General features: G+C 60.2%; 198 protein-coding genes, 2 tRNA genes, 1 pseudogene, 3 riboswitches and 1 other annotated feature (1 of these 205 cut by a window edge). Of the genes and pseudogenes, 123 read left to right on the top strand and 78 right to left on the bottom strand.

Annotated features, from left to right (window positions below; translation table 11 throughout):
* Positions 1–289 precede the first annotated feature (289 nt).
* The 7 genes from KP004_RS06235 to KP004_RS06265 all read left to right on the top strand — a co-directional run bounded on the left by KP004_RS06235 (position 290) and on the right by KP004_RS06265 (position 8058).
* Complete coding sequence (locus KP004_RS06235; RefSeq protein ID WP_216801497.1) at positions 290–2518, top strand: NADP-dependent isocitrate dehydrogenase; 2229 nt, start codon at positions 290–292, stop codon at positions 2516–2518.
* Positions 2519–2582: 64 nt separating this feature from the next.
* Positions 2583–3536 (top strand): malate dehydrogenase, encoded by a 954-nt coding sequence (mdh, locus tag KP004_RS06240; protein WP_216801498.1) that lies wholly within the window; start codon positions 2583–2585, stop codon positions 3534–3536.
* 175 nt (positions 3537–3711) lie between these two features.
* Positions 3712–3903 carry a 4Fe-4S binding protein gene (locus tag KP004_RS06245; RefSeq protein ID WP_129126504.1) on the top strand — a complete coding sequence of 64 codons (192 nt, stop codon included), beginning with the start codon at positions 3712–3714 and terminating at the stop codon, positions 3901–3903.
* A gap of 21 nt (positions 3904–3924) precedes the next feature.
* Positions 3925–5058: a 2-oxoacid:acceptor oxidoreductase subunit alpha gene (locus tag KP004_RS06250; protein WP_216801499.1), complete on the top strand. Its 1134-nt coding sequence runs from the start codon at positions 3925–3927 to the stop codon at positions 5056–5058.
* A gap of 1 nt (position 5059) precedes the next feature.
* Positions 5060–5872: a 2-oxoacid:ferredoxin oxidoreductase subunit beta gene (locus KP004_RS06255; protein ID WP_183348764.1), complete on the top strand. Its 813-nt coding sequence runs from the start codon at positions 5060–5062 to the stop codon at positions 5870–5872.
* A 19-nt stretch (positions 5873–5891) separates the two neighbouring features.
* The gene (locus KP004_RS06260; RefSeq protein ID WP_183348762.1) at positions 5892–6440 is read left to right on the top strand and encodes a 2-oxoacid:acceptor oxidoreductase family protein; all 549 of its coding nucleotides are present in this window, start codon (positions 5892–5894) and stop codon (positions 6438–6440) included.
* 394 nt (positions 6441–6834) lie between these two features.
* Complete coding sequence (locus KP004_RS06265) at positions 6835–8058, top strand: HD-GYP domain-containing protein (protein ID WP_216801500.1); 1224 nt, start codon at positions 6835–6837, stop codon at positions 8056–8058.
* A 230-nt stretch (positions 8059–8288) separates the two neighbouring features.
* On the opposite strand, the gene KP004_RS06270 is transcribed toward KP004_RS06265, so the two are convergent.
* On the bottom strand, positions 8289–9494 hold the full coding sequence (locus KP004_RS06270) for an HD domain-containing protein (RefSeq protein WP_216801501.1): 1206 nt from the start codon (positions 9492–9494) through the stop codon (positions 8289–8291).
* Between the two features lie 111 nt (positions 9495–9605).
* Complete coding sequence (rlmD, locus tag KP004_RS06275; protein WP_239026967.1) at positions 9606–11246, bottom strand: 23S rRNA (uracil(1939)-C(5))-methyltransferase RlmD; 1641 nt, start codon at positions 11244–11246, stop codon at positions 9606–9608.
* A 156-nt stretch (positions 11247–11402) separates the two neighbouring features.
* On the opposite strand from rlmD, the gene KP004_RS06280 reads away from it, so the two are divergent.
* Positions 11403–11933, top strand: a complete 531-nt coding sequence (locus KP004_RS06280) for a YbhB/YbcL family Raf kinase inhibitor-like protein (RefSeq protein ID WP_216801502.1) — start codon at positions 11403–11405, stop codon at positions 11931–11933.
* Between the two features lie 3 nt (positions 11934–11936).
* Here KP004_RS06280 and KP004_RS06285 read toward each other — a convergent pair whose 3' ends face one another.
* Together KP004_RS06285 and KP004_RS06290 are read right to left on the bottom strand one after the other, a co-directional pair.
* Positions 11937–13748 (bottom strand): amidohydrolase, encoded by a 1812-nt coding sequence (locus tag KP004_RS06285; RefSeq protein WP_216801503.1) that lies wholly within the window; start codon positions 13746–13748, stop codon positions 11937–11939.
* 149 nt (positions 13749–13897) lie between these two features.
* Positions 13898–14551, bottom strand: coding sequence for a hydrolase (locus KP004_RS06290; protein ID WP_216801504.1), 654 nt, complete (start codon positions 14549–14551; stop codon positions 13898–13900).
* Between the two features lie 156 nt (positions 14552–14707).
* Between KP004_RS06290 and ispG the strand changes: the two genes are divergently transcribed.
* The 10 genes from ispG to KP004_RS06340 all read left to right on the top strand — a co-directional run bounded on the left by ispG (position 14708) and on the right by KP004_RS06340 (position 28102).
* On the top strand, positions 14708–15754 hold the full coding sequence (gene ispG / locus KP004_RS06295) for a flavodoxin-dependent (E)-4-hydroxy-3-methylbut-2-enyl-diphosphate synthase (protein ID WP_216801505.1): 1047 nt from the start codon (positions 14708–14710) through the stop codon (positions 15752–15754).
* Between the two features lie 162 nt (positions 15755–15916).
* The gene (locus tag KP004_RS06300; RefSeq protein ID WP_183348751.1) at positions 15917–17638 is read left to right on the top strand and encodes a proline--tRNA ligase; all 1722 of its coding nucleotides are present in this window, start codon (positions 15917–15919) and stop codon (positions 17636–17638) included.
* A 155-nt stretch (positions 17639–17793) separates the two neighbouring features.
* The gene (pyrF, locus tag KP004_RS06305) at positions 17794–18516 is read left to right on the top strand and encodes an orotidine-5'-phosphate decarboxylase (protein ID WP_216801506.1); all 723 of its coding nucleotides are present in this window, start codon (positions 17794–17796) and stop codon (positions 18514–18516) included.
* Positions 18517–18679: 163 nt separating this feature from the next.
* Positions 18680–19426 (top strand): 23S rRNA (guanosine(2251)-2'-O)-methyltransferase RlmB, encoded by a 747-nt coding sequence (rlmB, locus tag KP004_RS06310; RefSeq protein ID WP_216801507.1) that lies wholly within the window; start codon positions 18680–18682, stop codon positions 19424–19426.
* 139 nt (positions 19427–19565) lie between these two features.
* Positions 19566–19642: transfer RNA gene (locus KP004_RS06315), tRNA-Met, on the top strand.
* A gap of 395 nt (positions 19643–20037) precedes the next feature.
* On the top strand, positions 20038–20319 hold the full coding sequence (locus KP004_RS06320) for a rhodanese-like domain-containing protein (RefSeq protein ID WP_239027034.1): 282 nt from the start codon (positions 20038–20040) through the stop codon (positions 20317–20319).
* Between the two features lie 490 nt (positions 20320–20809).
* Positions 20810–22984: a PAS domain-containing hybrid sensor histidine kinase/response regulator gene (locus KP004_RS06325; protein ID WP_216801509.1), complete on the top strand. Its 2175-nt coding sequence runs from the start codon at positions 20810–20812 to the stop codon at positions 22982–22984.
* Positions 22985–23205: 221 nt separating this feature from the next.
* Positions 23206–23297, top strand: a riboswitch (cyclic di-GMP riboswitch).
* A 116-nt stretch (positions 23298–23413) separates the two neighbouring features.
* Entirely contained in the window at positions 23414–24613 is a 1200-nt protein-coding gene (locus tag KP004_RS06330) for a hypothetical protein (RefSeq protein WP_216801510.1), read from the top strand.
* 199 nt (positions 24614–24812) lie between these two features.
* Positions 24813–26975: a HEAT repeat domain-containing protein gene (locus KP004_RS06335; RefSeq protein ID WP_216801511.1), complete on the top strand. Its 2163-nt coding sequence runs from the start codon at positions 24813–24815 to the stop codon at positions 26973–26975.
* Positions 26972–28102, top strand: coding sequence for an HD-GYP domain-containing protein (locus KP004_RS06340; protein WP_216801512.1), 1131 nt, complete (start codon positions 26972–26974; stop codon positions 28100–28102). The genes KP004_RS06335 and KP004_RS06340 overlap by 4 nt, the downstream gene beginning before the upstream one ends.
* A gap of 111 nt (positions 28103–28213) precedes the next feature.
* Here KP004_RS06340 and KP004_RS06345 read toward each other — a convergent pair whose 3' ends face one another.
* The 3 genes from KP004_RS06345 to KP004_RS06355 all read right to left on the bottom strand — a co-directional run bounded on the left by KP004_RS06345 (position 28214) and on the right by KP004_RS06355 (position 32993).
* Complete coding sequence (locus tag KP004_RS06345; RefSeq protein WP_216801513.1) at positions 28214–29503, bottom strand: dicarboxylate/amino acid:cation symporter; 1290 nt, start codon at positions 29501–29503, stop codon at positions 28214–28216.
* 383 nt (positions 29504–29886) lie between these two features.
* A complete protein-coding gene (locus KP004_RS06350; RefSeq protein ID WP_216801514.1) occupies positions 29887–31302 on the bottom strand; it encodes a sigma-54-dependent transcriptional regulator in 1416 nt (471 codons plus the stop codon).
* Positions 31303–31304: 2 nt separating this feature from the next.
* Positions 31305–32993 carry a transporter substrate-binding domain-containing protein gene (locus tag KP004_RS06355; RefSeq protein ID WP_216801515.1) on the bottom strand — a complete coding sequence of 563 codons (1689 nt, stop codon included), beginning with the start codon at positions 32991–32993 and terminating at the stop codon, positions 31305–31307.
* 740 nt (positions 32994–33733) lie between these two features.
* Here KP004_RS06355 and KP004_RS06360 point away from each other — a divergent pair.
* From KP004_RS06360 to KP004_RS06405, 10 genes are all read left to right on the top strand, one after another.
* Complete coding sequence (locus tag KP004_RS06360) at positions 33734–34231, top strand: hypothetical protein (protein ID WP_216801516.1); 498 nt, start codon at positions 33734–33736, stop codon at positions 34229–34231.
* Positions 34232–34318: 87 nt separating this feature from the next.
* On the top strand, positions 34319–36919 hold the full coding sequence (locus KP004_RS06365; protein ID WP_216801517.1) for an SLBB domain-containing protein: 2601 nt from the start codon (positions 34319–34321) through the stop codon (positions 36917–36919).
* A 10-nt stretch (positions 36920–36929) separates the two neighbouring features.
* Entirely contained in the window at positions 36930–38066 is a 1137-nt protein-coding gene (locus tag KP004_RS06370; RefSeq protein WP_216801518.1) for a GumC family protein, read from the top strand.
* Between the two features lie 2 nt (positions 38067–38068).
* Positions 38069–39202: a non-hydrolyzing UDP-N-acetylglucosamine 2-epimerase gene (wecB, locus tag KP004_RS06375; protein WP_239026968.1), complete on the top strand. Its 1134-nt coding sequence runs from the start codon at positions 38069–38071 to the stop codon at positions 39200–39202.
* Positions 39190–40425 carry a lipopolysaccharide biosynthesis protein gene (locus tag KP004_RS06380; RefSeq protein ID WP_216801519.1) on the top strand — a complete coding sequence of 412 codons (1236 nt, stop codon included), beginning with the start codon at positions 39190–39192 and terminating at the stop codon, positions 40423–40425. Before wecB ends, KP004_RS06380 begins: the two co-directional genes overlap by 13 nt.
* A complete protein-coding gene (locus KP004_RS06385) occupies positions 40416–41615 on the top strand; it encodes an O-antigen polymerase (RefSeq protein WP_216801520.1) in 1200 nt (399 codons plus the stop codon). The genes KP004_RS06380 and KP004_RS06385 overlap by 10 nt, the downstream gene beginning before the upstream one ends.
* Positions 41612–42841, top strand: coding sequence for a glycosyltransferase (locus KP004_RS06390; protein ID WP_216801521.1), 1230 nt, complete (start codon positions 41612–41614; stop codon positions 42839–42841). The genes KP004_RS06385 and KP004_RS06390 overlap by 4 nt, the downstream gene beginning before the upstream one ends.
* A gap of 11 nt (positions 42842–42852) precedes the next feature.
* A complete protein-coding gene (locus tag KP004_RS06395; protein WP_216801522.1) occupies positions 42853–43935 on the top strand; it encodes a glycosyltransferase in 1083 nt (360 codons plus the stop codon).
* Complete coding sequence (locus tag KP004_RS06400; RefSeq protein WP_216801523.1) at positions 43922–45076, top strand: glycosyltransferase family 4 protein; 1155 nt, start codon at positions 43922–43924, stop codon at positions 45074–45076. Before KP004_RS06395 ends, KP004_RS06400 begins: the two co-directional genes overlap by 14 nt.
* Before the next feature lies 1 nt (position 45077).
* A complete protein-coding gene (locus KP004_RS06405) occupies positions 45078–46127 on the top strand; it encodes a glycosyltransferase family 4 protein (protein WP_216801524.1) in 1050 nt (349 codons plus the stop codon).
* Positions 46128–46225: 98 nt separating this feature from the next.
* On the opposite strand, the gene KP004_RS06410 is transcribed toward KP004_RS06405, so the two are convergent.
* The 5 genes from KP004_RS06410 to gltB form a co-directional block, all read right to left on the bottom strand.
* Positions 46226–47248 (bottom strand): right-handed parallel beta-helix repeat-containing protein, encoded by a 1023-nt coding sequence (locus tag KP004_RS06410; RefSeq protein ID WP_216801525.1) that lies wholly within the window; start codon positions 47246–47248, stop codon positions 46226–46228.
* A 602-nt stretch (positions 47249–47850) separates the two neighbouring features.
* Positions 47851–48222: a pyridoxamine 5'-phosphate oxidase family protein gene (locus tag KP004_RS06415; RefSeq protein ID WP_216801526.1), complete on the bottom strand. Its 372-nt coding sequence runs from the start codon at positions 48220–48222 to the stop codon at positions 47851–47853.
* A 183-nt stretch (positions 48223–48405) separates the two neighbouring features.
* The gene (locus tag KP004_RS06420) at positions 48406–49236 is read right to left on the bottom strand and encodes a CheR family methyltransferase (RefSeq protein ID WP_216801527.1); all 831 of its coding nucleotides are present in this window, start codon (positions 49234–49236) and stop codon (positions 48406–48408) included.
* 507 nt (positions 49237–49743) lie between these two features.
* Complete coding sequence (locus KP004_RS06425; RefSeq protein ID WP_239026969.1) at positions 49744–51204, bottom strand: glutamate synthase subunit beta; 1461 nt, start codon at positions 51202–51204, stop codon at positions 49744–49746.
* 67 nt (positions 51205–51271) lie between these two features.
* A complete protein-coding gene (gltB, locus tag KP004_RS06430) occupies positions 51272–55852 on the bottom strand; it encodes a glutamate synthase large subunit (protein ID WP_216801529.1) in 4581 nt (1526 codons plus the stop codon).
* A 427-nt stretch (positions 55853–56279) separates the two neighbouring features.
* Here gltB and KP004_RS06435 point away from each other — a divergent pair, with 427 nt between their 5' ends.
* Positions 56280–57458 carry a methyl-accepting chemotaxis protein gene (locus tag KP004_RS06435; protein ID WP_216801530.1) on the top strand — a complete coding sequence of 393 codons (1179 nt, stop codon included), beginning with the start codon at positions 56280–56282 and terminating at the stop codon, positions 57456–57458.
* 159 nt (positions 57459–57617) lie between these two features.
* Positions 57618–57881 carry a hypothetical protein gene (locus tag KP004_RS06440; protein ID WP_216801531.1) on the top strand — a complete coding sequence of 88 codons (264 nt, stop codon included), beginning with the start codon at positions 57618–57620 and terminating at the stop codon, positions 57879–57881.
* An 85-nt stretch (positions 57882–57966) separates the two neighbouring features.
* Here the strand turns inward: KP004_RS06440 and KP004_RS06445 are convergent, their stop codons facing one another.
* Positions 57967–58188, bottom strand: coding sequence for a CsbD family protein (locus KP004_RS06445; protein WP_216801532.1), 222 nt, complete (start codon positions 58186–58188; stop codon positions 57967–57969).
* A gap of 748 nt (positions 58189–58936) precedes the next feature.
* On the opposite strand from KP004_RS06445, the gene KP004_RS06450 reads away from it, so the two are divergent.
* The 3 genes from KP004_RS06450 to KP004_RS06460 all read left to right on the top strand — a co-directional run bounded on the left by KP004_RS06450 (position 58937) and on the right by KP004_RS06460 (position 68480).
* Entirely contained in the window at positions 58937–64006 is a 5070-nt protein-coding gene (locus KP004_RS06450) for an RCC1 domain-containing protein (protein WP_216801533.1), read from the top strand.
* A gap of 97 nt (positions 64007–64103) precedes the next feature.
* On the top strand, positions 64104–65759 hold the full coding sequence (gene hcp / locus KP004_RS06455) for a hydroxylamine reductase (protein WP_216801534.1): 1656 nt from the start codon (positions 64104–64106) through the stop codon (positions 65757–65759).
* A 162-nt stretch (positions 65760–65921) separates the two neighbouring features.
* Positions 65922–68480: a putative bifunctional diguanylate cyclase/phosphodiesterase gene (locus KP004_RS06460; protein ID WP_216801535.1), complete on the top strand. Its 2559-nt coding sequence runs from the start codon at positions 65922–65924 to the stop codon at positions 68478–68480.
* 270 nt (positions 68481–68750) lie between these two features.
* Here KP004_RS06460 and lysA read toward each other — a convergent pair whose 3' ends face one another.
* Both lysA and KP004_RS06470 read right to left on the bottom strand, forming a co-directional pair.
* Positions 68751–70010, bottom strand: coding sequence for a diaminopimelate decarboxylase (gene lysA / locus KP004_RS06465; RefSeq protein WP_216801536.1), 1260 nt, complete (start codon positions 70008–70010; stop codon positions 68751–68753).
* Positions 70011–70056: 46 nt separating this feature from the next.
* The gene (locus tag KP004_RS06470) at positions 70057–70527 is read right to left on the bottom strand and encodes an Lrp/AsnC family transcriptional regulator (RefSeq protein WP_216801537.1); all 471 of its coding nucleotides are present in this window, start codon (positions 70525–70527) and stop codon (positions 70057–70059) included.
* 188 nt (positions 70528–70715) lie between these two features.
* On the opposite strand from KP004_RS06470, the gene KP004_RS06475 reads away from it, so the two are divergent.
* Positions 70716–71177, top strand: coding sequence for a cupin domain-containing protein (locus tag KP004_RS06475; RefSeq protein WP_216801538.1), 462 nt, complete (start codon positions 70716–70718; stop codon positions 71175–71177).
* Positions 71178–71251: 74 nt separating this feature from the next.
* Here the strand turns inward: KP004_RS06475 and KP004_RS06480 are convergent, their stop codons facing one another.
* Entirely contained in the window at positions 71252–72166 is a 915-nt protein-coding gene (locus tag KP004_RS06480) for a lysophospholipid acyltransferase family protein (RefSeq protein ID WP_216801539.1), read from the bottom strand.
* Between the two features lie 47 nt (positions 72167–72213).
* A complete protein-coding gene (locus KP004_RS06485) occupies positions 72214–72369 on the bottom strand; it encodes a hypothetical protein (protein ID WP_216801540.1) in 156 nt (51 codons plus the stop codon).
* A 353-nt stretch (positions 72370–72722) separates the two neighbouring features.
* On the opposite strand from KP004_RS06485, the gene KP004_RS06490 reads away from it, so the two are divergent.
* On the top strand, positions 72723–72923 hold the full coding sequence (locus KP004_RS06490) for a cold-shock protein (RefSeq protein WP_216801541.1): 201 nt from the start codon (positions 72723–72725) through the stop codon (positions 72921–72923).
* Positions 72924–73227: 304 nt separating this feature from the next.
* Complete coding sequence (locus KP004_RS06495) at positions 73228–73521, top strand: DUF3553 domain-containing protein (RefSeq protein ID WP_216801542.1); 294 nt, start codon at positions 73228–73230, stop codon at positions 73519–73521.
* A 120-nt stretch (positions 73522–73641) separates the two neighbouring features.
* Here KP004_RS06495 and metE read toward each other — a convergent pair whose 3' ends face one another.
* Positions 73642–75945: a 5-methyltetrahydropteroyltriglutamate--homocysteine S-methyltransferase gene (gene metE / locus KP004_RS06500; RefSeq protein WP_216801543.1), complete on the bottom strand. Its 2304-nt coding sequence runs from the start codon at positions 75943–75945 to the stop codon at positions 73642–73644.
* A 298-nt stretch (positions 75946–76243) separates the two neighbouring features.
* Here metE and KP004_RS06505 point away from each other — a divergent pair, with 298 nt between their 5' ends.
* Positions 76244–77638 carry a tetrathionate reductase family octaheme c-type cytochrome gene (locus tag KP004_RS06505; protein WP_216801544.1) on the top strand — a complete coding sequence of 465 codons (1395 nt, stop codon included), beginning with the start codon at positions 76244–76246 and terminating at the stop codon, positions 77636–77638.
* Positions 77639–77834: 196 nt separating this feature from the next.
* On the opposite strand, the gene KP004_RS06510 is transcribed toward KP004_RS06505, so the two are convergent.
* Positions 77835–78515 (bottom strand): YkgJ family cysteine cluster protein, encoded by a 681-nt coding sequence (locus tag KP004_RS06510; RefSeq protein WP_216801545.1) that lies wholly within the window; start codon positions 78513–78515, stop codon positions 77835–77837.
* Positions 78516–78843: 328 nt separating this feature from the next.
* Between KP004_RS06510 and KP004_RS06515 the strand changes: the two genes are divergently transcribed.
* Entirely contained in the window at positions 78844–80571 is a 1728-nt protein-coding gene (locus KP004_RS06515) for an SPOR domain-containing protein (RefSeq protein WP_216801546.1), read from the top strand.
* 135 nt (positions 80572–80706) lie between these two features.
* On the opposite strand, the gene KP004_RS06520 is transcribed toward KP004_RS06515, so the two are convergent.
* On the bottom strand, positions 80707–81117 hold the full coding sequence (locus KP004_RS06520) for an SseB family protein (protein WP_216801547.1): 411 nt from the start codon (positions 81115–81117) through the stop codon (positions 80707–80709).
* A 222-nt stretch (positions 81118–81339) separates the two neighbouring features.
* On the opposite strand from KP004_RS06520, the gene KP004_RS06525 reads away from it, so the two are divergent.
* Positions 81340–81783: a YbaN family protein gene (locus KP004_RS06525; protein WP_216801548.1), complete on the top strand. Its 444-nt coding sequence runs from the start codon at positions 81340–81342 to the stop codon at positions 81781–81783.
* A gap of 12 nt (positions 81784–81795) precedes the next feature.
* On the opposite strand, the gene KP004_RS06530 is transcribed toward KP004_RS06525, so the two are convergent.
* The 8 genes and pseudogenes from KP004_RS06530 to KP004_RS06560 form a co-directional block, all read right to left on the bottom strand.
* Positions 81796–83430, bottom strand: coding sequence for a methyl-accepting chemotaxis protein (locus tag KP004_RS06530; RefSeq protein ID WP_216801549.1), 1635 nt, complete (start codon positions 83428–83430; stop codon positions 81796–81798).
* A gap of 151 nt (positions 83431–83581) precedes the next feature.
* A complete protein-coding gene (locus tag KP004_RS06535; protein ID WP_216801550.1) occupies positions 83582–84058 on the bottom strand; it encodes an SH3 domain-containing protein in 477 nt (158 codons plus the stop codon).
* 148 nt (positions 84059–84206) lie between these two features.
* Positions 84207–84524, bottom strand: coding sequence for a hypothetical protein (locus KP004_RS06540; protein WP_216801551.1), 318 nt, complete (start codon positions 84522–84524; stop codon positions 84207–84209).
* A gap of 181 nt (positions 84525–84705) precedes the next feature.
* Complete coding sequence (locus KP004_RS06545) at positions 84706–87225, bottom strand: methyl-accepting chemotaxis protein (RefSeq protein ID WP_437178146.1); 2520 nt, start codon at positions 87223–87225, stop codon at positions 84706–84708.
* 42 nt (positions 87226–87267) lie between these two features.
* Positions 87268–87999 (bottom strand): annotated as a pseudogene (locus KP004_RS21560) (cache domain-containing protein); the annotation flags it as partial.
* A 320-nt stretch (positions 88000–88319) separates the two neighbouring features.
* Positions 88320–89186: an IS3 family transposase gene (locus tag KP004_RS06550; RefSeq protein WP_216802408.1), complete on the bottom strand. Its 867-nt coding sequence runs from the start codon at positions 89184–89186 to the stop codon at positions 88320–88322.
* Positions 89171–89470 (bottom strand): transposase, encoded by a 300-nt coding sequence (locus tag KP004_RS06555; RefSeq protein WP_216798563.1) that lies wholly within the window; start codon positions 89468–89470, stop codon positions 89171–89173. The genes KP004_RS06550 and KP004_RS06555 overlap by 16 nt, the downstream gene beginning before the upstream one ends.
* 189 nt (positions 89471–89659) lie before the next feature.
* Entirely contained in the window at positions 89660–90142 is a 483-nt protein-coding gene (locus KP004_RS06560; protein ID WP_216801553.1) for a PaaI family thioesterase, read from the bottom strand.
* 245 nt (positions 90143–90387) lie between these two features.
* Between KP004_RS06560 and KP004_RS06565 the strand changes: the two genes are divergently transcribed.
* From KP004_RS06565 to rtcA, 6 genes are all read left to right on the top strand, one after another.
* Complete coding sequence (locus KP004_RS06565; protein ID WP_216801554.1) at positions 90388–91977, top strand: PAS domain-containing sensor histidine kinase; 1590 nt, start codon at positions 90388–90390, stop codon at positions 91975–91977.
* A 26-nt stretch (positions 91978–92003) separates the two neighbouring features.
* Complete coding sequence (locus KP004_RS06570; protein ID WP_216801555.1) at positions 92004–93173, top strand: M24 family metallopeptidase; 1170 nt, start codon at positions 92004–92006, stop codon at positions 93171–93173.
* 232 nt (positions 93174–93405) lie between these two features.
* Positions 93406–93867 (top strand): DUF2889 domain-containing protein, encoded by a 462-nt coding sequence (locus KP004_RS06575; RefSeq protein ID WP_216801556.1) that lies wholly within the window; start codon positions 93406–93408, stop codon positions 93865–93867.
* A 14-nt stretch (positions 93868–93881) separates the two neighbouring features.
* On the top strand, positions 93882–94175 hold the full coding sequence (locus KP004_RS06580; protein ID WP_216801557.1) for a hypothetical protein: 294 nt from the start codon (positions 93882–93884) through the stop codon (positions 94173–94175).
* A gap of 222 nt (positions 94176–94397) precedes the next feature.
* Positions 94398–95570 (top strand): 6-phosphofructokinase, encoded by a 1173-nt coding sequence (locus tag KP004_RS06585; RefSeq protein ID WP_216801558.1) that lies wholly within the window; start codon positions 94398–94400, stop codon positions 95568–95570.
* Between the two features lie 13 nt (positions 95571–95583).
* Positions 95584–96624, top strand: a complete 1041-nt coding sequence (gene rtcA, locus KP004_RS06590) for an RNA 3'-terminal phosphate cyclase (protein WP_216801559.1) — start codon at positions 95584–95586, stop codon at positions 96622–96624.
* A gap of 106 nt (positions 96625–96730) precedes the next feature.
* Here rtcA and KP004_RS06595 read toward each other — a convergent pair whose 3' ends face one another.
* The 9 genes from KP004_RS06595 to KP004_RS06635 all read right to left on the bottom strand — a co-directional run bounded on the left by KP004_RS06595 (position 96731) and on the right by KP004_RS06635 (position 104585).
* Positions 96731–98920, bottom strand: coding sequence for a methyl-accepting chemotaxis protein (locus tag KP004_RS06595; protein WP_216801560.1), 2190 nt, complete (start codon positions 98918–98920; stop codon positions 96731–96733).
* A gap of 306 nt (positions 98921–99226) precedes the next feature.
* On the bottom strand, positions 99227–99694 hold the full coding sequence (locus tag KP004_RS06600) for an NUDIX hydrolase (protein ID WP_216801561.1): 468 nt from the start codon (positions 99692–99694) through the stop codon (positions 99227–99229).
* A gap of 3 nt (positions 99695–99697) precedes the next feature.
* A complete protein-coding gene (locus tag KP004_RS06605) occupies positions 99698–100315 on the bottom strand; it encodes a trimeric intracellular cation channel family protein (RefSeq protein ID WP_216801562.1) in 618 nt (205 codons plus the stop codon).
* A 42-nt stretch (positions 100316–100357) separates the two neighbouring features.
* A complete protein-coding gene (hflX, locus tag KP004_RS06610) occupies positions 100358–102031 on the bottom strand; it encodes a GTPase HflX (protein ID WP_216802419.1) in 1674 nt (557 codons plus the stop codon).
* A gap of 42 nt (positions 102032–102073) precedes the next feature.
* A complete protein-coding gene (locus tag KP004_RS06615) occupies positions 102074–102844 on the bottom strand; it encodes an enoyl-ACP reductase FabI (RefSeq protein ID WP_216801563.1) in 771 nt (256 codons plus the stop codon).
* A gap of 201 nt (positions 102845–103045) precedes the next feature.
* Positions 103046–103267, bottom strand: a complete 222-nt coding sequence (locus KP004_RS06620; RefSeq protein WP_216801564.1) for a hypothetical protein — start codon at positions 103265–103267, stop codon at positions 103046–103048.
* 11 nt (positions 103268–103278) lie between these two features.
* The gene (locus KP004_RS06625; protein WP_216801565.1) at positions 103279–103536 is read right to left on the bottom strand and encodes a TIGR03905 family TSCPD domain-containing protein; all 258 of its coding nucleotides are present in this window, start codon (positions 103534–103536) and stop codon (positions 103279–103281) included.
* A gap of 126 nt (positions 103537–103662) precedes the next feature.
* The gene (locus KP004_RS06630) at positions 103663–104172 is read right to left on the bottom strand and encodes a YkgJ family cysteine cluster protein (protein WP_216801566.1); all 510 of its coding nucleotides are present in this window, start codon (positions 104170–104172) and stop codon (positions 103663–103665) included.
* Positions 104173–104174: 2 nt separating this feature from the next.
* The gene (locus KP004_RS06635) at positions 104175–104585 is read right to left on the bottom strand and encodes a response regulator (RefSeq protein ID WP_216801567.1); all 411 of its coding nucleotides are present in this window, start codon (positions 104583–104585) and stop codon (positions 104175–104177) included.
* Between the two features lie 127 nt (positions 104586–104712).
* Here KP004_RS06635 and ybaK point away from each other — a divergent pair, with 127 nt between their 5' ends.
* From ybaK to KP004_RS06665, 6 genes are all read left to right on the top strand, one after another.
* On the top strand, positions 104713–105195 hold the full coding sequence (gene ybaK, locus KP004_RS06640) for a Cys-tRNA(Pro) deacylase (protein WP_216801568.1): 483 nt from the start codon (positions 104713–104715) through the stop codon (positions 105193–105195).
* A gap of 2 nt (positions 105196–105197) precedes the next feature.
* The gene (locus KP004_RS06645; RefSeq protein ID WP_239026970.1) at positions 105198–106043 is read left to right on the top strand and encodes an SIR2 family NAD-dependent protein deacylase; all 846 of its coding nucleotides are present in this window, start codon (positions 105198–105200) and stop codon (positions 106041–106043) included.
* Positions 106044–106298: 255 nt separating this feature from the next.
* Positions 106299–107264, top strand: a complete 966-nt coding sequence (dusB, locus tag KP004_RS06650) for a tRNA dihydrouridine synthase DusB (protein WP_216801569.1) — start codon at positions 106299–106301, stop codon at positions 107262–107264.
* Positions 107257–108342 (top strand): two-component system sensor histidine kinase NtrB, encoded by a 1086-nt coding sequence (locus tag KP004_RS06655; RefSeq protein WP_216801570.1) that lies wholly within the window; start codon positions 107257–107259, stop codon positions 108340–108342. The genes dusB and KP004_RS06655 overlap by 8 nt, the downstream gene beginning before the upstream one ends.
* Before the next feature lie 166 nt (positions 108343–108508).
* The gene (locus KP004_RS06660; protein ID WP_216801571.1) at positions 108509–109945 is read left to right on the top strand and encodes a sigma-54-dependent transcriptional regulator; all 1437 of its coding nucleotides are present in this window, start codon (positions 108509–108511) and stop codon (positions 109943–109945) included.
* A 173-nt stretch (positions 109946–110118) separates the two neighbouring features.
* On the top strand, positions 110119–110682 hold the full coding sequence (locus tag KP004_RS06665) for a hydrolase (protein ID WP_216801572.1): 564 nt from the start codon (positions 110119–110121) through the stop codon (positions 110680–110682).
* Here KP004_RS06665 and KP004_RS06670 read toward each other — a convergent pair.
* The 13 genes from KP004_RS06670 to KP004_RS06730 form a co-directional block, all read right to left on the bottom strand.
* Positions 110666–111376: a response regulator gene (locus KP004_RS06670; protein ID WP_216801573.1), complete on the bottom strand. Its 711-nt coding sequence runs from the start codon at positions 111374–111376 to the stop codon at positions 110666–110668. The genes KP004_RS06665 and KP004_RS06670 overlap by 17 nt on opposite strands.
* Before the next feature lie 215 nt (positions 111377–111591).
* Positions 111592–112875, bottom strand: coding sequence for an enoyl ACP reductase FabMG family protein (locus tag KP004_RS06675; RefSeq protein WP_216801574.1), 1284 nt, complete (start codon positions 112873–112875; stop codon positions 111592–111594).
* A 132-nt stretch (positions 112876–113007) separates the two neighbouring features.
* Positions 113008–114357, bottom strand: coding sequence for a replicative DNA helicase (dnaB, locus tag KP004_RS06680; RefSeq protein ID WP_183348586.1), 1350 nt, complete (start codon positions 114355–114357; stop codon positions 113008–113010).
* 162 nt (positions 114358–114519) lie between these two features.
* Positions 114520–115158: a DNA repair protein RecO gene (gene recO / locus KP004_RS06685; protein ID WP_216801575.1), complete on the bottom strand. Its 639-nt coding sequence runs from the start codon at positions 115156–115158 to the stop codon at positions 114520–114522.
* Positions 115159–115330: 172 nt separating this feature from the next.
* Entirely contained in the window at positions 115331–116254 is a 924-nt protein-coding gene (locus KP004_RS06690) for a dihydrofolate reductase (protein ID WP_216801576.1), read from the bottom strand.
* A gap of 33 nt (positions 116255–116287) precedes the next feature.
* On the bottom strand, positions 116288–118630 hold the full coding sequence (locus KP004_RS06695; RefSeq protein ID WP_216801577.1) for an endonuclease MutS2: 2343 nt from the start codon (positions 118628–118630) through the stop codon (positions 116288–116290).
* Positions 118631–118667: 37 nt separating this feature from the next.
* A complete protein-coding gene (locus KP004_RS06700; RefSeq protein ID WP_216801578.1) occupies positions 118668–119855 on the bottom strand; it encodes a phospholipase D-like domain-containing protein in 1188 nt (395 codons plus the stop codon).
* An 84-nt stretch (positions 119856–119939) separates the two neighbouring features.
* Positions 119940–120161 carry a NifU family protein gene (locus tag KP004_RS06705; RefSeq protein ID WP_216801579.1) on the bottom strand — a complete coding sequence of 74 codons (222 nt, stop codon included), beginning with the start codon at positions 120159–120161 and terminating at the stop codon, positions 119940–119942.
* A 331-nt stretch (positions 120162–120492) separates the two neighbouring features.
* A complete protein-coding gene (locus KP004_RS06710; RefSeq protein WP_216801580.1) occupies positions 120493–121893 on the bottom strand; it encodes an aspartate ammonia-lyase in 1401 nt (466 codons plus the stop codon).
* 58 nt (positions 121894–121951) lie between these two features.
* Entirely contained in the window at positions 121952–122581 is a 630-nt protein-coding gene (locus KP004_RS06715) for an HAD family hydrolase (protein WP_239026971.1), read from the bottom strand.
* Positions 122578–123738, bottom strand: coding sequence for a class I SAM-dependent methyltransferase (locus KP004_RS06720; RefSeq protein ID WP_216801582.1), 1161 nt, complete (start codon positions 123736–123738; stop codon positions 122578–122580). Before KP004_RS06720 ends, KP004_RS06715 begins: the two co-directional genes overlap by 4 nt.
* A 149-nt stretch (positions 123739–123887) precedes the next feature.
* The gene (locus KP004_RS06725; protein ID WP_216801583.1) at positions 123888–124922 is read right to left on the bottom strand and encodes a helix-turn-helix transcriptional regulator; all 1035 of its coding nucleotides are present in this window, start codon (positions 124920–124922) and stop codon (positions 123888–123890) included.
* Positions 124919–126361, bottom strand: coding sequence for a DEAD/DEAH box helicase (locus KP004_RS06730; protein ID WP_216801584.1), 1443 nt, complete (start codon positions 126359–126361; stop codon positions 124919–124921). Before KP004_RS06730 ends, KP004_RS06725 begins: the two co-directional genes overlap by 4 nt.
* A 463-nt stretch (positions 126362–126824) precedes the next feature.
* Between KP004_RS06730 and trmB the strand changes: the two genes are divergently transcribed.
* A complete protein-coding gene (gene trmB, locus KP004_RS06735) occupies positions 126825–127448 on the top strand; it encodes a tRNA (guanosine(46)-N7)-methyltransferase TrmB (RefSeq protein WP_216801585.1) in 624 nt (207 codons plus the stop codon).
* Between the two features lie 67 nt (positions 127449–127515).
* On the opposite strand, the gene KP004_RS06740 is transcribed toward trmB, so the two are convergent.
* The 3 genes from KP004_RS06740 to KP004_RS06750 form a co-directional block, all read right to left on the bottom strand.
* Positions 127516–127788 carry a type II toxin-antitoxin system HicB family antitoxin gene (locus KP004_RS06740; RefSeq protein ID WP_199390913.1) on the bottom strand — a complete coding sequence of 91 codons (273 nt, stop codon included), beginning with the start codon at positions 127786–127788 and terminating at the stop codon, positions 127516–127518.
* Positions 127789–127791: 3 nt separating this feature from the next.
* A complete protein-coding gene (locus tag KP004_RS21475; RefSeq protein ID WP_199390912.1) occupies positions 127792–127980 on the bottom strand; it encodes a type II toxin-antitoxin system HicA family toxin in 189 nt (62 codons plus the stop codon).
* Positions 127981–128043: 63 nt separating this feature from the next.
* A complete protein-coding gene (locus KP004_RS06750; protein ID WP_216801586.1) occupies positions 128044–131004 on the bottom strand; it encodes an NAD-glutamate dehydrogenase domain-containing protein in 2961 nt (986 codons plus the stop codon).
* A gap of 318 nt (positions 131005–131322) precedes the next feature.
* Here KP004_RS06750 and truD point away from each other — a divergent pair, with 318 nt between their 5' ends.
* From truD to KP004_RS06840, 18 genes are all read left to right on the top strand, one after another.
* The gene (gene truD, locus KP004_RS06755; RefSeq protein WP_216801587.1) at positions 131323–132519 is read left to right on the top strand and encodes a tRNA pseudouridine(13) synthase TruD; all 1197 of its coding nucleotides are present in this window, start codon (positions 131323–131325) and stop codon (positions 132517–132519) included.
* 33 nt (positions 132520–132552) lie between these two features.
* Entirely contained in the window at positions 132553–133395 is an 843-nt protein-coding gene (ispE, locus tag KP004_RS06760) for a 4-(cytidine 5'-diphospho)-2-C-methyl-D-erythritol kinase (protein WP_216801588.1), read from the top strand.
* Between the two features lie 18 nt (positions 133396–133413).
* Positions 133414–133488: transfer RNA gene (locus KP004_RS06765), tRNA-Gln, on the top strand.
* A gap of 141 nt (positions 133489–133629) precedes the next feature.
* Entirely contained in the window at positions 133630–134880 is a 1251-nt protein-coding gene (locus tag KP004_RS06770) for a tyrosine-type recombinase/integrase (RefSeq protein ID WP_367620767.1), read from the top strand.
* A 661-nt stretch (positions 134881–135541) separates the two neighbouring features.
* A complete protein-coding gene (locus KP004_RS06775; protein WP_216801590.1) occupies positions 135542–136339 on the top strand; it encodes a hypothetical protein in 798 nt (265 codons plus the stop codon).
* A gap of 171 nt (positions 136340–136510) precedes the next feature.
* Entirely contained in the window at positions 136511–136744 is a 234-nt protein-coding gene (locus KP004_RS06780; RefSeq protein WP_216801591.1) for a SurA N-terminal domain-containing protein, read from the top strand.
* A 73-nt stretch (positions 136745–136817) separates the two neighbouring features.
* Entirely contained in the window at positions 136818–137672 is an 855-nt protein-coding gene (locus tag KP004_RS06785; protein ID WP_216801592.1) for a hypothetical protein, read from the top strand.
* An 80-nt stretch (positions 137673–137752) separates the two neighbouring features.
* On the top strand, positions 137753–139024 hold the full coding sequence (istA, locus tag KP004_RS06790; RefSeq protein ID WP_216800482.1) for an IS21 family transposase: 1272 nt from the start codon (positions 137753–137755) through the stop codon (positions 139022–139024).
* 11 nt (positions 139025–139035) lie between these two features.
* A complete protein-coding gene (istB, locus tag KP004_RS06795; RefSeq protein WP_216800483.1) occupies positions 139036–139806 on the top strand; it encodes an IS21-like element helper ATPase IstB in 771 nt (256 codons plus the stop codon).
* Positions 139807–139866: 60 nt separating this feature from the next.
* A complete protein-coding gene (locus KP004_RS06800; RefSeq protein ID WP_216801593.1) occupies positions 139867–140739 on the top strand; it encodes a hypothetical protein in 873 nt (290 codons plus the stop codon).
* Between the two features lie 267 nt (positions 140740–141006).
* Positions 141007–141519, top strand: a complete 513-nt coding sequence (locus KP004_RS06805) for an HNH endonuclease (RefSeq protein ID WP_216801594.1) — start codon at positions 141007–141009, stop codon at positions 141517–141519.
* Between the two features lie 276 nt (positions 141520–141795).
* Positions 141796–142410, top strand: coding sequence for a plasmid pRiA4b ORF-3 family protein (locus tag KP004_RS06810; protein ID WP_216801595.1), 615 nt, complete (start codon positions 141796–141798; stop codon positions 142408–142410).
* A gap of 89 nt (positions 142411–142499) precedes the next feature.
* Positions 142500–143126, top strand: coding sequence for a PLDc N-terminal domain-containing protein (locus KP004_RS06815; protein ID WP_216801596.1), 627 nt, complete (start codon positions 142500–142502; stop codon positions 143124–143126).
* 298 nt (positions 143127–143424) lie between these two features.
* Positions 143425–144726: an AAA family ATPase gene (locus KP004_RS06820; RefSeq protein ID WP_216801597.1), complete on the top strand. Its 1302-nt coding sequence runs from the start codon at positions 143425–143427 to the stop codon at positions 144724–144726.
* Positions 144723–145334, top strand: coding sequence for a DUF4276 family protein (locus KP004_RS06825; RefSeq protein ID WP_216801598.1), 612 nt, complete (start codon positions 144723–144725; stop codon positions 145332–145334). The genes KP004_RS06820 and KP004_RS06825 overlap by 4 nt, the downstream gene beginning before the upstream one ends.
* Before the next feature lie 376 nt (positions 145335–145710).
* Positions 145711–146601: an ArdC family protein gene (locus KP004_RS06830; protein WP_216801599.1), complete on the top strand. Its 891-nt coding sequence runs from the start codon at positions 145711–145713 to the stop codon at positions 146599–146601.
* Between the two features lie 271 nt (positions 146602–146872).
* Entirely contained in the window at positions 146873–147343 is a 471-nt protein-coding gene (locus KP004_RS06835) for a hypothetical protein (protein ID WP_216801600.1), read from the top strand.
* An 80-nt stretch (positions 147344–147423) separates the two neighbouring features.
* Positions 147424–147987: a PDDEXK family nuclease gene (locus tag KP004_RS06840; protein ID WP_216801601.1), complete on the top strand. Its 564-nt coding sequence runs from the start codon at positions 147424–147426 to the stop codon at positions 147985–147987.
* Between the two features lie 17 nt (positions 147988–148004).
* Here the strand turns inward: KP004_RS06840 and KP004_RS06845 are convergent, their stop codons facing one another.
* Complete coding sequence (locus tag KP004_RS06845) at positions 148005–149564, bottom strand: recombinase family protein (RefSeq protein WP_216801602.1); 1560 nt, start codon at positions 149562–149564, stop codon at positions 148005–148007.
* Positions 149565–150086: 522 nt separating this feature from the next.
* Between KP004_RS06845 and KP004_RS06850 the strand changes: the two genes are divergently transcribed.
* Positions 150087–150434, top strand: a complete 348-nt coding sequence (locus tag KP004_RS06850; RefSeq protein WP_216801603.1) for a hypothetical protein — start codon at positions 150087–150089, stop codon at positions 150432–150434.
* A 15-nt stretch (positions 150435–150449) separates the two neighbouring features.
* Here the strand turns inward: KP004_RS06850 and KP004_RS06855 are convergent, their stop codons facing one another.
* Positions 150450–150824: a response regulator gene (locus KP004_RS06855; protein WP_216801604.1), complete on the bottom strand. Its 375-nt coding sequence runs from the start codon at positions 150822–150824 to the stop codon at positions 150450–150452.
* Positions 150825–151302: 478 nt separating this feature from the next.
* On the opposite strand from KP004_RS06855, the gene KP004_RS06860 reads away from it, so the two are divergent.
* Positions 151303–151806: a JAB domain-containing protein gene (locus KP004_RS06860; protein ID WP_216801605.1), complete on the top strand. Its 504-nt coding sequence runs from the start codon at positions 151303–151305 to the stop codon at positions 151804–151806.
* An 883-nt stretch (positions 151807–152689) separates the two neighbouring features.
* On the top strand, positions 152690–153694 hold the full coding sequence (locus tag KP004_RS06865; protein WP_216801606.1) for a tyrosine-type recombinase/integrase: 1005 nt from the start codon (positions 152690–152692) through the stop codon (positions 153692–153694).
* Positions 153695–153940: 246 nt separating this feature from the next.
* Here the strand turns inward: KP004_RS06865 and KP004_RS06870 are convergent, their stop codons facing one another.
* The gene (locus KP004_RS06870) at positions 153941–154507 is read right to left on the bottom strand and encodes a hypothetical protein (protein ID WP_216801607.1); all 567 of its coding nucleotides are present in this window, start codon (positions 154505–154507) and stop codon (positions 153941–153943) included.
* A gap of 10 nt (positions 154508–154517) precedes the next feature.
* The gene (locus tag KP004_RS06875; protein WP_216801608.1) at positions 154518–154961 is read right to left on the bottom strand and encodes a hypothetical protein; all 444 of its coding nucleotides are present in this window, start codon (positions 154959–154961) and stop codon (positions 154518–154520) included.
* Positions 154962–155197: 236 nt separating this feature from the next.
* On the opposite strand from KP004_RS06875, the gene KP004_RS06880 reads away from it, so the two are divergent.
* The gene (locus KP004_RS06880; RefSeq protein WP_216801609.1) at positions 155198–155896 is read left to right on the top strand and encodes a carbonic anhydrase; all 699 of its coding nucleotides are present in this window, start codon (positions 155198–155200) and stop codon (positions 155894–155896) included.
* Between the two features lie 122 nt (positions 155897–156018).
* Here KP004_RS06880 and KP004_RS06885 read toward each other — a convergent pair whose 3' ends face one another.
* From KP004_RS06885 to KP004_RS06895, 3 genes are all read right to left on the bottom strand, one after another.
* A complete protein-coding gene (locus tag KP004_RS06885; RefSeq protein ID WP_216801610.1) occupies positions 156019–156219 on the bottom strand; it encodes a hypothetical protein in 201 nt (66 codons plus the stop codon).
* 307 nt (positions 156220–156526) lie between these two features.
* A complete protein-coding gene (locus KP004_RS06890; RefSeq protein ID WP_216801611.1) occupies positions 156527–156949 on the bottom strand; it encodes a hypothetical protein in 423 nt (140 codons plus the stop codon).
* 42 nt (positions 156950–156991) lie between these two features.
* Positions 156992–158188: a radical SAM/SPASM domain-containing protein gene (locus tag KP004_RS06895; RefSeq protein ID WP_216801612.1), complete on the bottom strand. Its 1197-nt coding sequence runs from the start codon at positions 158186–158188 to the stop codon at positions 156992–156994.
* Positions 158189–158408: 220 nt separating this feature from the next.
* Between KP004_RS06895 and KP004_RS06900 the strand changes: the two genes are divergently transcribed.
* Complete coding sequence (locus KP004_RS06900; protein ID WP_216801613.1) at positions 158409–158576, top strand: hypothetical protein; 168 nt, start codon at positions 158409–158411, stop codon at positions 158574–158576.
* Positions 158573–159004 (top strand): hypothetical protein, encoded by a 432-nt coding sequence (locus tag KP004_RS06905; RefSeq protein ID WP_216801614.1) that lies wholly within the window; start codon positions 158573–158575, stop codon positions 159002–159004. The genes KP004_RS06900 and KP004_RS06905 overlap by 4 nt, the downstream gene beginning before the upstream one ends.
* A gap of 48 nt (positions 159005–159052) precedes the next feature.
* Here the strand turns inward: KP004_RS06905 and KP004_RS06910 are convergent, their stop codons facing one another.
* The 5 genes from KP004_RS06910 to KP004_RS06930 all read right to left on the bottom strand — a co-directional run bounded on the left by KP004_RS06910 (position 159053) and on the right by KP004_RS06930 (position 162373).
* Complete coding sequence (locus KP004_RS06910; RefSeq protein WP_216801615.1) at positions 159053–159421, bottom strand: hypothetical protein; 369 nt, start codon at positions 159419–159421, stop codon at positions 159053–159055.
* A gap of 293 nt (positions 159422–159714) precedes the next feature.
* Positions 159715–160380: a lipid-binding SYLF domain-containing protein gene (locus KP004_RS06915; protein WP_216801616.1), complete on the bottom strand. Its 666-nt coding sequence runs from the start codon at positions 160378–160380 to the stop codon at positions 159715–159717.
* 189 nt (positions 160381–160569) lie between these two features.
* A riboswitch (cyclic di-GMP riboswitch) is annotated at positions 160570–160646 on the bottom strand.
* A gap of 8 nt (positions 160647–160654) precedes the next feature.
* Complete coding sequence (locus KP004_RS06920; RefSeq protein ID WP_216801617.1) at positions 160655–161056, bottom strand: bacteriohemerythrin; 402 nt, start codon at positions 161054–161056, stop codon at positions 160655–160657.
* 75 nt (positions 161057–161131) lie between these two features.
* Positions 161132–162073, bottom strand: coding sequence for a DUF4382 domain-containing protein (locus KP004_RS06925; protein ID WP_216801618.1), 942 nt, complete (start codon positions 162071–162073; stop codon positions 161132–161134).
* A gap of 21 nt (positions 162074–162094) precedes the next feature.
* Positions 162095–162373, bottom strand: a complete 279-nt coding sequence (locus tag KP004_RS06930) for a hypothetical protein (RefSeq protein ID WP_216801619.1) — start codon at positions 162371–162373, stop codon at positions 162095–162097.
* Between the two features lie 122 nt (positions 162374–162495).
* Positions 162496–162572: riboswitch (cyclic di-GMP riboswitch) on the bottom strand.
* A 214-nt stretch (positions 162573–162786) separates the two neighbouring features.
* On the opposite strand from KP004_RS06930, the gene KP004_RS06935 reads away from it, so the two are divergent.
* Positions 162787–163158: a hypothetical protein gene (locus tag KP004_RS06935; RefSeq protein WP_216801620.1), complete on the top strand. Its 372-nt coding sequence runs from the start codon at positions 162787–162789 to the stop codon at positions 163156–163158.
* 19 nt (positions 163159–163177) lie between these two features.
* Here the strand turns inward: KP004_RS06935 and KP004_RS06940 are convergent, their stop codons facing one another.
* Complete coding sequence (locus tag KP004_RS06940; protein WP_216801621.1) at positions 163178–163591, bottom strand: PilZ domain-containing protein; 414 nt, start codon at positions 163589–163591, stop codon at positions 163178–163180.
* A 321-nt stretch (positions 163592–163912) separates the two neighbouring features.
* Here KP004_RS06940 and KP004_RS06945 point away from each other — a divergent pair, with 321 nt between their 5' ends.
* The 9 genes from KP004_RS06945 (at position 163913) to KP004_RS06985 (ending at position 169959) form a co-directional block, all read left to right on the top strand.
* Positions 163913–164863 carry a ribose-phosphate pyrophosphokinase gene (locus tag KP004_RS06945; RefSeq protein ID WP_199389735.1) on the top strand — a complete coding sequence of 317 codons (951 nt, stop codon included), beginning with the start codon at positions 163913–163915 and terminating at the stop codon, positions 164861–164863.
* Between the two features lie 57 nt (positions 164864–164920).
* Complete coding sequence (locus tag KP004_RS06950; RefSeq protein ID WP_199389736.1) at positions 164921–165508, top strand: 50S ribosomal protein L25; 588 nt, start codon at positions 164921–164923, stop codon at positions 165506–165508.
* 12 nt (positions 165509–165520) lie between these two features.
* Complete coding sequence (pth, locus tag KP004_RS06955; RefSeq protein WP_199389737.1) at positions 165521–166087, top strand: aminoacyl-tRNA hydrolase; 567 nt, start codon at positions 165521–165523, stop codon at positions 166085–166087.
* Between the two features lie 18 nt (positions 166088–166105).
* Complete coding sequence (ychF, locus tag KP004_RS06960) at positions 166106–167200, top strand: redox-regulated ATPase YchF (protein WP_199389738.1); 1095 nt, start codon at positions 166106–166108, stop codon at positions 167198–167200.
* A gap of 165 nt (positions 167201–167365) precedes the next feature.
* Entirely contained in the window at positions 167366–167767 is a 402-nt protein-coding gene (gene rpsF, locus KP004_RS06965; RefSeq protein WP_183350615.1) for a 30S ribosomal protein S6, read from the top strand.
* Between the two features lie 3 nt (positions 167768–167770).
* Positions 167771–168049, top strand: coding sequence for a 30S ribosomal protein S18 (gene rpsR, locus KP004_RS06970; RefSeq protein WP_183350613.1), 279 nt, complete (start codon positions 167771–167773; stop codon positions 168047–168049).
* Between the two features lie 12 nt (positions 168050–168061).
* A complete protein-coding gene (locus tag KP004_RS06975; protein ID WP_216801622.1) occupies positions 168062–169003 on the top strand; it encodes a YybS family protein in 942 nt (313 codons plus the stop codon).
* A 23-nt stretch (positions 169004–169026) separates the two neighbouring features.
* On the top strand, positions 169027–169470 hold the full coding sequence (rplI, locus tag KP004_RS06980) for a 50S ribosomal protein L9 (RefSeq protein WP_216801623.1): 444 nt from the start codon (positions 169027–169029) through the stop codon (positions 169468–169470).
* A 99-nt stretch (positions 169471–169569) separates the two neighbouring features.
* Positions 169570–169959, top strand: a complete 390-nt coding sequence (locus tag KP004_RS06985; RefSeq protein ID WP_216801624.1) for a hypothetical protein — start codon at positions 169570–169572, stop codon at positions 169957–169959.
* A gap of 138 nt (positions 169960–170097) precedes the next feature.
* Here the strand turns inward: KP004_RS06985 and KP004_RS06990 are convergent, their stop codons facing one another.
* The gene (locus tag KP004_RS06990) at positions 170098–170898 is read right to left on the bottom strand and encodes a DNA-binding protein (protein ID WP_216801625.1); all 801 of its coding nucleotides are present in this window, start codon (positions 170896–170898) and stop codon (positions 170098–170100) included.
* Positions 170899–171151: 253 nt separating this feature from the next.
* Between KP004_RS06990 and KP004_RS06995 the strand changes: the two genes are divergently transcribed.
* Positions 171152–172024, top strand: coding sequence for a hypothetical protein (locus KP004_RS06995; RefSeq protein ID WP_216801626.1), 873 nt, complete (start codon positions 171152–171154; stop codon positions 172022–172024).
* Positions 172025–172224: 200 nt separating this feature from the next.
* On the opposite strand, the gene ilvC is transcribed toward KP004_RS06995, so the two are convergent.
* Positions 172225–173697, bottom strand: coding sequence for a ketol-acid reductoisomerase (ilvC, locus tag KP004_RS07000; RefSeq protein WP_216801627.1), 1473 nt, complete (start codon positions 173695–173697; stop codon positions 172225–172227).
* Positions 173698–173892: 195 nt separating this feature from the next.
* Here ilvC and ilvY point away from each other — a divergent pair, with 195 nt between their 5' ends.
* The 18 genes from ilvY (at position 173893) to KP004_RS07090 (ending at position 193501) form a co-directional block, all read left to right on the top strand.
* The gene (gene ilvY, locus KP004_RS07005) at positions 173893–174783 is read left to right on the top strand and encodes an HTH-type transcriptional activator IlvY (protein WP_216801628.1); all 891 of its coding nucleotides are present in this window, start codon (positions 173893–173895) and stop codon (positions 174781–174783) included.
* A gap of 272 nt (positions 174784–175055) precedes the next feature.
* Entirely contained in the window at positions 175056–175823 is a 768-nt protein-coding gene (gene rpsB, locus KP004_RS07010) for a 30S ribosomal protein S2 (protein ID WP_216801629.1), read from the top strand.
* 92 nt (positions 175824–175915) lie between these two features.
* Positions 175916–176566, top strand: a complete 651-nt coding sequence (tsf, locus tag KP004_RS07015; RefSeq protein ID WP_199389746.1) for a translation elongation factor Ts — start codon at positions 175916–175918, stop codon at positions 176564–176566.
* 177 nt (positions 176567–176743) lie between these two features.
* Positions 176744–177466, top strand: coding sequence for a UMP kinase (gene pyrH / locus KP004_RS07020; protein ID WP_216801630.1), 723 nt, complete (start codon positions 176744–176746; stop codon positions 177464–177466).
* Position 177467: 1 nt separating this feature from the next.
* Entirely contained in the window at positions 177468–178025 is a 558-nt protein-coding gene (frr, locus tag KP004_RS07025; protein WP_216801631.1) for a ribosome recycling factor, read from the top strand.
* A gap of 110 nt (positions 178026–178135) precedes the next feature.
* Complete coding sequence (gene uppS / locus KP004_RS07030) at positions 178136–178882, top strand: undecaprenyl pyrophosphate synthase (RefSeq protein WP_216801632.1); 747 nt, start codon at positions 178136–178138, stop codon at positions 178880–178882.
* 73 nt (positions 178883–178955) lie between these two features.
* Positions 178956–179717 (top strand): phosphatidate cytidylyltransferase, encoded by a 762-nt coding sequence (locus KP004_RS07035; RefSeq protein WP_239026973.1) that lies wholly within the window; start codon positions 178956–178958, stop codon positions 179715–179717.
* A gap of 102 nt (positions 179718–179819) precedes the next feature.
* Positions 179820–180977, top strand: coding sequence for a 1-deoxy-D-xylulose-5-phosphate reductoisomerase (locus KP004_RS07040; protein ID WP_216801633.1), 1158 nt, complete (start codon positions 179820–179822; stop codon positions 180975–180977).
* 82 nt (positions 180978–181059) lie between these two features.
* Positions 181060–182127 (top strand): RIP metalloprotease RseP, encoded by a 1068-nt coding sequence (gene rseP, locus KP004_RS07045; RefSeq protein WP_216801634.1) that lies wholly within the window; start codon positions 181060–181062, stop codon positions 182125–182127.
* 4 nt (positions 182128–182131) lie between these two features.
* Positions 182132–182824: a tRNA (adenosine(37)-N6)-threonylcarbamoyltransferase complex dimerization subunit type 1 TsaB gene (gene tsaB, locus KP004_RS07050; protein ID WP_216801635.1), complete on the top strand. Its 693-nt coding sequence runs from the start codon at positions 182132–182134 to the stop codon at positions 182822–182824.
* 154 nt (positions 182825–182978) lie between these two features.
* On the top strand, positions 182979–184640 hold the full coding sequence (gene ilvD / locus KP004_RS07055; RefSeq protein WP_216801636.1) for a dihydroxy-acid dehydratase: 1662 nt from the start codon (positions 182979–182981) through the stop codon (positions 184638–184640).
* Between the two features lie 156 nt (positions 184641–184796).
* Complete coding sequence (gene ilvB, locus KP004_RS07060) at positions 184797–186497, top strand: biosynthetic-type acetolactate synthase large subunit (protein ID WP_216801637.1); 1701 nt, start codon at positions 184797–184799, stop codon at positions 186495–186497.
* A gap of 165 nt (positions 186498–186662) precedes the next feature.
* On the top strand, positions 186663–187154 hold the full coding sequence (ilvN, locus tag KP004_RS07065; RefSeq protein WP_199389755.1) for an acetolactate synthase small subunit: 492 nt from the start codon (positions 186663–186665) through the stop codon (positions 187152–187154).
* Positions 187155–187306: 152 nt separating this feature from the next.
* Entirely contained in the window at positions 187307–187966 is a 660-nt protein-coding gene (locus KP004_RS07070; protein ID WP_216801638.1) for a phosphatidylserine decarboxylase family protein, read from the top strand.
* Positions 187967–187998: 32 nt separating this feature from the next.
* Positions 187999–188748 (top strand): CDP-diacylglycerol--serine O-phosphatidyltransferase, encoded by a 750-nt coding sequence (pssA, locus tag KP004_RS07075; protein ID WP_216802424.1) that lies wholly within the window; start codon positions 187999–188001, stop codon positions 188746–188748.
* Positions 188749–188935: 187 nt separating this feature from the next.
* Positions 188936–189188 (top strand) — a binding site (T-box leader).
* Positions 189189–189273: 85 nt separating this feature from the next.
* A complete protein-coding gene (locus tag KP004_RS07080; protein ID WP_216801639.1) occupies positions 189274–190821 on the top strand; it encodes a 2-isopropylmalate synthase in 1548 nt (515 codons plus the stop codon).
* A gap of 296 nt (positions 190822–191117) precedes the next feature.
* Positions 191118–191627: a peptidase associated/transthyretin-like domain-containing protein gene (locus tag KP004_RS07085; protein WP_216801640.1), complete on the top strand. Its 510-nt coding sequence runs from the start codon at positions 191118–191120 to the stop codon at positions 191625–191627.
* Positions 191627–193501: an MXAN_6640 family putative metalloprotease gene (locus tag KP004_RS07090; protein WP_216801641.1), complete on the top strand. Its 1875-nt coding sequence runs from the start codon at positions 191627–191629 to the stop codon at positions 193499–193501. The genes KP004_RS07085 and KP004_RS07090 overlap by 1 nt, the downstream gene beginning before the upstream one ends.
* Positions 193502–193660: 159 nt before the next feature.
* Here the strand turns inward: KP004_RS07090 and KP004_RS07095 are convergent, their stop codons facing one another.
* Complete coding sequence (locus KP004_RS07095) at positions 193661–193864, bottom strand: cold-shock protein (protein ID WP_183350568.1); 204 nt, start codon at positions 193862–193864, stop codon at positions 193661–193663.
* 221 nt (positions 193865–194085) lie between these two features.
* Entirely contained in the window at positions 194086–195114 is a 1029-nt protein-coding gene (locus KP004_RS07100) for an LOG family protein (protein ID WP_216801642.1), read from the bottom strand.
* Positions 195115–195275: 161 nt separating this feature from the next.
* Between KP004_RS07100 and KP004_RS07105 the strand changes: the two genes are divergently transcribed.
* From KP004_RS07105 to KP004_RS07140, 8 genes are all read left to right on the top strand, one after another.
* Positions 195276–196559 carry a 3-isopropylmalate dehydratase large subunit gene (locus KP004_RS07105; protein ID WP_216801643.1) on the top strand — a complete coding sequence of 428 codons (1284 nt, stop codon included), beginning with the start codon at positions 195276–195278 and terminating at the stop codon, positions 196557–196559.
* 115 nt (positions 196560–196674) lie between these two features.
* The gene (locus KP004_RS07110; RefSeq protein ID WP_216801644.1) at positions 196675–197202 is read left to right on the top strand and encodes a 3-isopropylmalate dehydratase small subunit; all 528 of its coding nucleotides are present in this window, start codon (positions 196675–196677) and stop codon (positions 197200–197202) included.
* Between the two features lie 277 nt (positions 197203–197479).
* Positions 197480–199021, top strand: coding sequence for a hypothetical protein (locus KP004_RS07115; RefSeq protein WP_239026974.1), 1542 nt, complete (start codon positions 197480–197482; stop codon positions 199019–199021).
* A complete protein-coding gene (locus tag KP004_RS07120) occupies positions 199018–199794 on the top strand; it encodes an MlaE family ABC transporter permease (protein ID WP_199389763.1) in 777 nt (258 codons plus the stop codon). Before KP004_RS07115 ends, KP004_RS07120 begins: the two co-directional genes overlap by 4 nt.
* Positions 199795–199830: 36 nt before the next feature.
* The gene (locus KP004_RS07125; RefSeq protein WP_216801645.1) at positions 199831–200901 is read left to right on the top strand and encodes an MlaD family protein; all 1071 of its coding nucleotides are present in this window, start codon (positions 199831–199833) and stop codon (positions 200899–200901) included.
* Between the two features lie 89 nt (positions 200902–200990).
* On the top strand, positions 200991–201863 hold the full coding sequence (locus KP004_RS07130; RefSeq protein ID WP_216802426.1) for a carotenoid biosynthesis protein: 873 nt from the start codon (positions 200991–200993) through the stop codon (positions 201861–201863).
* Between the two features lie 129 nt (positions 201864–201992).
* Entirely contained in the window at positions 201993–202469 is a 477-nt protein-coding gene (locus KP004_RS07135) for a cytochrome P460 family protein (RefSeq protein ID WP_216801646.1), read from the top strand.
* A gap of 144 nt (positions 202470–202613) precedes the next feature.
* Positions 202614–203888 (top strand): M16 family metallopeptidase, encoded by a 1275-nt coding sequence (locus tag KP004_RS07140; protein WP_216801647.1) that lies wholly within the window; start codon positions 202614–202616, stop codon positions 203886–203888.
* Between the two features lie 76 nt (positions 203889–203964).
* On the opposite strand, the gene KP004_RS07145 is transcribed toward KP004_RS07140, so the two are convergent.
* The 5 genes from KP004_RS07145 to KP004_RS07165 form a co-directional block, all read right to left on the bottom strand.
* On the bottom strand, positions 203965–204174 hold the full coding sequence (locus KP004_RS07145) for a hypothetical protein (protein WP_216801648.1): 210 nt from the start codon (positions 204172–204174) through the stop codon (positions 203965–203967).
* A 25-nt stretch (positions 204175–204199) separates the two neighbouring features.
* A complete protein-coding gene (locus KP004_RS07150) occupies positions 204200–205732 on the bottom strand; it encodes a phospholipase D-like domain-containing protein (RefSeq protein ID WP_216801649.1) in 1533 nt (510 codons plus the stop codon).
* On the bottom strand, positions 205729–206469 hold the full coding sequence (locus KP004_RS07155) for an endonuclease/exonuclease/phosphatase family protein (RefSeq protein WP_216801650.1): 741 nt from the start codon (positions 206467–206469) through the stop codon (positions 205729–205731). Before KP004_RS07155 ends, KP004_RS07150 begins: the two co-directional genes overlap by 4 nt.
* A gap of 218 nt (positions 206470–206687) precedes the next feature.
* Positions 206688–208160: a leucyl aminopeptidase gene (locus KP004_RS07160; RefSeq protein WP_216801651.1), complete on the bottom strand. Its 1473-nt coding sequence runs from the start codon at positions 208158–208160 to the stop codon at positions 206688–206690.
* A 22-nt stretch (positions 208161–208182) separates the two neighbouring features.
* Positions 208183–209535, bottom strand: a complete 1353-nt coding sequence (locus KP004_RS07165) for a class II 3-deoxy-7-phosphoheptulonate synthase (protein WP_216801652.1) — start codon at positions 209533–209535, stop codon at positions 208183–208185.
* A 208-nt stretch (positions 209536–209743) separates the two neighbouring features.
* Between KP004_RS07165 and KP004_RS07170 the strand changes: the two genes are divergently transcribed.
* Complete coding sequence (locus KP004_RS07170) at positions 209744–211222, top strand: C13 family peptidase (protein ID WP_216801653.1); 1479 nt, start codon at positions 209744–209746, stop codon at positions 211220–211222.
* Between the two features lie 192 nt (positions 211223–211414).
* On the opposite strand, the gene KP004_RS07175 is transcribed toward KP004_RS07170, so the two are convergent.
* Together KP004_RS07175 and KP004_RS07180 are read right to left on the bottom strand one after the other, a co-directional pair.
* Positions 211415–212800: a TldD/PmbA family protein gene (locus KP004_RS07175; protein ID WP_216801654.1), complete on the bottom strand. Its 1386-nt coding sequence runs from the start codon at positions 212798–212800 to the stop codon at positions 211415–211417.
* Positions 212785–213024: a DUF4911 domain-containing protein gene (locus KP004_RS07180; RefSeq protein ID WP_216801655.1), complete on the bottom strand. Its 240-nt coding sequence runs from the start codon at positions 213022–213024 to the stop codon at positions 212785–212787. Before KP004_RS07180 ends, KP004_RS07175 begins: the two co-directional genes overlap by 16 nt.
* 211 nt (positions 213025–213235) lie before the next feature.
* Here KP004_RS07180 and KP004_RS07185 point away from each other — a divergent pair, with 211 nt between their 5' ends.
* The 5 genes from KP004_RS07185 to KP004_RS07205 are packed head-to-tail and all read left to right on the top strand — an operon-like array spanning position 213236 to position 224140.
* A complete protein-coding gene (locus tag KP004_RS07185) occupies positions 213236–214447 on the top strand; it encodes a COG1470 family protein (RefSeq protein ID WP_239026975.1) in 1212 nt (403 codons plus the stop codon).
* Positions 214448–214467: 20 nt separating this feature from the next.
* On the top strand, positions 214468–220128 hold the full coding sequence (locus tag KP004_RS07190; protein WP_239026976.1) for an OmpA family protein: 5661 nt from the start codon (positions 214468–214470) through the stop codon (positions 220126–220128).
* On the top strand, positions 220125–221360 hold the full coding sequence (locus tag KP004_RS07195; protein WP_239026977.1) for a hypothetical protein: 1236 nt from the start codon (positions 220125–220127) through the stop codon (positions 221358–221360). The genes KP004_RS07190 and KP004_RS07195 overlap by 4 nt, the downstream gene beginning before the upstream one ends.
* A gap of 11 nt (positions 221361–221371) precedes the next feature.
* Positions 221372–223159 carry a sensor histidine kinase gene (locus KP004_RS07200; RefSeq protein WP_216801657.1) on the top strand — a complete coding sequence of 596 codons (1788 nt, stop codon included), beginning with the start codon at positions 221372–221374 and terminating at the stop codon, positions 223157–223159.
* A gap of 12 nt (positions 223160–223171) precedes the next feature.
* Entirely contained in the window at positions 223172–224140 is a 969-nt protein-coding gene (locus KP004_RS07205) for a GGDEF domain-containing response regulator (protein ID WP_216801658.1), read from the top strand.
* Here the strand turns inward: KP004_RS07205 and KP004_RS07210 are convergent.
* Complete coding sequence (locus KP004_RS07210) at positions 224118–225365, bottom strand: peptidase U32 family protein (protein ID WP_216801659.1); 1248 nt, start codon at positions 225363–225365, stop codon at positions 224118–224120. The two genes, KP004_RS07205 and KP004_RS07210, sit on opposite strands and share 23 nt — an antisense overlap.
* Before the next feature lie 430 nt (positions 225366–225795).
* On the opposite strand from KP004_RS07210, the gene KP004_RS07215 reads away from it, so the two are divergent.
* From KP004_RS07215 to trmFO, 4 genes are all read left to right on the top strand, one after another.
* Positions 225796–226794, top strand: a complete 999-nt coding sequence (locus KP004_RS07215; protein WP_216801660.1) for a LysM peptidoglycan-binding domain-containing protein — start codon at positions 225796–225798, stop codon at positions 226792–226794.
* Between the two features lie 19 nt (positions 226795–226813).
* On the top strand, positions 226814–227893 hold the full coding sequence (dprA, locus tag KP004_RS07220; protein WP_216801661.1) for a DNA-processing protein DprA: 1080 nt from the start codon (positions 226814–226816) through the stop codon (positions 227891–227893).
* A 25-nt stretch (positions 227894–227918) separates the two neighbouring features.
* The gene (gene topA, locus KP004_RS07225) at positions 227919–230261 is read left to right on the top strand and encodes a type I DNA topoisomerase (protein WP_216801662.1); all 2343 of its coding nucleotides are present in this window, start codon (positions 227919–227921) and stop codon (positions 230259–230261) included.
* Positions 230262–230554: 293 nt separating this feature from the next.
* Positions 230555–230686: the start of a methylenetetrahydrofolate--tRNA-(uracil(54)-C(5))-methyltransferase (FADH(2)-oxidizing) TrmFO gene (gene trmFO, locus KP004_RS07230; protein ID WP_216801663.1), read on the top strand. The gene runs 1179 nt beyond the window's last position; 132 of the gene's 1311 nt are visible here — the first part of the coding sequence; it begins with the start codon at positions 230555–230557; its stop codon lies beyond the right edge, outside the window.

Here is a 230686-nt window from a genome sequence, read left to right on the forward strand (position 1 = left end):
ACCCGCTCTACTCCTATTTAGAATCCTCGCCGAATTCACCCAGATTTTCCCTTGACAGTGAAAAACGTTTTGTATACTGTATACAAAATTTGAAATCCAAGCATATCCTGCTAACATCCCATAATCCTTTATATATTTCGAGAGTCGCCGCCAAGGCCCCTCATCGGGGGTGGATGGAAGGTTGTTGGCGGGCTCCCTCAGGATAATAAAACACCATGTCGGGCGATGGCAGCGTGGCTTTGCCCACCATTTTGCATTTTATGCTGCGCATAAAACTCAAGGAGAGATCATGACAACACAGACTAAGATCGTTTGGACCAAGATCGACGAGGCCCCCGCACTGGCAACCTACTCCCTGCTCCCCATCGTCAACGCCTTCACCAAGGCAGCCGGCGTCGAGGTCGAGACCAGGGACATCTCCCTGGCAGGCAGGATCATCGCGAACTTCCCGGAGAACCTGACCCCGGAGCAGAGGATCGCCGACGAGCTGGCTTACCTGGGCGAGCTGACCCAGAAGCTGGAAGCCAACATCATCAAGCTCCCGAACGTCTCCGCTTCCATCCCGCAGCTCAAAGCCGCCATCGCCGAACTGCAGAGCCAGGGGTACAACATCCCCAACTACCCGGAAGAGCCCAAGACCGAAGAAGAGAAGGCACTGCACGCGCGTTTCGCCAAGGTGCTCGGCTCCGCCGTCAACCCGGTGCTGCGTGAAGGCAACTCCGACCGCCGCGTCGCCAAGGCCGTCAAAGAGTACGCCAAGAAGCACCCGCACAAAATGGGCGCCTGGGCTTCCGACTCCAAGAGCCACGTCTCCAACATGAGCGCCGGCGACTTCTACCACTCCGAAAAGTCGGTGACCCTGAAAGAGGCCACCACCGCCAAGATCGAGTTCGTGGACAACCTGGGCAACGTGACCGTGCTCAAGGAGAAACTCCCGCTGCAGGCCGGCGAGGTACTGGACGGCTCCTTCATGAACGTCCGCGCTCTGCGTAAGTTCATCCAGGAGCAGATCGACGACGCCAAGGCCAAAGGGATCCTCTTCTCCGTGCACCTGAAGGCCACCATGATGAAGATCTCCGATCCGGTCATCTTCGGCCACTTCGTCTCCGTGTACTTCAAGGATGTCTTCGAGAAGCACGAGGCGACCTTCAAAGAGATCGGCGTCAACGCCGACCTGGGTCTGGGCGACCTGTACAAGAAACTCGACAAGCTCCCGGCAGGCAAAAAGGCCGAGATCGAGGCCGACATCCAGGCCACCTACGCCAAGCAGCCGCCGCTGGCCATGGTCGATTCCGACAAAGGGATCACCAACCTGCACGCTTCCAACGACATCATCATCGACGCCTCCATGCCGGTCGTGATCCGCGACTCCGGCAAGATGTGGGGCCCGGACGGCAAGCTTGCCGACACCAAGTGCGTCATCCCTGACACCAGCTACTCCGAGTGGTACCAGGAGTGCATCGACTTCTGCAAGAAAAACGGCCAGTTCGACCCGACCACCATGGGCGCCACCTCCAACGTCGGCCTGATGGCACAGAAGGCCGAGGAGTACGGCTCCCATGACAAGACCTTCGTTGCACCGCTCAACGGCACCATGCGCGTTGTCGACGCCTCCGGCGAAGTGCTGATCCAGCACCAGGTCGAGCAGGGCGACATCTGGCGCGGCTGCCAGGCGAAGGATCTCCCGATTCGCGACTGGGTCAAGCTCGCCGTCAGCCGTGCCCGCGCCACCGGCGCTCCGGCCGTCTTCTGGCTCGACAAGAACCGCGCCCACGACGCCCAGATGATCGAGAAGGTGAACACCTACCTCAAAGACCACGACACCAACGGTCTCGAGATCCACATCATGTCCCCGGTAGAGGCGATGAAATTCACCCTGCCCAGGGCCAAGGCCGGCAAAGACACCATCACCGTCACCGGCAACGCCCTGAGGGATTACCTCACCGACCTGTTCCCGATCCTCGAGCTCGGCACTTCCGCGAAGATGCTCTCCATCGTTCCGCTTCTGGCGGGCGGCGGCCTCTTCGAAACCGGTGCGGGCGGTTCCGCTCCGAAGCACGTGCAGCAGTTCCAGCAGGAAGGCTACCTGCGCTGGGATTCCCTGGGCGAGTTCCTGGCCCTGGCCGTCTCCCTCGAGCACCTGGCTGCCACCTTCAAGAACGACAAGGCTGCTCTCCTCGCCGAGACCCTCGACGTCGCCAACACCAAGTTCCTGGATCAGAACAAGAACCCGGCGCGTAAGGTCGGCCAGATCGACAACCGCGGCAGCCACTTCTACCTGGCCATGTACTGGGCCGAGGCCATTGCCGCCCAGACCAAGGACGCCGACCTCGCCGCCAAGTTCGCCAAGGTCGCCAAGGCACTGCAGGAGAACGAAGAAAAGATCAACGCCGAGCTTATCGGCGCCCAGGGCAAGCCGGTCGACATGGGCGGCTACTACCACCCGAACGATGCCAAGACCGAAGCGGCTATGCGTCCGAGCGCGACCCTGAACGCGATCATTGACTCTATCGTCTAAGAGGCGTAAACAGTAAATTCCGTTGTACCGTACACATCACATTTAATTAACGGAGGAAGAAAACATGGCACGTAAGAAAATCGCACTTATCGGTGGTGGTCAGATTGGCGGCGTCCTTGCTCAGCTTGCAGCTCTGCGTGAACTGGGTGACGTGGTGATGTTCGACATCGTGGAAGGCCTGCCGCAGGGCAAGATGCTGGACATCGCCGAGGTGGGCTCGGTTGACGGCTTCGACTGCTGCCTCAAGGGGACCAACAGCTACGAAGACATCGCCGGCGCCGACGTGGTCATCGTCACCGCGGGTCTCCCCCGCAAACCGGGCATGAGCCGCGACGACCTGATCGAGGTCAACTCCAAGATCATGACCTCCGTTGCGGAAGGCATCAAAACCCACGCACCGAACTCCTTCGTCATCGTCATCTCCAACCCGCTCGACGCGATGGTGACCCTGTGCCAGAAGATCACCGGCTTCCCCTACAACCGCGTCATCGGCCAGGCCGGCGTCCTCGACTCCGCACGCTTCAAGACCTTCATCGCCTGGGAGCTGGGCGTTTCCGTGAAGGACGTGAACGCGATGACCCTGGGCGGCCACGGCGACGACATGGTGCCGCTGGTGCGCTACGCCTCCGTGAACGGCATCCCGGTCATGGAACTGCTCGAGAAGAAGTACAAGGACAAGGCTAAGGCCAAGGAAGTCATGGACGCCATGGTCAAGAGGACCCGCGGCGCAGGCGGCGAGGTTGTCGCGCTGCTCAAGACCGGTTCCGCTTTCTACTCCCCGGCTTCCTCCGCCATCTGCATGGCAGAGTCCATCCTGAAGGACCAGAAGCGCGTTCTCCCGACCTGCGCATACCTCAACGGCGAGTTCGGCGTGAAAGGCTTCTACGTCGGCGTTCCCTGCGTCCTGGGCGAGAACGGCGTCGAGGCGATCCTCGAGTTCGAACTGGATGCCGAAGAGCAGGCCATGATGGACAAGTCGGTTGCCGCCGTTAAGGAACTCGTTGGTTCCATGAAGTAACAGGCAGCTTGAGTGGTACTACCAGGGGGTAGGGAGGTTTCCCCTCTCTACCCCTTTTTTACAAAAACAGACAGTTTGGGCCAAAATCCGAGCACTTGCATTTTGTTTACACTATGTGTTATAACCCCACAATTTGCACAGCCTGCGAGGGCAATTTGTCAAAGGAGCTACGTTGATGGAGAAAACACCGGCGAACATCGAGATCATCGAGAAGTACTGCAAGGGGTGCCACATCTGTGTGGAATTCTGCCCCACCAAGGTCTTGGAAATGAAGGGCTTTGTGGCTAGCGTCAAGAACCTTGAGGCCTGCATCAAGTGCATGCAGTGCGAGCTGAGATGCCCTGACTTTGCAATCAAAGTATCGTAAACAATCTTAGGAGGTATGAAAGTGGCTAAAAAAGTTGCATTCCTTCAGGGGAACGAAGCTGCCGCACAGGGGGCACTCTACGCCGGGTGCACGTTCTTCGGCGGTTATCCGATTACACCCTCTACCGAGGTGGCAGAGGTTATGTCTGTCGAGCTTCCGAAGATCGGCGGTAAATTCATTCAGATGGAAGATGAGATCGGTGCCATGGCTTCCGTCATCGGCGCTTCGCTTACCGGCGCTAAAGTACTGACCGCGACCTCCGGTCCGGGCCTCTCCCTGAAGCAGGAGCTGATCGGTTACGCCTGCATCGCCGAGACCCCGTGCGTCATCGTCAACGTCATGAGGGGCGGCCCCTCGACCGGTATGCCGACCGGCCCTTCCCAGTCCGACGTCATGTGCGCCAAGTGGGGCACCCACGGTGACCACCCGGCCATCTGCCTCACCCCGGCCTCCGTGCAGGAACTGTTCGAAGAGACCGTGCGCGCCTTCAACCTGGCTGAGAAATACCGCACCCCGGTTATGGTCATGCCGGACGAGATCGTGGCCCACATGCGCGAGCGCATCGTGTTCCCGGAGCCGGGCGAGCTGGAAGTCGTCAACAGGACCGCACCGAGCGTTGCCCCGGCCGAGTACAAGCCGTACGACACCAGCTTCGGCGACGTGCCGCCGCTGGCCGCTTTCGGTAGCGGCTACCGCTTCCACGTGACCGGCCTCAACAAGGGCCAGGACGGCTTCCCGACCACTAAGGCTGCCTGGGTGCAGGCCGAGGAAGAGCGCCAGGTGCGCAAGGTCGACGCCAACATCGACGACATCGTCCAGTTTGAAGAGTACGAACTGGCCGACGCCGAAGTCGCCATCGTCGCCTACGGCTCCACCTCCCGCTCCGCCCGTTTCGCAGTGAACGAGGCCAGGAAGCAGGGGATCAAGGCCGGCCTGTTCAGGATCAAGACCTTCTGGCCGTTCCCGGAGAAGCAGATCGCCGCTCTTGCCGGCAAGGTGAAGGCGTTCATCACTCCGGAGATGAACCTCGGCATGTGCACCGGTGAAGTGAAGCGCTGCGCAGAAGGCAAGGCAGCGGTCCACGGCATCTTCCGCGTTGACGGCGAGCCGATCAACCCGGGGCAGATCCTCGAAAAGATCAAGGAGGTTAAGTAACATGGCTTTTGATTACGATAAGTACATCCGTCCCGGCAAGCTGCCGCACATCTGGTGCCCGGGCTGCGGTCACGGCATTGTCATGAAAGGCCTGATCCGCGCGATCGACACCCTTGGTCTTCAGAAGGACAACACCGCCATCGTTTCCGGCATCGGCTGCGCATCGCGTCTCCCCGGCTACATGGATTTCTGCACCCTGCACACCGCGCATGGCCGCGCCGCCGCTTTCGCAACCGGCGTCAAGATGGCCAAGCCGGAGATGAACGTCATCCTCGTGGGCGGCGACGGCGACGGTACCGCGATCGGCGGCAACCACTTCATCCACGCCTGCCGTCGTAACATCGACATGACCTACATCATCATGAACAACAACATCTACGGCATGACCGGCGGCCAGTTCTCCCCCTGCACCCCGACCGGCGCCAAGGCGTCCACCACCGTGTACGGCAACCCCGACCCGGCATTCGACGTCGCCAAGCTGGCAATCGGCGCCGGCGCCACCTTCGTGGCCCGTGGCACCGCGTACCACGCAACCCAGATCGACAAGCTGATCGCGGAAGCCATCCAGCACAAAGGCTTCTCCGTTGTCGAGATCCTGGACGACTGCCCGACCACCTACGGTCGCCGCAACAAGTTCAAGTCGGTCATCGAGATGATGAACCGCCTGAAGGACATCGCCGTTCCGGTCAAGGCCGCCGAGAAGATGACTGCCGAGCAGCTCGAAGGCAAGATCCTCACCGGTGTTCTGTACAAGGAAGAGCGTCCGAACTACACCGACGAATACGCGAAGGTCATTGAGCGCGCCAAGAAATAACAAAGGAGGAGAACCTCAGATGTCTCAGAGATATGAAATCAGATTTTCCGGGGCTGGTGGGCAGGGTCTCATCCTCGCCGGCGTCATCATGGCAGAAGCCGCTTCCATCTACGACGGTAAGCAGGCAGTTCAGTCCCAGAGCTACGGCCCCGAGGCAAGGGGTGGTGCATCCAAGTCGGAGGTCATCGTTTCCGACACCATGATCGACTACCCGAAGGCGACCGTGGTCGACGCGCTGCTCGCGCTGACCCAGGAAGCAGCCGACAAGTACTCCCATGACCTGAAGGAAGGGGGCGTGCTGCTGATCGACTCCGACCTTGTGAAGAACGTTCCCAAAGGGAACTTCAACACCGTTGCCTTCCCGATCATCAACACTGCCAAGAACGAAGTTGGCCGTGAGATCGTGGCCAACATCGTCGCCCTGGGCGCCATGGTGGCACTGACCGGTGTGGTCACCAAGGAAGGCGCCGAGAAGGCAGTTCTGGCCCGCGTGCCGGAGGCCTTCATGGAGCTGAACAAGAAGGCGTTCCAGATGGGCTACGAGAAAGCCATCGCAGCACGCGCCTAATTGTCCTGACACCAGTAACAAAGGAAAGGCCCGGCCTCACAGCCGGGCCTTTTTTTATTCCAAAAGCTTTAACGCAAAGACGCGGAGCCGCAGAGACGCAAAGAGAAGAAAACCACATATTGGTTTGGTTTTTTGCTGTTACATTTACATACCTTAGCGTCTTCGCGCCTTGGCGCCTTTGCGTTAAAGTCTGAAAGGCTTTTTCTAACGCAAAGCCGCAAAGGCGCAAAGAGGCAAAACAAAAGCAAATACAACAAGACTTTAAGTCCAGAGTCTTGGTTTTATGCTATTGCTGTCTTTGCGCCTTTGCGTTAAGTTTCAAAGCCGTTGAAGTTTCTTTGGCATCAGCTATAAAGAAGAGACCACTTTTAGCCCTGCCAAAAAGGAAGGATGCATGCCCCAGGAACTGTGCCACATGGCGCTCCGACAGACCCTCGATCTCATAGGACTGACAGACGAGGCCCTCAGGGATCTGACCCGCCGTAAATTCAGCAGCGACGAGCTGTACCGCGAGGTGCTCGGCAAACTGCTCGGCGGCAACGGCCGCCGCGGGCCCAGCGGCATACTGATCGCCAACGAGGGCCCAGGCTCGGTCTGCTGCAACGGACGCGTTTTTCACTTAAGGCACGGCGAACTTCTGGAGCGCTCCGACCCGATCACCATCGAACCCGGTTCCACATACGCCAGCAGCCTGCTCATGGTCGAGGGGGGCAGCGAAGCGGTGGCACTGAACTGGACTGACAGTTGTGCCACCGTGGAGGAGTTCCAAACCTTCTTCCATCCGCAGGTGGTAGCGGCCATGGAAGAACCGATACTCAACTTCGTAAGCTGCCGCATCAGCGGCGACGTCCGCGGCGTCATCGAAGCCTTCAACTATGCCGGCCACGTAACCGAGTACGACGCCGACGTGCTCAGAAGTGCCGCGGTCATGATCGGTTCACTCATCACCGTTTCCAACGGCATGCGCGAGACCGAGCATGCCTTCCACTACGCCATCCAGGCCCTGGCCCGAGCCTGTGAAGCGGCCGAGCCGGATACAGGGCACCACATCGTGCGTGTGAACCGCTACGCGGGGGCGCTTGCGGCCAACATGGGGTTCAACACCGAGTTCGTGGAGGACATGTCGATGTCCGCGCAGATGCACGACGTGGGCAAGATCCGCATTCCCACTGAAATCCTGCTCAAAGGGGGGAGGCTGACCCCGAGGGAAATGAAGCTGGTGCGCCAGCATCCCGCCTATGGTGCGGAGATCATAGGGGACTCCCCCAGGCTCAGGATCGCGCGCGAGATCGCCATCTCGCACCATGAGAACTGGGACGGCACCGGCTATCCCAAGCGTCTGAAGGGAGAGCGGATCCCGCTATCGGGGCGGATCGTGAAGGTCGCTGACGTCTACGACGCCCTGCGTTCCCGGCGCAGTTACAAGGGAGCCATGACCCACCAGGAAACCCTCGACGTGTTCAGAAACGGAGATGACCGTATCAACCCCGCTGCCCACTTCGATCCCTCAGTATTGGCAGCCTTCTTCAGGATCGAGCACATGTTCGAGATGATCTACGACAGTTCCGTTCCCAAGCTCGGCCTGGACCGGGCCGTCAACGCTGCAAAATTGAAATAGGGATTAGCTTCGGTTAGCCGAGGAGGTGGCGGTTCTTTTCAACCTTTTGCCTGGTGAGGTGAGGAGGGTGATGAACGCAAGCCCCCTCCCTGTCCCTCCCCCTCCGGGGGCGGGAACGCGCTAGGCATGGAGGCTAGTTGAAAATGGGGGGAATCGCGGAAAGGCAGCAACCTATGTCCCCTCGCCCGGAGGGAGAGGGCCAGGGAGAGGGAAGGTTACTGGAACGGATTTCAGTCGTGAAGGCCTTTTTTTAACCGCTCCACCCTGTGCTGCATGATGACCTGCTGCAACTTTTCCGGCGGAACCTCTTTATTGTCCAACAGCGCCGGGTCAACCCCCAACTGCGCCGCATTCATCCTCGCCACCTCCAGCGCCACCTCCCACCCCGGCATCTCTGCATGGAAGTCCGCCGCCACCTGCAACGGCAGGAAATCCTGAATCCCCCCCTTGATGGCATCCAGCGCCAGCCTGATCTTGGTCGAGTCGCGCAGTTCCTCCCACCGGTTGGCATTGTTGTGCAGCCTGTTGGTTGCCTGCAGTGCGCGTTGCAGCGCGACCGGCAGACGGAGCCTTTTGCAGAAGGCGGGCACCTGCTCTGCTCCCAGCGCGTCGTGCCCGTGGTGCTTGGGGTGGAGTTCCGGCGGCGTGTACAACTTGCCCAAGTCATGGAAGAGGGCGCAGAAGCGGGCGGTGGGGTCCGGCGTCAGTTGCGCCATCCGTTCCAGTACCTGCAGCGAGTGGGTGAACAGGTCCCCCTCGGGATGATGCTGGGGCGGCCCCGCCGTGATTGCCGCCATACGGAAGATCTCGGGGAGGAAGTTGTCGCCGATCCCGAACTCCACCATGCGGCGGAAAAAGCGGGACGGGTCCTCCTTGCCGATGGCCTTCAGCATCTCCTGGGAGAAGCGCTCCACCGGGATTCCCTGCAACTGCACCGACCAATCCCGGCTTTTCAGGATCGCTTCCGCCTCCGCATCCAGGCGCCACCCTTCGCACTCGAAACGAAAGGCACGCAGGATGCGCAACGGGTCGTCCGTGAGACTGGTGGGGCTACAGCAGCGCAGGGTGCGTCGCTGGAGGTCCGCTTGGCCGCGGAGAGGATCGGAGAGTTTGCCGTCCAGCGACATGGCCATGGCGTTAACGGTGAAGTCGCGTCGGGAGAGGTCGTCCGGAAGGGCATCGAGCGTGTGGAGCCAGGTGATCTCGATCTTGCCGAAGGGTTCTTTGAAGCGGAAGTAGATGTTGGGGGTGCTTTTGGATTCCACTAGGCGAAAGCCCAGCGCGGTAAGTTCCGAGACGGGAACCGCCGCCGCCAGGTCCACGTCCTGGCACTCGACTCCTAAAAGCACGTCCCGCACCATGCCGCCTACCATGAAGATCGAGGAGTGCAGGTGCTCCGGGAAAAAGCTCTTCAATGCAGCAATCAACCGGTCCATTAGCCCCTCGTCTCACGCAAAGACGCGAAGCCGCAAAGAAAGCAAAAAAACAGGGGTGAAGGGGGGGATGTTTTGCTTTGCGCCTTTGCGGCTTTGCGTGAGGTAATGCTTTTAGATTTTTTCCAGCAGCGCCACGTCCTCGACGTGCACCGTCTGCGGGAACATGTCCACCGGCTGCACTTCGAGCGTCTTGTACCCGAGCCCTGCCAGGATATCCAGGTCGCGCGCCAGCGTCTCCGGTGAGCAGGAAACGTAGATGATCCTTTGCGGCTTGATGGCCGCCACGCTCTTCAGCACCTTCTCGTCGCACCCCTTCCTGGGCGGATTGAGCACGATCAGGTCGGCACCACCTTCCTCGCCGATCTCGTCGATGAGGTGGACGGCGTCGCCGGCTTCGAAGCTGCAGTTCTCGGCGCGGTTCATGGCCGCGTTGGCGGTGGCGTCGGCGACGGCCGCATCTACGACTTCGATACCCACAACCTCGCGGGCTTTGTCGGCCAGGAACAGCGAGATGCCGCCGATGCCGCAGTAGAGGTCGATCACCCGCTCCTTACCGGTCAGACGTGCGAACTCGCGCACCTTCTCGTAGATGATGCGGGCCGCGCCGCTGTTGACCTGGAAGAAGGAATGCGGCGACAGGTTGAAACTCTTGTCCCCGATGTACGCCTTCAAGGTCTGCGCCTTGGTGATGGAGCGATCCTTGTGGCCGAAGATGACGTTGCCGGTCGAGGTGTTGATGTTTTGCGCCACCACGGCGACTTCGGGCACCGCCTGCTGGATGAACTTGGCCAGGTGGTGCATCTCGTTATAGCCCTGGTCGGTTGTTACGAAGACAACCATGACTTGGTTGCTCGGCTCGGCCACCCGAACCACGAGGTAACGCAACAGTCCCATCTCGCTCTTCGGGTTGTAGATCGGCACCTTCCCCTTCTTGATGCCCGCCTTGGCGGCCTTGACCACTTTGTTGATCAGCGGGTGGTGCAGGGCGCAGTCCGCGATCTCCAAGACATCGTGGCTGTTGCGCCGGTAGATGCCGATCACCGGGTCGCCGTGCTTGCCCGCCACCACCAGCTTGGCGGTGTTGCGGTAGCCGAGTTCGTTGGGGGAGCCGATGGTATCGTGGATCGCCACCTCGGCAAGCGAGGGGTACTTCCGGATCTGCCTGGCGACCAGCCCCTTCTTCCAGGCGAGCTGAGCCGGGTAGCGCATCTGCATCAGACCGCAGCCGTCGCAGACCCTGCCCATGGTGCAGGCGGGGGAGGGGACGCGGTCGGGGGACCTTTTCAAGATCTTTATGATGTTGGCGAAGGATTCCCTGCGCCCGACATAAGTGATCTTCACCACCAGGGTTTCGCCGGCGAGTCCCCCGGCGACCAGGATCCTGGTCCCCTCGTGGTAGGCGACGCCGTAGGCTTCGTCGTTGTTGGTCTGTATCTGGACTTCCAGCACCTGTCCGCTATGCAGCGCGGGCTGGCGTTCCTCCGCGGCACGGGCCGGACGGGCATTCTTTCCTGTTGCCTGACTCGTGGCTCCCTTTGCGTCGGGCCTCTTCACGCCCTTGGCAGGTGTGTGTTCGCGATGGTCACGCGGCTTGTGCGCCGCCGGACGCGCATTCTTCCCGGTGGTGGGCTCGGCTGTGGCAGAGCGCTCAGTCCTCGCAGCGGGCTTCTTCGCCGTGGGTGCGGCGGATGTTTCTTTACGGAAGGGTTTGGAACTGTCGGAGAATTGCTTTGGTTTTCTGGTATTTTTCATGCCTTCATACTTAAAGGGAAATCCAGGCCATGTCAACCGTCGAATTGTCTTGGGAGCTTGCAGACTACCGCTCAAAAGCTACACTCAGCTCTGGTGCCGAAATGTCAGTGCGCTAAAGACGGTAAGGACAAAGCTTGCAAAGACCGGAGGTGTGCCATGACCAGCTTCAAGCAGAGGTTACTGTGTTTCGCGGTGTTGGCTCTATCCTGCGCCGCAACCGTACAGGCGAGTGAGGCAAAGGCGCAGTTGAAACTGACCAGTAGTGCTTTCACAAACTCCTGCAGCATTCCCGCCACCTTCACCTGCGATGGATCCGACGCCAGTCCGCCCCTCTCCATCGCGGGAGTACCCAAGGAAGCCAAGTCACTGGCCCTGATCATGGACGACCCCGATGCCCCAGGGGGAACCTGGGCACACTGGGTGCTCTGGAACATCGATCCGGCCACCACGCAGATTGCCCAAGGGGCGGTCCCGCGCGGGGCGCAGCAGGGAGAGAACAGCTGGCGGCGCAAAAGCTACGGCGGTCCCTGCCCGCCGTCCGGGCAGCACCGCTATTATTTCCGTCTCTACGCGCTCTCAGAGCGCCTCAACCTTCCCGCCAACAGCACCAGGAAAGAGCTCGACCTCGCCATGCGCGGCAAAGTCCTGGCGCAGACCGAGCTCCTTGTAATCTACGCTCATCGCTAGAGCCTAGTAAGCAAAACAATCGCAGCCCAAGTCCCAGAAACGGCGCTGGCTCGGAAGCCAGATGCGCGTGTGGCGGTACGCCGGTTCTGCCTCTTTGTGCGCCGCCAGGGGAGCCGACGCATCGCCGCTGTGGTAACCGCCGAAACGTCTCACCGGTGACCAGTCTGGGCTAACCGGTAGCGACGGCACCAGGTTGCCGAACTCTTCGCTGCCGTACACTACCTTGCCGCCGACCACGGTCAGCACCGATTCGATCGCCTTGATTTCTTTCTCGGGGACCTCGAAGTAGTCAGCGGAGAGCACGGCAAGGTCCGCCAAGGCTCCGGGTGTCAAATTACCCTTCTTTCCATCCTCGCCGGAAAACCAGCTGCTCCCCTCGGTGTACAGCCTGAGCGCCTCCATGCGGCTTAGGTGGTTCGCCTCGGGATAGAGCAGTGTGCCGCCGATGGTGCGCCCGCTGACCAACCAGTAAAGAGACAGCCAAGGATTGTAGCTCGCCACCCGTGTTGCGTCGGTGCCGGCACCCACCGGTATGTCCATCGCCATCATGCTGCGCACCGGCGGGGTATGTGCCGTTTCCCGCTCACCGTACCGGTCGAGGAAATATTCACCTTGGAAGGCCATCCGGTTCTGGATGGCGATGCCGCCCCCCAGTTCCTTGACCCGCTCTAGGTTCTTCGCCGTGATAGTCTCGGCGTGGTCGAAGAACCAACGTAATCCGTTGAACGGGATGTCCCGGTTCACCGCCTCGAACACGTCCAGAAAACGGGTGATGGATTCGTTGTAGGTCGCGTGCAGACGGAACGGCCAGCGCTTCTCCGCCAGCAGCCGTACCACCGCGGCAAGCTCCTCCTCCATCACCACCGGGAGGTCCGGGCGCGGCTCCAGGAAATCCTCAAAGTCGGCGGCCGAGAACACCAGCATCTCGCCCGCCCCGTTCATGCGTAGGAAATCGTCCCCCTGTCCCGGTTGCGTCATGGTGACCCACTGGGAAAAATCGGCCAGCTCACCCTTGGGGTGCTGCGTGAACAGGTTGTACGCGATGCGCAGCGGCAACTCTCCCGCTTTGGCCAACTGCTGGATAACGCGGTAGTCGTCGGGGTAGTTCTGGAACCCACCGCCGGCATCTATGGCGCTGGTGAGGCCCAGCCGGTTCAGCTCCCTGAGGAAGTGGCGCGTCGAGTTCACCTGGTCCTCGAAGCCGAGCTTCGGCCCCTTGGCGAGGCTTGCGTAGAGCAACATGGCGTTCGGCTTGGCGATCAAGAGTCCGGTCGGGTTGCCGTTTCTATCCCGCTCGATCATCCCGCCCGGCGGTTCGGGCGTGTCCTTGCCGTAGCCGAGTGCATGCAGCGCAGCGCGGTTCACCAGGGCGCGGTCGTACAGGTGCAGGATAAAGACCGGCGTATCGGGCGCTGCCAGGTTCAGTTCATCGAGGGTAGGCATGCGCCGCTCGGCAAACTGGAACTCGGTCCAGCCGCCGATGACCCGCACCCATTGCGGCGGTGGTGTCCGCTTCGCCTGCTCCATGAGCATCTCCAGCGCCAGCGCGAGCGAGGGCACCCCGTCCCAGCGCAGTTCCATGTTGAAGTTGAGTCCTCCACGGATCACGTGTATGTGCGAGTCGTTTAGCCCCGGGATCACCCGGCGCCCCTTCGCATCGATCAACTGCGTGTGGTCATCGGCCGTCGCGGTCAACTCTTCGCCGCCGAGAGCCTGCACCCTGCCGTCGCTGATCGCGATGGCCGAGGCCTCCGGGTTCTGGGTGGCCAGCGTGCTGATCTTGCCGTTATGTATAATGAGGTCCGGTCCTTTCATACCTTGCCTCCCAAAAAAGAAGCAGGCAGAGAGCTGAGCCCCTGCCTGCTGGAAGTACAGCCCTTTGTATAGCCAGCAACCATCCTTTAAGTCCCCTCCCCTGGAGGGGGAGGGTTAGGGAGGGGGCTGGCCTGAGAACAGCTAACAACCTACAGACCGCTGTTGTGCCTGCTGGCCGGTGCACCGTGCACCATGGTGTAGGCGTACTCGACCCCCTGCCCGTAGGCGCCGCAATGTTCCTTCACCACGGAGATGACATCGTCATAGGTTTCCTTGCGGGCCCAAGTCCTTTGGTACTCCAGCATCACCTGAAGCGAGGTCATCGGCACCGCCCCGGCCTGCTCGATGCGCCGCATGGCCGCGTTGTGCGCTGCCACACTGGTCCCGCCCGAAGCGTCTTCCACCGCGTACACCTCGAATCCGGCCTTCATGGCTTCAAGGGCAGGGAAGGCGAGGCAGACCTCGGTCCAGAGCGCGGCCATGATCAGCTTGGTGCGTCCCGTGGTTTGCACCGCTTCCACGAACTTCGGGTCATCCCAGGAATTCATGGAGCTGCGTTCGATGATGTCGTTGTCCGGGAAGATGTCCAGGAGCTGGGGCCACATGTTTCCAGAGAAGCTCTTGGTCTCGACGGTGGTGAGGATGGTGGGAACGTGGAAGATCCTGGCGGCCTTGGCCAAGAGCATCACGTTATTGAACAGTGTCTGGCGGTCGATACTGGCAACGCCGAAAGTCATCTGAGGCTGGAAGTCGATGAAGATGACCGTGCTGTTGGTTGGATTCAGCAAATCCAGTTTGCTCATGACAGCTACCTCCTTTTTTTTTACCTCCAATAGGCACAGTATAGTCCTCTCGGTAATTAGTGGAGCAGGAATTTGCCAATTGCCGCTGCCGCCTGTAGTGACGGTGGGGGTGATCCTCCTTGCTTTTCCCCATAGATTTAGCTACTATGTCCCGCTATGAAAAAGCTCACCCGGCAGATAAAGATAGGCAACGTGCCGATCGGTGGCGGCGCTCCCTGCTCCGTACAGTCCATGTGTTCCACCGACACGAGAAACGTGGCTGCGACCCTCGACCAGATAGGGCGTCTAGCCGAAGCCGGCTGCGAAATCGTGCGCTGCGCCGTCCCCGACATGGATGCCGCCCAGGCTCTGGCCGCCATCAAGGCGGGCAGCCCGATGCCGCTCATCGCCGATATCCACTTCGACTATAAGCTGGCCCTGAAAGCCCTGGAATCCGGCGTCGATGGACTACGCCTGAACCCCGGCAACATCGGCGAGCGCTGGAAGGTCGCCGAGGTGGTCAAGGCTGCTGCCGAGCGGCAGATCCCGATCCGGATCGGCGTCAACGGCGGATCGTTGGAGAAAGAGCTCCTGGTCAAGTACGGGCATCCCACACCGGAGGCCATGGTCGAGTCGGCCCTGGGACACGTCCGTATCCTGGAAGAGCTGAACTACCAGGAAATCAAGATTTCCATCAAGGTTTCCGACGTGTTGCGGACGCTGGAAGCGTATCGGCTTCTCTCCGACGCCGTCGATTACCCGCTGCACATCGGCGTAACCGAGGCCGGCACCATCTTCTCCGGCACCATCAAGTCCTCCGTCGGCTTGGGCATTCTGCTGCACCAGGGCATCGGCGACACCATGCGCGTATCGCTCACCGGCGACCCGGTGCACGAAGTGCGCGTCGCTTATGACATACTGAAGTGCTTGGGGATCAGGCAGCGCGGCATCAACTTCGTCTCCTGTCCGACCTGCGGCAGGTGCCAGATCGATCTCATCCCCGTTGCCGAGGAAGTCGAGCGTCGTCTGGCGCACCTGGACAAGAACATCACCGTGGCCGTCATGGGATGTTCCGTGAACGGACCCGGCGAGGCGCGCGAAGCCGATTTCGGCATCGCCGGCGGCAGGGGAGAAGGGCTCCTTTTCAAGCACGGCGAGATCCTGCGCAAAGTCCCCCAGGACAAGCTTGCCGATGCGCTGATAGAAGAAGTGCTGAAACCTTAAAACCATTGGCCACGGAGAAAATCTGAGGGAATCTGAGAAAGGCAAAAGACTTTCGGGGTAAACCCACTTCTGGTCTTTTGGTTTTCTCCGAAGTTCTCAGATTTTCTCCGTGGCTAACGATTTTGCTTTTGTCTTTTTAAACTTCACTTAGAGGTAAACCGAATGCGTTATTCCCAGTATTTCATCCCCACCGTCAAGGAAACCCCCTCTGACGCGGAGGTCATCTCCCACAAGCTGATGCTGCGCGCCGGCATGATCCGTAAACTCGCCGCCGGCATCTACAACTACCTGCCGCTGGGGCTGCGCTCCATCCGCAAGGTGGAGCAGATCGTCCGCGAGGAGATGAACAGGGCAGGGGCCATCGAGCTCCTCATGCCCGCCGTGCAGCCGGCCGAACTCTGGAAGGAGTCGGGGCGCTGGGAATTCTACGGCAAGGAACTGCTGCGCTTCAAAGACAGGAAGGACGCCGAGTTCTGCATGGGGCCGACCCACGAGGAAGTCATCACCGACCTGATCCGCAAGGAGATCCGCAGCTACCGCCAGATGCCGATCAACCTGTACCAGATCCAGGGCAAGTTCCGCGACGAGATCCGCCCGCGCTTCGGCCTTATGCGCGGCCGTGAGTTCATCATGAAGGACGCGTACTCCTTCGACGTGAACGAGTCGGGTGCCGACGTCTCCTACGAGAAGATGTACAAGGCCTACCGCCGCATCTTCGAGCGCTGCGGGCTGAAGTTCCGCGCCGTCGAGGCCGACACCGGCTCCATCGGCGGTAACTACTCCCACGAATTCATGGTGCTCGCCGACTCCGGCGAAGACGCCATCGTCTCCTGCTCCTGCTGCGAGTACGCGGCCAACATGGAGAAGGCGGAGACCAGGAAGAGCGACGCCGTCGAGCACGCCGACCCGCGCCCGATGGAGCACGTCGCCACCCCGGGCCAGAAGAGTATCGAAGACGTCTCCGCCTTCCTCGGCGTCAACGCGACCCAGGTGGTGAAGACCCTGATCGTGGTCGCCGACGGCGAGCCGGTTGTGGCGCTTCTGCGCGGCGACTACGATCTGAACGAGATCAAGCTGAAGAACCACTTGGGCGCCGCCGAACTTGAGATGGCTGAAGACGACGTCGTCCTCAAGGTGACCGGTGCCCCCACCGGTTACGCGGGCCCGGTCGGCCTGGCCGGAAAGGTGAAGGTCGTCGCCGACCTCTCGCTGCAGGGGATGCATAACTTCGTCACCGGCGCCAACGCCGCCGACACCCACCTCAAAAACGTCAACATCGGCCGCGACTTCCAGGTGGAAGGGTACGTCGACATCAGGAACGTGGTCATAGGTGACCCCTGCCCGCGTTGCGACAGCGGCAAGCTGGAGATCTGGCGTGGCATCGAAGTCGGCCACGTCTTCAAGCTGGGGACCAAGTACTCCAAGGCGTTGAACGCAAGCTTCCTCGACGCCAACGGCAAAGAGCAGATCATCTTCATGGGGTGCTACGGCATCGGCATCGGGCGTACCGTCGCCGCCTGCATAGAGCAGAACCACGACGAGAACGGCATCATCTTCCCGATCCCCATCGCGCCGTTCCACTGCATCGTCTCCGCACTCTCCGCGAAAGACGACGAAGTGAAGGCCGCCTCCGAGCAGATCTACAACGAGCTGATGGAAGCAGGCGTCGAAGTGCTGCTCGACGACCGTGACGAGCGTCCCGGTTTCAAATTCAAGGACGCCGATCTGATCGGCATCCCGCTGCGGATCGTCGTCGGCGCCAAGACCCTGGCAGAGGGCAAGGTTGAGCTGAAGGAGAGAAGGGGCGGCGAGGTAGAGATCCTGCCCATCGCCGAAGCCGTAGCCAAGGTAAAAGCCGCCGTCAAAGAGGCATTGCAGGCATAAAACCGAAAACCATTTGCCACGGAGAAAATCTGAGAAAATCGGAGAAAAACGAAAGACTTTGGGGGTAACCAATCCAAAGCTTTTTCGGGTTGGTTTTCTCAGAAGTCCTCAGATTTTCTCCGTGGCCAATGGTTTTGATTTCAAGGATTTTGACTATGACTAGAGAAGAAGCAATCAAGAAGATCATTTTCGCCATGGACGTGAAGGAGTTCAGCGACGTGCAGTACTGGGCCGAGCTCCTTTCCCAGCACGTCGGCATGTTCAAGGTCGGCAAGCAGCTCTACACCGCATGCGGCCCCGCCGCGGTTCGCATGATCCAGAAATGCGGCGGCGAAGTGTTCCTCGACCTGAAATACCACGACATCCCCAACACCGTCGCCATGGCCGCTCTGGAAGCCGCCAACCTCGGCGTCCAGCTCTGTGACCTGCACGCCATGGGCGGCTACGAGATGATGAACAAGACCATGGAGACCCTGGACAAGAACTTCAGCGGCTGCACGGCGCGCCCGAAGGTCCTCGCTATCACCGTGCTCACCTCCTCCAACGAAGAGACCCTGCGTGGCATCGGCATCGATCTCCCCGTTCCCGAGATGGTAGTAAAGCTCGCCAAGCTCGCCAAGAGCGCCGGCGTTGACGGCGTCGTTGCCTCCCCGCAGGAAGTAGGGCTGATCAGGGAAGCCTGCGGCAAGGACTTCCTGGTGGTGACCCCCGGCGTCCGTCCGAGCTTCGCCTCCGCCGACGACCAAAAGCGCATCATGACCCCGGCCGAGGCCGTCAAGGCAGGTTCCGACTACCTGGTCATCGGTCGTCCCATCGCCGCCGCCCAGAGCCCGGCCGAAGCCGCCCAGAAGATCGTCGACGAAATCGTCGCTGGGTAGGTAAAAACAGAAAAGCAAAAGCAGTTACGCAAAGAACGCTGAGAATCCGCGAAGAGGCCCGAAGAAATACTTTTTTGGTTTAACCCCAAAAAGCTTTCCTTCGTGCTCTTCGCGCGTACTTCGTGTTCTTTGCGTAACTGCTTTTCGCCTTTAAGGAATCAATATGTCAAAAGAAGAAATCATCTACGGCCTGAATCCGGTCACCGAGGCCCTGCGCGGCAGTCGTCGCATCTTCGAACTTTTTGTCGCCGGCACCAGTGCCGATAAGCGCCTGGAGAAACTACTGAAACTGGCCGCCGAGAAGAAGGTCCCGGTCCGCCAGCGCGAGAAGGGAGATCTGAGCCGCCTCTGCGGCACCGAGCACCACCAGGGCGTTGCTCTTAAAGTAGAGCCCTTTCCCTACGCCGATCTTGACGACGTGCTGGCAGAACTCGAAGGCAACCAGAATGGACTCATCCTCGTTCTGGACAGCGTCCAGGACCCGCACAACCTCGGCGCCCTGATCCGCAGCGCCGCCTGTGCCGGTGCCCACGCGGTGGTCATCCCCAAAGATCGCGCCGCAGGCGTCACCGCCGTAGTTGAGAAGTCCTCCGCAGGCGCCACCGAGACAGTGCCCGTGGTACAGGTCACCAACATCTCCCAAGCGCTGGAAACACTGAAGAAGGGAGGCTTCTGGATCTACGGAGCCGACGGCTCCGCAAAGAGCACTCTTTACCAGCAGGACTTCACCGGACGGGTTGCCTTGGTGATCGGTGGGGAAGGGGAGGGTATCCGTCCGCTGGTCCGGAAGGGGTGTGACGAAGTGGTCAGTATACCGCTGCAGGGAGGCGTCAACTCCCTGAATGCGTCCGTCGCCGGAGGGATATTCCTCTTTGAGGTCGTGCGTCAGAGGCTGACTGTGAAAAAGTGATGTAGGGGCGAATAATCATTCGCCCCAAAAGATTTTGCAGTTATCCCTTTTATCCCCTTTATCCCTGTTAAATGCTTTTGGGAAATGTTTACATTGACTTGGTCCGGCCGCTGTAGTATAACCGTCGAGTTGTTCATGACGCGGGGTGGAGCAGTCTGGTAGCTCGTCGGGCTCATAACCCGAAGGTCACAGGTTCAAATCCTGTCCCCGCAACCAAACAAACTCAGGGACTTGCAGCTACTGCAAGTCCCTTTTTGTTTTTGGTCTGTTCAACAAGTGATACAGATACCTAAGGGAGGCACAGAAACCTGCTCAAAGCGAGTGGTTGACAGAGGTGTGTAGGAGTAGGACCTTTCGCAGTTTGACTTTCGTGGTTTCAGTAATAGCATTGCTGCTGAAAAGGCCAACTTTTGAGAGACTGCTGCGAAAGAAAAGAAATTCGCGCTTGAAGTCGCTTCCAACAAACTCGCCGGGTTGCCGGATCCTCTTTTCAGGGGCTCCCAGCACCCGGCGTTTTTTGGTGCGTTGATGATTCGGACCTGACGGAAATGGTGGTGCCGGAGCAGCCCGACTAAGGAGATGACGTGCAACCAAATGAACTGATGAAGCGTATGAAGGGAAAAGACACACCGATTCTGGTCGACGTCAGGACCGGGATTGAGTTCAGAAGGGGCCACATTCCTGGGGCGATCCACGCCCCGGCCTGGAAGATTCTGCTGCGACTGGACAAGATTCCTGACGACCACAATTCCGAGTTGGTCATAACCTGTGAGCACGGCCCGCGGGCACGCCTAGCCGAGAGCTTGCTACAGGCCCGCGGCTATCGGAATATAGCATTGCTTGACGGTCACATGGCTGGGTGGCGTCGAGCAGGAGGACCGCTGGAAAAGTGATGGCGATGGAAACGTGGGGCCGTATCGGGCAGAGGCCTCTTTAAGCACGGTTGGGTTTGTGGTGAAAGTGAGATTGACGCCGTTCTTGATTTTTCACATATTTGCAGCACTAAATTCACCTGAAGTACACGTTGTGTCACGTCAACCTGGATAGAAGCCTGTTTTTAGAGGCTTTGGTGTGCCATCGACGGCCGGTTCTGGTTTTGACCGCAGACACCGTGCCCTATAGCCCCGCATCCTCCCTTCGCCTCTCGCACCCAATTCCTGTCCTTTGGCATGTGCCGATGATGTAAGTTTCGGCAAAATCACTCTTCGAGTCATTTTCGTAGTTGTTGCTTCTTTTTTCGAAGCGAAGCTCCAGTGTGTGGAGCACATTCCTCTTACCAATTTCTGATATATTGCACTCTATGACTGTGAACACATAGCCAGAATGTGCCGCAACGACCATTAGGGCTGTGACCTCGGGATTCATACCATTACGGCAGGAAGCATGGACCACATTTCGTCGAAACTCAGCTCTCTTTTCCCGAGGACGCTATTGTTCCTTGTCCTGCTGTCACCGGTGTGCGTTACTGCCGCACCGATTGGAGAGGGGGCAGGGGGGCACACCCTGCCGGGCGGCGACCCGTACCACGTCGGGGCGTCAGTCGCCATTGTTGCACTGGTTGCCCTCCTGATTGTCATGCTGCGCCAGATGCGCCACATCAGGGAAACTTCCCGGTCGCTCGCCGAAAGCGAGAGGCGCTTCCGTAGCTTGGTAGAGCAGGCCGGTGACGGTTTCGAGTTGCTGGGATCGCAAGGGGAGATCCTGGATCTGAACAGCGCCACCAGCAACGGTCTGGGCTTTACCAGGGAAGAGCTCCTCAAAATGAACATCACGGACATCGATCCGCTCCTAAGCAGAGAGGCTTTCGCTACCCAGTTCGCCTCGCTGATCGATCAGCCGCCGGTTATCTTCGAGTCGGTGCACCAGCGCAAGGATGGATCGACATTTCCGGTCGAGATCAGGACCTCCGTCTTCAATCTGGGGGGGACGCACGTCGCGCTCGCGCTGACCCGCGACATCACCAAGCGCCGGCAGCAACTGGCCGAACTCGACTACACGAACAAGTGTTTCACCCAGGCACTGAACAGCCGCCATCACGTCCTTTACCGTCTCAACGTTGCCGAAGGCCGGTACGACTATTTAAGCCCCGCCTTTGAGCAGATGACCGGCCATCCCGTCACGGACTTCCAGAAGAACAGCCTTGAAACGCTCAAGGAGTACTTCCATCCCGAAGACAGGGTGCGCATCTTCGCCACCCTGGACCAGGCCTTTCTGAACCGCACCGCCGCAACCGTCAACCTGGACCTCGAGTACCGTCTCAGGCGGGCCGATGGAGGGTATTGCTGGCTGCGCGATTCGACCACCGCATGTTTTGACGATCAAGGTGCCCTCGAATGTTTCTTCGGCTCGGCCCATGACATAACGGAACGCAAGGAGGCCGAGGAGGAACGAAGCCGCCTGGAGCAGCAGTTGCTCCACACGCAGAAACTGGAAAGTCTCGGCGTGCTGGCGGGAGGCATCGCCCACGATTTCAACAACATCCTCACCAGCATCATCGGCAATGCCGACCTGGCCCTCGCACGACTCGAACCGGAATCCCCGGTGAAGGAGAACCTGCAGCGGATCGAAAAGTCGGCAGCACGAGCCGCCGACCTTGCCAAGCAGATGCTCGCCTACTCCGGTAAAGGAAGGTTCATAGTCGAACTTACCGACCTCAACCGCCTGGTAGAAGAGATGAAACATATGCTGGAGGTATCGGTTTCCAAGAAGGCGGTGGTGAACTACAACCTCACCCGGCCGCTGCCTCTTATTGACGCCGACGCCACACAGATCCGCCAGATCGTCATGAACCTGGTCATCAATGCCTCCGAGGCCCTCTGCGAGCAGGAAGGTGTGATCGACATCGGAACCGGGAGTGTCCAGTGCGACGAGAACTACCTCCAGGGAACCTGGCTCACAGACGCTATCCCGGAAGGGCTCTATGTCTTTGTGGAGGTCACTGACACAGGGTGCGGCATGTCACCGGAGATTGCTGCAAAGATTTTCGACCCCTTCTTCACTACCAAATTCACGGGAAGGGGTTTGGGAATGGCTGCTGTACTGGGGATAGTGAGGGGGCACAGGGGTACCATCAAGATTGACAGTGTGCCCAGGCAGGGAACCACGTTCAGGGTGCTCCTCCCCGCCAGCGAGAAGGCTCTTAAGGCGGCAGCATCTCCCGCTTGCGAGACCAGGTGGCGCAAAAGCGAAGGAAAGGTTCTCCTGGTGGACGACGAGGAGGAAGTGCGCAATATCGGCTGCCAGATGCTGCAGGCCCTCGGCTTCACGCCGATCACCGCAGAAAATGGGCGTGAGGCTATAGAGGTCTTCAAAAACACACCGGACCTCGTATTGGTAATCCTCGACCTCACCATGCCGCAGATGGACGGGGAACAATGCTTCCGTGAACTGCGTCAGTTGGACCCGAAGGTGCTCGTGCTCATGGCAAGCGGCTACAGCGCGTGCGAAGTGGCCCCGAAATTCGCCGGCACGGGATTAGCCGGATTCGTGGAGAAGCCTTTCAACCTGTCCACCCTGAGAAAGGCCATAGAGGGCATTGCCGAAAAAGGCCGGCAGTAACGATGTGTTTGTTCAAGCCCCCCCTGATGCTATTACTCCAGCCTGCTGCACGCATCGCGATTACATGTGGTTCGGAAGTCATAATGATACTGTTCCGAAGGTGATGTTTGACTTAGACGAAATTTTCTCAAACGCCGCCAGAGGGTACTGTCTCTGGCGGCTGTTGGTTGTCTGTAGGACCTTTCGTACTTTGACTTTCCGGATTTCAGCTATAGCATTGCACAAGATAAAGCCGAACCTCGGGTGACCGGGGCACGGGGAACCACGGGACTTCCTCGAGGTTTACTTCCAACAAGTCGGCCGGGCTGCCGGAGCCTCCTTTGCAGGGGGCGTCCAGCGCCCGGCATTTTTTTTGTCCTTCCTCTACCGACACCGTCTGCTCCAGAACCGGACACTCCACACTTCGCAGTCCCAAAAAGGAGAATAGGTATGAACCTGCACGGTTTGGCTACCCCTTTGTTGTTTGGCGCCATCGTCGTCTCCGCCTTGGTCATGAATCTCCATACTGCAGCATGGGCTACCCCGCCTGCCACGGCATCGTGCGACCAGGGCGACGCCTATGACAAGCTCAAGTGCAAGCACGACGGCGTTGCCAACCAGATCGAGTTCATGACCGGCCTCTTCAAGGAGGGTACCTTGCTGGGCGACAAGCTCACGGCCGGGCAGCGCGGGCAGATGACGGGCGTAAAAATGAAGACGGATCGCTCCAAGCACAAAAACGGCGCGAACGACTTCAAGAAACTGGCGAAGAGCGAGGCGAAGTCCAACAAGAACGCCTGCTACCACGTGCCGCTGACGGCCCAGGACGATGGCAACGGCGACGGTATCTGCGACTATGACCAGGGCAACCCGAACGCGAAGTGCGCGGCCATCGACCTGGACGACAACAAGAACAAGCAGGCCTGCAATCCGCTCAAGAAAAACAAGGGAAAGGGACAGGACGGCCTCGAGTGTGACCAGATATGCAGCCCCGACGAGGCGTTGACCGACTCGGAGCGGTCTGAGATGGAAGCGGAAGCTGCGCCGATAGGCCAGGCCTACGATGCTCTGGAGGGCGAGCTTCACAAGGTGAACGGGGACCTGGAAGAGCTGAATAACGCTGCGCCGCAGGCACTGGTTTCCCTGTCCGCACAAGCCGTGCCGTCCGGTTGCGAAACGCCTGTCACGACACCGGGGTTGGACCTCGCGGCCGGCATACTGAGGCAGGTCTCCGTTACGGCCCGGGGAGTGGCCGGCATGGCAGGGACCGGCTGTAAGCAGATTGCCGTTGCGCTTGGTTTTGGCGGTAACGGCAGCGTGGTCTGTCTTGTCTTCGAGACCGCCGCGTCCGTCTTGGAAATCGCCTACACAACGGTGGACGAAATCCTGAAGACTGAAGAAAGCGCGCTGCAGTCGTCGACGCTCACCTGCCTGCAAAAGACCGCCGGCAGCATCGATGACGGCTTTGCCACCCTCTATACGCAGCACGCCGACATAAAACGCAACGATGACAACAACGCCGCGTCCATCAAGAACAACAGCAATGCCAATACCGCGGCGCTCATGGAGAGGATCAACCAGTTGCGCAACGAACTGGTGACGATAATGAACACGCCGCAGGGGCAAAGGACGCTATTCCCGGTGAAATAGGTTTTATCCGACCAAAGGCGCCCGGTTTTTATCGGGCGCCTTTTTGTTAAATCCCTTTTGGGGCACTACGGGCTTGGCAGAGGAGATTAATTATTCTTTTATTGCACTGAGATATTCGGTATATTGCATTTTTGCCACAAGCAGATCTGGGTGGGACTGTTGCCTTTTGTTCTGGCGGTGCAGACTTGAAGCGTGGGATATGAGTAATCAAAGCATCATAGATAGAGTGTCGGGCACGGCTTCATCGCCGCCGCTGGTCAAACTGATCCGCGAGTTGAACGTCTTGCGGCGCAATATGGGCGCTTACCCGCGGGGGCACCAGGTAATCGATACGTCGCTTGCCCGCGCGCTGAACAGCTACTCAGCTTTCCTGGCCGAGCGGGACGAGGTGGCGTTGGGGGTGGCCGGTTCGACTCTATTGCTGGGGGACCAGCCGGTTGAGAAATCCAATCCCGTGATACGGGATTTCGCACGTGTGCTGCACGAACGTGGCATCGGGGCCCTGGTTCTCACCCAGGGGCTTACCATGGGGGAGTTGCGCCACTTCACCATCATCCTTGGCAGCAAGCGTGAGAAGATTTTCGGCGCCGGAGGGATTCGGGCGGTATGGGAAAAGTCCGGCATCACCTCCATTGACATCAGGGAAATACGCTACGATCTCATCGGCGCGAGCGAAGAGGAACTCATCCGCCGGAGGGAGACGGACGGCGGGCGCGATCTCTGGGAGCGGTTTGCGCTGGCCCTCAAAAACGGTCTGTTCGCCGGCGGCATGCCCGACGGGGAGCTGGCTGACCCGGAATTCCTGGCCGAGGCGCTGAACCGGCACCTCGGACAGGACGGCCTCGACGCGCTTAAGGATTTCGTCCCCGTCATACTGGAGACCTTTACCCGGGAGGGGGCTGCCCCCACCGAAGTCAGGGAGCAGACCACCCGCAGGTTCGCCCGGTTCCTCTGCAAGCTAAGCCCTGCCATGCGGCGGCAGTTCCTGGAGGCGGCCTGGACATCCCAAGCCATCCCCACCGCGGATCTGGAGTCGATTGTCCGGCAGTTACCCGGCGAGGTTTTGCTCGAAACACTCGAGGAAATCGGCGCGCAACAGGAGAGTATCCCGCCGTTTCTCCTGCAGTTGCTGCGGCAGCCGAACAACGCGCCCTGCGACGCCGGAGCCCCCCGTCAGGACTTCTCGCAGGAACGCGACTTGCCGGCAAGGATTCGAAGCATCCTCAAGGAGCATTCAAGCGAAGAGTACATCCCCGCAAGTTACCAGCAAAAGCTCGACAGGATGATGGAGCCGGACCGGGTTTGCGTCATTGGCAGCGAAGAAGTACAGGACCTGCTGGAAACCATTGACCAGGCCTGGATGGAAAAGAGGACCGGCGACATCCTGCTGCGTTTCCTGAAATCATTGGACAGCGAAGGGGAGGAACTGGCCGGCTACGCCCGCAACCTCTACGATATCGGGATCTATTTCCTGCGTACCGGCGACTACCGCGAATTCCTAAAAATCCTGCGCGAGGTGGCCGGGGGAGGTGTACCCCCGCGGGTGCAAGATGAAGTGATGGCGTTGTTCGCCTGCGAAGAATTTATCGACGAGGTACTGGACGGTCTGGATACTTGGGGCAAGCCGAGGTACGACGACATAGCCGAGGTGATCGCTACTGTCGGCGCCCCTTTCACGGAAGAGCTGCTGGACCGGTTGGGTGAAAGCGAGAGCATGTCGCTGCGCCGGTTCATGATGGACCGTTTGGTCGAAATCGGTGACCCGGCAACCCCGGCCATCATCAGGCGGCTTTCTGACCGGCGTTGGTACTTCCTGCGCAACCTCATCATGCTGATCCGGCGCCTTGGCCTTTCCGAAACCGTGGAGCGTCTGCGTGTTTTGGCCCGCCATCGGGACAGGCGGGTCTCGCAAGAGGCTTTCAGGGCTTTGCTCGAATTCGGGGACGCCGGAGCGGAATTCAAACTGGTTCAGGATCTGGAGAGTCAGAACCGGCAGACGCAATTAGCCGCTTTGGAGGTCGCCGGCATTGCGGGATCGGCCAAGGTTCTTGCGGCGCTGCACGCGATGCTTGTAAAAGGTGGGAGCTCCGCCAGGGATCTGCAGGTGAAGAGCCTTGTGGTGCAGGCGCTCGGGGAGATCGGAAATCCCGCGTCCCTTCCCTTGCTGGAAAAGCTCCTTGCCTCCGTCAGCTTCTTGCGTCCGACCCAACTGTCCAAGCTGAAACTCGACGCGGTGCTCACGCTGCGCCGCTATCCTGCCGAAGCGTCGCGTCCGCTTCTTAAAAAACTGGCCTCGAAGAAGAGTGCGGTTGGGCGACAGGCGGCGTTGATACTGCGCGGCAGCCAGGGCGGTGCACCATGAAAGGCGCTACCAATATCATCCGGCTCCTGCAGTCGGCGAGCGCCAACGCCGCGCTTTACGACAGCGGGCACCTGCAGGTCGTGAGGCTGGGGAACCAGTTGTTCGAGGAACTGAGCGCGATGCTCGAGGCCTGCGGGGAGCTCTCGGTAATCGTGGTGGAAAACGAGCTCATCATCAACGGCACCCCTCAGGAGCACAGCCTGTTCTTGAACCGGTTCGCCACCATGCTCAAGGCTCGCGGCATCGAACACCTCAAGTTCCTGCCGGGGATCACCCGCGAGGAGGTGGCCGGTCTCGTCTATCTGCTGAGCGCCGCGGCGGGGCAGGGGGGAGAGGCCGCATCGAGTGATCATCTGCGCTTTGGCTGTGTCAAGCTCCCCGTGGTCGGGCACCCTGCCGGAAGCGAGGTGGGGGAGCGGGCTGTCACGGAGGTGCTCAAGGAGCTACGCGATCAGGAATTGGATCGTTTCACCGAGATGTACCGGGCGGTGCAGCGACGTCAGCAACTCAAGATAACGGGGATCGCAGAGGTCGTGACGGGATTTGTCGAACTGTTCCGCCAGGAGGGTATCTCGTTGCTCGTTCTTGCGGCGCTGAGGGACAACGACGAGTACACGTTCACCCATTCCGCCAACGTCTGCATCCTCAACATCGCACAGGCGATGGCGCTCGGCATCGAGGGACAGCAGCTGAAGGATATTGGCGTAGCCGCCATGCTGCACGATATCGGGAAGTTATTTGTCCCTGAGGAGATCCTCAACAAGAAGGGGAGGCTGACCGACGAGGAGTTCGAACTGATCAAGAAGCACCCGGTCAGCGGAGCGCGTTACCTGATGGACATCCCGGGGGTACCGCGCATGGCTGTCATCGCTGCTTACGAGCACCACGCGAAGTTCAACCTCACTGGCTACCCCGATCTCTCCGCATCTTGGCGGCTCAACCTCAGCAGCCACCTCACCATGGTGTCCGATTTTTTCGATGCGACAAGGACCCGCAGGTCCTACCGCGAACCTCTCGAGCTTGACCAGATCACGACCATGATGCTCGACATGTCGGGAACCGAACTGCACCCGGTACTGACGCGGAACTTTTTCCAGATAGTCGAGGGCGTCAAAAAAGGCTGCTGACGGTCAGTGTCGGCCCATGCGCCGGCGTGAGCCGCACCAGTGTGAAAAAAAACGGCGCCCGTACGGGCGCCGAGTCCTTCTATTATTCCGAATCCTCTGTTCAGTTCGTGACTAATCCTGCACCGGCACGGCGGCGAGGACCATCTCTGCGTCCTCTTCCGTTTCCGGCTCGGCCCCGAGATCCCCTTCCCACTTGGCGACGACGGCGGTGGCGATGGAGTTACCGATCACGTTGGTCGCGGTACGACCCATGTCGAGGAACTGGTCGATGCCCATGATGAGCAAAAGACCCGCCTCGGGGAGGTTGAACATGGGGAGGGTCGCCGCAACGACCACCAGCGAGGCACGGGCCACGCCGGCCATACCCTTGCTGGTCAGCATCATCACCAGGAGCAGGGCGATCTGCTTGGAGATGGAAAGCTCGATGTTGTAGACCTGGGCGATGAAGATGACGGCAAAGGCCTGGTACATCATGGAGCCGTCCAGGTTGAAGGAGTAGCCAAGCGGCAGCACGAAGCCGGAAACCTTTTCCTTCACGCCGAAACGCTCCAGGGACTCCAGGGTCTGGGGATAGGCGGCCTCGCTGCTTGCGGTGGAGAAGGCGATCAGCATCGGCTCGCGGATCATCTTGAGCAGGGTCCAGGTGGAGTTACGCAGGAACAGGTAGCCGGCACCGATCAGGACGATCCAGAGCACGACCAGACCGACGTAGAAGCTTCCGATGAACTTGCCGTAGGTGGTCAGTACACCAAGCCCCTGGACGGTGATGCAGGAAGCCATCGCGGCGAAGACGCCCACCGGGGCGAGACGCATGACGTAGTCGGTGACCTTGAGCATGATGTGCACCAGCTCCTTCACGAAGGAGACCACGGTCTTGGTGGTGTCGTCCTTGAAGGAGGCGATGGCGAACCCGAAGAAAACGGAGAAGATCAGGATCTGCAGGATCGAGTTCTTCGCCATGGCGTCGAGGAAGCTGGTCGGGAAGATGTTGGTGACGAAATCTTTGAAGTTGAGGGCGGCGACGTTCAGGTTGGTGGTCGCGCCGGTTACCGGGGCCGGGAGAGCGGTGCCGACGCCGGGCTGGAACAGGTTGACGAACACCATGCCCAGTACCAGGGAAATGATCGACGCACAGAGGAACCAGGCCATGGCGCGGATGCCGATACGGCCTATCGCTTTGGAGTCGCCGTTGCCGGCGATACCGGAAACGATGGTCCCGAAGACCAGGGGGGCGATGATCATCTTGATCAGGCGCAGAAAGACGGACGAGATGATGTCGAAATACCCGGCAATGACTTTGGCGGCCTTGGCGTCGGGCGCGTTAATGTTACAGAAGTAGCCGACGACGATTCCCAGAATCATCGCCACCAGGATGTAGAGGGTCAGTTTGTTCTTTTTCATGCCACACTCTCCTTCAGGTTGAATTGCATCGTTGTCCCCAATGTCACAGCTTCCCATAAAATAGTTTTCTACATCCTGCCGTACCCCCGTGATAGCAAGAGGACTGCCAATACGGCAGCGAAACGACAAGTGACTGTATTCATATGGTCTTTGCGGGGGGGGGACAGCGCGGAGGCGGCGCAGGGGGGTATAACCTGTCGGCGGCAAAACCGTTTCCGCCGCTGTTTTCCATAGCAGTTACCGCGGGTTAGGTGCTGTTTGCGAGCGGTTATAGGAAGGGTGCAGGTTATAGGGGTTTGCTGGGGCGGCAGGAGAGGGGAGGCCCTCCCGGCCGCACAGACGGCGCGAGAGGGTAAAACTGCGTTGGGTGATGGTGATTACGGTCAGGAATCCCCTGTCTTTTTGAGGCGTTTGCTCAGCGCGGGCTGGGAGACCCCGATCAGGCGGCAGGCGATGGACTGGTTCCCCTCTGCCCGGCGCATCGCCTCGGCGACCAGCAGATCGCTCACCTCGTGCAGCGCGGGGAGCGGCTCGCTCGCTACGAAAACGCTGCGCTGCACCTGCCCGTTGAGCCGCACCGGCCGCCCCTGGTCCTGGCCCAGGACCCGCTTGAAGGTTTCCAGGGAGAGCATGTGCGCCTCGTGGCGGCTCATGGCGTCGTACACCAGCGCCCGCAGTTCCCGCACGTTACCCGGGAAGGAATAGTTGGTCAAGAGAACCGGCAGCTCCTTCGGGACGGTCGGTTTCTTCTTTTTCAGTTCCCGGGCCGCTTCCTCCAGGAAGTGGTCGAAGAGCAGCGGGATGTCGTCGGGACGCTCGCGCAGCGCCGGGATGTGGATGTGGTGACCGCACAGGCGGTAGTAAAAATCCTTGCGGAACTCACCTGCCGCCTGCTTGGCGGCCAGGTCGTGGTGGGTGGCGACGACCACCCGCGCGTTCATCCGTTTCGGTACGTCGCTGCCGAGGGAGAAGTACTCACCCTCCTGCAACAGGCGCAAAAGTTTCACCTGCGAGGTGATGGCCAGGTCCCCGATCTCGTCGAGGAACAGCGTCCCGTCCGCGGCCCTCTCGATCATCCCGCTGCGCGGAAGCTCGGCCCCGGTGAAGGCGCCCCTGGTGTGGCCAAAGAGCGTGTCGCTGAAGATCTGGTCGTCCAGCCCCGCCACGTTCACCGAGACCAGCTGCCCGGGGCGGCGGCTCACCTTGTGGACCGCGCGCGCCACCAGCTCCTTGCCGACCCCGCTTTCGCCGGTGATGAGGATGGGCTGGCTGCTGCCCGCCACCGCCTCGATGTAACGGAAGATGGAGAGCATGGCCCGGTCCGCCGTGAGGATGTCGGCGAAGGCCTCGGCGTGCTCCAGGCGATCGCTGAGGATGCGGGATTTCATTTCGAGGTTTTCCCGCTGCAGGTCGATCAGCCTGATGGCGCGGTGGATCCCCTGGATCAGGCGCTCCTCCTCCACGGTCTTCACGAAGAAGTCGAAGGCCCCCTTCTGCATGCATTCCACGGCTACCGAAACCTGGTTCAGCCCGCTCAGCACGATGACCGGGACCTCAGGGTGTTCCTCTATGATCGCGGGGAGGAGGTCCTGGCCGGAGAGGCCGGGCATGTTCAGGTCCAAAAGGACCAGGCCGATGGGGCGGGAGCGGAGCAGTTCCAGGACCTTCCCGCTGTCCGAGCAGCGCACCACGTTGTTGATGCCTCCCGACATGGCGAGGGTCATGCTGATGCTGCGCAGCCACGCCTCCTCATCATCGACGAGAAGGATCTCGAAGGCCGGCGTCAGTGAGTCGATCATGGTCATGCTCCTTGCAGGGCGGGCAATGCCACCCGCACCGTGGTTCCCTCGCCCGGTTGCGACTCGAAAACCATGGTCCCTTCGTGTTCCTTGATGATGGAGGCCGACACCGACAGGCCGAGCCCGGTGCCGCCTACCTCGCGCTTGGTGGTGAAGAAGGGATCGGCGATACGCGGCAGATCCTCGCCGGCGATGCCGACCCCCTCGTCCCGGACCAGCAGGAACACCTCGTTGCGGTCGGCATCGTAGCCGGTGCTGAGGTAGATACCCTTGCCCGGGTCGGCAAGCGCCTGGCAGGCGTTGAGTATGAGGTTCACCACCACCTGCTCGATCCGCTGCGCGTTGCCCCGGATGGCGGGAAGGCCTTCGGCGAGGTCGGCGACCACGTTGCCGGTGGTCTTGCGGATGGAATTCTCCACCAGCCTGAGCGCGGCCCGGACCACGTCGTTCAAAAGCACCGACTGGTCCATCTGCGAGGTGTCCTTGCGGGCGAAGTCCTTGAGGTCCTCGACGATGCGCTTGATCCGGGTGGCGCCGTCGTGCATCTCGTCGATGAGCAGCGGGATGTCCTCGCGAAACTGGGAGTAGCGCAGTCCCCCGATCATGAAATCCCCTTCCTTTTGGAATCTCTGTTCCAGATGCTCTTCGGTCGAGCGGAAGATCTTCTTCAATACCGGCAGGTTGTAGAGCAAGAGCCCGGTGGGGTTGTTGATCTCGTGGGCGATGCCCGAAACCAGGATGCCGAGCGAGGCCATCTTGTCCGCCTGGATCAGTTGCTGCTGCTGCAACTGCATCTCCTGGGTGCGCAGGGCGACCTCCTTGGTGAGCCTGCGGTTGATGTAACCGATGGCGCTCAGCAAGAGCAATAGCGGCAGTGCCGTGATGGCCGCGTAGGTGAGGATCTTGCGCCAGGAGACGGTGGGAGGCTCCAGCGCGCCCAGCCACTTATCATGGATCTTCTGGTAGCGCCCGGTGTTTTTCAGGATGGCGAGCCCTTCGCTGAACTGGGAGAGGATCTGGTCGTTACCCTTTTTGACGGCGTAGCAGTACGGCTGACCGGCGAAGAGACGGCCCACCGGGACGATGTTGGAGAGGCCGAACTCGCGGCTTAAGTAGAGTCCGGGGAGGTTGCCGACCAGGGCGTAGTCGTGCTTGCCGGCGGCCAACTGGCGCAGCGCGTCGATGTGGGTGTCGACCGGGGAGATGGCGGCGCCCACGTTTTTTTCCAGCAGGTAGTCGTGCATCATGCCGCCGTTTTGCACGAGCACCTCTTTCCCCTTCAGGTCGGTGAGGTCCCGGACCGGCTTGCTGCCGCGGCGGGCGAAAACCGACTGGTTGATGATCGAGTGCGGCGGCGAGAAGTCGTAATCCCTGGCTCGTACTTCCGCCTGGACCATCCCCTGGACGATGTCCACCTCGCCCCTTTGCAGCGCCTTCCGTATCTCTTCCCAGCGCCCCAGGCGGATCTCCACCGTCATCCCCATCACTTCGGCGATGGCGCGGGTGAGGTCGACGTTGAACCCGGCGGGGTGGCCGTCCTTGTCGATGAACTCGTACGGGGGGTAGTTGTGGTCACCGCCGACGACGATGGTCCCCGCAGCCGCCGCCCAGCCGGAGCAGGGCATGAGGGTGCCCAGCACCAGCAGAAGGACCGGCAGCAAACGCCGGATGTTTGGGATGGCGAAAGTCATGGCGTACCGAAATGAAATAAATTAGGGATTCGTCCTCAAGGAGTATTGAGCCTACTACCATCCCTCAACAGTGTGCAAGTGGAAATCCTGATCGGGGGGGGCGGTATCCGGCATGTTCGGAGTGCGGCAGTTTCTGCATTCCGTTTGGTAATTATCGACCACGGTTTTCCGGCGTGGCCTCTTTGTGACACTAAATGGGTATACTAATGAGTAATTTTGGTGTATAGAAAGGTTGCAATGTTATAAAAACGGACATGTTGCAGGACAATACATGGCCCGTGTGCATTGAAGCGCTTTTTGATGTCCTGAGGTAGAAGAGATCCGCGATGTCTTGTGACCATCCCGTCTCACTCTTCATGACTGTGTCTGTATCGAACAGATGAAGAACCCCGGAATTCTCAGAGTACTTTCGCTTCAAAATCAACCTTACAAGTTCATGGTTTAAAAAGTAGCCCAAACACGCTTTCGTAAAGCATGGCGGGCTCGATGTTTTGCGTTTGGTCATTTGACCGAAGCTGAGGCGGTTCCGTCTGTCTGCCGATGCGTCCCCGGTTTGGGGATGCCGGTGGCTGGACGTTGTGATGTCGCCGGTTATTCCGCAGGGACGGATAGCCGTCGTTTTTAATTGAATGGAGGCTTGTGTGAGAAAGCGCGCATTCGACTTGCTTGCTCTTTGTCTTATGAGTATGGCAGTTCTGAGCTGTCTGAAAGCAGAGAGTGTTGAAAGCCGGTTGGCAACAATGGCACCTTCGGTCAAAGCAGTGCCGTTGATCATCCGCAACTCGCCGCAAAACCCGACCCCACTCGGCCTCGAGGTTGGTTATGCCACCCGGAGAGGCTTCACCCAGAAATATCCCTCCGCTACGGTTTTTCAAGCCGTTCCCAACACGGTCACAGGCGGCGTCAATCTCCAGGTCGAGCCGGGTGTGTTCGGTATCGACGGCGTGCAGGACGTGGCGCTGTCCTTCGACAGGTACGATGTCCTGACCGGTGTGGTGCTCGTTATGGAGAGCATCCCCAAGGCTACCCTCATGTCTTCGCTGCATCAGTTTAAACTGGTGCAGGACAACATAGACCCTTCGGGAGACGTGGGAAATGCCTTGTTCCAGAAGGGTGACTGCGAAATACGGGTTGAACTGGAACCTGTGTCAAAGTCGGTGGTGGTGATTTACGGCACCAAAAGCTTCCTGGAGAAGAACGACCAGGCGATGCAGGTCATGGCTCAAAACAGCCAGTAATTTACACTGTGGCCGAAAACAGAGCACGCTGAACGTATCGGCGCTATATCGGTCATTTTTTTATGAGCAAATCGGTTCGGAGCAAGCATGAAAAAAATTGCAGTACTTCTGTGCACTATTCTCGTTATTGTCGCCACCACGGCTCAAGCCGCGGTAACTTCACTGACATCGATGCAGACCGAAGGCGAGCAACAGAAATCCTCTTACCTGGAACCCCAGAAAACAAGCTCCAGCCCGATGCAGGTCGTGGTGCCTGGTACGGCGCCTGCTCTTAACAATGTTAAGAGGGACGCTGACATCCCGCAGGGCTACACCCGTCAATCCAACGCGGACGGTGCCGTGAAACAGCCGGGACCGTTGACGGGCAAGTTGGAGACGAGCGATGCGAACAAGCAGGACGCAAGCGTGTCGTCGCAGTCGGCCCTCGGCGTTCTCCAATCCCAGCCCCAGCCTCAGTCGCAGCCCCAGCCCCAGTCGCAGCCCCAGCCCCAGCCGCAGTCGCGCCTGGAATTGCGGCTCAACAAGGCAAACGTGCTCCCATACCAGGTTACGGCAGAGGGAGATGCAAAGCCGCCGCTCGTGCAGTTCGGTTACGGTTTTTTCAACGGCCAGTTCAAGCCCCAGGCCGACGCCCCTGTGGCCTCCGATTACGTGGTGTCCGCCGGCGACAGGATTGCGCTGACCGTGTGGGGAACTCCCGCTGATGGGACCCTGCTCCTGGAGGTGGGCCGCAGAGGGGAAATATCGCTGCCGCGGGTCGGTGTCATCACCGTGGCCGGAGTCCAATTCTCAAGGCTGCAGGAAAAAATCGAGAAGGCGCTGTCGCGTTCCTTTACCAATGCCCATTGCAGCGTCGATATCGGGCAGCTTCACACCGTGAAGGTGTACGTCGTGGGTGAGGTCGCCAACCCCGGGGGATACGACATTCCTGCCCTGTCGACCGTGATCAACGCCTTGGAAGCTGCCGGGGGGCCGAGCAAAAACGGAACCCTGCGCGCCGTCGAAGTTCAGCGGCTCGGGAAAATCGTGGCGAGCATCGACCTGTACGACTTCTTCAACCATGGCAACAAGGCCAACGACGTCCGCCTGCAATCCGGCGACACGATCTTCGTGGGGATCATAGGTCCTACCATTGCGGTGGGGGGGGAAGTGAAGCGCCCCGGCATTTACGAGTTGAAGGGAGAGCAGACGCTCAACGACGCCTTGAGCCTGGCCGGCGGCCTTACCCCGACGGCGCGCAAAGGGGATATCCAGGTGGTCAGGGTCGAGGCGCACAAGGGGAGCGAGACCAAGACCGTCAACCTCGACGCAGCCAATTCTCTGGCAAGCCCGATCCGTGACATGGACATCATCACCGTCGGCCGAGTGGGCTCGGCTCTGCGCAACACCGTGCGGGTCGAAGGTCACGTCCTGAAGACCGAGGACCGTGAGTTCCGTCAAGGAATGCGGGTGAGCAGCGTCATCACCGCCGCCGACATCCTCCCGGAAAGCAGCCCGGTCGCGGAGCTCACCCGCTACTCGGCACCCGGGCTCACTCCCGAGAAGATCATATTCTCGATCGCCAAGGCGTTCGCCGGAGACGCGGCCGAGGACATCGAGCTGCGCGACAGCGACACCATCAAAATCTTCTCCAAATGGGAGAAGGAAGAGATGCCGAAGGTCCGCATCCGTGGGGACGTCCAAACGCCGGGTGAATACCGTCTCTACGACGGGATGTCGCTGGGCGACCTGATCCAGCTCGCCGGCTACATGAAGAAGTCGGCTTTCGTCAAGAATGTCGAGGTCGCCCGCACCGTCATTACCGGCACCGAAGTCTCGACCCGCATCATCATAGCCGACATGACCGGCACCGGCGCCAAGATGAAGCTTGAGCCCTACGACGAGGTCACCATCCGGCGGATTCCCAACTGGGCGGAAGAGACCGAGCGATACGTCGAGCTGAAAGGGGAGTTCACCTTCCCCGGTGTCTACCCGATCTCGCGCGGGGAAACGGTTTCATCGGTCATCAGCAGGGCAGGCGGGTTCACCAAAAAGGCCTACCTCCCGGCCGTCAAATTCACCCGGAAAGCGGTGCAGGAGGAGCAGCAGCTGCGCATGCAGGAGGTGATCAGGAGGACCGAAGACCAAGTCGCCAAACAGCAGGCCGATCTGGCTGCCGCCGCGTCCTCCAAGGAGGAATTGGAGGCGATGAAGGCGTCGCTGGCAGGGGTCACTGCCGGGCTGGACCGCCTCAAGGGGGCCAGGGCGGAGGGGCGCGTGGTCCTTTCCGAGAAGGAGATGCTGGCACAGCCCGGCAGCGCGGACGACCTCGAGCTCGCCGGCGGCGACGTCATCGAGGTCAAGCCGGTGCCGTCGGCGGTAAGCATCATGGGGCAGGTCTACAACCCGATCTCCGCCGTCTACAAAAACGGCAAGAGCGTCTCCGACTACCTTGCCATGACCGGCGGCTTCAACCAGGATGCGGCAAAAGACGAGATGTACCTGGTGCGGGCCGACGGGACGGTGGTGAGCAGAACCCAGTACCCGTGGTACAGCTCGTTCATGAACGAAACGGTCCTGCCGGGGGACACGATCGTCGTCCCGCAGGACCTCCAGAAAACGGCATGGATGAGAACCGTCAAGGACATCACCACGATCCTGTCGCAGGTCGCCATAACTGCGGGCGTGATCATCGCTGCAGGACTTTAGGAGGCGCGGCATGATCAACACGATAAGGATCCTCTCCGCTCACAAGAAGCGCATCGTTGTCAGCACCTTCACCGTCGCTGTGCTGACCGCAGCCCTCACCTTCGTGATCCCCAAAACCTACACGGCCACGGCGAAAATCCTGCCGCCGCAGCAGGATCAGGGTGTCTTTGGGATGATGATGGCCCAGGTGGGCGGTTTGGCCTCGCTGGCAGGCGACGTCCTGGGCAACGGCACCTCTGGTGACACCTGCGTCGGGTTCCTGCAAAGTGACACCATCAGCGACAGGATCATCGACAGGTTTGCGCTCGCCAAGGTGTACGAGACCGACACCCGTGCGGATGCGCGCCGGGCTCTCGAGGAGCATGTCTCCATTCAGCTGGGAAAGAAAGACGGCCTGGTCTCGGTCAGCGTCGAGGACCGCTCCCCGGCGCGGGCCGCGGCCATCGCCAACGCCTACATCGAGGAACTGAGCAGCCTGACCGCGGCGGTCAGCAGTTCGGGTGCCTCTTCAGAAAGGGCGTTCATGCAAAGGCGCCTGGAGGAGACCAGGAGGAAGCTGCAGGGAGCAGAGGAGGCTTTGAAGGCATTCCAGCAAAGAAACGGCGTCATCAAGCCCGACAGCCAAATGGAAGCCTCCATCCAGACACTTGCCATGCTCAAGGCACAGCTCACCGACGCGGAGGTAAAGCTCGCCATGGCGCGCAAAACCTTCCGCGACAGCGAGCCTGAAGTGCGTGAAGCCAAGGCCGCGGTGAGCAAACTCCAGGCCCAGATCGACAGCCGGCAGAACTCCAAAGGGGGCGGGGCGATCCCGAACTTCGGGGGCGCTCCCGAGGTGGGGCAGGAGTACATCAGGCTCATGCGGGAATTCAAGACGCAAGAGGCCGTCTTCGAGGCGTTGACCAAGCAGTTCGAGATCTCTCAGGTCTCGGAAACGAAGGATTTCGCCAAGATCCAGGTGGTTCAAAAAGCGACCGTGCCGGATAAAAAGACCGGTCCGCGGCGAGCATCCATCACCCTGGCGGCCTTTTTCGCAACCTTTTTCATCTCCTCTCTCTGGTTCGTCATGAAGGCGAGATTCCAACGGCTTCCCGGTGAGAAAAGGGACGAGATCGTCGAGCTCGCGGCCTCGTTGAGGAGGTGGTAGGGATGGAAAAGCGCGTGATGGTGGTGATCGGGACGAGGCCGGAAGCGATCAAGATGGCTCCGGTCGTGAGGGAGCTGCAGCAGCGTACCGGGCTCAAACCGGTCGTTGTCGCAACCAGCCAGCACAAAGAGATGCTGCATCAGGCTCTGGCAGCCTTCGACATCACCCCGGACCTGGACCTGGACGTCATGAAGCCGGGGCAGGACCTGGAACATATCACCTGCACGGTGCTGGAACGGCTGGCGCCACTGGTGCGCGAAATACGTCCAGATGCCATGCTGGTGCACGGGGATACGACAACGGCGATGGCCGCCTCCCTGGTGGGCTACTACAACGGGGTCATGGTGGGGCATGTGGAAGCGGGGCTGCGCAGTTTCGACAAGCAGGCTCCGTACCCGGAGGAGGTCAACCGCAGAATCGTCGGCGTGGTGGCCGACTGGCACTTCGCCCCGACCAGCGCCGCCGCCGGCAACCTCGCCGCGGAAGGTGTCACAGCCGCTTCGGTGGCTATTACCGGCAACACCATAGTCGATGCGGTGCAACAGGTGAGCCGGAAACTTCTGGACGATCGGCGCATAGAGGCGGAGTTGTCCGCTGCGGGGATGCGGCACTGGGACAAGAGGATCATCCTCGTGACCGGACACCGCAGGGAGAACCTCGACGGGGGGATCGAAAGGATGTGCACGGCCCTCGCGCGCATCACCGACGAGCTCGAGGACGTGGTGGTCGTATATCCGGTGCACCTCAACCCGCGCGTGAAAGATGCGGTGAACAAAACCTTGAGCGGCCGGGACCGGGTGCTGTTGATGTCCCCCTTGGGATACGAGCCCTTCGTCTACCTCATGGCGAAGGCGACCCTGATCGTCACCGACTCCGGCGGTATCCAGGAGGAAGCCGCCGCGCTCAGCAAGCCCGTCCTCATCACGCGGACCGTGACCGAGCGCCCGGAGGTGGTCGAGGCCGGGATCGGCATTCTGGTCGGGACCGAACCCGAGGCGATCTACAGCAATGCGGTGGCGATTCTTGCCGACAGGGAGAAATATGACGCCATGTCGTCAGCGGTGAACCCGTTCGGGGACGGCTTCGCCGCCGCAAGGATTTGTGATTTCCTCCAGAGGGCCCTGTGCGCAAGGTAAGGACCGTCCTGCTTTACGGGGGGGCGTCGGCGCTGGGATCACTCATCACCTTCGTAACAACGACGGTCCTGACGAGACTCACCAGCGCCGAGGTGTTCGGTCGCTATGCCATCATGCTCTCGACGGCGCTGGTGCTTTCCTCGGTCGCGAGCGAATGGGTCAAGCAGTCGATCGGGAGGATGCTCCCGGGGGCGGGGGAGCGGGAGGCGTCGGCGGTGGTTGCGGCCGCAGTCGTCTTTCTCGCCGTGGTGGCCGGCGCGGGTGCGGTCGTGGCTCCCGTGTCCATGTTGTTCGATGCGGGGGGAGGGACCGCCGCTGTCGCTGCCTTTACCTCGGGGCAGGCCGTCTTCGGCGTCGCCTCAGCCCTCTTGCAGGCCGGCGCCGTCGCCTCGGTGCTGAGCTGTGCGCTGGTTTTTGCCGCCGCGGCGAAGCTTGCCGGAGGGGTGATTGCCCTTTTATTGTGCGGAGCGGCCGCCAGCGGGCTCCTCGGCGGGAGTGCCGCGGGGCTGTGGTTCACCTCGGCGGCGATGCTGGTCTTCATCCTCCGCAAGTGGAGCGTGGACTGGTCCGCGCGTGAAGAAACCGTCAGGGTGCTGCGACAGATGGTCAACTACGGCACCCCCTTCATCTTCTGGTACCTGCTCTCACAGGTGCTGAACGTGGGTGACCGCTATGTGCTCCGTTACTTCGCAGGGGACTCCGTGGTCGGGCTTTATTCGGCGGGGTATTCCATCGCCTACGGCCTGGTTGCCATGTTGACCCTGCCCGTTTCCATGGCGACCTCCCCGAGAATGATGGCCGCCTGGAACGCCGGAGACCGCAAGGGTGCGGTGAAGCAATCCCTGCGCATCTCTTTGATGACCTTTGCCGCCTGCTCGGCGGTGGTGCTCGCTCTCGTCCTGTTCGCCGACACCGCTTCCGGCCTTTTCCTGGGGGCGAAGTTCCAGGGGTCCCAAAGCATCATGTGGATCGTGGCAATCGGCGCGGGGCTTTGGCAGACCTCCATCTTCTGGCACAAGATCTACGAGTACACCAACCGGACCTGGGTCATGGTCGCCTTTTTGCTCATCGCCGCGGTCACCAACATAGGTTTCGACGTGCTGGTGGTGCCCAGCTATGGCATGGCAGGTGCCGCGTGGGGCACGGTCGCCGGGTACGGCGTCTATGCGGCCCTCAATTTCGTTGCGGTCATGGCGTCGCTGCGGAGCCGGACATGGGCTTGATGGCAGCGGCTTTCATACTGTTCTTTCTGGCGGCGGTCTGGGCGCGCAGCAGCGAGGGGGCTCCCATATCCGTCTTCACCCTCTCGTGGGCGGGGACCCTTGCCCTGTTTTCCCTTGACGGCGCCTTCGGGGTCATCGGGTACGACCCGCTCACCCTCGGCACCCTGACCACCACCGCGCTTGCCCTTGCCATGGTCCTTTGTGGCTGGTTCTTCGCTCCCAAGGCAGCCGTCGAGGCGGCCGCCGCGGAGCGGGTCGACTCCCTGCGCCTGCCGTGGGTGCTGTTCGCCCTCTGCACGGTGGGATACCTGCTTTACATGAACCAGGTCGTGCATCTGTGCAGCGGCAAGACCGTGGCCGGGTTTTTCCTCAAGTGGAATTTCGAGGAGACCACAGGGGATCTCAAGGAGTTCGGCGGCATTTCCGGCCGTCTCGCGGTACTGCCCGCCATTGCCATCCCGCTCAACATATACCTGATGGGGAGGCGGCAGCAGCGAGACAGGATGCTGGCCCTGCTGACCTTCATCGAATTTCTGTATCTCGTGTCGCCCCGGCGCGCCCTCATCCTGCAGACCATCGTGAGCAGTGTCTTCGTCCATGTTTTCGTGAAGGGGTTGACGCCGCGCATGGTCCGGTCCATGGTCGGCGGCGCAGCCGCCATGGTGCTGCTTTTCGCCCTGACCCAGGTCGGGCTCAACAAGGCCAGCGGAGGGGTGGGGGTCGGACTCAATTCGGCCTACGTCTACCTGACCTCCAACCTCCCCATTTTCCAGGAACTGACCAAGAACTCCCAGGACACCAACGGCGAGTACGTGCTGAACATCCCCTTAAGAGTCACCAATAAGCTGGGTTTCAACAAGGCACCGGACCTGAGCATCCCGTTCGTGAAGGTGCCCGTGGAGGGGAATACCGCCCCCTTTTTCTACTACCCTTATCGCGACTGGGGGGTGGCCGGCGTGGTGGTGCTGTCGTGGATCATCGGTTTCGCCACAGCGACGGTATATAACCGCAAGGAACGCGGTGCCGCCTGGGTGCTCGTCTCCGCGTTTTGCACCACGGCGATGGTCTTTTCCGTCCGGGAAAACATCTTCATCACCTACCAGTTCTGGTACTGCGCTGCGGTCGCCGCCCTGCTCGGCACTGTTTTGAGGCAGCGGCCAGTCGTCACCGCCCCGAGGATCGAAGCATGAAAATTTTGATGATTGCCCAAGCGTTCGCGCCAGTCGGGGGGTCGCATGCCGTCCGGGTGACCAACGTCGTCAAGGCGCTCTCGGAGATGGGGCACGAGGTGACCGTCCTCTCCGCTACCTCCGGTAACCACAAGCCCGAGACGGACCTGGACCTTTTGAGGAAGGTTCCCGCCTCGGTCAGGGTGATTCGGGCCTTCCACGGGCCGATGCACGAGATGATGTACCGTAAACCGTGCAGGGCCGGCGGGGGCACGGGCTCGTCGACCAAAGGGCTCAAAGGGTTGCTCTGCCCCGACACCTACATCGAATGGTTTCCCTTCGCCCTTTGCCAACTCCTCAGGCTGGCGAGGCGGTACCGCCCGGACGTCATCGTGAGCTCGGCATCTCCTTACACCTCGCACCTGGTCGGGCTGGCGGCAAAGCGCCTCTTCGGCGTGCCGTGGGTTGTGGACAGCGGTGACCCATGGGTTTACGAGCCCATGCACCAGCGCACCGGATGGCGCTTGCTGGTGGAGAGGCGAATGGAGAGTGCGGTGCTGAACAACTGCGACTGGTTCACCGTCACAACCGGCCCCACCCTCGAGCTCTACGCCGAAACCTATCCCGTGACCATCGGTAAGACGTCGGTCATTTCCATGGGCTTCGCACCGGAAGACTACCCGGAGAGGGATGCTGCCGGCACGGGCGCATTCCGCTTCGTCCATACGGGCCGCCTGACCGCGCACCGCGACGGCTCGTCGTTTCTTGCCGCCGTGGCCCAGATGCAGGATGAACTAAGGGGCCGGGCGGAGTTCCATTTTTACGGCGGCATCCCCGCGCCGATGCTCGAACAGGCGCGGCAGGAGGGGATTGCCGATCTCCTCGTCGATGGCGGCTGGCTTCACAACAGTGAGTGCATGTCCGCGTTGAGAAATGCGGGAGCCCTCCTGCTGTTCGGCAACAGCAACGCCATCCAGGTGCCGGGTAAATTGTTCAATTACCTGGGAAGCGGTACCCCGCTGTTGTATCTCAAGAACCACGCGCACCGGGAGGATGCCTGCGCCGAGATCATCGGCCGGTACCCCTGCGCGGCCGCGGCAAATGACGTCGGGGCCGTCAAGGACGCCATCCGGACCGCCATGACGCTGACGCGCGGCGAAGGATGCGGTGGCGAGCACTCGTGGACCTCAAAAGCGGCCGCATTTCAGGAGATCTTCGCCGGTTTGGTACAGCCGAGGTCCAGGTGAAAATCCTCGCCTTGACCAAATATGACCGAAACGGCGCCAGCAGCAGGCTGCGGACCTACCAGTTCCTCCCGCACCTCGAGCGGGCGGGGTGCGAGGTCACGGTGTCGCCGCTTTTCGGCAAAGAGTACCTGGCCGCCATGTATGCGGGGAGAAAGCCGCGTGCCTTCTACCTCGCTTTGCGGGCATACCTGCAGCGCCTGAAGGTAACCCTTGCCACGCGCCGCTACGACCTGGTCTGGATCCAGAAGGAGGCCTTTCCCTTCCTGCCGCCCGTGCTGGAGCGGATTCTGGTCGCGCAGGGGATCCCCTATGCGGTCGATCTCGACGACGCCATCGCGCACGTCTACGACCAGCACAGGCTCTTCCCGGTCCGTGCGGCGCTGGGAGGCAAGATCCCCACGGTGATGGCCAACGCAGCTCTCGTGATCGCGGGCAATGCCTATCTGGCGGAGCAGGCGCAGCGCTCGGGAGCCCGCAACATAAGCGTGATTCCGACCGTGGTGGACCTGCACAGGTACCCGCTCCTCGACGCTGCTCCCCGCGGCTCGAAGGAGATCCGGATCGGTTGGATTGGCACGCCATTCACCTCGAAGTACCTCGACCTGGTGCACCCGGCGCTTAGGGACCTCGCCCGCACAACGCCCCTCAGGCTGGTCACCGTCGGGGGGGCTCCGTCGTTCGACGACGTGCCGACGGAGTTCATCCCCTGGAGCGAGACGACCGAAGTCGACGCCCTGCGCAGCTTCGATCTGGGCATCATGCCCCTGCCCGACACCCCCTTCGAGAGGGGGAAGTGCGGGTACAAGCTGATTCAGTGCCTCGCCCTGGCCAAGCCGGTGATTGCATCCCCTGTCGGGGTCAACATAGAGCTCCTGACCGAAAACCGTTGCGGGTTGCTGGCGCACAGCGACGCCGAGTGGACCGCCGCCATCGGCGCGTTGCTTTCATCGGAACTGAGGCGCGAGATGGGGCATGCGGGCCGGGCGGCGGTGGAAGCGAAGTACTCCCTTCAGTCCGTCGGGGACGAACTGGCAGAGACACTCCGGCGGACCGTCCGGGATGCAGCAAAGAGGAGGGTAGATGCAGCCCGTTAAACTCCTGTTCGTATCGAATACCTCGTACTATCTCTACAACTTCAGGAGAGGCCTTCTTACCGCCTTGCGGGAGCGGGGATACGACGTCGTCGTCGCGGCGCCGCAGGACGGCTACTCCGAAAAGATCGCGGCGCTGGGATTTCAGTTCCTCCCGATTCGCCATCTGGACCGCAAGGGGATGAATCCGGTCAAGGACTTGCGCCTCATGCTGGAACTCTACGGACTGTACCGCGACGCCAGGCCGGACGTGGTGTTCACCTTCACCATCAAACCCAACATCTACGGCGGGTTCGCCGCGGCACTGGCGGGAGTCAAGGCCGTGAGTACGGCGACCGGGTTGGGGCATTCCTTCAGCAGGAAGGGAATACTCAACAGCATCGTGAGGGGGCTGTACCGCCTATCGAGCGCGGGCAACGAAAACGTCGTCTTTCAAAATCAGGACGATATGGACCTCTTCGTGTCGGGAAGACTGGTGAGCGCAGGCAAGGCGCTGCGATCACCGGGGTCGGGGGTGGACCTGTCCCACTTCACCTGCAGCGGCAAACCGGCGGGACCCCCGCGTTTCATCCTCGTCAGCAGGATGCTGAGGGAAAAGGGGGTGCTGGAGTTCGCCGCCGCGGCCGCCATGGTCAGGAAAGAACACCCCGAGGTCACGTTCTGCCTTCTGGGTCCCATCGACAAGGGCAACCCCTCTGCCGTCACCCGGGAGGAACTGGAGGCGTTCGAAAAGTCAGGGGACGTAATGTACCTGGGGGAGACGGAGGATGTCCGTCCCTTCATAGAAGGCGCCAGTGCCGTGGTGCTCCCGTCGGTTTACCGCGAGGGGGTCCCAAAGATCCTTCTGGAAAGCATGGCCATGGGGAAGCCGATCATCACCACGGATTCCGTCGGCTGCAAGGAAACCATCGATGACGGTCGTAACGGCTACCTTCTGGAAAACAATTCTCCGGGGTGCATTGCGGACGCTGTGAAGAAGTTCCTCACGCTCTCCGAAGAGGGGCGGCACGCGATGGGGCAGGCCAGCCGGGAGAAGGCGCGCAGCGAGTTCGACGAGCGCATCGTCATCGCTTTGTACGGCAACATCGTCGCCGAAATCGTCAAAAACAGCAGGCTGTTCACAGCAGAAGCGGAGGTGGTCTGAAATGTTGTTGGTCGCCCTGATATCTATCATTACCGCGTTTTTTGGGGCATGGGCGCTGGTTCCTTCACTCATTACGCTGGCGCAGGACTACGGCTTTACCGATACCCCCGACCACAGGAAAATTCACTCCGAGGCGATCCCGAGAATCGGTGGCGTTGCGATCTTCGCCGGTACCGTCATCGGCGTGCTCTCTTCCTGCAACAGCGACGAGCGTGTCGGGGGGTATTTGCTGGGCGGCTTCATCATCTTCATTTTAGGGCTCGTCGATGACAAAAGATCGCTGTCGGCGAACACGAAACTCCTGTGGCAGTTCGTGGCGGTGGTGATCATGCTCCGCGTGGGCGATCTGTCCTTGTTCACGCTGGACGACCTTCCTTTCAACGTCACCATCCCGATGGGGGTCGCCGGATGGCCCTTTACCGTGTTTTACGCGCTGTGTGTGATCAATGCGGTGAACCTGGTCGACGGGCTCGACGGTCTTGCAGGCGGAATAGGCATCATATCCGGTCTGGCAATGGCTTTTGTAGGCTACCTGTCCGGCAACGCGATCGCGATGCTGCTCGCCCTCGCTCTTAGCGGTGCGACGATCGGTTTTTACCTCTTCAACCGGCACCCTGCCAAAATCTTCATGGGCGATTCCGGGAGCCTCTTCCTCGGCTACTCGCTGGCGACCCTGTCCGTCATGCTCGTGAAAAACCCGTCCCCGGTCGGCCTGACCATCCCGTTGCTGACGCTTCTCGTGCCCGTCGGCGATGTCTTCTACGTGGCGATAAGAAGAAAAGCCAACGGCGGGGCGATGTTTCAGCCGGACCGAACGCATATTCATCACCGCCTGCTGGGCAAAGGGCTGTCGCATCGCGCCGCGGTCCGCACCATACTCGGCTGCACCGTGCTCCTTGCGTTCCTAGCCATCGTGCCTCAGATACGCAGATGCGTCAGGCCCTCTTCCATCAGCTACCTTGCCGGCGCAGCCCGTGAGACTCTCCGCTCTCATGGTGGACCGGCCGTCACCGCTATAGCCGATACATTCACCGAACGTCGGGGCGAGTAGCCCCCCGGTAGCATCCCGGCAAAGAAAGAGGGCCGCACAGTGGTGGAGCGAGGGTGTCGGGAATACGAGCAGCGGAACCGGCAGCTCCGTTAGAGGAGCTACTTGGCCACGTTGTCTTCGAAGATGTTTCCCGTGGTCGGGATGGTGACGTGGATTTCGGGCGGGACTTGCTGCTGCTCGACGGTTGGGTACTGCGCACCGGTGATGAGGTTGTGTCGCACCACGTTTCCCTGGGCGCCTGCGGCGAAGCGGATGCCGTTGACGTTGTTGCCGCCGATCGTGTTGTACTCGACCAGGTTGTCGTTGGTGCCAAGGTATCCCTTGATGCCGTCGCGTTGCCAGATGGTGTGATCGGAGGAGATGGAGTTGTAGCGGATGGTGTTTCTCGATGCCCCCCACGCCATATGGATGCCCGTGGAACCGTATTCCCGTATGTCGTTCCATTCGGCAACGTTGTCATCTGCAGTCGGCGACATCAGGATGCCGCGGTGGCTGGTCCATGAGATGGAGTTTCCCGAGAGGGTGTTGCGGTTGGCGTTGTACAGCATGATGCCGTGTTTGCCGCCGTAAATCCGGCAGTTCAGGACCTTGTTGTCGAGGGTCGTCGCCGGCAGAGCCAGGGTGCGGTCCAGGCTCTCGTTGTAGAGCCCGTTGTACTGGTCCGCAGTCGCAGAAACCAGGCCGATCCCTACGAGCTCCTCGTCGACAGGGATTCCCGGCTCGCCGGCCATGACCGGATCGAGCTTCATGGTGACGGTCACCTGTTCGATGGTATTTCCCGTGCAGCCGTGGTGCAACCGGATGCCAGAGGTTCGAGGCGAGTCGATGACGACGTTCGAGATGGTTGAGTCCGTGACATGGTCGAAAAATATCCCGCGCTGAGGAGAGTTGGGAGAGCGCTCGGCGTTGCAGCGGATACGCAGATTTTTTACGGTGATGTTCTTTGCGTGAGAGGCGGTGATGACGCCGAGGCTGTCGGAGCTGTCTCCCTGGGGGACTTCGATCGTCGCACCGTGGCCGTCAAGGACGGTCCCCGAAGGGATGCTCAGCGGCTCGGTGTAGAGGTAAACCTGCCCCGCCGCGAGGTCGATGCGACCGCCGATCGGAACAAGGGCCGTCAAGGGTTGGCCGGGTAGGGACGAGGTGGGAACACTCCCGGACGGGGCTCCTGAGCAGCTCACCAGGGCAAGGGTGCTGGTGAGAGCGAGTACTCCTGCAGCGAACCGAAGGGTTATTCTGATAACCTCTGCTGTTCTCATGAAGTCCTCCGTGGCCAGTGAAGTATATCAGGTAGTGTTTTTTTTGCAGATGATCTGGAAAAGAACTATCTCCACTATCTCTACGGAATCTTCTCCGGCTTCCTTCCCTCAGCGCCGTGACACGGCGACCCCTGTCAGCCTACCTTCGTCCGCCCAAGTTACCGCTACATCGTGCTGCGATGCTCATTGCCACTTATCGGTTTGACTCCATGTGATCTTAAGAGAGTCAGTTCGGGACAAAGTGCCGCAGGGGCTGTCGCTAAAGTACATGCCGTGGTCGGCAAGCGAGGATGTTCATACGAGATGGATTGGCTATGAGGAGTTGCGGGAACGACGTTGAGATCAAAAGATTACCACGCGGAGCGAGGGGGGGAAGATCCCGTATTCCCGATGTGGCTGGAAAGAAGAAGGGAACCCCGGTCGCGGGATTCCCTTTGCATTGCCGGGGAGTCCGGTGCGGCGGCCTACCAGGTCTGGGTTACCGAGATCGGGGTGACCGCCAGGGTGGCGCGCAGCCAGCTGAACTTCGATTTTAGTAGATCGAAATCGGGTCCGGACGTTACAAATGCCGCGTCCCCCTTGATCAGAAAACCCGCGCCCGGTCCGTGTAGCCCCTGCACCTTGCTGCTCCCCACGGTGATCAGCACTTCGGGGTTGAAGGCGACGTTGGCCTCGGTGCGGTTCATGTAGCCGGCGGGAATAAGGATGCGCCCCTCTTCGCAGATGCGGATGTAGCTGTTCCAGGTGTTGACAAGGTGCGGTCCGTCCTCTCCCAAGGTGGCGATGGCGGCCACGCCATCCTGTTTCAGAATTTCCAGCAGCTTCTCGGGTATCATTACTACCTCCTGTAGGTGATCTTGCTCAGCCAAACGGTGAGAATGGAAGATGTCCGACTCAAGGTAGTGGAAAATTGCCCCCGGGGACAGGGGCAGAATTGAATATTGTTGTGGGTGCAGAAGACGCCCGCCTCGGCAGGTGTGGAACAACCCGGCCGGCCGGGGCGAGACCTGGTGTCGGGCCTATACGCCGCTTTTTTGGAGACGCAACTTGAGAGCGTAGGCCTTGTCGCCCCTGCGCTCGAAGCGCGCATCGCCCACCAGAGAGGGTTCCGCATTACCGAGGAAGAGGAGCCCATCCTGCTTCAGCATTCCCGCCATCCGCCCGAGCAGTTCCTGCTGTGTCGCGACATCGAAATGGTCGCAGACGTCCCGGCAGAAGATCGCGTCGTACTTCCCTTTCAGCACCCACTCCCGCGCCGCCAGGTTGCAGGGAAGGAAGGATACCATGCGCCGAATCTCGGGCACCACCTGGTAGGCTTCCTCGCGGCAGGCAAGGCGGACCAGGTACTTCTCCTTGTACTGCCGTGGGAGGTGCCGCAACCGGTCGGCGGTGTACACCGCATCTTCGGCAACCGACAGGGCGGAGAGGTCGATGTCGGTAGCGAGGATCTTCATGGAGCGGACGTCCCCTCCCAGCGCGTCGTGCGCCGTCATCGCCATCGAGTAGGCTTCCTCCCCGGTGCCGGCGGCGCAGGACCAAAGCAGCGCCCCGGGAATCTGGAGGGCTTGCAGGTACTGCTTCAGCGCGGCGAAATGGTGCGCGTCGCTAAAAAAACAGCTGGGGGATGCGCCGAGGACGCTGGTGAAAGCAGCCCATTCGTTTTTATCGCCTATCACCAGCCGGTCCAGGTACTGGGAAAAATCCTGCGCCGAGGAGGCATGCACCCGTTGCGACATGCGGTTGTAGACCAGGTCCTTGGTGTGGTGCCCGAGGGTGATGCCGGTAGAGGAGCGGTACATGTGGCGGATGCGATGAAAATCGTTGCTGGTGTAATTGGTCTGTGCAGTCATGGCTTCTCCCTCCTTGCCTTGTTGTCCCGTGTCGTCCGTTCCGGACCTGTCGTGTCCCTGTGCCGTCCGTGTTTGTAGATCTTGTAAACAGGATTCGTTCCGAAAGTGGTGCAGGCGGGGAAAAAAACGATTTTTTTAGAAGTGCCTTTTTGTAAGGCGCTGAAGATTCATGCTTATTGCTGCGGCGGCTTGGGCACAGTCGGCTGTGCAGCCGGCAGATGCGTGTTTAATGAAGGGCAAAAAGGTGTGGCATGCCACAGTGGGGTTGCCACAATTTCGTGGCACGCCACACTGCAAATCCCCCCTGTCGGCGGGAGGGGACTGGCTCCGCCAGGTGCCTGTCCCCTTTGGGGTTGGGCAAGGCGGGTGAGGCGGAAGGTAGCGTTCCGCGAGAGGGACAGGCACCTGACGGAGCCAGTCCCTTCTGCTACAAGAGGAGCTTGTGGGCAAATAAAAAAAGGCACCCGGTTTTCCGGGTGCCTTTTGCGATGCGGCTATGAAGATGTGTTACGGAAGTTCGGTCTCGCCCATCAGGAAACGGTCGCATTCGCGAGCAGCGCCGCGCCCTTCGTTGAAGGCCCACACCACGAGGCTCTGGCCGCGACGGCAGTCACCGGCGGCAAAGACGCCCGGGATGTTGGTGGCGTAGCGGTTGAACTCGGCCTTGATGTTGCTGCGGCCGTCGCGCTCGAGCCCGAGCGCCTCGGGAAGCTCCTGCTCGGGGCCGAGGAAGCCCATGGCCAAAAGTACCAGGCCGGCGGGACGAACCTGCTCGGTCCCCGGTACCGGTACCGGTATGAACTGCCCTTTCTCGTTCTGTTTCCATTCCACCTGGACGGTATGCACGGCTTTCACGTTGCCGTCGGCATCACCTTCGAACTTGGTCGCGGTGGTGACGAAGACGCGCGGGTCGGCGCCGAACTTCGCGGCGGCTTCCTCCTGGCCGTAATCGACCTTGTGCAGCTTGGGCCACTCCGGCCACGGGTTGTCGCCGGCACGGGTATCGGGGAAGCGGGGCATGATCTCCAACTGGGTCACCGAGGTGCAGCCGTGGCGCAGCGAGGTGCCGACGCAGTCGGTGCCGGTGTCGCCGCCGCCGATGATGATGACGTCCTTGCCCGCCGCGGAGATGAACTCCGAGCCTTCGTTCAGGACGGCCTTGGTGTTGGCGGTCAGGAAGTCCATGGCGAAGTGGATCCCCTTCAGGCTTCTGCCGTCGATGGGGAGGTCGCGGGGGAGGGTGGCGCCGGTGGCAAGCACAACGGCGTCGAACTCGCCTTTGAGCTTCTCGACCGGGTAGTCGGCGCCGCCGATGGCGGTGTTGCAGACGAAGTTGATCCCTTCCTGTTCCATGAGCTTCACGCGGCGCAGCACCACTTCACGCTTGTCGAGCTTCATGTTGGGGATGCCGTACATCAAAAGCCCGCCGGGAAGATCGGCCCGCTCGAAGACGGTGACCTGGTGGCCGGCCTTGTTGAGCTGGGCGGCGGCGGAGAGGCCGGCGGGGCCGGAACCGACCACGGCGACCTTCTTGCCGGTCCTGACCTGCGGCGGGTTGGGGGCGATCCACCCCTCAGCCCAGGCGCGGTCGATGATGCTCACCTCGATGTTCTTGATGGTGACCGCCGGATCGATCGAGCCCAGGGTGCAGGACCCCTCGCACGGCGCGGGACAGACCCGGCCGGTGAACTCGGGGAAGTTGTTGGTCCTGAGCAGCCGGGCCAGGGCCTGTTTCCACAGGCCGCGGTACACCAGGTCGTTCCACTCGGGGATCAGGTTGTTGATGGGGCAGCCGCAGGCCATGCCGCTCACCAGCATGCCGGTGTGGCAGAACGGGATGCCGCAGTCCATGCAGCGGGCACCCTGGGTGCGCAGATGATCTTCCGGCAGGTGCAGGTGGAACTCGTTCCAGTCCTTGAGCCTCTCAAGCGGCTCGCGGTCGGCCGGGAGCTCGCGTTTGTATTCCATGAATCCGGTAGGTTTTCCCATAGCTCTATCCTTAAATCAGGTTGAGGTTGAGGTTGTCAACCTGTCTTTAGTGTGCAGCCTGGCGCGCGTTTTCTTCGAAGGCCGCGGCCAGTGCGTCGTCGCCGGTCAGGCCGGAGGCCTGTGCCCGCTCCAGTGCCTGGAGCACACGCTTGTAGTCCATCGGCATCACCTTGACGAACTTGTGGGCGTGGGTCTTCCAGTCGTGCAGGATGCGGGTGGCGCGGGCGCTGCCGGTACGCTTGGCGTGCTGGGCGATCATCTCCTGGAGGGTGTCCAGGTCCTTCTCGTCCAGATGCTCCAGGGCCACCATCTCGGTGTTGCAGCGCTCCTTGAAGTCCCCGGCGCTGTCCAGGACGTAGGCGACGCCGCCGCTCATGCCGGCGGCGAAGTTCCTTCCGGTTTCACCGAGTACCACGACGGTGCCGCCGGTCATGTACTCGCATCCGTGGTCGCCGACCCCTTCAACAACCGCGTTGACGCCGGAGTTGCGTACGCAGAAGCGCTCGCCCGCCATGCCGCTGATGTAGGCGGTGCCGCTGGTGGCGCCGTAGAGGGCGACGTTGCCGGCGATGATGTTCTCCTCCGCCTTGAACGGGGAACCGTCGGGGGGATAAACGACGATGGTGCCGCCGCTTAAGCCCTTGCCGAGGTAGTCGTTCACGTCACCGGTCAGTTCGAGGGTCATCCCTTTCGGTACGAAGGCGCCGAAGCTCTGCCCCGCGGAGCCGCGGAACTTGAGCCTGATGGTGTCGTCGGGAAGCCCCTCGGAGCCGTAGGCGCGGGTGACCTCGTTGCCGACGATGGTGCCGACCACGCGGTCGATGTTGGTGATGGGAAGCTCCGCGCTCACCTTCTCGCCCTTCTCGATGGCGGGTTTGCAGATCTCCAGGAGCCTGGTCATGTCGAGCGACTTCTCCAGGCCGTGGTCCTGGCTCTCGGTGCAGTAGCGGCTTCCCTTGATGCCGGTCTGCGGCTGGTAGAGCACGTTGCTGAAGTCGAGCCCCTGGGCCTTCCAGTGGGCTACGGCGCGCTTGGGCTCCAGGCGGTTGGCGCGGCCGACCATCTCGTTGAAGGTGCGGAAGCCGAGCTCGGCCATGATCTCGCGCACTTCCTGCGCGATGAAGCGCATGTAGTTGACCACGTAGTCAGGCTTGCCGGAGAAGTTCTTCCTCAGTTCCGGATCCTGGGTCGCGACGCCGGCCGGGCAGGTGTTGCTGTGGCAGACGCGCATCATGACGCAGCCCAGGGTGACCAGCGGTGCGGTGGCGAAGCCGAACTCCTCGGCGCCCAACAGGGCGGCGATGGCGACGTCGCGGCCGGTTTTCAGCTGACCGTCCACCTCGACGATGATCCTGCTCCTCAGGTTATTGAGCATCAGGGTCTGGTGGGTCTCGGCGAGACCGAGCTCCCAGGGAAGACCCGCGTGCTTGATCGAGGAGAGCGGGGAGGCGCCGGTGCCGCCGTCGTAGCCGGAGATGAGCACGACATCGGCATGGGCCTTGGCCACGCCGGCCGCGATGGTGCCGACCCCGACCTCGGAGACCAGCTTGACGCTGATCCTGGCGCGGCGGTTGGCGTTCTTAAGGTCGTGGATCAGCTCCGCCAGGTCCTCGATGGAGTAGATGTCATGGTGCGGCGGCGGCGACACGAGACCGACGCCCGGGGTGGTGTGGCGGGTCTTGGCGACCCACGGGTACACCTTGTGGCCCGGCAGTTCGCCGCCTTCGCCCGGCTTGGCACCCTGTGCCATCTTGATCTGCAACTCGCTGGCGTTGGTCAGGTAGTTGCTGGTGACGCCGAAGCGCCCGGAGGCAACCTGCTTGATGGCGCTGTTCTTGGAGTCGCCCAGTTCGTTGGTCCAGGTGAAGCGTGCGGGATCCTCGCCACCCTCGCCGGTGTTGGAGCGGCCGCCGATCCTGTTCATGGCGATGGCCAGCGCCTCGTGCGCCTCCTGGCTGATGGAGCCGTAGGACATGGCGCCAGTTTTGAAGCGCTTCATGATCTCTTCGACCGACTCGACTTCTTCAATCGGCACCGGGATGCGGATGTCGGTGTTGAAGTCCAGGAGGCCGCGCAGGGTGTAGAGACGCTCGTTCTGCTCGTCGATCAGCTTGGAGAAGACCTTGAACTCGTTGTAGTCGTTGGTCCTGGTCGCCTTCTGCAGCGACTGGATGGTGAGCGGGTTGAACAGGTGCTCCTCACCCTCCTTGCGCCACTGATACTGGCCGCCCGGGTCGAGGGTCGGGTCAGCAGGCACGCGGTGCGGGTACGCCTTCTTGTGGCGCTGCAGAAGCTCCGCGGCGATGCCGTCCAGGTCGATGCCGCCGATACGGGACGGGGTCCAGGTGAAGTACCTTTCGATCACGGACTGGTGCAGGCCGACCGCCTCGCAGATCTGGGCGCCGCGGTAGCTCTGGATGGTGGAGATACCCATCTTGGCCATGGTCTTGACGATGCCCTTGATGGAGGCCTTAACGAAGTTCTTGACCCCCTTCTTGTAATCGAGGCCCGGGAGCATCCCTTCCTGGATCATGTCCTGGATGGACTCGAAGGCGAGGTACGGGTTGATGGCGGTGACGCCGTAGCCCAGAAGCACCGCGAAGTGATGCACCTCGCGCGGCTCGCCCGACTCGAGAATCAGGGAGGCGTGGGTCCTGGTCGCCGTGCGGATCAGGTGGTGGTGCAGGCCGGCCACGGCCAGAAGCGCCGGCAGGGCCGCGTACTCTTCGTTCACGCCGCGGTCGGAGAGGATGATGACGGTGGTCCCCATCTCGATGTGACGGATGGCGCTGCTGAACAGGCTCTCCAGTGCCTTCTCCATCCCCTCGGCGCCGTCGGCCGCCTTGAACAGCAGCGACAGGGTCGCGCTCTTGAAGCCGGGGCGATCAAGTTCGCGCAGCTTCTCGAGTTCCTCGTTGGTGAGGAGCGGGTGCTCCAGTCGAATGACACGGGCGCCGGTCGAAGAAGGCTTCAGGAGGTTCGTTTCCGAGCCGATCCTGACCGCGGTCGAGGTGATGATCTCCTCGCGGATCGGGTCGATGGGCGGGTTGGTCACCTGGGCGAAGAGCTGCTTGAAGTAGCTGTAGAGCAACTGCGGCTTCTCAGAGAGGACCGCAAGCGGGGTGTCGGTGCCCATGGAGCCCAGCGGCTGGATGCCGGAGGTCGCCATCGGTCCGATGATGGTCTCCTGGTCCTCGAAGGTGTAGCCGAAGGCCTTCTGGCGCTGCACCAGGGGCGAATCCTCGACCGCCTGCCCTTTTGCCTTCGGGAGGTCGGCGAGCGGAAGGTGGTTCACCTTGACCCAGTCCGCGTACGGCTTGGCAGTGGCCAGCTCGTTCTTGATCTCCTCGTCGGAGATGATGCGGCCCTGCTCGGTGTCGACCAGGAACATCTTGCCCGGCTGGAGGCGCCCCTTCTTGATCACCTTTTCGGGCGGCACCTGCAGAACACCCGCCTCGGACGCCATGATCACCAGGTCGTCGTCGGTCAGGTAGTAGCGGCAGGGGCGCAGGCCGTTACGGTCCAGCACCGCGCCGATGATGCGGCCGTCGGTGAAGGTGAGGGCCGCCGGGCCGTCCCACGGCTCCATCAGGCAGGAGTGGTACTCGTAGAAGGCACGCTTCTCCTTGCTCATGGTCTCGTGGTTTTCCCACGGCTCCGGAACCATCATCATCACGGCGTGCGGCAGGGAGCGACCGGTCATGAGCAGGAGCTCGAGACAGTTGTCGAACATGGCCGAGTCGGAGCCGTTGGTGTTGATCACCGGCAACAGCTTCTTGATGTCGTCGCCGAACAGCTCAGAGTTGAACATGGACTGGCGCGCATGCATCCAGTTCACGTTGCCGCGCAGGGTGTTGATCTCGCCGTTGTGCGCCAGGTAGTGGTAGGGGTGGGCGCGGTCCCAGCTCGGGAAGGTGTTGGTGGAGAAGCGGGAGTGGACCACCGCGATGGCGGAGGTGACGTCCTCGTCGCGCAGCTCGGGGAAGTACTGGTCCAGCTGGGCCGGCATCAGCATCCCTTTGTAGACGATGGTGCGGGTCGAGATGCTGGCCACGTACCAGTAGGGATCGACTTCCTGGTCGCGGATCTCGTGGATCGCCCTCTGGTTCACCAGGTAGAGCTTGCGGTTGAAGGCGTCCTCGTCGGCGCAGTTCGCTCCGCGCTTGAAGAAGATCTGCTTCACCAGCGGCTCGCCCGCCTTGGCGGTGTCACCAAGAGAAGAGTTGTCGGTCGGCACGTCGCGCCAGCCGATCACCTCGACCCCTTCCTCGGCGATGATGCGCTGGAAGATGTGCTTCGCCGCGCTGCGCTCGGTCGCTTCGGGGGAGGTGAAGAGCATGGCCACGCCGTAGTCGCCCGCTGCCGGCAGTTCGATGCCGAGTTCAGGGCAGACCTTGCGGAAGAAGGCGTCCGGAATCTGGATCAGGATGCCCGCGCCGTCGCCGGTGTTGTGCTCGCTGCCGACCGCGCCGCGGTGGTCCAGGTTCTCCAGTACCGTGATCGCCTGCTGCACGATCTCGTGGGACTTCTTCCCCTTGATGTTGGTGACGAAGCCGACGCCGCAGGCGTCGTGCTCGAACTGGGGATCGTACATCCCCTGCTTCTTGGGTAATCCGATTGTTTTCATGATGCAACCTTTGCGGGGGTAGTGTTCGGACAAATCAATCAACGCTTATCAGCAGTTACCGTGCCATGTGGAATGTATACAGAGAGAGAGGGAGATTGCTACGCAAATACAAGTATTTTATGAATTGGAATACGCTAATTCTATGCGCCGAGGTGCTGCTTTTGTCATACACGCGATTACAACGGTTACTCAGTTGTGTACTCATTTGCGTGGCGGGTGTATGCGCCGTTGGAGAGGCGGTTGAATAATTCTCAAAGCTGCTGAGTCGGGTCGTACTCAATCACCCGGATCGGACTGCTCTGCACAAAAAAGAGCGATAAATGGCTAAAGCGTCGCAGTTATGTTCCGAAGAGGTTGGTACGAAAAACAGTGTAGACGGCATCGAGGCCGATCTGCTGCTGCAAGAAATGAAACGTTGGGGACGGCCATGAACTTTCTACTCGATCTCTACCTCCACCTCCGCATCCGCACTCGCATCATCCTGCTTTGCATCTGTTACAGCTTTTGCATCGTCTTCGCCGTGGTGGCGGGGAGATCGTTTTCGCTGGCCCTCTCGGTGGTCTCGACCACCGTGTTCCTGGTGCTGGGCGCCTTCTTCAGTGCGCTTTTGTTCTGGTCGGTGAACGATGCACTGCGGCGGATCATCGACATCCTGAAGACCATGATCGACGGCGACCTGTCCCAGCCCATCGCCGCCAAGCGCAACAACGAGATCAGCACCATCATCCGCTCCATCGACGCGCTGCAAAGCACCATGCGCGACATCATCCGGCAGATCCAGCAGAACTCCGAACAGGTGGCCCTCACCTCGCACCAGTTGCAGGAAAACGCCGAGCGGATCTCGGCCGGAACCGACGACGCCGCCGCCCAGACCAACGCGGTAGCCGTGGCCAGCGAACAGATGGCGGCGACCTCAGGCGACATCGCGCGCAACTGCATGAGCGCCGCCGACAACTCCCAGCGCGCCAGCCAGACCGCTGGACTCGGGGCCGATGTGGTGCGCCAGACCACGCAGGGGATGGAGCGGATCGCGAGCCGGGTGCAGGGCGCCGCGACGACCGTGGCGGAACTGGGGGCGCGTTCGGACCAGATCGACCAGATCATCGGCACCATCCAGGACATCGCCGACCAGACCAACCTGCTGGCACTGAACGCCGCCATCGAGGCGGCGCGGGCCGGGGAGCAGGGGAGGGGATTCGCCGTGGTCGCCGACGAGGTGCGCGCCCTGGCCGAGCGGACCACCAGCGCCACCCGCGAAATCGGGGAGATGATCAAGGCGATCCAGGGGGGTACCCGCGGGGCGATCGCCGCCATAGAGGAAGGTGTGGCCGAAGTGGGGAAGGGGGCCGAGTTCTCCGCGCGCTCGGGGCAGGCCCTGGAGGAGATCCTGGCCCAGGTGGGCGAGGTGAACAGCCAGATCGGCCAGATCACCGCCGCCGCCCAACAGCAGACCTCCACCACCGACGAGATTACCCGCAGCATCCAGAAGATCACCGATGTGGTACAGCAGACGGCGCGGGGGGTGAATCACACCGCCGCCGCTGCCACCACCCTGGCGCAGCAGTCAGAGGAGCTGGAGCGGCTGGTGGGGCAGTTCAGGCTTTAACATGTCGTCCCGGGGCGGGGGTTGCTTCCGGTCCGTGATTATGCTATAGCTGCCGGCTGCGCCGTGTATGACGGTGCAGTTGGCTACCCTGTCCCCGCAACCATTTGTGAAGGGGTTACCAATCAGGTAACCCCTTTTTATGTCTCCACGGATGCCCCCATGTCTAAAAACGGTAAGTTGAAGAAAGCGAAGAAGGTAGAAAAGCGTCGCCTGCAGATGGAGGAAGCCCTGGAGTGTCTTCCCCTGAAGGAGGCCGCGCAGATCGACCCGGTACCGAGCAGGCCTCTGCAGGACCCGGAAGAACTCCCGCCTCAGCCGCTCGTTCGGAAACAGCCGAAGCAGTGCACCTTTCCTCCCTGCGGTCGTTACCTCGACCCCTCCTGCCAAGTCTGCCCCTACTGTGGGACAGCGCTGCCGGATTAAGAATGGCCCCCTCCTACTGGAGACAATGAAAAGGGACGGCGCTTGCGCCGTCCCTTTCTGGTCCTGCCTATGTCAGCCTCTCCACTCAGTATTTGCCGTGACGGTGGAGGCTGGGGTCCTCCTCGAGATCATCCTCGATGTTTTTTTCAGCCTTGCCGACGTTTTTCTGTACCTTGCCGGCTATCTTTTCCGCTTTGCCTTCGGCTTCCAACGATACGTTGCCGAATATCTTACCGGTAGTTTCCTTTACTTTACCCTTTGCTTCCCGTAATACGCCCTTTGATTCATCTTTTGTGCTGGATCTCATGGCCTACCTCCCGGCTTTGTCCTTTACCACTTGGGTGTGATTACCACTACAAACTTATTCTACCACGGCTATATCACAATAATACAGCACTTTATCGGTATCAAAAATGCGATAATGAGAAGTTTGCAAAGCATGTTCGACAACAGCTGCGGCTGGCTGTTATGAATATCAGTGACCTGAATCGGGTGCCACGTACGACGGCCCGGGGGTGAAAACGACTGAAGCAGCATCTCTGTCAGGGAGATCACCCCACCTGCCAGGAGGCGGATCAGGAAAAACGAAAAAACAGTTTTGGAAGGCGATAAAGTGCGCCGGCGCATTAGATTATATTTTCACTTGAGCCGGTGAATCAACTAATGTTGCCTTTCTACTATGTGATGTTGATCCTGCGGTTCATGCCGCATCTGAAATGCGGAAGATAGCTGCTGGAAGAGTATCGTAGGACATTAGATATAAGTAAAATGTTTCGCTCAATTAAAAATACTTTTGACAAGTATCAAAACATTTATTAATGTCTGACATCGTGCCAGCTATTATGTGATGCTCATCCTGCACTAGTGATGGAGGGAATATGCGGCGGATCTTCGTTTTGAAGAGCCTTCTGTTTCTCGTCTTTGTTCTCCACTCTGCCTTGGCCTATGCGGGCTTTGACAGCAAGTCCCTTCCTGATATTGTCAAAGCCAAGGCGACGTCTTCCCTCCACGGTTCACGGTCCCGCGCCCCGCGGGCCAATTACAAGAGCGACGAATTGTTGGTCAAATTCAGGGCCGGGACCAGCGCGCAGAGCAGCAAGAGCGTGCACGGCAGGCGGGGAGGGGAGCTGGTAAAGGAATTCCCGCGACTCCGGTTGCATCACGTGAAGCTGAAAAAAGGGGTGAGTGTCGAGGAGGCGCTCAAGGAGTACCAGGCCGAGCCGGAGGTCGAATACGCGGAGCCGAACTACCTGTATTCGATCCAGCAGCAACCTGATGACCCGCGTTTCCCCGAGCAGTGGGCGTTGCAGAACCTCCGTCAGGAGGGGGGGACGCTTGGGGCAGACACCAACGCGATCAACGCCTGGGCATTCTCAACCGGCTCCAGCGACGTCGTTGTGGCCGTCCTCGATACCGGCATCGACTACAACCATGAGGATCTCTCAGCCAACGTCTGGATGGAGGGAAGCTATAATGCCGTCGACCCATCGTCCACCCCTTTCGACGATAACGGTCACGGCACCCATGCCGCCGGCATCATCGGGGCGCGTGGCAGCAACGGGATCGGCGTTGCCGGCCTCAACTGGAACGTCAAACTCGCGGCCTGCAAATTCCTCGATGCCAGCGGTTCAGGCGACACGGCCGGCGCCATTCAATGTCTCGAACACGTCAAGGGATTAAAAGATGCCGGCGCCAATGTCGTGGCGACCAACAACAGTTGGTCGGGTTTTGGTTTTTCCCAGGCACTCTACGACGCCATCAATGCCCAGCAGGACATCCTTTTCATCGCCGCGGCCGGAAACGACGGCACCGACAACGACGTTACTCCCTCCTATCCCGCATCCTATGACCTTCCCAACGTCATCGCCGTAGCCGCTACCAACCGCAATGACGAGGAACCTTCGTTCTCCAATCACGGCCGCCATACCGTCCATCTGGCGGCACCGGGCGTCGACATTCTCAGCACGCTTCCCGCGCAGAACGTGTGGTCCCTGGCCGGCGGCTACGGTAAGATTTCCGGCACCTCGATGGCTGCACCGCACGTGGCAGGCATCGTCGCGCTGGTCAAGGCGCAGCGACCGACCTGGCAGTGGCACCAGCTACGCAACCTGATCCTGGCGGGAGGTGACAATGTCGAGGGATTGGCCGGCAATACCGTGACCGGAAAGCGTGTCAACGCCCTTGGTTCGATGAGTTGCAGCCAAAAACCGATGCTGATCCCGCTGAAATACCCGGAATCCTTCCCCTTTACCTCCGGCACCTACACGCTTTCCGCCTTGAGCATCAACTGCGCCGACCCCGCCGGGCCGGTGACGGTTACCAGCTCCGCGGGCGATACGATTACCCTCCATGATGATGGAGTCTTTCCGGACCTGGCTGCCGGCGACGGCATCTTCACTGCCACGTGGACCGTTCCGTTCTATTTTCTGCCCAAACCGGTGCAACACCTGAAGTTCTCTTCCCCCTCTGGAGACGTCTACGTACCTTCTCTGGCCACAAAACAATATCTACCCGAGGGAAACCTGCACCGGGCCTATAGCCAGTACCTTCAGGCCGTTGCCGGCACGGGGCCCTACACGTGGACAGTCTCGTCAGGGGCGCTTCCGGACGGCCTGGCGCTAAACACCAGCAGCGGCTTGATCTCCGGCTATCCGCTGCGTGCCGGCACCTATGCTTTCTCTGTTCAGATCACCGACGCGACCGGCCGCACGGATTTGATATATCCGAAGATCACGGTCGCCTCCGACTACGTCTACGAAGACGGTGTCATCACATATTTCAAATCCCTGGAGGTTCACCCCACGGGGATTGCCTTGGACGCAGGAGGTAACACCTACCTCACCGGGGCATGGACCCCCTACACGGTTACCGACCCGGATCACTACATGACGGCGAAGTTCTCTCCGTCTGGGGCGCTGCTTTGGAGCAGGAGCTACAGCTTGAGCAGCGCAGTCAACGGGTGGGCCGAAGGAATAGCCTTGGATAGCGGGGGCAATGCCTATGTCACCGGCGGTTACCCGGATCCGAATTCACTAAACTACAGTAGTGCCGGCTCCACCCCTTTCACCACCGTGAAGTACGATCCGCAGGGAAATCAGATCTGGAACCGCGATTTTGCTGAGGAGGGGAAGGTAGACCTGGGCACATCTGTTGCCCTGGATCCCTCGGGCAACCTGTATGTTGCTGGTTACGGCACCACGTATGTGGATGACTACAGCGACGACTTCCTGATCAAGTACGACAGCGCGGGCAACGTGCTCTGGTCCAGAGGTTATGATTCGGCGGAGGTGGACAAAGTCTTTGCCATCGCCACTGACGCCTCGGGGAACGCCTACCTCGCAGGGAGGAAGGGGTGGCGCAACCCGAATGGTTCCTACACCTATCAGCGCCTGATCTTGAAGTACAGCCCCGAGGGAACTTTGCTTTGGGAGAAAACTTTAAGCGATGACGTTATGTCCACCATCGTGACCGGCACCGACGGCTCCGTCTACGTGGGTTCCGGGGAACTCCTGAAGTACGACCCGGCGGGGGGGGTGGCTTGGACCAAGCCGATTCGGGTGGGCGGTGCAAAAGGACCCTGGATCATGATTGACAGTCTGGTGATCGGGAAGCAGGGGCATATTTATGCCGGCGGTACTTTCTTCAACGGCTCCGATTCAGTCTGTGCGGTTGCCAAGCTCGACGCCGACGGGAACGTCCTTTGGACCAAGCAGATCTCCGGCGAGATTGACGCGCCGGTCAAGCTGGCCCTCGACGGTAGCGGCGCGCTCCACGTCTCCCGCTCCTGGCTCGGCGGCATGCTCGTTACCGTCTTGACGGAGTACCTGGTCGTGGAACCGCCCCCCGTGGGGGTAATGGGGAAGTCCTACAGCGCGAAGGTGCAGTTAAACGGAGGGGCGGCCCCGTACACAGTATCACTGGCAGGGGGGGGGCTTCCGCCGGGACTCACCATAGATCCGGTGACGCAGACCATCTCCGGCACCCCGACTGCAAGCGGGAACTTCTACTTCACCCTGCAACTGCAGGACGCGACGGGCGCCCGGAATCTCTCCGAGACGGTGCTTCAGGTTTACGAGCCCCTCGAGGTCACCTTCACCGACCGGGGGACCGGAAGGGTGGACTTCTCCAACGGTGCTAGCTATTCCGGGCCGTGCAGTCTTTCCTTTGCGCCGGGGATGGTGGTGACCATGAGCGCCGTGGCTGGCGCCGGCTCGGTTTTTACAGGTTGGACCGGCGCCTGCTCCGGTACCAACGTTTGCACGGTAACAATGGACGGCAGCAAGTCGGTTGGGGCCGGATTCAAGAAACTCACGGCCACACTCACCGTAAGCCGCCCCTCGACGCTCGGTTCGGGAACGGTTCAATTCTCACCCGGTGTTTCCTGTACCGGGAGCTGTTTGCAGGTCTACGACTTCGGCACCGACGTTACCCTTACGGCTGTTCCGGCCGTCGGCTCAGTGTTCGCCGGATGGGCCGGCGCCTGCAGTGGGGTTTCGGTCTGCACTTTGCCGATGACGGCGGATCGGCTGGTTTTCGCCAAGTTCCAGCCAGCTGGGCCGGAGCTGCCGCTGATCGCTTCCGGGGTCTGGCACGGCGCAGTGCTCAGGGGGGACGGAACGATTTCCACCTGGGGAGACAACGTGGACGGCGCGCTGGGTGACGGCACGGTGGGATACCGCACAGCGGCGACCGCCAACCCGGTACTGACCGGGGCGGTCTCGGTGGATGCCTTTTACGATACGCTGGCTTTGAAAGAGGACGGAACGGTCTGGAGCTGGGGCAAGAACAACGCGGGGCAACTGGGCGATGGCACTACGATCAATCAACCCGCTCCGCGACAGGTGTCAGGCCTTTCCGGCGTCACCCGCATTTCCGCTGGGAGTTCGCACAGCGTCGCCGTGAAAAGCGACGGCACTGTCTGGGCGTGGGGAAGCAACGGCTTCGGCGACTTTGGCGACGGTACAACGACGTCGCGCGCGACGCCGGTTCAGGCGCTGGGCATCACGGGGGGCATGGACGCTGCTGCCGGGGGAGGGTTCACCTTGGCCCTGAAAAGCGATGGCACAGTCTGGGCCTGGGGAGAAAACATATACGCCCAACTCGGTGACAACACCCTTACCGACCGGCTGACCCCGGTGCAGACGAGCTCACTGACCGGCGTGGTTGCCATCGCGGCCGGAGATTCCTATGGGGTCGCACTGAAGGGCGACGGGACTGTCTGGACCTGGGGGAGCGGGTCCTTGGGAAAGCTTGGCACCGGCTCAACAACTAACAGCAAGGTGCCGGCAAAGGTTACATCGCTGTCAGGGATTGTCGCCATCGCTGCGGGAAGTTCCCACACCCTCGCACTGAAATCGGACGGTACGGTCTGGGCCTGGGGGTACAACCCCAGCGGGAATATCGGCGACGGCACCACTACTCAGCGAAACACCCCGGTTCAGGTTCCCGGTCTAACTGGAGTGGTGAGGATTGCGGCGAGAGACTACCATTCCTACGCCGTCAAGAGTGACGGCACCGTGTGGGGGTGGGGGGGCAACACCCGCGGCTCTCTCGGAGACGGCACTACGGACCCAAGGTATTCCCCCCGGCAGCTGTCCATCCCCTCGGCGACCCTGAGCAGCGATTTCACCGGTTCCGCAAGCTCCGGACCGGCTCCGCTCACCGTCTCATTCTCCGACCTTTCGACCGGAGCCCCCACCTCGTGGCTCTGGAATTTCGGCGACGGCGCGACCGCTAACGAAAAGAACCCGGTCCACGTCTACAGCACCCCGGGGAGCTACACCGTCTCCCTGACCGCGACCAACCAGACCGGCTCGTCGACGAAGACGAAAGCGGATTACATCAGCGTCCTTACCTGCACCAATCCGCCGGTCCGGGTGCAGTCATCCCCCACGGTGCTCTTCGCCGACCCCTTCGCCGCCTTCCTGCAGGCCATCGATGACGACGTGGTCCAACTCCAGGGCGTTCCCTTTGCCGGTGACCTCATCTTCGACCGGGAGATCAGGGTGCGGCTGCAGGGTGGATACGACTGCGCGTACAACGCAACGACGGGGAGTGCCGCCCTCACCGGAAATGTGAAGGTGACCAGGGGTACGGTGAAGCTGGACGGGATCAGACTGAAATGACCAGGTGATCGAAACCGTCGCTGCCGCGGGTTGAAAACTGCTTCATATCTGACACACTCTCCTGATTGGAAAATTCCAACCTTTCAAGGAGGCGTACATGGCTAATGCGATGTTTTGTCGGCAATGTGAGCAGGCGGCCCGCGGGGTAGGATGCGACGTGATGGGGAACTGCGGCAAGAACCCCGAGGTTTCGGCGCTTCTGGACCTGATGATTTTCGGGCTGCAGGGTGTGGCGCTCTACGCGAGCAAGGCGCGGGAGCTTGGGCAAAAGGACTTAGAGGTGGACCGCTTCATGCTGGACGGCCTCTTCACACGGGTCACCAACGTCAACTTCGACCCGGACGACATCGCCCGGCGCCTCGACAACTGCTACCGGATGAAGGAGAAGGCGAAGGCGCTCTACGAGAACGCCTACCGGCAGCAGAAGGGGGGCGAGGCACCGCAACTTACAGAGGAAGCCGCGAACTGGCAGCCGGCGGGCGATACCCGGGCGCTCATCGATCAGGGGCGGCAGCACGGCGTCCTTACCTGGCACCAGGATCAAAACATCCTCTCCACCATTGAGATCCTGATCTACGGCCTGCTCGGCATGGGTGCCTTCGCCTGGCACGCCGCCGAGATGGGAAAGGAGGATGACGGGATCTACGAGTTCATTCACCGCTCCCTGGCCAAGACCACCGATCCCCAGGCGAGCCTTGAGGATTTCGTCGGCCTCTCCCTTGAGTGCGGGAAATGGAATCTGCGCACCATGGAGCTTCTTTACGACGGTCACGCCGAAAGGCTGGGCGCGCCCGAGCCGATGAAGGTGAACCTCGGCACCCGTGGCGGCAAGGGGATCGTGGTGTCCGGGCATGACCTTCCCATGCTGGAGGAGATCCTGAAACAAAGCGACGGCAAGGGGATCAACGTCTATACCCACGGCGAGATGCTCCCCGCCAACGGCTACCCGGGCCTCAGGAAGTACCCCCATTTCGCCGGCAATTTCGGCACCGCCTGGCAGAACCAGGCCCGCGAGCTCCCCGATTTCGCGGGCGCCATCATCTTCAACACCAACTGCATCCAGAAACCCGATCCCAGCTACACGGACCGCCTGTTCACCTGGGGCGAGGTAGCCTGGCCCGGCATCCCGCACCTGGAGGGGTACGACTTCTCCCCGGTGATCGACAAGGCGCTGGCGCTGCCGGACCTGCCTGACAATCCGGGGCAGGAGATCCTGGTCGGATTCGGGCACGAGGCGGTCTTCAAGGTGGCCGGCGCCGTGGTCGACGCGGTGAAAAACGGCGCGGTCAGGCACTTCTTCCTGATCGGCGGCTGCGACGGGGCCAAGACAGGGCGCAACTACTTCACCGAGCTGGCGGAGAAGGTTCCCAAGGACTGCGTCATCCTGACCCTTGCCTGCGGCAAGAACCGCTTCAACCGGCTGGAGTTCGGCGACATCGGCGGCATTCCGCGCCTGCTCGACGTGGGGCAGTGCAACGACGCCTACTCCGCCATCCGCATCGCGGTCGCACTCGCCGACGCCTTCCAGTGCGAGGTCAACGAACTGCCGCTTTCCATGATCCTTTCCTGGTACGAACAAAAGGCCCACGTGATACTGCTCACCCTTTTGCACCTGGGCATCAAGGGGATCCGTCTCGGTCCCTCGCTCCCGGCCTACGTGTCGCCGGCGGTGCTCGACTTCCTGGTGCAGAACTACGATCTGGGGCCCATTACCACCCCGGACCAGGACTTGCAGCACGCACTGGGACAATGAACCTCTCCTGAGACAGTGGAGGGCGGCAGTTGCGCCCTCCACGATCTTCTTCCCCCCTTGATTCAATAAAGCCGCTCCCACAGCACATGTTTACTCATGATTTCTCCCTCTGTGCCGATAGGATGACTGAACCGTACCAGTTTTCCTACCAGAGGGAGTAGCATGCAACTTTGGCTTAAATTGCTCTTGAGTTATCTCGCCATCATCTGTGCCACCGTCCTGATCTCGATTGGAGGGATAACGGGAGCTCAGAAGGTGAGAGACAGCTTCTATAAGGTGAACAAGGAGGTCATCCCTCACCTGCTCGCACTCAAGGACCTCCGCTACGCCGGGCTGCGCATCGTCTCATCCGCCATGGAGTACGCTTTTCTGACCTCGGTCCAGCCCACCAAGGGCGAGAGGGAAGAGCACCTGCGGGCCAAAGAGGAAGAGGTGCGCTTTCTCGAAGAAGGACGGGCGAATTTCCTCACCAGCCTCGACCTCTGCAGCACGAAGTTGGTGCATGGGAAGGAGAGGATGCCCAGGGCATTGGAGCTGAGCGGGCAGGCCCTGCTGAAAGAGTCGCGCAATTACATCGCCGTGGTCGATGCAATGGGAACCAGCTCGCAGCTGATCGAATCAAAGGAGCGCTTTGAGAAGGCGGAGAAGGATTTTCTGCAGGCCGTCAATGTGGCGCACGACCGCGAGATGGACGACCTCAACCTCAACCTCGCCGCCACCCTGCACAGCGTCTCCAGCGCCATCGTCTCCGCGGTGGTCCTCTCGGTGTTAGCGCTGACCGCAGCGCTGCTTTTGAGCGTGACCATCCCGTACAAAGTCTCCCGCCGCATCCGTATCCTCAAAGATGCTGCCGCGGCGGTCGCCGCGGGGAAACGCGATGTGGTCGTCCCGGTGAGCGAGCACGATGAGATCACAGCGGTGTCTACCTCCTTCAACACCATGGTGCAACGCTTGCGGGTTTCCGAGGAACAGCTCAACTCCACCAACAAGTACCTGGACAGTATCATCGCCACCATGCCCGAGGCCCTCACCGTGGTTTCGCACGAAGGGGTCATCCTCGACGCAAACAGGGCGACGGAGGAGGTGTACGGTTTCGCCAGGAAGGACCTGGTCGGCCGCGACTTCGCCGGGCTGTTCGTCGATGCGAGCCTGGGCAGCGATTTCATCGCCGCGGTGCTCCGCCAGGAGGGACTGGTCGAACGGGAGGCGAGCCTGCTGACCCAGGACGGCCGCGTCATTCACGTGAACCTGTCGGCGACCATGCTGGAGTCAAGCAATGACAGGGACCGCTTCCTCTGTCTGAGTCACGACATCACGCTGCGCAAGCAGGCGGAGCAGGAGGTGCACAACCTCGCCTACTTCGACCAGTTGACCGGCCTGGCCAACCGGACCCTGTTCTACGACCGCTGTTCCCAGGCGCTTGCCCGTGCCAAGCGCTACGGCGAGCCGTTTGCCATCCTCTTCTTCGACCTGGACCATTTCAAGGACGTGAATGATACGCTCGGGCACCATGCCGGGGACCAGTTGCTGCAACTCGTGGTGCAGCGCTTCCGGAGCATCATGAGGGCGAGCGACACCTTCGCCCGCCTGGGGGGAGACGAATTCGCCCTGCTGTGCTGCCAGGTGTCCGGGGCGGACGGTGTGGCCAAGTTGGCCACGAAGCTGCTCGACCTTGGCAAACAGCCTTTCGAGGTGGAGCACCGGCAGATCTACTCCGGTGCCAGCATAGGTATCGTGCTGTTCCCGGATGACGGCGACGACATCGCCACCCTGCTCAAGAACGGCGACCTGGCCATGTACGCCGCCAAGAGCGCCGGAGGAGGGCGGTACCAGTTCTTCTCGGCGGGGCTGAACCGGCAGGCGCAGGAGCGGGTGGCGCTCGAGGCGGCTTTGCGCGAGGCGCTTAAAAAGGACCGGCTGACCTTGCACTACCAGCCGCAGCTCGAACTGCGGGAGGGGAAGGTGGTGGGCATGGAGGCGCTGGCACGCTGGCACGACGATACCCTGGGGACGGTCTCGCCGACGCGCTTCATTCCCATCGCCGAGCAGACCGGGCTGATCCACGAACTGGGGGCCTGGGTGCTGCGAGAGGCTTGTCTGCAGTGCAAACGGTGGCAGCAGGAAGGTTTCCTGGTGACCATCAGCGTCAACGTGTCGATCAAGCAGATGATGCAGGAGGGATTCTCGGAGATGGTGGTAGGGACGCTCCTCGAGGTCGGTCTGGAGCCGAAGTACCTCGACCTGGAACTGACCGAAAGCATGCTCATGGAGAAAGCGACCGAATCGGTGGCGCTGCTGCGCATGTTCAAGTCGCTGGGGGTGCAGATCTCCATCGATGATTTCGGTACCGGATATTCCTCGCTGAGCTACCTGAAGAATTTCTCGGTGGACCGGATCAAGATCGACCAGTCCTTCGTCAGGGACATTACCGTCCGCGACGACGCCGTCGGGATAGTGAAAGCCATCGTCGCCATCGGGCACAGCATGGGCTTGCAGGTGATCGCAGAAGGGGTGGAGAGCCAGGAGGAGGAAGAGAAGCTGATCTCCTGCAGGTGCGACCAGGTACAGGGGTATCTGCACGCGCGGCCGATGCCCGCCGCCGAGGCCGGCGCCTTTCTGCGCGACTCCTTAGCCTGCGTCGCCGCGGGAGTCGGGGAAGCGGACGAATCCGATTCCGCAAGGGAAGGGGGGACTGGCTCCGTCAGGTGCCTGTCCCCTTAGCGCGTGAGAAGTCGGCTGAGCCGAAAGGAGCGTTCCCGGAGGAGGGGACTGGCTCCTGGCGGAGCCGGTCCCTTCTGCCAGTCCCTCCTCGGAAGAACCACGAAAAAGGCACCCCGCCATGCGGCAGGGTGCCCTTTCTCATTCTGTACCGGTTGTATCCTCGGTCCTACCTCAACCGAAAGCCTTTACTGCTTGAGCACAGTGGCTGGGCTGAAAGGAGCATTCTGCTAAAGGGACTGGCACCTGACGGAGCCAGTCCCTTCTGCCCTGTTACGGCTTCAGCACGGAGGGCTCGAAGTTGTAAGTGGCGAAGTAGTCCTCGACGGTCTCGGCGCGGCGGATCAACTCCACCCGGCCGTCGGCGCGCAGCATGAGCTCCTTGGGGCGCAGTCTGCCGTTGTACTGGAAGCCCATGGCGTGGCCGTGGGCGCCGGAGTCGTGGATCACCACCAGGTCGCCGTCCTCGATGGGGGGGAGTTCGCGCTGGATGGCGAACTTGTCGTTGTTCTCGCACAGCGAGCCGACCACGTCGTACACTTCGCTCGCCTCAACGCCTTCCTTGCCCAGGACGTCGATGTGGTGGTAGGAGCCGTACAGCGCCGGGCGCATCAGCGAGGACATGCAGGCGTCCAGGCCGATGTATTTCCGGTAGGTGTCCTTGCTGTTGATGGCGGTGGCCACCAGGGCGCCGTGCGGGCCGGTCATGAAACGGCCGCTCTCCATGTACATGGCGGGGGCGTGGCCGTGACGGGCGCGGAAGCCGTCGAAAATCGCGGTGATCTCCTTGGACATGGTGGGGAGGTCGAGTGCCTTTTGCTCCGGGCGGTAGGGGATGCCGAAGCCGCCGCCGATGTTGACGAACTCGAACTGGATCCCGAGTGCCGCTTCGACTTCCTCGGCCACCTCGAGCACCATGCGGGCGGTCTCCACTATGTAGGTGTAATCCAACTCGTTGGAGGCGACCATGGTGTGCAGGCCGAAGCGCTTGGCGCCGCGTGCCTGTGCCCTTCTGTACGCCTCGACCACCTGCTCGTGGGAGACGCCGTACTTCGCCTCTTCCGGGTTGCCGATGATCACGTTGCCGGTGCGGCGCGGGCCGGGGTTGTAGCGGAAGCAGATCAGTTCCGGGAAGACCGGCACCTTGTCGATCAGCGAGATGTCGTCGAGATTCAGGATGCAGCCGCCGTCCTTGGCGGCGAACTCGAACTCCTCCTGGCTGGTGTTGTTGGAGGTGAACATGATGTCTTCCGGCTTGGCGCCCAGCTCGCGGGCCTGGATCAGCTCGGGAATGGAGCTGCAGTCGAAGCCGAAGCCCATCTCCTTCATGAGCTTCAGGATCTCGCGGTTGGGGAGCGCTTTGACCGCGAAGAACTCGCGGAAGCCGGGGATGCCGGAGAAGGCCTTGATGAGGGTGGCGCCGGTCTCCCTGATGCCCGCCTCGTCGTAGATGTGGAACGGGGTCTGGAACTGCTGCTGGATGGCGGGGATCCGGGGAAACAGACGATCTTTGAAAGAAGCGGACATCGGCATGACTTTGGTTCTCCTTCTATAGTGTTAGCTGCGTACTCGTTGGTTATTAGCTGTGACGGCCGTTGCCGTTATGTTCCGTGAGGTCGACCCTTCTGGTTTCCTTCACCGTTTCCAGCACCACCTGGGTGCGGATCGACTTCACCCCGGGGAGTGGCCTGATCTGCTGCAGTATCCTCGCCAGGGTGGTGTGGTCGGCGGTTCTCAGCTTGACCAGGAAGCCGTCCGGCCCGACCACCTGGTGCACCTCCTGCACGGAAGGGATGGCGGCCAGCGCCGGTGCGGTCTGCGCGTCCGTTCCATCCACTTCGACCTGCACGAAGGCGGAGAGCCCCTGGTGGAAGCAGGCGGGGTTCAGCCTCACCTCGTACCCTTCGATGATGCCCCGTTCCTCGAGCTTGCGGATCCGCTCCAGCACTGCCGAAGGGGCCATGCCGACCTGCCTGGCCACCTCGGCGTTGGGGATCCGCGCCTTCTCCTGAAGAATCTCCAGTATGTGTATGTCAATTTCGTCGAACATTCTTGTTTACACCTTTCAATGCGAATTTTATTCATAATGTAATACGTTGTAAAGAATTTTTTTCGGCAAGAGGTGGTGCGAGCCGAGGCCGGGGAGAATTGTCTGGCACGGCGGGGGGAGGGGGCCGTACAATAGGAGAGAAGCAGGGAAGAAAACGAAGGTTTTTTCGGATTATGGAGGAGGCAGACATGAAAAGGACAATGCTGTTACTGATGATGCTCTTCTTCTCGTTGGCGACCGTGGCAGTTGCGGCAGAGAAGAAGGTCGCCAAAGCGGCGGTGCAGCAGGTGATCATGGTGCCGGGCGACATACAGTGGCACGCCGGTCCCCCGGCGATACCCGGCGCGCAGATGGCCGTCTTGGAAGGAGATATGACCAAGGCCGGTTTTTTCGTCGTGCGGCTCAAACTCCCCGCCGGGACCAAGATCGCGCCGCACTTCCACGACAAAGTGGAACGGGTGACGGTGATCTCGGGGACCGTGAAGCTCGCCATGGGGGTGACCCAGGACAACCCCACCGTGCTTCCGGCCGGAAGCTACTTCGCGATACCGCCCAAGAAGGCGCATAACGCCTGGGTGGACGAGGAAACCGTCGTGCAGATAGCGACGCACGGCCCCTGGAGCCTGCACGCCGTGAAGGGCGGCAAATAGGCGCAACAGCGAAAACGTGCCGCAGAAAAGGAAAGGGACCAGCCGATGGCTGATCCCTTTTTTGTGCCTGGCCTTTAGGCGCTTGCTTCGCCGGCCCGCTTCCAGCGCCGGTGCATCCAATACCACTGGGTGGGATGGGCTGCCACGAAGTTCTCCACGTAGCGCGACAGCGCCTGGGTCTCCTTCTGAATGCCGTGGTCGCTCATGTCGCCGCTGAAGCGGTGCTCGGGGTAGAAGGTGATGACGTGGCGTGCGCCCTCCCGGTGGATGAATACGGGGAGAAGCGGCGCGCCGCTTTTGCGGGCAATAAGCACCGGTGCCTTGGTCGCCCAGGCTCTGCGTCCCAGCATGGTGACCAGTACGCCGTCCTCCGGGCCGGCGGCCTGGTCCGCCAGGATGCCGACCAGTTCTCCCGACCTCAGCGCCGACAAGATACCTTTGAACGCCCCCTTCTTGTAGATCACGCGGCTTCGATAGCCCATGCGCATCCGCTCCACCATGTCGTTGAAGAAAGGGTTGTTCTGGCGCCTGGCCACCACGACTCCGTCGCCGAACAGGCGGCTGAAGGCGAGCGCCATCAGTTCCCAGTTGCCGCAGTGCCCGCTGAAACAGATGATCCCTTTTCCCTTGGAACGCGCCGTCTCGTAGTGTTCCAGGCCGCGCAACTCGATGCCGGCGATGAGGTGGTCGCCGCGGCCGTGATACAACTGGCAGATTTCAATGAGTGACATGCCGAGGTTGGCGTAGTTCTCGGAGGCGATCGACGTCGCTTGGTCGCCGCCGAGGCACCAGAGGGGGTGGCCGTTCAGGTAGGGGAGGGCGCGCTTCAGGTTGTCCATGACGATGACCCGTCGGCCCGGGAGAAGGCTCCAGAGAACGGATCCCACCATGCGTCCGAGTCTTTGCAAAGCGGCGGCGGGGATCAGGGCCCCTGCCAGGGTGAGGCTGTAGAACAGCGCAGCCTGCAACCTCCAGAATAGTTGTTGCATGAGTTTCCTGTTTTTATTTTCGGGGTGGCTTCGCTGTCGAGATGCTGCTACTCGCCGCTCTCGTCATCTGGTTCGGGCTGGGGCTCAGACTCGTCTTCGGGGAAGGCTGACTTTTCTTGTTTGCGCAGCGCTTTCTCCTCCTGCTTCTTTTTCCGGTCCAGCTCTTTTTGTCGTTTTTGAAATTTGAAGTTGGTATGTGCCATCGGGCCTCCCCAGGCAACTCTCAGGACACTATCGAGCCTGGTTTATTTTGCTTTTTTGTCACCTGAAAGGTCGAAATCATACTGGATCAGCACTGTATAAATAGCAAGGCTAATCTGTTTTTTCTGGGCTTTATAATGTTTGTAAAACGTAACATGCTGAATACGTTCACATTGTTTTCAATTTGATTGCTCAGATTTATCCTTTGCAGAAGTGGATAAATATTGAAATGTCCGTGCTTGATAGTAAAATCCGGCTGGTTAAATAGCTTGCTTTGTGAATACAAAGCTGTTACGGTGGCCAAACATTCGGAATATTCCGGACATATTCGCAACACACTTGGAGAAAGAAACACATGGCAAACGGTACTGTAAAATGGTTTAACGACAGCAAGGGGTTTGGATTTCTGGAGCAGGAGAACGGTGATGATGTATTCTGTCACTTCTCCGCTATCAGCGGCGACGGGTTCAAATCCCTGGCTGAAGGTGATAGCGTGACGTTTGACGTGGTCAAGGGCCCCAAAGGGCTCCAGGCCGCCAACGTCAAAAGGATGTAGGAAACACACCCCCGGCGGGGCGATCGGTTCTGCCTGATCCGCCCCGTACGGTTGTTTTCACGGGCGTGGCTCGAGGGTTCTCCTTGGGCCACGCTTTTTTCAGCCCTTCCAACCACCACAGCCACCCGCGCCACACCACGGCGGTGCGGCGCAGTCCGGCCGCTTCTTATCCGGGATGCTAAAGCTCCCCATTATCCTTGCCCGTACACGGAACACCAGGCACTGTCCCGCTGCGAGCTCGCACCCTCCTGCCACCCGGAGCATCACCATTTAAAATCAGCGGTCAACATGTAAGGGGAGAGATATGTCCATCAAACGAGGGGATGTAGTAAGCCACTGCGGAGCCAGCCAGTGGGGCGTCGGCAAGGTCATTGAGGTCTGCCCGACACGGGTGGCGATCCACTTCAACGACGGGGTGATCAGGAAGATCGTCCATTCCCACCTGGGAGACCTGCAGCCGGCGGAACCCGCGTCATTCCAGCCGGTGCACGTGGACGACCAGAAGATGCCGCAAAAGGCGGCTTTACCCAAGGTGAAAAAGAGCGCTGCTTTGCCCAAGGAGAAGAAAAACACGCGGAGCAAACGCGCGTTGATCTGAAATGCCGGTGCCGACCCGATTGGTCGCGTGCCGCCGGGGGAGAGAAAAGTACGAGGGATGAGCCGATGGCGGCTGATCCCTCGTTTGCGTTGGTGTGGTGTGTGGCGGTGACGCTTCCCCTCAGCCGGAGGTGAGCCGGCGACGGATCTCCCTGGCGGCCTGCACCATGTTGCCGAGGGAGGCTTCGATCTCGGGCCAGCCGCGGGTTTTAAGGCCGCAGTCGGGATTCACCCAGAGCCGCTCGGCCGGCAGGACTTCGGCCGCGAGCTCGAGGAGCGTGGTCATCTCTTCGACCGTGGGAACGCGCGGCGAGTGGATGTCGTAGATGCCCGGGCCGACGTCGTTGGGGTAGCCGTGCAGCCGGAAGTGGGACAGAAGCTCCATCCGTGAGCGTGAGGACTCGATGGAGAGGACGTCCGCGTCCATGGCGACGATGGAGGGGAGGATGTCACCGAACTCGGAGTAGCACATGTGGGTGTGGATCTGGGTCTCGTCGCTCACTCCGGCGGTGGAGAGGCAGAAGGCCGCGACCGCCCATGCCAGGTACTCGGGCCAGTCGCGCCGACGCAGCGGCAGCCCCTCCCGGATGGCGGGCTCGTCCACCTGGATCATGGCGATCCCCGCCTGCTCCAGGTCGGCCACCTCGTCCCGCAGCGCGAGGGCGATCTGCCGGCAGGTCTCGGAGCGCGGCTGGTCGTTGCGCACGAAGGACCACTGCAATATGGTGACCGGGCCGGTGAGCATCCCCTTCACGGGGCGTTTGCTGAGCGACTGCGCGAACGTGCTCCACTCGACGGTCATGGGGCGGGGGCGGGCCACGTCGCCGTAGAGAACCGGGGGCTTGACGCAGCGCGACCCGTAGCTCTGCACCCAGCCGTTCTGGGTGAAGGCGAAGCCATCCAGCTGTTCTCCGAAATACTCCACCATGTCCGTACGCTCGAATTCGCCGTGCACCAGCACGTCCAGCCCGAGATTTTCCTGCTTCTCGATGCAGCGTCCGATTTCGGTGCGCATGAAGTCCTGGTACCCTTCGCTGTCGAGCGCGCCGCTGCGCCACCTGGAACGCGCTTCGCGCACCTCCCGGGACTGGGGGAAGGAGCCGATGGTGGTGGTCGGCAGCAGGGGGAGGTCGAAGCGTCGCTTCTGTTTCGCGCTGCGCTCCGCGAAGGGGGCGCTGCGCCTGGACATCGCTTCGGTCACCTGGCCCGCCCGATGCCGGACCGCAGGGTTGTCGGCGGCTGCAGCCGCCCGCCGTCGGGCGAGCGCCGCGCTGGCCTGTTCGAAGGGAGCGCCCTGCGGCTCTTCCTGTTCCGCGGCATCGGCCAGCAGGCACACCTCGGCGACCTTCTGCGCCGCGAACGCCATCCAGTTCTTCAGCTCCGCATCGAGTCTGGTCTCGGCATCGAGGTCGACGGGGACGTGCAGCAGTGAGCATGATGTGGCGATCATCACTCGTTCCGCTCCCAGGGTGGCGACGGCACGCCGGACCATGCGGTGGGCCTGTTCCAGGTCCGCGCGCCAGATGTTGCGGCCGTCGATAATCCCGAGCGACAGCTTCATTCCTGCCGGCAGCGCCGCCAGCACGGAGTCGAGGTCGGAGGGAGCGCGCACCAGGTCGAGATGCAGCGCCTCGCATCCGGACTCGGTGACCAGCGCCAGGTTGTCGCCGATGGAGCCGAAGTAGGTGGCGACCAGCAGGGCGGGACGTTTCGCGGTGCCGGCCAGCCGCGTGAGGGCGGTGCGGTACGCCTGCGTACTGGCCGGGTCGAGATCGAAGCAGAGGCAGGGCTCGTCGAGCTGGACCGAAGTGACGCCGTGGCCGGCGAGCAGCGCCAGCAATTCCTCGTAGACCGGGAGCAGGCGCGGCAACAGTTCCAGTGTGTCCACCCCTTCGACGTCTTCGGCGTACTTGGACAGCTTCAGGAAGGTGACCGGGCCGGGGAGTACCGGACGAGGCGCCATGCCCAGTGCCTGTGCCTCGGCGAGTTCCGCAATTATCTTGGTGGGGTCCAGGACGAAGGTCTGATCCGGCCTCAGTTCCGGCACGATGTAGTGGTAGTTGGTGTCGAACCACTTGGTCATTTCCAATGGGGAGAGGTCTATGCCGGCACCGCGGTCCTGGACGCCGCGGGCCATGGCGAAGTAGCGGTTGAGCGGATTGGCGATCTTCTCGAACCGGGCCGGTATGCCCCCGACCGTCACGGCCATGTCCAGCATATGGTCATAGAGAGAGAAGTCGTTGCATGGGATCTGATCAAGCCCCGCCTGTTTCATCATCGACCAGTGCCGGGTACGGATCTCCTGCGCAGTGGCCAGGAGCGACTCCGCCGGGGTCGCTCCGCTCCAGTAGGCTTCGAGCGCCTTCTTCAACTCCCTTGCGATACCGATTCGGGGGTGGCCTAGTACAGTGGCAAGAACTGGCATAGTACATCTCCTCCGCATGCTGTGGACCGAATTGACGACAAGGTGACAATTGTAGCAGCTTCGTCGCGATGTGCAGCTCATCCGGCATCTCAATGTCGGGGCGATCAACTCAGGGAAGAGAGGAGTCGGCTCGGTCCCGGTCTCATAACTGTTGAATGCAATTTGTCATTGACTACACCAATCATCAAATATAATGTGTTCGACGGTAAAAAAGGGGAGAGGCCGCCTGGCTTGTCCCTGCCGCCCCTGTTCTTGCGCGGAACATCTGCCCAAACATCCAGATCGCGAGGTCTCACACATGAGGAAATACCTGCTGTTATTTCTCGCCTTGGCCTGTGCTTCCACATCGGATGCCGCCCTCAAGGGAACCCACCGCTTCATCACCGAGCCCTTTCATACCGGGCCGGAGGTGACCAGGGAGTGTTCCGGGTGCCATGAGAAGCTGACCAAGCAGATCACCCAGACCGTGCACTGGAACTGGGGCAAAAAGCAGAGCCTGAACGGCAAGACCGTGGACTACGGCAAAAAAAACGCGCTGGGCAACTCCTTCTGCCTTGCCGTTCCCTCCAATCTCCCCGGCTGCACCAGTTGTCATGCCGGCTACGGCTGGGAGGACAGCTCCTTCGACTTCACCAAGACCGAGAACATCGACTGCCTGATCTGCCACGACACCAGTGGCACCTATAAGAAATTCGCGCTCGGGGCGGGACACCCTGTCTACGCCGGCGAGCACAAGGAATATCCTGCCGGCAAGGTATGGGAACCGGTTGACCTGGTCCTCACGGCGCGCTCCATTTCGCGGCCGACGCGGGCCGCCTGCGGCAACTGCCACTTCTACAGCGGCGGCGGGGAAAACTACAAACACGGCGACCTCGATGCCAACCTGGCCAACCCGACCCCCGAATTCGACGTGCACATGGGAGCGAAGGGGCTCACCTGCGAGTCCTGCCACAAGGCGGCCAACCATGACGTCAAAGGGGAGGCCATCTCCGTTTCTCCCGGTTCCGGGCCGCGCGCCATGGGGTGCACCGACTGCCACAAGGGTGATCTGCATAAGATCGCCATTCTCAATAAGCATATGAAAAGGGTCGCCTGCCAGACCTGCCACATCCCGACCTATGCCAAGGGAAGCCCCACCGTGCTTTCCTGGGACTGGTCCACCGCGGGCAAGGACCAAAAGACCGGCGGCGATCCGCTCAGGATTTACGACAAGGCGCGGGGAGACCTCGTACTGGGCAAGGATCTGACCCCGACCCTGATGTGGTACAACGGCACCGTTGAGCGTGTCTTCATGGGCGACAAGATCGATCCCTCGACGGTGGTGCGGCTTTCTGCGCCGCGCGGGGACCGTAGCGACCCCGATTCGAGGATCTTCCCGTTCAAGGTGATGCATGCCAAGCAGCCCTACGACCTGGAAAACAACATCATTGCCGTCCCCAACATCATCGGCCCTGCCGAAAGCGACAGCGCGTATTCCGTCAAGTTCGACTGGGGCAAGGCGATCACCGCGGGTATGAGGGAGGCGGGACTTCCCTACAGCGGCAAGTATGGTTGGGTCGAGACCACCACGGTCTGGTCGCTGAACCATATGGTGGTTCCTAAAGACAAAGCCTTGAGGTGCCAAAACTGTCACGGCGAGAACGGGCGCATCGACTGGAAAGGGCTTGGCTACACCAAGGACCCCCGCGGCTAGTCTGACAGGGGCGCAGCTTGAAACACAAAAAGGGATCAGCCATCGGCTGGTCCCTTCTTTTTTGAAATCGTAACGATTTTAAGTAAAGGAGATGTCGTCCACGAAGGACTGCAGGTGAACTAACGTTTCCCCTTGTCAAAGGGGGGGCAGGGGGGATTTGCCTTTGTCCATTCCCCACCTTCCCACATTTATCAACTTACTGCCACAGAGCTTGCGGCAGCCTGTCCCCGCTAAGGAACCGCTCCACGAATTCAGGATGCTCCAAAAAGGCAAGCACACCCGTACCGAGTTCAATGCTGCGGTCATCCAGGCCGACCTGGCGCAGCCCCGAGGCAAGGGCGGTGAAGGCTGCGTCGTACACCACCTTCCGGAACAGGTCGGCAGGCACCAGCCGGTCCTCGTCCGTCACCACCGGGATGAAGGCATCCCGGCAACTCTGGCTGTCCAGGGAGGTGATGGCACGGCAGGCGAGGGGACGCACGGCGTGAACGCTGCAACCGCCGTAAGCGTCGAGCAGCGGGCAGGACATCTGCTTGAGGATGCGCTCCTCGTCGTCCATCCAGCGCGCCCAGGAGCGGTGTGCGGCGAGGCGTTTTTGCAGGTCTGCCAGGTCCTCACCGGAAAGCTTTTCGCGCAGCCATAGCGCTACGGTCATCGCCTCCGGAAGCAAAACGGCAACGTTTAGGACGCAGCAGTGCGGGCACCCTGCGGCGCAGGCGAAGGGGCGTTCGGCGCAAAAGCTTTCAGCGGCACCCGCGCAGTCCGCCAACGCCCGCGCGAGGGTTGCGGCGTAGGCGCCTTCGCCTAAGGCCTCAACCACCCCGGAGGTAATCTCGGACTTGAACTCTTCTTCGTGCCATGATTCGAGGGTTTTCATAACGCAACATTGTACTGGAATATCACCGACTGTCACGCGGACGATTTCTCAATGAGTGATATCAGGATGCCCGCAGTCACAGAGATCTCCTGACTGTTGTTCTGTCACAGATTCCTTAAATTATTCTTTGACATTGACCTTCATGTACACTAATCTTGCGAGAATTTTGGAACCCGTCCCAGTTTCTGTCTTAATGACACCAAGACTGTAGACTCTATTGAAACATGCGAGGTTTTGTATGAGTACCATGCGCGTGCTGTTAGTGGCAGTCGTACTGGCCAGTCTGATTATTCCTTCCGTCTCATTCGCAGACTCTGACGAAGGGGCTATGTTTGCACAGGCAAAGAGCCACTACCAGGAGAACAGTTACTATTTCGCCTCCACCTGGCTCGAGAGGATGCTTAAGAAGTATCCGAGCACTCCCCAGAGGGAGGAAGTGCTTTTGATGCTTGCGAAGTGCTATGCGGCGACATCGAGGGATGAGAAGGCGGTTCGGACCCTTAAGACCCTGCTGAAGGACTTCCCGAAGGCGTCGGACAAACTGGAGCCGAACCTGCTTAAGCTGGTGCAGGACCAGAGCCAGCCGCCGCAACTTCTTGAGCCGCAACCCGTTCCGGCTGCCGTTGCTGAGAAGGCCGCTGCGGCTCCTGCCGAGAAGGCTGCCGACGACAAAGCTGCTGCCGACAAAGCTGCCGCTGACAAAGCTGCCGCTGACAAAGCTGCCGCTGACAAAGCTGCTACCGACAAAGCTGCCGACGACAAAGCTGCTGCCGACAAAGCTGCCGCTGACAAAGCTGCCGCTGACAAAGCTGCCGCCGACAAAGCTGCCGCCGACAAAGCTGCCGCCGACAAAGCTGCCGCCGACAAAGCTGCTGCTGACAAAGCTGCTGCTGACAAAGCTGCTGCTGACAAAGCTGCTGCTGAGAAGGTCGCCGCTGAGAAAGCCGATGCCGACAAAGCTATCGCTGAGAAGGCCGCTGCTGAGAAGGCCGCTGCTGAGAAGGCTGCCGCTGAGAAGGCTGCCGCTGAGAAAGCGATGGCTGAGAAAGCGATGGCTGAGAAAGCGATGGCTGAGAAAGCGATGGCTGAGAAAGCGATGGCTGAGAAGTTGGCCGCCGACAGGGTGGCGGCTCAGAAAGTGGCTGCTGAACAGGCTGCTACTGAGGCTCCTGCTGAAAAGGCGACAAGCGTCAAGCCGAGACCCACTACCATCGAAGAAGCCGTAGCAGAGAGAACAGCTGTGATAAAGGCCGCTGTTGAGAAAGCCGCAGTGGCAAAAGCGGCCGCTGAGAAAGCGGCTGCAGAAAAAGCCGCAGCTGAGAAGGCCGCTGCAGACAAAGCTGCGGCCGAGAAAGCCGCTGCCAGGAAGGCTGCGGCCGACAAAGCTGCCGCCGAGAAGGCAGTCGCAGACAAAGCAGCAGCCAAGAAGGCCGTTACCAAGAAAACGGTCGCAAAGAAACCTGCAGACAAGAAACCGACAGAAACAAAACCGGCAGAGAATACGGCCGCGACCCCGCAACATGCACCTGCTCCGCCCGCAGTTTCGACGCCGTCCGAAGCGCAGGTGGCGCCGGTAAAGGCGGCTTCTGCTGGGGGACCCTACACCCTCGACTTTGGAAGCTTTGTGCTGAAATCCGGCATGGCCGACATCAAGAAAAAGATTAGGAGTGCCGGGTTGAAGCCGGTAGTGGAGCCTGGTCCCAAAAAGAAAGAGCAGATGAGCCGGATCCATGTCGGCGAATATGCCGAACAGAAAGCCGCCGAGAAGATGGTACAGAAGCTGCGCAAGGCGAAATCCGAAAACTTCATGCTCCAGGACAAGAGCGGCAAGTTCAACGTGTATGCGGGGTCTTACTTCGATAAGGTCGGTGCCGTCGACGAGCAACTCCGGCTGGCCGGCTTCGGCATCACCACCGAACTCAGGCCGACCGCCGTCGAGGTTCCCACCTTCAGCCTGACTGCCGGCTCTTTCAAAAGCGAGGAAGAAGCAGCCCGGAAGGGGGCTGAACTGGAGAAGCTGGGCGTGAAACCGTCCGTGGTGCAACGTCCGAAATAGGATGGGATAAAGAAGAGGCAGAAAGAAAAGGGGCAGCCGCTGAGGCTGCCCCTTTCTTGTTGGCAAAAGGCAGCGTTTGGCGGCCTTTGCGTAGTTATCTACTGTAACGGACGGAGACCCCGCCCGGCAAGGTCATCAAGCCTGCTGGCCCCCCGCAGCCTCCGCGTTGCAGCGCTCGACGGACTCCCTGAGCCAGGCGATCTCTTCCGGGTGGAACTGCTTCGAGTACTCGGTCCCTATGTTGAGCGCCCAGTTGAGGGGCGCCACGGTGCTGAGCGCGAGCAGGTAACCCGGAACCTCTACGTAGCTGGCCGTGGCCTCCCAGGCCTGCAGGCGCTCCAGCGTGCTGAAAAGCATCAGATAGTCTTTGCCGTCGGCCTCGGTTATCAGCGGCACGACGCCCCCCGACTCTTCCTGCTGCTCGCTTTCCTCGACAATGGGTACAAAAAACGAAGAGTTGAGAAAAAGGTCGTAGAACTCGCACTGCTTCTTACCGTCACTCATGTTCTGGCGCAGGTTTGCCAGTGCCTCGTCAAGTTTTTCCATCTGGGTATCCTTTGGGATTGGTATAGGCGGCAAGCAGTGGCCTCCACCGGCACCATACCGAAGGGGGTGGATCATTTCAAGGATAAAGATAAAGCGATGTCTCAGCCCTGCAGCTTGTCGGGGCGTTTGCCCTGCTTCACAATTCTCATATTAAAAGCGGGCCGCCTCGCTTACAATTAACCAAGGCGTCTCACGATTCCCCACACGTCCCAGAGGATACCAATGCAGCATCGGCACCTGAAGGTCAAGCTGGTAAAAAGCGAATGGCTGCGCTACCTGCTCATCGGGACAGGGGTCTTATCCCTTGCCGTCGGGGGTGTTGGACTTTTTCTTCCCCTGGTTCCGACGGTCCCCTTCCTCCTCGTCGCCGTGATCTGCTTTTCGCGCAGCTCGGCGCGCTTTCATGCCTGGCTGATCGAGCACAGACATCTAGGCCCGATATTGAAGGAGTACTTGGTCCATGGTTCCGTTCCGCTCCGCGCCAAGTGCGTTGCTATCGGCGCCATATGGATCTCCTTCCCCGTGACCGCGTTCGTCTTCGTGCAAACGGTGTGGCTGCGGATCCTGCTCCTTTCCATCGCCGCCTGCGTAACCCTTTACCTCCTGGTGCTGCCGATCGCGCCACGACCGACACAGGATCCCGAGTCGGGGAAGGGGAAGCCTTGATCCCGCAGGCGATCAGTCGATCCTGAACTGACGTACCCGGGCCTGGAGCTGTACCGCATTCTGGCTCAGTAAAGTCGCCGCATCTGCCGAGTCGTGGGCGGCTTGGGTCGTCTGCTGCACCACGAACGTAATCTGCTGCATGTTGCCGGAGATCTCGCGGGTCGTCGCCGTCTGCTGTTCCGCTGCGGTGGCCACCTGGTTGATCTGCATGGTCACCTCTGCGATGCACTCCATGATCTCGCGCAGGGCCTGCTGCGATTTCCCCGCCTCGACGGTTCCCTTCTCCACCTCCTCCACCCCGGCCTCCATGGCATCCACGGCGCAACGGGTTTCCTGCTGAATCAGCTTGATCATGCCGTCGATCTCTTTGGTAGCCCGGGTGGTGCGTTCGGCCAAGGCACGCACCTCGTCGGCCACCACCGCAAAGCCCCGCCCCTGCTCGCCGGCCCGGGCGGCCTCGATGGCAGCGTTCAATGCCAGGAGATTGGTCTGGTCGGCGATGTCCTCGATGGTGCCGAGAATGGCGCCGATCTGCTCGGAGCGGGTACCCAACCCTCCTACGCTCTGCGCCGATTCCCGGACCCGTTCGGAAATGGAGCGCATGGCATCGATGGCACCGTCGACGACAGCGGCGCCGGTCGACGCGGTGGCATTGGCCCGGCGGGCCAGGTCAGCGGCACCGGCGCAGTTGAGGGCGATTTCGGACGAGGTGGCAGCCATCTCCTCGCCGGCTGCGGCCACCGATCCAACCTGCCCTGAAACCTGGTCCGCACCGGCCGCCATCTGCAGCGCCGTTTCGTTGAAGCGACCCGATGCCTGGGAGACTTCCTCGGCGGAACTTCTTACCTGTACCACCACATCCTTCAGGTGTTGCGCCATCCTGTTCATATCCGAGGCCAGCAGCCCCAGTTCGTCGCTCCCCTCGTGGTCGATCCGGGTCGTCAGTTCACCCTGCGCGATGAGGTTCACCCCGTGCGCCAGTTGGCCGATGGTGCGCTGTACCGACTTCACTATGACCAGCATCACCCCTCCTCCCACCGCGAACACCAGGAGCGCGATCAGCAGGCAGTTCATCAGCAGGCCGCGCAACACCCCGTCGATATGGCTCATGGAGATGTCCGCGCCGATCACGTACAGGGTGCCGTCCGCCGAATGTGCGGGCATGAAGATGGACCGGAAGGTTCCCCACTTGTCGGAGTACTGGTCGTAGTGCAGCTTGCCGTCCAGGAAGGCGTCCTTGAGCCCTTGACTTGCGTCCTCGTACGGATCGAGGAGCTTGCTCTGCTTGCCGGTCTGCTTTTCCTCCTTGGTGTAGCTGGAAGAAGAGAAGACGATCTTTCCGTCCTTTTTAACCATCGTATAGATGTAGTTGAACCCCGACGCGTTGGCCCAGGCGGTGAGACGGTCGCTCAGGGCATCGAATTCAGCCTGGGTCGGGGGAGCGGAAGCCATCCTGGCGTGATAGGGGTCGGTGGCAAGACGCGCACCCTCGACGCAGGTGCGCAGCTCGCGGTCGATGTCTCCCAGGATCTCTTTCTTCTCGCTGTAATAGGTGTGGAGCGTGAATGCCGTCGTGGTGAAGAGGTTGAGGATCAGCATGGCCCCGAAGAACTTGGTGGACAACTTTGCCGTTTTGAAGCCTTTCATCGTTTGCTCCTGTGGTGCCGTGTATGTGCGTCTCCACCTTATCGGTGACCGGACGACAATCTTTAGGAGCGCTGCAGCGGGACCAGGAGGAGGCGGGGCAAGGGGAGGGACGTAGGAGGAAAGGGGGACCGTTTCCGGTCCCCCGTGAGAGTTATTTCTTGTGCTTCATCGCCACCTTGATCTTCTTGATGTCCTTGCGCATAAGGGCCACGTCGCGCTCGACGTTGAGCACCTTGAGGCGCAGGTCGGTAATCTGCATGGCGAGCTTTTCGTTGCTGGGAATTTCCTTGGCAGCCTCAGCCGCCGGTGCGGCGCTCGAGGGGAGGGGCACCGGCTCGGTCGAGGCAACCATGACCGGCGCGGCCGAAGAGAGCGCCCATCCGCCCACGTAGCCGTTGAGCTTGCCGTCAGCAGAGGCGACCTTGACCCACCCGCCGGAGCAGCTCTCTGCTGTCACCTTGGCGTCCTTCTTGAGGACAGCGATCACCTTCGCCTTCTTACTGGCTGTCTTGCGCAGACGGATCTCGGGGGCGGTTACGGTACAGTTGGTGCTCTCGGCCAAGGCCGGAACTGCGAATGCTGCTACAGCCGCTGTTGCGAGGATGATGTTGCGGATCTTTTTGCTCATGGCGTCTCCTTTGTATGAGTAATGCGACCAGGCGGTCGAGGTTGATGCGTTTGAGGGAGGCGACGCGAAGGCAGTCCCTCGGAGTCCTGCTCTGGAATTCAGAGTAGAAATAATACCCAGGCAATTAGAAACAATCAATAAAAACGTTTCAATTTTTGGCGATTGTTCGGAGTGACAGGGCCCTGCTATTGTGAGCGGTCATGCGCCGAGCGTCCTTGAGCTTGATCAGATCGACTGCTTGCATGATCTTGTTGTACTGACACAGATTGACCCGCTCCCCTGTCAGTACGTTGAGCGCCTGGTCGGTGATCTCCGGGTACCGTTCCATCGCGGCGTGAAGCTGTGAGTACTGGTAGCTGGATATCTCGCAGCGGCCTTCCTTGGTCGCCGTGCGGATGCCGGGGTTCAACGCGAAAAGGGCAGTTATGGCGAGAAACAGCAGCACTACGAAGGGTGTCTTTTCCATGAATGGTGACTGGCCGGCGGCGATGGCCTTCCTTATAGATTTCGGGCAACAGTCTCTGTTATCGGCGGTGGTGCATGCACACTGAAGTGAAAAGTTTCAAAAAAAGGCAGCACCGAGCGGGTGCTGCCTTTTGCCTTCTCTTCGCCGAGTGAAATCTACGTCGGCGGTATCGCCTGTGTCATCAGAACTTCTCGAAGTCGGAGTCGTCCTGGTGCATCTCCAGGGCCAGTCCGCCTGCCGCTGCCTGTTGCTTCCGTACGGGCTGCACCAGCGCGGCCGACTGAGTCAGGTTTTTCTTGCGCTGAGCGTGATTGATCTTCGGCTGAACCTCCTGGACGGGGTGCGCCGGAGGGAGTCGCTTGACCCCGCGCTCAGCGGATTCGACCTTGAAATAGGAGATGGAGTCCTGCAACTGTTCCGCCTGGCTCGAGAGTTCCTCGGCGGTGGAGGACATCTCCTCGGCGGCCGAGGCGTTTTGCTGGATGACCTGGTCCAGTTGCTGGATCGCCTTGTTGATCTGCTCGGCGCCGGTGTCCTGTTCGCGGCAGGCGGCCGAGATCTCCATGACCAGTTCCGCCGTCTTCTGGATATCGGGAACCATCCGGTTCAGCATCTCGCCGGCTCGTTCGGCGATCTCGACGCTGCTGGAGGAGAGCTGCGAGATTTCCGCTGCGGCTTTCTGGCTCCGTTCGGCGAGCTTTCTCACCTCGCTTGCCACCACTGCGAAGCCCTTGCCGTGCTCGCCGGCGCGTGCCGCCTCGATGGCGGCGTTCAAGGCCAGCAGGTTGGTCTGGCGCGCGATCTCCTCGATGATGGAGATCTTGCCGGCAATTTCCTTCATGGCGCCCACGGTGTGCATGACCGCGTCGCCCCCCTCCTTGGCATCCTTGGCGGATTTGGCGGCTATCTTTTCGGTCTGCAGCGCGTTGTCCGCGTTCTGCCTGATGTTGGAGGTCATCTCCTCCATGGACGATGAGACCTCTTCCGCGGAGGCGGCCTGTTCGCTGGCTCCCTGGGACATCTGCTCGGAGCTGGAGGAGAGTTCCTGGCTTCCCGAGGCTACGTTGTCGGCTGCGCCCTTCACATCGGTCACCACCTCGTTGAGTTTTTCCAGCATCGCCTTCAGGGCGATCAAAAGCTGGTCTTCCGGTGAACGTTCGGCCAGTTTCAGGGTCAGGTCCCCTGCCGCTATCTGCTTGGCGACCTCGGCGATGTTCCGGTTGGCCTGTGCCGTGCTGTTGACCGCCTCGGCGATGGTGTCGAAGGTGTGCTTCACCTCGGCAGTGTCGCTGTCGGCCGGTTCCGTCCGCAGCGCGATGGTGACATCGCCAAGGGCGAGTTTACCCAGTCCTTCCACCAGTTTCCTGGTCTCGCGGTCCTGGTAGTCCGCGATCTTCTTGGCCTGGCGCGCCGCCGCTTTCACCGAGGTCAGGTCGGTGACGACCTCGAAGGCGCCGATCACCTTGCCGTCCTTGTCCTTGATCGGGACGCCGGTGTAGCTGATGTCGAGGTCGAGCCCTGCCGAGGGGTGGGCATCCGTCTCCCGGGTTGCTTCCAGGCCGGTGCCGATGGCCTGGGCGCAGGCGCAGTTGGCGGTCTTGCAGTCGCTGGTCTTGAAGTGGTCGTAACACTTGGTGCCGATCACCTGGGCCTGGCTTTTCCCTCCCACCTTGGCCCCGAGCTGGTTCATGTACAAAACGGTAAAGTCGTTGTCGATGATCATGGCTGGGGCGGGCATGTTGTCCATGAAGCCGACCATGGTGGCCAGGGAATCGTTGACCCCCTGGACGATGTTGCGGTACGCCCCCTGGTGTTTCTGGGCGTCGGCACGCGCGGTGAGCCTACCCTCGGTTGCCGCCTGGGCGAGGGTGGCGGCATCGGCGTTGAGGGTCTTGATCACCTCGACACAGCCATTCACCGCGGCGGCCAGGGCATCGAAGATCTCCTTGGCTGCGCCGGTATCGGCGTCCCCTTCGGCGGTGGTGATGGCGAAATCCACTTCCCCCTTGGCGAGTTTGTCCAGGCCGTGCACGAGTTTTCTGGTTTCCTGCTCCTGGTAATCGGCGATCTTGTTGGCCAGGCGCGCCGCCTGCTTGATCGCGGTCTGGTCGGTGACCACCTCGAAGGCGCCGATGACCCGACCGGTTTCGTCACGCATCGGGAGACCGGTGTAGGCGATGTCGAGATCGAGCCCCACGGCCGGGTGCGCATCCGTCTCGGAACTCGCGATCGCCCCGGTCTGCATCGCTCTGCCGCAGGCGCAGTTGGTGCTCCCGCAGTCGCTGGTCTTGAAGTGGTCGAAGCATTTGGTGCCCACCACCTGGGCCTGGGTCTTGCCGCCGACCTTGGCGCCGATTTCGTTCATGTACAGGACGGTGAAGTCGCGGTCCACGATCATGGCCGGCGCCGGCATGGTGTCCAGGAGCCCGACCAGGCGCGTGATGGTGGCGTTCACCCCCTCGATGATCCTGCGGTACTCGCCCTGGTGCCGGGACGCATCGGCACGCTCGGTCAACCTTCCTTGGGTAGCGGCCTTGGCCAGCATGTTGGCGTCGGCGGCCATGGACTGGATCGCGGCGATGGTGACGTTGAGGTTCGCGGCCAGCACGTCCTTGTCGGACTTCGGTTGCAGTTGAACCGACAGGTCTCCTGCCGCCACTTTCTGCGCCGCCCGGGCCGCCTCGGCGATATTGTCGACCATCTTCCCGAACGCATGGGCGAGGTTACCGGCTTCATCCTGCGAGTCGCTCTCGATGACCACGTCCACGTTCCCAAGCGCCAGTTCGTCGGCCACGCGGATCAGCTTGTTGATGTTTTTGCTGATCCGGGAGGCCACCAGGTAACCAAGCAGCAACACCGCTATCGCGATCACCAGGGTCAGGGCTGCTATCTTCCAGCGCATCTCTGAGATCACCTGGCGCAGGTCGTCCATGTAAAGCCCGGTGCCGATGACCCAACCCCACGGCTTGTACAGCTTCACATAGGAGAGCTTCTCCACCGGAACCGCGGACCCGGGTTTGGGCCAGCGGTACTCGACCACACCGCTCCCCTTGCTCCTGGCGACGTTGGCCATTTCAGTGAAGATGAGCTTCCCGTTCGGATCCTTGGCCGCACTCTGGTCCTTGCCGTCCAGCTCCGGCTTGATCGGGTGCATGAGCATGACCGCGTTCAGGTCGTTGATCCAGAAGTATTCGTTATCCGCGTAGCGCATGTGCTTGACCCGCTCCATGGCGCGCTTCTTCGCCTCGTCCAGTGAGAATTCCCCCTTCTGGACCCTCTGGTCGTACTCCGCGATCAACTCGATCGGGAGGTCGACCACCGCCTTCAGCGTCTCCTCTCTTTCAGCGAGGATCTTCTTTTCCAGGGCGGGAAGCAGGTAGAAGAAGTTCACCGCCGCGATGATGACGACGGTTGCCAGCGAGATGCTCAGTACCTTTGCCGCGATGCTCCAGTCTTTGAACCTTTTGATGCTCATGCAATGCTCCCTTTACAGCCTGTGCCTGTGATTGTCAGACTGCTGATTCAGATGAGGCCCATTGAGAGGCCGTGAAGTAGTCAGTGTGATTTATCGGCAACCTGTGCGGGAAATGCATGGGAGTTTGAAGCGCGGGATCTGCGAAAAAGAGGGGCGGGTACAGGGGCGGTGCGGGCTCGGCCTGACTCGGGTGCGGGAGACGGACCGTGCACGAGAGGGCAGAAGAGGGCAGAAGAGGGCAGAAGAGGGCAGAAGAGGGCAGAAGAGGGCAGAAGAGGGCAGATGGCCTATCTTCGCAATAGAGGACACGTTAGAAACCCTTATGCTGCCATCTTCAACTCCTGCTGCTCGAACTCTTCTGGGGAGCAATAGCCGATGGCAGAGTGTAGCCTCTTGCGATTGTAAAAACCTTCGATGTAGCAAAAGATCCGGCTTTGCGCCTCCTGCCGGGTTTTGAAGGAGCAGTGGTAAACCAATTCTCTCTTCAGTGTCGAGAAGAATGTCTCCGTCACAGCGTTGTCGTAGCAGCATCCGGTGCCGCTCATGCTTTGTACGCCGCCAGCTTTGCTGATCGTGGTACCGAAGCGCTTACTGCAGTACTGCGAACCGCGATCGCTGTGGAAGATGAAGCCAGCTCCTGGCCGACGCTTCACCGCTGCATTGGCAAAAGCCGTTACAACCAGGTCGTCTGTCATTCGGTCGCTCATGCTCCAGCCAACGATCCGGCGGGAGAAGAGATCCAGCACGACTGCCAGGTACAACCAGCCCTGGGCAGTCTCGATGTACGTGATGTCACCAGTCCAAACCTGATTAGGGGCTGGAGCAGAGAAATTCCGCTGTAAAAGGTTTGGCGCGACAGGACGTTTGTGATCCGAGTTCGTGGTGACTTTGAATCGCCGCTTAGTCTTCACTCGCAGATCATTTTCACGCATCAGGCGCCAGACGCGGTTCTTTCCGACGTACTTTTGTTGCTTTTGCAGCTCTTTGACTACTCGTACTGCACCGTACGTCTTGTCGCTGTCGTGAAAGGCTTTTTTGATAGCTGGTAGCAGTGCCTGGTCTTCACGCTGCCGCTTGGTTACCCGGCCGGCTGCATGGGCGTAGTACCAACTCCGAGTCACTCCAAGAACTCGGCACATCTCCTGAACTCCGAATTCGGAGCGGTGCTCGGTTATGAACCCGAATATCGATTCGGATCCGTCGAGAAGATGGCCACTGCTTTTTTTAGGATTTCACGCTCGCGCAGTAGCCTCTCGTTCTCTTTACGCAGGTGCTTCAGTTCGGCTTCAACTGATGCATGCTTAACTTTTACAGGATCTTGTTGGTCCCGATGTTTCTGGACCCACCCTTTGAGAACCCCATGGGTGATCCCTAGGCTGCTCTCTACCTCACGGATGGTACGGCCTTCATCAATGACTAACTTGATCGCTTCTCGTTTAAACTCTGAATCGTACTTGCGATTCGATCTCATGACACACCCTCCTAGCTCGTTAGGATATATGGTGTGTCCTCAAAAGTGAAGATAGCTCAAGAAGAGGGCAGAAGAGGGCAGAAGAGGGCAGAAGAGGGCAGAAGAGGGCAGGAGCGCAGGCAAGAGGAGGGGAGAGGAGAGGAGAGGAGAGCCGCGGCGGCTACGCCGCCGCGGAAACCTGCATCGGTATTAACGCCCCGGGATGGTGATGCACAGGCACTGGGCCTCGGCGAAGGTTTTGTCGCCGCGGAAGATGCGGCCGTGAACCATGATCTTCCTTCCTTCGACTGAGACGACCCTGCTTTCCACGGTCACCACCTTTTTGAGCGGCAGCATGTTGCGGAAACTCACGTTCAGGTTGCCCACCACGATGGGGTAACCGGCCGCCCAGGCGGCAAGCCCCAGCGCCTCGTCCATGATGGCCGCCACCGCACCGCCGTGGGCGTGTCCCGGAGGACCCTCCGCTTCGGGGCCGAGCCAGAAACGGGCGTGCAGATGCTTTTCCGCATCCCGGTAGTAGCGGGCCCGGAACCGGTCGCCCCGGGAGTCGCCGGAGACGAAACGAAGCGAATCTCCCACCAGGGCGGGTGCGTCGAACGGCTCCCAGTCCGCTGCACCGCTCAGGTCTATTTCAGTCTGCTCACAAGCTTTCAGTACGGGTGAATTGACCACTGTCTTTCTCCTTGCAAGGTTTACGTGCACGTAAAGCAGGGCCTACCTTAGCAGACTTTTTCCCGGAAATAAAGAGCAGTCGTGCCTTTTGTATACAAATAGCTGGTTCTCGGGAATGTTGCCATTGGAATCACCAAGTTGACTGACCAATTCCCTTTATTTTGCAAACGGAAATCAGTTGACAGCTAGCTCCACAAAGCGTAAACAAATTCACATCAAACGTTACGTCCAGTGCCGGAGTTGTTATGAAAGACGAAGTGACAACCGGAGGCGATCTCCAGGCCGAGGTGGCCAGGCTGCAGGCGGAAAACGAAGCCCTGCGCCGGATCCTGAAGGAACACCAGGAGGCCCTGGTGGACCAGGCCCAGGGCGTGCGTTGCTTCCGTTGTCTCTACAACGACACGCCCGTCATGCTGCATTCCATAGACCGCAACGGGCTGCTGCTCGGGGTCAGCAACTACTGGATCGAGGTGCTGGGCTACACCCGCGAGGAGGTGCTCGGACGTCGCTCCAGCGACTTCCTCACCCCCGAGTCCCGACGTTACGCAGTGGAGACGGTCCTGCCTGAGTTCTTCCGCACCGGCTATTGCCATAACGTCGAGTACCAGTTGGTAAAGAAAAACGGCGAGGTGATCGATGTCCTGTTGAGCGCCGCCGCCGAGCGGGACGTTGAGGGAAACATCGTCCGGTCCCTGGCGGTGATGATGGACGTCACCGAGTGGAAGGCGGCCGAGAAGGCCCTCAAGGAAAGCGAGGCGCGCTACCGGATGATCGTGGAAACCTCCCAGGAATCCATCGTCGCCGCCGACTGCACCGGCCGCCTCGTCTACCTGAACCGGCAGTTCGCGGATATGCTGGGGCGCGAGGTGTCAGAGGTGCTGGGGCACCCCTTCCTGGAGTTCGTGGACGGGGCGCTGCACGATGAGACCGCCGAGCGACAGCGCAGCCGCGAGAACGGCGTGTCCGAACACTACGAGACCATCCTGGTGCGCAAGGACGGCACCAGGGTCTGGGTCAGCGTCTCCGCCAAGCCCATCCGCGACGAGAGCGGTTGCTTCGCAGGCTCCTTCGCCATGATCTCCGACGTCACCCGCAAAAAGCAGGCCGCGGAGGAGATCGAGGTGCTCCATACCCATCTCTCCGCGCGGGCGCTCGAGCTCGAGACCGCCAACGAGGAGCTCGAGGCCTTCAACTACACCGTTTCCCACGACTTGCGGCGTCCCCTCACCGCCATCTATGGCTTCGCCCAGGTGATCCTCGAGCTTTACGGGCAGAACCTCGAGCCCCCCTGCCGGGATTACGTGCAGGAAATCATCAACGGCAGTATCAAGATGAACCACCTCATCGACACCCTGCTCAACTTCTCGCGCCGCTACAGCGTTCCCCTGAACCGCGAGCGGGTGGACGTGAGCGGACTGGCCCAGGAGATCCTGGCCGAGTTGAGGCTCACCGACCCGCAGCGCCGCGCCGAATGCGTGGTGCAGCCGGGGGTGCAGGCCGATGCCGACCCGCAACTGCTGCGGGTGGTGCTGGATAACCTGCTGGGCAACGCCTGGAAGTACTCCGCCAAGAAGGAGGAGACCCGACTGGAGTTCGGCGCGGTGCCGCACCAGGGAAAGGAAGCCTTCTTCGTGCGCGACAACGGTGCCGGGTTCGACATGAACTGCGCCGCGAACCTTTTCACGCCGTTCCAGCGCCTGCATGATTCAGACGATTTCAAGGGAACCGGCATCGGCTTGGCCAGCGTCCAGCGCATCATCCAGCGCCACGGCGGCCACATCTGGGCCGAGGCCGAACCCGACAGGGGCGCCACCTTTTACTTCACGCTCGGCTAGCTGCGGGCAAACCCCAGGGAGGAGAGATGCTGACCAGGCAGGAATCGCAACAAAGGATCTCGCGGCTGCAAGAGGCGCTGCGCGCAAATGGCATCGACGGCGCCCTGTTCATCCACCCGATCGACGTCTACTATTTTTCAGGCACCCGGCAGAACTCGACCCTCTGGGTCCCTGCCGCGGGAGAGCCGCGCCTGTGGGTGCGCAAGAGCCTGGCGCGGGGGCAGCAGGAAAGCTGCATCGAGGACACCCGTCCCTTCCCCTCCAGTAAGGAATTCCCGGCGCAGTTCGAGGAGGGGGTGCGCAGCATAGGCTTCACCTTCGATGTGGCTCCGGTACAGCAGTTCAACTACTACCAAAAGCTCCTTCCCGGCCGCGATTTCGTCGATGTCTCCGCCATCAACCGCGAGATCAGGTCGGTGAAGTCACCGTGGGAGCTGGAGCAGATCCGTTACTGCGGCAAACAGCTCTCCGGCGTGTTCCGTCAGGTCCCCGAGTTTTTGAAGCCCGGGATGCGGGAGGTGGATCTCGCCGCGGAATTCGAGTACCGGCTGAGAAAGGCGGGGGGAGAAGGGTACGTGCGTATGCGCGCCTTCAACCAGGAGCTGTTCCAGGGGCTGGCGGTTTCCTCCGCGACTGCCGGCGCCACCGGCTTCTTCGACGGTGCGGTGACCGGGGAGGGGATGTCCAGCGCATCGCCTCACGGAGCCTCCGCCGCCCTCATCCCGGTCAACGCCCCGATCCTCATCGACTATACCGGCGTCTTTAACGGCTACATCATCGACATGACCAGGTTCTTCGTGATCGGCACGCTGGCGCCGGAGCTCGAGCACGCCTTCCGGACCGCGCTCGCCATCCAGGGGTACCTGGCAGAGCAGCTGAAACCCGGGGCGATCTGCGAGGAGCTGTTCCTGAAAGCCGCCGAGATGGCGCAGCAGGCCGGGCTTGCCGAGCATTTCATGGGGGCGCCCGGCGAGAACGCCAAGTTCGTCGGCCACGGCGTGGGGCTGGAGTTGGACGAGTTCCCGGTGCTGGCACAGGGGTTCAAGGTGGCGCTACAGGCCGGGCAGACCCTGGCCATAGAGCCGAAGTTCGTCTTTCCGGGCCAGGGTGTCATCGGCATTGAGAACACCTTTGCCGTGAGCGACGAGGGGGGCGTCAGGTTGAGCGACCTCCCGGACGACATCGTCTATCTGTGAACTTAGGCAGGTCCTTTCTTACCCAGGGCAGCTCTCACGAGGCTGCCCTTTTTCTTTTCCTTTTCCATAAAGGTGTTGTTCCGCTCCGTGGACGATGCGCCGGTGGCGGATACGGCGTCGCCTCCTCCCCCGACTTTCGCTTGACATATTCCGCCCAACCGGCCAAACTCCCCCGACGGACCGGCCGCCCGGCGGCTCCAGGGACGGATATCCAGCGCGAAAGGTAGTGTCGATGCAACTGAACACCATGGAAGATTTCCAAAGAGACATCTCGTACCGCCTGTTGAAGCAGTCCGACGGCACGGCACTGCTCACCGCGACCATGAAGGATCGTTTCCACGACGTGCTCCTGGAGGTGCGGGTCGAGGTCGCCACCATGAAGATCATCTCGGCCGAGGCCGATTTCCGCAAATCGCCCACCCCCGATTGCCGCAACGTCTCCGCAAAGATGGCGGGGCTGCACGGCTTCGTCATCGGGCGGGGGCTGCAGCGCAAGGTCGCCGAGGTCCTAGGCGGCTCCACCGGGTGCGGCAACATGCGCAACCTGCTCCTGGGACTGCTGCCGCTGGCCCTGAACCTGGGTGCCGCCGCCGGGTTCACCGACGAGGCCGAGATGCTGGACGCGATCCACGAGAAACTGGTCGGCACCTGCGCCGGCTATGTCGTTCCGCCGGTTAAAAACAAGCAGCGTTGAGGGAACCTATGGACATGCAATGGCACCACCTTCTCCTGAATACCGGCGACATTTCCGCCGGCAGGGTCACCGCCATCCGGGACGACTTCACCGCGCTCTTCCGCTCGGCCGGCGGTCCCCGTACCATGGCCTTGTTCCGTAAAGATGCGCACGAGGGGGGCGTCGACCTTTATTTCACCCCCGAATGCAGCGTGCACGCCCGGCGCCTGATCGAGGAGTGCGGCGCCACCCCCTGTGCGCCTCCTGCCCTGGCAGGGCTGGAACTCCTGGTCGGGCATAACGAGATCACCTACTACCTCACCACCTGAGAGGGCGCGGCAGAAGGGACTGGCTCCGTGAGGTGCCTGTCCCTCTTGCGGAACGCTTCTCTCGGCTCAGCCGGCTTCCCAAACACCAGGGGGACAGGCACCTGACGGAGCCAGTCCCCTCCCACGTGAACCTTCCCCTAAGGATTTCCGCCGCCTTGAAATGGTTTACCCCTCCTGTATAATGTGAAAGTTTTTTAACGCTGATCATTAAAGGAGATTGCCATGGCAGACAGGCAGAAGACCATAGGCGTTCTGACCGGCGGTGGCGATGTGCCGGGGCTTAATCCGGCCCTGAAGACCCTGGTGGCCCGCGCATCCGAAAACGGCTACCGGGTGGTCGGCATCCGGCGCGGCTGGGGAGGGCTTTTGGCCTACAACCGGGACGACCCGGACACCTGGGACAACACCGTGATGCCGCTGGACCGCCACACGGTGCGCACCGTGGACCGCTCCGGTGGTACCTTCCTGCATACGAGCCGCACCAATCCTGGCAAGGTCGCCGCCGGCGACGTCCCCATCTTCCTGCGCGGCGCCGAGTTCGACCCCGCCGCCTCCGGGCATCACGACTTCACCCCGCACATCCTCACCAACCTCGAGCACCTGGGCATCGACGTGCTGATACCGATCGGGGGGGATGACACCCTGAGCTACGCCGAACGGCTGAACCGCGAGGGGGTTCCCATCGTCGCCATCCCGAAAACCATGGACAACGACGTCTTCGGCACCGACTACTGCATCGGCTTCTCCACCGCGGTCACCAGGAGCGTCAACTTCATCCACAACCTGCGTACCAGCGCCGGTTCCCACGAGCGCATCGCCGTGGTGGAGCTCTTCGGCCGCAATTCCGGGGAGACCTCGCTCATCTCAGCTTACCTGGCCGGGGTGGACCGGGCGCTCATCTCCGAGGTCCCCTTCGACGTCGAGAAACTCTCGCTGCTCTTGCAGGAGGACAAGAAGTCCAACCGCAGCAACTACGCCATGGTGACCATCTCGGAAGGGGCATCCATGGTGGGGGGGCAGATCGTGGAGTACGGCCAGGAGGACGCCTACGGCCACAAGAAGCTCGGGGGGATCGGCGTGGTGGTGAGCGAGGCGGTGAAGCGGTTGACCGGCTCCCACATCATCTACCAGCAGCTCTCCTATCTCATGCGCAGCGGGGCACCCGATTCGCTTGACCTCATGGTCGCCTACAACTACGCCAACATGACCATGGACCTGATCAGCGAGGGGATGTCGGGTCGCATGGTGGCCATGCAGGGGGGGACCTACCGGCACATCCCGATCAGCACCATCATGCAGGGGGAGAAGAGGGTGGACGTGGCCGAACTGTACGACTCGGTGGAGTACCGTCCCAGGGTGCGCCACGTGCTGGGCAAGCCGATGTTTTTATACTGATGACGGTGGCGCTATGATCGAGATCGACGGCAGCATGGGCGAAGGAGGAGGGCAGGTGTTGCGCACCGCCCTGAGCCTGTCCTGCCTCACGGGGCAGGGGTTTCACGTCTACAACATCCGGAAGAACCGGGCCAAGTCGGGGCTGATGCGGCAGCACCTGATGGCGGTGCAGGCGGCGGCACGGATCGCCACGGCCAACGTGGCCGGGGACCGGCTCGGCTCACCGGAACTCAGCTTCCTGCCCGACAGCATCACTCCCGGAGAGTACAGCTTCGATATCGGCACGGCCGGGTCGGCCACCCTGGTGCTCCAGACCGTGATCCCCCCCCTGCTGGCCGCCCGCAAGGCAAGCCGGGTCACGGTCATCGGCGGCACCCATGTCCCCTTCAGCCCGTCCTGGAACTATTTCGAGGAAATCTTCTGGCCCAGCATCGCCCGCCTGGGAGTGGCCGGCGAAACCGTCGCCCACTCCTTCGGCTTCTACCCCAAAGGGGGAGGGCGGGTCGGCTGCCTGGTGCAACCCGCCGAGGTCCTCGCCCCCTGCCTGTTCCGGGAACGGGGGAGGCTCAACCGGTTGCGTATCGTGTCGGCCGCGGGCAACCTCCCGAGAACCATCGCCGAGCGGCAGCTGCAGGCGGCCCTCGCGAGCCTCAGGGGGGAGCTGGAGCGCGGCCTGCCGATGGATGTCGAGACGCGGGAAGTGCAGACCTTCGGGCAGGGGACCTTCATCTTCATCAAAGGGGAGTACGAGCACGCCGTGGCGGGGTTCACCGGTCTCGGTGAGCGGGGCAAGCCCGCCGAAGCGGTCGGCGCCGAAGCCGCACGTGAATTTCTCGAACACCATGAAAGCGGCGAACCGGTCGATCCGCACCTGGCGGACCAGCTGGTCCCCTACCTGGCCCGCGGTACTGGAAGCTCGCTGTTTCGGACCTCGCGTGTCACCAGTCACCTGGTCACCAACCTGTTGGTGGCCGGGTACTTCCTGAACCTCTCCTGCAAACTGGAGGGAAGGGAAGGGTGCCCCGGCGCAGTGGCCATCACCCCCCAACCTTGAATAAAAAGTTCATCCAATAATTCCGGGGCAGCCAGTCCCCTTCCCCCTCCGCAAAAAAAGGCGGCCCCACCTGGGGCCGCCTTTACGGCAAGGATCAACGCTTCAGCTAGTACCTCTCGAATCCCGCCTGCAACAAGCTCTCTTCGTTGGCCGCCATCTGCAAATCGACCCCGTTCAGTTTGGTCAGCGCGCTTGCCGCCCGGGTCAGCTTCTGCTGTCCCCGCTTCACGGTCGCGGATGGCGGGAGGGCGGCACCCTTAGGCGGCTGCCGCTGTTCCAGGGCAGTCGCGCCGACCTTGAAGAAGGCGATGGTTCCCTGCAACTGCTCCGCCTGCGAGGCGAGCTCCTCCGCCGTCGACGCCATCTCCTCGGATGCACTGGCGTTTTGCTGGATCACCTGGTCCAGCTGCTGGATGGCGCGGTTGATCTGCTCGGCACCGGAATCCTGTTCCTTGCATGCCGCGGAGATCTCCTGCACCAGTTCCGCGGTCTTGTGGATGTCCGGGACCAGCATCTGCAGCAGGTTTCCGGCGTGCTCCGCCACCTCCACCGATGTCAGCGACAGGTCCCCGATCTCCCCGGCCGCCTTCTGGCTCCGCTCGGCGAGCTTTCTCACCTCGGAAGCCACCACGGCGAATCCTTTGCCGTGCTCGCCCGCCCGTGCCGCCTCGATGGCGGCGTTCAGAGCCAGCAGGTTGGTCTGGCGCGCGATTTCCTCGATGATGGAGGTCTTGGAGGCGATTTCCTTCATGGCCGCTACCGTCCTCGCCACGGCGTCTCCGCTTTCGCTGGCGTCGGTTGCCGACTTCACCGCGATCTTCTCGGTCTGCAGCGAATTGTCCGCGTTCTGCCTGATGTTGGAGGTCATCTGCTCCATGGAGGCGCTCGCTTCTTCGGCCGAAGCTGCCTGCTCGCTGGCCCCCTGGGACATCTCCTCCGAGGTGGAACTGAGCGCCTGGCTCCCTGAGGTGACGTTGTCCGCGGCGTTCATGACGTCGGTGACCACCCGGGTCAGGTTCTGCACCATGGCGGCGAGCGCCTGCATCAAGCCGTCGTTTTCCGAGCGCTGCTTCACCTCGAGGAGCAGGTTCCCTTCCGCGATCTCCTTGGCGAGCCTGGTGGCGTCGTTGTTGGCGTCGATGAGGAGGTTCAGGCTGTTGATGATGTCGTTGAAGTCGCCGTAGTAGGTGTCGGTGATCTTCTCGGGGATGTCCCCCTTGGAGATGCGGGAGAGGTAGCGCGAGGTGACGTCGATCGGCTGCACGAACGCCTCGATGAGCCGGTTCTGGCCGACCAGGAGCTCGCCCCAGGCACCCTCAAAGGCGGCTGCGTCGCCGCGCACGCTGAGCTTTCCTTCCCTGATCGCCTTGATCAGTTCGTTCATCTCGCCGCTCAGTCTGCCGATGGTGCCGATCATGGCGGAGAGGTTTTTCCCCATCAGGTCCTGTTCCGACTTGGGGGTGACCTGGACCGAAAGGTCGCCGTGCGCCACCCTTTCCGCCGCCAGGGACGCTTCCTTGATGTTGTCGGCCATGTTCTTGAAGGAGCGGGCCAGCATGGCGATCTCGTCGTTACCCTCGGTGTCGATGGAGACCTCGACGTCCCCGAGCGCCAACCTGTCGGCGCAGCCGGAGAGGGCGCGCACCGGGCGGCTGATGCTGCGGGTGATGCAAAAGCCGATCAGTGCGCCGATGGCGATGGCCAGAAAGGCCAGGGAAACGGCGATGACGCGGGAGCGCGAGGAAACCGCAGCGGCGGAGAGGTAGCGCTCCTCGATTCCCTGTTCCTGGTACTGCACCAGTTCGTTGAAGGCAGGAGCGATCAGTGCGAGCAGGGGGGCCGCATCCTTTTCGAAAACGGACGAGGCGCGCGTGCTGTCGCCGGCAAGGGCGAGTTCGAGCACCTGGTTGTTGGCCTTGCGGGCGTTGTCCAGGGTCTGCTTCGCCTTGGCGATCAACTCCTTCCCCTGCCCGGTCGTTTCCAGCTTTTCGAGCTTTTCCATGGCGTTCTTGTACTGCTGACGCGTCTGGTCGATCTTCTTGTTCTCCTCGCGGCGCGCCGCCGCGTCGGTCTCCAGGAGCATGCTCTGGACGCTGGAAACGATGGCAGTGACGTTCTTAGCCGCATCGTTGGCCAGCTTGATCTTGGCGTAGTCCTTCTTGACGATGGTCTCGAGGCCGGAGTCCATTTTCAGCATCCCGAAGACGCTGATGGCTCCGATGACGAGGAGCAGTAACAGGATCACCCCGAAACCAACACTGAGCCGTGCACCGATCTTCATGTCCTGAATCTTCATCTTCCCCCCTGTGGTGCTCTTCGTTCTCGGGACGGCGGTTACCGGCCCAGGTGTTTTATCTGTCAGAACGTGACAGCCGAAATGTGCAAGAACACGTCGATGCTCAAGGTGTCATGATGTTCTATCGGTCAGTGCCTTCGGGGACTTAAGTGTATACGATAAAAAAAGTAGGAAAACTTTCCGGCGGCTCGGAGGTGTCGTCGTTTTATTGCGGAGCTGTCTTTTTGGCAAAGGCGCCTTGTAGCAGAAGATAAAAAAAGAGGCTGGTGCGAAGGGGCAAAGGGTAGGGGGGATGTAAGTTGCGGGTTACCTGCCGCGGTTCAGCAGGGCGACGATCTGGTCGACCAGGGGGAGCTGGCTCGGGAGGATCTTTTCCCTGGCGTCTGCGATGCCGAACCAGCCGGCGCGGTCCACCTCGGGGAACGCCGCCTGTCGGCCGGAGCGCGGCGGCCATTCCATGGTGAAGGTGTTGCTGACGAGAAGCGCCGGATCGAAGTCGCCGCGGAAGGCCCAGGCTTTCACAGGCTTTCCTCCGGCCTGCCGGATTTCGGCCAGTTCGACGAAGCTGCCGCTGGGGTGGTGTCCGGTTTCCTCGATGAATTCGCGTTGGGCCACCAGGAAGGGATCTTCCCCCTCCAGGTACTCTCCCTTCGGAATGGACCAGGCTCCGACATCCTTGCGGGCCCAGAACGGGCCGCCGGGGTGCACCAGGAAAAGCTCCGGGGCATCGTTGCGGATGCGGTACATGATGAGCCCGGCGCTCCGTTTGGGCACAGGCTAGAGCGTCTGGCCGCGCGGCAGCTGCCAACCCTTCACGATGGCGGTGCAGCGGATCGCGATCACGGTGAGCGCGGAAACGGTGAGGTTCACCTGGGAGGGGAGCGTGGTCTGGTGCAGGAAGAAGAAGAGGGCGCCGCCTACCACGCAGGCCGAGGCGTAGATCTCGCGCTGCAGGATGAGCGGGATCTCGTTGGAGAGCAGGTCGCGCACCAGCCCGCCGCAGGTGGCGGTCATGACCCCCATGATGATGGCGCCCATGAGCCCCAGGTTGAACTGGAGCGCCTTCGAGGTCCCGATCACCAGGAAGGTGCCGAGCCCCAGGGCGTCCAGAAGGAGCATGGCGCGGTTCATCCTCTCAAAGCTTCTGGGGGTGAGAAAGACCACCACCGAAGCGGCCACGGCGAGGTAGAGGTAGAGCTCGTTCTTGAAGCAAAAGGGAGGGGTGTCGTTCAAAAGGACGTCGCGGATCACGCCGCCGCCGGTGGCGGTGACGATGCCCAGTACGATGACCCCCAAAAGGTCCATGCCGCGGCGCACACCGGCCAGCGCTCCCGAGGCGGCGAAGGCGACGGTGCCCAAAAGGTCGAGGGCGTAGATGATGGCTTGCTGGTCCATGGAAAGATCGGTTCCTCTGCGGGGGCGGATCGGGAGAGCAGGCTACTCCTCGAACTCCTCGTGGTTCTCCCCCGGAGCACGGTAATCCTCCACGTCGTGCCAGAAGCGCTGCTGCAGCTCCTTCATGAGTGGCTCGAGGGTCTTTCTGTCCGAGGCGCTGATGGTGATCGCGCCGTACTTGCGGGTCAGCTGCCGCACCTTCATGAAGGCCAGGGGATCACCCTTCTTCAGGTCCGGGAGCAGGTCCATCTTGTTGAACACCAGCAGGGTCGGCTTTTGCGACAGTTCCAGTTCGGCCAGGATGGTGTTCACCTGGTTGATCTGTTCCTCGACGCGCGGGTTGCTGCAGTCGACCAGGTGGACCAGGAGGTCGGCGTCCTTCAGCTCCTCCAGGGTCGCCTTGAAGGCACCCATCAGGGATTTCGGGAGGCTGCGGATGAAGCCGACCGTGTCGGTGATGATCACCTCGCGGTCCATCGGGAAGCGCAGCCGCCTCGACGAGGTGTCCAGCGTGGCGAAGAGGAGGTCCTCGGTGAACACCTCGCTCTTGGTCATGGTGTTCAAGAGGGTAGACTTGCCTGCGTTGGTGTAGCCCACGATGGAGATGATGGGGATCCCCGCCTTGACCCGCTTCTGGCGGCGCTGGTAGCGGCCGTTGGAGAGCTCCTTCAGCTCCCGCTCCAGGTGCGCGATCCGGTCGCGGATGCGGCGCCGGTCGACCTCCAGCTTGGTCTCGCCGGGGCCGCGCCCGCCGATCCCCCCCATGAGCCGCGACATCTGCACGCCGCGCCCGGAGAGCCGGGGCATCAGGTACTTCAGCTGGGCTAGCTCGACCTGGACCTTGCCGTCCTGAGTGGTGGCGCGCCGGGCGAAGATGTCCAGGATGAGCTGGCTGCGGTCGATGACCTTCAGCTCGGTCAGCTCCGATATGGAACGTACCTGGGCCGGGGAGAGCTCCTGGTCGAAAACGAGCATGGTCGCCCCGTACTGCAGCGCCTTGATCACCACTTCGCGGATCTTTCCCTCTCCCAGCAGGTAGCGCGGGTTGAACTCCTTGGGACGCTGGATCACGGTGTCGAGTACGCCGACCCCGGCGGTGCGGGAGAGCTCCTTCAGTTCCTCGATGGAATCGACCGCCTCCTCCATGGGACGCTGGGTCACCGAGATCAGGATGCCGCGCTCCTGACCGCTGGCGACCACCTTGCCTTCCTTGAGGCCGCGCTCCATGGTCTGTTCCAGGGTTTCCACAAAACCCTTGAAGTCGAGGTCGTACTTCAGGAAGGGGACCGAGGGCTCGACCTGGTAGGGTAGGTGGCCGCCGTTGGGCGGGACCAGCGCCGCGGTCTGGATCGAGAAGCGGTCCGGGTTCTGGGTGAGCTGCAGGGCGGCGATCAGGTCCAGACGCAACAGCGACAGGTCGGTCAGGTCGTCGTCGGAGAGTACTTCACCCTTCAGGTGGGTGTGCACCAGGCGCACGCCGCGCAAAAGCCTTTTCCCAAGCGGGTACTCGTCCAGGGCCGGGATCATGATGCCGCGCTCGTCCCCGACCACCACGTAGGCGATCTCGCCGATGCGGGAGACCAGGATGCCGAGCTGGCGCCGGATCTCAAGCGAGATATCGGCCATTTCCCGGGCCAGTTCCAGCGAAACCACCTCACCCGGCTTCACCCGGCGGCGGTACAGCCTTTCCAGCCTCTTTACCTGGCTCGATTTCAGACCTGTAAGGTTACCGTGCAGTCCTTTGATGGCGCGCCTCCGCTACAGCCCGATGATGTTGTAGCCGCAGTCTACGAAATGGATCTCGCCGGTGACGCCGCTGGCGAGCGGGCTGGCGAGATAGAGGGCGGCGTTGCCGACCTCCTCCTGGGAGATGTTGCGCCTAAGCGGCGCCTTCTCCGCCACGTGCCCGGCGATCTGCCCGAAGCCGCCGATGCCTGCGGAAGCGAGGGTCCGCAGAGGTCCTGCCGAGATGGCGTTCACCCGGGTCCCCTCCGGCCCCATCGCCTCGGCCAGGTAGCGCACGCTTGCCTCCAGCGCCGCCTTGGCCACCCCCATCACGTTATAGCTTGGAAACACCTTCTGGGCGCCGTAATAGGTCATGGCGATCACGCTGCCGTCACGCCCCTGCATGAGCGGTGCGGCCTCGCGTGCCATGGCGATCAGCGAGTAGGCGCTGATGTCGAGCGCGGTCGCAAACCCCTCGCGGGTGGTGTTCAGGAAGGAGCCCTTCAGCTCCTCCTTGTTGGCGAAGGCGACCGAGTGCACCAGGATGTCCAGCCCTCCCCACGCCTCACGCACCTGGTCGAACAGGCGCGCGATCTCCTCGTCGCTTCTCACATCACAAGGGAGCACCAGCTTGGAGCCGATGTTCTCCGCCAGCGGCATCACCCTCTTGGCAACCGCCTCGCCCGCGTAGGCCAGGGCCACCTCGGCCCCCTCGCGGTGAAATGCCTCGGCGGTGGCCCAGGCGATGCTTTTATCGTTAGCTACGCCGAAAATAAGTGCCTTTTTTCCTTCCAGTAGACCCATGAACTCTCCTTGACGTCGGCTACGGCAGATTAAACGAATCTACTCTGTCGGCCGACACATAGCGGCACATAATAATGAAAAAAGCGGGGGATGGCAAGGGATATGACAGGTTTTTAAGGGAGTCCGAGAGGGTGGGGTGGGGCATGCTCCCCCTCGGTGAGGGGGAGGGCCGGGCGGTAAGAGTCGGTTGTACAGGGTGAGTTACAGCGGCGGGTCGAGCGGTCGCTGCTCCTCGCTGTTGCGCTGCTCCTGTATGAGCCGCTCGATGTTCTTCAGGCGCTGGTCCATCTCCTCCAGCATCGCGGCGGAGCGGTCCACCCGTCCCTTGATGTTGAAGATCACGAAGGGGAGGATGAACCAGATCACCACCAGGAAGAAGCCGATGATGCTCATCATCATCATGAACCCGCCGAAGATTTCCATAATGCCTCCGTCTAGGAAGGTCTGGTGCTGCATTGTGACTGCTCCAGGGCTCGCGCCAGTTGGTCGGGACAGGAGGTGTCACCCTGGCAGGCGATGCCCTTCAGGCGCCTGATCGCCTCGCTGACCTCCATGCCGCGCACCAGGGCGGCGACCGCCTGGGTGTTGCCGGCACAGCCGTCCACGAACTTGGTGGCGACGATGACGCCGTCTTCGATCTCTATCTCGATGCGGGAGGCGCAGCTCCCGGACGTGTTGTAGCTCACCTTCATAGTGTTGCCTCTCCTTTTTCCAGCCTAATGGTATATGTGCGCTGGTCCGCGGCGCCGGCCCGGGTCGGTTGACGGCATGACGCGAAACTTTCGCACGGGCCATATACCCTGAAGTCGAGGGAAAAGTCAATCGGTGAGAAGCGCCTGGGCGATGGTGAGCCGCTCCGGACCGGGGAAGGACTGCAGGTACAGCGCGTTGACCGTGGCCAGCATCATGTTCAGCCGCTCCAGGTCGATGACCGCGCTGCCGGGGATGCTGGGAAGTCCCTGGAAATTCTCCGGGCAGAAGTCTACCGACCTTTCCCCCTCGCGCAAAAGCAGAAGCGGCAGTCCATGGGTGCGGCAGATGATCGGCCTGGCCTGGTAGAGCAGGCAGAGTCCGTCATGGAGCAGCGGACAGGGGGAGCCTTCCCGCGCATCGCGGGCCTTCGAGCGGACCAGTTCGGCCTGTTCCGCGGGGAGCTCTCGCAACGCGTGGGCGAGCGCGGCGGCTTCCACGGCGAAGATGGAAAGGTGGCGGCAGCAGGCGTCGCAGCCTGCACGGCAGGTGATGTGTGCGCTGAAGGTTTCCGACGTGCGCCGGCAGATCTCGTCGACGCGGGACAAAAGGGCGAGGTAGTTTTCCAATCCGGTCATGCTTACTCGGTGCCGCGCAGGGTCTTGCTGAACTCTTCCATCAGCTGCTTGTTCAGGTAGAAATAGGGCTTCTCGATGGTGCCGCTGAAGCCGTAGTTGCGGTAATTCATCATGACCGGGTCGTCGGTGCGGCCGCTGGAGACGTACCCCTTGGCGCCGGGGTCTATCTCGAGCAGGCGTTGCATCGCCTCCTGTCCTCCCATGCCGCCCGGGATGTTGAGGTCCAGGATCACGGCGGCGAAGGTGTCGCCGGTTTGGTGCCGCTCATGGTAAATCTCCACGGCCTGGGCGCCGTCGTTGGCGAACTCCACCTCGAAACCGTAGCGCTTCAGGGTTTCCCCCGCTACGAACCGGACCATCTCGTCGTCGTCCATGACCAGTACTTTGGCCGGCCGTTGATTCTCATTTCCCATAACAAGTTACCCTAGTTACACGGTTGTTAAGCTGCTTGAGACGTGCTATTAATCTATAGCCGGTATGTCCGTGCCTGGCAAGTGACTTTTTTACTAGCGAAATCAAATCTGTTCAAGGAGAACTGCAATGGCCAAGGTGAAGTCGCCGGTCACGGCCGCCATCCGGGTACTGCGGCAGGCGGGAGTTACCTTCGGCGAGCATCCCTACCAATACGAGGAGAAGGGCGGCACCGCCGTTTCGGCGCGCGAGCTGGGCGTCGACGAACACAGCGTCATCAAGACCCTGATCATGGAGGACGAGACCCGCGCGCCGCTCGTGGTGCTGATGCACGGCGACCTGCAGGTTTCCACCAAGGAGCTGGCCCGCGCCATCGGCGTCAAGAGCGTCACCCCCTGCACCCCCGACACCGCCAACCGGCATTCCGGCTACATGGTGGGAGGGACCTCTCCCTTCGGCACCAGGAAGCAGATGCCGGTCTACATCGAGGAGAGCATCCTCGAACTCCCCCTCGTCTACATCAACGGCGGCAGCCGCGGCTTCCTGGTTTCGCTGCCTCCCTCCGAGCTGCAGCGGGTGCTGAAGCCGATCCCGGTCAAGGTGGGGATCTAGACGTGGCGGCCGATCTCGCCCCCGTGTTCAGGGCCGCGGCCGAGGCAGTCGCCGGCGCGCAGGCACTCGTCGTTACCGCGGGCGCCGGCATGGGGGTCGATTCCGGACTCCCCGATTTCCGCGGCGACACCGGCTTCTGGCGCGCCTATCCCCTGTACCAGCGGCTCGGCATCAGCTTCGTCGACGCCGCCAACCCCGAGCACTTCGAACACGATCCGGCCTTCGGCTGGGGCTTCTACGGCCACCGCACCAACCTCTACCGCGCCACGGTTCCCCATGCGGGCTTCGCGCTCCTGCGCGACTGGGCCGCGCGCTATGGCCTCGACCTGTTCGTGGCCACCTCCAACGTGGACGGGCAGTTCCAGAAGGCCGGCTTTCCGGAGCAGGCAGTACTCGAGTTCCACGGCTCCATTCACCACCTGCAGTGCACCGGCCCCTGCTGCGACCGGATCTGGGACAACCGGGAAGCGTTCCGGATCGATGAGGAAACGATGCGCGCCGACCACGTGCCGCTTTGTCCCCGCTGCGGCCGGGCGGCGCGCCCCAACATCCTCATGTTCGGCGACTACGCCTGGATCGGCGACCGCACCCAAAGGCAGCAGGAGCACTTCCGGCAGTTCCTGTCCCGCCACTTAGGCAGGCGCATCACGGTCGTCGAACTGGGCGCCGGGACCGCCATCCCCACCGTGCGTGCCGCCAGCGAGCGGATCGGCTCCCTCTCCGGCGCGCGGGTCATCCGCATCAACCCGCGTGAGCCGCAGATCCGGCAGCCGCACCTCTCCCTTCCCTGCGGCGCCGTGGAGGGGTTGAGCGGCATAGAACGGATGCTGCGCTTGGCTGCCACCTGAATACGTCCTCTCACTCCCCAATTCTCCCTCCCCCGGAGGGGGAGGGCGGGGGAGGGGGAAACCCGCCAAAGCTGCCCCCCTCCCGACCTCCCCCCTCCAGGGGGAGGAGCCCGGCTCTCAACGGCATCCACCATTTCGTTTTTTTCTTTCAGACACCCTCCTTTTTCGTATACGCGAACCACAAAAAACCCTTGCGTTTTAAATTCTTAGTTGTTAGTATGCACATTTTTTAGGCAGATAAGGAAGTCATCACATATGCAAAACACGGTGGCCATCGGCTCCCTTACCTTGAAGAATCGGGTATTTCTGGCCCCTATGGCCGGCATCACCAACCTCCCCATGCGCATCATCGCGCGCGAGGGGGGCGCCTCCCTCACCTTTACCGAGATGGTCAGCGTCAACGGCCTGACCAGGGAGGGGCGCAAGAGTTTCGACCTGCTGAAGACGACCCCCGAGGACCGTCCCATCGGGATGCAGCTCTTCGGCGACGAGCCGGAGATGCTGGCCGAGGCGGCGCGGCTGGTCGAGGGATACGGCGAGCTGATCGACATCAACATGGGCTGCCCGGTGAAGAAGGTGGTCGGCACCGGCGCCGGCAGCGCGCTGATGAAGGACCCGGCCAAGGTGGGACGCATCGTCCGTTGCGTGCGCAAGGCGACCTCGCTCCCCTTTACCGTGAAGATCCGGACCGGCTGGGTCTGCGGCGACGATACCTTTCTCGAGGTGGGGCGCATCGCACAGGAAGAAGGGTGCGACGCCATCACCCTGCACCCCAGGAGCCGGGCCCAGATGTTCGAGGGGAAGGCGAACTGGGCCAAGCTTGCTGAACTGAAGAGTGCCCTGAAGATCCCGGTGATCGGCAGCGGCGATCTCTTCAGCGCGGACGACGTGGTCCGCATGTTCCGGGAGACCGGTTGCGATGCGGTGATGGTCGCCCGCGGCGCGATGGGGAATCCCTGGCTGTTCCGGGAGGCGCTCGCCCTTATGGCAGGCGAGGTCCCGGTGCCGCCGACGGTGGCGGAACGACTTGCGGTTGCCCGCAGGCATTTCGAGCTCTTCACGGAGTTCGAGGGGGGCAGAGTGGCCCTGATGGAGATGCGCAAGCATCTCGCCTGGTACTCAAAGGGGCTTCCGGGAGCCGCACAGTTCCGTGCCGCGGTGAACCGGATCGAGCATGCTGCCGAGCTTGTCGGGGCGATGGAGGAGTTCTTTAATGGCTGACCGGTTGGAGAACTATTACGCGAATGTGGTCGACAGCGTGGGCGACGGCGTCATCGTCCTGGACAACACCGGTGCCGTGACGCTGGTGAACCCCGCTGCCGAGGAGCTGACCGGCGTGTCCAAGCGCCAGGCGCTGGGGCATCTGTTCAGCGAGATCTTCAAGGGTGACGCGGCCCTCAACGAACTGGTGGCGAAGACCGTCAGCACCGGGATGTCCGTCTCCGACCACGAGAACATCGTGCTCAAAAGGGGAGGGCGCATCACCCCGGTGGGGACCAGCACGTCGCCGCTTTTGAGTTCGAGCGGCGAGCGGATCGGCACCATCGTGCTCTTGCGCGACCTCACCAACGTGCGTGAGCTCGAGAGCGCCGTGCGCCAGGCGGACCGGCTTTCCTCGCTGGGCGCACTCGCCGCGGGGCTCGCCCACGAGATCAAGAACCCGCTGGGCGGCATCAAGGGGGCGGCCCAGCTCCTGGAGATGGAGTTCCCGGACAACGAGGATCTCAGGGAGTACGTGCGGGTCATGCTGAAGGAAGTGCAGCGGGTCAACGTGATCGTCGAGGAACTGCTCGGCCTCGCTTCCCCCGGGCGGCTTAAACTCGGCAAGGTGAACCTGCACCGGGTTCTCTCCGATATCGTCCTGTTGCAGAAAAACGCCTGCGACGGCAAGGAGCTCTACCTGCAGCAGTACTTCGATCCGAGCATCCCCCCGATACTGGCGGACGAGGCGCTCCTGACCCAGCTGTTCCTCAACCTGATCAAGAATGCCATGGAGGCCGTGGGCACCGGCGGCGTGGTCAAAGTGACCAGCCGGGTTCTGGCCGACTACGCCCTGACCCAGAAGGGGGAGCGGCGGGCCCGCATGGTGGCCATCGACATCACCGACAACGGTCCCGGCATTCCGGCGGACGTACTGGAGAACATGTTCACCCCGTTTTTCACCACCAAGTCGCAGGGCACGGGGCTAGGGCTTGCCATCTGCCAGAAGATCGTGTCCGAGCACCGCGGCATGATCCGCGTCGATTCCGATCCGTCCCGCGGCACCGTCTTCACCGTCATGCTGCCGCTGGTGCAATAATTTACAGCCGTTCAACGTTCTACGTTCAAGGTTCGATTGCGCCTCTTGCAGAGACGCCGTCATCCTGGCCTGACCTGCAGCGTGGCAAGTCAAGGCGTAGAGTCCAATGCCGGATGACCGCATCGAACGTTGAACGTCGAACATTGAACGGTTTTTAGGAGTTTTTATGTCTATCAACAACATTCTCGTGGCGGATGACGAAGAGAGCATGCGCTGGGTCCTTTCCAAGGCCCTCAAGAAGAAAGGTTTCAACGTCGAGCTGGCCAAGGACGGCAACGAGGCGCTCAAGCTCATCAAGGAAAACGTCTACGACCTGGCGCTTTTGGACATCAAGATGCCGGGCGTCACGGGACTGGAGCTGCTGGATCGGGTCAAGGAGGAACGCGCTGACCTGATGGTGGTGATCATGACCGCCGAGGCGAGCATGAAGAACGCCGTCGAGGCGATGAAGCGCGGCGCCTACGACTACCTGACCAAGCCCTTCGACTTGGGCGTGATCGACGCGGTCGTGGAGAAGGTGAGCCGGGCGCGCGAGATGACCTCACAGGTTTCGCTCCTGAAGGAAGAGCTCGCGGACCGTTACCAGCTCGAGAAGACCATCATCGGCAACTCCCCCGCCATGCGCGAGGTCTACAAGACCATCGGCAAGGTGGCCCCTTCCGACGTCACCGTCCTGGTGCAGGGGGAGTCGGGTACCGGCAAGGAGCTGATCGCCCGCGCCATCCACTACAACTCCAAGCGCCTTGGCAAGCCCTTCATCCCGCTCAACTGCGCCGCCATCCCCAAGGAGCTGCTGGAAAGCGAGCTGTTCGGCTTCGAGAAGGGCGCCTTCACCGGCGCCACCGAGCGGAAGCTGGGCAAGTTCGAGCAGGCCAACGGCGGCACCATCTTCCTGGACGAGATCGGCGACATGCCCATCGACCTGCAGGCCAAGATCCTCAGGGTGCTGCAGGAGCGCGAGATCACCAGGACCGGCGGCAACCAGAGCATCCCGGTCGACGTCAGGGTGGTGGCCGCCACCAACCAGGATCTCGAGGAGAGCGTGCGCAACAAGCAGTTCCGCGAGGACCTCTACTACCGCCTCAACGTGATCCCGATCCAGCTGGTGCCGCTGCGCGACCGCAAGGAGGACATCCCGCTCCTGGTGCAGTACTTCCTGGGCAAGATCTGCGCGGAGCTCGAGGTGCCGCAAAAGCGCACCTCGGCCGATGCCGTGAAGCTCCTCTCCAACTACAACTGGCCCGGCAACATCCGCGAACTGGAGAACACCATCAAGAGAGCCGTGATCCTGTCGCCCGACCCGCTCCTGGTTGCCTCCGATTTCCCCGGCCTCAGGAACCGGCAGGGGGAAGGTAAGGGGGAGGAATTGTCGCTGGAGGGGATCGTCGATCTCAAGCTGCGCGGCTGCTTCTCCAACATGGAGAAGATGGAGAGCGGCGACGTGCATGCCATGGTGCTGGAGCAGGTCGAGCGTCCGCTGATCCGCTTCGTTTTGGAGAAGACCCGTGGCAACCAGGTGCGTGCCGCGGACATCCTGGGCATCAACCGCAACACCCTCAGAAAGAAGATCACCGAACTGGGCATCGAACTGCGCAAGGAGTAAGAGGAAGATTGAGACTTCAAAACCCTCACAACCATTAGCCACGGAGATAATCTGAGCACATCGGAGAAACCTTTCGGTTTTACCCCAGATTATTGTTTTTCTCAGATTTTCTCAGAAGTTCTCCGTGGCTAATGGTTTTTTTTGTCTTATCTCAACCTGCTTTAGGAGGTGTTATGACCCTGCTGGAAAGATTTTTCCTGGAAAAAGAGAGTGCTCAACTGGTGGTGGTCGACGTGCAGGACAAGCTTTGCCGCGCCATGGATGAGAAGGTGCTGGGGAAGCTGACCAACAACATCTCCATTCTGCTCGATGCGGCGGCCGAGTTGGGGATCCCGGCGCTTGCCACCGAGCAGTACGTGAAGGGGCTCGGTGAAACGGTCCCCTCCTTGAAGGAGAAGCTTTGCACGCCGAGCCTGGAGAAGATGACCTTCAGCTGCTGTGGCGGAGAAGGTTTCCTGGAGACGCTGGAGAAAAACGGCAGGCGTCAGGTCATCCTGACCGGGATGGAGACCCACGTCTGTGTGCTGCAGACCGCGCTGGAGCTTCTATCCCGCGGCTACGTGGTGCACCTGGTGGTCGACGCGGTGATGAGCCGCAAGAAGCACAACTGGGAGATCGCGCTGCAGACCATGACCCAGGCCGGTGCGGTCATGACCTCGACCGAATCGGTGCTGTTCCAGTTGCTGCGCGTCGCCGGCACCGAGGAGTTCAAGAAGCTTTCTAAGCTCGTGAGGTAGGGGAGAGGGTGCTGACGTAGCGGTCGATGCGCTCCCGGTCTTCATCCGAGATCCCGACGAATTGGATGCCCAATCCGACGGGGAGCGTGTTCTTCACCCGGGCCTTGCTGGTGTTGAGCCAGGCGATGCGCCCCTTGGTCTGGATGATGGCGCCTGCCGGCTCGGGGAGCGCGAAGAGCAGCTCCATCTCGGTTCCCTTGTCGAGATCGACATCGGCGGCGAGGTAGAGGCCGTTTTGGCTCAAATTGACGCTGAAGCCCGAGAGGGTGAGGCCGAAGGCGCGGAACTTCACGTTGAAGCGGCAACTTCCCCTCCGGTCGCGCCGGTCCACCGCAGGAAGGAGTTTGCGGGACGCCTCCAGGAAGATAACACGATCGAGAGGTTTGAAGACGATATCGTCGCAGCCCGCCGCCAGGCAGAGGCGGCGATCGGCCTCCTTCCCTTCAGAAGCGGTGAGAATCACCGCTGTGGAGAGTCGGGGGTCTTTTTTTATGGTGCGGCAGCATTCGGCGCCGTCCATGACCGGCATATGCAGGTCCATGATCACGAGGTCCGGATGTTGTTCCCGGCAGATCTGCAGGGCCTCCTCACCGTTGCGGGCGGTAAAGATATCCACCGCGGAGAGGGAGAGAAAATCCTTTTCCAGTTCCAGGAACATACTCACGTCATCGACCAGCAGGACCTTGTGTGCCACGTGTACTCCGTTCGGTGTCATCAAGTGTGGAAGGGACTGGCTCCGTAGGTGCCTGTCCCTCTTGCGGAACGCTCCACTCCGCCCAGCCATCTTACCCAAGCCCCAAGGGGACAGGCACCTGGCGGAGCCAGTCCCCTCCTTCGGTAAAGGGCTCGAAGGTGTAGAACATAAAAAAAGGGGGGCGAAAAAACCTCGCCCCCCGGATTGCTTGCCGATTACCCTTTCGCCAGCGTCTTCGCGATCACATCATGGTTCAGCCAGAACACCGGCGCCTGCGGGTTCCACGAGCTGTTGAACATGAGGCTGCCCACCCCCTGGAACACGGCGCGGGAGAGCACGGCGCAGACGATCTCCTTCTGGTCCGCGTTCATGCTGATCAGCTCCGCCGAGGTATTCAGCATGTACTCCTGCTGCTCCGGCTTGTTGTGCTGCGGCCAGCTGTCGAAGTCCCGGGTGCTGGTGATGAGCTCGGAGGTGAGGTAGGTGTTGGCGATCTTCAGCAGATCGTCGACCGTGGTCCCCTCGCGCAGCAGCGCCTGGCACTCGTTGACCACCGACTGCACGCCCTCGGCGCGCAGGGCGCCCATCAGCGGATAGAGGGAGTTCTCTACGCCGAGGAAGAGTGCGCTCGAGTTGGTGAGGATCTCGGGGCAGTTGTACACGGTCGCCTTGATTCCCTTCTCCCATGCCTCGATGGCGATGTCTTCCAGGCGGATCTTGGCCCACCCCTGCAGGTACGGGGTGTAGGACTGCCAGGTGATGACGCCGTCGATCAGCACGCCGGTGCCGTGGTAACCGTAGGCCGCGTAATGGGTGTCGTGCTTCTCCCTGAGGCCCGCGGTGGCGTCGATCAGGTAGCGGAAGGTGTCCGCGGTGACTTCGTTGAAGCTCGCGTCGCACAGCTTGCCCATGTCGGAGTTCCAGAAGGCCTCCGAGGAGAGGAAGCGGTCGCCCTGCCCCTTGAACAGCTTGTTCAGGATCGGCATGAAGACGCGGGCGCGCGGGATGCCGCCGGCCATGGTGTGGACCACGAGCAGCTTGCTGCCGGCGGGGATCACCTTCTCCAGTTCGGCCACCACGGCCGCAAGGTTCTTGCAGAAACGCTCGGTGCCGCGCTGTTTGGAGTACTCGACCTCCGCCGGGTCCAGCTTGACTGAAGCCCAGTCATCCGGCTTCACGCCTTTGAAACGGTCCACCGGAGCGATGCCGTCCTTGCCGGGCTCCATGTCGAAACCGGCCTCCAGCGGGATGTTGATGATCTTGCCGCCCAGCCCTGCCTCGGCGGTGGCGAGCTCTTCCTCGTTGAGCGGGCGCAGCGTGCCGTCCGCATCGCGCCTGCCGACGGTGGCACCGATGATGGTCATCCCCTTGGCCCTGGCCTCGTCCACGATGCCGTTGGCGTAGCCGCGGCCGAACAACTCGCCGCACAGAAACAGTACGTCCCCTTCCTTATAACCGGCGGTAGCCGGCACTTCCTTCATTGCATGGTATCTGCTCATCTAGGTTCCTTTCTATGTGTTGTGTGCTCCTCCCCCCGGAGGGGGGAGGTGGGGAGGGGGGAACGCTTGAGATGCAACGGCGCCCCTCCCTAGCCCTCCCCCTCCGGGGGAGGGAACTCTATTGGTTACGGGTTAATATTCTTCCCTGTTGCTCAGGTTCTCGAAGCGGGTGAACTCGCCTCTGAAGGCGAGGTCGACCGTGCCGATGGGACCGCTTCTGTGCTTGCCGATGATGACCTCCGCCTTCCCCTTGAGGTCCTCGTTCTCCTTGTCGTACACCTCGCCGCGGTAGACGAACATGATGATGTCGGCGTCCTGCTCGATTGCACCGGATTCGCGCAAGTCGCTCATCATCGGGCGCTTGTCGGTTCTCTGCTCCAGGCTTCGGTTCAGCTGCGACAGGGCGATCACCGGGATACCCAGCTCCTTGGCCAGCGCTTTGAGCGAGCGCGAGATCTCCGAGATCTCCTGCTGGCGCGATTCGCTATTGGCGCCGCCGCGCATGAGCTGGAGGTAGTCGATGACGATGATGCCGATGTCGTGTTCGGCCTTGAGGCGCCTCGCCTTGGAGCGCAGTTCCATCACCGTGATCGAGGGGGTGTCGTCGATGAAGATCTTGGAGTTGTGCAAAAGCCCCGCACCCTTGATCAGCTTGGGCCAGTCGTTTTCCTGCAGGTGCCCCGAGCGCAGCCGGGTGAGGTCGACCCGCGAGGCGGAGCAGAGAAGCCTCTCCACCAACTGCTCCTTGGGCATCTCCAGCGAGAAGATGGCAGCCGGGAACTTCTTGTCCGAGTCGACCGCCGCGTACTGGGCGACGTTGAGCGCGAAGGTGGTCTTACCCATCGCCGGACGTCCCGCGATGATGACCAGGTCGCCGGCGTGAAAGCCCGCGGTCAGCTTGTCGAGGTCGGTATAGCCGGTGGGGACGCCGGTCACCAGCTCCTTCTTCTCGTACAGGAGCTCGATGTTCTTGATGGTGTCCTTGAGGATGTCGCTGACCTTGTAGTAGGACGGGCGGAGCTTGTTCTCCGAGATCTCGAAGATCACCTTCTGCGCGGAATCGAGCAGTTCCTCGACCTCGACCTTGTCCTCGAAACCGTTGCTGACGATGTCGGTGGCGGCGGAGATGAGCTTCCTGGTGATGTACTTCTCCTTCACGATCTTGCAGTAGTAGGAGATGTTCGCCGCCATCGGGACGAAGTCCACCAGCGTGGCCAGGTAGGCGCCGCCTCCCACCTCTTCCAGCTCACCCTTCTTGCGCAGGATGGTGGTCATGGTGATCAGGTCGCAGGGCTCGCCGCGCTCGTTCAGTTCGATCATGGCGCGCATGATCTTTCTGTGGCTCTCCCGGTACATCTCTTCCGGCGAAAGGACCTCGAGCACGCGGTTGATCGCCTCGTTGTCGACCAGGATCCCACCCAGGATCGACATCTCCGCTTCGATGCTCTGCGGCGGCAGTTTTCTCATGTCCGCTTGGTTCATGCAGTTCCTCAAAAACAAAAAGCTGCGCCTGGGCGCGGCTGCACATACGGGTTAGGCTGAAGCGTCGAATAGTACCCGTTACCGGCGCCGGGGTCAACAAAATTGACGGTTTGCAAAAGAAAGTTGCCGGGTTGACAGGGGCTGCGCGTGTGTTTGCGGCAGCTACACGCCGCACTCCTTCAGGAAGGCCAGCGACTTCAGTTCCCGGTCCAGGTGGAGGTCGATGGCGGGGTTCAAAAGGAGGTCCGCCTCGCGCAGCAGCACGTCCGGAAAGACCACGGCGCCGAAGCGGCCGGTCTGCATGGCGCGGGCGAGCAGCGACGCCGTTTCCTCGGAGACGCCGCGCACCTGCAGCTCGGGTTGGTAGCCCAGTATCTTCAGGAGGTTCACCGCGAAGAAGCGTCGATCGGAGGGGGAGGCGGGGGCGTCGTTGAGGCGTTCCAGGTAGCAGTACAAAAGGCGGAACAGGCGCGGGCTCGGTTCTTCCTCGGGGGTGAGCCGCTCCACCAGTTCGCAGGCGTAGGCGGCGCAGCCGATCTTGGCTAAGTCGGCGCGGATGCCGGGGAAGATGCCGAGGATGTCGGCCCCCGAGAGGGTGGGTAGCCCGGTTCCCAGGTGCAACTGGACCTTGAGGTGTGCGAAGGGCTCCAGGGCGCCGGCGAAGCGTTTCTTGCTCCTCTTGGCGCCGCGCGCCACCCCCTGCAGCTTCCCCTGTTCCAGCGTGAACAGGGTCACGATGCGGTCCGCCTCCCCGAAGTCGGTGAGGCGCAGCACTATCCCTTCAGCCTCCGCGTTTTTCATGGATTGGAAAGTAGCATCATGGCAGGGGTGGAGTCAACGGGGCATCTGCAGAGACGATCGGCCTTCTTATCGGCAGGGTCATCACTCCCTCCCCCGGAGGGGGAGGGCTGGGGAGGGGGAAGCGGGGCAGCCCCCCACCCGACCTCCCCCCTCCTGGGGGAGGAGGATGGACTTACCCGCGTATGTTCAACCTGTGCATCAAAAGCCCCAGGTACCGGTTCAGCGGGTGGCTTCTCGGCAGGGACTTGATGGGCGGGGTTCCCCTGGTGCCGCACTTGGCCAGTTCGGTGTAGAATTCCTGACCTCCGCCCATCTGCACCCCTTTGCGCAAGGTCTCGAGTCCTTTACCCTTTTCGCCGGCCAGCACCTCGATTCGGCCCAGATTCAGTCGGATGCGCAGGTTGTCCGGGTCGTCCCGCAACGCCTGTTCGGCAAGCTTCAGCGCCTCACTGCAGTCCCCGCCGCTTTTGGCCTGGCTGAAGGCGAGGTCGGACGCGGTTTCCGGGGACTGCTCCAGGGCCTGGGCCTGGCCGAAGCAGCAGCGGGCCAGGAAGTAGAGCTGACGGTTCAGCGCCTCTACCCCCTTTGCCCGCAGTTCGAAGACGTCGCTGCCCGGCTGGATCTGATCCACCTTTTCCATCACCAGATAGGTCGTCGGCGGACTTCCTTCCAGGGATTCCTCCCGGTGCAGCTCCATGAAGGAGCAGGGGGGCTGGGGGAAGTGCACGTCGCCCTGGTACTCGCCGTGCACCACGGTGAGGTAGATCCTCTGGCACAAGGGGAGCGCCTCGCGGAACACCGCCTCACCGCCGCAGATGAACAGTTCCTCGTCTCCCTCGGCGGCCGCGATCCCTTCCTGCAGGGTGCGGGCGATGATGATCCCGTCGGTCCTCCCCATGCTCTTGCTGAGCACGATGTTCTTGCGCCCGTCCAGCGGGTGGCCGATCGACTCGAAGGTCTTTCTCCCCATCAGCACCGCATGCCCCATGGTGAGGCTTCGGAAGCGAGCCAGGTCGGCGGGAATGCTCCAGGGAAGCTTCCCGTGCGCTCCTATAACCCTGTTGTCAGACATGGCAGCTATGATGGAGATGATCATGAGGCCTCCGCGGTCACCTGTGATTGCAGTACATTAGCGCAGCGTCACCACTGTGACACCGTCGCCGCCTTCGAAACGCTCGCCGGTGCGGAACTCCGCCACCAGCGGATGTCCGGTCAGGTAGCTTCGAACCCCCTTCATCAGGGCGCCGGTCCCCTTGCCGTGTACGACGCGCACCTCGGAGAAGCGCTCCAGCGAGGCGTGGTTCAGGAACGGCTCCAACTCGCCGATCGCTTCCTCCACCCGCATCCCGAGGAGGTTGATGCTGGTCGCGGGCTCGGCGGCAGCTTCCTCTTCCTGCTGGCGGGCGCGCTGCTTACGTACCTTCTTCGGTTCTTTCCCTTTGGGCTTTAACAGCGATGACAGGGCGACATCCAGTTCCATGCTCCCGGCCCGCACCCGGGCACGCCCGGCACGGCGGTCCACGGAGAGGATGGTGGCGTCCAGGTTGAGCGGCTTCACGAAGAGGACATCCCCCGCGGCGACCTGGTCCGGGTCGACGTTCTCCTCGGGGTGCAGCCCGTCCAGCGCCGATTCCACCTCGCGTGCCGCCTGGTCCAGCTTCTCCTTCGCCTCGCGCGCCTTGTCGCGCTTGGCCTCGTCGATCATGGCCGCCACCTCGCGACGGGCCTTGGAGATGATCTGCTGCGCTTCCAGAAGTCCCTTCTCACGGGCGTCCTGCACCAGCTTGGCCGCCTCGTCGCGGCGGTCCACCAGGTTGCGCTCCGCGCGTCCCAGCTTCTCCTCTCGCTCGGAAAGTTCGGCGAGGGTGCGGTCCAACTGCTCGCGCTTCTCCTTCAGGTCGCGCAACAGCGCGTGGAAGTCCGCCTCCATGGTGCCGATCATGCCCCTGGCGAAGGTGACCACGCGCTCGGGGAGGCCGTAGCGGCTGGCGATCTCCAGGGCGTGCGATTCCCCCGGTTCTCCCACCACCAGCCGGTATAGCGGCGCAAGCTTCTGTCGGTCGAAGGCCATGGCGGCGTTCACCATCCCCGCCTCGCGCTGCACGAAGCCGATGATCTCGGTGAGATGGGTGGTGGCGACCACCAGCGCCCCCTTGTTCTGCAGCTCCTTCAGCACGGCGCAGGCGATGGCCGCCCCCTGTCCCGGCTCGGTGCCGGTGCCGAGCTCGTCCAAAAGGACCAGCGCGCCGCGATCGGCGTGTTCGATGATGCTGGAGATCTTGGAGATGTGGGCCGAGAAGGTGGAGAGGCTCTCCTCGATGGACTGCTCGTCGCCGATGTCCACCAGGATGCTCTCGACCTTCGGGAGCACGGTGCCGGGTAGGGCGGGGACCGGCATGCCGCACAAGGCCATCACGGAGAGCAGTCCCGCGTTCTTGATGGCGATGGTCTTGCCGCCGGTGTTGGGACCGGTGACCACCATGACCCGGTTCTCCACTGCCAGTTCCAGGTCCAGGGGGACCACCTCTTTCCCCATCAGGGTGAGGATCGGGTGGCGCGCCGACTTGAGCAGGATGGTCGGCGTGTCTGCGATGACCGGGGTCTCGCTTTTCAGGCGGTCGCTCAAGGTGGCGATGCAGTTCAGGATGTCGAGCTCGACCAGCGCCTCGAACTGCTGCAGGATCTCCTCGGCGTCCTCCCTGATCCAGTCGCAGATCTGCCGGACGATGCGGATCTCCTCGGCCCGTTCGTCGGCCACCAGGTTCTCCAGTTCGTTGGCGAGGCCGATGATCTCCAGGGGCTCCATGAAGGCGGTCTCGCCGGAGTTGGAGACGTCATGCACCACCCCCGGCACCATCCCCTTGGAATCCATGCGCACCGGGATCACCCAGCGCCCCGATCTCTGGGTGATGAAGTCGTCCTGCAGGAAGATCGCCGTGTGCCGCTCGCGCACGATCTCTTCGAGCCGCTTCTTGATGCGGGCGGTGAGCCCCTTCTTGCGGCCGCGGATGTCTGCCAGAAGGCGCGAGGCGGTGTCCAGGATCTCCCCCTCCTCGTTCACCGTGTGCTCGAGAGGGTTCAGCAGGTCGGGGAAGCCGCTGATGCAGCCGGCCTCGGCAAGCAGCAGCGGAACGTCGGTACGGTAGGCGAGCTGCGAGGCCACCGCGGCCATGACCCGCAGGGTGGGGATGAAGCGCTGCAGCGCGATGGGCGCGATGACGGCGCCCGCGGGGCGGACCGCCTTCACCTGCGGGGTGATGTCCTCGAAGGGGGCGAGCTTCAGCGCGATGCCGAGCCGGGTCAGTTTCCGGATCTCGTCGACGAGCCCCAGGCGCAGTTCCATCTCCTGGCGGCTTTTCAGCGGAGTTATGGCGAGGGCACCCTCGTGGGATGCCTCGCAGTGGGCGAAGGTTGCGGCGGTTTCCAGGATCTTGTCGAATTCCAGCCGCTTCAGGGTGTCCTTATTGATCATGTAGATAACTCCGGGGGGATAAACAGGCAAAGGCGTATTACAAAAACCAGGCGACCGGGCTGAAAAGACGCTCAAGGACGCGCACCGGCCATCCCCTTCTCTCGTGCTCGTGCAGCACGATGCGCCGCGTGCCGGCGAAGTCGCTCTCCAGCATGTGGGCGACGTGGGCGCCGAAGTCGTGGCTGTCCACCACGACGTTGAGCTCGTAGTTCCTGTGGAAGCTTCTCAGGTCCATGTTGGCCGAGCCGACCATGGTCCAGTTGCCATCGATGAGGAGCACCTTGGCGTGGAGGACCGCGCTGTCCATCTCGTGGATCTCGATGCCGTTTTTCAACAGCTGGCCGTAATAGGTCCGGCTCACCAGGCGCACCAGGGGCACATCGCTCTTGTAGGGGAGCAAAAGCCGCACCCGCACCCCGCGCCCCGCGGCCCTAAGCAGCGACCGCACCACCCGCGGTCCCGGTATGAAGTACGGGCTCGCGATGGTGACGCTTTCCGATGCCCCCGCGATGGCAACCCTGAAGGCGCTCCTGATGAAGCTTCGCTTCTGGTGTGGTCCGCCGTTCACTACCATGACTTTCGCATCGCCGTCAAGTTCCGGCATCGGAGCGGGATCGGTTCCCACCGGCGGCACGCCGACCTCCTCGGTCCAGGTCTCCCGAAACAGGCGCAGCAACTCGATTCCTGCCTCCCCTTCGATCTTCAGGCCCACGTCGCGCCACTTGGTCTTCTTCTTGCCGAAACCGGAGTAGACGTCGGCGATGTTCATGCCGCCGGTGAAGATGCGCCAGCCGTCGATGATGACGATCTTTCGGTGGTCGCGTTTGTCGAACCAGGCGATCCCGCGGCGGAAGGGGGGCGGGTTGAAGGGGGCGCAGTTGACGCCTCCCTTGGTGAGTTTCTTGAAGTAAGCGGCAGGGGTGTCGAAACAGCCGATGTAATCGTAGAGCACGTAAACCCTGACCCCGCGCGAGGCTGCGGCGATCAGGGCGTCTGCCACCCGGTGACCGGTCTCGTCGTCCGCGATGGTGTAAAACTCGAGGCAGATGCTTTTGCCGGCATGGGGCAGGGCCTCCAGCAGTGCGGTGAAGAATTCGGATCCGTAGCGGTACAGCGTGGCGCGGTTGCCCAAAAACGTGACGGCCTCGGTGTTCCTCCTGAAGAAGTCGAAGAACTTCGCGGTTTGAAACAGCAACTGCCTTCTTTTTCGCCGCACGCTGGTCATAGGCCGATCCAAAAGCGAAAGCGCGGAAATAACGTCAACCGGTTACTTCCGCGCTTCGGGTGTTACGACTAAGGGGGGTACCCGTTAGACAGAGACAACTTCCTTGACGCCGGGGATCTTATCCTTGATGGTCCTTTCGATCCCCATCTTGAGGGTCATGGTGGACATCGGGCAGTGGCCACAGGCGCCTACCAGGCGCACCTTGACGATGCCGTCGTCTGTTACTTCTACGAGTTCAACATCGCCGCCGTCAGCCTGCAGCGCCGGCCTGATGTTTTCCAAAATTGCTTTTACTTCCTCGGTCATTTACTCCTCCGTGAGCTTTGGTTTGGCATGGTATGAGTCTATAGGATTTTTACAATAATTGCAAAGCCAGCCGACACTCCCTCGGGATGATCTTGCACCAGTCCCCTCTCCCCCCGGGAGAGGGTGCCCGGAGGGCGGGTGAGGGCTGTGCCGGCTCTGATTAGCCCCCGACACTGCGGCGGTGTTTTGTCGGTGAGAAAGCGCACCTCCCCCCGGAGGGGGGAGGCTGGGAGGGGGGAAGCCGTGAGCCGCTGCGTTCCCCCTCCCTGTCCCTCCCCCTTCCGGGGGCGGGAACGCTTCAGCAACTTTCTCAGAAGTATCCTCGCAACTGCTAATCCTTGCCGTGCACGCCCGGTGTGGTGAGCGGGTAGGGCGCCAGCACCTCCTCGAGCTCCTCCTCGGTCAGTATGCCCCGCTCCAGGATCACCTCGCGGATACTCTTGCCGCTCTTCGCGGATTCCTTGGCCACCTCCGCCGCCGCCGCGTAGCCGATGCTGGGCGCCAGCACCGTGGCCAGTCCCACGGACTGGTCCAGGAAGGTGCGGCAGCGCTCCTCGTTGGCGCTGATGCCGGTGACGCACAGCGTGGTCAGCTGGTGCAGGCAGTTTTTCAGGATCTCCATGGCGAAGAGCAGGTTGAAGGCTATGACCGGCATCATCACGTTCAGTTCCAGCTGCCCGGCCTGGGCTGCCAGCGCCACGGTCAGGTCGCACCCCATGACCTGGAAGCAGACCATGTTGGTCACCTCGGGGAGCACCGGGTTCACCTTGCCCGGCATGATCGAGGAACCCGGCTGCATGGCGGGTAGGTTGATCTCGCCCAGACCGGTGCGCGGCCCGGAAGAGAGCAGGCGCAGGTCGTTGGCGATCTTGATCAGGTTGACCGCGGTCCCCTTGACGCTCGAAGAAAGGGCGACGAAGGGATCCATGTTCTGCATCCGCTCCACGAGGCTCTCGCCGCGGGTCAACTCCTGCCCGGTCTCTCGCGCCAGTGCCTCGACGACCAGGTCGATGAAGGCCTGCTCGGCGTTGAGACCGGTGCCGACCGCGGTCCCTCCGATCCCCAGTTCCCTGAGGCCGGCAAAGGTGCGTTCGATGCCGGAACGGTTGTTGGCGATGGCGATGGACCAGGCGGAAAACTCCTGCCCCAGGCGGATCGGCACCGCGTCCTGCAGGTGGGTGCGCCCCGATTTGAGGATGTGGTCGAACTCGATCCCCTTGCGGGCGAATGCGTCGGAGAGGTCGCGCAACTCGTTGTCCAGCTCGTGGGCCAGTTCCAGCGCCGCGAGCCGCATCGCCGTGGGGAAGACGTCGTTGGTGGACTGAGCCATGTTGACATGGTCGTTGGCGTTCACCCGGGCGTATTCCCCGCGGGTGCCGCCTAAGATCTCGTTGGCGCGGTTGGCCAGCACCTCGTTCACGTTCATGTTATGGGAGGTGCCCGCGCCGGCCTGGAACGGGTCGACCACGAACTGGTCGGCGAACGATCCGGCAAGCGCCTCGTCGGCGGCCTTGACGATGGCGTCGCCGATTTCCTTGGCGAGCCGGTGCGTGGTCATGTTGGCGATGGCCGCGCATTTCTTGATCCGGACCGTGGCGCGCACCAGGGCCTGGTGCGGCTTCAGCCCGGAGATGGGGAAGTTGTTCACTGCACGCTGCGTCTGGGCACCGTAGTAGGCGCTTTCGGGTACCTCGACCGTCCCCATGGTGTCTTTTTCCAAGCGGTATGTCATGACTAGCTCCTCGTTTTTCTGTTAAAGCAGACCGAGTCTCTGTCTCATTATTCCGCTATCAGTGTACCAGATCCGCCAGTGTCAGCAGCTCTTCGGTCGTTTTCATCTCGAAGACAGGGCATCCCATCGATTCGGGGACGGCCAGATCGACCCGGTAGCGGTCCCCGACGAAAAGCGCCTCCTGCGGGCGGCAGTCGATCTTCGCCAGGATGTCTTCGATGATCCTGCGATCGGGCTTCGGGATCCAGGAGTCCTCGATGGTGAACACCCGGTCCAGCAGGTCGCCCACGCCGATCTGCTTCATGATCCGTCCGGAAAGGTCGCGGTTGTTGTTGGTGTAGAGGTGGAGTCGGAAGCTGGTCGACAGAAGCTGCAGCAGTTCCCGGACCCGGCGGTCCGGTTTGAGCAGCCGTTCGGGATGGCAGTCGGCGGCGAACCTTCTGTGCATCTCCTGGAGGGTTCCCCCCAGGGACACCACGGCGCGGCTCAGGGTGCCGGCTACGCCGTCCGCGGCACGGGTCGCCTCGAGGAGGACTTCCGCCTCCGCCACGGAGATATCTTTGAGGGCGGCCACGTAGTGGATGGCGCTTTGGTTGACCTCCTCGCCCAGCCGGTCCTCCTGGTACAGCGTCCCGTCCAGGTCGAATACGATCGCCTTCAGCTGCTTGCCGCGCTCGGGGCGCGTCACAGCCCCATCCCCCATTTTCTCATGCACAGAAGCTGCGGGTTATCCACCCCCTTGGCCTGGATCAGCACCTTGAAGGTGTCGCCCATGCCACCCTCGGGCATCATGAGCTTCTTGATGGCCAGCCGGTGCTTCAGGCTTTCATGCTCATCTTTGGCCTGCGCCACGAGCTGCATCAGTTCCTCGAGCAGCCCCACGCCCATCAGGAAGCGGTACTGTTCGCCGTACCAGACCGCCGCGAGTCCTCGCTCCTTGCCGGCCTCGATCAGCGAGCTGAAGTTGATGTGCGTGGTGATGTCCTGCTCCCCCACCAGTTGGTACGGGTCCTCGTTGGTGCTGTGCTTGTGGTAGCAGAGCAGGGTGCCGTTGCGTCTTTGCGGGGTGTACAGCTCCTCGGAGAGGTAGCCGTAGTCGATGGTAAGGACAAAGCCGCGCTCAAGCGTCGCGGCGGCCGAAGCGATCCAGGCCGGTGCGGCCAGGTTGATCTCGGCACGCTGGCCGGGCATGAGCCGCACGTCGAAGCTGCGCAGATAGGCCTCCAGTTCCGGAGTGGATGGGGGAAGGAGCCTTTCGCGGAAGCTGTTGGCGTCAGCCGAGACGAACACCTCCTTGAGCCCTTGCTCCGTCATCTCGATCAGGTGCACCGGCATGGCGTCGAACAGTTCGTTGGAGATGATGCACCCGGTGAACTTGAGAGCGCCCTCCGCCAGTTCCTTGGGCGAGCTCCAGGCCAGCCTTTCGGCGTGCCGCGCAAGGCGTGCGGCCTGGGCCTCCTGGAGAGACGGCTCCTTCTCGATGAGGCGGTAGGTGAGCGCAGCGTAAAAGGCGGGATTCTCCTCTGCGATGGCGTCCAGGATGTCCTGCGCCAGTTGACCGCCACCCGCGCCGGCCTCGGCGATGGTGAAGGATTCCGGCGAGTCGAGCAGTTGCCAGAACCGGCCGATCTCGCGGGAGATCAGGCGGCCGAAGGCGCTGTGCACGTTCATGCTGGTGTAAAAATCACCCTCGGCGCCAACCTTGCGCCCCGGGGAGGTGTAGTAGCCGAGGTCGGGTTCGTAGAGTGCGCTCTCCATGAAGGAGGCGAAGGTGATATCACCGCGGGAGCGGATGCGTTTGAGTAAGATTTCTGCCAGTTTCGTCGTCGCTGCTGCCTCTGCCATTAAAAGCCCTCCTGAATCTGAAGGTCTTTTTATATACGGAACGAAAATGGTTGTCAACGCAGGGTGAGTAAAGGGGGAGGGACGTTAGCTGTTACTGTTGATGCAGACAGTACGACCGCGCCGTACTACGTTCAGGAGCAGCAGTAAACTCAAGCGTACCCGCCCCCGGAGGGGGAGGGACAGGGAGGGGGATGGTAGATCTGCGCCGTCGCTTGCACCATTGCCGCGAGTTCCTCGCGCAGGTGCGCCGGCTGCAGCAGTTCGGCGTGGGCGCCGTAGGAGAGAAGCCAGGCGAGGATCTCCATCTTGCCGCCGGCATGAAAGCTTAAAAGAAGGGTACCGTCCTGCTGCACCTCGATCTTCTGCGAAGAGTGCCAGACTCGGTCCCTGATGGCGTGGGCGATGGAGGCGGAGAAACGGATCACGACATCCATGGGAGGCTCCGCCACGATGCCGAAGGCCTCGCCCAGCGCGGAGCCGGGATGAAAACCTTCCGGTATCTCGAAGCGCTCCTTCAAGGGCTCGACGCCGCAGATGCGTTCGACCGCGAAGGTGCGTAGCGCCTCACGCTCCTGTGCGTACCCCAGGAGGTAGATGCCCCCTTTCTGGAAAAGCAGGGTGTAAGGGTCGACCCGGTAGGCGACGGCCTCGGGCCGACCGGGGGAGTGGTAGGAGATGACGACGGTCTGCTGGTAAAGAAGGGCGTTGCGGATCTGTTGCAGGTATTCGGCGCAGCGCGAGTAATCGCGTTTTCCCTGCAGAAGCGGCAGGGACACCTCGGCGATGCGCTCCATGTGGGCGGCAAGGCGCGGCGGCAGCACCGAGTTCACCTTGCGGAAGACGCCCTGCATGTCTTCCATGAACGGGGTTCCCTTGAGGAGGTCGAGCTGGGAGCGCAAAAGGGAAAGGGTCATCAGCTCCTGCAGCGTGAAGCTGATGGGGGGGACGTCCTTGAACCGGGTCAGGAAGCGGTACACCTTCTCGCCGTCCTGCCAGTCCGAGATGAGCGGGTAGCCCGCCTCCTGGATGGCGACCAGGTCGCGGTGGATGGTGCGCTTGTTGACGCCGGTCTCCTCGGCGAGCTCGGCCACGGAGATGCCGTGACGCGCCTCGATGAGGCGGATCACGTCGTGGACCCGGCCCGCCTGGGAGTATTTGCGCGCGGGACGTCCCTTCCCGGTCACGGCTGCTCGGGCTGCTGGGGTTGCTGCTCTGCCGGCTTCGCTTTGGGTTTGCGGCGACGGCGTTTGCGCTTGGCAGGTGCATCACCGTTAGCGGCCGCCTCGCCTGCAGGCGCGCTTTCGACCGGGGCGGACGCCTGGTCCTTCTGCTCCGCCTTCTCCTTGGCCGAACCGGACCTGCCGCCTCTGCCGCGCGACTCGCCGCGCCCGGATTTCTCAACGCGTCCGCCGGATTTGCCGCCCCTGCCGCCGGGTTTCTCCTCGGTGCGGCGCGGAGGCCTCGCGGTCCTCTTGTAGTCGTGGACGAACATGTCGTCCTCGGCCCACTCGGTGGGTATCTTCTGCTTGATGAACTCCTGGATGGGTTCGATGAAGAAGGCGCCGTCCTCGTCGGCCAGCGAGATCGCCATCCCCTCGGCGCCGGCGCGGGCGGTGCGGCCGATGCGGTGCACGTAATCCTCGCAGTCCTGCGGCAGGTCGTAGTTGATGACGTGAGAGACCCCCTCGATGTGGATGCCGCGGGAGGCCACGTCGGTGGCGATCATGATCGGCAGGAGCCCCGCCTTGAAGTCGGCCAGGATCTTCATCCGTTTTCTCTGCTCGACGTCGCCGGATATGACCTTGGCGGGAAACTCGTTGGCGTTCAGGCGGTCCTGCAGGTATTCGGCCTCGCGCTTGGTGTTCACGAAGATCATGGTCCGCTCCATGCCCATCTTGCGGAGCAGGCCGAGGAGCAGCGGGAACTTCTCCTTGCGCGCCACGTGGTAGAGCACCTGCTCCACGCGCTCGGCGGTCATCTGTTCCGGCGTCACGGAGACCTTCTCCGGCATGTTCATGAACTCGTAGGCGAGTTCCATGACGCGGGTGTTCAGCGTGGCGGAGAAGAGGAGGTTCTGGCGCTTGTCGTAGGGGGGGAGCCTTCTCAGGATGAAGCGCAGGTCGGCGATGAAGCCCATGTCGAACATGCGGTCGGCCTCGTCGATGACCAGGGCCTCGATGTCCTTCAGGGAATAGACCTTTTGTTTGAGGTAGTCGATGAGGCGTCCGGGGGTGCCGATGACGATGTCGGCGCCGGCCTTGAGCGCGTCGCGCTGCTTCATGTAGTCCACGCCGCCGTAGATGGCCTGGACGGTGAAGCCGGTGTGTTTGCCGAGGGCCTGGGCGTCCTTCTCGATCTGGACTACCAGCTCGCGGGTGGGCGCGAGGATGAGGGCGCGGGGATGGTTGACGGCGCCGGTTTTCTGCTGGCTCAGCAGTTTGGTGAAGACGGTGATGAGGAAGGTGGCGGTCTTGCCGGTGCCGGTTTGTGCCTGGCCGGCGACGTCCTTGCCGGTGAGGGCAAGGGGAAGCGCCTTTTCCTGTATCGGTGTGCAGTCGGTGAAGCCGGTTTCCTCGATGCCCTTCTGGACCAGTTCCGGCAGCTGCAGCTCGGTGAATTTCATGTTTGTGTTTTCCTTTTTTGCCTTATTTCAACCGGATACAATTAGCATGTTGTGAGAGAAATGGCAATGACAGAAAGGCGAGCAGGGGCGCAAGGGTAAAATCAAAAGCTTCAACGCGAAGGCGCAGAGTCGCGGAGGCGCAAAGGGAAGCGGTAGTGTCATGTCGGTAATTGCCTTGTCAGCATCTGCTCATCATGGCGACCTGACGTAACGTGTCTCGCCTTATAGTTTGGTTTTCTTGGCGACGTTGCGGCTTTGCGTTAAATAAAATGGTCTTCAGTTTTTCGGTTCTGCCCCTTCCTGTTTTTATTCCTTTGCGTCTTCGCGCCTTGGCGCCTTTGCGTTAAATGTTTTTGCTGGTGGGCCTTTGTCTCGATGCTTTTTGCTTTTAGCGCCTTTGCGGCTTTGCGTGACAGGCATTATGTGTTATCTTCCCCCGCGACAAAATCCGCAAGAGGTACCGATGACGCAATCCTTCATTCACATCGAATCACCCAACTACCTGAGACTCCAAGACCTTACCACCCCGGCCGACTGGCCGGGCATTTTCGGCAACGACAACAGGCTCGCCCTGGAGATCGGCTGCGGCGTGGGCGACTTCATGCTCAAAACCGCACTCGATCAGCCCGACACCAACTTCGTCGCCATCGATTTCTACAACAAGGGGTGCGACAAGACCTGCCGCCGCCTGGACCGGCATGGCGTAACCAACGTGCGCGTGGTGCGCGACGAGGCCCGTGCCTTCGTCACCGAGCGCATCCCCAAGGGGAGCCTCTCCGCCATCTACATCAACTGCCCCGATCCCTGGCCCAAGAAACGGCACCGCAAGCGGCGTCTGGTGAACCAGGAGTTCATCGAGTTTCTCCTGGATTACATGGTTCCCGGTGCCGACTTCTTTTTCGCGACCGACTTCGACGACTACGGCATCGACGTCGCCAACGCTCTCCCCGGCATCTCCGCCCTCGAGAACCAGTTCGGGGCGGATCTCTACCGCCACGAGTTCCCCGGCTACCACCTTTCCAAGTACATGCGCAAGTTCATGGCCGAGGGAAAGCAGATCTACTTCATGCACTACAAGGTAAAGTAGTTGGGAGTGACAAACGAAAAGAGGGGACCCGTCGGTGTCCCCTCTTTTTTGTGCTGGTGTTGCTCTTTTAATGTCCTTTGCGAGACAGTCTGGTGACATCGATGTCGACCATGCGCCAGATGCCCCCCTCGTAGTTAGGGTCCTTCTTTAGCTGTTCAAGAGGGGTCGGCGGCGGGATTTCCATGTCTTCCCCGTCGAAATACACCTCTGCAGCCTCTTGTATCATGCGGGGCAGATCTTCTTCTGAGTCGGCAGCTGAAAAACATCCAGGGAAGTCAGGGATGACCACCCCGTGGGCGTGTTTGTCGTCACCTCCGTGTAGATAAACCGGGTACAACATTTCCTACCTCCACTCCCAACCCGCTTGCTTAAAGATATGTCGCAGCGTGCCGATTGGGATGTCCTTGCGCGGACACGGGACGACGACGTGTCCCTGCTTCATGGGGTGTTTGAACTTCCGATGATCCCCCTTGCCGCCGACACACTGCCACCCCTCTTCTTCCAGTCGTCTGATGATCTCACGGCTACCCATTCCATTTATATACAGAGTACTTACGGATGAGCAAGGAGAAAAGGTGCAGCTGCCTCTAATCCTTTACGAGAACATCCGCATCAGGTGCCCCTTGAGCGTCGCCTCGAAGTCGCCTTCGCGGTCGCCGCGGTAGACAAGCGACGAGCCTATTTCGGCTGCGAGTATGGCGAATAAGTACTTCTGCGGCAGGTTCTTGATGCGCTTGGCGTACTTGGGCTCCTCCCGAAGCATCTTGGGCAGGTGCGCGAGGATCGCCTTCTTGTAGATCGGCTGCAGGCAAAGCTGCGGCCGTTTCTGGAAGAAGCGGTAGATGGTCGCGTAGTGCTCGTTGATCTCGCCGCTCAGCGCGTCCGAGATCTCGGTGCAAAGAAGCCCCGGCTGCTCGCGGCGCCGCTTCAGGATCAGCCGCGCCTCATCCGCTGCGCGCTGCTCCAGTATCTCGAGCACGTCCTGCACGTAGCGCTCCTTGTGCGCCATGAACTCCGTCTCGGTGAGCAGCAGGTTCGCGATGATCTCGTAGGAGGAGGAGATGACGCCGCACTTGTTGGCCGAGGCGTCGCGCATGATGATGACTCCCTTTTTCTGCAGTTGCACGCGCGCCTCGGGGGTTATGAAGGAGTTGGCCCCCTCGACGATGGCCCCCGCGGATGGGGCGCCGCTTGGGAGCAGGTAGTTCTGCCAGTTGTCCTTGTCGATGCTCTCGGGACGTCCTCCCGCCGGGATGAAGAGGTCGGTCTTGACGGTGAACGGGAGGCTCGCGTAGACCTTGGAGAACTCGTCAGTGGAAATCCATTCCTCCCTCACCCCCTCCGCGGTCCTGCTCACCTTCCGGTACAGCTCGCGCAGACCGTCGCGCCGGCTGCCGCTGCGGTAGAGCAGGAAACCACCGGGGTGCAGCGCCTGCGGGTCGAAGGCATCGAGATCCTGCTGCAGCACGATGCGCGACAGTTCCTTGCGGTCGGCCCCCTCCGGGTCGCACAGCGCCGCGGTCCCGTCCAGGATCAGCTTGATCGCCACGTGGGGCGCGCGCTCCAGCATGATGCGCATGGCGTTGCCCGCCACGTCACCGTTGGGTCCGCCGGTGAATTTCACGCTGAAGGGATCGCGGTAGATGTCGATGCCAAGTTCCGCCATGGTGATCTCGGCGAATTTCACCACCCCTGTGGAGGTGACGCCGTACTCCTTGTGGTTGATCCCGACTTCCTTGCTGGACATGATGCCGATGCCCAGGATGTAGCCGCGCCGCTTGGAGATGCGGGCGATGTTCTCGATCATGCTGTCGTGCATGTTCTCGTCGGGGCCCAGCTCGATCGGCTCGTCCTCGCGGTAGTAATCAACCACCACCGGCGAGCGTGCCACCCCATGGTCGGTGACGAAGATGTCCAAAAAGGCGTTGGTGACGCCGTGCTGCAGCTTGTACAGCCGCCAGTTCTCCATCTGGCGCTCGCCGCCGCGCTGCAGGTCGGAGGAGTCCAGGATCAGTACCAGCTTGGAGCCCCCCTCGTAGATGTCCTTGTTCTTCAGGTGCTGGGTGTGCGCCAGCACGAAGTTCTCCCTGAAGATGGTGTTCGAGTTGGTGATGAAGTCGTCCATGTTGCGGGCGATGACGGTGCGCCAGCCGCCGCGCGCGATGTCGGAGAAGCCTATGTGGTAGCCGAACCCGAAGCGGCTGAAGAAGAAGGTGACCCGGAAGGGAAGGGCCTGCGGCAGGTCCGCGGTGAAGGCCGGTCCGAGCTCGGTAAGGTAGGTGGGGTCGAGCCTGAAGGCGAACGCCTGTTTCTCCAGCACGAAGAAGTTGGTCTTGAGCGTATGGGTGATGAAGATGAGGCAGCAGCGGTAGATGGCCCGGCGCACCTCGTCCAGGTAGCGGTGCCCGGTGTTGTAGTCGTTGACCGCCTGCACCGTTTCCGCCAGGATCGAACCGTAGAGCGGGTGGCTTTCGGTTATGGCCGGATCGAAACGCGCCTTGAACAGCTTGACCAATTGCAGCGACATCTCGGGGTGTGCGTGGAAGGCGTTCTGCACGTCGTCCAGCCCGAAGCGGTCCGGCTGGTTGTGCGCGAGGTTGGTATGGCAGAAGGCGATGAACGCGTTCACCAGGGACGCTTCCTCTCCGGTCATGACGTTGGTGGTAACGAATTCACGGTAGGTGTAGCTCTTGGTCGAGACGATCTGGGTGTTGTACAGTTCCTGCTGCAGTCGGCGGAACAGCTCCGAGCCCGGTTCCAGCACCTCGCCGGAGCGTCGGTTCACCAGAAAGGTCCCCAGGAAGTAGGGGTGGACGCCGTTGGAGATGGTGAGGCAGTAGGCGCGGTTCACGCCGAGGTCGAGCCGGTTGAACACCTCCATGAGCTGCAGGAGGAACTCCTTCTGGGGCGGGTTGGCGACCGCGAAGTGCACCCGCGATATCTTGACGTCAGGGGTCGGCTCCACGTGCAGGTACAGACCGCCGCTTCTGCTCGATTTCTGCAACAGCTGCAGCACCTGGGCCACACGCAGCGGCGAGGCCACCTTCACGTAGCTTTCGTTGTTGAGCCAGAGGATCTTCAGCAGGCGGTCGAACTCTTTCAGGTCGAACTCCGGGTAGGTGCCGCGCATTTCAGCAGCGATCCTGCGCGCGAGCCCCTGCGGCAGCTGCACGTCTTTCCATGCCTGGATGTCCTCGTTGCTTTTACGGTCAAACTCGAAGCGCTGAATCTCCAGGGCCTGGTCCATATCCGGCATAGGCCCGTCGGAGTGGGTGATCATCGCGTAGGAGATTTCCCGGTCCTGGAAGTGCCGTAGCGAGTCGTACAGGGAACCGGGCTCGTTCACCCTGGCCAGGATGAGGCTCTTGTCACGGTCGGCCAGGATCAGGCGCCTGTTGATCTTGAGGGATCGGAGCTCGCGTTCCAGAAGGACCAGCGCTTCCGGCTCGTCCTGCATCGACGTGAAGAAGTAAGGGTTGATCTGCTCTTTCAGCCATTTCCGGTTTTCGGAAAGCTCATAGGCGGCGCTTTTTCTGACACTGGCCTTGCTGGTCATGCTTTATTCCCCTTTAGCCTCGATATAACTGCTCCCGAGGCTAGTATATCAGCGACGGCGTCATTTGCTAAATCGATCCTGTGTCTGATTGAAAAAAGTTTGCTTTGAATAAACGCGGCCGGCGGAGTGAACCTTGATGAGGATGCACTTTCGGGAGGTAACATCTGCGCCTGTCGTGGAAATATTGTCGGGACCGTGAGCAGGAGCTCGTACGACATGAAGGGAAGACGATTTCACTGCAGCGACAAAACCAGTTGAAACGGGTTCTGCTACTGGGTATGATGCGAGGCTCGATAAAACGTTCTGGATGGAGGAGCGGTGCATAGATATTTATCCGCCGAGGTGCCCGGTACCGGCGGCACTATAAAAAACACGCCCGAGGACTTCATCGTCGAGGAGATTCCCGCGTACCTTCCCAGCGGGCAGGGGGAGCACTGCTACGTCGCCATAGAGAAGCGCGGCATCGCAACGTTGGAAGCGGTACGCCGACTTGCCAAGGCGCTTGGCGTACAGGAGCGTGATGTCGGTTATGCCGGCATGAAGGACGCCGTAGGGATCACCCGCCAGACCGTTTCCATCCCGCGGGTCGCCCCGGACAAGATTCGCGCGCTCGACATTCCCGGCATCAAGGTGCTCTCCGCTGTTTTGCACGGCAACAAGCTTAGGCTGGGGCATCTCAAGGGCAACCGCTTCGAGATCAGGGTGCGCGATGTTGCGGCCGGTGCGCTGGTGCATGCCGAAACCGTGCTCGCCGCCCTCACCAGCCGCGGCGTTCCCAACCGGTTCGGCGTGCAGCGCTACGGCGTGCAGGGCAACAGCCACGCCATTGGTGCAGCCATGCTGCGCCGCGACTACAGGGCCGCCGTCGACACCCTGATCGGAGACCCCGCACAGGTGACCGACGAACGTTGGCGCCAGGCGATCGAGGCCTACCGGCAGGGGGACCTGGCCGGCAGCCTCGCCCTCTTTCCCGGCCACTTCCGGACCGAGCGCGAGGTGCTCGGGCGGTTGCAGCAGCGTCCCGACGCGTTCGAGAAGGCTTTCCATGCCGTGCAGCCGCGCATGAAGAGGCTGTACCTCTCCGCATTCCAGTCCTCGTTGTTTGACCTGGTGCTGGAACAGAGGTTGGAGCGGCTGGATCGGATCGAGGAAGGGGACATTGCCTTCAAGCACGACAACGGCGCCTGTTTCCTGGTGCAGGATGCCGCCGCCGAGGCGCCGCGGGTCCGCTCCTTCGAGATTTCCGCAACCGGTCCGATGTTCGGTTGCACCATGATGGAAGCCAAGGGCGCACAAGGAGAGTTGGAGGCAGGAATTCTGGCCGCCGAAGGGCTGGTGCCGGAGAGCTTCAACCTTTCCGGCGGCCTGCGCATGGAAGGAGAGCGGCGTCCCCTGCGCGTGCCGCTTACGGCGGCCTCGGTCCGGCAGGAGGGGAGCGATTTGATCTTCGATTTTTCCCTGCCGCGCGGGGCCTATGCCACCTGCGTGCTGAGCGAGGTAATGAAGGATCAATAAATACCGTCACCTGACGGGTGGAAGGAGCTTATCGTGGAAAAACTGCAACTGCTGGCGCCGGCCAAGGTGAACTATCGGCTTGACGTGCTGGGGAAGAGGCCGGACGGCTACCATGAGCTGCGCATGGTCATGCAGCGGGTCGCCCTTTGCGACGACATATCGATCGCCCTGAGTGCGACTCCCGGTATCCGCGTCACCTGCGGCAAAAAGGGTGTTCCGGATGGCCCCGGCAATATCGCCTGGCGCGCGGCCGATGCGCTCCTGAAGCTTTCCGGAAAAGAGGTCGGCATCGACATCGCCATCGACAAGCGGATTCCCGTGGCGGCCGGCTTGGGTGGGGGGAGTAGCGATGCCGCCACGGTACTCATGGGGGTGAACCAGCTCCTGGGACTGGGCCTCTCCGACGAACAGCTCATGGATATCGGGGTGAAGCTCGGTGCCGACGTTCCCTTTTTCATCTTCAAGAAAACCGCGCTGGCGGAAGGAATCGGGGACAAACTCACCGCCATGGAGTCCATGCCGAGCCTGTGGGTGGTCCTGGTCAATCCCGGTATCCATGTTCCCACCGCCTGGGTTTATCAAAATTTAGTATTGACAGAGAAGGGTCCCGCAACTATAATCAGCGGTTCATACAGCAGTGCGGCAGAAGTTGCCGGGCTATTGTCCAACGACCTCGAGCCGGTCACCTGCGGGAAGCATCCGGTACTGAACGAGGTGAAGGACATGCTGCTCGTCGCCGGAGCCAGCGGTTCGTTGATGTCCGGCAGCGGCGCCACCGTCTTCGGCATCTTCGAGGACGAGGAAGTCGCCAAGAAAGCGGCGGCCGACATAGCCGCAGCGCGCGGCTGGTTCGCGGAAGCGGTGCAGACGCTGTAAGAGAAACGAATAGATTATTGGGGCGTCGCCAAGCGGTAAGGCAACGGGTTTTGATCCCGTCATTCCCAGGTTCGATCCCTGGCGCCCCAGCCAACTTCATAACTAGCTAGATTTGCTAGAGAAAAACAAGACCTTTTATCCCTGTGTACACAAGTGATTACACGGAGGTAAGAGGTTTTGTCATATCCAACCCACATCACATGTCGTAATGGCTACTTCTACTACAGAGTCAAGGTGCCAGTAGACCTACAGCCACATTTCCCCACCCATTTCATTACCAAGTCGTTAAAGACCACAGACTTATCAGTTGCAAAGACCATATCCGTCAACCTTGAGCATTCGGTACAGCGAGTGTTCACCCTCCTGCGAACTGGTATGTTAGATGGTGAAATGATCACCAAACTGATATCTGAGATCCTGCCCACAACAAGGAGGCAGCTTGTCAAGACGCTGCCTGACATACCTGCCAAGAAACACCCTCTGTCTAAGATGATAAAGCAGTACATAGAGTTCAAGGAACCTGAGTGGACACCTAAGACCAAGTTGGAGATGGGCGGTGTTTTCAGATTTTTGCTGGAGCTACTAGGAGACGTTGATGTAACGGACATTACCAGGCAGGCGGTCCTGGACCTGCGAGCTAATCTGATGAGGTTGCCACCGAACCTGCACAAGAGGTATCCAGACCAAACCATACAGCAGTTACTTGACAGATCTGATATCCATCACATGAGCACAAAGTCAGTAAATAAGCACGTAGGAGGGATAGGTGGTTTGCTCCGGTACTGTCTGGACATAGGGGTAGTGACGGTGAATTGTGCAACTGGCTTGAAGTTGTCAGAGAAGGGAAGGGTAGATGAGGAACGAAGCAGCTACGATGTTGATGATTTGAAGTCCATAGTAGCGAACCTACCACGTAAGCCGACCTTACCTGAGCGATATTGGATACCGTTGATAGGCTGTTACTCGGGGATGCGCCTCAATGAAATCTGCCAATTATACGTTGAGGACGTTCAACTAGTAGAGGGTGTATGGTGCTTCAGCATTAATGGGGCTAAAGACAAAAGGCTGAAGAACCAGGCTAGTGAAAGGGTTCTGCCAATACACTCAAAGCTGATAGGCTTAGGGTTCATCGAACACTGGGAAAAGGTCAAGAAAGCTGGTGCCCCTAGGCTGTGGCCGAACCTGACATGGACGGAGGTACATGGATATAGCAACAGCTTCGGCAACTGGTATCAGAGGTTTAACAGGGAACACGTCACTAAAGACCCCAAAAAGGTATTCCACTCGTTCAGGCACTTAGTAACCGACACCCTAAAACAGGCTGGGGTTCAGGACTCACTAATTGCAGAGTTGGTAGGACATAGCCATGGGAACCACGCTATGACCATGAGCAGATATGGTAAGAGGTATCAACCCAAAGTGCTGTTGGAGTCACTGAAACTGTTAGATTACGGTGTGGAAATACGTCCGTGGCAGAGCAGTTAGCAGTGCTGCCCAACGTAATGTGCCATGTAGAATTGATACGGTTATGATATTGATAAGTTGTAAAGGTAACAGCTCGGATTAGCTAAAAGAATCGTTAATTTCTGGTATGCACAACAGGGTGACAATTGACTGCAGAGGGCACCCGATATGGAGACAATGAGGGCTAGTACCAACACTAGTTATCGTAGGAACGTCCGCCAGACCCCGCATGGGAGATTTTACTTCATTGGTGGTGGCAAGTGGAGGAGTCCTGTCATCGTACCAGTAGGGAAGCAGGGAGTAAGAAAAGCAAACTCCCGCTGGGAAACCAAATCCATGTTATGTGACCAGGAGAGTTTTCAGATTATTGAAGTCGAAAAGCTTTCGATGAACAACCCCAGGGTAGGTTTTTGCTGCTAATAGACATGGCACCTACCTGCACAGAAATCAGTTCGGTCACTCACGATCATTTTGTAAAAGGCACAAAACGATCATTCGTGATCCGAGCCATAGAAGACCTCAATCATTTGTTGTTTCAGGAGGTTAGTTGTGATATGTGTAGGGCGTTTTGCCGCAATAGATGCATCAATAGAAGCTATGCAGGTGCAAGTGGTTGAATTGTAAATTGATTACTGGGCAAGCAAGGGATTGCGAATCCCATTAGCTGTTACGGGAGCTACGTATGGAGCCGTTTGATATAGTTTTAAAAGAGATAGAAATGAGTAGTAGGAGCAAGACCGTTGCTCGAAATGTAGGGGCACAGATAAAGGAACTGCTCAAACAAGATATCCTCGATATAAAAGGAATAGAGGAGGAAATAGATCTTTCACCAGATTTTTTAATAGCAACTATTGCCCACATACTAGAGTATGTCAAGGAGAGGCGAGAAATAATAGGTAATCTTGCTCTACTGGAAGAGTTGTTAAAGCTGCAAAAACAATTGTTATGGCATTGTAAGGTTAATTTTGATAGGACTCTTCAATACCAACGCTTTATAGATAATTGTGAAGAAATATATAACATGATCCGTAGCAGTATGAAAGAACTTGAGAAGCTCAAGTTTACATTTGAGCTGGATTTCAGCAAGCCAACACAGCAGACGTTGGTCGATATAGATGCCTATCGTGAGTCATTGAAGATAGCCGCAAGGTCAATGTCCAAGATCTGGATGCAGTGTAAAGAAATGGAATGCACAGGGCTGATGCCCTTTTTCGTATTTCATTACGAGGTTATCGGCAACGAAGCCGATTGGGAGGCAAAGTTAAACCATTGGTATAACTGCTATCAGGCTTATGTGTTGCACCATGTTCAAGGCCGAAAGAAAGTGGATGTGGTGAGAGAGCTAGCAGCTTCCCCATCTGCGGCATCATACCTTTTTAACCTGAATGATATGTCTAACGCGACCCACAAACTGGATACGTTTTTGAAGGAGGCTTTACGATTAATAGCAAGTGTAGAAAACGGCACCTTCCCCTGCTGACCTGATTTTTTCTGGCTCTTACCGCTCAAACCTCTCCATCTTTCCTCTCTATTTGTAAAAATCTAAAACCAATACCTCTCACATATCCTTTAATTTCAATCCTGCTATGGTGGTCGCATCAACGGCCAGGGAACCCTGAGCCAAAAATCAAACCACATGGAGGAATTACTGATGGAACAGAAAAAAGTAGAGATCACGGAAGCTGAACTGGAGGAGTTGAAGGAACTGCGGAAACAGAAGCTAAAAGCCAAGGAGTATGCTCGCAGGCAAGCTGTAAAGAACCAGCTTATCCTTGAGAAGGCTAAAAAACAGGGTGTTACCGTTACCAAGAAGGAGATTGATGACAGGATTGCAGCACTGGATGCAGCAGGTAGCGACGGAGTGTCTGCCTCTAACGATGAGTAAGAAGGCCGCTTAGTGCTGAATTCACCAGCAAGGGGAGATTCCGGTCTCCCCCTTTTTGCATACAGGAGCAATCGTGAAAACTGAATATAGTGAGTTTGATAATTACAGGTGGATCGACTGCAATCGCTGGAGCAAGGCCAATGAGGTCAGCGCTCTGGTAGAGGAGCTGGTTGAGGGGATCCCCTCTCGTAAGACCCATGGTTACCGGATGAGCATGAAGGTCCTGATACTGGACCTTTATCAGTCGTTTTTGTGTGACCCTGAACAATACCTCGCCTACAGCAGAGACAAGGGGCATTACACCGATACGGGAAAAAAACATCCCATAATAAAAAACCATATGGTGACCTATGACTTTCTGATGGGATGCATTGACCACCTATGGGCCAAGAAGTTGGTAGAAAACCACCCAGGAGGTCAGTTTTATGATCCTGAGTCAGAGACCTTCCATTCCTATGTCAGCAGGATGAGACCAACAGAAAGCCTTGCTGTCCTCATCGCAAAGCATAACGTCAGACCAGATATGATATCCAGTTTTGTAGAAGAAGATGTTTTAATTCTCAGGGGGGAGCCTGTAGAGGACGAGTACGAATACAAGGGCAAGATTATAAAATGTGAGGTCAAACCTGCTCTGAAGATTCCAAGCAATACCGCAACCAGAAGGATGACCAAGAAGGTTCGTCTGTATAATGGACTTCTGGAGCGTTCCCTAATTGATGTTGATATTGAGTGCTTGACTGAGGAGGACAGGGACGCTCTGGTAGCGCAACTGGAGGGTATGGACCTGCCAGGAGTAAAACGTATCGTACTCAAGCTCTCAAACAAATCGGTTTACAGGGTTTTTAATAATGGCAGCCTGGAGCAGGGAGGTCGGTACTATGGAGGGTGGTGGATAAGTGCGCCTGGTATTGTGTCAGCGATGATGTAAAAATACCCCCCTGTGGTAATTGAAAAGTACCCCCCTCACATCACAGGGAGGGGAAAATGATTCACCCAGGAGAGCTTCAGGTGCAAGATGCCCTTCAGCAGACTGTCATGCTGGAGGGGACCATGGTCGACAGAAACAAGTACGGAGCGATCCGAGAGCTTGCCCGGCTTGGAACCGCTAAGAAGGAGATCGCCAGGCAGTTGGAGGTGACCGTCAAAACGGTACGTCGTGCCCTCAAGAAGCCGCAGTGGGAGCCGTACCAGCGACCGAAGCCAACAGACACTGTGCTTTCGCAATTCGATGAATGGGCCACCTCCCGTGCTGAGGAGGTTAATTTCAACGCTGCCATCTTGTTCCGCGAACTCAAGGAGAAGGGCTACACCGGCGGATACGAGATGGTAAAGCTGTTGGTGCGCCCCCTGCGCGAGGAGTTCCAGCAGCGAGTGGATGCCGTAATGCGGTTTGAGACCGGTCCCGGAAAGCAGGGGCAGGTGGATTGGGGCAGCGCCCAAGTCTGGCTCGGCGACCAAAGAGTCCGCATCCACTTCTTTGCCATGGTCCTCGGCTACTCTCGCAGGCTCTTCGCTCGCGCATACCTTGATGAGCGCCTGCCGACTCTTCTGGCAGCCCACCAGGAGGCTTTCGCATGGTTTGGTGGCCGCCCTTCAGAACTGCTCTATGACAATCCAAAGACCATCGTTACCGACCATACGGCCAGCGTACTCACCCTCAACACAAAGTTCGCCGACTTTGCCGGCCACTTCGGTTTCGATCCACGGCTTTGTCGGCCTCACCGCCCCCAGACCAAGGGGAAAATCGAGTCGGGCGTGAAGTACATCAAGGGAAACTTCCTGCCCGGGCGCCGTTTCATCGACCTCGACCACCTGAACCGGGAACTGGAAAAGTGGATTGTCGAAGTCGCCGATGTCCGCATCCATGGGACCACCGGATGCCGTCCCGCCGAGAGATTCTCGGAGGAGAAGCTCATCGACGTCAATTCTGTGCCGCCTTACCGACTGGAGACGGCCCTCACGCGCAAGGTGGCCAGAGACTGCATGATAACCTTCGGCGCCAACCGTTATTCAGTGCCGTGGCGGTTCGCTGGGCAAACGGTTCAGATTGAGCTGTGGGGTGACGAGATCCGAATCCTGCAGGGCGAGGAGGTCATCGCCACGCATCAAAAGCTCGTCGGGACCGGCAAACAGCGCATCAATCCGGCTCACTTCCAGGGACTCTTCACCGACCGGCTGGAAAAGAAAAAAGAAGAGCCGCCGCGCTTCGATCCGTGGTGGAAGGATGAGGAGGTCATGATCCGCGACCTCGACATCTACGACCACGTAGCGAACATGTGAGGGGGTGACCAATGGAACAGATCACCGACCTCGCTGCATCGCTTCGCCACTTGAAACTCTCCCGCCTCGCCGACCACCTGGATAGCTGGCTCCAGGATGCCGCCAAGGGCGAGTGGGGCTATCACGAATTTCTCCAGCGCCTGGTCGAAGAAGAGGTGGCCGCGAAGAAGGACAAGCGCACCGAGATGGGGACCCGCATGGCACGGCTCCCCTTCATCAAGACGCTCGACTCATTCGACTACACTTATCAGCCGTCGCTCGATCCTAAGCGGATCAAGGAGCTCTCAGCCTGCCGCTGGGTCGAAAACGGCGAAAATGTAATCTTCCTTGGCCCTCCTGGCGTCGGCAAGACCCACCTCTCGGTCGGCCTTGGAGTCGAGGCGATCCGCCGTGGCTACCGGACCCTCTTCATCACCGCCCAGGGGCTGATTACCGCACTTGCACGGGCGCACGCGGAGAACCGGCTGGATGACAAGCTCAAGTTTTACTGCCAGCCTAAACTTTTGATCGTCGACGAGATAGGCTACATCCCCATTGACCGGTTGGGCGCAAATCTTTTCTTCCAGCTCATCTCGCGCCGGTACGAGAAAGGGGCGATGATCATGACCTCTAACCAGCCCTTTTCAAACTGGGGCGAGGTCTTCGGCGACCAGGTCATCGCCAGCGCCATTCTGGACCGGGTGCTGCACCACGCGATCTCTGTCAGCATCAAGGGCGAAAGCTACCGCCTCAAGGAGAAGCTCAAGGCCGGACTGCTGGCTAAACACATCGAGCAGTCATAACCACGGGGGGGTACTTTTCGATTACCGAAAAGGGGTACTTTTCAATTACCGTTGACAATTGTGAGGAAGTACATAACGATCCAGGGGGAGTCCACAGTCGAACTTGACTACTCAGCAATGCACATTCACCTCCTGTACGCCAAGGTCGGGCTTAATTATGCGAACAAGGAGGAGGATGCCTACACCCTCGAACAAGGCCCTTATTCCCTGGATGATGCCAAGGATGACCGTGACCTGAATAAATTAATACTTCTAACAGCATTCAATGCTGCAACACCGGAATTGGCAGCATCAGGAGTATTTGACCAACTAAGAAGGGAAAGAAAACTTAGCAAATACAGGATCACAGATTATAAGCCTATTAAAGCTAAGTTGGCTCTCTTGAAAGCCAAACACCCAAGTATCTCCGACCTGGTAGCAAATAATTTTGGCAGCGAACTCCAGTATTATGACTCTTACGTAATGGAAAAGTTAATACAGCACTTTACCTTGAATGGGATACCTGTATTGACAGTTCATGACTCCGTTATATGCCAATCTAAACATGCAGACGTTGTCACTAATATGATGTTGGAATACTTCTATGAAACGGTGAGTGAGCTTCTGAATATAAAAGTTACTCCAATTCTTAAATACCCGCATGCGAGGAAGGTGCTATCTCATTTAGTTAGGGAGGCAAAATATCTAGCTCCAAAGGGATGGTTAGAGTCAATGAGATTTCTCATGTCCAGAGTGGTGCCGAAGCACAACGTTACTATAAGAGATATCGTTCCTCGTACTCTCATCATTAAAAGAACAGTTAGGTCAAATGTTTGTAAAGGAACATGCAGACAATGTAATAGAATTGATAATAAGATTAAGTTTCAGCCTAACATTAAACTCGAACTTAGCCAGTGTAAGGAATCTTATATCAGTCTGCTAGTGATAAGATAGATATAGGAGTATTTTATCTAACGAGAAGAGGAACATACTGATAACATCCAGGGTGAGGCAGTCCAGGAGGGCTTCTCTCTCTATTACTTGGAAGGATTCGCGCTAACTAACTGAAAATAAATAGTAAACGCGTGTTTTTTGCCGCCGCTGCGCTGGCGGGGATGCGGTCGACGGCCTGGGTTTAGCAAAAAATTCATGTAAAGCACACTCCCTGGTTAATAACAGGTACTAGTAATGAACTAGAATCTAATACCAAGGAGTTTTGCAATGGAACTAATATCAGACGCGGCAAAAGAGATACCAGGCTTTGAGGGCCTGTATGCGGTTACGAGGAACGGGGTGGTGTACAGCCTGCCACGTAGGGGAGTCAAAAAACTTAAGATAATGAAACATGTAAAAAACATGAAGGCTGATTACATAAGAGTGAAGCTGAGCTGTAATGGCGAGGACGATTTGTACTACGTGCACAGATTAGTTGCAGAAACATATATACCGAACCCTGAGTGCAAGCCGATGGTGAATCACATCGACGGGGACAAGACCAATAACCGCATTGAGAATTTAGAGTGGGTAACGCGTTTAGAAAATCAAATACATGCTTTTGAAACAGGCCTATACCCTAACTGCAAGATCCACCCGTTAAAGAAGAATGAAGTATACGACCTTGTGAAGTCGGGCATGCCAATAAAAGATGTGGCAGAACGATATGGGATGACGCCAGGTGGAGTTAGATCATTGGTGAGGAGATATAGACCTGAAGAACAGAGAATGGCGGCATAGCCGGATTATAGAGAGGTGGGGAGTACATGCCCTGCCTCTTTTTGTTTAACATAAATGTTCCTATTAGCACCAGTAATCCAGTAAGTCAGGCCAATAGCCGGATCACATAAATTAGCTCCACTAATTGTTAAATCGAAACCCCGCCTACCCCTTGCACCAAGTTAAAAAGTCCCGCCAGAAGCGAAATTTGGGGCTTGTAGATGGTAAAGCTTTAACTAAAGCTAACTTTATGGTATAACAGGTCTGCTTCCATCCCTAAAGAGCAGGGAACATGCTATGCCTCCCAAGAAACAGATCTACCAGTTCAAGATAACCCTCCAAGGAATAAAGCCACCTATCTGGCGTAGAATCCAAGTACCGTCCACATACACCTTCTATGACCTCCACGTTGCCATTCAGGATGCAATGGGGTGGCTCGACTATCACCAGCACGAGTTCAGGATACAAGCTAATACAGGCGAGACTTTTGTGTTCGGCATCCCAAGGGAAGACGGCAGCTTCATGCTAGCAAATGACCGGATACTTGCTGGCTGGAGACACAAGATATCCAAGTACGAGACGATAATCCCCCGCACGTTCATGTACACCTACGACTACGGAGATGATTGGAGACATAAGATCGACTTCGAGGAGATCCGGCCAGCAGAACCAGGTGTAACATACCCTCGATGCATTAAAGGGAAACGTGCATGTCCACCTGAGGATAGTGGTGGTGCTTGGCGATACCCTTATTTGCTGGAAGTGCTGGGAAATCCCCAACATCCTGAATATGAGGATACTGTACAATGTATTGAAGCTCAGAAGGGAGACATCTTCGACCCTGAGCATTTTGATCCTGCTGAGGTTGAGTTTGATAACCCGAAGGAGCGTCTGAGGAGGACGAATAGGTAGTCGTCGTGTATCCATGCCAGCATGTTGGGTCTGGCTACCAGACCCTCAACTATAATAGTAAGGTCAGGTGAAATATGAGATCTATGGTCATGTTTATATTATTGGTTTTAACCATCTCTGTGGCAAATGCCGAGGTATACAAGTGGGAAGATGCAAATGGGGTTCACTTTACGGACAACCCTTCTTCTGTACCCGCAAAGTACCGTAAAAGGCAACCCCTTGAACCTACCTCAGAGTCAAAGGCTATGAATCCACAAGCCAGCACTGGAACAAACCAACTGGCCAGCCCCACGATGACGCAGACTTACGTACCACCTGCAATACAGCCTACCACCCAACAGAGCCAGGCCACTATTTACCAAGCCAATCTTGAGAAGCAAAAACGAGCAATGGAGGTAGTGAGACAGCAGCAGGCTAGAGCTTTAGCTGTCAACACCCAAAACGCTGAAAGAGCTGCCAACGCATTTGTTAAGTTTATGGCTGTATGGCTGTTGATAGGGGGGGCGATATTTGTTGCCTGGATATCAACGATTGTAGATATCGTAAAAAGTGACTTTACCGTTTCATCAAATAAAACAGTATGGATGCTACTGGTTATATTTCTACCACTTCTGGGAATGTTACTTTACTTCATATTTGGTACGAACCAAAAAAGCAGAGCAAGCGGCTGGGGGGATAACAGGGGCTTTAAAGGAAGAGGACCAGATATTTATTAGGCTCAAAGGTAGGTGCTGCGTAATGGGAGACAGTTGATGATTTCATCATTTTCATGGACAATCGAGAGCGACGATTTAGCGAGTAAAGTGTTAGACAAGATCTGACCCCCGTGGATTACATGAACCGCTACACCAGAAACTCTACTTATGAAATGTCTACTTGACGTGGAAACCTACGCTTTCATGGCGGGTGGCTTTTGTGGTATAAGGCAGTCAGTAGCCAGTGAGTGGCGAAGTTGCTATTACAATACCATTTAACAAGTGTGAAGTAGACACAAAATTTATATCGGAGACTCATATGGAGATTGTAAGTTATTCTGTGCATAATTATAAATCGCTTAGGAACGTCGAAATAGTTCCGACAGGTTTGACTACACTTATTGGAGCTAATGCTTCAGGCAAAACTAACTTTGCAGATTCTATTGATTTTTTATCAAAGGTATATAAATTCGGTTTAGAGATGGCAGTCTCAATTAAAGGTGGATATGAGAATATAGCTTTCAGAATGATGCGCAGATCAAAAGCACCAATCACATTTGTTATCGAAGTGAGTTTGTCTGATGTAGAAACTAAAAGAGTATATAATTTCACACAGTCAAGGCGATCTAGTGCCGAATCTCCCTATAATTCCATAAAATATAAACACGAATTTTCATTTCAGGCCAAGTCAGAAGGCATTAAATCAGAATATAAAGTAGTAAGCGAGGTGTTTTCAGTTGCTATTAGAGAACACGGCAAGAGGGGGTTGGTTAATTATAAAGATATTGTAAAAATATCACGATCCGATAATAATATTGATGTCGCTTATTACACTCAAAATACTCTTACCAATTATTTTAAAAATACTTTACGTTTAAACACAAGCCCTTCGGAGGATTATGAACAACTTCTGTCACCGCAGGAGCTGATGATTTCTACTGTCAACAATTATATTATTCGTAGATTTATTTCATTGTTGTCTGGTTTCACTGTGTTCAGATTTTCTCCGGACATTTCTAGAAAACCAGGGATACCAACTCCAAATCCGGCATTGTCCTTTCATGGTGAAAATCTTCCTGCAATGGTTGATTGGCTTATGCATAAGCATCCAGCAAGTTGGGAGGTTGTCAAGGACGCAATGAAAGAAGTAGTTCCTTGGCTCGAAAACATCCACGTAGGCTATCTTCACACTAAGGCCTTAGGTTTATTCTTTAAAGAAGAAAATATAAATAGGCCATGGACAGTTGAAGATATCTCAGATGGGACAATTCAAACACTGGCAATGCTCGTATCCACTGTTGATCCTAGGAGTACGCTTCTCTTCATAGAAGAACCTGAAAATTCTGTTCACCCATGGATAATCAGAAAATTAATTATGAGGTTAAGATCATTGAGTGAGAAAAAAACAGTGATAATAACATCTCATTCTCCTGTGTTGATTGATTTAATCAATCCATCAGAAGCTTGGATTATTTATAAACAACAAGGTGAAACTAAGATTAAAAAATTAATTGAACTGGACCCTGATATTGATAGGTCATGGGAGAAGGGCAAGTACAAGTTATCTGATTATTTGGATAGTGGCCTTGTCCCTAATGCTATACCTGGAGGGGTTCTGTGAAGATTGGGATTATTGTTGATGGCCAAGCAGAGTCACAAGCTCTCCGGTTTATTGTGGATAAAATCAAAATTGCAGGTACTCAGATCGTGGCACCATTATATTCTGATTTGCAGCCAAGGGCGACTCCTCACCAAATTGTAAGATCGGCTTGTGGGAAAATTGAAATATTGAATGCAAAAAATGTTGATCAAATTGTCTTACTCATTGATTTAGATGATAGGCGGGAGTGTCACGTCGCTTTTGCTGATAGTATTAATAAAGCTATAAGTGACATGAAGTTACCTAATATCACTGCAGTAGTAAAAAACAAATGTTTTGAAAATTGGCTTATAGCTGATCATAATGGAATATCAAAAATGGTTAATAGGTTTAAATTGTCTCAAGCTTTTATAAACTCTGTTTGTAAAAATAAAGCCGATAATGTTTTAAAAGCAGAAGAGCTTATAAACTCTATTGCTAACAAGACAAAATATAAGAAAGGTATAGATTCTGTAGAAATGTCAAAGTGTGTTGATCCTATGAATATTGCTTTGAACTCAAGATCATTTCGACGATTTTTAAGGGTTATTGGCCACTCTAAATATAGCACCCAAAGTAAACAACCTTAATTGGTCAAGCAATTCCAAACTTTTATACCGAATTGTAGAATGCCTTTGTAGAGGCTTATTCAACTTAGACATGGTTGTGAACAAATTAGGTACAGTTGGATTGTAGACGTAATGAATCAGAACTTATCACTTTTACACTAATTTAAAAGTTAGACAACGTAATGCTCCCTATAGAAATTTAGTTCCAGTATGTCAGGCCAGAGGAGAGAGTGAGCATGTAGAAATTGTTGTATTTGTATTCTTAACTTGGCTACCTAAATTAAGAGAGGCATGTCCATAATCACGGATGTGCCTCTTTTTTTTGTTCGAAGGCTACCAGATCAGACCAATCGAAGAAGTCAGACGCTAATGGTAAGCCGGTAGAAGGAGAAGTACCATGTGTAAGACCTATGACGTGATTAACAGCAAGATCGTGGAACTATTGGAAGGTGGAACCGTACCATGGAGGAAAACATGGCACTCAGCATCCAACTACCCGAAGAACCTGGTAACCAAGAAGGAGTATCGGGGAGTCAACGTCTTCATCCTGGCCTGCCAGGAGTACACCAGTCCGTATTGGCTGACGTTCAAGCAGTGCCAAGACAATGGTGGTCATGTTCGGAAAGGAGAGAAATCGTCGCCGGTAATCTTCTGGAAATGGATAGACCGCAAGGATGCCGATGATGCTGATACTGGTGAGACCAGGAATGGTAATGCGCCATTACTAAGATACTACTCGGTCTTCAATATTGAGCAGACAGAGGGAATAGAAGCACCGCCATCACCAGATGTCATCATGAATCCCTTCACTCCCATAGACAGAGCCGAACAGATCATATCCGGTATGCCTCTTAAGCCCCAGATCCACTATGGAGGTAATCAGCCCTCATACTCCCCCGTTCTAGATTACGTCAAAATGCCTGTAGCAGAGGCCTTCGAATCACCAGAAGAGTATTACTCTACCTTGTTTCATGAATTGGCCCATAGTACCGGACATCCCAGCAGAGTAGGACGAAAAGGCATAATGGAGCCTGCTTACTTCGGGAGTCATGAATATTCCAAGGAAGAACTGGTAGCAGAGATGGGGGCTGCTTTCCTATGTGGGATTACTGGTATCGAGAATCAGACTGTGGAGAACTCTGCTGCCTATATCGCTGGATGGTTGAAGGCTCTAAAGGACGACAAGACGTTGTTGATCCATGCAGCAGCCCAAGCTCAGAAGTCCAGCGACTACATCATCAACAGGAAGGAGGTAGAAGAGGAAGCAACAGAAGATACCGCAGCATAAACAACCCGCCACATATCCCAAGTAGTAGTGATCCCTTTCAGCAGTCAACCACTCCGGGATGGTCAGTAGCAAGTTAGCGTCACCCCTCTCACCGCATGAGAGAAACGTATTCCTCGATAACCTGTGCCACCATAAAGCCCCAGACCACCATTCTTGCCTGTCCCCAAAAGGGGGGTAAAATCATACGATAACCTTCTGAGTGGCCATCACTTCTTCAGATGCTAGGCGCTGGAACTAAACGGTCCCCTTTGGCAAGGTGGAGGTGTTTACGATGTGGATATTTACATCTGTTGGTTTTATCTCGGTAGTCAGGTCTGATCTTGATTCAGAAAAGCTTGCAGTTAGAGCAAGGAAACGAAAACACCTTGAAATGTTACTTCCAGATGAAGAAATTGTGCATTTACCTAATCGTGATTATAAATATAGGGTTTTTATTACACAAGAAAAGTTCACGGACCTGATGTTGAAATTGTCTACGTCTATTAATTACCAGAACTTTAAAAGCTCAGTGCACGAATTCAATTATCAGGATGCTTGCCATGAAGTATGGGGTGTTATGAACCGTTACCAGCGGGGTGCAGAAGAACCGGTCCCATGTGAAGTTTGCGGAGCCATGTTTTATCTTGATGTTGATCCGATTCAGGGTATGGAGACTGGCATATTTGGACGCCGGTGTTGGCATTGTCTTTCAGGAGTGCCAAGGCCACCACAGCAACTTCATGGCTTTATTTTGAAGCCCTAATTTTGCATTTCAGTTCAGTGTTCCTCATGCCATCATTCAAAGATGTGTAGCCCTATTATGCGTACCGGTGGGAGGTTCAAATGGATGCTTTTGAAGTACTAGTCGCATCAATTTTTGAACGTGACGGCTTTTGGGTCAGACCTAGCTTCAAGGTCGAATTAACAAAAGAAGAAAAGTGTGCCATCCGCCGCCCATCATCGCCGAGATGGGAGCTTGATTTAATTGCTTATAAGGCAGGAACCAATGAGTTGAGAATTATTGAGTGCAAGTCTTACCTAGATTCACGAGGTGTTGGCATAAATGCTTTTATAGGATCAAATGAAAAACTTAAGAGTAGATTCAAAATTTTCAACGAGCAATATTTATGCGAGGTGGTGGTGCAACGCTTGATAACACAACTGCTTGGAACTAAGTCCATTCTTGCTGATCCAAAAATTATTATCTGCCTTGCGGTAGGTAAATTTTCATCTGACAAAGACAAAATAGCAGTTAAAGAATTATTTAATCATAAGGGGTGGGAACTGTTAGATAATGAGTGGTTGTGTCGTAGATTGAAATTAATTGCTAAGGGCAGCTATCAAAATGAAGTTTTAGATGTTGTTGCTAAGATTCTTATCCGCACTAAAATTAATCGTGTTATCTGAACATATCAACTCACTCTTTAATATTTAGTTATGTATTCGTACTCAGAGACATATTTGTCGTATTCAATACAAAGCCTAGGCCCCATTTTGAATTTAACGTCGATCAGATTATGAGAAATGAGTATTGTTTCGCACATGGCCCTAAGCAATTTATTTAGAAGCTCACGATTGATATAGTCAACAGATGCGTTTGTTATGAAATCATGTATATGCAGGTTCATTTGTTTTAAATTATGATCGTTGTGTAGTGAATTTAACCGTATTAGTTCTTTATGGCAATCGTCAATTGTGGTCTCAAGTGTTTGTAAATCCATATTTAAGCTCATTGTACTTTGATAGCATTCAAGCTCTAGTCCTTTTTTTAAGTTGTTAAGCAGTTTATTTTGTCTCACCGTGGCACGTCTAAGTCTTTCTTTAAGATGTGCGACCCCAAGTCTGGTTTTACTGATCACTGGATTGATAAACGGGAATTCCGATAAAGCTTTGGCGAACTCTAACAGAAATACAGTTTGGAGTCTGCCATAGGGGATATTGTTCGTGGTACAACCTTGTTGATATTGTGCGTTGGTGCAGATGATATAATCCCAACGTGGACCTTTCTTGAGGTACATCATACGACCATTGCATTGAGGACATCTTCCAATCATTGAAAAAATGTTTTTTAAAGCTGCTGAGTCACAGTATCTTGTTTTATATTGACGCCGCCTAGCTTGCACCTTTTCATACAGTTCCTCGGAGATAACAGGGGGGTAATAGTTTTTGATGCCTTCCAAGGGTATCCTTTGGATCTTACCATTACCATGGCCCATTACGTGTGGAGTCAAGGTGCCAATAACCGCTGGGTTTTTTAATATTCTACTGACGTAATGTTCTCGCCAAATTGATTTTTCTCCCTTCTTAAACGTCCATGTACGTACCTTGTCCAAACGTAAGGTTCGTGCAATAGTCAAATACCCCTTCCCGCTCAGGTACTCGGTATATATCCTATTCACTATAGCGGCACGCTCTGGTATGACCTCAAACTGTTGAGTTTTTTTGTTATATTTTAACCAACCAGGACCTACTGTTGTCAATGTTTGCGTGAAAGCGTTTTTACGTTTATTTTCCCACATTGACTTAAGTCGTTTGGACTTCATTTCGGATTCTTCATTTGCTCTGATCAAAATCACTATTGCTTCAATTAACAGAAATGGTGATTTGTTTACAGATTCGGCAGAATAAACTCTTCTGTCAGCTAGTGTAACGATTGTTACGCCTTCTAATATTATTTGAGTAAATATGTTCTGAGCTGGCAAAATGACATCTCTGCTTATTCTGTCCAGAGATTCTACTAAGAGGTAGCTACCGCTTTCGACTTCCTTACGCCTTATAGCTTCCATGAACTGACCAAGCTTACCTATCTCAATATTTGCACCTCTGAACGCTGACACCCCGAAATCACTGTAGGTTAGCTTGTCATCAAGTTCTAAGCCATGAGCGGCTGCATATTCCTCAGCTTGTTGGGACTGCCTCCTCTTGCTATCACCTTTTGCCTGGTCAGGAGTACTAAACCTCATATAACTGTATGCTTTTGGCATAAGTGCCTCCGCGACGGGGTGACATAATCGGTAGAGTGGAACTGCCCAAAAGGGAAGGGGTTAGCAGGCATACCAGAATATCACAACCGCAACACTTTGATTTTACCTCGTGGGTTCAATTCTCTTGGGCTTTGGTCTCTTCGAGAAACACTCGGTTTCTGCAGTTTTAAACATGCTTCTACAGTGGAATGCTCCACCTAAGCAAACACACCAGTAACAGGGGTAATGCCTCAGTTGTTTGGTTGCCATATTGGGTATCCTGGTATCCTTTCTGTGCCACGAGCAAATAATCCTGAAACTGTGGCCGTTTGATTTGTCTGCACTAATCATATATGGTCAATATATTAATGCAAGCTAAAAAGTAAGTAGCACCTGACACTCCCAATATTCCCTGCCGATCATCTCGATCATACATATCCATTCCAACCATTCCAGTTCGTAATAATTTCACATAACTATCTGTAATATCGCAAAAGCCAGACCGTCAAAGGTCTGGCTTTTAATTTCAAAGGAGGAAGACCAATGGCAATGACACCGATCACCCCAGAACTCAAGCTGCACACCCACCAGGACAGTAACGGCATCCACATCAACAGCCTGATTTTCAAGCACAAGGGGAACAACTACCACCAGTACGCCGGGACTAAGGACACCATCTACATCTTCAGTGAGAGCATCGCCCTGTATGTCCTGACCGTCAACAGAGAGCATGGCACTGTTGGCCTAAACGCCTACATGTCACCAGAGCCGTTCCCCATCAACAGCTTCTACATGCACTCCCCTAAGCATATCGAGGACGTGTTCGGTCTAAATTGGGAACAACTACCAGCTATAGACGTAGTACTGAAACTAATGGACTACCTGATGTGATTATTGATATGGCGCTTAGTCACCTAGGATTGAGCGAATAGCTTGAAGGATATCAACAGGAGAGAAGGGCTTAACGAGGATACTAACTCCTTCGGGAAGTGGGCGCTCTGGGACATATCCGCTCATATAGATCACATTAAGAGAAGGGTTTATGGTTCTCATGATCTTATAGCTTGAGATACCGTCCATTCGAGGCATGACGATGTCAGTTACAACCAAACTGATATTCTGCTGGTTTTGCTTGAATTTTTCTAGCGCATCTTGGCCATCAATTGCCTGTATCACATTGTAGCCTTGACGAACCAGGAGGTCATGAAACATCGCCCGTAATTGTGGCTCATCATCGACAAGAAGTATCGTTTTGCCACCAGCTGTAGTTTCCTGTCTCATTATTGCCTCATTGCCGAGTTAAACGATTCGATACGCTTGTGGTCTGTATACCAGTGTGGGAGTCAAAAAGCTGTAGACAATTGACCATATTCTGCCTGCGGAGGCTGTCTGTCGCTGGAATTACCTGTATCCCTAATCTCATTATTATCTCATAACATTTGCAATCTTCAACACCTTTCCACTATGTCTGTGGATAAATCCTCGAAACCTGTGGATAAGCATATTTGTTGTGACGCAAAAATAGGCACTTTTACGTCTTGCACATTTTCTGCACATTTATCTAACTAGTCGTAATTACGTGTCAATATTTATTTGTGTGACGAAGGTAAGTGTGGGTTGTATGCAATTCCTACTATACATCTGTAACAAATGTGAGGAGGTGGATAAGTGATTAAAATCACGTGGTGAAAGAGCAAGCATCTTAGATCAGTATTTCATGTTGTTAGCGTCAGACATTAAAACTAATGGAGGAACCACTATGACCATCGACACCCTGTTTGGTCCAGAAGAAGTCCCATCACCTAAACCACGTACCATTAAGCTCAAGACCATCAAGGCCGTCTATCAGACCATCACCGTCAACGACATCATCACCGAATATCTTAAGCCTAATACCCGATACACGTCAGCATCCCAGGTCTTTGACACCTTCAGCTTCCTGAGACATGAGACCAAGGAACACTTTATTGCTCTCCACCTCGATGGGAAGAATCGTATCGTCTGTTGCGATATGGTAAGCACTGGCTCCCTTAACCAAAGCATTGTCCACCCCAGAGAACTCTTCAAGACAGCACTCCTGTCATCGGCAGCAGCAGTAATCCTCTTGCATAACCATCCTACTGGTGACCCAACACCTTCAACTGAGGACCTCACCATTACCCGAAGGCTCCAAGAAGCAGGAGACCTCATCGGTGTCAGGGTACTCGACCATATCGTTATCGGTGACAGTTACTACTCGTTTGCTGAAAGGGGGCATATATGAATTGCGAATACTGCGGTAGGGCCATGAGGCAGGGGGATACGATTCACGGCATCAAGTATGGTACATTGACATCTACCGGATTCAAACCAGCATCGGACTCAGCGGTAACAGTGATATGCGGGACTTGTGGCAATCGAGTTTATCAAATGGTGTACTCGGCTCTTGATACAAGAGCACTCACCTATCCGACCATATTCAAGATGGTGACAGACCTTACCTCCCTGATGAAGAACGGATACAAGCTGATCCAGAACATTGCCAGTCTACCAGCATCAGACCAGAAAGCCCTTCAGCACCTCGTTACCTCCTGCAAGCAAGCCGAGTAGTTTCCTCCTAACCAATCCCTCCACATATCAGCAAGTTCAATATTTTCTCAGATGAAACGCACTCCTCATGAATCCCATCGCTTGAAATGTCAATCCTACGTTCCACAGCAGTCCTGTAAATCCTACATCTGGTGAAGTCCCAATTGCAGTATTGGTCCACCATATAGCCAGTGGTCACAGGCATCTTCGTCAGCTTGTCCTTCGGGAAAGGACAGGAGTTGATGTAGGTGCATCTAGCCATGTCAGACCTCAAGTGAAAGGAAGATTGAATGCATACTAGTGAAGTTGATATTAAAGGCAAGTTAATTATTTTCCCTGTGACTCCCCTGATACCAGACCCGTCTCCTTCCATCATTCCCTTCTCAAACTAAGCCTCCACTAATTCCACTAGTTGAACCCAGTCTCTTACCTGTCCCAAGTAACAAACACCCGTCAGATCGAAAATATGGAAGCCGAATCACCATTCTCATTACTCATTAATCCCAATGTCCAGCTAGCAGTCAACCAAGGAGCCACCAAGCTCCTATTTTTGTACCTAAATCCAAGGAGGTATCACCATGGCAGTCTACAAACGAGGAGATAAGGCAGTGTTCTACATGAACTTCTCAGTTGATGGAGTCCGAGTCAGCAGGAGTACCGGCAAGTTCAGTAAAAGGGAAGCCAAGTTAGTGGAAGCTGTCGAGAAGAAGAGGATGATGGTCGAAGGTGCATTATCCCAAAGGGAGAGAGCAGCAAGGATGCTCCTGAGCATTGCCATCCAGAAGACCTATGACGAACGATGGAAGGATAACAAGGATGGACTCAAGGCTAAGAGGTTAGCAGAACGTGCAATGGACCTGATAGGAGACATACCCCTCTGCAAGATCGAGGACCAGACCATCAAGCGTATGGTCAAGAAGTTGGAGGATTCAGGTGTCAAGGGAGCTACCATCAACCGATATCTTGCGACAATGAAGACCCTGTTACGCCACCACCAGCAACCATGGGAACATATCAAATTAAAGAAGGAGAGCAAAGGGAGGATTCGGGTACTGTCCAAGGAAGAGGAGATCACCGTTGTCAGGTTGCTACGGGATACCGATCATTCCACGAAGAGGAGCTACTACCCTGAAGCGGCTGACTTGGTAGAGGTCTTGGTTGACACCGGATGCAGGTTATCGGAGATCTTGAATCTCAAGTACGAGGATATCAACTGGGATAACAACCTCATTAGCATCTGGATCAACAAAGGAGACAAGCCCAGGAGCATTCCCATGACGAAGAAGGTAAGGGGAATACTGTTGGCACGACAGGCAGGGGACTGGTTTAAGCCCTTCACCATCGACATATACCAAGCGCAGAAGGCATGGAACTGGAGTCGGAAGAGGATGATGCTCGATGATGATAGGGAGTTCGTCATGCATGCTCTGCGGCACACATGCGCTACCAGACTATTGGATAGGGGAATTGACCTGTACACGGTTAAGGAGTGGCTTGGTCACAGCACCATTCAGGTAACAGAGCGGTATGCCCACCTGAAACCAGATAAATTGGTTACAGCTGCGGAAGCTCTGGAAACGTGATTTAGTTAAGGAACTGCTTGTTATCGTAATGAAAATGAGTTACAGGTATGGTTACACATTTGATTACACAATACCACTAAAACTAGGGTAAATGGTCTTGTTGAGTAGCTTCGGGTCTAGCTAGGTTTCTAGAAGTATCAAGCGGTTACAGTGATCCCGTCATTCCCAGGTTCGATCCCTGGCGCCCCAGCCAATAAGAAAAGGGTTAGCTCAATGAGCTAACCCTTTTTTCGTTCACGTTCATCCTTAAAGGCCGAGTTTGGAAATCTTCGCCAATCCCTGACTGATGTTTTTCCGCCCTGCGCCTTCGGTAGCCAATCTCATCCGGGTAGCCCCGATAAAGGCATCCCCCGTTGTAGAGGTATGTTCGGACTTGATGGATTCCTGCCATACCGTTTCGCCGGTGGCGATCCGCTTCAGTGTCCAGCCTGCCTCCATCTTCACGGTAAAGGCCATCCCGAAAACAGGTTGCTCTATTGAGAAAATCATCACCGAGAGAAGGTAGTCCCCCTGCCGGCCTTCAACGACTCGTGAAAAAGTACCTGCCTTGGTTATGGCCGCCATTAGCGCCTTACTGAACTCTTCGTTCGATATCCATGTTCTTCCCAACTCGTCGAGTTCCTTGCCACCTCCCACGCTCAGACTCACCGTTTTCTGGTAATTTGCTCCTGTTTCAAATGTCGACGGGGTCATCCCTTCGTGCGTGGCCGTGGTGCAGCAGCCGGCAACCATCGGTGTGGCGACGCAGAGAAAGAGCGTCAGCAGCTTCCATATGAGGGCGGCACCTGCGGGTCTTCCATCGCTCTGGCGCATGGCGGTCTCCTTATTGTGCAGGCTTCGCGTGGAAAATGTTGGTCAGTACTTCATCAACCATATCCTCCGGGGATTTTCTGGTCAGGGAGGCGTGGAGAGAATTGCCGGTGGCCAAAGGGAAGTCGGTCTTAGGGTCCCGGAAGATGATGGTGAGCTCGAGCATGTACATGGTTATGTCCCACATCCACTTGTCGACATAGGTAACCACCGCGTCGCTTTGGCTCGGCGACTTCAACTCCGGACCGGTTGTGGCGCCAAATCCCCTCTTCTCCAAATTGTTTTTGATGAGCCGGTAGGTGTTCCTTTTGTCGTCGGGCGCCTGTACGACATAGAAAGTCTTGAGTTTGCTAAGATCGGTTCCGGCAGTCAACGTCCCGGTGGCACGGTTTGCACAGCCGGCCGTCACAGTCAGCGATGCGCCTAAAAGCAGGAAATAGCCGAGTCTTTTCAACATAGGGCAGTTCCTCCTCGATTGGGATCACTACTGGTGCGTACTCATGATTTCCTTTATACCGGCCATTTCTGATGTCAATTGTGGAGGCGATTATAAATAATCAATCTCTTGGTGTTGATATTATAACGCTCACATTAAATCTGTTGCAATATTGGTGTCGATCCCCTAGAGTGTGCGCCCATTCAGGTGGCGGTCACGCTGCGACTACAGGCCCTTCGGGCACCAAAGGAGGATTAATGTTCAAAAAGTTGGCTGTATTCTTGGTACTGGCAGGAAGTCTGCTCTCCGCTTCGGCAAGTTGGGCTGCGTCTACCACGACAGCGGTCACACCGGATCAGGCTCTGAGCATGCTGATGGCGGGGAACAGGGAATTCGTAAGAGGTGAGATCGAACATCTGGAGAGGATGTCGACTCCTGCACGCAGAACCGATCTGGTAGCAGGGCAACACCCCTACGCTATCGTTCTGACCTGTTCCGATTCCCGAGTTCCTCCCGAGATCCTCTTCGATAAGGGACTGGGGGAAATCTTCGTTGCCCGCGTGGCCGGCAACATCGCCTCGGCTAGCGAGCTGTTGGGCAGCATCGAATACGGCGTTGAGCATCTGGGGGCCTCGCTGATCATGGTCCTTGGCCACTCCAAATGCGGTGCTGTAACCGCCACCTACGATTCGCACGTCACCGGAACCATGCCTGCAAAGAATATTGACAGCCTGGTGAAAGCCATCGATCCGGCCGTGACCGAGGTGCTGGCCACCAACCCGACCGGGACCAAGGCGGAGGTGGTCGAGGAATGCATCGTTGAGAACATCAAAAAGGTGGCCGAATCGATCGAAGTGAACTCCCCGATAGTGAAGGAGTATCTGGAAGTCGGGAAGGTGAAGCTCGTGAAGGCGAAATACGACCTCGCCACCGGTGTGGTCACCGTGCTTCCGTAGTCCGGAGTCGCCGTGCAAGATAGGGCGGCACCTGCCGGCTCCCAAAAGGCATCCGAAATAAAAAAGAGGGGGCAGGCCTTCCGGCCGGTCCCCTCTTCACGCTTTACGCTCTCATGGTGTGCCTAGATCCTGTTTTTGAGCAGGTCTTTGCCTTTTTGGACCAAGTTGGAGTTGGAATCGATTACGTCGTTGAAGAACCTTTCCACTTCCTGATCGCCTTCGGCGTCTTTTATGTACTGGCTGCAGGTCTCGGCGGCCTGTGAAGCGTTGTAAATGACGCTGACCAGATCGAACTCTTTGTTTTTAAGCAGATCCTTTTGCATACAAACCTCCATTGCCATGCACCGACGAGGTTTCCGCCTCCGCGGCGCACCTCGTTTCATGCGTCGGTTCCTGGCGTGTCTTGGCGTATAGATCAAGTTCATGATCTAGAGCTAATTCTACGCTTAATCGTCCTGAGTTTCCATAGCGCAAAGGTGCTCCCGTCACGATCAGCAAGGCTATTATTCAAAGGGGCGCTTCGAGACGCAGCGCGCTTGATAAACAAAAAGGGTTGGCGTCGGCCAACCCTCTATGGCCAAGGAACCGTATAGGTCTTGGCCTTACTCCTGCTGCCGCTGTTTCCCGGTGTCAGACCGGCTGAACATAGCAGCTGTAGCAGGTCCTGTAGCAGTAGCAGCTGTAGCAGTAGCAACTGTAGCAATAGCAGTAGCAGCTATAGCAGGTTCCCGTCAGCTGCCCTGCTGCACCTTCCGCCTGAGCGCCTTCACCGGCACCGTGCAGGAAGGACTTCGCCCCCTGTTGTTGCGGTGGCTGTTGTCCTCCCATCATCGGGTTCTGCACGGCGGTCGGGTTGATGACGTTAATTACCACCCCCTGAGGGCTGCCGCTGCTCTGAGGACCCATCATTTCCTGCCCCATCCCCATCTGGGCGTTCTGGGAACAACCGCAGGAGCCCAGTTTCGCCTGGACCTCTTCCTGGGGGACCTTGTACTGGTCGGCCGTGTCGTCAGGAATCTCGTAAAAAGTTCCGTCTAGTCCTCTGGTAATCATGTTCGTCCTCCTTTCTCCTTTTGTGGGTATTGAAACCAGGTGCTACTGACCGCCTTGTGCTCCGGCATCGCGCTGACACCGGTGGCGGTCGTCACTCCCTGTCGGCGGTTTCATGCACTGCTGCATTTTCTGCATGGTCATCTCATGAAGCTTCCTGGCCTGGTCCTGGTTGTTACAGAAGTATGTCCACATCCGCTTGGTGTAGTTGCAGTGGTTCTCCCGGAAGGTTTCGGAGAGGTCGCAGGAAATGGGGCAGCCGTGGGTGCAAAAGTGGTTGGCCTCGCAATCGAAGCAGCGGATATACCAGGTACCCTTCCTGGGGAAGTTATCTCGCAGCCGCTGTACCCCGCGCTCGTCAATCTCCTCGCCCAACTTGCCGAGCAGGTAATCCCTGTTCCTGGTTCCACCGCAGACGAAGATGTTTCCCTCTGCATCTATGCCGACCTTGTCCTCTGCCGAATCACAGGAGCGGTTCCATTGAGGCTGAGTGATATTGCCATGGCGGGCTGAGAGGAATTGGTATGCGAGTCGGCCGATCCTCATGTCATCCACGGACAGGTTGGTCTTCAGCATGTGTTCGATCATCGCGACGGTGCTTCGGTACATCTGGTCCGCGGACAGTTGCTCGGCATCGCCACGCCCCTGTGCGACCACGAAGTTCGAGATCATCCCCGCCACCCCCTGCTCACGCAGATACTCCATTACCTCTGACATCCTGTCGCAGTTGTGCCTGTTGATGGTGGCAACCACTCCGACCGGGATGTTCCTCTTCCTTGCCATCGTGAACAGTTCGTGGATCTTCTCGCCTCCCTCCCTGCAGGCGTCGTGGATATGGGGAGGCCCGTCGCAGCTTATCGAGAAGGATATGCCGAGGTCATGCAGCCTCGCCATGCGGGCTTCGTCGAGCAGGGTGCCGTTGGTACTCAGGGGGAAAATCACCCCTTTGCCCTGCTGTTGGCCAACTGCCTTGGCATAGGCGACGAACTCGGCGAACCAGGCGTCGTCGACCAGCAGCGGCTCGCCGCCGTACAGATGCAGGACTACTTGCGGGTACTGGGAGTTCCCGATCAGGAGACGGGCTATCTCCTTCGCGGTATCGAGCGACATCCTGGAGTCGTTTGCCGGCGTGCAGTCGATGAAACAATACGAACAGCGCAAGTTGCAGCGGTCGGTCAGCAGCATGGAAACATTCGAGACGGTGCGAAAGAACCTATCCAAGGTGGCGTTGGCAGCAGTCATGTTTTTTCCCCTCCGAGGTAGAAAAGGTGTACATGAAAATAAACAAATTAAAACAGGCAAATGTTATCTCTGTTCGTGTGGGAGTCAAGGCCGTGATGTGAGGAGTCCGGATGGGAGCTGATAACAGGGGAGTTGGATAGCTGCGGGAACGAGGACGAGGGGAGGAGGGCAGGCGAAACGGCTCTTGGTGAAGCCAAGCCCTCGCACATCATCACAGGTGATGACCTTCGTTCTTCGGGTGATGACCTTCATCGGTTTGGTGATGACCTTCATCGGTCGGATGATGACCTTCATCCGTCGGGGGATGACCTTCATCGGTTGGATGATGACCTTAATCGGTTGGATGATGACCTTCATCCGTCGGGTGATGACCTTCGTCCTTCGGTGAAGACCTTCATCGCTTGGGTGAAGACCTTCATCGGTTGGGTGATGACCTTCATCGGTTGGGTGATGACCTTCATCCGTCGGGTGATGACCTTCATCCGTTGGGTGAAGACCTTCATCGGTTGGGTGATGACCTTCATCCGTTGGGTGATGACCTTCATCCGTTGGGTGATGACCTTCATCCGTTGGGTGATGACCTTCATCCGTTGGGTGATGACCTTCATCCGTTGGGTGATGACCTTCGCCCATTGGGTGGGTAACCTTCGCACTTCTGGTGATAGACGTTTAGTTGTGGTAATCCAGGCTAAGGAGTCAATTGGGGGGACGGCGGAAAAGGCAATTGTGGAGTGGACCTGGGTAAAGGGACGTGGTCACGGACCCTTGGCGGGGAAAAACTCCCCCGGGCCATGTATGGATCCCGGGGGATATTAATTCAACCTGAATCATCTGGCTGTTAACCTGTCGTTTTTAATGCCTGTTTCAGCTTGATGCAGGTGCTACCACCGATTTCCTGTGAATCTTAGGAATACAAGCGTTGAAACCTGCTTGTACCAGAGACGGTATGTCATCCTCCGTTGCCACGGATTGCAGGAACGATATGATCTTCCTCAGCATCTCCGTGGCGGCTTTGCGAGCGGCATTGCGCTTTAAAATCTCCGAGCGATTCCCTGTTTTGCCTCCTTCGAAAGCAGCTTGATAAACATTCAGGGCTGCCTGGAACGTTTCTAACGCAATAGGGCCGTTTTGGTACAGCGCCAATGTTGCCAGACCTCGGGCAATACGGAAAAGATAGCTAAGCAATTCCGAATCCCTTCCTTTTACCTCAACTGCGATTTTTACGTAGGCCATAGGTCGTCTCCTCTCGACAGGTTTCAGTCAGCATCAAAACACCCGTCACATTTTAGGGCCATTGTCTGCAGTGGCAACTGCCTGAAATGGTTAAATAAAGGCGCTCAAGGCATTCATTAACCCAATCGAGCCTATGAGAGGACGTAACCGGAGAATATGAGTAGCAAGGCGGGAGGCTCACCGTCGTGATAAAAAAATCACTCAATGAGAACTCCTTCCCTTCGGCCGGAACGAGAATCGCCGCCCCGGCCGGGGTAGTTGGCGGGGCGGCGTTCACATCGGTTGGTGGGGGATTACAGCAGGTCGAGCAGTTGCTTTACTTCCGGGGTGCGTTTGCCGGCCTCACCGGCCGCTATGGTCCTGGGATCTAGGTTGCCGTAGTACGCGCCGTTGGCATCGTCGTCGATCATGAGCGCGGCACCGTTGAGGGCAATCCCGGCAAAAAGGCCGCGGCTGCGCGAATAGGAAAGTATCTCGCTCTTCAGGGTGACGTCGGTCGCCCCCTCGGCGCTTCTTCCGACCGGGCCGGCGGCTACCGAGGCGTCGGCTCCAAGGGTGAACTTGCCCCTGAGTACGCCGTCCACCCCTTTTTTCGTTTTGAAGACCAGGATCAGGTCCGTCGATTCGGCGCCGATCTGCCACCCCAGGCTGCCACCGGCTATTTTCACGAACACGGGATCGCTCCAGTTTCCCTTCTCGTTGCGCACGGTCAGGACACCGGTGCCGTACCTGCCGCCGACCACGAAGCCCACCTTGAGCACTTCGGGGATGATCATGATGCCTTGCGCGTTCTTCAACAGCATCGGGGGAATCCCCTCTTCAGGGATTGCCTTGATCGCCTTGACCACCTCGACGCAGTCCTCGATCTTCCTCGACTCCTTTCCGGCATAGGCGGGTGTTACAGAAACCACCATCAAGACGGCAGCGACAGCAGCTGCCAAGAGTTTCATGGTTTTCATGCTCTTGTCCTCCTTTTTGTTGCTCCAGTTATATGTAATGGCAAATCCCCTCTGTCTCCCCTTCGCAAAGGGGAGAACGCGGGGGCTCGTGCACGCTTCGCAGGCAACTATGCGTTCGCACCCTTTATATAATATCCCCTATATCCTGCGTTGGAACAAAAAAAGCCGGGTCCGAATATCTGGTGATAGTTCGGCAACCCGGCTGTCTCGGTGAGACCCTTTAGGCTTTCCGCCCCATCCTCGCGGATGGTTGAGTATTGTCGCTATTTTGTTGTCACCCGTGTTGGGACTGGGAGTTCAGGTACCTGCCGAAGTCCGCATCCGTCTCGCGGATGTGGTGGGTGACCCAGTTGCAGAGAAACCAGAGAAGCTCGACGGATGCCTTGGTGTCGAGCGCCTGTTTTTTCTTCAATTGCGAGATCTTGGTCCGGAATTGCCGGTGCTCTTCCTTGTGCGGCCCAAGCTTTGGATAGGAGGAGTTCTCCATCCAGCGCTCTTCGCAGCCGAAATGCTGCATGGAATAATCGATGAGGATCTCCAGCACTGAGGGGTCCAACGGGTGCCCCTCCCTGAAGTGGTCATACGTCTTGTTGAGATACTGCACCAGACTTTGGTGGTGTTGATCGATCTCCTGTATGCCGACCACATAGCAGTTCTTCCATTCAATTATAGGCATACACTTGCTTCTCCCTCTTTTGGTAATGCTCCCGGCCCTCTCCGTGGCGGGGAAGGCCGGGGTATGACGACGCCGCTATTGCGGAACAAGGACGATCTGCCCCAGATCGCTGGCCTGCCCTTGCACCACCGGCACTGTTGCCGAGGAGTAGAGTGCGAAGCCGTTGGAGCTTACGAAGGTCTTGTAGCCCCAGCTCGGGTCGTTCGGGTCGCTGGCAGGCACGAAGGCGGAGAAGGGGGCTTGCCACTTGCCGCTGGTATAGGTCGCGAAGATCTGGCCCGAGGCGATGGGGGTGGCGTCGTTGATGGTCCCGCGACGCTTGATGGAAACGGTCGCGCTGCTCCAGTTCTGGAGCGTGTTGCTGACGTTGCCGATGATGGAGCCGAACTGGTTCAGCATGTTGGCCATCTGGATCAGCCTGATGCCGGTCGGCTTCAGGTTGTACTCGTTGCTGTTGCCACGTTTCACCACGGCAGTGTTCGGGTCGAAGTCGATCATGACCGCGTTGATCACGCCCGGTTTCACCTCGAGGGGACCGAGAATCTTGAGCCCGGAGGTCTGGCCGCTCGGTGTGGTCAGGGGGATCTTGTTCGTCGGATCGCTCTTCAAGGTAAGGTAGTTGACCGGGGTCTGGTTTCCGTTGGGGTTCGGGTACAGGACCAGGCGGATCTGGCGGTAGGTTCCGGCGGGTAGCACGAGTTCGCCCAGGGCCTGCTGGACGAACTGCAGGGTCATGATATCGATGACCTTTTCCTGCGGGTTGAACTTGGCCAGGACGGGGAGGGCCGGGTCGTCATCAGCGGCGTTTTCGTGTCCCGTCGGGACCACCCTGATCTCCTTGATGGAGATGACCAGGTTCTGGTAGGCATCGCTTGGCTTGTCGGTGATGGCGAGTTTCAAGGTTCCGGTGCTGGCACCGCCGCCACCGCCGCCGCAGCCTCCGAGGTAGAGCATGGCGGCAATAATGGCGCCAATCGCGATAATAACGGATCTAAAGGCAACAGTCTTATTTCGCATGATGGAAACCTCCTTTTACGCTTAGTCCTTGTGGTGTTTTTTGTGCCCTTTCTTCTTGCCGTTGTCGTGGTGCTCCTTTTCGTGGTGCTCCTTTTCCTTTTTCAGATAGACCCTTTGACGGTTTTCCACGTAGTAGGGGCGGCCGGAGTCGTAATAGATGTGTACTCCCGGAGGAGCGGGGAGATAGCCGTTGAGGTTGATGTTGACGCCGACGGAGCCGGCCTGCGCGGACGGGGCGGTCGCGGTGGCGAGGACGCATAAAGCTGCTCCTGCCGCCAAGGTGCTCAGTAACGATCTCATGCTCATATCTGGTTCCTCCTGGTGGACCAGCCTTCTTGTCAACGCAACTGGTTTGCGTCGGGATGGCAACGGTGGCTGGATTTTGGGCAATAAAAAAGCCGGGGCCGAATATCTCGTGATATTTCGGCGACCCGGCTGTCTCGGTGAGACCCTGTAGGCTTTCCGTCCCATCCTCGCGGATGGTTTAGTATTATCGTGTATCGTATGGAGTGGAAAATTTGGTGGAACGATAGCTCAAGGCAGGAACCGTGTCAAGGAACGTTTTTAAAGCCGCGATCATCTTTGTATCAGTCCCAGCATCGGCTCATGTCAAAAACATTAAAGTTTCCAACGCAGTTGCCGAAACCGTATTGTATGGGGGCGATCATTGCTCCATCTTGCTTTAATGATTTTGAGCTGTATCGGGAGAGGGCATGGTTAGAAGCATCCTTGAAATCGGCAATGCCAAGTACAAGATCGACAGAATAGCCCTTGGCCGCTTCAAAGACGAGGTGCGCGAGAATTGGAACCAAGAGAGTGCCGGCGCGGCGGAACAGGAAACGGGGCGGGCCCTTACGCTGGACGAATCGCTGGATGCGGTATTCCTGGAAGTGATGCAACTGTACAACGAATACGCCAAAACGGAGAGTATCGATGTCCTGCTGCGCTTGAAGGACAAGTTGGAACAGGTCTCCCTGCGCTACAAGAGCCTCGCATTGGCCGAAGAGGTGCTCAACATCAATAGTTGCCTTCCCTACGAAAGACGCATACCCAAGGATTCAGAAATCAGTCGCACCAAACATTGAACGGGCGAGGTGCTGGCGATCAGAAGATGGCCAGCGCCGGTTCCGGAATGACGGTCTTCTCTTGGCCGGCATCGGCCCTTTCCTTCCTAAGGCTATCCCACTCCTGCAGTAACTTCTCCGGTTCAGTAGTCTTTTCTTTAAGCAGATCGAACAGTCTCTGCTCGGAGTCGCCGGAGAAACCGGTGAACTTCACCCCGATCATCGAGAAAAAGCAGTGCACCACGCTGACCGTGATGGTCAAGGGCGCGCCCCCCGGCTGCAGGGGGACGGTGAGCCTGCAGGACTCGTGGAGCGGCACCATGAGGCACTCGTCGGCGCTGATAAGGGCGCCGCGCAGGGAAACGTTCTCCAGGCGGCAACGATATTTTATGTCATGATGAACCAGTTCCCCGGGCGCACTGTAGGTGATCCGGTGAAAACGCCGCTGCTCCATGTTTTACCCTCCTCGCACACATCGTGATGTTCGGCAGGCTTCTTATCGTCAACGTTCCATACTAACTATAGTCTTATTTGTCAACATTCTGATGTGTCGGGGCTTTTTGCAGGGTGTCGCGATGATGCCTGCCGGCCGGCAGCAAGGCTGTCGGGGTGAAGGGGCGCGGGAGTCCGGTGGTGGTAGGTTTTCCATTGACTTCACCCGCCAACTATTGTATTAAGTAGCGTTTCCTGGGTTTTGGATGCAGGCTGCCCGGCGTCGCGACCGGTGCACCAGTAGTCAATCATAAAAGAAAAAACAAAGAGGGCCGGTGCATTGATGGAAAACAAGATCAGGGTGTTCAGCGGTAACTCCAATCCGGTTCTGGCAGAGAAGATCTGTGACTGTCTCAGGGTCCCCCTGGGCAAGGCCAAGGTGAGAACCTTCTCCGACGGCGAAATCATGGTCGAGATCGGCGAGAACGTGCGCGGTCGTGACATCTACGTGGTTCAGTCCACCTGCTGCCCGACCAACAACAATCTGATGGAACTGCTCATCATGATCGACGCGCTGAAAAGGGCGTCGGCTGCGACCATCACCACGGTCATCCCGTACTACGGCTATGCGCGCCAGGACCGCAAGGCTGCACCCCGGACGCCGATCACCTCCAAGCTGGTGGCCGACCTGATCACCGCCGCCGGTGCAGACCGTGTAGTTACTATCGACCTGCACGCAGGCCAGATCCAGGGCTTCTTCAACATCCCGGTGGACAACCTCTACGCTGCGCCGGTTCTCCTGGCCCACCTGAAGAGCCGCTTCGCCGACGACCTGGACAACCTGGTTATGGTTTCTCCGGACGCAGGCGGCACCGAGCGCGCCCGTGCCTTCGCCAAGAGGCTCGGCTGCACCCTGGCCGTGATCGACAAGCGTCGCACCGGGCCCAACGTGGCGGAGGTCATGCACCTGATCGGCGACGTCAAGGGCAAGAACGCCATCATCCTGGACGACATGATCGACACCGCCGGCACCCTGACCCATGCTGCCCAGGCTCTGAAAGATCACGGCGCCGCCAACGTCTATGCCTGCGCCACCCACGGCGTCCTTTCCGGCCCGGCCATTGAAAGGATCAATAACTCGGTCATCGAGAAGGTGGTCATCACCGATACCATCCCGCTGGGCGAGAAGGCAGAACAGACCGACAAGCTCAGGGTGCTTTCCGTAGCAGACCTTCTGGCCGAGGCGATCCGCCGCATCCACGAGGACGAATCCGTCAGCTCCCTTTTCGTGTAGTACTTAAATAAAACTGTCATTGGAAGATCAAATACCAAGATTGACATCGGAGGATGTATGAGTAAGCAGGTGCTGAATGTAGAACTGAGGGAAAAAACCGGCAAGGGTATCTGCCGTCGTCTGCGCGCCGCGGGCCGCGTTCCGGCCGTCGTGTACGGTAAGGGCATCGAGCCGGTCTGCATCTCGCTGGGGCTGAAGGAACTGACCGAAGCCATCGCCGGCGAAGGCGGCCGCAACCACATCCTGACCCTGCAGGGCGTAGCCGCGCTGGAAGGCGCCAACGTCATTGTTGCCGACCTGCTGCGCGACTCCCTGAAGAACCACGCGCGTCACGTCGACCTGCACAAGATCAACCTCGCCGACAAGGTGAAGGTACAGGTCAAGCTGAACCTGGTCGGCACCCCGGCCGGCGTGAAGGCTGGCGGTTTCCTCGACTTCGCCATGCACACCGTTGAAGTCGAGTGCCTCCCGGTTCACATCCCGGCGCACATCAACGTCGACGTCACTGAGCTCGTCATTGGCCACTCCATCCACGTGGGCGACATCAATGCCCCGGTGGGCACCGCCATCCTGAGCGATCCGAAGGCTCCGGTGGTCAGCATCCTTGGCCGCAAGGCTGCTACCGAGGAAGAGGCCGCCGCCTAGTCCAGGACCGTTATGGCAGCAAAACTTATCGTAGGGCTCGGCAACCCCGGGCCCAAGTACACATGGACCCGCCACAACGCGGGTTTCATGGTTTTAGACCGCTTGGCAAGCCTGTCCAACATCGCCGTCACCAGGAAGGCCTTTTCCGGCCTTGCCGGTGACGGCAACTGGGCGGGCGAGCGGGTCTATCTCCTCAAGCCGCAGACCTTCATGAACCTGTCCGGCCGCTCCGTGGCCGAGGCGCTCCGCTTCTACAAGCTGTCCCTGTCTGATCTCATCGTGATCCACGACGACCTCGATATCCCGTTCGGCAAGGTGCGACTCAAGGAAGGGGGCGGTCACGGAGGGCACAACGGGCTCCGTTCCCTGGGGCAGGAGTTGGGCTCCAACGCCTTCGCCCGGGTGCGCGTCGGCATCGGCCGGCCGCTGCACGGCGACGTGGTGAACTTCGTCCTGACCAACTTCGCCAAAGAGGAGATGAACGAGCTGCTGGAAGTGCTGGACACCTCCCTGGACGCCATGGAGATGGCGGTCAAGGAAGGGATGCCCAAGGCCATGAGCATCTTCAACGCGAAGTAACGACCAAAAGGAAATAGCATGGGTTTCAACTGCGGCATAGTCGGTCTCCCCAACGTGGGAAAGTCCACCATCTTCAACGCGCTCACCTCGGCCGGTGCCGAGTCCGCCAACTACCCCTTCTGCACCATCGATCCCAACGTCGGCATCGTGTCGGTGCCCGATCCGCGCATGGACAAGCTTGCCGAGATCGTTCATCCGGAACGGATGCAGCCGACCACCATAGAGTTCCTGGACATCGCCGGCCTCGTGAAGGGGGCGAGCCAGGGTGAGGGGCTTGGTAACAAGTTTCTCGGGCACATCCGTTCTGTCGACGCCATCTTGCACGTTGTGCGCTGCTTCGATAATGAGAACGTGGTTCACGTGAGCGGCAGCGTCTCACCGGTGCGCGACATAGAGGTCATCCAGACCGAATTGGCGCTGGCCGACCTCGACACTGTGGAGAAGCGTATCCTGCGCACCGAGAAGCAGGCGAGAAGCGGCGACAAGAAGGCGAAGGAAGATGTCGAGTTCTGCCAGAAGGTAAAGTCGACCCTGGAAAAGGGGCTCTCGCCGCGCGACCTGGCCGAGAACGAGGACGAGCGCCTGATCCTGCGCGACATGCATCTCATGACCGCTAAGCCTGTTCTCTACGTCGCCAACGTGGCCGAGGACGACCTGGAGGGGAAACACCCCTACGTCGAGGAAGTGCGCCAGTTGGCCGCCAGGGAAGGTAACGGCGTGGTCTTCATCTGTGGCTCCATCGAGGCGGAGATTTCTGAGCTCGCCGGTGAGGAGAAGCAGGCTTTCCTCGAGGAGATGGGGCTTGCCGAGTCGGGACTGGACCGTCTGATCCGTTCCGGTTACGAACTGCTCGGGCTCATCACTTACTTCACCGCGGGCGTCAAGGAAGTGCGCGCCTGGACCATTACCAAGGGGACCAAGGCCCCCGGCGCCGCCGGCGTGATCCACTCCGACTTCGAGAAGGGATTCATCCGCGCCGAGGTGATCGCCTACAATGATTACATCGCGTCCGGCGGCGAGAGCGGCGCCAAGGAGAAGGGCCTGATGCGCCTGGAAGGAAAAGAGTACGTGGTGCAGGACGGCGACGTCATGCATTTCAGGTTCAACGTGTAATTGATAATGCCTTGGGCGAATAATTATTCGCCCTGCTTTGTCAAGTTTTCCTTGTCAAAGCTTAATATCTGTAGTAATAAACAGCGTTCACCAGAACGGCCTAAGGGCCGTATCTCCTTGCTCCGGGTTGGACCGGGGCTAAATAAACCGTGAGGAGGCTTAACAATGAGCAGGATGTACGAGACGATTTACATCGTCCAGCCGGACCTCGGTGACGAAGAGATCAAAGCTCTTTCCACCAAGGTGCAGGACGTGATCGCCAGCATGAACGGCGATTTCAAGAGGCTTGAAGACTGGGGCACCAGGAAACTGGCTTACCCGATCAACAAGAACCCCCGTGGCCGTTACTTTTACCTCCGTTTCGACGCAGATGCCCCGCTGATCGCAGAGCTGGAGCGTCGTCTGCGCCTCGACGACAAGGTGATCAGGTACCAGAGCGTGAAGCTCGAGCAGGAAGTGGTTGCACCGGCAGCCGCTCCGGCCAAAAGTGCCGAGGAAGGGACCGAGGAAGTGGCTGCGGCTGCTACCGAGGCTCCGGCCGAAACGACTACTACGGTGGAGGAATAAGAGATGGCAGACGAAAGAGCACCCCAGAGAACCAGCAGCGGCCCGAGGAAGAAGCGTCCGTTCCAGCGTCGTAAGGTCTGCCGTTTCTGCGCAGACAAGCAGGTAACCATCGATTACAAAGATCCCCGTACCCTCCGTTACTTCGTTTCGGAGCGCGGCAAGATCATCCCGCGCCGTATTTCCGGCAACTGCTCCAAGCATCAGAGGGAAATCACCGAGGCGATCAAGCGCGCCAGGAACATCGCGCTGCTTCCGATTGCCGGCAGCCACGCAACCGCCTAGGTGCCGCTGACGGTGAGTCCGTTGCAGGGGAAGATTCTCGATGTCGTCAAGGGGAGCGTCACCACGGTGGCGCTCTTCCTTGCTTTCGTCTATCTCCCCGTGGTCGGCACCATCCCCGGCCTGTTCGCCTCAGCTCCGGCCGTGTTCTACGCGGTGAAGCAGGGGAGGGGGACCGGACTGGCGGTAGTACTTGCCAGTTGCGCCATTCTTCTTGGTGTCGGTGACCCGGCCGCGACGGCCATCTACCTGTTGCAAGCCGGCGTACTGTCCCTGGCGCTTCCGGAGTTCCTGCACAGGAACAAGGGGGGGGCTCGCTCCGTCATCTACTCGGTGGCGGTAACCATCACCGTCCTTTTGATGGCGGCGGTGGTCTACGGCATGGCAACCGGAGCCGACCTGCACGCCAAGATCAGCAAGGGCGTGCAGACGAGCATCAACCAGACCTCGCAGATCTACCAGAAGGCGGGTGTGAAGGGGGACGAGCTCAAGGCGCTGCAGGACTCGATGCATCAGGCCGGACAGCTGGTGGTCACCATCTACCCGGCGCTGGTCACCGTCGCTTACGGCATGATCGCCTGCATGAACCTGATGCTGGTGGCCGGGATAGCGGCGCGCCTGCGTATGCCGCTGTACGTCGGGGATTTCAGAAAGTACAAGAACCCTGAGCCGCTGATATGGCTTTTGATCGTGGCCGGCTTCGGCACCCTGGTGCCGGAAACCATCGTGCACCTCGCGTCCCTGAACGTGCTGATCGTACTCGGCGCGGTGTACTCGGCGCAAGGCTTCGCGATCATCAGCTTCTTCTTCAGAAAACTGCAGGTTCCGGTCTTTATCAGACTATTGGCAAGCCTGCTCCTGATCTTCCAGCCCATGATGGTGCTGGCGGTGGCGGCGCTGGGCGTATTCGATCTCTGGGCGGACTTCAGGTCCCCCAATAAACAGGAAAACCTGTAATTAACCAGGCTAGGAGGCAACACATGAAGGTAATTCTCAAAGAAAACGTAGACAACCTCGGCCACATCGGCGACATCGTGAAAGTAGCACCGGGCTACGCCAGGAACTACCTGCTCCCGAAAGGCTTCGCCATCGAGGCTACCGAGAAGAACGCGAAGGCCCTTGAGCACGCCAAGCGTCACCTCGAGTACAAGAAAAACAAAGTTCTCGAAGCTGCCAAGCTGATCGCAGCCAAGATCGAGGGCATTACCCTTTCCATCGCTCACCAGGCTGGTGCTGACGACAAGCTTTTCGGCGCCGTCACCAACATGGAACTGGCCGAGCAGTTGAAAGCCGCCGGCGTGGAAGTCGACCGCAAGCGCATCGTGCTCGACGAGCCGATCAAGCACCTGGGCGAGTTCACCGCTGCCGTGAAGCTCCACCCGGAAGTGGCCGCCACCCTGAAGGTCGTGGTCACCAAGGCCTAAGCCTTGCTGCAAAGCCGGAAGTTTTTGTAATAATGAAGGGCCGCCTCCTCAGGAGCGCGGCCCTTTTCAGTTTGGCCGCTTGTCGCCGCAGGAGGAGCCGTGAACATCGAGAAACACCACAAGCAGGACATCGCCGCTCGTCAACTGGAGACTGCGCTCTTGCTGTATTTTGCCCAGAAGGATCTCTTCAGCGTCATCACGCTGGCCGGCGCCGCCGAGGAGATCCTTGGGGAGTTGCTGCGGCTGCGTGAACCGCTCGAGAGGCAGAACCCGTTCAGATCGGTGCTGGAGCTGCTGCGCCCCGCCAAAGCGCGGGCCCGCGAGGAGGTAGCGGCGGCGCACGAGACCGACCTGTACGTGCACATGGATGTGCGGCATGAGGCGGAGTTCCTGCTGGGACGGGCGATTGACGACTATTTTGCGCTTACCGGCGAGTTGAGCGGCAACATGCGGAAGTTCAACGAGGACGTGAGGAGCAGGAGAGGGTAGGGCAGCGAAGAGGGCGTCACATCTGAGGTGGCAACTTCCCCCACCCCCTAGCCCCCTCCCCCCGTCGCGAACCTAAGCGCTATGGGGCGCAGGCCCGCAAGGGGAGGGGGAACAAGAGGCGTCTGGAAGTCGGTGGCGTTACTTCTTGAACTTGGCGTCCTGGACCAGGACGTTGTAGCGGTAGCCGGCGCCGAAGTCGAGGTTGTTGTAAAGGGTACCGGAAACGGTCACCACATCCCCTTCCTTGGGCAGTTCCTGCGAAGTGATCACCAGATCGTCGGTTTTCTTGGCGCTCGAGCCGGTGCCGTCGGCGAGGTGGATCCAGTTCCTCTTCATGATCTTCTGCGACACCCTCACCACCCGTCCGCGGACCACGACCGGCTTTTTCTCAAGCTTTTTGCTCTTCGCGTAGATCTCGGCGATGGTGTAGGCGTTGGGCCCTTTGGCCTTGGTGACCTTCTTGGTTTTCGAAGCAGGAGCAGGCGCCTTTGCCGCGCTTGCGGCCGGTGCCGCCTTGGATGCCGCGGCCGGCGCTCCGCCCGGCGCACCGGGGACCCCCTGGTGTACCGCTTTTATGGCGGACGGGCTCATCTCGATCTTTTCGGCGTTGGCGAGGCCACCGGAGAAGATGACCTTGTCGAACTTGCGGTTCAGTCCTTTGCTCGTGAAGTTCTTCATCTCGAAGCCCGGCATGAGCGTCAGTTGCTGCCCTACCTTCACCTTGGTGAGCGGGATGGCAACCCATACCTTTTCCTGCCCGTTCTGCAGATTGACGTAGGTGTAGCCGCCGCCGTCCATCGTTTCCAGTACCTTACCCGAAAGGGGAATGGCCTTGGGCTTGTCCGCTGCACCAGCCTTGGTGTCGGCTGCACCCACCTGTTGTGCGGTGAGTGCGGCAAAGACGATGAACAGAGAGAAAAGATTTACGAGACGTTTCATTTTTATTAACTCCTTGTAGGGATCCTTTTGCTCCCGGCAGACTACTTTTTTCCCGCCAGAATGACAAGGTTTTTCTCCCCCACCCTTTGCGCAGGCATGGTTGCGCCCTCGAATTATCCCGTTATATTTGTCTGGTCACATTAAGGCTCGCGGCTGTGCGTAGGTTGGGACTCTCTTCTCAGGGACGGAGGCAGAGCCGGAGCGGCATTGCGTTGGGCGCCTGTCCAATGGGCGGGCGCCAAAGGGGGCATACATGAACAAGAAAGTAGGGGTGCTGCTTGTACATGGTATGGGGACTTTGGCCGATGACTTCGCTCACGACATGGTTTACGAACTGCGTGAGAGGATTTCCGGGCGCGGGCTGAACCGCGATGAGATCGCGTGGCAGGGAGTCTACTGGGCTCCGCTTCTGTCCGCCAGGGAGCACCAGATCTGGGTCGACCTGGCGGCGAACAACGACCTGAACTGGGCAAAACTGCGCAAGTTCTTTCTGAACGCTTTCGGCACGATGAGTTCCTACCACGCCTCCGGCGGCCGCCCCGACAGTATGTATCACAGGATCCACGGCGTGGTGCACCAAGGCCTCCAACAGCTGCGGACCAAACTCGGCGACCAGGACAAGCCGCTCATCATCGTTGCGCATTCTGTGGGGTCGGTGTTCGTGTCCAACTACATTTGGGACCGGCAGAAGGGGTACGACCAGGAGCGCTACGGGAGCACGCCGTTCGAGCGGATGGAGACGCTGACCGGGCTGGTCACGCTGGGGAGCAATATCCCGCTTTTCTGCGTGGACAAGGAAAATCTCGCCTGCATAGAGTTCCCACCTCCGACCCTGTCCGAGCCGCTGAGGAAAAAAGCGAAGTGGCTGAACCTTTACGATTCCGACGACGTGTTGGGGTGGCCCCTGAGGCCGCTCAGTGCCAGCTACTCGGCAGCCGTTTCCGAAGACATCGAGGTGAGCGTCGGCAACATCCTCACTTCCTGGAATCCGGCCAACCACTCCGCTTACTGGAGCGACGAGACGGTTATCAAGCCGATGGTCTATCTGCTGAGTACGATCCTGGAGGCGACGCATGCACCGACGACGGTGACATCGGAGGCGCAGTCGGTTACTATTGGGCCATAGGTTGATGGGAGCTATTCAGTAGAAGCAAATCCCCCCTGTCTCCCCTTCGTGAAAGGGGGGGACGTGGATCGCATGTCAGCACTTCGTGGCGCAGGCAATAGCGGGGCGGGACCTCATAGAAGAACATCATCAAACATAAGAAAAGGCGCTCGTTTGAGCGCCTTTTCCTTTTGCTTTTCTGCTTTTCCCTTCAGTAAACCTTAGACGATCTTCTGCATGCCTTTCATGGCGGCGCGCAGCTCGGCGCCTACTTCCTCGACCAGGTGGCTGCGGATCTCGGCGTTCACGGCGACCAGGAGCTGGTTGTCGACGCTGTTGTCCTTCACGTCGAGACCTTTGCCGATCACGTCGGTGCCGACCTTGCTCATGAAATCACCCAGCAGCGGTACGCATGCGTGGGAGAAGAGGTAGCAGCCATACTCGGCGGTGTCGGAGATGACGCGGTTCATTTCGTACAGTTTCTTCCTGGCGATGGTGTTGGCGATGAGCGGAGTCTCGTGCAGGGACTCGTAGTAAGCGCTCTCCGGCTCGATGCCGGTCTGCACCATGGTCTCGAAAGCGAGTTCGACGCCGGCCTTCACCATGGCGACCATGAGAATCGCCTTGTCGAAGTATTCCTGCTCCGAGATTTCGCCGGCCGCATCGGTCTTTTCGAACGTGGTCTGGCCGGTCTGCTCGCGCCAGGTGAGGAGCTTCACGTCGTCGTTGGCCCAGTCCTCCATCATGGTGCGGGAGAACTCGCCGCTCATGATGTCGTCCATGTGCTTCTGGAACAGCGGACGCATGATGTCTTTGAGTTCGGAAGCCAGCTTGAAGGCAACCAGCTTGGCCGGGTTGGAGAGGCGATCCATCATGTTGGTGATGCCGCCGTGCTTGAGGGCCTCGGTGATGGTCTCCCAGCCGTACTGGATCAGCTTCACCGCGTAGGGGGCGGCGATGCCGTTCTGGGTCATCTTGTCGAAGCAGAGGAGAGCGCCCGCCTGCAGCATGCCGCACAGGATGGTCTGCTCGCCCATGAGGTCGGATTTCACTTCGGCCACGAAGGAGGACTCGAGCACGCCGGCGCGGTCGCCGCCCTGCGCGGAGGCGATCGCCTTGGCGATCTCAAGGCCGTCGCCGTTGGGGTCGTTCTCGCCGTGAACTGCGATCAGGGTCGGAACGCCGAAGCCGCGCTTGTACTCGGCGCGCACCTCGGAGCCCGGGCACTTGGGAGCGATCATGACGACGGTCAGGTCCTTGCGGATCTGGGTCCCTTCTTCGACGATGTTGAAGCCGTGGGCGTAGCTGAACACGGCGCCCTGCTTCATGAACGGGATGACGGTGGCAACGACATTGCTGTGCTGCTTGTCCGGGGCGAGGTTCATGACGATGTCGGCGGTGGGGAGCAGTTCCTCGTAGGAGCCGACCTTGAAGCCGTTGTCCACCGCGTTCTGGTAGGACTGGCGCTTCTGCTCGATCGCTTCCTTGCGCAGGGTGTAGGAGACGTCCAAGCCGCTGTCGCGCATGTTGAGGCCCTGGTTGAGGCCCTGTGCGCCGCAGCCCACGATGACGATCTTCTTGCCTTTGACGTACTCGCAGCCGTTAGCGAACTCGGAAGCGTCCATGAAGCGGCAGGTGCCCAGTTCCTGAAGCTGGCGACGCAGCGGCAGGGTGTTGAAGTAGTTCTGTCCCATCGTTTCCTCCTGAATATGTATGGTGTGGTGTTGTCAGTGTGGTTGGTCGAGTAAAAGTGTGGCGAATGTATACCAAATTTCACATTGCGTAAATTGATTTGTTGTGCATATTGTGTTGCGTGCGGCGCAACGAGTGCATGATCGCATGGCAATGATGGGAGCAGTTGGAATTAGGGGAGTTATGGGGGGGCTTGAATGGATCTGCGTGAGCTGGAGATATTTCTTACGGTGGCCGAACTTAAGCATTTCGGCCGGGCGAGCCAGGCGTGCAACTTGAGCCCTTCGGCACTTACGCGCACCATCCAGCGCCTGGAGGAGGAGTTGGAACAACCTCTTTTCTCCCGCGACAACCGCACCGTGACCCTTTCTCCGGCAGGGGAACGCTTGAAGGCCTACGCGCGCCTTTGCCTGACCGAGTGGCAGGGACTGCGTTCCTCGATGAAAAACGAACAGGCCGTGGCGGGGTCCCTATCTATATATGCTTCCATCACGGCCGTCTACAGCCTCCTTCCGGAACTGCTGGAGTCGTACCGGGTGAAGTACCCGGAGGTGCAGTTGGAACTGAGGACCGGAGCGGCGGAGCAGGCGGTGGCACAGGTGCAAAGCGGGGAGATCGATCTCGCGGTGGCGGCCTTCCCGGACGGACCACGCTCCAACATCCAGTTCCTCCCCATCGTGACCATTCCCCTTATCTTTATAGCGCCCAGGCAGGCGGGGGCGGCCGAGTTTCCACTCAAGGGGGGACTCCTGGATCTGTCCCGCGCGCCGCTGGTACTGCCCCAGACCGGTCTTTCCCGCAGGCGCCTGGATCAGTGGCTCAAGGAGCACCGTATTACGCCCAACATCACCTCAGAGGTTTCCGGCAACGAGGCGATCATCGCCATGGTGCGCCTGGGATGCGGTGTCGGCATCGTGCCGCAACTGGTATTGGAGCGCAGTCCCTTCCGGGACGAGGTGGCTGTTCTTGCCAATGCGCCGGTCCTGAAGCCCTACGAGGTCGGGCTTTGCACGAGTAAGAGAAACTTACAGCGGCCGAGCGTGAAGGCCTTCTGGCAACTGGCAGAGGAAAGATCGGCTGTGGCTTAGGCCCTGAAGCGAAGCGGAGGAATGGGAAGGCAACAGTCTGAAGGTTTGTTTTTCAGTATCCCTTTTATCCGCTTTTATCCCTGTTAGAGTGATTCGCTTTGCGCCTTTGCGGCTTTGCGTGAGGCGGTTTTCGCCTTGCCTTCATTTCTTGCCTGTGCTATATAAGTTTGCTGTTTAAAATTCGCACGTCGCTGCAGCTATGCCGGTGGTGCCCGCAACGCGGGTTCCGGCATCGATGGGTGGCGGAGGGAAAACCAAAAGGAGAAGCAAAAATGTCGAACATCACCATGAAAGAACTGCTGGAAGCCGGCGTCCACTTCGGACACCAGACCAAGAGATGGAACCCGAAAATGAAGCCGTACATCTTCGGCGCTCGCAACGGGATCTACATCATCGACCTGCAGAAGACCGTAAGGCTCTTCAAAAACGCCTACAGCTTCGTCACCGACGCGGCCCAGGCTGGCGAGACCATCCTCTTCGTCGGTACCAAGAAGCAGGCTCAGGATTCCGTGGCTGAAGAGGCACAGCGTTGCGGGCAGTTCTACGTCAACGACCGTTGGCTGGGCGGCATGCTCACCAACTTCGCCACCGTAAAGCAGAGCATCGACCGCCTCAAGCGTCTCGACGCCATGATCGCTGACGGCACCATCGAGGCTTACACCAAGAAAGAGCAGCTCAAGCTCGCCAAAGAGCGCGAGAAGCTCGAGAAGACCCTGGGCGGCATCAAGGGTATGGGCAAGGTTCCGGGCGTGCTGTTCGTGGTTGACCCGAAGAACGAAGAAATCGCCGTCAGCGAAGCCAAGAAGCTCGGCATCCCGGTCGTCGCCATCGTCGACACCAACTGCGATCCGGACGATATCAACTACGTCATCCCGGGCAACGACGACGCTATCCGCGCCATCCGCCTCTTGACCAGCAAGATGGCTGACGCAGTACTCGAGGGTGGCCAGGCTCGCAACGCCCGTCTCCAGACCGGCGCCGAGGAAGAGTTCTCCACCGAGGGCGAGGAAGTCGCTGAAGAGGTTACCGCAGAGGCCTAAGCCTCCCCATCCGCGGCAACCGTACCACCTTTCAACAACACAATGACTAAGAAACCCGCGCCGCCAAGGCGCGGGCGACTGTGGAGGATAACGTGAGCATTACAGCTGCACAGGTAAACGAACTCAGGAAAGCAACCGGCGCCGGCCTCATGGACTGCAAGAAGGCCCTGACCGAAACCAACGGTGATCACGAGAAAGCGATCGACTACCTGCGTACCAAGGGGCTGGCTGCCGCCTCCAAGAAGGCTGGCCGCGCAGCCACCGAAGGCCTGGTCGGCTCCTACATCCACGCCGGCGGCAAGATCGGCGTCCTGGTAGAAGTCAACTGCGAGACCGACTTCGTTGCCAAAAACGAGAACTTCCAGGCTTTCGTGAAGGACATCGCGATGCACATCGCCGCAGCCTCCCCGCTGTACGTCCGTCGCGAGGAAGTGCCCGAAGAGCTCATCGAGCGCGAGAAGGCGATCTACCGCGAGAAGGCCAAGGAGAGCGGCAAGCCGGCGGCCATCATCGAGAAGATCCTCGACGGCCAGATCAACAAGTTCTTCGGCGACATCTGCCTCCTCGAGCAGGCCTACGTGAAGGACCCGGACAAGACCATCCAGACGGTCCTCAACGAGACCATCGCTTCCATCGGCGAGAACATGAGCATCCGCCGCTTCGCCAAGTTCGTTCTGGGCGAAGGGCTCGCCAAGAAAGAGAACGATTTCGCGGCAGAGGTCGCCGCGGCGGCCGGCGTGTAACACGTTCCAAACGGAGCCGGCCATGAAAATGGGCGGCTCTTTTTTTATCTGCAGCAAGGCAAAAGGCGCTGCGCGGGAGGTTCTCGCCCCGGCGGGCGCACCGCATGCGGTACGCCCGCTGCGGAACCTGTTCTGCGTAAAGGCTTTTTGCCGTCAAGAAAAGGCAAGGTGACTACGATGGCAGAACCGTATTACAAAAGAGTACTTCTCAAGCTTTCCGGCGAGGCCCTCGGTGGCGAGCAGGGCTACGGCATCGATCCCAACACCATCACCGCGATCGCCCGCGAGGTGAAGCAGGTGGTGGAGCTCGGCGTCGAGCTGTGCCTCGTGATCGGCGGCGGCAACATCTTCCGTGGCGTGGCCGCCTCCTCCAAGGGGATGGATCGCGCCAGCGCCGACTACATGGGGATGCTCGCGACCATGATCAATTCCCTCGCCATGCAGGACGCTCTGGAGAAGGTCGGCGTCGACACCCGCGTCCAATCCGCCATCGGCATGGCCGAGGTCGCGGAACCCTACATCCGCCGGCGCGCCATCAGGCACCTCGAGAAGGGAAGGGTGGTCATCTTCGGCGCTGGCACCGGCAACCCCTACTTCACCACCGATACCGCGGCGAGCCTGCGGGCCATGGAGATCGGCGCCGACGTGATCCTCAAGGGGACGAAGGTGGACGGCGTCTACTCGGCGGACCCCAACAAGGACAAGAGCGCCACCAAGTACGGGACGCTCAGCTACCTGGAGGTCCTAAGGAAAGGGCTTCAGGTGATGGACGCCACCGCGATCTCGCTGTGCATGGACAACAGCCTTCCGATCATCGTGTTCGACGTGACGACCGACGGCAATGTCGTACGGGTTGTCAACGGCGAGCCGATCGGCACCCTCGTCAAAGAAGGAGAATAGTATGATCAAGGATGTCATTGCCGATATGAACGTCCACATGGACAAGTCCATAGATTCCCTCAGGAAGGACTACCAGAAGGTCCGTACCGGCCGCGCCAGCACCGCCCTTCTGGACGAGATCAAGGTCGATTCCTACGGGACACCGTCGCCGCTGAACCAGGTGGCCTCCCTCGCCGTTCCCGAGGCGCGCACCATCACCATCTCTCCCTGGGACAACAAGATGATCGCTCCCATCGAGAAGGCGATCATGAACTCCAACCTGGGGCTCACCCCGGCCAACGACGGCAAGGTGATCCGTCTCATCCTTCCGCCGCTCACCGAGGAGCGCCGCAAGGACATCGTCAAGCAGTTGAAGCGTGATGCCGAGGAGGCCAAGGTGGCCCTCAGGAACATCCGCCGCGACGCCATCGACAAGCTGAAGAAGCTCGAGAAGGACAAGCAGATCTCCGAGGACGAGCTCAAGCGCGCCGAGAAGGACGTCCAGGACGCCACCAACAAGTACGTCGCCAAGTGCGACGAGGTGCTGGCCCACAAGGAAAAAGAGGTAATGGAGGTCTGACGGACCGACAGGTCGGGGGGGAGCTGCGCTCCCCCCTGGTCGTCTCCGTCCGCCCGCTTCCTCAAGTAAAACCCCCGATCCAAAGGGGATTTTTTGTTTTCAGGATGCTCATGGACAACAGCTTAGACCCGAAGAAACTCCCGAAGCACCTCGCCGTCATCATGGACGGCAACGGCCGCTGGGCCAAGCAACGCATGCTGCGCAGGATCGTTGGGCATCAAAAAGGTGTAGAGACGGTTCGGGTCATCGTCGAGGAGTGTTCACGACTGGGGATCGGCTACCTGACCCTGTTCGCCTTCTCCGCCGAAAACTGGTTGCGCCCCAAGACCGAGGTCAAGGCGCTCATGGCGCTTTTGAAACAGTACATCCGGAGCGAAACCGCGCGGATGATGCAAAACGACATCCGCTTCAACGTGATCGGCAACCGCACCGACCTCCCCGAGGACGTCAACCGCGAGATCGAGGCCGCCATCGAGAAGACTTCCGGCAACCGCGGGATGCTGCTCACCCTGGCGCTCTCCTACGGCAGCCGGCAGGAGATGGTCGCCGCCGCCAGGAGGCTCGCCGTCGAGGTGGCCGCGGGGAGACTGACCCCGGAACAGATCGACGAGAATGCCTTCACCGGAACCCTCTTCACCGCGGGCATTCCGGACCCGGACCTGCTGATCAGGACCAGCGGCGAGATGCGCATCAGCAACTTCCTGCTCTGGCAGCTTGCCTACGCGGAACTCTACTTCACCGAGGTCAACTGGCCCGATTTCGACAAGCACGAGCTGGCGCGGGCCTTCCGCGACTACCAGTCCAGAGAGCGCAGGTTCGGCATGACCAGCGAACAGCTGGTAGAGACGCCGTCCTAGTCCATTTCCGGGGCTCGCCCCGAAGGAGTCCGCCATCAAACGTCTAGCCACCGCAGCGGTCCTGCTGCCCCTCGTGATTGTTTTCATCCTGAAGGCGTCGGTATTCCAGTTCTCGCTGCTGGTGTTCCTGCTCGCCCTTTTGGGGCTGGACGAGTTCTACCGCATGGCGCTGCCGCAGCGACGGGGCGAGGGGAGGGCTGCCACCGTGGCCGGCGCCTGCGCCGTGTTCGCCGTGTTCTCCGCGAACCCGGTACTCCCCCTTTTTGCACTGACCGGGTTGGTGCTGGCCTTCACCCTGGTCGCCCTGTTCAGGCTCCAGGATATAAAACAGGCCGCGCCCGACGTCGCTTTGGTGCTGATGGGCTTTCTCTACGTGCCGCTGCTGATGGCCCACCTGGTGCTGGTCCGGTCGCTCCCCCACGGGGTTTCCTGGCTGTTCCTTATCATGGTGATCGTCATGGCCGGCGATAGTGCCGCCTACTACGTCGGCTCCACGCTCGGCAAACACCGCCTCTACCCCGCGGTGAGTCCCAAGAAGAGCGTCGAGGGGGCGCTGGGCGGGCTTTCCGGCAGCGTCATCGGCGCGGTCATCGCGCAGTTCACCTTCTTCCCGGAACTCTCCATCGGCGACTGCTTCGCAGCCGCGCTCCTTCTCGGCGTGCTTGGGCAACTGGGGGATCTGTTCGAATCTCTCATCAAGCGCAGTTGCGGCGTGAAGGACTCCGGGTCCATCATTCCCGGCCACGGAGGCATCCTGGACCGGCTCGATTCGATTTTGTTCGCGGCACCGGCAGCTTACTACTACGCCTTGTTCCTGTTTCAGGGACGGGCGTAGCGTCTTGCGCTCGTCGTCGGCACGGTTATGGCGGCCGGCACGACAAAAATATCCGCTAGTTAGCCTGCCGTGCCACTTGACTTGAGACATCTGCGAGGGACAATGAAAAATCTTACCATTTTGGGCTCGACTGGATCGATCGGGGTAAGCACCCTCGAAGTTGTTGCCGCGCACCCGGACAAGTTCCGCGTGGTGGCGCTCACCGCGGGGTCGAACCTTGAACTTCTGAAGCAGCAGATCGAGACCTTCCAGCCCGACCTCGTCTCGGTGCTTACGGCCGACAAGGCCAAGGCGCTGAGCCGCTCCCTGAGCGGTAAAAAACCCCAGATCATGCACGGCGTGGAAGGGCTTATCGCAGCCGCCACAGCGGCCGATACCACCATGGTGGTCGCGGCCATCGTGGGCGCCGCAGGGCTCGTGCCGACCGCGGCGGCCATCATGGCCGGCAAGGACGTGGCGCTTGCCAACAAGGAGACCCTGGTCACCGCCGGGCACCTGATCATGAAGATGGTGCGGGAGAAGGACGTCCGCCTCTACCCGGTCGACAGCGAGCACTGCGCCGTGTTCCAGTCCATGGCGGGGCACCGCTCCCAGGACATCCACCGGGTGATCCTGACCGCCTCGGGCGGTCCCTTCCTCAACTGGGGGAAAGAGAAGCTCGCCGGCGCCACGGTGGCGGATGCGCTGAACCACCCGAACTGGAGCATGGGGAAGAAGATCACGGTCGACTCCGCCAGCATGATGAACAAGGGGCTCGAGGTGATCGAGGCCCGCTGGCTGTTCGATATACCGGTGGAGCGGATCGCGGTGAACATCCACCCGCAGAGCATCGTCCACTCCATGGTCGAGTACATCGACGGCAGCGTCATGGCGCAGCTCGGGGTGCCGGACATGAAGGGGCCGATCGCCTACGCGCTCACCTATCCCGGGCGCGTCGCCTCCGGGGTGAAACCGCTCGACCTCACCGAGCTCTCGGGGCTTACCTTCCTAAAGCCCGACACCGACCGTTTCCCGGCGCTCAAGCTCGCCTATGACGCGGTCCGGGCCGGGGAAAGCATGCCCGCGGTGATGAACGCCGCCAACGAGATCGCCGTGGAGAATTTCCTCTCCGGCAGGATCGGCTTCATGGCCATCTCCGAGACCATCGCCAGGGTAATGGACCTCCATACCCCCCGGTCACTGCACTCCATCGAAGAGGTGCTGGAGGCAGACCGCTGGGGAAGAAGGACCGCAAAAGAAGTCCTCGGCTGCACCAACTAACCTTTTACCGCCTCGTCCGCCGCCTTTACGCCGCAGTGGCGAGGCGCCGGCGTGCCCGCGGGCACACGACAGAGGGGACCACATGAGCATTTTCTGGGCCATCATAGCCCTCGGGGCGCTGATCTTCATACATGAACTGGGTCACTTCCTGTTCGCCAAGGCCTTCAAGGTCGGCGTCGAGAAATTCTCCCTGGGGTTCGGCCCCAAGCTGATCAGCAAGCAGGTCGGCGAGACCGAGTACCTCCTCTCCGCTCTTCCCTTGGGCGGCTACGTGAAGATGGTGGGGGAGGGGGAGGACGTCGAGATCTCCGAGGAGGACCGCAAACGCTCCTTCGCCGACAAACCGGTGCTGCAGCGCATCTGCATCGTCGCGGCCGGCCCGGTCTTCAACCTCCTGTTCGCCTACGTCATCTTCGTCATCATCTACATGTTCCTGGGCGTCCCCGCCGTCACCACCAAGGTGGGCGAGGTGCTCCCGGACAAGCCGGCGGCGCGTGCCGGCATAAAGTCAGGCGACGCCATCAGGAGCGTGAACGGCAGGGCGGTGACCCGCTGGGACGAGTTTTCCAAGATCATCCTGGACGGCAAGGGCGTGCCGGTGCAGATCGAGGTGCAACGCGGCGGCTCGCTCCTGAAGTTCACCATGGTGCCGGAAACGACCACCAGCAAGAATCTCCTGGGCGAAAAGGTGACCCGCCCGGTGATCGGCGTGGTCGCCGCCAACGAGACCGTGACCGACCACTTCCCCCCCGGCGAGGCGATCGTCAAGGGGAGCGCCCAGTGCTGGAACGTGATCGAGTTGACCGTGCTTTCTTTAGTGCGCCTGGTGGAGCGGGCCATCCCGCTGGACAACATCGGCGGCCCGATCATGATCGTCAAGATGGCCGGCGAGCAGGCCGCCGCGGGAGGCGTGAGCTTCCTCGCCTTCGTGGCGCTTTTGTCGGTGAACCTGGGTGTCTTGAACCTGCTGCCGGTGCCGATCCTCGACGGCGGGCACCTGGCCTTCTTCTTCATCGAACTGGTGACCGGCAAGCCGCTTTCCAAGAGGACCCGCGAGATCGCGCAGCAGGTGGGGCTGGTGCTGCTGATCAGCCTGATGATGCTTGCCTTCTACAACGACATCGCGCGCATGATCGCGACCAAGGCGTAATCCCGTGAAGATACTCACCGTCGATACCTCCAGCAACTGCTCCTCGGTCTCCTTAAGCGACGACGCCACGCTTCTGGGCGAGTGTCTTTTGGGCGAAGACCGCAGCAACTCCGGCCGTCTCATGGGTGCCATCTCCGGGCTTTTGCAGGCGGCCCGGCTCACCCCCGACGGCCTCGACTGCTTCGCCGTCTCCCTGGGGCCCGGTTCCTTCACCGGTGTGCGGGTCGGCATCGCCACCGTCAAGGGGCTCGCTCTCGCAACCGGCAAACCGGTGGTCGGCTTCTCCTCGCTGGCCATGCTGGCCATGAACCTTCCCTACTGCTCGGAACAGGTCGCCCCACTGTTCGACGCACGCAAAGGAGAGGTGTACGGCGCACTGTACCGCTGCGGAGCCCTTCCCGATGCCGTAGTGCCGGACACGGTGCTTTCCCCTCGGGACTTTGTCGCCCTGGTGAAGCAGCCCACCATCTTCGTCGGCGATGGCGCCCTCCGCTACCGCGACCTGATCCAGGACTCCCTGGGTGACCTCGCCATCTTCCCCCCCTGGCATGCCAACCTGCCCCGTGCCTGCGCTGGTGCCGTCATCGCACGCGAGGCCGCCCACGGGGGGAAGTTCACCCCGCTCGCCCAGTTGAACCCCACCTACCTGCGCGCCTCGGAGGCCGAGATCGCCAAGAGAAAGCGCGAGTCTGTTTAACACCGTTTTAGCCGGTTGACAGCTTGGTTTTAATGTATTATCGTGTCCCTTCCTACCGTTTCTGGTAACTGCTCTCAACTACTAAGCTTTTGGTAAGACCAACAGCCGGTTTGGCGATCCTGAACAAGGTTCCCGCCGGCGCAGGGAGAACTGCATGCGTAGCGACATGATCACCCAAGGGCTGGAGCGCACCCCGCACCGCGCCCTTTTGAAAGGAACCGGCCTGCCGCAAAGCGAGATGGGGAAACCCTTCATCGGCATAGCCACCAGCTTCACCGATCTCATCCCCGGTCACGTCGGGATGCGCGATCTCGAGCGTTTCATCGAGAAGGGGGTTCACACCGGCGGTGGCTACTCCTTCTTCTTCGGCATCCCCGGCGTCTGCGACGGCATCTCCATGGGGCACAAGGGGATGCACTACTCCCTCCCCACCCGCGAGCTGATCGCGGACATGGTCGAGTCCGTGGCCGAGGCACACCGCCTGGACGGCCTGGTGCTTTTGACCAACTGCGACAAGATCACCCCGGGCATGCTCATGGCGGCGGCCCGTCTGGACATCCCCTGCATCGTGGTCACCGCAGGTCCCATGATGAGCGGCCGCGGCGACGCGGGCAGGAAGTACTCCTTCGTCACCGACACCTTCGAGGCGATGGCGCGCTACAAGGCGGGCGTCATCGACGACGCGGAGTTGGCCCGCTGCGAGGAAAACGCCTGCCCGGGCATGGGCTCCTGTCAGGGGCTCTTCACCGCCAACACCATGGCCATCCTCACCGAGACCATGGGGATGAGTCTGCCGCGCTGCGGCACGGCACTCGCCGTTTCCGCGCTGAAGCGCCGCATCGCCTTCGCCTCCGGCGAGCGCATCGTTGACCTCGTGCGCGAGAACGTCACCCCGCGCTCCATCCTGACCCGCGAGGCGTTCGAGAACGCCATCAGGGTCGACCTGGCGCTGGGCGGCTCCTCCAACACCGTGCTGCATCTCCTCGCCATCGCCAACGAGGCCGGCGTGGAGCTGCCGCTCAATACCTTCGACATCCTCTCCAAGTCGACCCCGCAGATCGCCTCGATGAACCCGGCCGGCGAGCACTTCATGGAGGACCTCGACGCCGCAGGCGGCGTGGCCGGCGTCATGAAGCAGCTGGGCGACAAGATCCACGACTGCCCGACCCTCATGGGACTCTCCACCAAGGAGATCGTGGCGAGCCTGAAAGGGGTGGACGACACCGTGATCCGCCCGGTGGACGCGCCGGTCAAGAAGGAGGGGGGCATCGCCGTCCTCTTCGGCAACATCGCTCCCCAGGGCGCCGTGGTCAAGCAGTCCGGCGTGGGCGAGAAGATGATGCAGTTCACCGGCACCGCGCGCTGCTTCGATTCCGAAGACATCGCCATGGCGGCCATCATGGAAGGGCGCATCAAGAGCGGCGACGTGGTGGTGATCCGCTACGAAGGTCCCAAGGGCGGCCCGGGCATGAGGGAGATGCTGGCCCCCACCGCCGCGATCATGGGCCTTGGCCTTGGCGACTCGGTCGCCCTCATCACCGACGGCCGCTTCTCCGGCGGCACCCGCGGCCCCTGCATCGGCCACATCTCTCCGGAGGCGGCGGTGGGCGGTCCCATCGCCCTCGTCGAAGACGGCGACCGGATCGAACTCGATATTCCGTCCCGTTCCCTGAAGCTCCTCGTGAGCGACGAGGAGCTGGCCGAGCGGCGTTCCCGCTGGGTCGCGCCCGAGCCGAAGATCAAGAAGGGTTGGCTCGCCCGCTATGCTAAGGTGGTCACTTCCGCCCACACCGGCGCCATTACCACCGCTGAATAAAACCCCGACCCCCTTTACCGAGGGGCAGAGGGAGGCCCTCCTTTCACCGGGGAGGGTCGGCCTCAGGGGAAGTCTTCATTACTAGTGATTCCGCGCTTACCAAGCGGGGGATCGATCAATAGCGGCAGCCTTTCTGCCGCGGCATGGGGGTACTACATGAAGCTGAACGGAGCACGCATCCTGCTGGAGTGTCTCAAACGGGAGGGGGTCGATACGATCTTCGGTTATCCCGGGGGGACCGTCATCAACCTCTACGACGAGCTCTTCTCGTTCAAGGAGATCAGGCACATCCTGCCCAGGCACGAGCAGGCCGGCGTCCACGCCGCCGACGGCTACGCCCGCGCGACGGGCAAGGTCGGTGTCGCCATCGCCACCTCGGGGCCCGGCGCCACCAACACCATCACCGGCATCGCCACCGCCTACATGGACTCCATCCCGATGGTGATCATCACGGGGCAGGTCCCCACGGCGCTCATCGGCAACGACGCCTTCCAGGAAGCCGACATCATCGGCATCACCCGTCCCTGCACCAAGCACAACTTCCTGGTGAAGGACGTCAAAGACCTCGCCACCATCATGAAGAAGGCGTTCTACATCGCCCGCACCGGCCGTCCCGGCCCGGTCGTGGTCGACCTCCCCAAGGACGTCCAGATCGCCCAGACCGAGTTCCACTACCCCGAAAGCGTCGAGATCCGCGGCTACAAGCCGACCGTCGAGGGGCACCCGAAGCAGATCGAGAAGGCGGTCGGCATGATCATGCAGGCGAAAAAGCCGGTGATCTACGTGGGGGGCGGCGTCATCCTCGCAAACGCGGCGGCGGAACTGGTCGCACTCGCGAAGCGCCTCGGGATCCCGGTCACCACTACCCTCATGGGGCTTGGGGCCTACCCGGAAAACGATCCGCATTCGCTGGGGCTTTTGGGCATGCACGGCACCTATTACGCCAACATGGCCGTGTCGCACTGCGACATGCTGATCGCCATCGGCGCGCGCTTCGATGACCGCGTCACCGGCAAGATCGCCTCGTTCGCGCCGCACGCGAAGATCGTTCACGTCGACGTAGACCCCACCTCGATCAAGAAGAACGTCCGCGTCGACCTCCCCATCGTGGGCGATGTCCGCGACGTCCTCGTGAAGATGCTGAAGGTCGCCGACGAGATCGGCCCCGATGCAAAGGCCTGCCAGGCGGCACTCGCCCCCTGGATCGCCGAGATCGACGAGTGGAAGGCGAAGCACCCGATGACCTACAAGCAGTCCACCTCGGTGATCAAGCCGCAGTACGTGATCCAGAGGCTGCGTGCCCTGTCCGACCCGGACGCCATCGTGGCCACCGACGTCGGTCAGCACCAGATGTGGACCGCCCAGTTCTTCGGCTTCACCGCGCCGAGGACGCTCCTTTCCTCCGGCGGCCTTGGCACCATGGGCTTTGGCCTTCCGGCGGCCATGGGTGCGCAGGCGGGCTTCCCGGAGCGCCAGGTCATGGTGGTCTGCGGCGACGGCGGCTTCCAGATGAACATGCAGGAACTCGCCACCATCGTGCAGAACCGTCTCAACGTAAAGATCGTCATTCTCAACAACAACTTCCTGGGCATGGTACGCCAGTGGCAGGAGCTCTTCTTCGACAAGCGCTACTCCTCGACCTGCATGGAACTTCCCATCGACTTCATCAAGCTCGCCGAGGCCTTCGGCGCCACCGGCCTGCAGGCCACCAAGGTGGAAGAGGTCGACGAGGTCATCAAGAAAGGGTTCGCCACCAACGGCCCCGTACTGATGGAGTTCAAGGTCGCGCGCGAGGAGAAGGTGCTGCCGATGGTCCCGGCCGGCGCCTCGCTGACCGAGATGGTGTTGGCGTCGTAGAAGCAATTGACAATGGACAATTGACAATTGACGATGCGCCTTTCGCCAATTGCTCCACACAGTCATCGCTCTACGAATCAACTTACTGCCACTGCAACTGACACTGTTCAACAAGCGCGTTGTCAATTGTTCATTGTCAATTGTCAATTGCCTTTGGAGGGTTTTATGAGACATACGATAGCAGTTCTGGTCGAGAACGAGTTCGGCGTTCTCTCCCGCGTGGTCGGACTTTTTTCCGGACGCGGCTTTAACATAGATTCGCTCACCGTGGCCCCCACCAACGACGAGGCCCTCTCCCGCATCACCCTGGTGACCCGCGGCGACGAGCAGATCATCGAGCAGATCACCAAGCAGCTCAACAAGCTGATCGACGTGATCAAGGTGATCGACTTCGAACCGGAGCACGCCATCGAGCGCGAGATGGTGCTGGTCAAGGTTTCCGCGGAGGAGCAAAGCCGCGCCGAGGTGCTGAGGATCGCCGACATCTTCCGCGCCAAGGTCATCGACGTGACCCCGAAGTCCTACACCCTGGAGGCGACCGGCGCCCCGGCCAAGGTAAGCGCCATGGTGGAGCTGCTGCGGCCGCTGGGACTTAAGGAGCTGGTCAGCACCGGGCCCGTTGTCATCGGCCGCGGCGCCAAGGCCTGGAAGGGGTAGCAGCTTCTTTTCATTGCATGAAAGGCCGTTTTCGGGCTATACTCCCGCTTTGGTGCGCAGGGGCCCGGAAACGGCCTTTTTCTGTCCAGGTTCCGCGGGCGGCCTCACTGGCTCCCGCAGTTCCCGCACGACTACTTAACAAGAGGTACTAGATGCGCAACACAAATACCCCCGTCGCAGTCGAGGGGTACCCGTTCATCGCCGGTTTCGCCGCAGTCGCGGCCCTGCTGGCGCTGCTTGGTCAGTTCCTGCATTTCGGCTTTTTCATCCCCGCGGCACTGTTCGTGTTGCTCGCCCTGTTCTCCGTCTTCTTCTTCAGAAACCCCGAACGCGTCACTCCCCCGGGTGAAGACGTGGTGGTGGCTCCCGCCGACGGCGAAGTGATTTTCCTCGGCAAGGTGATAGAGCCCCACACCGGCGCCGAGATGGAGAAGATCAGCATCTTCATGTCCGTCTTCAGCGTGCACATAAACCGCGCTCCCATTACCAGCAAGGTCATCGACTCCTTCTACAACAAGGGGAAGTTCTACGATGTGCGTGACGAGCGCGCGACCTTCGAGAACGAGCAGCAGGGGCTGGTGCTGGAATCGGCAACCGGCTTACGGATGGTGGTGGTGCAGGTTGCCGGGTTGATCGCACGCCGCATCATCTGCTACGCCAAGGTGGGGGATCAACTGACCCGCGGGCGCCGCTACGGCCTGATCCGGTTCGGCTCGCGGCTGGACGTGTACCTGCCGCTGGGGACGCGGATAGACGTTGCCATGAACCAGATGACCGTTGCCGGTGAAACCGTACTGGGGAAACTGCCGTGAGCGAAGAGAAACCGAGAGTAGAAAGGGAAGGGATGCGCAAGGGGATCTACATCCTCCCCAACCTGTTCACCGCCGGGAGCCTGTTTGCCGGCTTTTACTGCATGGTGTCCACCGTGAACGGTGATTACCGGACCGCAGCGTTGTGGATCCTCGCCTCGTCCATCTTCGACGGGTTGGACGGCAAGGTGGCGCGCCTGACCGGCACCGCGAGCAAGTTCGGCGTCGAGTTCGACTCCCTGGCCGACGTGGTCTCCTTCGGGGCGGCGCCGGGGCTGCTCATGTACTGCTGGGCCTTGAAGCCGTTCGGGCGTCTGGGATGGCTGGCCGGGTTCCTGTTCCTCGCCTGTGCGGCGCTGAGGCTTGCGCGCTTCAACGTCCAGGTGGAGACGGTGGAGAGCAAGCGTTTCGTCGGCCTCCCCACGCCGGCCGCGGCCAGCATGGTGTCCGCCACGGTGCTCTTCTTCTACCACATGGGGTGGCCCGCATCGTACAACAAGCTCGCCATCCTGGTGCTGATCTACTTCCTGGCCTTGCTTATGGTCTGCAATGTCAAGTACTACTCCTTCAAGGACCCGAGCCTGATCAAGCGGCAGCCCTTCGCCCTCCTGGTGCTGGCGGTGCTGCTCCTCATCGTCATCGCGGCCGAGCCGGTGATCATGCTCTTCACCATTTTCATCTGCTACATTCTCTCCGGTCCGATCGGCTTCGTGATCACCTACCCGCGGCGGCGCCGACTGGAGCGCGCCATGCACCGCGGACACGAGGTGAAGAAGAACCACTGAACTTAGAAACCGTTCTACGTTCTAGGTTAAAAAAACTCACCGAGTGCCGCGACGTCAAATTCGGGTTTCGCGATGCCAAAAGATCACGGCGTTGTCCTTGCGGCAACGCCGTTTTAGTTCGTGTCTCGCAAAAATAAAACAAAAAGCGCTTGACAGGCGTCGGCGCCTTTTCTATTATCTCCCGAAACTAAAGGCGTTGACGAGGAGTAGTAGCCTTTCCTTCCCCTACAGAGAGCCGGTGGTTGGTGCAAACCGGTGAGGAAGCAGGTGAACTCGCCTCTGAGCCGTTGCGGTGAAGAACGACCGTTCTATTCCTGATAGGGAAAGGGACGCCGTTTCTAGCCGTTGCCGTCGGCCCGCGTAAAGGGCGTAAGAGGTCCGTCGTTGACGGATGAATGAGGGTGGTACCGCGGAAGCTTTCGAAAGCCTTCGCCCCTTGCTGGGGCGGAGGCTTTTTTTATTTCGGCCTGCTTCTTCTTTTGGCAGGCTAACGAGGCAGCACAACCACACAAGGGGGACGCGCAAGTGAACAACACGGAACCGAAGACCATCAAGATCTTTGACACCACACTCAGAGACGGGGAGCAGTCCCCGGGCGCCAGCATGAACATCGAGGAGAAACTCCGCCTTGCCAAGCAGCTCCAGAAACTGAACGTGGACGTCATCGAGGCGGGTTTCCCGATCGCCTCCGAGGGGGATTTTGAGGCGGTGAAAAAGGTGGCCCAGTCCATCAAGGGGCCGGAGATCGCCGGCCTTTGCCGCGCCGGTTTCAAGGACATCGATCGCGCCTGGGAGGCCCTGAAGTACGCCGAAGACAAGGGGCGCATCCACACCTTCATCGCCACCTCCGACATCCACATGAAGTACAAGCTGCAGATGACCCCGGCCCAGGTGCTGGAGGCGGCGGTAAAAGGGGTGAAGAGGGCTCGCTCCTACACCGCGAACGTCGAGTTCTCCTGCGAGGACGCCGTGCGCACCGATCTCAAGTTCCTGGCCGAGGTGGTGGGGGCCGTCATCGATGCGGGCGCCAGCGTGGTAAACATCCCCGACACCGTCGGCTACACCATCCCCTTCGAGTACTTCAACATCATCAAGTACCTGAAGGACAACGTGAAGAACATCGATGACGCAGTCATCTCCGTGCATTGCCACAACGACCTCGGGTTGTCCGTGGCGAACTCCATCGCCGCGGTCCAGGCGGGCGCGGGGCAGGTCGAGTGCACCATCAACGGCATCGGTGAGCGCGCCGGCAACTGCTCCCTCGAGGAGTTCGTCATGGCCATCAGGACCCGCGGCGACATCCTCCCCTTCAAGACCAACGTGGCCACCGAGCAGCTCACCCCGGCCAGCCGTCTGCTCACCCAGGTGACCGGCATCGCGGTGCAGCAGAACAAGGCCATCGTCGGCGCCAACGCCTTCGCCCACGAGGCGGGCATCCACCAGCACGGCATGCTGATGGACAAGTCGACCTACGAGATCATGACCCCGGAGTCGGTAGGCCTCAAGGCGAGCGCCCTGGTGCTGGGCAAGCACTCCGGCCGCCACGCCTTCAAGAAGAGACTCGAGGAGTTGGGGCACGATCTGGACGAGGAAGCGCTGAACAAGGCCTTCACCCGCTTCAAGGCTCTCGCCGACCTGAAAAAGGAGGTCTACGACGAGGACCTGGACGCCATCGTCGCCGACCAGACCAAGAAGATCGACGAGAAGTACAAGCTCTCCCACATCACCGTGACCTGCGGGTCCTTCGCCGTAGCTACCGCCACCGTGCAGATGGAGATCGACGGCATGCAGGTGCGCACCGCGGAGCTGGGCGACGGCCCGGTCGACGCGACCTTGAAGGCGATCAAGAAGCTCGCCAAGCGCGACGCGCAGCTTCTGCAGTACAACGTCGGCTCCATCACCGGCGGCACCGATGCGCTCGGTGAAGTCACCGTCCGCATCACCGAAGGTGAGCGCAATCCCGTGGTCGGCCGCGGTTCCTCCACCGATATCATCGAGGCCTCCGCCAAGGCCTACATCGACGCCCTGAACCGGCTCTACTTCGCCACCGACCGCGACGTCGAGTCGCTTTAAAGAACTAAAAGCGGAACACAGAGGACACAGAGGGAATACCTGGAAAGTGGTCAAACCTGTTCTGCTTTTCTCTGTGACCTCTGTGGACCTACGTGACCTCAGTGGTAGAGCTTTTGCCCCGCACTTGCAGCTGAAACTGTGAGTGCGGGGCTTTTTGTTGCCCGGCGGTGCCAGTCGTACCCCTCTTCGTTTTTCTTTACATTTTTTTACTGTAATTGTTTTTACTACTGTGTAATCTTAAAGCTCATTTCTCTAAAACTTTTTCCACACCATCCGATTCATAAAAGGTGACGACTATGCCCAGTAGCCTCCGCTTTTGTGTTGTCGCTTTGACTTTAGGCCTTACCTGCCTGACTGCTCATGCCTTCGCGAAGAAGCCGATAGAGCTCTGGTCCTTCTTCTACTTCAACGGCACGGCGTTCGTGGCCGGAAGGCCTGAACCGCTGTCCCCCTTCGTCGCCGTGAGAGACGGGTTCGTGCCGGTGGTCGAGACGAGGGAGGAGCGGATCAAGGAAGTGAAACTGCATGAAGGAACGGGCGCCTTGGTCGGCATCTGTTACGTACAGTCGTACGGCGGCAAGCTCAAGCCCGCACGCGGCTTTCATCCGGTGCCCATGCAGGAGATCGCCATTACGGCGGCGGACGGGCAGTCGGCGATACCGGTTCAGACCGACGGCAACGGTTATTTCGTCAGCGAGCTTCCGGCCGGGAGCTACAGGGTTGGTAACCAGCAGGTTGAGGTTCGGGTCGACAACGGCAAGACCAATTTCATCCCCGTGCGCGTGGGGAAAAGGATGGTGGATTAGTGATCAATCTCAGTTTTGTGCGCGCGCTCTGCCTCGCGCTTCTTTTTCCGGCGGTCGCTTCCGCCGCCGCCCTTGACGATTACTATCTAGCCAAGTTCGGCCAGCAGTCTCCGCTGTACAAGTCTCTGGAGGCCGTGAGCGCCACCGGGGCCGGCGAAGCGGACCGGTGTCGCACGCCTTTGTTCAGGAGACTGAAGAGGGACTGGAAGCTCCTCGAATCGGAAACGCAAAAGGCCCTGGCGAAATACGTGACCAGGCCGACCCTGTCGGGAGAAAAGACCTGCACCCCTGTCAACGGGCACTTCACCATCCATTACACGACGACCGGCGCCAATGCCGTCGACACCACGGACAACAACGGCAACGGTGTTCCCGACTGGGTTGAAACGGTCGCCGGGGTCTTCGAGTACGTCTACGATGTGGAAGTTAACAAGATGGGGTACCTCGCGCCGCCGGATACCAGTTATGACGTCTACCTCATGGATCTCGCTCCCCAGAACGTCTACGGCTACACCCAAAATGACGGCGCCGGCGCTACATCGATTTCCTATCCGAGCTACATCGAGATCGACAAGTCGTTCACCGCATCGGCCTTTGTCAATGCACGCGGCGGCCCGTATGCTCCCATAACCAGCCTGCGCATTACTGCTGCGCATGAGTTCCACCACGCCATCCAGTTCGCCATGAACGCCTATTTCGACACATCCTATGGCGAGATGACCTCCACCTGGATGGAAGACGAAGTCTACGACTCCGGCAACCAGCTTTACATCTACCTTGATTCCTACCTTCACTTTACTTCCACCATCGGGCTTGACGCGGTAGGGGATGGCGGCAGCGAATATGGTCGGTGGATCTTCAACAGGTACCTCGCCGAAACCCAGGGGAGCCGTACCGCCATTCGTGCGGTGTGGAGGGAGCTGGCGCAGAATGGCGTTCCTCTTGGCGCGACGTCTCCCGACCAAGGTATCGAAATACCCATACCTCCCGTGATCAACACCGTGCTGCAAGGCAACCTGGGGAACAACTTCTTCGGTTTTGCCAAGCGCGTGGTGCTGAAAAATTGGCTGAGCCATCTGACTGACATAGCGCGCATACCAAGCGTCACCCCGACGGCGACCTTTACCACGACGGGAGCCGTCCAAGCGCCGATCAACGCACTGCCGACCAGCTATTCTTTCGCGGTGTACAAGTATCTCCCCTCAACCATAAATGGGGCGCTGGAAATAGACTTCACCGGGCTGTCATCCTCAGTCGCCGTTTCCGCACTGGAGATCAACACCCTCGGTGTAACGGATTACCCGTACGACCCCGTGGGACAGAAAATCACGGTTCCATCCTTCGGGGCCGGCGACACGGTCTACCTCGTGGTGTGCAACAACGGCGGCGCCATGGGTAGTCCGGTGGTCGTCTCTCCTGCCTTTCCGGCAGACAACAGCACGGTTGCCGACGGTGCCGGTCTTGGTACCGACGGGCTGGCCCTGGACGCCAACCGGTTGGCCATCCCGGCGCAGAGCGTCAGCAGCTCGAAAAGCGGCGGCGGGGGAGGGTGCTTCATCGCGACCGCGGCCTACGGCAGCTACCTGCATCCCAAGGTGGCCGAACTGCGGGCGTTTCGCGATCGCTACCTCATGACCAACGCTCCAGGCCGGCTCTTCGTGGCCGCATATTACCGGCTGAGCCCGCCCATCGCCGAGGTGATCGCGCGGCACGAGTGGATGAAGAGCGGGGTGCGCTGCCTGCTGCTGCCGCTTATCCTCGCGGTCGAACATCCTGCGGCGGCGTTGGGGCTGCTGCTGTTGGTGCTTGGGGTGACGCTGCGCTGGGGTGTGATTTTCGTGAAGGGGAAGATGCAAGAAGCTGCTGCGGTCTAAGGCTCCCCGGCGTCTGGCCCCTCTGCCCAGGTAGGGGGCGAATGATTATTAGCCCCTACGGGTCTTACGCGTTGAAGATTTGTGGTGTGTCGGGATTGATGACAAAAAAAGGCCCCGCCGGAATTCCGGCGGGGCCTTTTGACGCTCGAGGCTAATTAATTAGCCCAGCTTCTTGACGTTGGCGGCCTGCAGACCTTTCGGACCGTTGGTCACGTCAAAGGAGACAGACTCCCCTTCAGCCAGGGACTTGAAGCCTTCCCCGGTGATGGCGGAGAAGTGCACGAACACGTCCTCGCCGTTCTCCTGCTCGATGAAGCCGAATCCTTTCGCGTCGTTGAACCATTTAACCTTGCCCTGTGCCATTTTCCTGCCTCCTTTTTCTAACCTCCGGGACTCTGCCGGATCTACGTTTGATGCTGCAATTTCCGGAAGGTTCTTGGGCTGGAAACGGCTCAAAGTGGTGATAACCCTTTGGCTTTTCGGCGCGGCAAACTTCCAGAACTAGCTGCTGGGATAAAAATTAACATCGTGTAATAACCTTGTCAAGAAAATATTTACAAAACGTTTTTTTCAAAGAAGCTCTCCTAAAAGGTGTTTAACCTCCTAATGAAGGCTATGAGCAGCCCGTAGTGCTGGTGGTGGAACCGGAAGGCGATGCGCGGCAGTTCAAGCAGATCCGGCTCGTCCGCTTCCTCGGGACGGGCACTAATGAGCTCGATACGGCTCCCTTCCAACCTCAGCTCCGGGAACTCGTTCTCAAGCATTTCGATCTGCTCGGGCGTGAGAACCTTGGTAAGCCGGATGATGAGCTCGCCGTTGACGAAGCGAATAGAATGGTAGTTGGTATAGAAGTCGTCGATGACCTGGACCGCTTCTTCGTAGCTCTTGGTGATGGTGAAAATGGAGAAGTCCTCGGCGGAGATGAAGCCCATGACCAGCAGCCTTTCCTTGATGAAGCGGAAGAAGTGCTCCCAGTATCCTTCCTCGTCGTCGACCAGAACCAGCGGTTTGGGACTGGTCTTGCCGGTCTGGACCAGGGTGAAGACCTCCATCGCCTCGTCAAGTGTGCCGAAGCCACCCGGGAAAACGGCGATGGCGTCGGATTCTTTTACGAAAGCGACCTTGCGGTTGAAGAAGTACTTGTAGGTGATGAGCCGCGGGTTCTTCAGCATGATCGGGTTGGCGCTCTGCTCGAAGGGGAGTTTGATGTTGGCCGCGAAGGAAGACTCGCTGCCGGCGCCCTCGTTGCCGGCCTGCATGATGCCGCCACCCCCGCCGGTGATGATCATGTACCCTTTGTCTGCGAGGAGACGGCTGAACTTGATGCACTTCTGGTACATCTGCTCCTCGGGCAGGGTGCGGGCCGAGCCGAAGATGGTCACTTTCTTCTTCTGGCGGTAGGGCGCGAACACCGTGGTGGTGTAGCGCATCTCCTTCATGGTGTTACTCAAAAGCTTCAGGTCGGCCAGGTAACTGGTATCCTGTCCCGCTTTGAGCGCGGCTATGATCATCTCACGCGTCTGTTCGGGGTGGTGTACCCCTCCGGCCTTCTCCATCAGTGCATCGATCATCTGGTCGATTTCATTGTTTGTTCTGTTGAAACGAAGTTGCATACCGGGCTCCCTGTTGGATTGAGGGGGCCATTATAGCACGGGTATATCGACAGGCAAATGTTTAATAACATTGAACAATTATTAGTTTGATTTGTTGCTGTTATTTTATTATCTTGGCTGCTGTGAAAAACCATTCCAACCTTTAAAAGGAAGCGCAATTTATGGGTATGACTACGGCTCAAAAGATATTCGCGGCCCATCTGGTTGATGAGCCTTTTGCTGGAACCAAGGTGTTGGGTATCGACGTGGTGATGTGCCATGAGATCACCACCCCGATCGCCATCGCCGACCTCATGGCTCGCGGCAAGGACCGGGTCTTCGACAACACCAAGATCAAGGCGGTCATCGACCACGTGACGCCGAGCAAGGACTCCAAAACCGCCACCCAGGCCAAGATGCTCAGGGACTGGGCGCGCCGCCATGATATCAAGGACTTCTTCGACATCGGCGCCAACGGCGTCTGCCATGCGCTCTTCCCGGAGAAGGGTTTCATCCGCCCGGGCAACACCGTGATCATGGGTGACTCCCACACCTGCACCCACGGGGCCTTCGGCGCCTTCGCCGCGGGCGTCGGCACCACCGACCTCGAGGTCGGCATCCTGAAGGGGGTCTGCGCCTTCCGCGAGCCCAAGACCATCAGGATCAACCTGAATGGCACCCTCCCCAAAGGGGTCTACGCCAAGGACGCCATTCTGCGCGTCATCGGCGAGTTGACCGTTAACGGGGCCACCGACCGCGTCATCGAGTTCGGCGGGCCGATCGTCGACGCCATGACCATGGAATCCAGGATGACCCTGTGCAACATGGCCATCGAGGCGGGCGGCACCTCCGGCATCTGCGCCCCCGACCGCGTCACCGTGGACTACCTCTGGCCCTTCATCTCCGACTCCTTCGCTTCCAAGGAAGCGGCCGTTGCCGAGTACAGCAAGTGGGCCTCCGACGCCGACGCCGAGTACGACAAGGTGATCGACCTCGACCTCTCCGACCTGGCCCCGCTCTGCACCTTCGGCTACAAGCCGGACCAGGTGAAGAGCATCGACGAGATGGCCGGCCAGCCGGTGGACCAGGTGTACCTCGGTTCCTGCACCAACGGCCGTCTCGAGGACCTGAGGGTGGCGGCCCAGATCCTCAAGGGGAAGAAGATCGCCCCGACCGTGCGCGGCATCCTCTCCCCGGCAACCCCGCAGATCTACAAGGACGCGGTCGCCGAGGGGCTGATCCAGATCTTCATGGACGCCGGCTTCTGCGTCACCAACCCGACCTGCGGCGCCTGCCTGGGCATGAGCAACGGCGTCCTCGCCGAGGGGGAGGTCTGCGCCTCCACCACCAACCGCAACTTCATGGGCCGCATGGGCAAGGGGGGCATGGTGCACCTGCTCTCGCCGGCAACCGCCGCCGCCTCCGCCATCGAAGGGAAGCTTGCCGACCCGCGCAAGTACTTGTAAGCAATTGACAATGGACAATTGACAATGGACAGCGACACAGGTCATTGCCATTGAACGACCATTGACACACTGACAACGAAAATGCGGGAGCTCCCGCTAGACTAGGAGATCAGATATGAAAACATTTGGCGGCCCGGCCCTTTTCCTGGACCGTAGCGACATAAACACCGACGAGATCATCCCGGCCAAGTACCTCACCGAGATCACCAAGGAGGACCTGAAGCCTTACCTGCTGGAGGACCTCAAACTCCCGGGCTTCGACCCCAAGAGCGACAAGACCTTCGGCGCCGGCGCCGTGGTGACCCGCGCCAACTTCGGCTGCGGCTCTTCCCGCGAGCACGCCCCCTGGGTTTTCGAGGTGAACGGCATCAATGTGGTCATCGCCCAGTCATTCGCCAGGATCTTCCGCCAGAACATGTTCAACTGCGGCATGGCGGCCATTGAGCTCTCCCCGGAGAAGATCGACCAGCTCTTCAGCTACGCAGGCGCCGCCGACGCCACCATCGAGGTGGACGTCGCCAACACAACCCTCACCATCAAAGGGGGGGGCAGGGAGGAGTCGATGCAGTTCGAAATCTCTCCTTTCGACAAGGCGCTGGTTCTTGCCGGTGGCTGGGTCGACTACGCGGACAGCAAGTACTGATTCGACCACGCTCTCAAAGCAAATCATCATTCAACGAGGCAGGAGACTGACGTTTCCTGCCTCGCTCTTTTTCGCTTCAATGCTGGACTTTTCCAGAAGAAGTGGCATAACTTTCGCGTGGCGTTTTAGTTCGAGACCGCAGCAACCACAATGGTCCAGATACCGCTTCTCTAGATTCATTCGCGACTGCCGTCCAGACTATATTTTGATTGACTATGCCTGATTGCAGCAGTTACTATCCAGGATCCAACACAATAGATACGTTTGCTAGAGGTACATGACACGTTTCACTCCGTCCATAACCGGGTTATCCGCTCTTCTATTCCTGGCAACCGTTGCTTCTGCCGAACCGCAGCCCGAGTCCCAGCCGGCACCCGCGGGTGGGTCTCCGGTCGGGCAGAAAGCCGAGCAGAAGGCCGAGCAGATGGCCGAGCCTGAGCAGAAGGGGACCATCTTCACCCTGTGGCCCCTGGTCGATTACCGCGAGAGCCCGAAGGAGCGCTTCAGCAATCTCGCCATCCTCGGACCGCTGTTCAAGTACCAGAAAAACGGGGATGACCGGGACATCGCCCTGCGTCCGCTGTTCTACCGCACCAGCCACGCCGCGGATCACGCTTCCTCTTCCTATTACCTGTACCCGGTGGCAACCCAGGACAAGACCCCCGAAGCCGACAACTTCGAGGTGCTGCAACTGTTCAGGACCTCCAGTTATCGGAAGCAGGAAGAGGACCCGGAGCGGGAAAAGTCGACCATGCTCTTTCCGTTCTACATCGCTGGTGACTCCAGGCAGCACGGGCATTACCGCGCCTTCTTCCCGATTTACGGAAACATCTACGACCGCTTCTGGCGCGACGAGTACCACTTCGTCATGTTCCCGCTCTACGGCAGCACGGTGAAGAAGGGGACCACCACCAGGCACTACCTCTGGCCCATCTTCTCCACCACCTCCGGCGAGAACGAGTCCGGCTTCGACGTCTTTCCGCTGTACGGCCAGTCGCACAAGACCGGCGTCTACGAAAAGCGCTTCGTGCTCTGGCCCTTCTACACCTCGGAGAGCACCGGCCTCAACACCGACAACCCGACGCACCGCAGGTTCATCTTCCCGCTTTACGCCGCCACCGATTCGCCCAAGAAGACCTCGCGCAGCTACCTGTGGCCGTTCTTCGGCTACACCGAGGACCGCGGCAAGAAACAGGAAGAGGTGGACTACTTCTGGCCTTTCATCACCAAGGTGCGCGGCGAGAAGAAGAACAGCGACAGCTACCTGCCGTTCTACTCGCACGAGACCTTCTCCGGCGGCGAGAAGAGCTGGTACCTGTGGCCCTTGTACAAGCACGAGGAGCTCAAATCGGATAGCTTCGGGCAGGACCAGGACCGGGTGCTCTTCTTCCTGTACCGCGACAACCGGGAGTACTGGCCCAAAGACGGCAACGAGCGGCGCCGCACCACCATGTGGCCGCTGTTTTTGTATCGCAAAAGCCCCGAGGGGGTCTCTTCCTTCTCCTTCCCCGCCCTGATCGAGCCGATCCTGGACAAGGAAGGGATCGAGAAGGATTGGGCGCCGTTGTGGCGCATCTACCAGAGGCGCTGGGATGAGGGGGGCAACTCCACCTCCAGCCTGCTTTGGAACCTGTTCTGGCATGAGCGGCGCGGCGACGACCTCGCCTACGAGTTCTTCCCGTTCATCTCCTACCGCGACACGGCCAAGGAGAGGGAGCTGAAATTCCTGAAGGGGCTGGTAAGCCTGAAGCGCGATGGCGGACAAGAGGAGTTGAGCCTCTTCTGGCTCCCCTTCGGACTGAAATGGGGGGATAAGTGACCCAAGTTTTCGAACCGCTAGGCAAGAGGGTGCTCTACTTCTACCAGGTGCTGGGGGAGATGACCATCCTCATGGGCAAGGTCGTGTACTTCATACGCGAGGCGCCCCGCAACATCCCGAGCATCCTGACCCAGATGGCGATCGTCGGCTGGGACACCCTTCCCGTCGCCTCGGTCATGGCCTTTTTCGTGGGGATGGTGCTCGCCCTGCAGACCGGCGTCGAGTTGCAGAAGTACGGCGGACAGAACATCATAGGCGCCATCGTCGGCCATTCCATGGTGCGCGAGCTCGGTCCGGTCATGACCAGCTTCCTGGTTGCCGGGCGCTGCGGCTCCGCCATGGCCGCCGAATTGGGCGTCATGACCGTGTACGAGGAGATCGACGCGCTGAAGACGCTGGACATCGACCCGGTGCGCTATCTCGCCATGCCGCGCTTCATCGCCTGCATCATCTGCGTCCCGGCCCTGGTGCTCTATTCGGACCTGATCGGCATCATCGGCGGCGCGTTGATCAGCAACCTGCACCCGCAGATCTTCGTCTCTTACGCGACCTACTATGACAGTCTCACCGCCGCCCTCAAGATGAAGGAGATCGGCATCGGCCTCACCAAGTCCATGTGCTTTGGCGGCATCATCGCCCTGGTCTGCTGCTACGTCGGCTTCGCTACTTCGGGGGGCGCCAGGGGGATCGGTCAGTCCACCACCAGGTCCGTCGTGCTCTCGTTCATGCTGATCCTGGTCGCCGACTACGTGCTGACCAGGCTGCTCATGTAGCACTTTTACGTTTTCCGTTTCCGGAGGAAGAGATATATGGCTCTGTCAGTAGAGAAAAAGGTCGGCATGTTCTTCGTGTTCGGTCTCATCATCCTGGGCGTGCTGCTCGAGGTTGGGGAGAAGTGGAACCCCTTCGAAAAGAAGATCATGTACCGGACCTACCTTACCAGCATCACCGGCCTCAAGGTGGGCGACCCGGTCCGCCTGGCGGGGGTTGACGTCGGCCGCATCACCAAGATCATCGTCCTGAACGACAAGATCGAGATCGATTTCGAGGTGAAACCCGGCACCCGCATCAAGGTCGACACCGTCGCCGGCCTGAGGCTGACCAACCTCCTGGGCGGGCAGTTCCTGGGGCTTTCCTTCGGCTCGCCCAACGCCGCGCTGCTCCCCGAGGGGGGGACGGTGCGCGGCAAGGATGTCGCCAACATAGACATCATCGTGGACAACCTCTCCGACGTGGTGAAGGACACCAAGGTCCTCATCAACAGTCTGAACAAGAACCAGGAGGACGTGCTCAAGAAGGTGTCGGGGATGCTGGACGAGAACCGCGGCAACCTGAGGGACGCCATCTCCAACATCAGCAGCATCACCGGCAAGATGGACCGCGGCGAAGGCTCGCTGGCCATGCTCCTGAACGACAAGAAGCTCTACGACGACGCCTCCAGCGCCGTGAGCAGCCTCAAGGTGGTCTCCACCAAGATCGAGAAGGGAGAGGGGACGCTCGGCAAGCTGGTCAACGACGAGACCGTGTACAACGACGCCTCCGCCCTGATCAAGGACCTGAGGAGCGGGGTGAAAGACCTGAACGCGGGCATGAAAGACGTGAAGGACATCACCGCCAAGATCAACAAGGGCGAAGGGACTCTCGGCAAGCTGGTCTACGACGAGAGCCTCTACACCGAACTGCGCGACGCCTCCAAGAACGTGAAGGAGATCACCCAGAAGATCAACTCCGGCCAGGGGACCATCGGCAAGCTGGTCAACGAGGACCAGCTCTACCGCGACACCACCGCCACGCTCAAAAAGGCCGAGCGCGCCATGGAGGGGTTGGGTGACACCGGCCCGATCTCGGTGCTCGGCTCCATCGTCGGGACCCTGTTCTAAGACGAAAATACACTTGCTGGCGGCGTGGGGGCGGAGCAATCCGCCCCCACGTTTGCGTGACGCCGCCTTTTGCCAAGGAGTTCTCCGGCATGACCCACATCCTCGATATCGCGGTCGGGACCTTCACCATGCGTCCCTACGTCTTCGCCTTTTTCGCCGTCTACCTGGTGGCGGCGGTGCTGCACCTGGGGTGGAAAAAGACCATCTGGTTCACCGTGTGCGGCTACCTGGTCGCCTTCGCCTCGGAATTTTCCTCGATCAACAACGGCTTTCCCTACGGCTGGTACTACTACGTCGACGCGACCCGCGACCGCGAACTCTGGATCGCCGGCGTCCCCTTCTTCGACTCGCTTTCCTATGTATTTCTGACCTACTGCAGCTATGCCACCGCCCTCCTTATCCTGGCGCCGGCCAAGCGGGTGAAGGGGGACCTCGTTCTCCTCGAGACCGGCCGCATCAGGCGCTCTTTCGCCGTACTGCTGCTCGGCTCGCTGTTCCAGGTCTTCCTCGACATCGTCACCGACCCGGTGGCGCTGCAGGGGAGTCGGTGGTTCCTGGGGCGGATCTACGGCTACCGCGAGGTCGGCACCCACTTCGGCATCCCGATGTCCAACTACTTCGGGTGGTGGCTGGTGAGTGCTCTGCTGGTCCTGGTGTTGCAACTGATCGACCGCATGGGCTCCGGGAAGGAGCGCCCAGCCGGGGTTGGTGCGGCGCCCTACCGCGCGCTGTACGGCCCCTTTCTCTATCTCTGCGTGATCGCCTTCAACCTCGGCGTCACCTTCTACATCGGGGAGAACCTGATGGGGCTCACCGGGATCTTCATCTTCACCCTGCCGGTGGTGATGGCCCTGGTGCTGTTCCGGCAGAAGCTGGACCGCTACCACAAGGACGAGCTCGCCGCCCATCTGGCCGACTATCCCTGGTCCCCGGCCGGCTCCGGTCACAACGCCCGCACCTGAATTTGATGAAATTTTTACAATGTCCGCTTTGAAGGAGATGCCCCCGTGTGGTATCCCTTTTGGGGCGAATGATCATTCGCCCACCCCGTCCCGCGCAAGGACCATTTTTTCCGTCTTCGGAGGCCTGACATGAAAAAAACGATTTCCATCCTCACCCTCGCAACCGTTCTCGGTGCTGCCGGCGCTGCCTGCGCCGCCGACCAGGGGGCGCTCCCCAGGAACTACGAGAGCTGGGAAAAGAGCAAAGCCAGGATCATCACCGACAAGAAGTCGATGTTCTACGGCATCCACTACATCTACGTGAACAAGAAGGCGATGGGCACCTACAAGGCCGGCGGCGCCAACTACCCGGACGGGAGCCGTTTCGTCGCCGTCAACTACTCCATCAAGGAGGAGGGTGGCAAGCAGGTGCCGGGCAAGAAGACCATGATCGTCATGATGCAGCGCGACAAGAAGGCGCAGGAGACCGGCGGCTGGCGTTTCGTCGGCTTCACCCCCGACGGCAAAAACTCCGGGTTGGACGGCAAGCGCGACTGCTTCGGTTGCCACGAAAAGGACGCCAAGGAGAGGGCGTTCGTCCTTTCCCGCTACGCCGACTTCAAGTAGCCCTGCACCGCTGCAGTGCAGCAGGGAAGAGGCCTGCCGGGCACCGGCAGGCCTCTTTTTTTATGCGGCTGTTTTTCCTCGAAGGCGCCTGTTATAATTGCTGACAGCCAAACTAAAACGATTCCGTAGCTTTAAGGAGCCTTTATGTCTACTTCGTCGACTTACCCCAAGCTTCGCCTCAGCACGCTGTCCAACGGGGTGAGGGTGGTCAGCCAGCAGATCCAGGGGATGCAGAGCGCAGCGATCGGCATCCGCATCGACAGCAGCACCCGCAACGAGGAGCCCGAGACCGGCGGCGCCTCCCATTTCATCGAACATCTCCTCTTCAAGGGGACGCCCAGCCGCAGCGCCGACCAGATCACCGACGAGTTCAACAGCATCGGTGCGCGGGCCAACGCCTATACCAGCCAGGAGGAGGTCTTCTACTACGCCACCTCGCTCGCCTCCATCATCCCGGCCACCTTCGAGATACTGGCCGACATGTTCGTCCACTCCTCGCTTCCCGAAGAGGAGGTGGAGAAGGAGCGCGGCGTGGTGCTGCAGGAGATCCTGATGAACCAGGACAACCCGAGCCGGTTCATCTACAACCAGTTCCACCAGGGGTTCTGGCAGGGGCACCCGCTCGGCACCCCGATCCTCGGGACCGCGGAAACCATCGGCGCCATCTCGCGCGGGCGCCTGATGGAGCACAAGCTCGCCAACTACCTCACCAACGCCACCATCGTCTCGGTGGCCGGGAACGTCGAGCACGACAGCATCGTTGAGCAGGCCGAGCGCCTTTTGGGCGAGCTCCCGACCGGCACGCCCCGCACCAGCAAGCCACGCCCCGACTACCGGGTCTCCGTCGGGCAGAACGTGCACTACCAGCGTGCCATGGAGCAGACCCACTTCTACATGGGGTATCCGCTGCCGCCGGCGGGGAATGAGCACCGGCACAAACTGGCGGTCTTCAACCAGGTGCTGGGCAGCGGAATGAACTCGCGCCTGTTCCGCGAGGTGCGCGAGCGCAGGAGCCTTGCCTACACCGTCTACTCCATGATGTCCTCCTACACCGACTCCGCCGGCCTCATGATCTACGCCGGTACCGGCCCGGAAAGGGCCCAGGAGGCGGTTAACGTCTGCCACGGCGAGGTGCTGAGGTTCTGCGAGGAGGAGGTGACCGAGGAGGTCCTGGTGGCCGCCAAGGAGCAGATCCGCTGCGCGCGTCTCATGGCGCTGGACGACTGCGAGACCCAGGTCCGCAGGATTTCCAACACCACCTCGCTTCTGGGTGCGCCTGAGCCGATCGAGTTCTCCCTGGAGGGGATCGCGGCGGTCAGCGCCGAAGAGGTGCGGGACGTCGCCCGGTTGCTGTTCAGCGATGTGGTGCCGAGGGTGGAATCGGTGGGACCCGGAGCAGGTCCGGGACTGCCGCGCTAGCCAGCTTGCCCGGTAACAAAAGGAAAGGGGCGGCCTGTGTGCCGCCCCTTTTTTATGCGCGCCTCTTGAAGAGATGCTAGCTCATCTCGTCGGAGTCGCCGCTTAAGTGCGGGAAGTGCTCGTGGTGCATTTCGTGGGTCAACCCCTCTATGGTGCCGCAGGTAGCGCAGAGGTACTTGTCGCTTTCATTGGTGTACACGTTGCGCTGGCAGGACGGGCTCCAGACCCTGACGCCGCATGCGTGATCGTCCAATTCCACTCCCGTCTCCCTTTTCTCGTCTGTCATGGTCGTATCCCCCTTTCCCGGAACATTAAAGCCCGATGATCATCTGGCTTAATTTAAATATACCCCTTGCGAAGGATCCGAGCTCGGATTTTGTGAGGCTCTCGAAGATGAATTCGTTGCCCATGGGGTGCTCCGGGTCCACCACCCGCTGGATCGGCTCCAGTACGTCGGGAAGGTCGCTGTTCTCGAAGGTCGTGTCGGGCTGGTAGCGGCAGAGGCGGGCATCGCGGTCGTCGGCCAGGTGCTCCAGGGTCCGGCTCAGGCTCTCCACCTCCTCGAAGCGCCAATCCTCGCCCGAGCCCAGGAGACCCGCGTGCTCGGCCAGCAGGGAGGCGCGCAGGCCGCGGATCGCCCCTATCATCTCTTCTTCCCCGCCGCACAGACCCGCTTCCCAGGCCACGTTGAGCTCCGTGTCCAGCCCCAGGCTGCGGTTGGTGGCGTTGGCGGAACCTATGGTCATGAAACGGTCGTCGACGAGGAGCAGCTTGGAGTGGATGAAGGTCATCTTCCTGGTGCCGTGGTCCATCTCGGCCGACGAATAGACGCTCAGGCGATGCCCGGTCTGCTGCGCCACCTGCTGCAGGGCCCGGATCATGCGCATCTGGGGTAGCCCCAGGAACAGTTCTTCGGTGAGCGGCAGCCGGTCCGGGAGCATCATGATGATCTGCAGGGGAGGGCGGTCCGCCATGCTCATCCGGGCCACCAGCGACCAGAACACCACCTGGGAGCTGAAGTACTGGTTTTCAAGGTAGATGAGGTTCTGCGCAGCCATGATGGCGTCGACGAAGAGGTGCCTGATCTCGTGGACCTCGCGCTGGTCGGTGAGCGGGGTCCGTGCCACGGTGCGGCAGAGCGCCACCCTGTTCGCGGGAAGGGGGAAGGCGCCGGCAGAGAGTGACGGCGTCAAGGAACCTGCCTGCTTGAGCCTCAGTTCGCCGCCGCCGGAGTCGCGCCAGCGCTGGCGGAACAGGTCGAGGAGGACCGTGACGACCTCTCCGGTGTGGTAGGTCTGGATGTCGTGGTAGGAGCCGTACCTGGTGCCGTCGACGTCGACCCGGTCCGGGTTCTCCTTGAGGTGACGGCGGTCGTCCCAGCGCGACGAGCAGATGTCCATCCCCCCGAGGTAGGCTACGCTGCCGTCGGCGATCACGAATTTTTGGTGATGGGTGGCGCCGGTGGCGTGGACGCTGTCGAAGCGGAAATGCATGCGCTTGTTGGTGGTCCAGTTGAAAATGATGTCCTGGAACCACTCACGCTCCAGGGAGAATACGGCGCTGAAGTCCCAGGCCAGGATGTAGATGCTCAACTGTGGATTCGCCTGGCAGAGCCGTTCCAGAAACTGCAGGAACCTCGTGTCGCCGACCGAGCCGTGTTCCTCGTCTCCCCGCAACAGGCGGACCTCCGAATCGAACTGCCACCCCGCCAGCAGCAGGTAGCTGCGTGCCGCCAGGGCCGTGTGATAAAAGGCGCGGTAATAGTCTTCAGCATCGACCAGGACCCCCGTCTCCTCGACGCCGTAGATGCCCATGCAGTTCGTGCCCGCCTTCAGAATATTCATGGCAACTCCAGCGTGACCACCAGCGGCAGGTGATCGGAGGCGACCCTGGTGAGCGGCGTGCGCGGTACCCACACCTGGCGGACCTTCAGGTCGCGCGAGACGAACATGTGGTCGATGCGTATGAACGGGAGCTGGGAGGGCCACGTCCCCCTTGGCAGGCGCCCCTTGACGCCGCGCTGCACGTCGTGCAACTGCCGGGTCAGCAGCCGGTATACGTAGGAACCGGCCATGGCGTTGAAGTCGCCGCACAGGACCACCGGGTGCAGGCATTCCGGGTGATCCAGCCATTCGTGGCCGGTCATGGTCCGTGCCTGTTTAACCCGTTCACCCCGGTTGAGCCCGAAATGGGTGGCCAGCACCTGAATGGCGTGACCGCGCAGGGTGACCTCGGCCCAGACCGCGCCGCGCCGCTCGAACGAGGGGTGCAGCGGGTCGGTGGGGACCGCGCCCGCCTTGATGAGGCGGACATCGCCGCGGCTGAGCACCGCGTTGCCGTACCCTCCCTCTTTCAAGTGGATGGAGGAGTGGAAGTGAAAGGACATATCCAGCGTCATGGCGATGAGGTGGGCCTGGTCGATCATCTGGGTGCGCGGCAGTCCGGCATCGAGCTCCTGCAGCGCGACGATGTCCGGGTTGCACCGGTCGATCACCTCCGCGATGCGCAGCGGGGATAGTTTGCGATCGGTTCCGATGCAACTGTGGACGTTGTAGGTCATCACGGAAAAGGTTCTGGGCATGGTGGGGTCCCGGGGCCCGGTAAAATTAAAAACTTTTATAGATTAGCGGGGGGGAGGGGGATGTCAAACGAGGTGGTCGGTTGAAGCTCGTGGGGGAGGGGCTGGGCTAGGGGACCATCAGTGCCGCATTCCGCAGCTTCACCCACCCCCCGACCCCCTCCCGTCAAGGGAGGGGGGGAACGGCGCACTGCTCAGCGGAGATAACCACGACTGTCAACTTATCGTGCCTGCAGGAACTCGACGAGCAGCCTGACGCCGACGCCGGTGGCGCCCTTGGGGCCGTAGGGGCGGGCCTTGTCGTTCCAGGCCGTGCCGGCGATGTCCAGGTGGGCCCAGCGGGTGTCGCCGACGAACTGCTTCAGAAACCACCCGGCGCTGATGGCACCGCCGTCCCTGCTGCCTGCGTTCTTCAAGTCGGCGATGTCGCTCTTCATCACCTCGCCGTACTCATCCCAAAGCGGCAGCGGCCAGACCCTCTCGCCGGTCTCGTCGCCCGCCCGCTTCAGGGCGTCCACCAGGCGCTGGTCGTTGCCCATGAGGCCGCTTGCCTCGTGCCCCAGGGCGACCACGCAGGCGCCGGTAAGGGTGGCGAGATCCACCATGGCGGCGGGCTTGAACTCCTTACGGGCAAAGTGGAGCGCGTCGCACAGGATCAGGCGTCCCTCGGCATCCGTATTGGTGATTTCGATGGTGGTGCCGGAGCAGGAGGTGAGCACGTCGCCGGGCTTGAAGGCGTTGCCGTCGGGCATGTTCTCGGCAGTCGGGATCACCCCCACGAGGTTCACCGGCAGCTTGAGCCGTGCCGCCGCCTCCAGGGTCCCCAGCACCGCGGCGCTGCCGGCCATGTCCGTTTTCATCGCTTCCATGCCGGCGCCTGGCTTGATCGAGATGCCGCCGGAATCGAAGGTGATCCCCTTGCCGATGAGCGCCACCGGGCGCCCCTTGCCGCCGTGGTACTGCACGACGATCAGGCGCGGCGGGATGGCCGCTCCCTTGCCGACGCCGACCAGCGCGTTCATCCCCATCTGTTCCAGCTCGTCCAGCTCGTAGACCCGGCACTCCAGGCCGTTGCGCTCGGCCAGTTCGCCGGCGGCCCGGGCGAGGTAGGCCGGCGTCACCACGTTGCCGGGGTGGGCGACCAGGTCGCGCGCCAGCATCACGCCGTCGCAGATGATCTGCGCGCGTTCCAGCGCCTCACGCCCCGCCTGCTCCTGGTCGGAGGGGAGCAGCACGGTCATGGTGTCGAAGCCGAAGCGCTCCTCTTTCTCCCTGGTCTTGTACTGCTCGAAGCTGTAGCTGCCGAGCAGCATCCCGATGGCTGCGTTTTCGGTGGCGTCGGGGAGGGTGACGGCGAGCTGCAGCGCGCTGCTGAACGAGGCGACCCGCGCACCGCGTAGCGCGGCGACGGCGTTTCCAGCCCCCTGGCGCAGGCGCTCGGCGCTCATATCCTTCTTCTTACCCAGTCCGACCAGCACCAGCCGCTCGGCCGGGAGCTTGCCCAGCGTGTGCAAAAGGCGCGCGGACCCGTTCTTGCCGGTGAACTCGCGGCTGACCGCCAGGCGGCCCAGCAGGCCGTCCAGGGCGGAGTCGCACTCCTGGTACAGCCGGTCCTTCTCGTCTTCGAAACAGCCCAGGACCAGGGCGGGGGTGGCGTGTTCAAGCGGTTTGGCTGTGCTGATTGCGACTCTCATGGCAAACCTCCCTGGCGTTGGTTTAAATGCACGGGTGCAGCATCTCGGCCAGCTCGAAGGCGAGCTCGACGCTCTGCTCCGCGTTCAGGCGCGGATCGCAGTTGGTCTGGTAGTTCAGGTGCAGATGCTTGTCCAGAAGCTGGCGGCTTCCCCCGGTGCACTCGGTGACGTGGTCCCCGGTCAGCTCCAGGTGCACCCCTCCCGCGACGGTGCCCTCCGCCTTGTGGATCTCCCAGAAGGTCTTGATCTCGCGCAGGATGTCTTCGAACTTCCTGGATTTCTGTCCGAATTCGTTCTGGTAGGTGTTGCCGTGCATGGGATCGCAGGTCCAGACCACGCGGTACCCTTCGCGGCTGATCTCGCGCAACAGCGTGGGCAGGAAGTCGGAAACCTTGTCGGCGCCGAAGCGGGTGATCAGGGTGAGCCGACCCGCCTCGTTTTCCGGGTTCAGCCGCTCCACGATGGCCTTGATGTTGTCGATGTCGTACTTGGGGCCGATCTTCATCCCGAGCGGGTTCTTGACGCCGCGCAGGAACTCGATGTGCGCGCCGTCCAGTTGCCGGGTGCGATCCCCGATCCAGAGCATGTGGCCACTGCAGTCGTACCATCCGCCGGTGGTGGAGTCCATGCGGGTCAGGGTCTCCTCGTAGTCGAGCAGCAGCGCCTCGTGCGAGGTGTACAGGGTCACCTGGTTCAACTGGGGCGTGTGCTGCGGGTCAAGGCCGATGGCGGTCATGAAGTTGATGGTCTTCCAGATCTGGCGCACCAGGTCCTCGTACTTCTGCCCGGCGGGAAGGGCGTCCAGCGAGGCGCGGTGCCAGGCCTGCACGCGGTCCAGCGCGGCGTAGCCGCCCAGGGTGAAGGAGCGCACCAGGTTCAGCGTGGCCGCCGCCCGGTAGTACCCCTCGAGCATCCGGCGCGGGTCCGGCGTTCTCGCCTCCAGGGTCGGCTCGGGGCTGTTCACCATGTCGCCGCGGTAGCTGGGGAGCTCGACGCCGTTCACAAGCTCCGTGTCGGAGGAGCGCGGCTTCGCGTACTGGCCCGCCATCCGTCCGATCTTGATCACCCGCTTCTCGCCGGCGTAGGCGACCACCACCGACATCTGCAGGATGACCTTCAAAAGTTCCCGGATGTCGGGGCCGGTGCAGCGCGAGAAGTCCTCGGCGCAGTCGCCGCATTGCAGCACGAAGGCCTTCCCCTCGACGGCCTCCGCCAGTTGGGATTTCAGCGTCTGGCACTCGCCGGCGAAGACCAGCGGCGGCAGTTGCGACAGCGTTTTCAGCGATTCGTCCAGGGCGGGACCAGCAGGCCACACCGGCTGCTGCAGGGCGGGAAAAGAGCGCCAGCTCGACTTGCTCCATTTCGTGGTAGGCATGAGGAAACCTCTTCTTTGTTGCATCGGTGAGAGTGGGCACCCGGGCGGCGCAGCACCGAGCCGGGAAGCGCGTTGCAATGGTAGCAGGTTGCGGGCGATTGAAAAACTAAAAAGTTAATAAAATCAATGAAGGTCGTGTTAAAGACTCTTCCAAAGCAGCTGCATCGTGGTATGATGCACCACCATGAATGAGGATCACCCCACAGATATGACACCGGATCGTCCCACCGAACCACCTGCCGAAACTGCGCCCGGCCCCGCTACGCGAGAAAAGGACGGCGTTGCCGATGACGGCACTCCCCGCGAGCCGGTAACGGTACGAAACACCGTTGCCCGACTCTGGTCCGACCTGTACGGCGGCCTGCGCGGCGCCTTGTTGCTGCGCTCGGGCTTCGAGAACCTTTCATCGACCCCGGCGGACGTGGTGCTCATGGTCGCCGCCGACCTCGTCTTCAACCTGCTGGTTTCCTTCCTGCTGGTCGGACGCAGCGGGAGTTTCTCGTTCTCCTCGCTGCCGTACTTCCTTTTCTACCTGCCGCTTTTCCTGCTCTTCGGGGTGGCGGCCCGGGCCCTGGTGCGCCGTCCCCTGGCCATTTCCGGCATCGCCACCGCGCTCGTCGCCTTCAGCATCCCGATAGAGCTCTGCCACGGCATCCTGGAATGGATCGCCCAGTGGCGCCCCTTCGAATCGCTCTCGGATTACCTCGCCGCCCCGCACTACTACCGCTTCTTCGGCTGGTGGCTCGCGGCCTCCCTGGTATTCCTGCTGCGCCTCGAGGAGACCGGCGCGTCGCTGCGTCGTCTCCGCCTGGTGCCGCTGTACCTGGTGCTCCTGGCGGTGCCGCTCTACTATTTCCAGCGCGGCGACCTCTGGGTCGGCAAGGAAGGGGGGAACGAGAGCGGCGAGCTCTCCCTCACCGACGAGGTACTTGCCGCCCAGAACCGGCTCCTGGACGAGCAGCTCCGTTCCCTGCTTCCGGGGCAGCACGGCCGCAGCGATCTCTACTTCGTCGGCTTTGCCGGCGACGCCTCGCAGGACGTCTTCTTGAAGGAGCTGAGCGCGACCCGGCAGCTCTTCGACACCCGGTTCGGTACCGCCGGGCGTTCGGTGCTGCTGGTCAACAACCCGCAAAGCGCCACCGCGCTTCCCTTCGCCACCATCGGCAACCTGGAGCGCGCCCTGGTGCGGGTGGGGGAGGTGATGAACCGCGACGAGGACGTGCTCTTTCTCTACCTCAGTTCGCACGGCTCCCGCGACCAGGAACTGGACGTGAGCAACCCTCCGCTGGATCTGAAACAGGTGACGCCCGAGCTGCTGCGGCGCATGCTGCGCAAGGCGGGGATCAGGTACAAGGTGGTGGTGGTATCGGCCTGCTTCTCGGGAGGCTTCATCCCGCCGCTGCAGGATGACGGCAGTCTGCTCATCACCGCCGCCGACGCGACCCACGAGTCCTTCGGCTGCGGCTTCGGCGAGAACTACACCTGGTTCGGGGAGGCGTTCGTGGGCGATGCCCTCAAAAGCACGTTCAGCTTCACCGAGGCCTTCGAAACGAGCCGCGATACCATCAGGAAATGGGAAACGGAGAAGGGTGAGACCCCTTCCAACCCGCAGATCTGGGCCGGCAAGGATATCTGGCCGGTGCTGAAGAGGCTGCAAAAGGAACTGGAACAGCGGGAAGGAAAGTAGCCGATGAGGAAGGGGACTGGCTCCGTCAGGTGCCTGTCCCCTTTGTGCTTCGAATCAGTGGTTATGTGCCGCCGGCAAAAGTCCCCCTTTGGCGAAGGGGGATTTAGGGGGATTTGCTTTTGGTTGCGGAGAGGCAAATCCCCCCTGTCCCCCCTTTGCGAAAGGGGGGGACGTGATACCTTGTTTATTTTTCTACTGGCCCGCGCCGCCGACGGTGATGGCGGGAATGAGGAGCGTCGGCTGCGCGTCGGAAACCGGCACCCCCTGGCCGTCCTTGCCGCAGGTGCCGATGCCGAAACCGAGGTCGTTGCCCACCATGGCGATCCGGCGCAGCACCTCGGGGCCGTTCCCCGCCAGGGTCGCACCCCGGACCGGTTCGCCCACCACGCCGTTCTCGATCAGGTACCCCTCGGAAACCTCGAAGACGAAGTCCCCGTTCACCGTGTTCACCTGTCCTCCCCCCATGCGCTTGACGAAGAGGCCGTCGGATACGCTCTTGACGATATCCCCCGGGTCGCTTGTGCCCGGCGCGATCAGCGTGTTGGTCATGCGCACGATGGGGCGGTTGCGGTAGGACTCGCGCCGGCCGTTGCCGGTGGAGGCGCAGCCGTCCTTCATCGCCGAGAGCCGGTCGTACAGGTACCCCTTGAGGATGCCGTTCTCCACCAGCACGGTCCTGCCGGCAGGCGTCCCCTCGCTGTCGAAACCGAACGAGCCGCGGGCGTAGGGGATGGTGGCGTCGTCGATGACCGTGATCAGCTCGGATGCGACCTGCTCGCCGACTCTCCCCCGGTAGACCGAGCTTCCCGCCTGCACCAGGTCCGCCTCGAGGCCGTGGCCGATCGCCTCGTGTACCATGGTTCCCCCCGCCTCGCTGGAGAGCACCACCGGGAGCTGTCCCGCCGGGGACTTCCGTGCCCCGAGCATCATCACCCCCCGCGCCGCGGCCTTGAGCGCCAGGTCCTCAGGCGGGAACTCGTCGAAGAGCTCGAACCCCCGGGCGGCGCCCACCGGCTCGTACCCGGTCTGGGTGATCTTGCCGTCCTGGGTCACCACCTGGACCAGGAACACGGTGGAGCAGGAACTCTCCTCGTGGAACTCCCCCAGCGAATTGACGCTCTGGGTCCTGACCCGGGCATCGCGGTACACCGCCATGACCTGCCTGACGCGCCCGTCGTAGCCGCGCGCGGCCCGGTCGGCCCGCCCCACCAGCGCGACCTTGCGCGCCAGTTCCACCCGGTCGGGCGGGATCGCTACCGCGTACCCCTGCGCCGACGTGGGGACGCAGAGGTTGAAATCGGGGTGGGGGATGCCGCCGCGCACGCCGCGGCTCACCGTGTCGGCCAACTGCAGCAGGGACTCCTGGTTCAACTGGTTCGTGTAGGCGTAGGCGGTCGAGAAGCCGGAGATGACGCGGATCCCGATGCCGCGGTCCGCCGCCGACAGCACCCGTTCCACCTTGCCGTCCTCGCACACGACCGAGGTGTAGGTCCCGTCCTCGTAGTAGATGTCGGCGAACTCGCCACCCGCGGCGAGGGCGCGCTTGAGGATCGCCCGCGCGTCTACTGTTTCGAGCACGGCTCACCTGCCTCGGTCACCTCGGTGACCTGTATCTCCCGCCCCAGCGCCGCCATCATGGAGTCCACCTCCTGCGCGAAACATACCGGGTAGTTGACCCGGACGATGCCACGCTTGCCGTCGATGGTGCTCATCATGGTCAGCCCCTCGTGGGCCTCCAGGATGTACTTCATGTACACGATGTCGCGGTTGGCCAGCTGGTAGTAACGATTGGCGGTTTCCATCTTCCCTCCCTCGGGGCCTTTCAGCCCGGATTTCGTACATACCATTTGAATGGCCAAAAGACAAATTTTCTTTCCCCCGGTTGCCTATGCGCCTTCCTCTGATATTTTCTAAGACATGGGATTAGCTGGTTCTAATAAATATTCCGCATCCCCTAACACCCTGTTCCGACGGCTTGCGCAGCTATGCTGCGCTTTGTTTTTCCCGTTCTTCATGGGAAACGGGGCCTTCGCGGCATGCCAGCCCGACCTCATGGTCCGGCTCGCCAGCGAAACCGATGCCGCCTACCTGGGGGAAGGGATCTACGAGAGCACGGCCAGGGTGCAGTCACGCTCTCAGCCCGCCTACCCGGGGCTTCCGGCCCAGTTCCGGGTCCTGGTGAAGAACGCGGGGGACCAGCCCGACCGCTTCCTGCTCACCGCCCCGGGGAGTTCCGCCGCCGTTACGGTCAGCTATCTCGACGCTGCCGGTGTCGACCGGAGCGCAGCCCTGTCCGGGGGAGGCTATCTCACTGCTCTGCTGGCGCCGGGCGAGTCGCTGTTCCTGCTGGTCCGGGTGACTCCTGCGGCCTTCACCGCGGGAGCGAGCTACCGCGTGGCGGTGACAGCGGTCTCGGTCGGGGAACCGCTGGCCGTGGACCAGGCGAAGACGGAGACGATCGCCTGCCTCGGCACCGCCGCGGTCATCGTGTCGGCTCCACCGGACGGCACGGGCGCCCCAGGGGTAGTGGTCAACTACCCCTACACGGTGACCAACGTGGGCAACGCCGACAACGCCTTCGCCCTGTCGGCCACCCTCCCCGGCGGCTGGAGGGGAGAACTCTTCGCCGATGACGGCGCCGGCGGTGGCGTTGCCGGCGACGGAATCCGCCAGGCGGGTGAGATCCGCGCCTGCCTGGGTACCGGCAACCTCGCGCCGGGAGCGCCCTACCGCTTCTTCCTCGCGGTCACGGTACCCGAATCCGCCGCTGACGGGGCGCGCGCTGAATCGCTCCTTGCCGTTTCGGGGGACGGGGCGAGCGGGACCGACCGGGTCGACACCACGGCCGTCGCCCCCGTGGTGGTCCTGAGCGAGGGGGTGCGCAACCTGACCAGGGGCGGGATCTTCGCACCCAGTGCCGATGCGGTGCCGGGGGATGTGCTCCAGTACCGGATGGCGGTCACCAACGGCGGTTCCGCGCCCGCCACCTCCGTTACCATCGACAGCCCCATCCCCGCCGGGCTGACTGTTGCCGCCGACTCGCTATTGATATCGCTTGCCTCTACCGGCGAAGGGGCTCCCTGTGCCGCGACGGAATGCGGCCTGGCGAGGATCGAGCAGGGGACCCTGACCGCGCAGCTCGGAGCGGGGGCCACCTCCGCCGCCGGCGGAACCCTGCCCCCCGGCAGGACCATCTACCTGTTCTTCAAGGCCCAAATCCAATAATGCATTGATCGGGGAAACTGATGACGGTCCCGGGCTGGCGCAAGATGGGAGGGAGAGTGCTGCGGGTGTACCTTCTCGGGGTGGCGCTGGTGCTCGCTCTCCCCGGTGGTGCGCTCTGCCTCACCCCGTCCGGGACGGTGATCAGCCACGATTTCACGGCGCGGTTCGCGACGCCCCTCCTGCGCCAGGCGCGCTCCAACCAGACCCAGATCACGGTGCGGGACCTGGCGGACCCGGAACTGGTTCCCCCCCGGACCGCGACCGCCAGGGCCGGGGTCCCGGTCGACTTCCAGCATGTCCTCACCAACAGGGGGAATTCCCCGGACAGCTTCCAGCTGAAGGCGGCGCCGCAGGCGGGGGTGACGGAAACGGGTCCCGCGCCCGCCTTGCGTTTCTACCAGGCCGACGGCGTCACGCCGGTACCGGTGAACCCGGAGGGGGTCCAGGTCGTGGGGCCGGTCCCGGCCGGCGCGTCGGTTAACCTCGTGCTGCGCGCCACTGCCGCCGCGGGAAGCGAGGGGAGGGTGACGACCATCCTCCTGTCGGCGACCTCGCTGCTGGCTCCGGCGCGCAGCAGCAGCGTCGCCGACCTGTTGCAGGTTCCCGTGCCGGGAAGCGTCGCCGTGCTGAAGACGGTCACCCCGGCGGGGGCGGTGCTCCCGGGAACGGTCCTTTCCTACCGTCTCGTCATCAGTAACGGCGAGGCGTCGCCGGTGGCCGGAGTCGTGGTGGTGGACCCACTCGACGAGCTTCTCGAGTTCCAGCCGGGAAGCGCAACCCTCCCCGACGGGATCCCCGGTACGGCAAGCTACGACGCCGGCAGCAGGTCGCTGCGCTTCGAAATCCCGTCGCTTCCCGCCGGAACCGGAGCGGAGGTGACCTTCCGTGCCGCCGTGCGCCAGGATGCCCCCGGCAACGCCCCCATCGTCAACACCGCCGGCGTCACCAGCAGTTTGAGCGCCACGCCGGCCCTCAGTAACAGCACCTTCAACACCGTGCTGGCGCGCGCCCTGGTGGTCGTCAAACAGGCCGGCAGCGCGGCTGCCGAGGCGGGGGACATCGTTCCCTACAGCGTGCGGGTGGAGAACGTAGGCGCCGCCCTTTTGGAGCATGTCACGGTGGAGGACCGCATCCCCAGGGGATTCCGGTACCTGAGGGGATCGAGCCACCTGGACGGCTTCGCGGTCGCGGACCCTGCGGGATCGTCGCGGCAGCTCAGGTGGGACCTGGGAACCATGGCACCCGGTGCGGTGAAGGTGCTTTCCTACCGGCTGGTCCTCTCGGCCGAAGTTCCGGTGGGGACCAGCGTCAACTGGGCCCAGGCCTCCGGGGTCACCCGGACCGGGAGCGCCAGCATCTCTCCTCCGGCCAGTGCGGCCGTCAAGGTGCGTCCCTCCATTCTCGGGGACAAGGCGGTGATCATGGGCAGGATCTTTCGGGACCGCAACGGCAACGGCATCCCCGACCCCGGGGAACCGGGGGAGCCCGGCGTCAGGATCTACCTCGAGGACGGCTCCTTCGTTTTGAGCGACGGCGAGGGGAAGTACAGTTTCACGGGAGTCGCCTCCGGTAACCACGTGCTGAAGATAGACCGCAGCACCCTGGACCCGGCGCTGCGCTCGCTGCCGTACAACACCGCGTTCGCCGGGGTGGGGTGGTCTCAGTTCGTCATGGTTCCCTTCGGCGGGCCTGCGCGCGGCGACTTCGCCTTGGTGCCGAAAGCGGCGACGACCTTGCCCCCGGCCGCGGCTCCCGCAGGGACCGCTCCTCCTGCCGCCGCAGGGACTGCTCCTCCTGCCGCCGCAGGGACTGCTCCTCCTGCCGCGGCCGCCCCGACGACCCCGCCGCCTGCCGCGGCTCCCCTGACGGCCGCGCCCCCCGCGATCCCTGCCGACTGGCTCCTGGTCGGACTGGGGAGCGCTACCGTGGGGGCCAAGGCCGGCGGGGGCGACGCAGGCGTCTTCCATGACCAGCGCCTCGCCTTCTACACCCGCGGCACCCTGCTGGGGGACTACCGCCTCACCGCCGCCTACGACTCCGGCAAGGAGCGCCGCGACGGGGTGTTCCAGGCCATCGACCCCGAGAAATACTACCCGGTCTACGGCGACGCCAGCGACATCGGCTACGACGCGCAGTCCAGGGGAAAGCTTTTCCTCAAGGTCCAATCCGGCCGCTCCTACCTCATGGAAGGGGACTACCGCACCGACCTCTCCGAGAACGAATTCTCCCGCTACGACCGCGCCCTCAACGGGGCCACCTTCGCGGTGAACCGGGACAACGTCACCGTCAAAGGGTTTGAAAGCCGCACCGAGGAGACCGTCGTTCGCGACCAGATCCCAGGCAACGGCACCTCCGGGCATTACCTGCTCTCCCGTCGGCCGGTATTCGAGAACAGCGAGCGGGTCCGCATCGAGGTGCGCGACCGCTACCATTCCGAGCGCGTCATCTCCATCACGGAGAAGGTTCGCTACGCGGACTACTCCATCGACTACCTCTCCGGGACCATCCTGTTCAAGGAGCCGGTCCCTTCGCTGGACCAGTTCCTGAACCCGGTCACCATCGTGGTGACCTACCAGGCCGATGGGGGGGGCGACAAGCGCTACGTTTACGGCGGGCGCGCCCTGATCCGCAGCGACGCGGGCTCCTACCTCGGCGGGACCGCCGTCATCGAGGAGCACCCCTTCAAGAACACCACCCTCTACGGCCTCGACGCCGGATGGCGCCCCGGGAGATGGCTCGACCTGAAGGGGGAGGGCGCGGTGAGCGAGAGCCTGGAAAAAGGGAGGGGGAGCGCCTGGAAGACCGACCTGGTCCTGCGCCCGGTCGACCCCCTCACGCTCGCACTGTACTACCGCAAGGTGGAGAGCGACTTCTTCAATCCCTCCATGAGCGGCAACGAGATCGGCACCGAGAAGTTCGGCGGCCGTCTGGACTACCGGGCCCCCGCGGAGATGCTCGTTTTCGCCGAGAGCTTCGTGCAACGCAACCTGATCGCGGACCGCAGGCTGTTCGGAAACCAGCTCGGGGTGGCCAGGAAGTACTCCCTGCTGCAGGCGGACGCCGGCGTCAAGCTGGTACGCGAGGAGAAGGAGGGGAAAGAGGGCGCCGCCGATCTCGTCTACGGCGGCATCAAGGGGAGCGTGACGGCGAAGCTCGACGCCACGCTGCAGCGCGAACAGTTGCTCTCCTCCTCGACCATCGCGGAGTACCAGTCCAAGACCTTTCTCAAACTCGACTACCGTCTGAACGACCGGACCAAGGCCTTCATCACGGAGGAGTACCAGGAGGGCTCGCCGCTCATCCGGCACGCGACCCTCTTCGGGATGGAAAGCAAGCTGAGCGACCGGATGCGTATAACCAGCGGTTATTCGCTGTCCAGCGGTGTCATGGGGAACACCGAGCAAAGCAACATCGACCTGCACAGCAAGGTCGTGGATCAGGAGGGTTTCAGCCTGACCTCGCGTACCGGCTACCAGCTGGAAAACTCGCTCTCCGGCGAGCGCGGCCAGGCGGTCCTGGGGCTGAACAGCCGCTACCGAGTGGCGCAGGGGCTCCTTGTGAGCTCCGGTTTCGAACGGGTGCAGACGGTGCAGGGGGATAACGGCACCCGTACCGCCTTCACCCTGGCGGGGGAGTACCTGCGCCCCCGCGACCTGAAGCTCACCGGCCGCTACGAGATCAGGACCGGTCCCGGCGAAACCGCCTCGCTCTACGATGCCCACACGGCCTACCGGTTGAACCCCTCTTTTACGCTGTTGGCGAAGGCCTCCCTCTGGGACCGCGACGCCGATGCCGGTCATGACATCACCGCGGACAGCTACCTGGGCGGCGCCTTCCGCCCCTTGGCGGGGAACCCGCTCCAGCTCCTTTCCCTGCTGCGCTACAAGGTGGAAAAGCGCGCGACCCTGGCCGGTAGCCCCGACCTGCGCAGCCTGATCGTCTCGACCGAACCCACCTACCGACTGGTGAGCCGGTGGACGGCGCAAGGGAAGTACGCCGGGAAGCTGAGCTGGTCCGCAGGGGCGGGGGGGCGCTGGAACACCTACACGGACCTCGTGCTCGCCGGCCTCTCCTACGACCTCACCGAGCGTTGGGAGCTGTCGGCTTACCTAAAGCTGTTGAACCAGTACGACGCTGGGATGCACTCCCTGGGCGCGGTGGGGAGCGCCGGCTATCGCATCTACCGAAACGTCGTGCTCTCGGCGGGGTACAACTACGCGCGGCTGGACGACCGCGACCTGACCGGGGAGAACTACCAGGGGCAGGGACCCTTCGTGGGCATCAAGGTCAAGTTCGACGAGGAGATGTTCGAGTCCGACGATGCCAAGGTGACGCCGCCTCCCCCGGCGCCGGTCGCTGCGGCCCCGCCCGAACCGGTGCCGGAGCGGGAACCGGAGCCGGTTGCGGCCGTGCTGGTCACCCTGGAGCGCCTGGACGAGCCGTTGCTCCTCTCGGGAAGCGCAGAGCTCTTCACCCTGCTCGTCAACGGGGAGGCCGCCCGGCTGCCCTCCACCGCGGTCACCCTGTCCCGGGAACGGCTCGCCTCGCTGGAGCTGAAGGGGGGACGGTTCGCCAGGCCGCTGCGGCTTCTTGCCAGCGTGGACGAGCCGGACCAGATCCGTTCCTGGAGTCTCGTCTTCATGGACCGCGCCGGAGAGGTGATCAGAAAGACCGGCGGCAGGGGCGCCCCCCCCAAGCGGATCGACTGGGCGGGTAACACCGACCGGAGCAGGGTGGAGCAGGGGGAAATCTACCAGTGCCAGCTCCAGGTGACCTACCTGGACGGGTCCGTGTTCCGGACCGGGCGCGAGCTCTTCGGCGTCGACCGTCGCGAGGCCGTTCTGCTCACCCTGGCCGGCGGCGCCTTCGTGTTCGACAAGTCCGCTCTGACCACGCAGGCCAAACGCCTTCTGAGCGGGGCGGCCCGGGTGCTCCGGGAGCATCCCGACGAGAAGGTCATCGTCGAGGGGCATACCGACGGCATCGGCAGCGTGGAGTACAACATGGCCCTCTCCCGAAGACGCTGCGATGCAGCCGCGCAGTACCTGGTGCAGGCGGAAGGGATCGACCCGGCCCGTCTGCTGCGGCGCTGGTACGGCAAGTCCAGGCCGGTCGCCGACAACGTCACCACCCCCGGCCGGCGCTTGAACCGCCGGGTGGAGCTGAAGGGGGACTTTCAGCAGCTAAGCCCCACCGGCCCCGACGACCGCTACCGCACCCGTCCCTTCGTGATCATCAACGGGCAGGACGTCCCGGTCGACGCCCTGGGGCGTTTCGAGACCTCTCTTCCCGGCGAGACCGGCCGTCTCAAGGTGGAGATGGGAGATGCGCGTGGCAGGTACCTCGCCACCGAACTGCCGCTGCCGGAAGTGACCGTGGCGCAACCATCCGGCGCCGTCCTGGTCCGGTACGGTGCCGCCGCTTCCGGTGTCAGCGTCTCGGCGGATGGCGCCATCCTCTGCCGGGTGTCGGGCTCCGCCGGGGCGGGAGAGCGGCTGGAGCTCGACGGCCGCGAGCTCCCGCTGACCCCGCTGGGGACCTTTGCGGTGGAGTTTCCGCTGGGAAGCGGCGACCGGGTGCTCGGCATGGTGGTCAGAAACGGCGTCGGCTGCTCCAAGCTCCTCAACCTGCGGCTTCGCTCCGAGAAACATCTGGTCGCGCCCGCGCAGGTGCAGCCGTGACCGCCGGCGCAGGTATCAAAAGACGCGTCAAAAGGCTCGCCGGGGTGGCTGCCGAGACCTGCCTCGCCCTCATGCTGGTCCTGGTGCTCTTCTGGCTTTTCATCCTGTTCCTGTTCGCGGTCTTTCCCTCCGGGACGCCGATCAAGGAGCTGGTCTCCGACACCGGTGCGGACTCGCCGCTGTCGCGCGGCGCCGACAAGCGTCCCGAGGCGGCCCTGCAGTCACTGCTGCGCGACGTCCGCTACCGGCGCGGCGATTCCGTCGCCTGGGGCGATGCCAGCGAAGGGATGCTCCTGTACAACCGCGACGCGGTGCAGACCTTCGACCGCTCGGGGGCGACCATTTCCTTCGCGCCCGGGGACCGTCTCGCCATGGGGAGCAATTCGATGGTGGTGGTGAGCCGCCTGAACGAAACCCTGGAAGGGGGACCGCGGTCGTACCGGGTGCACGTGGAGGGTGAGCTGCGGGGGAGTTTCTCGGCCGAGAAGAGGGTGCGACTGGAGGTTGCCACCGCCGGGCATCTGGCCCGGGTGGTCCCCGGCGTGGCCCGCTTCAGCTTCATCCCGCTCGGGGACAACGCCTCCAGTCTCACCGTTCACGCCGGGGAGGTACAGGTGCGGGATGAGGACAGGGTGATCCGGGTCCCGGCTCATTTCGGGGTGACCCTCAGACGCGGGGCGCCGATCGGCCCGGCGCTTCCCCTCCCTGCCGCGCCGAGGCTCAGAAACGGCGACCTGCTCTACCGTTTCCGACAGCTTCCCCCCAAGGTCCGCTTCAACTGGACCGGCGCTGACGGGGAGTACCACTTCCAGCTCTCCGCGGAGCCGCGCTTTAAGAGTGTGCTTATGGACAGCAGGGTGCAGGGGACCGAACTGAGCGCGGGGACCCTGGAGGCGGGAAGCTACTACTGGCGGGTGAGCCGCGTGGTGGAGGGAAGGGAAGGCCCCTACAGCCGGACCGGGCGCTGCCGTCTGCTGCAGCTGGTGCAGCAGCCGCAGCTCGTAGTCGATTTCCCGCCGGCCTCCGTCGCTGTGGGAGGGTTCCGTCTCGCCGGCAGGTGCCAGCCCGGCTCCGCGGTCTACGTCAACGGGACGGCGGCGACCACGGCCGATGACGGCAGTTTCAGTCACGAGCTCGAAGTGAGATCCGGTGTCAACCTGATCAGGGTCGAGGCGGTCGACCAAGCCGGCAACGCGAGCTACGCCTCACGGATCGTGTACGGCAAAGAATAGGGGAGGCCTTCATGCCAAGCAGATTGAAATTCCCGCTCAGGTTCAAGATGCTGCTCTCCCAGCTCCTGGTGGTCTCGGTGGTCCTGAGCCTGATCACCTTCACCATGGCGAACCTGTTCCAGGCGGACAAGACGGCCTACATCCACGACCTCACCTCGACCATGGTGCTGCATACCGCGGAGGAGGCGAACACCCTGGTGGCGGGTTACGGCGAGAAGCTGAGGCTGTTCTCCCGGCTCATGGGGGACCAGGAAATGGGAGGGCGCGAGCAGGCGTTGCAGGGGCTTTTCGAGGAATTCGGCGAGTTCGTCATGGTGAGCCGCAGCGGCCCCGACGGCGAGCAGGACGTCTACGACCGCGAGGCGCTGGCGCGCGCCGCCGTGACCGTCGAGCAACTGCTCGCCTACCGGGAGGCGCACCCGCTCCCCGCCCCGTCGCCCCAGGCGGGGCCGCGCCTTGAGCTCTCCACGGTCGCCCCCGGACTCCCCACCCTGACCCTCACCATAGCCGAGCCGGCCGGACCGGGTGAGGAGCCGGTGGTCGCCTCCGGGGTGATCCTCCTGGATCGGCTGCAGCGGGTCGCCGGCCGCTCCCGCGTCTTTGACACCTTCCTCGTCGACGCCTCGGGACGGTACCTGGCCCACGCGGACCCCCGCAGGATCGGCCAGCCCCCCCGGGCGGGGTGGTGGGACAAGGTGCGCAACACCCCGAGGCTGAACGGCCTCACCCTCGAGTACCAAAACGGCGACCGCACCATGGTGGGAGGTTTCTCCCGCACCGAGCTTTCCGGGATCACCGTCGGGGTGCAGATCCCCAAAAGCGCCGCCTTTCTCACCTCGAGGGGACTCCTGGTCGACCTCCTGGTGCTCTCCCTGGTCCTGCTGGGTGGCGCTGCGCTGCTGAGCCAGTTCTGGTCGCGCCGGCTCACCCGTCCCATCGAGAAGCTTTCCGAGGCCACCCGGATGGTCGGGCAGGGGCGCTTCGAGATCGAGGTTCCCGCCGTCTCAGGCGACGAGATCGGCGCCCTGGCCGGCTCCTTCAACCGCATGGCCCAGGAGCTCAAACAGCGCGAGCAGGCCCTCAAGGACCTTTACGGACAGCTGGTGCAGTCCGAGAAGATGGCGGCCTTCGGCGCCCTGGGCGCCGGCATCGCCCACGAGGTGAAGAACCCGCTCGCCGGGATCCTCGGCATCACCCAGCTCTCGCTGCGCGGCGTGGAGACAGGCCACCCGCTGGAGAAGAACCTGCACATCATCGAGAAGGAGACCAAGCGCTGCAAGACCATCATCGAGCACCTCTTGAAGTTCGCCCGTCAGGAGCAGGTGGAGTTCGGCGAGGTGGACCTGGCCCAGGTGGTCGCCGACGCGCTCGCCATCGTGGACCACCAGTTGGGGATCAACAGCGTCAAGGTTGAAAAGGAGGTGGAACCGGGGCTGCCGGCCTGCCGAGGCAACGCGAACCAACTGCAGCAGGTGCTGATGAATCTGATGCTGAACGCGCAGCAGGCCATGGGGGGGACGGCCGGCCTGGTGCGGCTCTCGGCGCGCCGGCTCGACGAGGGGGCGCTCGAGGTGAGGATATCCGACAACGGTCCCGGCATCCCCAAGGAGATCCAGGGAAAGATCTTCGATCCCTTCTTCACCACCAAGCCGGCGGGGCAGGGTACGGGGCTGGGACTCTCGGTAAGCTACGGCATCGTGAAGGATCATGGCGGCGACATCCGGCTGGAGAGCGAGGAGGGGGTGGGGACCACCTTCATCATCACGCTGCCGCCTCCCGCCGCCGCCAACGCGGGATAGAGGAGGGGGGACATGGAACTTTTAGTCGTCGACGACGAGGAAACCTTGAGAAGCGTGGTGTCGCAGGTTCTTTCCGCGGACGGGTTCACCGTCTCCGAGGCGGCCAGCGGGGAGGAGGCGCTGGAGGCGTTCCGTGCCGGCCGCCACCAACTGGTGATAACGGACATCAGGATGAGCGGCATGAGCGGCATCGAGCTTTTGAGCGAGATCAAGAGCCACAACCCGGAGACCCAGGTGGTGATCATGACCAGCCACGCCTCGCTCGACAGCGCGCTGACGGCGCTGCGGGCCGGCGCCTACGACTACCTGGTGAAGCCGTTCGAAAGCCTGGACCTGATCTCGGCGGTGGCGGCGCGGGCGGCGGAGAAGGCGCGCCTGGTGGAGCAGAACCGGGAGCTCCTGGAACAGTTGACCCGTGCCAACCTCGAGCTTAAGGAGGCGAACCTGGCACTCAAGGAGGCCGCGGTACGGGACGGCCTCACCTCGCTGTACAACCACCGCTACTTCCAGGAGGCCCTGGCGCAGGAGGTGGCCCGCTCCAAGCGCTTCGACAAGCGCTGCAGCCTCATCTTCTTCGACGTGGACAACTTCAAGCATTACAACGACACCCACGGGCACCCCGAGGGGGACCGGCTCCTGAAGGGGCTGGCCCAGATCGTCATGTCCCACTCCAGGGCCTGCGACGTGGCGGCGCGCTACGGCGGGGAGGAATTCGTGCTGCTGTTGCCGGAGACGGCCAGGGAAGGGGCGGTGAAGGCGGCCGAGGAGATGCGGGCGCGGGTGGCGGATCACCCCTTCGCGGGGCGGGAGACCCAGCCCCTGGGGCGGGTCACGGTGAGCGTCGGGGTCGCGTCGTTCCCGGAGGACGGCTGCGAGGCGCAGGCGCTGCTCGAGTGCGCGGATCAGCTTTTGTACCGGGCCAAGAACAGCGGCAAGAACAGGGTGGTGGCGGCCGGGACTACGCCTCCTTCTCCCGCCTGATCAGGTCGAACTCGCCGGCTCCCTCCACCCCGGTCAGGATCACCTGCTGGTTGGGGTGCGCCACGGTGAGGGGTACCCCGTCGAGGTCGGTCATCGCGTCCAGCGTGAAACGGGTGAAGTGGGCCCCCTGGCCGATCAGCTCGAGCACGTCCCCGGCCTGGAGCCGGTTGCGCACCATGACCTGGGCCCCTGCCGGCACCTGCCTTTCGACCAGCGCCACGAACTCGAAGTTGCGCACGTAGGTGGAGAGGTACTCGTGGTCGACGTCGCGCGGCTTGCCCAGAAGGAAACCGGTGGTGTAGCCGCGGTGACTGACCTTGGCCAGTTCCTCGAGCCATTCCGGCTTGAGCCGGTACCCCTGCGGGTCCTCCCAGTAGCGGTCCAGCGCCTCCCGGTAGATCCTGATCACGCTCGCCGCGTAGTAGATCCCCTTCATGCGCCCCTCGATCTTCAGGGAGTCGACGCCGCACTCGACCAAAGCCGGGAGCTGCTCGATGAGGCAGAGGTCCTTGGAGTTGAAGATGAAGGTGCCGCTTTCATCCTCGTGGATCGGGAAGTACTCGCCGGGGCGGGTCTCCTCCACGATGGAATAGTTCCAGCGGCAAGGCTGGGTGCACTCCCCCTTGTTGGCGTCCCGCCCGGTCATGGCGGAGGAGAGCAGGCAGCGCCCGGAGTAGGAGATGCACATGGCGCCGTGGATGAAGACCTCGAGCTCCATGTCGCAGCGCTGCGCCGTTTCCCTGATCCCCTCCAGCGACATCTCGCGGGCCAGGTTCACCCGTTTCACCCCCTGGGCCTGCCAGAAACGGGCGGCGCGCCAGTTGGTCGTGTTGGCCTGGGTGGAGAGGTGGATGTCGCGCCCCGGGCAGCGCTCGGCGATGAGGGCGACCACGCCGGGGTCGGCGGCGATGAAGGCGTCGAAGGGGATGTCGGCCACCTCGGACAGGTAGCGCTCCAGGGCCGGCAGGTCCTCGTTGTCGGCGAAGGCGTTCACGGTGAGATAGACCTTCACCCCGTGCCCGTGCGCGTAGGACACCGCCTCTTCGAGCTCGAGTCTCGTGAAGTTGCCGGCCAGATTGCGCAGCCCGAAGGCCTTGCCGCCGAGGTAGACCGCGTCCGCGCCGTAGCGGATCGCCACCTTAAGTTTCTCCATGTTGCCGGCGGGGGCCAGCAGCTCCGGTTTCACCCGCGGCCGTACCCGCCGCTCTTCCTGTGTCTCAGCCATCGGCAACTTCTCTAGCTCCTTCCCGCTACCAGTCAAGCGATGCTCCTTGTGGGTCATCTGTGGCCGGGCGGCTGCTTGTCGCCCAAGCGGCGGACCCGGCACCGGACAACCTAGCACATACCGGGCCGCCAAGGGAACCCCCCAAAGGCGCTTTCCCCTTGACATTGATAGGCAAAAGGCTTTAATTATGTTAAATTTTTTTCGGTACCAACGTTCGCCGGCCGAAAAGATCTGTCGTCTAAGCTCGCGGTTTCAGTGGCTTATGCGGCACCCTTTTCCAGCTTTTATCCCTGGACCGGTTCCGAAAACTAATGAAGCAGTTGGCCGTTGATCTGGTTACCGATGTCATGAGCGATGTATCACTTTGCATGCCTCGCCGCGGGGTAAGGGCGAGGAGGAGGGTGGGGCGAGCGTGCCCCTAAAGGAGCCTATGAAAAAACACCTCTGTCTGGCACTGCTCTTTCTGGGCCTGTCCACCGCCGCGCCGTTTGCGGCAGCACAGGAACAACCGACCATCTACACCATCGTCCCCGGCGACACCCTGTGGGGGCTGTCGCAACGCTTCCTGAAGGACCCCTACTACTGGCCCAACGTGTGGGCCAACAACCAGGCCGTCGGCAATCCCCATTTCATCTACCCGGGCCAGAAGGTGCGTATCTACTCGGACCGCATCGAGATCGAGCCGGCGGGTTCCGCCCCGGTGCCGCAGGCGCCCGTCCCGCAGGAGCTGCGCGACGAGCAGCAGCCGGTGACGTTCGTCGTGAACGGCAGTGAAGGGTTCCTGATCGAAAACGGCCTGAAGCCCTCCGGGACGGTGATCTCCCTGCACCAGAACCGCGAGATGGCCGGCACCGACGACATCGTCTACACCGACATCGGGCGCGTCCAGGGTAGCAACGCAGGCGACCGCTACCAGATATTCAAGAAGATCGGTCCGGTGAGTCACCCGGTGACCAACGTGATCCTCGGGCAGCAGGTGATGCCGCTGGGCGAATTGCAGCTCTCCGAGCTCGAGGAGAACGCCTCCAAGGCCATCGTCACCAAGTCGTTCCAGGAAATCAGCGCCGGTTCCTTCCTGCTCCCCTACCAGGAGCGCAAGCTGACCATCCCCCTCAAGTCGGCGGACCGCGATCTCACCGGCTACATCGTGCAGACCCAGACCGGCAATAAGGTCCTGGCGGTTAACGACGTGGTCTTCCTCGATCTGGGCAAGGCCCAGGGGGTGCAGCCGGGCAATATGCTCTACATCGTGCGCGACGTGGTGGTCGACCAGCGTTACGCCAACGCGAAGATCGAGAAGCTCCCGGTCGAGGTGCTCGGTGCGCTGGTGGTGGTCTCTACCGGCATGAACAGCTCTACCGCCGTCATCGTGAAGAGCGTGGACACCGTCTACCGCGGCGACCGCGTCGAGATGAAAAAGAGCAGGTGACGCCAAAGGGGGTAACCCCATGGATCACTACTACTGGTTTGCGCTGAAGTCGGTGCCGCAGGTGGGTAACGTCACCTTCCTGCGGCTTTTGGCGCACTTTGGTTCCCCGCAAAAGGCCCTGGATGCCTCGCCTGAGGAGCTTTGCTCGATCAAGGGGGTGAGCGCCGCTGCCGTGCGTTGCCTCGCGGAACACGACTACCGCGCCGCCGCCGACGCCGAATGCCGGCAGGTGCAGGCCCGGGGCGTGCAGGTGGTGGATATCCTATCCGAGCGCTACCCGCGCCTGTTGATGCAGATAGCCGACCCGCCCCCCTTCTTCTACCTGTCGGGGGCGCTGGAGGGAGACGAGACCTCGGTCGCCATGGTCGGCTCCCGGCATGCCTCCCAGTACGGGCAGTGCACCGCGACCCGCCTGGCCAAGGAATTGGCCGAGCAGGGAGTCACGGTGGTTTCGGGCATGGCGCGCGGTATCGACACGGCCAGCCACTGGGGCTGCCTCAAGGCGGGAGGACGCAGCATCGCCGTCCTCGGCTGCGGCGTCGACGTGATCTACCCCCCGGAAAACGACACCCTGTACGGTGCCCTGTGCGAGAGGGGGGCGGTGATCAGCGAGTTCCCGATGGGGACGTCCCCCTTGCCCGAGAATTTTCCCAGGCGCAACCGGATTATCAGCGCCCTGTCCCGGGGCGTCCTGGTGGTCGAGGCCGGGGAGGGGAGCGGTTCTCTGATCACGGCCCAGTACGCGCTGGAGCAGGGGCGGGAGGTTTTCGCCGTCCCGGGCAACGTCACCACGTCCGGCAGCCGCGGCGTCAACGGCCTGATCAAGCAGGGGGCCAAACTGGTGGAGCGGGTGGAGGACATCCTCGAGGAGCTGGGCATCGAGCCGCAGTCGACGCACCCCCTCCCCAAGCCCCCCTCCTTTCCGCTCACCCCGCAGGAGGCCGAGCTCTACGCGCTGCTTTGCCAGGGCGTGCTGCAGATCGACGAAATCATCGTACAGAGCGCGTTGACAGCCGGCGAGGTTTCCGCTACCTTACTTCGCTTGGAAATGAAAGGGATCATCATCCAGCTTCCCGGCAAGCGCTTTGCGGTCGTCTGAACCAATACCGTAACCAGGTGGACACATGTCTCAGAATCTCGTCATAGTCGAGTCTCCCGCCAAGGCGAAGACCATAGAAAAATTTCTCGGCCCCGATTACAAGGTACTCGCGTCGTTCGGCCACGTGCGGGCGCTCCCCAGCAAGCAGGGGTCCGTGGACGTGGAGCACGATTTCGAGCCCAAGTACGCGGTACTGCCCGAGAGCAAAAAGCATATCGACGCCATCAAGAAGGAGATGAAAGGCATCTCCTCGCTGCTTCTGGCGACAGACCCCGACCGCGAGGGGGAGGCGATCTCCTGGCACCTCTTGGCGGCGCTCGGTCTCGACGGCAAGAAGAAGATACCCTTCGACATCAAGCGCGTGGTGTTCCATGAGATCACCAAGGACGCCATCGTGCACGCGGTGCAGAACCCGCGCGGCATCTCCGGTCCGCTGGTCGATGCGCAGCAGGCGCGCTCCATCCTGGACTACCTGGTCGGCTTCACCCTCTCCCCGTTTCTGTGGAAGAAGATCCGCTACGGCCTTTCCGCCGGGCGCGTGCAGTCGGTCGCGCTGAGGCTCATCTGCGAGCGCGAGAAGGAGATCCAGGCGTTCAAGGAGCAGGAGTACTGGTCCATCGGCGCCAAGCTGGAGACGGCGAAGAAACAGGGGCTGACTGCATCTCTCGTCGAGGCCGAAGGGAAAAAGCTTGGCAAGTTCGATATCCCCAACCGCGAGGTGGCCTTCCGGCACTTCAGCGTCCTCGGCGGCAAGGGTGAGTTCCCGAAGCAGGAGGGGGACGAGGATGTAGCGCCGCTCGTGGTGCAAAAGCCGATGAACCCCGAGTACCGCGTCGACAAGGTGACCAAGAGCGAGAGAAGGCGCCAGCCCTCGCCGCCGTTCACCACCTCCACCTTGCAGCAGGAGGCGGCCAGAAAGCTCGGCTTCTCCGCGAAGAAGACCATGTCGACCGCCCAGAAGCTCTACGAGGGTATCGACGTCGGCGAAGGTGCCGTCGGTCTCATCACCTATATGCGTACCGACTCCGTGGCCTTGTCCAACGTGGCCCTCGAAGACGCGAGGCAGCTGATCACCTCGCTCTACGGCAAGGAGTACGCGCTCGAGAAGCCCCGTTTCTTCAAGAACAAGTCGAAGAACGCCCAGGAAGCCCACGAGGCGGTCCGTCCGACCTATATCTCCAAGACGCCGATCGAGGTGAAGAAGTTCCTCACCTCGGACCAGTTCAAGCTCTACGATCTGATCTGGAAGCGCACCGTCGCCTGCCAAATGGCCGAGGCGCTCCTGGACCAGACTTCCGTGGAGATCACCGCAGGCGAGGGATACCGCTTCCGCGTCGCCGGCACCGTGATCCGCTTCGCCGGCTTTATGAAGCTCTACATCGAAGGTGTGGACGACGAGGCGGAGGACAAGGAGAAGGAAGGGACGCTGCCGCCCTTGGCCGAGGGTGACATCCTGAAGCTGCAGCAGCTCCTCCCCGAGCGCCACTTCACCCAGCCGCCGCCGCGCTACACCGAGGCGACCCTGGTGAAGACCCTGGAAGAGTACGGCATCGGGCGTCCGTCCACCTATGCCTCGATCATGAACACCATCATCGAGCGTAAGTACGCGCGCCTGGACAAGAAGCGTTTCTTCCCCGAGGACGTGGGGATGGTGGTCTCCGATCTGTTGACCAACCACTTCAACCAGTACGTCGACTACAACTTCACCGCCAACCTCGAAGAGCAGCTCGACATGGTATCACGCGGCGAGAAGCAGTGGCGCCCGCTCTTGCACGAGTTCTGGGGGCCGTTCATCAACCTCCTGAAGTTGAAGGAAGGGGAGGTGAGCAAGTCCGACCTCACCACCGAGGCGACCGACGAGGTCTGCCCCGAGTGCGGCAAGCCCCTGGTGGTGAAGCTCGGCAAGTTCGGCAAGTTCTTCGCCTGCACCGGTTATCCCGAGTGCCGCTACATCCGTCCCCTGGACAAGGAGACCGGCGAGGTGGTGGAGCCCGTGGTTTCCGAAGAAGTGTGCGACAAGTGCGGCAGCCACATGTTGATCAAGGAAGGGCGATTCGGCAAGTATCTCGCATGCTCCGCGTACCCCAACTGCAAGAACATCCAGCCGCTGGTGAAACCCAAGGGGACCGGCATCACCTGTACCTCTTGTGGCAAGGGTGAGCTGATCGAGAAGAAGTCCCGTTTCGGGAAGCTTTTCTACTCCTGCAATCGCTATCCCGAGTGCAAGTTCGCCCTGTGGGATCTTCCCGTGCAGAAACCTTGTCCCAAGTGCGGGTATCCGCTGTTGGTGAAGAAGGTCTACAAGCGCGAGGGTGAGTTCCTGAAGTGTCCCAAAGAAGGGTGTGACTACCAGAGCAACAAGGAGTAGGGTAGGGGACTGGCTCCGCAGGTGCCTGTCCCCCTGCAGCGGCAGGGGCAGATGAAGTGAACGCGGGGTCCTCGGACCCCGCTTTGATTTTGGAGACGCAAACCAAAGGCGTTAACGCAAAGACGCCAAGGCGCGGAGACGCAAAGGGAGAAGCTGGTTTTGTGTTTCCCCTCTTTCGGTAGTTCTTGCTGTTCTTTGCGTCATTGCGTTAAATAAATGGTTTTGCTTCTCGCTTTTTTTGCGCCTTGGCGTCTTTGCGTGAGACGGTTTCGGTTTTGGTTTTAGGAGAAAGAATGACCCAGCAGATCACGGTAATAGGCGGCGGACTGGCCGGCTGCGAGGCGGCCTGGCAGGCGGCGCAGCGCGGCGTGAAGGTGCGCCTGTACGAAATGAAACCCAACCGGTACTCCGAGGCACACCACCTC

Origin of the sequence: Geomonas oryzisoli, from assembly GCF_018986915.1 — a bacterium.
Taxonomy (GTDB): Bacteria; Desulfobacterota; Desulfuromonadia; order Geobacterales; family Geobacteraceae; genus Geomonas; species Geomonas oryzisoli.

Coding starts and splice junctions, on each gene's coding strand:
- KP004_RS06235 (WP_216801497.1), top strand. CDS start 290: ATGACAACACAGACTAAGATCGTTTGGACCAAGATCGACGAGGCCCCC.
- mdh (WP_216801498.1), top strand. CDS start 2,583: ATGGCACGTAAGAAAATCGCACTTATCGGTGGTGGTCAGATTGGCGGC.
- KP004_RS06245 (WP_129126504.1), top strand. CDS start 3,712: ATGGAGAAAACACCGGCGAACATCGAGATCATCGAGAAGTACTGCAAG.
- KP004_RS06255 (WP_183348764.1), top strand. CDS start 5,060: ATGGCTTTTGATTACGATAAGTACATCCGTCCCGGCAAGCTGCCGCAC.
- KP004_RS06260 (WP_183348762.1), top strand. CDS start 5,892: ATGTCTCAGAGATATGAAATCAGATTTTCCGGGGCTGGTGGGCAGGGT.
- KP004_RS06265 (WP_216801500.1), top strand. CDS start 6,835: ATGCCCCAGGAACTGTGCCACATGGCGCTCCGACAGACCCTCGATCTC.
- KP004_RS06270 (WP_216801501.1), bottom strand. CDS start 9,494: ATGGACCGGTTGATTGCTGCATTGAAGAGCTTTTTCCCGGAGCACCTG.
- rlmD (WP_239026967.1), bottom strand. CDS start 11,246: ATGAAAAATACCAGAAAACCAAAGCAATTCTCCGACAGTTCCAAACCC.
- KP004_RS06280 (WP_216801502.1), top strand. CDS start 11,403: ATGACCAGCTTCAAGCAGAGGTTACTGTGTTTCGCGGTGTTGGCTCTA.
- KP004_RS06285 (WP_216801503.1), bottom strand. CDS start 13,748: ATGAAAGGACCGGACCTCATTATACATAACGGCAAGATCAGCACGCTG.
- KP004_RS06290 (WP_216801504.1), bottom strand. CDS start 14,551: ATGAGCAAACTGGATTTGCTGAATCCAACCAACAGCACGGTCATCTTC.
- ispG (WP_216801505.1), top strand. CDS start 14,708: ATGAAAAAGCTCACCCGGCAGATAAAGATAGGCAACGTGCCGATCGGT.
- KP004_RS06300 (WP_183348751.1), top strand. CDS start 15,917: ATGCGTTATTCCCAGTATTTCATCCCCACCGTCAAGGAAACCCCCTCT.
- pyrF (WP_216801506.1), top strand. CDS start 17,794: ATGACTAGAGAAGAAGCAATCAAGAAGATCATTTTCGCCATGGACGTG.
- rlmB (WP_216801507.1), top strand. CDS start 18,680: ATGTCAAAAGAAGAAATCATCTACGGCCTGAATCCGGTCACCGAGGCC.
- KP004_RS06320 (WP_239027034.1), top strand. CDS start 20,038: ATGAAGGGAAAAGACACACCGATTCTGGTCGACGTCAGGACCGGGATT.
- KP004_RS06325 (WP_216801509.1), top strand. CDS start 20,810: ATGGACCACATTTCGTCGAAACTCAGCTCTCTTTTCCCGAGGACGCTA.
- KP004_RS06330 (WP_216801510.1), top strand. CDS start 23,414: ATGAACCTGCACGGTTTGGCTACCCCTTTGTTGTTTGGCGCCATCGTC.
- KP004_RS06335 (WP_216801511.1), top strand. CDS start 24,813: ATGAGTAATCAAAGCATCATAGATAGAGTGTCGGGCACGGCTTCATCG.
- KP004_RS06340 (WP_216801512.1), top strand. CDS start 26,972: ATGAAAGGCGCTACCAATATCATCCGGCTCCTGCAGTCGGCGAGCGCC.
- KP004_RS06345 (WP_216801513.1), bottom strand. CDS start 29,503: ATGAAAAAGAACAAACTGACCCTCTACATCCTGGTGGCGATGATTCTG.
- KP004_RS06350 (WP_216801514.1), bottom strand. CDS start 31,302: ATGATCGACTCACTGACGCCGGCCTTCGAGATCCTTCTCGTCGATGAT.
- KP004_RS06355 (WP_216801515.1), bottom strand. CDS start 32,993: ATGACTTTCGCCATCCCAAACATCCGGCGTTTGCTGCCGGTCCTTCTG.
- KP004_RS06360 (WP_216801516.1), top strand. CDS start 33,734: ATGGCACCTTCGGTCAAAGCAGTGCCGTTGATCATCCGCAACTCGCCG.
- KP004_RS06365 (WP_216801517.1), top strand. CDS start 34,319: ATGAAAAAAATTGCAGTACTTCTGTGCACTATTCTCGTTATTGTCGCC.
- KP004_RS06370 (WP_216801518.1), top strand. CDS start 36,930: ATGATCAACACGATAAGGATCCTCTCCGCTCACAAGAAGCGCATCGTT.
- wecB (WP_239026968.1), top strand. CDS start 38,069: ATGGAAAAGCGCGTGATGGTGGTGATCGGGACGAGGCCGGAAGCGATC.
- KP004_RS06385 (WP_216801520.1), top strand. CDS start 40,416: ATGGGCTTGATGGCAGCGGCTTTCATACTGTTCTTTCTGGCGGCGGTC.
- KP004_RS06390 (WP_216801521.1), top strand. CDS start 41,612: ATGAAAATTTTGATGATTGCCCAAGCGTTCGCGCCAGTCGGGGGGTCG.
- KP004_RS06400 (WP_216801523.1), top strand. CDS start 43,922: ATGCAGCCCGTTAAACTCCTGTTCGTATCGAATACCTCGTACTATCTC.
- KP004_RS06405 (WP_216801524.1), top strand. CDS start 45,078: ATGTTGTTGGTCGCCCTGATATCTATCATTACCGCGTTTTTTGGGGCA.
- KP004_RS06415 (WP_216801526.1), bottom strand. CDS start 48,222: ATGATACCCGAGAAGCTGCTGGAAATTCTGAAACAGGATGGCGTGGCC.
- KP004_RS06420 (WP_216801527.1), bottom strand. CDS start 49,236: ATGACTGCACAGACCAATTACACCAGCAACGATTTTCATCGCATCCGC.
- KP004_RS06425 (WP_239026969.1), bottom strand. CDS start 51,204: ATGGAATACAAACGCGAGCTCCCGGCCGACCGCGAGCCGCTTGAGAGG.
- gltB (WP_216801529.1), bottom strand. CDS start 55,852: ATGAAAACAATCGGATTACCCAAGAAGCAGGGGATGTACGATCCCCAG.
- KP004_RS06435 (WP_216801530.1), top strand. CDS start 56,280: ATGAACTTTCTACTCGATCTCTACCTCCACCTCCGCATCCGCACTCGC.
- KP004_RS06440 (WP_216801531.1), top strand. CDS start 57,618: ATGTCTAAAAACGGTAAGTTGAAGAAAGCGAAGAAGGTAGAAAAGCGT.
- KP004_RS06445 (WP_216801532.1), bottom strand. CDS start 58,188: ATGAGATCCAGCACAAAAGATGAATCAAAGGGCGTATTACGGGAAGCA.
- hcp (WP_216801534.1), top strand. CDS start 64,104: ATGGCTAATGCGATGTTTTGTCGGCAATGTGAGCAGGCGGCCCGCGGG.
- KP004_RS06460 (WP_216801535.1), top strand. CDS start 65,922: ATGCAACTTTGGCTTAAATTGCTCTTGAGTTATCTCGCCATCATCTGT.
- lysA (WP_216801536.1), bottom strand. CDS start 70,010: ATGCCGATGTCCGCTTCTTTCAAAGATCGTCTGTTTCCCCGGATCCCC.
- KP004_RS06470 (WP_216801537.1), bottom strand. CDS start 70,527: ATGTTCGACGAAATTGACATACACATACTGGAGATTCTTCAGGAGAAG.
- KP004_RS06475 (WP_216801538.1), top strand. CDS start 70,716: ATGAAAAGGACAATGCTGTTACTGATGATGCTCTTCTTCTCGTTGGCG.
- KP004_RS06480 (WP_216801539.1), bottom strand. CDS start 72,166: ATGCAACAACTATTCTGGAGGTTGCAGGCTGCGCTGTTCTACAGCCTC.
- KP004_RS06485 (WP_216801540.1), bottom strand. CDS start 72,369: ATGGCACATACCAACTTCAAATTTCAAAAACGACAAAAAGAGCTGGAC.
- KP004_RS06490 (WP_216801541.1), top strand. CDS start 72,723: ATGGCAAACGGTACTGTAAAATGGTTTAACGACAGCAAGGGGTTTGGA.
- KP004_RS06495 (WP_216801542.1), top strand. CDS start 73,228: ATGTCCATCAAACGAGGGGATGTAGTAAGCCACTGCGGAGCCAGCCAG.
- metE (WP_216801543.1), bottom strand. CDS start 75,945: ATGCCAGTTCTTGCCACTGTACTAGGCCACCCCCGAATCGGTATCGCA.
- KP004_RS06505 (WP_216801544.1), top strand. CDS start 76,244: ATGAGGAAATACCTGCTGTTATTTCTCGCCTTGGCCTGTGCTTCCACA.
- KP004_RS06510 (WP_216801545.1), bottom strand. CDS start 78,515: ATGAAAACCCTCGAATCATGGCACGAAGAAGAGTTCAAGTCCGAGATT.
- KP004_RS06515 (WP_216801546.1), top strand. CDS start 78,844: ATGTTTGCACAGGCAAAGAGCCACTACCAGGAGAACAGTTACTATTTC.
- KP004_RS06520 (WP_216801547.1), bottom strand. CDS start 81,117: ATGGAAAAACTTGACGAGGCACTGGCAAACCTGCGCCAGAACATGAGT.
- KP004_RS06525 (WP_216801548.1), top strand. CDS start 81,340: ATGCAGCATCGGCACCTGAAGGTCAAGCTGGTAAAAAGCGAATGGCTG.
- KP004_RS06530 (WP_216801549.1), bottom strand. CDS start 83,430: ATGAAAGGCTTCAAAACGGCAAAGTTGTCCACCAAGTTCTTCGGGGCC.
- KP004_RS06535 (WP_216801550.1), bottom strand. CDS start 84,058: ATGAGCAAAAAGATCCGCAACATCATCCTCGCAACAGCGGCTGTAGCA.
- KP004_RS06540 (WP_216801551.1), bottom strand. CDS start 84,524: ATGGAAAAGACACCCTTCGTAGTGCTGCTGTTTCTCGCCATAACTGCC.
- KP004_RS06545 (WP_437178146.1), bottom strand. CDS start 87,225: ATGGTCGACAATATCGCCGAGGCGGCCCGGGCGGCGCAGAAAGTGGCG.
- KP004_RS06555 (WP_216798563.1), bottom strand. CDS start 89,470: ATGAGATCGAATCGCAAGTACGATTCAGAGTTTAAACGAGAAGCGATC.
- KP004_RS06565 (WP_216801554.1), top strand. CDS start 90,388: ATGAAAGACGAAGTGACAACCGGAGGCGATCTCCAGGCCGAGGTGGCC.
- KP004_RS06570 (WP_216801555.1), top strand. CDS start 92,004: ATGCTGACCAGGCAGGAATCGCAACAAAGGATCTCGCGGCTGCAAGAG.
- KP004_RS06575 (WP_216801556.1), top strand. CDS start 93,406: ATGCAACTGAACACCATGGAAGATTTCCAAAGAGACATCTCGTACCGC.
- KP004_RS06580 (WP_216801557.1), top strand. CDS start 93,882: ATGCAATGGCACCACCTTCTCCTGAATACCGGCGACATTTCCGCCGGC.
- KP004_RS06585 (WP_216801558.1), top strand. CDS start 94,398: ATGGCAGACAGGCAGAAGACCATAGGCGTTCTGACCGGCGGTGGCGAT.
- rtcA (WP_216801559.1), top strand. CDS start 95,584: ATGATCGAGATCGACGGCAGCATGGGCGAAGGAGGAGGGCAGGTGTTG.
- KP004_RS06595 (WP_216801560.1), bottom strand. CDS start 98,920: ATGAAGATTCAGGACATGAAGATCGGTGCACGGCTCAGTGTTGGTTTC.
- KP004_RS06605 (WP_216801562.1), bottom strand. CDS start 100,315: ATGGACCAGCAAGCCATCATCTACGCCCTCGACCTTTTGGGCACCGTC.
- KP004_RS06615 (WP_216801563.1), bottom strand. CDS start 102,844: ATGGGTCTACTGGAAGGAAAAAAGGCACTTATTTTCGGCGTAGCTAAC.
- KP004_RS06620 (WP_216801564.1), bottom strand. CDS start 103,267: ATGGAAATCTTCGGCGGGTTCATGATGATGATGAGCATCATCGGCTTC.
- KP004_RS06625 (WP_216801565.1), bottom strand. CDS start 103,536: ATGAAGGTGAGCTACAACACGTCCGGGAGCTGCGCCTCCCGCATCGAG.
- KP004_RS06630 (WP_216801566.1), bottom strand. CDS start 104,172: ATGACCGGATTGGAAAACTACCTCGCCCTTTTGTCCCGCGTCGACGAG.
- KP004_RS06635 (WP_216801567.1), bottom strand. CDS start 104,585: ATGGGAAATGAGAATCAACGGCCGGCCAAAGTACTGGTCATGGACGAC.
- ybaK (WP_216801568.1), top strand. CDS start 104,713: ATGGCCAAGGTGAAGTCGCCGGTCACGGCCGCCATCCGGGTACTGCGG.
- dusB (WP_216801569.1), top strand. CDS start 106,299: ATGCAAAACACGGTGGCCATCGGCTCCCTTACCTTGAAGAATCGGGTA.
- KP004_RS06655 (WP_216801570.1), top strand. CDS start 107,257: ATGGCTGACCGGTTGGAGAACTATTACGCGAATGTGGTCGACAGCGTG.
- KP004_RS06660 (WP_216801571.1), top strand. CDS start 108,509: ATGTCTATCAACAACATTCTCGTGGCGGATGACGAAGAGAGCATGCGC.
- KP004_RS06665 (WP_216801572.1), top strand. CDS start 110,119: ATGACCCTGCTGGAAAGATTTTTCCTGGAAAAAGAGAGTGCTCAACTG.
- KP004_RS06675 (WP_216801574.1), bottom strand. CDS start 112,875: ATGAGCAGATACCATGCAATGAAGGAAGTGCCGGCTACCGCCGGTTAT.
- dnaB (WP_183348586.1), bottom strand. CDS start 114,357: ATGAACCAAGCGGACATGAGAAAACTGCCGCCGCAGAGCATCGAAGCG.
- recO (WP_216801575.1), bottom strand. CDS start 115,158: ATGAAAAACGCGGAGGCTGAAGGGATAGTGCTGCGCCTCACCGACTTC.
- KP004_RS06690 (WP_216801576.1), bottom strand. CDS start 116,254: ATGATCATCTCCATCATAGCTGCCATGTCTGACAACAGGGTTATAGGA.
- KP004_RS06695 (WP_216801577.1), bottom strand. CDS start 118,630: ATGATCAATAAGGACACCCTGAAGCGGCTGGAATTCGACAAGATCCTG.
- KP004_RS06700 (WP_216801578.1), bottom strand. CDS start 119,855: ATGACCAGCGTGCGGCGAAAAAGAAGGCAGTTGCTGTTTCAAACCGCG.
- KP004_RS06705 (WP_216801579.1), bottom strand. CDS start 120,161: ATGACCGAGGAAGTAAAAGCAATTTTGGAAAACATCAGGCCGGCGCTG.
- KP004_RS06710 (WP_216801580.1), bottom strand. CDS start 121,893: ATGACATACCGCTTGGAAAAAGACACCATGGGGACGGTCGAGGTACCC.
- KP004_RS06720 (WP_216801582.1), bottom strand. CDS start 123,738: ATGGCAGAGGCAGCAGCGACGACGAAACTGGCAGAAATCTTACTCAAA.
- KP004_RS06730 (WP_216801584.1), bottom strand. CDS start 126,361: ATGAAATTCACCGAGCTGCAGCTGCCGGAACTGGTCCAGAAGGGCATC.
- trmB (WP_216801585.1), top strand. CDS start 126,825: ATGACGCAATCCTTCATTCACATCGAATCACCCAACTACCTGAGACTC.
- KP004_RS06740 (WP_199390913.1), bottom strand. CDS start 127,788: ATGTTGTACCCGGTTTATCTACACGGAGGTGACGACAAACACGCCCAC.
- KP004_RS21475 (WP_199390912.1), bottom strand. CDS start 127,980: ATGGGTAGCCGTGAGATCATCAGACGACTGGAAGAAGAGGGGTGGCAG.
- KP004_RS06750 (WP_216801586.1), bottom strand. CDS start 131,004: ATGACCAGCAAGGCCAGTGTCAGAAAAAGCGCCGCCTATGAGCTTTCC.
- KP004_RS06775 (WP_216801590.1), top strand. CDS start 135,542: ATGGAGCCGTTTGATATAGTTTTAAAAGAGATAGAAATGAGTAGTAGG.
- KP004_RS06780 (WP_216801591.1), top strand. CDS start 136,511: ATGGAACAGAAAAAAGTAGAGATCACGGAAGCTGAACTGGAGGAGTTG.
- istB (WP_216800483.1), top strand. CDS start 139,036: ATGGAACAGATCACCGACCTCGCTGCATCGCTTCGCCACTTGAAACTC.
- KP004_RS06805 (WP_216801594.1), top strand. CDS start 141,007: ATGGAACTAATATCAGACGCGGCAAAAGAGATACCAGGCTTTGAGGGC.
- KP004_RS06810 (WP_216801595.1), top strand. CDS start 141,796: ATGCCTCCCAAGAAACAGATCTACCAGTTCAAGATAACCCTCCAAGGA.
- KP004_RS06815 (WP_216801596.1), top strand. CDS start 142,500: ATGTTTATATTATTGGTTTTAACCATCTCTGTGGCAAATGCCGAGGTA.
- KP004_RS06820 (WP_216801597.1), top strand. CDS start 143,425: ATGGAGATTGTAAGTTATTCTGTGCATAATTATAAATCGCTTAGGAAC.
- KP004_RS06830 (WP_216801599.1), top strand. CDS start 145,711: ATGTGTAAGACCTATGACGTGATTAACAGCAAGATCGTGGAACTATTG.
- KP004_RS06835 (WP_216801600.1), top strand. CDS start 146,873: ATGTGGATATTTACATCTGTTGGTTTTATCTCGGTAGTCAGGTCTGAT.
- KP004_RS06840 (WP_216801601.1), top strand. CDS start 147,424: ATGGATGCTTTTGAAGTACTAGTCGCATCAATTTTTGAACGTGACGGC.
- KP004_RS06845 (WP_216801602.1), bottom strand. CDS start 149,564: ATGCCAAAAGCATACAGTTATATGAGGTTTAGTACTCCTGACCAGGCA.
- KP004_RS06850 (WP_216801603.1), top strand. CDS start 150,087: ATGGCAATGACACCGATCACCCCAGAACTCAAGCTGCACACCCACCAG.
- KP004_RS06855 (WP_216801604.1), bottom strand. CDS start 150,824: ATGAGACAGGAAACTACAGCTGGTGGCAAAACGATACTTCTTGTCGAT.
- KP004_RS06860 (WP_216801605.1), top strand. CDS start 151,303: ATGACCATCGACACCCTGTTTGGTCCAGAAGAAGTCCCATCACCTAAA.
- KP004_RS06865 (WP_216801606.1), top strand. CDS start 152,690: ATGGCAGTCTACAAACGAGGAGATAAGGCAGTGTTCTACATGAACTTC.
- KP004_RS06870 (WP_216801607.1), bottom strand. CDS start 154,507: ATGCGCCAGAGCGATGGAAGACCCGCAGGTGCCGCCCTCATATGGAAG.
- KP004_RS06875 (WP_216801608.1), bottom strand. CDS start 154,961: ATGTTGAAAAGACTCGGCTATTTCCTGCTTTTAGGCGCATCGCTGACT.
- KP004_RS06880 (WP_216801609.1), top strand. CDS start 155,198: ATGTTCAAAAAGTTGGCTGTATTCTTGGTACTGGCAGGAAGTCTGCTC.
- KP004_RS06885 (WP_216801610.1), bottom strand. CDS start 156,219: ATGCAAAAGGATCTGCTTAAAAACAAAGAGTTCGATCTGGTCAGCGTC.
- KP004_RS06890 (WP_216801611.1), bottom strand. CDS start 156,949: ATGATTACCAGAGGACTAGACGGAACTTTTTACGAGATTCCTGACGAC.
- KP004_RS06895 (WP_216801612.1), bottom strand. CDS start 158,188: ATGACTGCTGCCAACGCCACCTTGGATAGGTTCTTTCGCACCGTCTCG.
- KP004_RS06900 (WP_216801613.1), top strand. CDS start 158,409: ATGACCTTCGTTCTTCGGGTGATGACCTTCATCGGTTTGGTGATGACC.
- KP004_RS06910 (WP_216801615.1), bottom strand. CDS start 159,421: ATGGCCTACGTAAAAATCGCAGTTGAGGTAAAAGGAAGGGATTCGGAA.
- KP004_RS06915 (WP_216801616.1), bottom strand. CDS start 160,380: ATGAAAACCATGAAACTCTTGGCAGCTGCTGTCGCTGCCGTCTTGATG.
- KP004_RS06920 (WP_216801617.1), bottom strand. CDS start 161,056: ATGCCTATAATTGAATGGAAGAACTGCTATGTGGTCGGCATACAGGAG.
- KP004_RS06925 (WP_216801618.1), bottom strand. CDS start 162,073: ATGCGAAATAAGACTGTTGCCTTTAGATCCGTTATTATCGCGATTGGC.
- KP004_RS06930 (WP_216801619.1), bottom strand. CDS start 162,373: ATGAGATCGTTACTGAGCACCTTGGCGGCAGGAGCAGCTTTATGCGTC.
- KP004_RS06935 (WP_216801620.1), top strand. CDS start 162,787: ATGGTTAGAAGCATCCTTGAAATCGGCAATGCCAAGTACAAGATCGAC.
- KP004_RS06940 (WP_216801621.1), bottom strand. CDS start 163,591: ATGGAGCAGCGGCGTTTTCACCGGATCACCTACAGTGCGCCCGGGGAA.
- KP004_RS06945 (WP_199389735.1), top strand. CDS start 163,913: ATGGAAAACAAGATCAGGGTGTTCAGCGGTAACTCCAATCCGGTTCTG.
- KP004_RS06950 (WP_199389736.1), top strand. CDS start 164,921: ATGAGTAAGCAGGTGCTGAATGTAGAACTGAGGGAAAAAACCGGCAAG.
- pth (WP_199389737.1), top strand. CDS start 165,521: ATGGCAGCAAAACTTATCGTAGGGCTCGGCAACCCCGGGCCCAAGTAC.
- ychF (WP_199389738.1), top strand. CDS start 166,106: ATGGGTTTCAACTGCGGCATAGTCGGTCTCCCCAACGTGGGAAAGTCC.
- rpsF (WP_183350615.1), top strand. CDS start 167,366: ATGAGCAGGATGTACGAGACGATTTACATCGTCCAGCCGGACCTCGGT.
- rpsR (WP_183350613.1), top strand. CDS start 167,771: ATGGCAGACGAAAGAGCACCCCAGAGAACCAGCAGCGGCCCGAGGAAG.
- rplI (WP_216801623.1), top strand. CDS start 169,027: ATGAAGGTAATTCTCAAAGAAAACGTAGACAACCTCGGCCACATCGGC.
- KP004_RS06990 (WP_216801625.1), bottom strand. CDS start 170,898: ATGAAACGTCTCGTAAATCTTTTCTCTCTGTTCATCGTCTTTGCCGCA.
- KP004_RS06995 (WP_216801626.1), top strand. CDS start 171,152: ATGAACAAGAAAGTAGGGGTGCTGCTTGTACATGGTATGGGGACTTTG.
- ilvC (WP_216801627.1), bottom strand. CDS start 173,697: ATGGGACAGAACTACTTCAACACCCTGCCGCTGCGTCGCCAGCTTCAG.
- ilvY (WP_216801628.1), top strand. CDS start 173,893: ATGGATCTGCGTGAGCTGGAGATATTTCTTACGGTGGCCGAACTTAAG.
- rpsB (WP_216801629.1), top strand. CDS start 175,056: ATGTCGAACATCACCATGAAAGAACTGCTGGAAGCCGGCGTCCACTTC.
- pyrH (WP_216801630.1), top strand. CDS start 176,744: ATGGCAGAACCGTATTACAAAAGAGTACTTCTCAAGCTTTCCGGCGAG.
- frr (WP_216801631.1), top strand. CDS start 177,468: ATGATCAAGGATGTCATTGCCGATATGAACGTCCACATGGACAAGTCC.
- uppS (WP_216801632.1), top strand. CDS start 178,136: ATGGACAACAGCTTAGACCCGAAGAAACTCCCGAAGCACCTCGCCGTC.
- KP004_RS07040 (WP_216801633.1), top strand. CDS start 179,820: ATGAAAAATCTTACCATTTTGGGCTCGACTGGATCGATCGGGGTAAGC.
- rseP (WP_216801634.1), top strand. CDS start 181,060: ATGAGCATTTTCTGGGCCATCATAGCCCTCGGGGCGCTGATCTTCATA.
- ilvD (WP_216801636.1), top strand. CDS start 182,979: ATGCGTAGCGACATGATCACCCAAGGGCTGGAGCGCACCCCGCACCGC.
- ilvB (WP_216801637.1), top strand. CDS start 184,797: ATGAAGCTGAACGGAGCACGCATCCTGCTGGAGTGTCTCAAACGGGAG.
- ilvN (WP_199389755.1), top strand. CDS start 186,663: ATGAGACATACGATAGCAGTTCTGGTCGAGAACGAGTTCGGCGTTCTC.
- KP004_RS07070 (WP_216801638.1), top strand. CDS start 187,307: ATGCGCAACACAAATACCCCCGTCGCAGTCGAGGGGTACCCGTTCATC.
- pssA (WP_216802424.1), top strand. CDS start 187,999: ATGCGCAAGGGGATCTACATCCTCCCCAACCTGTTCACCGCCGGGAGC.
- KP004_RS07085 (WP_216801640.1), top strand. CDS start 191,118: ATGCCCAGTAGCCTCCGCTTTTGTGTTGTCGCTTTGACTTTAGGCCTT.
- KP004_RS07095 (WP_183350568.1), bottom strand. CDS start 193,864: ATGGCACAGGGCAAGGTTAAATGGTTCAACGACGCGAAAGGATTCGGC.
- KP004_RS07100 (WP_216801642.1), bottom strand. CDS start 195,114: ATGCAACTTCGTTTCAACAGAACAAACAATGAAATCGACCAGATGATC.
- KP004_RS07105 (WP_216801643.1), top strand. CDS start 195,276: ATGGGTATGACTACGGCTCAAAAGATATTCGCGGCCCATCTGGTTGAT.
- KP004_RS07110 (WP_216801644.1), top strand. CDS start 196,675: ATGAAAACATTTGGCGGCCCGGCCCTTTTCCTGGACCGTAGCGACATA.
- KP004_RS07115 (WP_239026974.1), top strand. CDS start 197,480: ATGACACGTTTCACTCCGTCCATAACCGGGTTATCCGCTCTTCTATTC.
- KP004_RS07125 (WP_216801645.1), top strand. CDS start 199,831: ATGGCTCTGTCAGTAGAGAAAAAGGTCGGCATGTTCTTCGTGTTCGGT.
- KP004_RS07130 (WP_216802426.1), top strand. CDS start 200,991: ATGACCCACATCCTCGATATCGCGGTCGGGACCTTCACCATGCGTCCC.
- KP004_RS07135 (WP_216801646.1), top strand. CDS start 201,993: ATGAAAAAAACGATTTCCATCCTCACCCTCGCAACCGTTCTCGGTGCT.
- KP004_RS07140 (WP_216801647.1), top strand. CDS start 202,614: ATGTCTACTTCGTCGACTTACCCCAAGCTTCGCCTCAGCACGCTGTCC.
- KP004_RS07145 (WP_216801648.1), bottom strand. CDS start 204,174: ATGACAGACGAGAAAAGGGAGACGGGAGTGGAATTGGACGATCACGCA.
- KP004_RS07150 (WP_216801649.1), bottom strand. CDS start 205,732: ATGAATATTCTGAAGGCGGGCACGAACTGCATGGGCATCTACGGCGTC.
- KP004_RS07155 (WP_216801650.1), bottom strand. CDS start 206,469: ATGCCCAGAACCTTTTCCGTGATGACCTACAACGTCCACAGTTGCATC.
- KP004_RS07160 (WP_216801651.1), bottom strand. CDS start 208,160: ATGAGAGTCGCAATCAGCACAGCCAAACCGCTTGAACACGCCACCCCC.
- KP004_RS07165 (WP_216801652.1), bottom strand. CDS start 209,535: ATGCCTACCACGAAATGGAGCAAGTCGAGCTGGCGCTCTTTTCCCGCC.
- KP004_RS07170 (WP_216801653.1), top strand. CDS start 209,744: ATGACACCGGATCGTCCCACCGAACCACCTGCCGAAACTGCGCCCGGC.
- KP004_RS07180 (WP_216801655.1), bottom strand. CDS start 213,024: ATGGAAACCGCCAATCGTTACTACCAGCTGGCCAACCGCGACATCGTG.
- KP004_RS07185 (WP_239026975.1), top strand. CDS start 213,236: ATGGGAAACGGGGCCTTCGCGGCATGCCAGCCCGACCTCATGGTCCGG.
- KP004_RS07190 (WP_239026976.1), top strand. CDS start 214,468: ATGACGGTCCCGGGCTGGCGCAAGATGGGAGGGAGAGTGCTGCGGGTG.
- KP004_RS07200 (WP_216801657.1), top strand. CDS start 221,372: ATGCCAAGCAGATTGAAATTCCCGCTCAGGTTCAAGATGCTGCTCTCC.
- KP004_RS07205 (WP_216801658.1), top strand. CDS start 223,172: ATGGAACTTTTAGTCGTCGACGACGAGGAAACCTTGAGAAGCGTGGTG.
- KP004_RS07210 (WP_216801659.1), bottom strand. CDS start 225,365: ATGGCTGAGACACAGGAAGAGCGGCGGGTACGGCCGCGGGTGAAACCG.
- KP004_RS07215 (WP_216801660.1), top strand. CDS start 225,796: ATGAAAAAACACCTCTGTCTGGCACTGCTCTTTCTGGGCCTGTCCACC.
- dprA (WP_216801661.1), top strand. CDS start 226,814: ATGGATCACTACTACTGGTTTGCGCTGAAGTCGGTGCCGCAGGTGGGT.
- topA (WP_216801662.1), top strand. CDS start 227,919: ATGTCTCAGAATCTCGTCATAGTCGAGTCTCCCGCCAAGGCGAAGACC.